This window comes from Engelhardtia mirabilis, from assembly GCF_007748095.1.
Taxonomy (GTDB): Bacteria; Planctomycetota; UBA1135; order UBA1135.
The window spans coordinates 6630044-6860729 of the sequence record NZ_CP036287.1; the positions used below are offsets into that span (position 1 = coordinate 6630044).

189 protein-coding genes and 1 pseudogene (2 of these 190 cut by a window edge) are annotated in these 230686 nt (G+C 70.5%); 98 read left to right on the forward strand and 92 right to left on the reverse strand.

Going from position 1 to position 230686, the window contains the following annotated elements:
- Nucleotides 1-963 carry the 5' portion of a DUF1800 domain-containing protein gene (locus Pla133_RS24420; protein ID WP_419191928.1) on the reverse strand. The gene continues 834 nt to the left of window position 1, outside the view, so the window shows 963 of its 1797 coding nt (coding positions 1-963); it begins with the start codon at nt 961-963; the stop codon falls past the left edge of the window.
- A gap of 204 nt (nt 964-1167) precedes the next feature.
- On the opposite strand from Pla133_RS24420, the gene Pla133_RS24425 reads away from it, so the two are divergent.
- From Pla133_RS24425 to Pla133_RS24435, 3 genes are all read left to right on the forward strand, one after another.
- Entirely contained in the window at nt 1168-2973 is a 1806-nt protein-coding gene (locus Pla133_RS24425) for a UbiD family decarboxylase (protein WP_145070257.1), read from the forward strand.
- Nucleotides 2974-3036: 63 nt separating this feature from the next.
- Nucleotides 3037-3978 carry a DUF547 domain-containing protein gene (locus Pla133_RS24430; RefSeq protein ID WP_145070259.1) on the forward strand — a complete coding sequence of 314 codons (942 nt, stop codon included), beginning with the start codon at nt 3037-3039 and terminating at the stop codon, nt 3976-3978.
- A 286-nt stretch (nt 3979-4264) separates the two neighbouring features.
- Nucleotides 4265-6787: a sigma-70 family RNA polymerase sigma factor gene (locus Pla133_RS24435; protein ID WP_145070262.1), complete on the forward strand. Its 2523-nt coding sequence runs from the start codon at nt 4265-4267 to the stop codon at nt 6785-6787.
- Nucleotides 6788-6969: 182 nt separating this feature from the next.
- On the opposite strand, the gene phoU is transcribed toward Pla133_RS24435, so the two are convergent.
- The 6 genes from phoU to Pla133_RS24465 all read right to left on the reverse strand — a co-directional run bounded on the left by phoU (nt 6970) and on the right by Pla133_RS24465 (nt 15419).
- A complete protein-coding gene (gene phoU, locus Pla133_RS24440) occupies nt 6970-7638 on the reverse strand; it encodes a phosphate signaling complex protein PhoU (RefSeq protein ID WP_145070263.1) in 669 nt (222 codons plus the stop codon).
- Between the two features lie 99 nt (nt 7639-7737).
- Complete coding sequence (locus tag Pla133_RS24445) at nt 7738-8442, reverse strand: hypothetical protein (RefSeq protein ID WP_145070265.1); 705 nt, start codon at nt 8440-8442, stop codon at nt 7738-7740.
- A gap of 166 nt (nt 8443-8608) precedes the next feature.
- Nucleotides 8609-9514, reverse strand: a complete 906-nt coding sequence (pstB, locus tag Pla133_RS24450) for a phosphate ABC transporter ATP-binding protein PstB (protein ID WP_419191929.1) — start codon at nt 9512-9514, stop codon at nt 8609-8611.
- Between the two features lie 18 nt (nt 9515-9532).
- Nucleotides 9533-11356, reverse strand: a complete 1824-nt coding sequence (gene pstA / locus Pla133_RS24455; RefSeq protein ID WP_419191930.1) for a phosphate ABC transporter permease PstA — start codon at nt 11354-11356, stop codon at nt 9533-9535.
- Nucleotides 11353-14262 carry an ABC transporter permease subunit gene (locus Pla133_RS26765; RefSeq protein WP_419191931.1) on the reverse strand — a complete coding sequence of 970 codons (2910 nt, stop codon included), beginning with the start codon at nt 14260-14262 and terminating at the stop codon, nt 11353-11355. Before Pla133_RS26765 ends, pstA begins: the two co-directional genes overlap by 4 nt.
- A gap of 149 nt (nt 14263-14411) precedes the next feature.
- Nucleotides 14412-15419 (reverse strand): PstS family phosphate ABC transporter substrate-binding protein, encoded by a 1008-nt coding sequence (locus Pla133_RS24465; RefSeq protein ID WP_145070267.1) that lies wholly within the window; start codon nt 15417-15419, stop codon nt 14412-14414.
- Between the two features lie 585 nt (nt 15420-16004).
- Here Pla133_RS24465 and Pla133_RS24470 point away from each other — a divergent pair.
- Nucleotides 16005-17285: an OprO/OprP family phosphate-selective porin gene (locus Pla133_RS24470; protein ID WP_145070269.1), complete on the forward strand. Its 1281-nt coding sequence runs from the start codon at nt 16005-16007 to the stop codon at nt 17283-17285.
- Between the two features lie 190 nt (nt 17286-17475).
- Here Pla133_RS24470 and Pla133_RS24475 read toward each other — a convergent pair whose 3' ends face one another.
- Together Pla133_RS24475 and Pla133_RS24480 are read right to left on the reverse strand one after the other, a co-directional pair.
- Nucleotides 17476-18195, reverse strand: a complete 720-nt coding sequence (locus tag Pla133_RS24475; protein ID WP_419191932.1) for a response regulator — start codon at nt 18193-18195, stop codon at nt 17476-17478.
- A 106-nt stretch (nt 18196-18301) separates the two neighbouring features.
- Complete coding sequence (locus Pla133_RS24480; protein ID WP_145070272.1) at nt 18302-19453, reverse strand: tryptophan 2,3-dioxygenase family protein; 1152 nt, start codon at nt 19451-19453, stop codon at nt 18302-18304.
- Nucleotides 19454-19587: 134 nt separating this feature from the next.
- Between Pla133_RS24480 and bioB the strand changes: the two genes are divergently transcribed.
- The 4 genes and pseudogenes from bioB to bioA all read left to right on the forward strand — a co-directional run bounded on the left by bioB (nt 19588) and on the right by bioA (nt 24088).
- Nucleotides 19588-20631, forward strand: coding sequence for a biotin synthase BioB (gene bioB / locus Pla133_RS24485; protein ID WP_145070274.1), 1044 nt, complete (start codon nt 19588-19590; stop codon nt 20629-20631).
- A gap of 21 nt (nt 20632-20652) precedes the next feature.
- A pseudogene (locus Pla133_RS24490) lies at nt 20653-21768 on the forward strand (aminotransferase class I/II-fold pyridoxal phosphate-dependent enzyme); the annotation flags it as partial.
- Nucleotides 21769-22073: 305 nt separating this feature from the next.
- A complete protein-coding gene (bioD, locus tag Pla133_RS24495; protein WP_419195413.1) occupies nt 22074-22811 on the forward strand; it encodes a dethiobiotin synthase in 738 nt (245 codons plus the stop codon).
- A complete protein-coding gene (gene bioA / locus Pla133_RS24500; protein ID WP_145070278.1) occupies nt 22808-24088 on the forward strand; it encodes an adenosylmethionine--8-amino-7-oxononanoate transaminase in 1281 nt (426 codons plus the stop codon). The genes bioD and bioA overlap by 4 nt, the downstream gene beginning before the upstream one ends.
- Here the strand turns inward: bioA and Pla133_RS24505 are convergent.
- Together Pla133_RS24505 and Pla133_RS24510 are read right to left on the reverse strand one after the other, a co-directional pair.
- Nucleotides 24067-24657: a protein-tyrosine phosphatase family protein gene (locus Pla133_RS24505; RefSeq protein ID WP_145070280.1), complete on the reverse strand. Its 591-nt coding sequence runs from the start codon at nt 24655-24657 to the stop codon at nt 24067-24069. The two genes, bioA and Pla133_RS24505, sit on opposite strands and share 22 nt — an antisense overlap.
- Nucleotides 24654-25046, reverse strand: a complete 393-nt coding sequence (locus tag Pla133_RS24510) for a DUF423 domain-containing protein (RefSeq protein WP_145070282.1) — start codon at nt 25044-25046, stop codon at nt 24654-24656. Before Pla133_RS24510 ends, Pla133_RS24505 begins: the two co-directional genes overlap by 4 nt.
- Nucleotides 25047-25155: 109 nt before the next feature.
- On the opposite strand from Pla133_RS24510, the gene Pla133_RS24515 reads away from it, so the two are divergent.
- Complete coding sequence (locus Pla133_RS24515) at nt 25156-27006, forward strand: feruloyl-CoA synthase (RefSeq protein WP_145070284.1); 1851 nt, start codon at nt 25156-25158, stop codon at nt 27004-27006.
- Between the two features lie 145 nt (nt 27007-27151).
- Here the strand turns inward: Pla133_RS24515 and Pla133_RS24520 are convergent, their stop codons facing one another.
- Nucleotides 27152-30754, reverse strand: coding sequence for a YfbK domain-containing protein (locus Pla133_RS24520; RefSeq protein WP_145070287.1), 3603 nt, complete (start codon nt 30752-30754; stop codon nt 27152-27154).
- Between the two features lie 83 nt (nt 30755-30837).
- Nucleotides 30838-31437: an RNA polymerase sigma factor gene (locus Pla133_RS24525; RefSeq protein WP_145070289.1), complete on the reverse strand. Its 600-nt coding sequence runs from the start codon at nt 31435-31437 to the stop codon at nt 30838-30840.
- 195 nt (nt 31438-31632) lie between these two features.
- On the opposite strand from Pla133_RS24525, the gene Pla133_RS24530 reads away from it, so the two are divergent.
- Nucleotides 31633-32685 (forward strand): agmatinase family protein, encoded by a 1053-nt coding sequence (locus Pla133_RS24530; protein WP_419191933.1) that lies wholly within the window; start codon nt 31633-31635, stop codon nt 32683-32685.
- A 111-nt stretch (nt 32686-32796) separates the two neighbouring features.
- On the forward strand, nt 32797-35922 hold the full coding sequence (locus Pla133_RS24535) for a bifunctional serine/threonine-protein kinase/formylglycine-generating enzyme family protein (protein ID WP_145070293.1): 3126 nt from the start codon (nt 32797-32799) through the stop codon (nt 35920-35922).
- 96 nt (nt 35923-36018) lie between these two features.
- Here the strand turns inward: Pla133_RS24535 and Pla133_RS24540 are convergent, their stop codons facing one another.
- Entirely contained in the window at nt 36019-36381 is a 363-nt protein-coding gene (locus Pla133_RS24540) for a hypothetical protein (RefSeq protein WP_145070295.1), read from the reverse strand.
- 234 nt (nt 36382-36615) lie between these two features.
- Between Pla133_RS24540 and Pla133_RS24545 the strand changes: the two genes are divergently transcribed.
- A complete protein-coding gene (locus Pla133_RS24545; RefSeq protein WP_419191934.1) occupies nt 36616-37089 on the forward strand; it encodes a DUF4870 domain-containing protein in 474 nt (157 codons plus the stop codon).
- 66 nt (nt 37090-37155) lie between these two features.
- Here Pla133_RS24545 and Pla133_RS24550 read toward each other — a convergent pair whose 3' ends face one another.
- Together Pla133_RS24550 and Pla133_RS24555 are read right to left on the reverse strand one after the other, a co-directional pair.
- Nucleotides 37156-38148, reverse strand: coding sequence for a calcium/sodium antiporter (locus Pla133_RS24550; RefSeq protein WP_145070298.1), 993 nt, complete (start codon nt 38146-38148; stop codon nt 37156-37158).
- Nucleotides 38149-38168: 20 nt separating this feature from the next.
- Nucleotides 38169-39584, reverse strand: coding sequence for a sulfatase family protein (locus tag Pla133_RS24555; protein ID WP_145070300.1), 1416 nt, complete (start codon nt 39582-39584; stop codon nt 38169-38171).
- Between the two features lie 102 nt (nt 39585-39686).
- On the opposite strand from Pla133_RS24555, the gene Pla133_RS24560 reads away from it, so the two are divergent.
- The 5 genes from Pla133_RS24560 to Pla133_RS24575 all read left to right on the forward strand — a co-directional run bounded on the left by Pla133_RS24560 (nt 39687) and on the right by Pla133_RS24575 (nt 47637).
- Nucleotides 39687-40502 (forward strand): gamma-glutamyl-gamma-aminobutyrate hydrolase family protein, encoded by an 816-nt coding sequence (locus Pla133_RS24560; protein ID WP_419191935.1) that lies wholly within the window; start codon nt 39687-39689, stop codon nt 40500-40502.
- A 45-nt stretch (nt 40503-40547) separates the two neighbouring features.
- Entirely contained in the window at nt 40548-41888 is a 1341-nt protein-coding gene (locus Pla133_RS26770) for a hypothetical protein (RefSeq protein WP_419191936.1), read from the forward strand.
- Nucleotides 41885-42991, forward strand: coding sequence for a 3-dehydroquinate synthase (locus Pla133_RS24565; RefSeq protein WP_419191937.1), 1107 nt, complete (start codon nt 41885-41887; stop codon nt 42989-42991). Before Pla133_RS26770 ends, Pla133_RS24565 begins: the two co-directional genes overlap by 4 nt.
- Nucleotides 42992-43197: 206 nt before the next feature.
- Entirely contained in the window at nt 43198-46443 is a 3246-nt protein-coding gene (gene carB, locus Pla133_RS24570) for a carbamoyl-phosphate synthase large subunit (RefSeq protein ID WP_145070306.1), read from the forward strand.
- A 159-nt stretch (nt 46444-46602) separates the two neighbouring features.
- The gene (locus Pla133_RS24575; protein ID WP_145070308.1) at nt 46603-47637 is read left to right on the forward strand and encodes an NAD-dependent epimerase/dehydratase family protein; all 1035 of its coding nucleotides are present in this window, start codon (nt 46603-46605) and stop codon (nt 47635-47637) included.
- A gap of 7 nt (nt 47638-47644) precedes the next feature.
- Here Pla133_RS24575 and Pla133_RS24580 read toward each other — a convergent pair whose 3' ends face one another.
- The 7 genes from Pla133_RS24580 to Pla133_RS24610 form a co-directional block, all read right to left on the reverse strand.
- Nucleotides 47645-48904: a DCC1-like thiol-disulfide oxidoreductase family protein gene (locus tag Pla133_RS24580; protein WP_145070310.1), complete on the reverse strand. Its 1260-nt coding sequence runs from the start codon at nt 48902-48904 to the stop codon at nt 47645-47647.
- Nucleotides 48901-49413, reverse strand: coding sequence for a hypothetical protein (locus Pla133_RS24585; protein WP_145070313.1), 513 nt, complete (start codon nt 49411-49413; stop codon nt 48901-48903). Before Pla133_RS24585 ends, Pla133_RS24580 begins: the two co-directional genes overlap by 4 nt.
- A gap of 271 nt (nt 49414-49684) precedes the next feature.
- Complete coding sequence (locus Pla133_RS24590) at nt 49685-50233, reverse strand: hypothetical protein (protein WP_145070315.1); 549 nt, start codon at nt 50231-50233, stop codon at nt 49685-49687.
- A 3-nt stretch (nt 50234-50236) separates the two neighbouring features.
- Nucleotides 50237-51985: a type II secretion system protein GspL gene (locus Pla133_RS24595; RefSeq protein ID WP_145070317.1), complete on the reverse strand. Its 1749-nt coding sequence runs from the start codon at nt 51983-51985 to the stop codon at nt 50237-50239.
- 38 nt (nt 51986-52023) lie between these two features.
- Nucleotides 52024-52389 carry a hypothetical protein gene (locus Pla133_RS24600; protein WP_145070319.1) on the reverse strand — a complete coding sequence of 122 codons (366 nt, stop codon included), beginning with the start codon at nt 52387-52389 and terminating at the stop codon, nt 52024-52026.
- A complete protein-coding gene (locus Pla133_RS24605; RefSeq protein WP_145070321.1) occupies nt 52389-52973 on the reverse strand; it encodes a zf-HC2 domain-containing protein in 585 nt (194 codons plus the stop codon). The genes Pla133_RS24600 and Pla133_RS24605 overlap by 1 nt, the downstream gene beginning before the upstream one ends.
- Nucleotides 52970-53569 carry a sigma-70 family RNA polymerase sigma factor gene (locus tag Pla133_RS24610; RefSeq protein WP_145070323.1) on the reverse strand — a complete coding sequence of 200 codons (600 nt, stop codon included), beginning with the start codon at nt 53567-53569 and terminating at the stop codon, nt 52970-52972. The genes Pla133_RS24605 and Pla133_RS24610 overlap by 4 nt, the downstream gene beginning before the upstream one ends.
- Nucleotides 53570-53914: 345 nt before the next feature.
- On the opposite strand from Pla133_RS24610, the gene Pla133_RS24615 reads away from it, so the two are divergent.
- The 7 genes from Pla133_RS24615 (at nt 53915) to Pla133_RS24645 (ending at nt 64855) form a co-directional block, all read left to right on the forward strand.
- Nucleotides 53915-54805 (forward strand): ParB/RepB/Spo0J family partition protein, encoded by an 891-nt coding sequence (locus Pla133_RS24615; protein ID WP_145070325.1) that lies wholly within the window; start codon nt 53915-53917, stop codon nt 54803-54805.
- A gap of 750 nt (nt 54806-55555) precedes the next feature.
- Nucleotides 55556-56338 (forward strand): formylglycine-generating enzyme family protein, encoded by a 783-nt coding sequence (locus Pla133_RS24620; RefSeq protein WP_419191938.1) that lies wholly within the window; start codon nt 55556-55558, stop codon nt 56336-56338.
- Nucleotides 56339-56617: 279 nt separating this feature from the next.
- Complete coding sequence (locus tag Pla133_RS24625) at nt 56618-57193, forward strand: hypothetical protein (RefSeq protein WP_145070329.1); 576 nt, start codon at nt 56618-56620, stop codon at nt 57191-57193.
- Nucleotides 57194-57331: 138 nt separating this feature from the next.
- Complete coding sequence (locus tag Pla133_RS24630) at nt 57332-58621, forward strand: hypothetical protein (protein WP_145070331.1); 1290 nt, start codon at nt 57332-57334, stop codon at nt 58619-58621.
- A 392-nt stretch (nt 58622-59013) separates the two neighbouring features.
- Nucleotides 59014-60438: a hypothetical protein gene (locus Pla133_RS24635; protein WP_145070333.1), complete on the forward strand. Its 1425-nt coding sequence runs from the start codon at nt 59014-59016 to the stop codon at nt 60436-60438.
- A gap of 719 nt (nt 60439-61157) precedes the next feature.
- Nucleotides 61158-63116 carry a VCBS repeat-containing protein gene (locus Pla133_RS24640; protein WP_145070335.1) on the forward strand — a complete coding sequence of 653 codons (1959 nt, stop codon included), beginning with the start codon at nt 61158-61160 and terminating at the stop codon, nt 63114-63116.
- A gap of 32 nt (nt 63117-63148) precedes the next feature.
- Complete coding sequence (locus Pla133_RS24645; protein ID WP_145070337.1) at nt 63149-64855, forward strand: hypothetical protein; 1707 nt, start codon at nt 63149-63151, stop codon at nt 64853-64855.
- Here the strand turns inward: Pla133_RS24645 and Pla133_RS24650 are convergent.
- Together Pla133_RS24650 and Pla133_RS24655 are read right to left on the reverse strand one after the other, a co-directional pair.
- Nucleotides 64836-66131 (reverse strand): NAD(P)/FAD-dependent oxidoreductase, encoded by a 1296-nt coding sequence (locus tag Pla133_RS24650; protein ID WP_145070339.1) that lies wholly within the window; start codon nt 66129-66131, stop codon nt 64836-64838. The two genes, Pla133_RS24645 and Pla133_RS24650, sit on opposite strands and share 20 nt — an antisense overlap.
- A 42-nt stretch (nt 66132-66173) precedes the next feature.
- Nucleotides 66174-67424: a bifunctional 3,4-dihydroxy-2-butanone-4-phosphate synthase/GTP cyclohydrolase II gene (locus Pla133_RS24655; RefSeq protein WP_145070341.1), complete on the reverse strand. Its 1251-nt coding sequence runs from the start codon at nt 67422-67424 to the stop codon at nt 66174-66176.
- Nucleotides 67425-67587: 163 nt separating this feature from the next.
- Here Pla133_RS24655 and Pla133_RS24660 point away from each other — a divergent pair, with 163 nt between their 5' ends.
- The gene (locus tag Pla133_RS24660) at nt 67588-69726 is read left to right on the forward strand and encodes a HEAT repeat domain-containing protein (RefSeq protein WP_145070343.1); all 2139 of its coding nucleotides are present in this window, start codon (nt 67588-67590) and stop codon (nt 69724-69726) included.
- A gap of 278 nt (nt 69727-70004) precedes the next feature.
- Nucleotides 70005-71309: a S1 family peptidase gene (locus Pla133_RS24665; RefSeq protein ID WP_145070345.1), complete on the forward strand. Its 1305-nt coding sequence runs from the start codon at nt 70005-70007 to the stop codon at nt 71307-71309.
- Nucleotides 71310-71327: 18 nt separating this feature from the next.
- Here Pla133_RS24665 and Pla133_RS24670 read toward each other — a convergent pair whose 3' ends face one another.
- A complete protein-coding gene (locus Pla133_RS24670) occupies nt 71328-72494 on the reverse strand; it encodes an aminotransferase class V-fold PLP-dependent enzyme (protein ID WP_419191939.1) in 1167 nt (388 codons plus the stop codon).
- Between the two features lie 84 nt (nt 72495-72578).
- Here Pla133_RS24670 and Pla133_RS24675 point away from each other — a divergent pair, with 84 nt between their 5' ends.
- On the forward strand, nt 72579-73439 hold the full coding sequence (locus Pla133_RS24675; protein ID WP_145070349.1) for a class I SAM-dependent methyltransferase: 861 nt from the start codon (nt 72579-72581) through the stop codon (nt 73437-73439).
- A complete protein-coding gene (locus Pla133_RS24680; protein ID WP_145070352.1) occupies nt 73436-74731 on the forward strand; it encodes a glycosyltransferase 87 family protein in 1296 nt (431 codons plus the stop codon). Before Pla133_RS24675 ends, Pla133_RS24680 begins: the two co-directional genes overlap by 4 nt.
- Here the strand turns inward: Pla133_RS24680 and Pla133_RS24685 are convergent.
- On the reverse strand, nt 74694-75224 hold the full coding sequence (locus Pla133_RS24685; RefSeq protein WP_145070354.1) for an HPP family protein: 531 nt from the start codon (nt 75222-75224) through the stop codon (nt 74694-74696). The two genes, Pla133_RS24680 and Pla133_RS24685, sit on opposite strands and share 38 nt — an antisense overlap.
- 114 nt (nt 75225-75338) lie before the next feature.
- Here Pla133_RS24685 and Pla133_RS24690 point away from each other — a divergent pair, with 114 nt between their 5' ends.
- The 4 genes from Pla133_RS24690 (at nt 75339) to Pla133_RS24705 (ending at nt 78364) form a co-directional block, all read left to right on the forward strand.
- Nucleotides 75339-75701, forward strand: coding sequence for a group I truncated hemoglobin (locus Pla133_RS24690; protein WP_145070356.1), 363 nt, complete (start codon nt 75339-75341; stop codon nt 75699-75701).
- Entirely contained in the window at nt 75698-76669 is a 972-nt protein-coding gene (locus Pla133_RS24695) for an FAD-binding oxidoreductase (RefSeq protein ID WP_145070358.1), read from the forward strand. Before Pla133_RS24690 ends, Pla133_RS24695 begins: the two co-directional genes overlap by 4 nt.
- 70 nt (nt 76670-76739) lie before the next feature.
- A complete protein-coding gene (locus tag Pla133_RS26775; RefSeq protein ID WP_419191940.1) occupies nt 76740-77177 on the forward strand; it encodes an RrF2 family transcriptional regulator in 438 nt (145 codons plus the stop codon).
- A 44-nt stretch (nt 77178-77221) separates the two neighbouring features.
- Nucleotides 77222-78364, forward strand: a complete 1143-nt coding sequence (locus Pla133_RS24705; protein WP_145070362.1) for a glycosyltransferase family 2 protein — start codon at nt 77222-77224, stop codon at nt 78362-78364.
- Between the two features lie 15 nt (nt 78365-78379).
- Here the strand turns inward: Pla133_RS24705 and Pla133_RS24710 are convergent, their stop codons facing one another.
- Nucleotides 78380-79300: a phytanoyl-CoA dioxygenase family protein gene (locus Pla133_RS24710; RefSeq protein WP_145070364.1), complete on the reverse strand. Its 921-nt coding sequence runs from the start codon at nt 79298-79300 to the stop codon at nt 78380-78382.
- Between the two features lie 276 nt (nt 79301-79576).
- On the opposite strand from Pla133_RS24710, the gene Pla133_RS24715 reads away from it, so the two are divergent.
- Nucleotides 79577-81628: a hypothetical protein gene (locus tag Pla133_RS24715; protein ID WP_145070367.1), complete on the forward strand. Its 2052-nt coding sequence runs from the start codon at nt 79577-79579 to the stop codon at nt 81626-81628.
- 109 nt (nt 81629-81737) lie between these two features.
- Here Pla133_RS24715 and Pla133_RS24720 read toward each other — a convergent pair whose 3' ends face one another.
- The 4 genes from Pla133_RS24720 to Pla133_RS24735 form a co-directional block, all read right to left on the reverse strand.
- Nucleotides 81738-82316: an RNA polymerase sigma factor gene (locus Pla133_RS24720; protein WP_145070369.1), complete on the reverse strand. Its 579-nt coding sequence runs from the start codon at nt 82314-82316 to the stop codon at nt 81738-81740.
- Nucleotides 82313-85003 carry a bifunctional serine/threonine-protein kinase/formylglycine-generating enzyme family protein gene (locus Pla133_RS24725; RefSeq protein ID WP_145070371.1) on the reverse strand — a complete coding sequence of 897 codons (2691 nt, stop codon included), beginning with the start codon at nt 85001-85003 and terminating at the stop codon, nt 82313-82315. Before Pla133_RS24725 ends, Pla133_RS24720 begins: the two co-directional genes overlap by 4 nt.
- A 114-nt stretch (nt 85004-85117) precedes the next feature.
- A complete protein-coding gene (gene purH / locus Pla133_RS24730; protein ID WP_145070373.1) occupies nt 85118-86707 on the reverse strand; it encodes a bifunctional phosphoribosylaminoimidazolecarboxamide formyltransferase/IMP cyclohydrolase in 1590 nt (529 codons plus the stop codon).
- Between the two features lie 126 nt (nt 86708-86833).
- Nucleotides 86834-87673, reverse strand: a complete 840-nt coding sequence (locus Pla133_RS24735) for a hypothetical protein (RefSeq protein ID WP_145070375.1) — start codon at nt 87671-87673, stop codon at nt 86834-86836.
- 178 nt (nt 87674-87851) lie between these two features.
- Here Pla133_RS24735 and Pla133_RS24740 point away from each other — a divergent pair, with 178 nt between their 5' ends.
- Together Pla133_RS24740 and Pla133_RS24745 are read left to right on the forward strand one after the other, a co-directional pair.
- Nucleotides 87852-90143 carry an Ig-like domain-containing protein gene (locus tag Pla133_RS24740; RefSeq protein ID WP_145070377.1) on the forward strand — a complete coding sequence of 764 codons (2292 nt, stop codon included), beginning with the start codon at nt 87852-87854 and terminating at the stop codon, nt 90141-90143.
- A gap of 229 nt (nt 90144-90372) precedes the next feature.
- Nucleotides 90373-92574 carry a hypothetical protein gene (locus tag Pla133_RS24745; protein WP_145070379.1) on the forward strand — a complete coding sequence of 734 codons (2202 nt, stop codon included), beginning with the start codon at nt 90373-90375 and terminating at the stop codon, nt 92572-92574.
- Nucleotides 92575-92657: 83 nt separating this feature from the next.
- Here Pla133_RS24745 and Pla133_RS24750 read toward each other — a convergent pair whose 3' ends face one another.
- From Pla133_RS24750 to prfB, 3 genes are all read right to left on the reverse strand, one after another.
- Nucleotides 92658-93050 carry a VOC family protein gene (locus Pla133_RS24750; protein ID WP_145070381.1) on the reverse strand — a complete coding sequence of 131 codons (393 nt, stop codon included), beginning with the start codon at nt 93048-93050 and terminating at the stop codon, nt 92658-92660.
- A gap of 191 nt (nt 93051-93241) precedes the next feature.
- On the reverse strand, nt 93242-93841 hold the full coding sequence (locus Pla133_RS24755) for a GIY-YIG nuclease family protein (RefSeq protein WP_419192461.1): 600 nt from the start codon (nt 93839-93841) through the stop codon (nt 93242-93244).
- A gap of 222 nt (nt 93842-94063) precedes the next feature.
- Nucleotides 94064-95168 (reverse strand): peptide chain release factor 2 gene (prfB, locus tag Pla133_RS24760; RefSeq protein WP_419191941.1). Its coding sequence is split into 2 segments (ribosomal slippage): nt 94064-95092 and nt 95094-95168, totalling 1104 coding nucleotides; the frame shifts between segments, so codons are not numbered across the junction.
- 201 nt (nt 95169-95369) lie between these two features.
- Here prfB and Pla133_RS24765 point away from each other — a divergent pair.
- The 4 genes from Pla133_RS24765 (at nt 95370) to Pla133_RS24780 (ending at nt 101360) form a co-directional block, all read left to right on the forward strand.
- Nucleotides 95370-95954, forward strand: coding sequence for a hypothetical protein (locus Pla133_RS24765; RefSeq protein ID WP_145070388.1), 585 nt, complete (start codon nt 95370-95372; stop codon nt 95952-95954).
- Nucleotides 95951-98155, forward strand: coding sequence for a hypothetical protein (locus Pla133_RS24770; protein WP_145070390.1), 2205 nt, complete (start codon nt 95951-95953; stop codon nt 98153-98155). The genes Pla133_RS24765 and Pla133_RS24770 overlap by 4 nt, the downstream gene beginning before the upstream one ends.
- A 374-nt stretch (nt 98156-98529) precedes the next feature.
- Entirely contained in the window at nt 98530-99135 is a 606-nt protein-coding gene (locus Pla133_RS24775) for a hypothetical protein (protein ID WP_145070392.1), read from the forward strand.
- Between the two features lie 8 nt (nt 99136-99143).
- Entirely contained in the window at nt 99144-101360 is a 2217-nt protein-coding gene (locus tag Pla133_RS24780; RefSeq protein ID WP_145070395.1) for a hypothetical protein, read from the forward strand.
- 36 nt (nt 101361-101396) lie between these two features.
- Here the strand turns inward: Pla133_RS24780 and Pla133_RS24785 are convergent, their stop codons facing one another.
- Nucleotides 101397-102791: a M24 family metallopeptidase gene (locus Pla133_RS24785; protein WP_419191942.1), complete on the reverse strand. Its 1395-nt coding sequence runs from the start codon at nt 102789-102791 to the stop codon at nt 101397-101399.
- A gap of 61 nt (nt 102792-102852) precedes the next feature.
- On the opposite strand from Pla133_RS24785, the gene sfsA reads away from it, so the two are divergent.
- The 7 genes from sfsA (at nt 102853) to Pla133_RS24820 (ending at nt 108957) form a co-directional block, all read left to right on the forward strand.
- Entirely contained in the window at nt 102853-103554 is a 702-nt protein-coding gene (gene sfsA / locus Pla133_RS24790; protein WP_145070398.1) for a DNA/RNA nuclease SfsA, read from the forward strand.
- A gap of 11 nt (nt 103555-103565) precedes the next feature.
- Complete coding sequence (locus Pla133_RS24795; RefSeq protein ID WP_419191943.1) at nt 103566-104228, forward strand: HAD family hydrolase; 663 nt, start codon at nt 103566-103568, stop codon at nt 104226-104228.
- Nucleotides 104229-104374: 146 nt separating this feature from the next.
- The gene (locus tag Pla133_RS24800) at nt 104375-105403 is read left to right on the forward strand and encodes a TIGR00341 family protein (RefSeq protein WP_145070401.1); all 1029 of its coding nucleotides are present in this window, start codon (nt 104375-104377) and stop codon (nt 105401-105403) included.
- A gap of 131 nt (nt 105404-105534) precedes the next feature.
- Nucleotides 105535-105963, forward strand: coding sequence for a type IV pilus modification PilV family protein (locus Pla133_RS24805; RefSeq protein ID WP_145070403.1), 429 nt, complete (start codon nt 105535-105537; stop codon nt 105961-105963).
- A complete protein-coding gene (locus Pla133_RS24810; RefSeq protein WP_145070405.1) occupies nt 105960-106625 on the forward strand; it encodes a PulJ/GspJ family protein in 666 nt (221 codons plus the stop codon). Before Pla133_RS24805 ends, Pla133_RS24810 begins: the two co-directional genes overlap by 4 nt.
- Complete coding sequence (locus tag Pla133_RS24815) at nt 106622-108460, forward strand: hypothetical protein (protein ID WP_145070407.1); 1839 nt, start codon at nt 106622-106624, stop codon at nt 108458-108460. The genes Pla133_RS24810 and Pla133_RS24815 overlap by 4 nt, the downstream gene beginning before the upstream one ends.
- A gap of 17 nt (nt 108461-108477) precedes the next feature.
- Nucleotides 108478-108957, forward strand: a complete 480-nt coding sequence (locus Pla133_RS24820; protein ID WP_145070409.1) for a hypothetical protein — start codon at nt 108478-108480, stop codon at nt 108955-108957.
- Between the two features lie 48 nt (nt 108958-109005).
- Here Pla133_RS24820 and Pla133_RS24825 read toward each other — a convergent pair whose 3' ends face one another.
- Entirely contained in the window at nt 109006-110043 is a 1038-nt protein-coding gene (locus Pla133_RS24825) for a hypothetical protein (protein WP_145070411.1), read from the reverse strand.
- Nucleotides 110044-110045: 2 nt separating this feature from the next.
- Nucleotides 110046-112865: a M1 family metallopeptidase gene (locus tag Pla133_RS24830; RefSeq protein WP_145070413.1), complete on the reverse strand. Its 2820-nt coding sequence runs from the start codon at nt 112863-112865 to the stop codon at nt 110046-110048.
- Nucleotides 112866-113017: 152 nt separating this feature from the next.
- Here Pla133_RS24830 and Pla133_RS24835 point away from each other — a divergent pair, with 152 nt between their 5' ends.
- Together Pla133_RS24835 and Pla133_RS26780 are read left to right on the forward strand one after the other, a co-directional pair.
- Nucleotides 113018-113605: a hypothetical protein gene (locus Pla133_RS24835; RefSeq protein ID WP_145070415.1), complete on the forward strand. Its 588-nt coding sequence runs from the start codon at nt 113018-113020 to the stop codon at nt 113603-113605.
- A gap of 476 nt (nt 113606-114081) precedes the next feature.
- Nucleotides 114082-114294 carry a hypothetical protein gene (locus Pla133_RS26780; RefSeq protein WP_419195414.1) on the forward strand — a complete coding sequence of 71 codons (213 nt, stop codon included), beginning with the start codon at nt 114082-114084 and terminating at the stop codon, nt 114292-114294.
- Nucleotides 114295-114579: 285 nt separating this feature from the next.
- On the opposite strand, the gene Pla133_RS24840 is transcribed toward Pla133_RS26780, so the two are convergent.
- The 19 genes from Pla133_RS24840 to Pla133_RS24925 form a co-directional block, all read right to left on the reverse strand.
- Nucleotides 114580-115212 (reverse strand): hypothetical protein, encoded by a 633-nt coding sequence (locus Pla133_RS24840; RefSeq protein WP_145070417.1) that lies wholly within the window; start codon nt 115210-115212, stop codon nt 114580-114582.
- Nucleotides 115209-115988, reverse strand: coding sequence for a hypothetical protein (locus Pla133_RS24845; protein WP_145070420.1), 780 nt, complete (start codon nt 115986-115988; stop codon nt 115209-115211). The genes Pla133_RS24840 and Pla133_RS24845 overlap by 4 nt, the downstream gene beginning before the upstream one ends.
- A 5-nt stretch (nt 115989-115993) precedes the next feature.
- Nucleotides 115994-116206 (reverse strand): hypothetical protein, encoded by a 213-nt coding sequence (locus Pla133_RS24850; protein WP_145070422.1) that lies wholly within the window; start codon nt 116204-116206, stop codon nt 115994-115996.
- Nucleotides 116207-116217: 11 nt separating this feature from the next.
- Nucleotides 116218-116946: a sigma-70 family RNA polymerase sigma factor gene (locus tag Pla133_RS24855; RefSeq protein ID WP_145070425.1), complete on the reverse strand. Its 729-nt coding sequence runs from the start codon at nt 116944-116946 to the stop codon at nt 116218-116220.
- Nucleotides 116947-116989: 43 nt separating this feature from the next.
- Complete coding sequence (locus Pla133_RS26785) at nt 116990-117253, reverse strand: hypothetical protein (RefSeq protein WP_145070428.1); 264 nt, start codon at nt 117251-117253, stop codon at nt 116990-116992.
- A gap of 9 nt (nt 117254-117262) precedes the next feature.
- A complete protein-coding gene (locus Pla133_RS24860; RefSeq protein WP_419191945.1) occupies nt 117263-118090 on the reverse strand; it encodes a nucleotide-binding protein in 828 nt (275 codons plus the stop codon).
- Nucleotides 118087-119091 (reverse strand): flagellar biosynthesis protein FlhF, encoded by a 1005-nt coding sequence (locus Pla133_RS24865; protein ID WP_145070432.1) that lies wholly within the window; start codon nt 119089-119091, stop codon nt 118087-118089. The genes Pla133_RS24860 and Pla133_RS24865 overlap by 4 nt, the downstream gene beginning before the upstream one ends.
- 15 nt (nt 119092-119106) lie before the next feature.
- Nucleotides 119107-121272, reverse strand: coding sequence for a flagellar biosynthesis protein FlhA (gene flhA / locus Pla133_RS24870; protein ID WP_145070434.1), 2166 nt, complete (start codon nt 121270-121272; stop codon nt 119107-119109).
- Complete coding sequence (locus tag Pla133_RS24875; RefSeq protein ID WP_419191946.1) at nt 121269-122381, reverse strand: EscU/YscU/HrcU family type III secretion system export apparatus switch protein; 1113 nt, start codon at nt 122379-122381, stop codon at nt 121269-121271. The genes flhA and Pla133_RS24875 overlap by 4 nt, the downstream gene beginning before the upstream one ends.
- Nucleotides 122382-122384: 3 nt before the next feature.
- Complete coding sequence (locus Pla133_RS24880) at nt 122385-123161, reverse strand: flagellar biosynthetic protein FliR (protein ID WP_145070438.1); 777 nt, start codon at nt 123159-123161, stop codon at nt 122385-122387.
- A 19-nt stretch (nt 123162-123180) separates the two neighbouring features.
- Nucleotides 123181-123456 (reverse strand): flagellar biosynthetic protein FliQ, encoded by a 276-nt coding sequence (locus Pla133_RS24885; RefSeq protein ID WP_145070440.1) that lies wholly within the window; start codon nt 123454-123456, stop codon nt 123181-123183.
- Between the two features lie 7 nt (nt 123457-123463).
- Nucleotides 123464-124297 carry a flagellar type III secretion system pore protein FliP gene (gene fliP / locus Pla133_RS24890; protein ID WP_145070442.1) on the reverse strand — a complete coding sequence of 278 codons (834 nt, stop codon included), beginning with the start codon at nt 124295-124297 and terminating at the stop codon, nt 123464-123466.
- Complete coding sequence (locus Pla133_RS24895; RefSeq protein ID WP_145070444.1) at nt 124294-124923, reverse strand: flagellar biosynthetic protein FliO; 630 nt, start codon at nt 124921-124923, stop codon at nt 124294-124296. The genes fliP and Pla133_RS24895 overlap by 4 nt, the downstream gene beginning before the upstream one ends.
- Nucleotides 124924-125100: 177 nt before the next feature.
- Complete coding sequence (locus Pla133_RS24900) at nt 125101-125463, reverse strand: hypothetical protein (protein WP_145070446.1); 363 nt, start codon at nt 125461-125463, stop codon at nt 125101-125103.
- Complete coding sequence (gene fliS / locus Pla133_RS24905) at nt 125460-125846, reverse strand: flagellar export chaperone FliS (protein ID WP_145070448.1); 387 nt, start codon at nt 125844-125846, stop codon at nt 125460-125462. The genes Pla133_RS24900 and fliS overlap by 4 nt, the downstream gene beginning before the upstream one ends.
- Before the next feature lie 6 nt (nt 125847-125852).
- Nucleotides 125853-127307, reverse strand: coding sequence for a flagellar filament capping protein FliD (fliD, locus tag Pla133_RS24910; RefSeq protein WP_145070450.1), 1455 nt, complete (start codon nt 127305-127307; stop codon nt 125853-125855).
- Nucleotides 127308-127569: 262 nt separating this feature from the next.
- The gene (locus tag Pla133_RS24915) at nt 127570-128388 is read right to left on the reverse strand and encodes a flagellin N-terminal helical domain-containing protein (protein ID WP_145070452.1); all 819 of its coding nucleotides are present in this window, start codon (nt 128386-128388) and stop codon (nt 127570-127572) included.
- 370 nt (nt 128389-128758) lie between these two features.
- Entirely contained in the window at nt 128759-129577 is an 819-nt protein-coding gene (locus Pla133_RS24920; RefSeq protein WP_145070454.1) for a flagellin N-terminal helical domain-containing protein, read from the reverse strand.
- 692 nt (nt 129578-130269) lie between these two features.
- Nucleotides 130270-131097, reverse strand: a complete 828-nt coding sequence (locus Pla133_RS24925; RefSeq protein ID WP_145070457.1) for a flagellin N-terminal helical domain-containing protein — start codon at nt 131095-131097, stop codon at nt 130270-130272.
- A 224-nt stretch (nt 131098-131321) separates the two neighbouring features.
- Between Pla133_RS24925 and Pla133_RS24930 the strand changes: the two genes are divergently transcribed.
- The 22 genes from Pla133_RS24930 to fliN all read left to right on the forward strand — a co-directional run bounded on the left by Pla133_RS24930 (nt 131322) and on the right by fliN (nt 151546).
- Nucleotides 131322-132215: a helix-turn-helix domain-containing protein gene (locus Pla133_RS24930; protein WP_419191947.1), complete on the forward strand. Its 894-nt coding sequence runs from the start codon at nt 131322-131324 to the stop codon at nt 132213-132215.
- 202 nt (nt 132216-132417) lie between these two features.
- On the forward strand, nt 132418-133437 hold the full coding sequence (locus Pla133_RS24935; protein ID WP_419191948.1) for an ATP-binding response regulator: 1020 nt from the start codon (nt 132418-132420) through the stop codon (nt 133435-133437).
- Nucleotides 133438-133440: 3 nt separating this feature from the next.
- Complete coding sequence (locus Pla133_RS24940; RefSeq protein WP_145070463.1) at nt 133441-134205, forward strand: hypothetical protein; 765 nt, start codon at nt 133441-133443, stop codon at nt 134203-134205.
- Complete coding sequence (locus Pla133_RS24945) at nt 134202-135782, forward strand: tetratricopeptide repeat protein (protein ID WP_145070465.1); 1581 nt, start codon at nt 134202-134204, stop codon at nt 135780-135782. The genes Pla133_RS24940 and Pla133_RS24945 overlap by 4 nt, the downstream gene beginning before the upstream one ends.
- Complete coding sequence (locus Pla133_RS24950) at nt 135782-137017, forward strand: tetratricopeptide repeat protein (protein ID WP_145070467.1); 1236 nt, start codon at nt 135782-135784, stop codon at nt 137015-137017. The genes Pla133_RS24945 and Pla133_RS24950 overlap by 1 nt, the downstream gene beginning before the upstream one ends.
- Entirely contained in the window at nt 137014-138183 is a 1170-nt protein-coding gene (locus tag Pla133_RS24955) for a sensor histidine kinase (RefSeq protein ID WP_145070469.1), read from the forward strand. The genes Pla133_RS24950 and Pla133_RS24955 overlap by 4 nt, the downstream gene beginning before the upstream one ends.
- Nucleotides 138180-139574, forward strand: a complete 1395-nt coding sequence (locus Pla133_RS24960; protein WP_145070471.1) for a sigma-54-dependent transcriptional regulator — start codon at nt 138180-138182, stop codon at nt 139572-139574. Before Pla133_RS24955 ends, Pla133_RS24960 begins: the two co-directional genes overlap by 4 nt.
- A gap of 15 nt (nt 139575-139589) precedes the next feature.
- On the forward strand, nt 139590-139949 hold the full coding sequence (locus tag Pla133_RS24965; protein ID WP_145070473.1) for a flagellar basal body rod protein FlgB: 360 nt from the start codon (nt 139590-139592) through the stop codon (nt 139947-139949).
- Nucleotides 139950-139968: 19 nt separating this feature from the next.
- Nucleotides 139969-140400: a flagellar basal body rod protein FlgC gene (gene flgC, locus Pla133_RS24970; RefSeq protein ID WP_419191949.1), complete on the forward strand. Its 432-nt coding sequence runs from the start codon at nt 139969-139971 to the stop codon at nt 140398-140400.
- Nucleotides 140401-140455: 55 nt separating this feature from the next.
- Nucleotides 140456-140902, forward strand: a complete 447-nt coding sequence (gene fliE / locus Pla133_RS24975; RefSeq protein WP_145070475.1) for a flagellar hook-basal body complex protein FliE — start codon at nt 140456-140458, stop codon at nt 140900-140902.
- Between the two features lie 12 nt (nt 140903-140914).
- On the forward strand, nt 140915-142726 hold the full coding sequence (locus Pla133_RS24980) for a flagellar M-ring protein FliF C-terminal domain-containing protein (protein ID WP_145070477.1): 1812 nt from the start codon (nt 140915-140917) through the stop codon (nt 142724-142726).
- The gene (locus Pla133_RS24985) at nt 142723-143769 is read left to right on the forward strand and encodes a flagellar motor switch protein FliG (protein ID WP_145070478.1); all 1047 of its coding nucleotides are present in this window, start codon (nt 142723-142725) and stop codon (nt 143767-143769) included. Before Pla133_RS24980 ends, Pla133_RS24985 begins: the two co-directional genes overlap by 4 nt.
- Nucleotides 143753-144325: a FliH/SctL family protein gene (locus Pla133_RS24990; protein WP_145070480.1), complete on the forward strand. Its 573-nt coding sequence runs from the start codon at nt 143753-143755 to the stop codon at nt 144323-144325. The genes Pla133_RS24985 and Pla133_RS24990 overlap by 17 nt, the downstream gene beginning before the upstream one ends.
- Before the next feature lie 23 nt (nt 144326-144348).
- The gene (locus Pla133_RS24995) at nt 144349-145650 is read left to right on the forward strand and encodes a FliI/YscN family ATPase (protein WP_419191950.1); all 1302 of its coding nucleotides are present in this window, start codon (nt 144349-144351) and stop codon (nt 145648-145650) included.
- Nucleotides 145647-146117, forward strand: a complete 471-nt coding sequence (locus tag Pla133_RS25000; protein WP_145070484.1) for a hypothetical protein — start codon at nt 145647-145649, stop codon at nt 146115-146117. The genes Pla133_RS24995 and Pla133_RS25000 overlap by 4 nt, the downstream gene beginning before the upstream one ends.
- Nucleotides 146118-146235: 118 nt before the next feature.
- Complete coding sequence (locus Pla133_RS25005) at nt 146236-146985, forward strand: IFT57 family protein (protein WP_145070486.1); 750 nt, start codon at nt 146236-146238, stop codon at nt 146983-146985.
- A gap of 131 nt (nt 146986-147116) precedes the next feature.
- Nucleotides 147117-147881, forward strand: coding sequence for a motility protein A (locus Pla133_RS25010; protein ID WP_145070488.1), 765 nt, complete (start codon nt 147117-147119; stop codon nt 147879-147881).
- Nucleotides 147878-148723, forward strand: a complete 846-nt coding sequence (locus tag Pla133_RS25015) for an OmpA/MotB family protein (protein WP_145070490.1) — start codon at nt 147878-147880, stop codon at nt 148721-148723. The genes Pla133_RS25010 and Pla133_RS25015 overlap by 4 nt, the downstream gene beginning before the upstream one ends.
- Complete coding sequence (locus tag Pla133_RS26790) at nt 148724-149413, forward strand: flagellar motor protein MotB (RefSeq protein ID WP_419191951.1); 690 nt, start codon at nt 148724-148726, stop codon at nt 149411-149413.
- 18 nt (nt 149414-149431) lie between these two features.
- Nucleotides 149432-150214, forward strand: coding sequence for a flagellar basal body-associated FliL family protein (locus tag Pla133_RS25025; protein WP_145070492.1), 783 nt, complete (start codon nt 149432-149434; stop codon nt 150212-150214).
- Between the two features lie 16 nt (nt 150215-150230).
- Nucleotides 150231-151190, forward strand: a complete 960-nt coding sequence (locus Pla133_RS25030) for a flagellar motor switch protein FliM (RefSeq protein ID WP_145070494.1) — start codon at nt 150231-150233, stop codon at nt 151188-151190.
- Nucleotides 151187-151546 (forward strand): flagellar motor switch protein FliN, encoded by a 360-nt coding sequence (gene fliN / locus Pla133_RS25035; RefSeq protein WP_145070496.1) that lies wholly within the window; start codon nt 151187-151189, stop codon nt 151544-151546. Before Pla133_RS25030 ends, fliN begins: the two co-directional genes overlap by 4 nt.
- A 155-nt stretch (nt 151547-151701) precedes the next feature.
- Here fliN and Pla133_RS25040 read toward each other — a convergent pair whose 3' ends face one another.
- On the reverse strand, nt 151702-152997 hold the full coding sequence (locus Pla133_RS25040) for an NAD(P)/FAD-dependent oxidoreductase (protein WP_145070498.1): 1296 nt from the start codon (nt 152995-152997) through the stop codon (nt 151702-151704).
- 571 nt (nt 152998-153568) lie between these two features.
- Between Pla133_RS25040 and ispG the strand changes: the two genes are divergently transcribed.
- Nucleotides 153569-154714, forward strand: coding sequence for a (E)-4-hydroxy-3-methylbut-2-enyl-diphosphate synthase (ispG, locus tag Pla133_RS25045; protein WP_145070500.1), 1146 nt, complete (start codon nt 153569-153571; stop codon nt 154712-154714).
- A gap of 8 nt (nt 154715-154722) precedes the next feature.
- Here the strand turns inward: ispG and Pla133_RS25050 are convergent, their stop codons facing one another.
- Entirely contained in the window at nt 154723-155496 is a 774-nt protein-coding gene (locus tag Pla133_RS25050; RefSeq protein WP_145070502.1) for a glucosamine-6-phosphate deaminase, read from the reverse strand.
- A gap of 71 nt (nt 155497-155567) precedes the next feature.
- On the opposite strand from Pla133_RS25050, the gene Pla133_RS25055 reads away from it, so the two are divergent.
- Together Pla133_RS25055 and hemE are read left to right on the forward strand one after the other, a co-directional pair.
- Nucleotides 155568-157211 carry a CPBP family intramembrane glutamic endopeptidase gene (locus tag Pla133_RS25055; RefSeq protein WP_145070504.1) on the forward strand — a complete coding sequence of 548 codons (1644 nt, stop codon included), beginning with the start codon at nt 155568-155570 and terminating at the stop codon, nt 157209-157211.
- Between the two features lie 26 nt (nt 157212-157237).
- Nucleotides 157238-158266, forward strand: coding sequence for a uroporphyrinogen decarboxylase (gene hemE / locus Pla133_RS25060; protein ID WP_145070506.1), 1029 nt, complete (start codon nt 157238-157240; stop codon nt 158264-158266).
- A 6-nt stretch (nt 158267-158272) separates the two neighbouring features.
- Here hemE and Pla133_RS25065 read toward each other — a convergent pair whose 3' ends face one another.
- From Pla133_RS25065 to Pla133_RS25075, 3 genes are all read right to left on the reverse strand, one after another.
- A complete protein-coding gene (locus tag Pla133_RS25065) occupies nt 158273-158740 on the reverse strand; it encodes a hypothetical protein (protein ID WP_145070508.1) in 468 nt (155 codons plus the stop codon).
- 74 nt (nt 158741-158814) lie between these two features.
- On the reverse strand, nt 158815-161682 hold the full coding sequence (locus Pla133_RS25070) for a serine/threonine-protein kinase (protein ID WP_145070510.1): 2868 nt from the start codon (nt 161680-161682) through the stop codon (nt 158815-158817).
- Complete coding sequence (locus Pla133_RS25075) at nt 161666-162229, reverse strand: sigma-70 family RNA polymerase sigma factor (RefSeq protein ID WP_145070513.1); 564 nt, start codon at nt 162227-162229, stop codon at nt 161666-161668. The genes Pla133_RS25070 and Pla133_RS25075 overlap by 17 nt, the downstream gene beginning before the upstream one ends.
- A gap of 271 nt (nt 162230-162500) precedes the next feature.
- Here Pla133_RS25075 and Pla133_RS25080 point away from each other — a divergent pair, with 271 nt between their 5' ends.
- Both Pla133_RS25080 and Pla133_RS25085 read left to right on the forward strand, forming a co-directional pair.
- On the forward strand, nt 162501-169790 hold the full coding sequence (locus Pla133_RS25080; RefSeq protein ID WP_145070515.1) for a CARDB domain-containing protein: 7290 nt from the start codon (nt 162501-162503) through the stop codon (nt 169788-169790).
- Nucleotide 169791: 1 nt separating this feature from the next.
- Nucleotides 169792-171720: a COG1361 family protein gene (locus tag Pla133_RS25085; RefSeq protein WP_145070517.1), complete on the forward strand. Its 1929-nt coding sequence runs from the start codon at nt 169792-169794 to the stop codon at nt 171718-171720.
- Between the two features lie 61 nt (nt 171721-171781).
- Here Pla133_RS25085 and Pla133_RS25090 read toward each other — a convergent pair whose 3' ends face one another.
- Entirely contained in the window at nt 171782-172216 is a 435-nt protein-coding gene (locus Pla133_RS25090; RefSeq protein ID WP_145070519.1) for a hypothetical protein, read from the reverse strand.
- 161 nt (nt 172217-172377) lie between these two features.
- Here Pla133_RS25090 and hemG point away from each other — a divergent pair, with 161 nt between their 5' ends.
- From hemG to hemC, 4 genes are read left to right on the forward strand one after another with little or no spacing between them, the layout of a single operon-like run.
- Nucleotides 172378-173775, forward strand: coding sequence for a protoporphyrinogen oxidase (gene hemG / locus Pla133_RS25095; RefSeq protein WP_145070521.1), 1398 nt, complete (start codon nt 172378-172380; stop codon nt 173773-173775).
- Nucleotides 173772-174593: a cytochrome c biogenesis protein CcsA gene (gene ccsA / locus Pla133_RS25100; protein WP_145070523.1), complete on the forward strand. Its 822-nt coding sequence runs from the start codon at nt 173772-173774 to the stop codon at nt 174591-174593. Before hemG ends, ccsA begins: the two co-directional genes overlap by 4 nt.
- Nucleotides 174590-175837, forward strand: a complete 1248-nt coding sequence (gene hemA / locus Pla133_RS25105) for a glutamyl-tRNA reductase (protein WP_419191952.1) — start codon at nt 174590-174592, stop codon at nt 175835-175837. Before ccsA ends, hemA begins: the two co-directional genes overlap by 4 nt.
- 25 nt (nt 175838-175862) lie before the next feature.
- Entirely contained in the window at nt 175863-176792 is a 930-nt protein-coding gene (gene hemC / locus Pla133_RS25110) for a hydroxymethylbilane synthase (RefSeq protein ID WP_419191953.1), read from the forward strand.
- A gap of 3 nt (nt 176793-176795) precedes the next feature.
- Here hemC and Pla133_RS25115 read toward each other — a convergent pair whose 3' ends face one another.
- A complete protein-coding gene (locus Pla133_RS25115) occupies nt 176796-178184 on the reverse strand; it encodes a sigma-54 interaction domain-containing protein (RefSeq protein WP_145070530.1) in 1389 nt (462 codons plus the stop codon).
- A 200-nt stretch (nt 178185-178384) separates the two neighbouring features.
- Here Pla133_RS25115 and Pla133_RS25120 point away from each other — a divergent pair, with 200 nt between their 5' ends.
- The 5 genes from Pla133_RS25120 (at nt 178385) to Pla133_RS26795 (ending at nt 182293) form a co-directional block, all read left to right on the forward strand.
- Entirely contained in the window at nt 178385-178684 is a 300-nt protein-coding gene (locus Pla133_RS25120; RefSeq protein ID WP_145070532.1) for a hypothetical protein, read from the forward strand.
- Nucleotides 178681-179016, forward strand: coding sequence for a hypothetical protein (locus Pla133_RS25125; protein ID WP_145070534.1), 336 nt, complete (start codon nt 178681-178683; stop codon nt 179014-179016). The genes Pla133_RS25120 and Pla133_RS25125 overlap by 4 nt, the downstream gene beginning before the upstream one ends.
- 49 nt (nt 179017-179065) lie before the next feature.
- Entirely contained in the window at nt 179066-179986 is a 921-nt protein-coding gene (locus Pla133_RS25130) for a PP2C family serine/threonine-protein phosphatase (protein WP_145070536.1), read from the forward strand.
- Between the two features lie 230 nt (nt 179987-180216).
- Nucleotides 180217-180798: a Dps family protein gene (locus Pla133_RS25135; protein WP_145070538.1), complete on the forward strand. Its 582-nt coding sequence runs from the start codon at nt 180217-180219 to the stop codon at nt 180796-180798.
- Between the two features lie 778 nt (nt 180799-181576).
- The gene (locus Pla133_RS26795; RefSeq protein ID WP_419191954.1) at nt 181577-182293 is read left to right on the forward strand and encodes a uroporphyrinogen-III synthase; all 717 of its coding nucleotides are present in this window, start codon (nt 181577-181579) and stop codon (nt 182291-182293) included.
- Nucleotides 182294-182312: 19 nt separating this feature from the next.
- Here Pla133_RS26795 and Pla133_RS25145 read toward each other — a convergent pair whose 3' ends face one another.
- Nucleotides 182313-183566: a hypothetical protein gene (locus Pla133_RS25145; RefSeq protein WP_145070542.1), complete on the reverse strand. Its 1254-nt coding sequence runs from the start codon at nt 183564-183566 to the stop codon at nt 182313-182315.
- A 198-nt stretch (nt 183567-183764) separates the two neighbouring features.
- Between Pla133_RS25145 and Pla133_RS25150 the strand changes: the two genes are divergently transcribed.
- Both Pla133_RS25150 and hemL read left to right on the forward strand, forming a co-directional pair.
- Nucleotides 183765-185207, forward strand: a complete 1443-nt coding sequence (locus Pla133_RS25150; protein WP_145070544.1) for a hypothetical protein — start codon at nt 183765-183767, stop codon at nt 185205-185207.
- A gap of 440 nt (nt 185208-185647) precedes the next feature.
- The gene (hemL, locus tag Pla133_RS25155) at nt 185648-186940 is read left to right on the forward strand and encodes a glutamate-1-semialdehyde 2,1-aminomutase (protein WP_145070546.1); all 1293 of its coding nucleotides are present in this window, start codon (nt 185648-185650) and stop codon (nt 186938-186940) included.
- 156 nt (nt 186941-187096) lie between these two features.
- On the opposite strand, the gene Pla133_RS25160 is transcribed toward hemL, so the two are convergent.
- The 3 genes from Pla133_RS25160 to Pla133_RS25170 form a co-directional block, all read right to left on the reverse strand.
- Nucleotides 187097-187957 carry a PRC-barrel domain-containing protein gene (locus Pla133_RS25160; protein ID WP_145070548.1) on the reverse strand — a complete coding sequence of 287 codons (861 nt, stop codon included), beginning with the start codon at nt 187955-187957 and terminating at the stop codon, nt 187097-187099.
- A 74-nt stretch (nt 187958-188031) separates the two neighbouring features.
- The gene (locus Pla133_RS25165; RefSeq protein ID WP_145070550.1) at nt 188032-188205 is read right to left on the reverse strand and encodes a DUF1328 domain-containing protein; all 174 of its coding nucleotides are present in this window, start codon (nt 188203-188205) and stop codon (nt 188032-188034) included.
- Nucleotides 188206-188444: 239 nt separating this feature from the next.
- On the reverse strand, nt 188445-189326 hold the full coding sequence (locus tag Pla133_RS25170) for an Fpg/Nei family DNA glycosylase (RefSeq protein WP_145070552.1): 882 nt from the start codon (nt 189324-189326) through the stop codon (nt 188445-188447).
- 111 nt (nt 189327-189437) lie between these two features.
- Here Pla133_RS25170 and Pla133_RS25175 point away from each other — a divergent pair, with 111 nt between their 5' ends.
- A complete protein-coding gene (locus Pla133_RS25175) occupies nt 189438-190697 on the forward strand; it encodes a hypothetical protein (protein WP_145070554.1) in 1260 nt (419 codons plus the stop codon).
- A gap of 45 nt (nt 190698-190742) precedes the next feature.
- Here Pla133_RS25175 and Pla133_RS25180 read toward each other — a convergent pair whose 3' ends face one another.
- Complete coding sequence (locus Pla133_RS25180; RefSeq protein ID WP_145070556.1) at nt 190743-191198, reverse strand: hypothetical protein; 456 nt, start codon at nt 191196-191198, stop codon at nt 190743-190745.
- A gap of 177 nt (nt 191199-191375) precedes the next feature.
- Here Pla133_RS25180 and Pla133_RS25185 point away from each other — a divergent pair, with 177 nt between their 5' ends.
- Nucleotides 191376-191975, forward strand: a complete 600-nt coding sequence (locus tag Pla133_RS25185; RefSeq protein ID WP_145070558.1) for a D-sedoheptulose-7-phosphate isomerase — start codon at nt 191376-191378, stop codon at nt 191973-191975.
- Between the two features lie 28 nt (nt 191976-192003).
- On the opposite strand, the gene Pla133_RS25190 is transcribed toward Pla133_RS25185, so the two are convergent.
- A complete protein-coding gene (locus tag Pla133_RS25190) occupies nt 192004-193455 on the reverse strand; it encodes a sigma-54 interaction domain-containing protein (protein WP_145070560.1) in 1452 nt (483 codons plus the stop codon).
- Nucleotides 193456-193702: 247 nt separating this feature from the next.
- Here Pla133_RS25190 and Pla133_RS25195 point away from each other — a divergent pair, with 247 nt between their 5' ends.
- From Pla133_RS25195 to Pla133_RS25205, 3 genes are all read left to right on the forward strand, one after another.
- On the forward strand, nt 193703-193906 hold the full coding sequence (locus tag Pla133_RS25195; protein ID WP_145070562.1) for a CsbD family protein: 204 nt from the start codon (nt 193703-193705) through the stop codon (nt 193904-193906).
- Nucleotides 193907-194227: 321 nt separating this feature from the next.
- The gene (locus Pla133_RS25200; RefSeq protein WP_145070564.1) at nt 194228-194464 is read left to right on the forward strand and encodes a hypothetical protein; all 237 of its coding nucleotides are present in this window, start codon (nt 194228-194230) and stop codon (nt 194462-194464) included.
- A gap of 49 nt (nt 194465-194513) precedes the next feature.
- On the forward strand, nt 194514-194828 hold the full coding sequence (locus Pla133_RS25205) for a hypothetical protein (RefSeq protein ID WP_145070566.1): 315 nt from the start codon (nt 194514-194516) through the stop codon (nt 194826-194828).
- 251 nt (nt 194829-195079) lie between these two features.
- On the opposite strand, the gene Pla133_RS25210 is transcribed toward Pla133_RS25205, so the two are convergent.
- The 15 genes from Pla133_RS25210 to Pla133_RS25280 all read right to left on the reverse strand — a co-directional run bounded on the left by Pla133_RS25210 (nt 195080) and on the right by Pla133_RS25280 (nt 211142).
- Nucleotides 195080-197134 (reverse strand): sensor domain-containing diguanylate cyclase, encoded by a 2055-nt coding sequence (locus Pla133_RS25210; RefSeq protein WP_145070568.1) that lies wholly within the window; start codon nt 197132-197134, stop codon nt 195080-195082.
- Between the two features lie 110 nt (nt 197135-197244).
- The gene (locus Pla133_RS25215) at nt 197245-198237 is read right to left on the reverse strand and encodes a GNAT family N-acetyltransferase (protein ID WP_145070570.1); all 993 of its coding nucleotides are present in this window, start codon (nt 198235-198237) and stop codon (nt 197245-197247) included.
- On the reverse strand, nt 198234-198545 hold the full coding sequence (locus Pla133_RS25220; protein ID WP_145070572.1) for a hypothetical protein: 312 nt from the start codon (nt 198543-198545) through the stop codon (nt 198234-198236). Before Pla133_RS25220 ends, Pla133_RS25215 begins: the two co-directional genes overlap by 4 nt.
- Before the next feature lie 21 nt (nt 198546-198566).
- A complete protein-coding gene (gene flgL, locus Pla133_RS25225) occupies nt 198567-199997 on the reverse strand; it encodes a flagellar hook-associated protein FlgL (RefSeq protein ID WP_145070574.1) in 1431 nt (476 codons plus the stop codon).
- Nucleotides 199998-200009: 12 nt separating this feature from the next.
- Nucleotides 200010-202367, reverse strand: a complete 2358-nt coding sequence (flgK, locus tag Pla133_RS25230) for a flagellar hook-associated protein FlgK (protein WP_145070576.1) — start codon at nt 202365-202367, stop codon at nt 200010-200012.
- Between the two features lie 3 nt (nt 202368-202370).
- Nucleotides 202371-202844 carry a hypothetical protein gene (locus tag Pla133_RS25235; protein ID WP_145070578.1) on the reverse strand — a complete coding sequence of 158 codons (474 nt, stop codon included), beginning with the start codon at nt 202842-202844 and terminating at the stop codon, nt 202371-202373.
- The gene (locus Pla133_RS25240; protein WP_145070580.1) at nt 202841-203266 is read right to left on the reverse strand and encodes a rod-binding protein; all 426 of its coding nucleotides are present in this window, start codon (nt 203264-203266) and stop codon (nt 202841-202843) included. The genes Pla133_RS25235 and Pla133_RS25240 overlap by 4 nt, the downstream gene beginning before the upstream one ends.
- A 13-nt stretch (nt 203267-203279) precedes the next feature.
- Nucleotides 203280-204551 (reverse strand): flagellar basal body P-ring protein FlgI, encoded by a 1272-nt coding sequence (gene flgI, locus Pla133_RS25245; protein WP_145070582.1) that lies wholly within the window; start codon nt 204549-204551, stop codon nt 203280-203282.
- A gap of 61 nt (nt 204552-204612) precedes the next feature.
- A complete protein-coding gene (locus tag Pla133_RS25250; RefSeq protein ID WP_145070584.1) occupies nt 204613-205242 on the reverse strand; it encodes a flagellar basal body L-ring protein FlgH in 630 nt (209 codons plus the stop codon).
- A gap of 41 nt (nt 205243-205283) precedes the next feature.
- Nucleotides 205284-206222, reverse strand: coding sequence for a flagellar basal body P-ring formation chaperone FlgA (flgA, locus tag Pla133_RS25255; protein ID WP_145070586.1), 939 nt, complete (start codon nt 206220-206222; stop codon nt 205284-205286).
- Between the two features lie 15 nt (nt 206223-206237).
- The gene (flgG, locus tag Pla133_RS25260) at nt 206238-207020 is read right to left on the reverse strand and encodes a flagellar basal-body rod protein FlgG (RefSeq protein WP_145070588.1); all 783 of its coding nucleotides are present in this window, start codon (nt 207018-207020) and stop codon (nt 206238-206240) included.
- Between the two features lie 28 nt (nt 207021-207048).
- Nucleotides 207049-207753, reverse strand: a complete 705-nt coding sequence (locus tag Pla133_RS26800) for a flagellar hook-basal body protein (protein ID WP_419191956.1) — start codon at nt 207751-207753, stop codon at nt 207049-207051.
- Nucleotides 207754-208189: 436 nt separating this feature from the next.
- The gene (locus Pla133_RS25270) at nt 208190-210115 is read right to left on the reverse strand and encodes a flagellar hook-basal body complex protein (protein ID WP_145070592.1); all 1926 of its coding nucleotides are present in this window, start codon (nt 210113-210115) and stop codon (nt 208190-208192) included.
- Between the two features lie 14 nt (nt 210116-210129).
- Nucleotides 210130-210639 carry a flagellar hook capping FlgD N-terminal domain-containing protein gene (locus tag Pla133_RS25275; protein ID WP_145070595.1) on the reverse strand — a complete coding sequence of 170 codons (510 nt, stop codon included), beginning with the start codon at nt 210637-210639 and terminating at the stop codon, nt 210130-210132.
- A gap of 47 nt (nt 210640-210686) precedes the next feature.
- Nucleotides 210687-211142, reverse strand: a complete 456-nt coding sequence (locus Pla133_RS25280; RefSeq protein WP_419191957.1) for a flagellar hook-length control protein FliK — start codon at nt 211140-211142, stop codon at nt 210687-210689.
- Between the two features lie 1077 nt (nt 211143-212219).
- On the opposite strand from Pla133_RS25280, the gene Pla133_RS25290 reads away from it, so the two are divergent.
- Nucleotides 212220-215120 (forward strand): YncE family protein, encoded by a 2901-nt coding sequence (locus Pla133_RS25290; protein ID WP_145070602.1) that lies wholly within the window; start codon nt 212220-212222, stop codon nt 215118-215120.
- A 121-nt stretch (nt 215121-215241) separates the two neighbouring features.
- On the opposite strand, the gene rpiA is transcribed toward Pla133_RS25290, so the two are convergent.
- A complete protein-coding gene (gene rpiA / locus Pla133_RS25295; RefSeq protein WP_145070604.1) occupies nt 215242-215928 on the reverse strand; it encodes a ribose-5-phosphate isomerase RpiA in 687 nt (228 codons plus the stop codon).
- Nucleotides 215929-216210: 282 nt separating this feature from the next.
- Here rpiA and Pla133_RS26805 point away from each other — a divergent pair, with 282 nt between their 5' ends.
- The gene (locus Pla133_RS26805) at nt 216211-216444 is read left to right on the forward strand and encodes a FeoA family protein (protein WP_419191958.1); all 234 of its coding nucleotides are present in this window, start codon (nt 216211-216213) and stop codon (nt 216442-216444) included.
- 13 nt (nt 216445-216457) lie between these two features.
- Nucleotides 216458-218689, forward strand: coding sequence for a ferrous iron transport protein B (gene feoB / locus Pla133_RS25305; RefSeq protein WP_145070608.1), 2232 nt, complete (start codon nt 216458-216460; stop codon nt 218687-218689).
- A 105-nt stretch (nt 218690-218794) separates the two neighbouring features.
- Here the strand turns inward: feoB and Pla133_RS25310 are convergent, their stop codons facing one another.
- Together Pla133_RS25310 and Pla133_RS25315 are read right to left on the reverse strand one after the other, a co-directional pair.
- Complete coding sequence (locus Pla133_RS25310) at nt 218795-219058, reverse strand: hypothetical protein (protein ID WP_145168543.1); 264 nt, start codon at nt 219056-219058, stop codon at nt 218795-218797.
- Nucleotides 219059-221305, reverse strand: a complete 2247-nt coding sequence (locus tag Pla133_RS25315) for a protein-disulfide reductase DsbD family protein (protein WP_145070612.1) — start codon at nt 221303-221305, stop codon at nt 219059-219061.
- Nucleotides 221306-221507: 202 nt separating this feature from the next.
- Here Pla133_RS25315 and Pla133_RS25320 point away from each other — a divergent pair, with 202 nt between their 5' ends.
- Nucleotides 221508-222128 (forward strand): hypothetical protein, encoded by a 621-nt coding sequence (locus tag Pla133_RS25320; RefSeq protein ID WP_145070614.1) that lies wholly within the window; start codon nt 221508-221510, stop codon nt 222126-222128.
- A gap of 7 nt (nt 222129-222135) precedes the next feature.
- Here Pla133_RS25320 and murJ read toward each other — a convergent pair whose 3' ends face one another.
- The 3 genes from murJ to gyrA form a co-directional block, all read right to left on the reverse strand.
- Entirely contained in the window at nt 222136-223797 is a 1662-nt protein-coding gene (murJ, locus tag Pla133_RS25325) for a murein biosynthesis integral membrane protein MurJ (RefSeq protein ID WP_419191959.1), read from the reverse strand.
- Between the two features lie 117 nt (nt 223798-223914).
- Nucleotides 223915-224358 carry a GatB/YqeY domain-containing protein gene (locus Pla133_RS25330; protein WP_145070618.1) on the reverse strand — a complete coding sequence of 148 codons (444 nt, stop codon included), beginning with the start codon at nt 224356-224358 and terminating at the stop codon, nt 223915-223917.
- Nucleotides 224355-226997: a DNA gyrase subunit A gene (gene gyrA / locus Pla133_RS25335; protein WP_145070620.1), complete on the reverse strand. Its 2643-nt coding sequence runs from the start codon at nt 226995-226997 to the stop codon at nt 224355-224357. The genes Pla133_RS25330 and gyrA overlap by 4 nt, the downstream gene beginning before the upstream one ends.
- A gap of 255 nt (nt 226998-227252) precedes the next feature.
- On the opposite strand from gyrA, the gene Pla133_RS25340 reads away from it, so the two are divergent.
- From Pla133_RS25340 to Pla133_RS25350, 3 genes are all read left to right on the forward strand, one after another.
- The gene (locus tag Pla133_RS25340; RefSeq protein ID WP_145070622.1) at nt 227253-228740 is read left to right on the forward strand and encodes a hypothetical protein; all 1488 of its coding nucleotides are present in this window, start codon (nt 227253-227255) and stop codon (nt 228738-228740) included.
- Between the two features lie 189 nt (nt 228741-228929).
- Complete coding sequence (locus tag Pla133_RS25345) at nt 228930-229961, forward strand: hypothetical protein (RefSeq protein WP_145070624.1); 1032 nt, start codon at nt 228930-228932, stop codon at nt 229959-229961.
- A gap of 38 nt (nt 229962-229999) precedes the next feature.
- A complete protein-coding gene (locus Pla133_RS25350) occupies nt 230000-230485 on the forward strand; it encodes a flavin reductase family protein (RefSeq protein WP_145070626.1) in 486 nt (161 codons plus the stop codon).
- A 95-nt stretch (nt 230486-230580) separates the two neighbouring features.
- On the opposite strand, the gene Pla133_RS25355 is transcribed toward Pla133_RS25350, so the two are convergent.
- On the reverse strand, nt 230581-230686 hold the final stretch of the coding sequence (locus tag Pla133_RS25355) for a DUF1570 domain-containing protein (protein ID WP_145070628.1). 2459 nt of this gene lie beyond the right edge of the window; the window shows 106 of its 2565 coding nt (coding positions 2460-2565); its start codon lies off the right edge, out of view; it ends in the stop codon at nt 230581-230583.

The window sequence follows — 230686 nt, forward strand, 5'->3', positions numbered from 1 at the left end:
CAGGAACTCGATCAGCCGCTCGCACACGTAGCTCGCCGTGCGTGGCTCCTCGTGCAGAATCTCGAGGATGTCGTCCCCGTCGAATTTGCCCTCGCGCCCGAGGAAGCGCTTCTTGCCGCGATCGTGGCGACTGTTGCGAAAACGGAACTCGCCGCGGCGGTCGGTCCAGCCGGTGAAGGCGCGCGCGGCGTCGATCACGTCGGCCTCGGTGTAGTGCCCCTCGCCGAGGGTGAACAGCTCGAGCAGCTCGCGGGCGAAGTTCTCGTTGGGGCTCTCGGCCTTGTTGTCGTCGTTGTCGAGGTACTCGAGCATCGCCGGATCGCGCGCGATGCCGCGCAGCAGCTCGCCGAAGGAGCCCAGGGCCTGCCCGCGCAGCAGGCGGTGCTGCAGGATCATCTCGTGGGAGTCCTTCACGTCCTCCTGTGAGCTGGTGAAGTAGCCCATCCAGAACAGGGTCAGGCGATCGCGCAGGGGGTCCTCGCCGCGCAACAGCCCGTCGAGCCACCACTCGGTGTAGGCGATCAACTGCGCCTGGTCCGTGCGGATGGCCTTGCGGCGCCACTCGCGGGCGACGTCGTCGCGCTCCTCGTCGGTCAGCTCGTCCAGATCGCGGCCGGCCAGGGCCTCGAGCTCGGCGCGGCGACGGACCGGGTCGACGTTGCGGTAGGAGACGCGCTCGGCGAAGAAGGGGTCCCGCGGCCGATCGGGACCGGCCAGGAGCAGGTCCACCGTGGCCACGAGGCCGCGCTCCACGGCCGCGTCGACCTCCTCGGAGCTGGCTCCGAAGCCGGCGCGGTTCAGGAGGTGCTCGGCCGCCCGCGCGTCGAAGACCAGCTCCGGCAGGATGTCCTGGGTCGCGGCCATCCCGGCCAGGCCCGTGCCGGGCAGCAGGATCGCCGCCGCGGCGGTCAGACATGCAGCTCGGCGGGCGAGGCGACGGCGGGCACGGGGGCGATCGAGCATGGCTGTCGTGTTCGAGGGCGATCTGGGGTCGGACTCCGAACTGAACCGATCGGGACGGCGTCGGTTCTGTGGCGATTCGCCGGCCGCGAGTGCTTGTGGCCGGCGGTCCTCGGCACCATCTTCGCCTCCGCGGTCATCGCCGCCACCCTCGCCCGCCGCTCCGGCCGCGGGCCCGCCTCGAACGCCGCCCACCGCCATCGCCCCGTGACAGCTGCTCCCCAAGACCTGCGCGCCTTCCTCGACACGCTCCGGGAGAATGGGGAGCTGGTCGAGATCCAGGCGCCCGTGAGCAGCGACCTGGAGGCGGCGGAGATCCACCGGCGCGTGATCGCGGCCGGGGGCCCCGCGCTCCTCTTTCGCTGCGTGGAGGGCAAGCCCTTCCCCCTGGTCACGAACCTGTTCGGTACCGCGGCGCGGGTCGAGCGCGCCTTTGGCCGGCGGCCCCAGGAGCTGATCGCGCGCCTGGCCAAGCTGCCCGAGGAGCTGATGCCGCCCACGCCCGCCCGGCTGTGGGCCCAGCGCGGTCTGGCCCTCGACCTGGCCAAGGTCGGGCTCTCGCGCCGGCGGCGCGGGCCGGTGACAGAGGTCGTCGAGTCTTCGCCTCAGCTCGAGCGACTGCCGGCCCTGCGGACCTGGGCCCGGGACGGCGGTCCCTTCGTGACCCTGCCCCTCGTCGCGACCCAGCACCCCGAGACCGGCGGCCCGAACCTCGGCATGTACCGGGTGCAGATCTTCGGCCCCGACACCACGGGCCTGCACATGCAGATCGGCAAGGGCGGCGGCTTCCACCTGGCCGAGGCCGAGCGACTGGGTCGCCCGCTGCCGGTGGTGATCAACGTCGGTGGGCCGCCGGCCGCGATCCTGGCGGCGATCGCGCCCCTGCCCGAGAACGTGCCCGAGCTGCTGCTCGGCAGCCTCGTGCTCGGCAGGCGGCTGAAGCTGGCGCGCAACCCCGTGGCCGACGTGCCGCTCTTGGCCGACGCCGAGTTCGCGATCCTGGGCGAGGTGCGACCGGGCGAGCGCCATCCGGAGGGTCCCTTCGGCGACCACTACGGCTACTACTCCGAGGTGCACGACTATCCCCTGGTGCGGGTCAAGGCCCTGGCGCGCCGGCGCGATCCGATCTGGCCCGCGACGGTGGTCGGCAAGCCGCGCCAGGAGGACTTCTACATCGGCGACTTCCTGCAGGAGCTGCTCTCGCCCCTGTTCCCTGTGGTCATGCCGGCGGTGCGCGACCTGTGGTCCTACGGCGAGACCGGCTACCACTCCCTGTCGGCGGCGGTGGTCGAGGAGCGCTATCGGCGCGAGTCCATGGCCAGCGCCTTCCGCATCCTCGGCGAGGGACAACTCTCGCTGACCAAGTTCCTGCTGGTCACCGATCGCCCGGTGGACCTGCGCGACTTCCGCGCGACCTTGACCTGCATCCTCGAGCGGGCCGACTTCCGCACCGACCTGTTCCTGTTCGCGAACCTGTCGATGGACTCGCTGGACTACGCGGGGCCACGGGTCAACGAGGGCGGCAAGGGCGTGCTCTTGGGGACCGGCGAGAAGATCCGCGACCTGCGGTCGGAGTTCACGGGAGCGCCCGCCCAGCCCGTGCGGCGGGTGGAGGTCTTCTGCCCGGGCGCCCTGTGCGTCGAGGTGCCGCCACACGTTGAGGCGCCCGAGATCTCCGAGCGCATCGCGCGCGATCCGGCGTTCGCCGATTGGCCGCTGTTGGTCCTGACCGACGACGCGCGCCGCGCGGCGCGCTCGGCGGTGAACTTCCTGTGGACCACCTTCACACGCTTCAACCCGAGTGCCGACATTCGCGCGGCCGGGGTCGAGTTGGTTCACAACCACCCGGCGATGACGCCGCCGATCGTGATCGACGCGCGCATGAAGGCCTGGTACCCCGAAGAGCTGTTCTGCGACCCGGACACGGCGGCCCTGGTCGACCGGCGCTGGAGCGAGTATTTCCCCGCGGGCGGGGTCGAGATGGGCGATTCGGACCGCGGGCACTTGGACTGAAGCAATCGTCACGGGAGAGGCTTCGCGGCCGTACGCACGTGGGCAACCGCAAAGACATCGACCATGACCACACTCGCCCGACGTCCCCTTCGCGGTGCCCTGAGCGCCGCCCTCGCCGCCACGGCCTTCGCAAGTGCTGTTCTCTCGAGCTCCGGCCTCGCAAGTGCGGGCTCCGATCGAGCCGAACTCGCTAGCGTCACCTGGGCGCTATCCGGCTCCGTTGCGACCGCGGCGGCGCGGCAGCAGGAGACGGGGACCCAAGAGCCCCAAGCGCAGAGCTTCGACCTGACCCACCGGGCCTGGACGGAGATCCTCGCCGAGCATCTGCGCGGGGACCGCTTCGACTACCGCGCCGTGACGAAGGACCCGAGCGCCTTGAACGCCTACCTGGCGAGCCTGGCTGCGGTGACGCCGAAGGAGCTGGCCCAGTGGAAGGAGTCCGACCGCTTCGCCTTCTTCATCAACGCCTACAACGCCTACACCGTCTCGTTGGTCGCGAGCAACCTGCCCCTCGAGAGCATCGAAGACCTCTCGACCGAAGAGCTGCCGGTCTGGAAGCGCGCCTTCATTCCCCTCGGGCGACACCTGGAGGGCGCCGGTGAGCTGCTCTCCCTCGACCAACTGGAACACCAGATCCTGCGCCCGCGCTTCGAGGACGCGCGGGTACACGTGGCCGTCAACTGCGCCTCGGTGAGCTGCCCGCCCCTGCGCGCGGAGGCCTTCCGCGGCAGCGAGCTGGACGAGCAGCTCGACGACCAGATGGCCAGGTTCCTCGCCGACGAGAGTCGCAATCGCTTCGACGCGATCACGCACACCGCGCGCCTGTCGAAGATCTTCGAGTGGTTCGCGGCGGACTTCGAACGCGAGGCCGGCTCGGTCAACGCCTGGCTGGCGCTGCACGGACCGCCCCAGCACCGCGCCTGGGTGGCGGCCGCCACGATCGTGTACCTGGACTACGACTGGTCGTTGAACGCAGTGCCGCGCGAGGACGGGACCCAGCGCTGACTCGGTAGAGGAACGCTGGCGGGACGTGCGGTGGCGCGGGGCGTACGGTGGCGGGATCATTGGGCGTACGGTGGCGGGATCATTTGTCCCACGGGCGGGGGGCCATCGCCGGCAAAGCCGGCGATGGCCCCCCCCCGTGGGACAAATGATCCCGCCACCGTACGCCCAATGATCCCGCCACCGGACGTCCCGCCGCCCTACGCCCATGCCACCCCGTAGCTCCAGATTCCCGCGAGAATCCTGAGTCGCTCTCGAGCTCCCCGGAGAGGTCCATTCGAGAGCAGCCATGGATACCACCGCACGCACGATCGACCCGTCCGAACTCCTGGAGCACGCAGACTGGATGCGAGCCCTGGCCAAGCGCCTGGTGCTCGACTCCGACTTCGCCGATGACGTGGTTCAGGAGGCCTGGGCTGCGGCCCTTGCGCGGCCGCCGCGCCAGGGGGTCCCGTTGGGAGCCTGGCTGGCGACGGTCGTGCGCAACAAGGCGTTGGTCGGACGGCGCACCGCTGGGCGCAGGTCCGCGCGCGAGCGCGACGCTGCGCGGGGCGAGGCGATCCCCTCGACCGCGGAGTTGAGCGAGCGCGCGGAGCTGCAGGGCTTGCTCGCGGAGCGCATCGGGCGACTGCCCGAGCCCTACCGCGAGGTCGTGCTGCTGCGCTACTTCGAGGACCTGAAGCCGGCCGCCATCGCGGAGCACCTGGGGGTGCCCGTGAACACCGTGAACACCCGCCACGCGCGGGCCATGGATCGGATGCGCCGCGACCTGGACGCGCTGCACGGGGGCGACCGTCGACGTTGGTGCCTGGGACTGATCCCGCTCGCCGCGATGGATCGCGGCGGGGCGACGCTGCTCTCGAGCTTGAAGACCACCGTCATGGGAGCCTTGATCGTGTCGCATCCGCTGAAAGCCGCCGTCGCCTCCGCCCTCCTCGTCGTCGTCGCTGGAGGCGGGTTGTACGCCTGGAATCCGACACCACCGGTCGAAGTCCCCGGCGCAGGCGAGGAGCTGGGTCCGGTGACATTGTCGACATCGTCGGGCGTCGCTCCGTCGGCGGCGGTGGCGGTCGCGAGCTCTGCGCCCACCGCTCGCGAAGAGGTCGCTGCACTCGATCGCGTCGTTCGCGGCCGGGTGACGGACCTGGACGGCGCCACGGTCGCCGGGGTCGCGATCCGCTCGTTCCACGAGGTCCAGGGCGGCACGGTCTCCGAGCTCTCGGCCACGAGCGGTGCGGACGGGACGTTCGAATGGCCCCTGGCAGCCGACGACGACTGGCCGACGCTGCGCGCCCAGGCCGACGGCTACATCGGGTTGCGGATGCGCGCGCCCACCGGGCCGGACGAACCGACGCAGCTGCGGGTGACGCCCCTGCACCGGGCGCCGATCGAGATCAGGGTGACGAACCTGTCCAGTGGCGAGACGGTGCCGCGCTTCACGCTGCGCTGCTCGACCAACTTCGGGGCCCTGCCGGACGCGGACCAGTACCTGGAGGGGTTACGAATGGAGACCCTCGACGGCCTCGCGGCCGGTGAGGTGGAGTTCGCCGCGGGTCTGCCGATGGTCGTGCGGGTGGAGCTGCTCGCCGGCGCCGTGCGAACCGTCGAGCTCGAGCAGGTTGTCACGCCGATGCAGGGGCAGCCGATCCAACTACAGTTCGAGGTCGACCTCGACGGCCCAGAACGCGCGCCGGGCGCGGTGCTGGCCACGGGCCGGGTGATCGACGCGCAGACTCTGCAGCCGGTGGCCGGGGCGCGAATCGAGCTGCTCGGCCTTGTCGACGAGTCCGAAGCGATCCAGACCGAGCGCCAGGTCCAGTCGATGCTCGACGGGCACTTTCGCATCGCCTTCGACGAGGGAGGCCCGCGCGGCGTGGTGATCGCGAACCACCCCCATTACGAGCCCGCGAGCCTGTCCTTCGATGGATCGGGACCGATCGAGGTGCCGATGGTCCGCCGCGCTTCCCTCCGCGTAAGACTGGTCGATGGCGCGGGCAACAACGTGGCGGGCGGGCACTTGCTGCTGCGCTCGAGTTCGAACGCCTACGTGGACTACGACGGTCCCTTGGACGAACGCGCGACGACAGGCCCCGACGGCGTCGCGGTGTTCGAGCATCTCCGCCCTGGCGGCTACATGATCCACGCTTTGAGAGACCGCAACGACGCCGACGAGAACGCCGTCGTCCGCCGCTCGTTGGAGATCGAGGCCGGGGTCCCGCTGGAGCTCGAGCTCGCCCTGGGGAACTCGGACCAAGTGACGGTCACCGGCACCGTCACAGGCGTGGTCGACCCGCCCGGGGCCGTGGTGCCCTACTTCCTCTCCCACGGAGCCGACGGTACTTGGGTGCGTGGGGCTCCGGAGGGGCTGCAGTACCGCGCCACCGACCTGCGGGCAGGCAGGTACGTGGTGCTGCTCGGGCCGGCCATCGACGACCACATGGACGAGGTACTGATGGCGATCCTGCCCGCCGTCGAGCTGAGCGGGGAGGCGTCCCAAGCGATGGACTTGCGCTACCCCGCCCTGCGCTTCTCGGGGAGGTTGAGCGGTGTCGACGATCCGCGCAGCTTGACCGTCATCGCGATGCCGGTGCTGCCCCCGGGGCTGGCCGCTGACCTGCTCGGCAGCGACGGCCGACGGATGCTCGAGGCCGCCGTGGACGACGCGGGGGCCTTCACCCTGCCGCCCCTCGGTGCGGGAGAGTTCGAGCTGCGCGTGGAGCGGCCTTGGGGCGAGCGGCTCGCTGCGCGGCCGCTGACGGTCTCCGCCGCGACGCCCGTCGAGCTGCCCGCCTGGGACTTGGGTGCTCGGTAGTCCCGCCGGTGAATGCCGTTCGAACCGGCATCACCGGGGCGTACGGTGGCGGGATCATTTGTCCCACGGGAGGGGGGCCATCGCCGGCAAAGCCGGCGATGGCCCCTCCCGTGGGACAAATGATCCCGCCACCGTACGCCCAATGATCCCGCCACCGTACGCCCCGCGCCAGCGTGCGTCCCTCAGACCGGATCGACGCCCAGACCGTGTCGGATGATCGCGCCGTCGACCATGTAGACCACGTCCTCGGCGATGTTGGTGGCGTGGTCGGCGATGCGCTCGAGGGCCTTGGAGACCGAGAAGAGCTGCATCCCGGGCTCGACCGACTCGGAGTTGCTCTCCATGGCGGCGATGACCTCGCGACCGATCTCCTTGTGGAGCTTGTCGATGGCGTCGTCGGCCTCGAGCACTTCCTGGGCCTTGACCACGTCGCCGCCCACGAAGGCGTCGAGGGACTTGCGCAGCATGTCCACCGCCTGCTCCATCATGGCCTTCATCTGGTGCGGCACCGGGAAGGGCGGTGCGGTGGTCAGGAAGGCGGCGCGCTTGGCGATCGAGACGGCCAGGTCGCCGATGCGCTCCAGGTCGTTGTCGATCTTGAGCACCGCCGCGATGAAGCGCAGGTCCGTGGCCACCGGCTGGTGCAGGGCCAGGAGCTTGAGGCAGTCCTCCTCCAGCTCGACCTCGCGCTCGTCGATCTCGCGGTCACCCGCCACCACGTCCAGGGCCAGGTCCTGCTTGCGCTCGAGCAGGGCCGTGATCGCCTTGCGGACGGAATCCTCGACCTGGGCCGCGAGGTAGAGCAGCCGCTTCTCGAGCTTCTCGAGGTCGGCGTGGAGGTGGTTGGACATGGTGGTTGTACGCCGCGGGAGGCCTTATCGGGGGCGACTATAGCCCATACCGGCCGGCGACCCGAGGGGCGACCGGATCAGGCCGGGCCGGCGTCCCGATCAGTTGCGGGCCGCCTGGTAGGCGCGCAGGTCGTCCAGCTCCGCCGAACGGTAGCCCTTCCCGTTGATGAAGAGCGTGGAGTTCTCGGCGGGTACATCACCTCCGTCAAAGGCCGCCAACTCCGGCGAACCCGCCCGGAAGACCCAGGTGAAGCCGTCCTCGCCCTCGCGCACGACGAAGCCCGTGGCCGTCTGCTCGTAGGCCCGCAGGGTCTCCAGGTGGGTGGAGCGGAAGGGTTTGCCGCCCAGGTACATGGTCGCCTGCTCGTTCGGCTCGCCGTCGCGGTCGAAGGCCGCCAGGTCCGCCGAGCCGGCGGGGAAGATCCAAGTGAAGTCGCCGGCGATGCGGGCGACGTAGCCCTCGCGGGTGGCGGCGTAGGCCCGGATCGTCGACTTCTCGGTCGAGCGCACGCCCACTCCGCCCACGAACACGGTCACGTTCTCGCCAGGCTCGTCGCCCGCGTCGAAGGCATGCAGCTCGTCGCTGCCCGCGAAGAAGACCCAGGGGAAGCCGCTCTCTCCCTCGCGGATGGCGAAGCCCGGCTTGATCGGGATGCCGGCGACGACCTCGGCCGCCGGAGCCGAGGAGCCGTGCTCGCTGTGAGCGGTGTGAGCGCCGTCGGCCGGAGTCGAGGAGCAGGCCGCCGCGCCGGCCAGGACCAGGGCGGCGAGCGAGAGACGAAGGGCTGCGGAGTTGTTCTGCACGGGATTCTGGGTGCTGAGAATTCGCGATGTAAGGCTTGCCCGACCGAGCCGGTCGGGATGGTTCAGGTCTGCCGGCGAGATGGTCGGTTCTACGTTTGCTGAAGCGGGCGCTGTCAGGCCCGATCCCAAGTCCGTCGAAGCGGCCGGTGACGCGCTCGATTCGGCGTCAGCCGAAGCGGCCAGTAACATAGTCCTCGGTCTCCTTCAGCCGCGGCTGCAAGAAGATCTGTTCGGTGGGGCCGTACTCGACCAGTCGGCCGAGGTACATGAATGCGGTGAAGTCGCTGGTGCGCGACGCCTGCTGCATGTTGTGAGTCACGATCAGGATCGAGTAGGAGCCCTTGAGCTCGTCGATCAGCTCTTCGATGCGCCCGGTGGCGATCGGGTCGAGGGCGGAGCAGGGCTCGTCGAGCAACAGCACTTCCGGCTCGGCCGCGATGGCCCGCGCGATGCATAGGCGCTGTTGCTGACCGCCGGACATGGCCAGGGCGCTCTGGTCCAGCCGATCCTTGGCCTCTTCCCACAGCCCGGCGCCGCGCAGGGAGCGCTCGCACACCTCTTCTAGCACTCCGCGATTGCGTTCGCCGTCGATCCGCAGGGGGTAGACGACGTTCTCGAAAATGCTCATCGGGAAGGGGTTGGGCTTCTGGAAGACCATCCCGATGCGCTTGCGGAGCTCGATCACGTCGACCTCGGCGCCGTAGATCGGATCACCGTTGAGGGTCATCTCGCCGTCGACCCGAACCGAGTCGATCAGGTCGTTCATGCGGTTGACGCAACGCAGGAGCGTCGACTTGCCGCAGCCCGAGGGACCGATCAGCGAAGTCACCTTGCCGCGCGGGATCTTCATCGACACGTCCCACAGGGCCTGGGCGGTCCCGTACCACAACTTGAACTTGTCGATGCCGAGGACGATCTCCTCGCGCTGGATCGCCGGGTGCGTCTCGGTTGCGAAGGCGTCCCCGCGCTTGATCGCCTCGAAGACACCCTCTCGCTGAACTCTCGAAGACATGACTCCGGCTCCACCCGCGGTGTACGCGGAGTGTTTGACGTCGGTTCGGATCTGACTCATGGACGCGGCCCTTCCCTATCAGATGTGGCCGGAAACGAACTTGCGGCGCAGGTGGGACCGAATCCAGATCGCCACGACATTGAGCATGACGACGATGCCGATCAGCAGCAGGGTAGTCGTGAAGACCATCGGCTTGGCCGCCTCGCTGTTCTGGCTCTGGAAGCCCAGATCGAAGATGTGGAACCCCAGGTGCATGAAACTGCGCTCGGGGTGGACGTAGGGGAAGACGCCGTCGAGGGGCAGCTCGGGGGCCAACTTGACCGCCCCGACCAGCATCAGGGGCGCGACCTCACCGGCGCCGCGGGCGATGGCCAGGATCATGCCGGTCATGATGCCCGGCAGGGCCCGCGGCAGGACGATGCGAGAGATGGTCTGCCACTTGGTGGCACCACAGGCGTAGGAGCCCTCGCGCATGGAGCCCGGGACCGCCGCGACCGCTTCCTCGGTGGCGACGATCACCACCGGCAGGGTCAACAGAGCCAGGGTCAGCGAGGCCCACAGGATGCCGCCGGTGCCGTAGGTCGGGTTGGGCAGGCGCTCGGCGAAGAAGAGCTGGTCGATCGAGGCGCCGAAGATGTAGCAGAAGAAGCCCAGGCCGAAGACTCCGAAGACGATGCTGGGCACACCGGCCAGGTTGTTGACGGCGATACGGACGGTGCTGACCAGGGGACCGGGCTTGGCGTATTCGCGCAGGTACAGGGCGGCGAGCACGCCGAAGGGCACCACGGCGATGGACATGATCAGGGTCATGATCACCGTGCCGAAGATCGCCGGGAACACGCCGCCCTCGCTGTTGGCCTCGCGCGGGTCACCGCGCAGGAACTCGTTCCAGCGCGAGAGGTAGATGCCGAGCTTGTCCGCGAAGCCGATGCGGTTGGCAGGAAAGGCCCGCACGATGTCCCACAGCACCAGGGTGCGCGGGGTTCCGTAGGCGGTGTCGAAGCGGACCTGGTAGCGGGTGCCGAGGTCCTCGATTCGCTGGCGCTCCTCGGTCAGCTCGGCGATCTCGCCTTCCATGACCAGCAGCTCGGACTCGTAGCGCTGCCAAGCGGCGGCGGTCTCGGGCGACTCGACACCGCGTTCGAGCTCCACGGACTTGGCCTCGAGGCGCGCGCGTTCGATGCGGCGGTTGACGGCGCCGATGCCCTCCTTCTCGACCTCGCGCTTCTCGGCGAAGAGGTCGCGCACCTCGTCGTGGTGCTGCTCGAAGAGCCCCCAGATCTCGGCCGGGTCGGTGGCCAGGACCTGGTCGCCCTCGAGGAAAGCCGCCGGAATGCCGTAGAAGCGCCCCTTCTCGATGCGCTCGACGACGACGGCCCACTCCGGGAACGTGACCGCGCTCTCGAAGTCGGCCAGGGCCGTGCGCTCGTCGCTCTCGGCGCCGGCGGGGAGGATCGAGAGCTGACTGATCCAGTCGAAGTGGGTGTCGGTGTCCTCGTAGTTGCCGGTGCGCAGTTGCCAGCGTGAGACCTCGCCACCCCGCGTGTTGGCCTCGGCGTGGGCCACATCCGCGAGCGCCCCGGGCAGATTCGCGAACTCGTACTCCTGGGGCTCGTAGAGGTCGAATTCGGCGACCTGGCCCATGAACGTCTCGCCGCGGGCGGTGGTCAGCTCCACCACCGACCTGGGCCAGAAGGTGCTCAGCCCCTGGAACAGCACCAGCCCCAGGAGGCCGATGATCATGATCAGGCCGATGGCCAGGGCGCCGCCGCTGAGCCAGATCATCGGCTGGCCGTCGGCCACGACCGAGTGGGCGCGGCCACGCCGAGCGCCGGGGGCTTTGGAGCCGCGCTTGGCGGCGCCCGAGGACAGGCCAGGATCGACCGGGGTTCCGACGCTCACAGTTCGAAGGCCCTCTTGCGGTAACGGAGGCGCACGACCTCGGCGAAGGTGTTCAGCACGAAGGTCATCACGAAGAGCGTGAAGGCCGCCAGGAACAGCACCCGGTAGTGGGTCGTGTCACGGGCGGCTTCGGGCAGCTCGACGGCGATGTTGGCGGAGAGCGTCCGGAAGCCGTTGAAGATGTTCCAGTCCATGACCGCCGTGTTGCCCGCGGCCATGAGCACGATCATGGTCTCGCCCACCGCGCGTCCCAGACCGATCATGACCGCCGAGAAGAGGCCCGACATGGCCGTGGGGACGATCACGCGCACGGCAGTCTGCCACTGGGTCGCTCCCGCGCCCAGGGAGGCCAGGCGCAGGTGCGAGGGCACGCTCGAGAGGGCGTCCTCCGCCAGGGTGTAGATGATCGGGATGACCGCGAAGCCCATCACGAAGCCAACCACCAGGGCGTTGCGCTGGACATAGGTGTCCACGTAACCGCCGCGGGGGTCGAAACCGGCCCCACTCACCGCGAAGGACAGGCCGAAGGTCAGAAGCAGCGTCACCACCGCCGCGGCGAGGAACTTGCCCAGCTCCGCACGGGTGACGGCGCCGTGACCCCAGTCCCGACTGCGACCGCGCAACCAGGGGTTGACCCAGCGGCCCATGGAGAAGGCCACGATCAGAGCCGAGACGGGCAGGAACAGCAGCAGCCAGCCACCCATGCCGCTCTCGCCGACCTGGCCGTCGAGCCACAGCTGCATGTCGCCTGCGAAGAAGATCCCCTCGAGCGCCGGACCGATCACGCCGGCGGCCCACACGGCCACGGGGATCGCGACGAAGATGGCCGTGAAGCGCTGCCAACCGCTCCACAGGATCGCGCGGCGACGGGGCAGGAGCTGCCAGATGTTCGCGCCCAGAACGAGCGCGAAGGGTAGGGCGAAGAAGAAGCCCAGCACGCCGGGCAGCACCTCTTGCACGTAGGGCGCGATCACCAGAGCGGCCAGGAAGCCGAGCACGACGCTGGGCAGGCTGGCCATCAGCTCGATGATCGACTTGAGCGTGGCGCGCAGGCGCGGCTTGAGGAACTCGCTCGAATAGAGGGCGGCGAGCAGCGCCAGGGGCGCGCCGAAGATCATCGAGTAGATCGTCGCCTTGATCGTGCCGAAGATCAGCGGCATCAGGCCCAGCTTGGGCTCGAAGGCGTCGGTGCCACCGGTGGACTGCCAGGTGTGCTCGGGACCCGGGGCGCTTTCGTACCAGATCGGGGCGAAGAGCGTGGCCAGGCTGACTGCGGGGTGGCCGGGGTCGATGTCGACCCGGAAGGTCCGCGAGTCGGCGACGCCGAACAGCACGCTCTCCTTGGGGCTGATCGTGAGCACCGTGACGGGCCCGTTGGAGACCTTGACCGACCCGAGCAGGCGACCGCTTGTGACCTGGATCAGGCCCACCTGTCCGGTCTGGGTCCCCACAGCAGTCAGGCGCGACTTGGGTGAAGAGACGATCACGCTGGGCGCCGCGCCGCCCGGGCTGTCGAGCAGGTGGCCGCGCACGAAGGCCTGGCGGTCAGCGGCCATCAGGGCCTGGCGCGCGGCGCCGATGGGCGGGCTCAGCTCGCGCAGCAGGGCGAGCTCGTCCTCGGCCCAAGCCAACTCGTCCGCGTCCAGGTGCGCGCGGATCTCGGGCGGCAGCTCCTCCTCCTCGACGCCGCCGAAGGGCAGCTCGTGGGGCGGCACGCCGGCCCGCTCCAGGCGGTCGCGCAGCTCGTAGATCGCCGTTTGGTAGGCGCGCTGGGCCGCGGCCAGGTCACGCTTCTGGGCCTTGGCGTCGCCCCGCGCGGCGAACCAGGCGCCGACGCGGCCCAGGCTGTCGCCGACCATGAGCGTGTTCTTGCCGATCAGCGGTGCGCTGGCCGTGACCGTCGCGCCGGGCTTCTCCACCAGGTCCAGGCGCTCCTCGAGGGCCAGGCTGCCGTCGCGGTCCAGATAGTGCAGCGCCGTGCCGTCGGCCCACACCACGAGGACGTGGTCGCCGAGGTCGGTCAGGAACAGGTCGACCGCGCGACCCTGGCCCTCGGGGACGATGCCCGGCGCGGTGCGTGCAGCGGTGACGATGGAGGTCTCGCCGGTGAGGAAGCTGGTCTTCTCCTCGAGCCCGCCGACGATCAGGTCGCCCGCGGCGGTGAGCGCGGCGAACTTGAACTCGAGCCGCCACTGGCCATCGTCGTAGGCGAGGTGACCGGAGGCGTCGATCTGGACGATCGGCGAGCCGCCGCTGACCTCCACCGGCGGGTCGAGCACGCGGACGTCGAGGACCTGGTAGCGGATCTTGACCGGGTCGAGTCGGTTCGCGACGCCGTCGCGGTAGGCGCGCAGCGAGCCCACGGGAAGGTCGCGCAGGTCGTCGGGCATGGGCTCGACGCCCTCACCCAGCTCGTCGGCGTCGATGTCCTCGCGATCCGTCTCAGTGAAGATCGTGGTGCGGAAGCCGATCAGGGCGAAGCGCGCGCGTCCGTCCGGGTAACCGAGGGCGACCATCTCCGAGCCCGGAACGACCGCCACCGCCGTCGGCGCGGCCCCGTCCAACAAGAGCACATCGGCGGTGGCCAGCAGGCTCCCGTCGTCGGCGCGCTCGGAACGCAACTGTCCGTTCTCGCCCAGGCTCCAGCGGATCGCCTGGCTCTCGTCCAGGCCCATGGCGAGGGGGGCCTCGAAGGCCGCCGGGGCCGTCTCGCTCGCCGCCTCGATCTCGGCCGGCATCCACAGCGGGAAGACGACCCAGAGCAGGAAGAAGAAGATCAGCGAAACCGCCAGGATCGTTCCGATCCCCCCGATCGAGATCAGGAGCCGCGCGATGCGCTCGGCGACGATCACGCCACGGCGGGTCTGTCGGCGGGGGCCGCGACCGGTGAACGAGTCGGACGACATGGTCTGGGGGGTGACCTCGGTGGATGGCAGAGGGGGGAGTCTGCGGTCGGCCGCTGGAACGCCTCAGGCGCCGACGTCCAGGGAACGTCGGCGCCCGAAGAATAACCGCGCGAGCCAGTCCGGGTGGCTCGCCCTGCGCGGCAGTGCCGTCAGCGAGGCGCGCTGGCCTCGGTTACTGCGGGCAGCTCCACGTTGACCTTGGCCAGCTCGCGGCGGGCGATCGGCGCGGGGACCGGCAGGTAGCCGTCCTTGAGCACGATTTCCTGGCCCTGGCGGCTGAAGATGAACTTGGCGAACTCGCGCCGCAGGGGGTCGAGCTGCGTGCCGGGCTCGTAGTTGATGTAGGTGTAGAGGAAGCGGGCCAGGGGGTAGCTGTCCGTGTTCTCCGGCGTGGCCGCGACGAAGGACGAGGCGGCGTCCTTGGCCAGGGGCACGGTGCGCACGTCGGCGGTCTTGTAGCCGATGCCGCTGTAACCGATCGCGTAGGGGTCGCCGGCTACGGCCGAGACCACCGACGAGCTGCCCGGCTGCTCCTTGACGCTGTCCTTGAAGTCACCCTTGAAGAGGGCGTGCTGCTTGAAGTAGCCGTAGGTACCCGAGGCGGAGTTACGGCCGTAGAGCTCGATGCGCTTGTTGGACCACTCGCCGGTCAGGCCGAGCTGACCCCAAGTGGTGATGTCCTCGGCGTAGCCGCCGGTGCGGCGCTTGGAGAAGATCGCGTCGACCTGGGCCAGGGTCAGACCGCGGATCGGGTTGTCCTTGTGGACGTACACGGCGAGCATGTCGATCGAGGTCGCCAGCGCCGTGGCCTTGTACCCGAACTTCTTCTCGAACTCGTCCATCTCCGCATCCTTCATGGTGCGGCTCATGGGACCGAAGTTGGAGGTGCCCTCGGTCAGGGCCGGCGGGGCCGTGCCCGAGCCCTTGCCCTCGATCTCGACCTGGACGCTGGGGTAGTGGGCCAGGAAGCCCCCGGCCCAGAGCGCCATCAGGTTGTTCATGGTGTCCGAGCCGACGCTCTTGATCGCTCCGGAGACGCCCTCGACCGGACGGTAGTTCGGGAGGTTCTGGTCGACGCGCTGCTGGGCGTTCACGGTCGGCGCGGCGAGGGCGCCCGCGAGGAGCGCGAGGCCGAGGCTCTTGGTGAAAGTGCTCATCACTGGGGCTTTCCTTCCAGGGGTGGGTCCGGGCGGTTCGGCAGGGACCTCCTGCCTCGTGGCGAGGCCGGATCAGACTCGGGTGGGGTGAACTCGATATCAGCGCCACGCGAACGATTCGTTAAGAACCGTTTGGGCTTCAGCAGCGCCCACGGGAGGACGACGTCGCGCCCTCGGCCGCCCAATCGCCCCGAATTCGGTTCGAATCTCGACCTGCCCTGACGGGGGCCTGTCCCAGGGCTGGTGACGGCTCCGCCCGCCGCCGGATGCAGCCCATAAGGAGCGCCGATACAGCCCCTTTGATTCACCTTTAGAGCCTTCTTGGAGGTCACCAGAAACTTCCGGCTGTCGGGGCGCAAGGCCTCTGCCACGGCCGCAAGGCACCGCGACCGCAAAGGTTACGGGCAAGGACCCCCCCTACCCCGCCGAAGTAACCAGCGGGGGACCCGCCGTGCGGGGAGGACCGGGGTCTGTCCCGGCACGTCGCCACTCGACTCTCGGGTGGCGGCAACCGCGCACGACGCAGGGCGGCATCGGCCGCTCGTGGTCTCTCATCTCACTGCATCTCAGGAGGGCAGAAACCCCATGAACCGCTACACAGCTCTGGCCGGCCTCGGAATCGTGGCCGCCGCGAGCGCGGCCCACGCCGACCCCACTGGTGGGGCCGACGACACCGCACTCGCTGCGACCTCGGCCCAGCCCGCCATCACCATCCCTGTCGTCGCCGACGGCGACCGGGTCTTCTGGAAGAACGATCTGCGCTTCACCTCGGGTGACGGGCAGACCACCTACCGCATCGGCGGCCGTATTCACTACGACGGCAGCTGGATCGGCCAAGACGACGCCATCCAGGCGGCCGGCTTCAACGAAGACGACTCGTGGCGCTTCCGGCGCGCGCGTCTCTACGTGAAGGGCCAGCTCTACGGCAACATCGGCTTCAACGCGCAGTACGACTTCGCAGGCACCGACGTCGCCGACTTCACGGACGTCTACATGACGATCGACAACTTCCTCGTTGGGGAGTTGCGGGTCGGTCAGATGAAGGAGCCCTTCTCGCTCGAGTGGCAGACCTCGTCGAACGACATCACGTTCCTCGAGCGTTCGCTGGCCTACAACCTGTCGCCGATGCGTAGCGTCGGCTTCATGCTGTCGGACTGGAACGAGGAGAACGCCCTGGGTTGGGCGGCCGGTATCTTCGGATCGATGCCCGACACCAGCGTGGGCGACGCCAACGTCGGCCGTGACGGCTACGCCGGCACCGGTCGCGTGACCTGGGCTCCCACCTACGACCCCGACAACGACCAGATCGTCCACGTCGGCGCTTCGGTCTCGATCCGCGGTGCGGGTCAGGTCGACTTCGGTGGCATCAGCTACGAGATCTCCGGCTTCGGCGGCGGCGCCGGCGCGGCGATCCCGCTCGAGGATTCGACCCACCTCGGCGTCGAAGCCGCGGGCGTTTTCGGTCCCTTCTCGGTCCAGGCTGAGTTCAACTCGGCCACCCAGAACGGAACGGGTTCCGTCGACCCCGACGCCACGGGCTTCTACCTGCAGGGCAGCTACTTCCTGACGGGCGAGTCCCGCCCCTACACCCACGGACACTTCGGTCGCGTGACCCCTGAGTCCAACTGGCGCGGTTTCGGCGAAGACGGAACCGGCGCTTGGGAGTTGGCGGCCCGGTACTCGATGCTCGACGTCGACAACGTCGCTGAGGCCTCCGGCCTCAGCGCGGGCGTCAACTGGTACCTGAACCCGAACGCCCGCATCATGCTCAACTACGTGATGCAGTCGATCGACGACTCGAACGGCGGCGGCGGTCTCGACGCCGATGCCGACGCCATCTCGGCACGCTTCCAGGTCACCTTCTGAGCCAGTGACCGCCGCGGGCCAGAGGGGCGCGTCCCCTCGAACCCGCGGCTCCTTCAACCGCCCCCCTCGGACGCGTTCCGGGGGGGGCGGCTGGCGTTCGGGACGCCCCATTCGCGGCGCGGCCGGAGCCGGGTCGCATTGATTCGGGCGCGCCAGGCGAAGAACACGCCGGTTCGCGGACCCCGCGGGCTCAGTCGCGGCACTTGTAGCCGACGCCGCGCACGGTCTGCACGAGGTCGCCCTGGTCGCCGAGCTTCTTGCGGATCGCGCTCACGTGCACGTCGACGTTGCGGTCGAGGATGTAGCTCTCGCCCGCGGTGATGTTGTCGACCAGCTCGTTGCGGGTGAAGACTCGACCCGGCTGGGAGACCAGCGCCCACAACAACCGGAACTCGGCGCGGGTGAAGTAGACCGGCTCGCCGTCGACCACGATCTCGTGGCGTTCGGAGTCGAGCACCACCGTGCCGACCTCCATGCGCGTGGGCTTGCCGCCTGCCTGACGGCGCTTGGCACGCCGTAGGACTGCCCGGACGCGGGCCACCAGCTCCTTGGGGCTGAAGGGCTTGGTGACGTAGTCGTCGGCGCCCAGCTCCAGGCCCAGGACCACGTCGCTCTCTTCGCCCTTGGCCGTGAGCATGATGACGGAGGTCTGCTGGGTCTCCGCCTGGCTCTTGAGCAGTCGGCAGACCTCGAGCCCGTCGATCCCGGGGAGCATCAGATCGAGCAGCACCACCGCCGGCTTGCGCAGGGTGGCCTCGCGCAGGCCCACCTCGCCGTCGCCGGCGGCGTGGACCCGATAGCCTTCGCGTTCGAGGCTGCGCTTGAGGAGCTCCCGAATGTCGGGCTCGTCCTCGATGATCAGGATGGTGTCCTTCGTCGCGACCCGCTCCATTTGCACGGCGGCCTGCATGTCTTTACGTCGTCGAATCCCGGGCGCGGTTGCGGAATGCCTGCCGCGTGAGTCGGGGCCGGGACGGTAGGGGCGACCGACGAAGATTCGGTCAACGCACTGCGAATCAGCCGTTCAGGGTCGCAGAAGGGGACTGACCGCTGTCGGCGCGGAAGCCGTAGAAGGCGGCCCGTTCGAGACTTGGGGCCGCCTCGGGTCGGATCTGGTAGGTGCGCACGGCCCACAGGTCCTTGAAGATGCGGTAGCGCAGGGCAGTCTGATCCAGGTAGTCGACGCCGCTCGACCCACCGGTGCCGGTGCGCCGACCGATCACGCGCTCGACCATGCGGGCGTGGCGCTGGCGGAAGATCAACAGGGCCTGCTCCATCTCGATCACGGCCTCGACCAGAGCGCCGGGCCAGGAGAGCAGGGGCAGGTCCTGGTAAGTGAGGATGAAGAGCGTCGCCGCGCGGCGACGGCGGGTGGCGGGGCCGTCCTCGCCCTGGGGGCTCAGGAAGTCGCGCAGGGCCCGCTTCTCGGCCGAATAGCGCTCGTCGAGGGTCGCGCGGTCGATTGCGCCCATGGTGCGCTCGAGGGCGCTGGCGTGGGACCGGTCGATCTCACGGCCATGGGCGGCGCTGTAGGCCTCCACGAAGCAGTCGAGGACCTCGACGTCACCCTCGTCACCCAGGGCGACCCCGTCGATCGGGGTGCGCTCGAGCCAGGCGTGGAAGACCTCGAGGAAGGAGGGCCGGTCGGCGAGCTGGGCCTGCACCCGCTCGAATGCGGTGGAGTTGCCGCCGGCGTGGTCCTTCAGGGCGGCCAGGTAGTCGCCCTCGGCCCCGAGCGGAATGCGGTCGGTCGCCTCGAGGCCCAACAGGATCTCGATCTGGCGGAGTTGAGCGCTCTGGAAGCCGCTGGCGGGCATCAGCTTGTCCCGGAAGCTGAGGTAGCCGGCGGTGGGCAGGGTCTCGATCACCTCGAAGTGATCGACGCAGCGGCGCAGGATGGTCGTGATCCGCTGGCAGCCGTGGACCGCGCCGGCCAGGGCGGTCTCGGCCACGTGATCGGCCCGGAAGAGGTCGCGAACGACACCGAGCTCGCGCAGGACGAGCTTGAACCACAGCTCGTAAACCTGGTGCACGGAAATGAACAGGACCTCGTCGTTGGAGAGGCCGGTCTCGTCGGAGGCCAGGCCGCCCTGGAGGGCGAGGAGCTCTTCGACGCGGATGTAGTCCCAGTAGTTCGGGCGCCGGACGGGGGTGGCCGAGGGGGTCATAGGCAGGGGGGGGGCGCGCGGGGTGGGAAGGTTCCGAGAGCCGATCGGGGTTCGGTCCGGGCTCGACGGCGGGGGCGGGGTTCCTCCGGTCGTCGGCGCCGATAGCATAGGGGGCTCGCCGGAAGAGCCCCAAGATGTCCCAGACCCTCAAGCCCACCGCCCTCGCCCCCTCCCTGGCCGAGGTCGAGGAACTCCTCGCGCGGCCCCTCCTGGACCTGGTCTTCGCCGCAGCGGGGGTCCATCGGGAGCACCACGACCCGCGCGCGATCCAGTGCTCGCAGCTCTTGAGCATCAAGACCGGCGGCTGCCCGGAGGACTGCGGCTACTGCTCCCAGAGCGCCCACTACGAGACGCCGGTCGAGCGCAGCCCCCTGGCCCAGGTGGACGAGGTGGTCAGCGCGGCCGAGCGGGCCCGCGAGGGCGGGGCCGACCGGTTCTGCATGGGCGCGGCCTGGCGATCGGTTCGTGACGGCGCCGAGTTCGACGCGGTGATCGAGATGGTGCGGCGGGTCAAGGGCCTCGGCCTGGAGACCTGCGTGACCCTCGGCATGCTCGACGCGGCCCAGGCCGGGCGACTCGCGGAGGCCGGTCTGGACTACTACAACCACAACCTCGACACCGGGCGGAGCCACTACGACTCGGTCGTGAGCACCCGCACCTACGACGATCGGCTCGAGACCCTGGAGCGGGTGCGAGCGGCGGGGATCCACGTGTGCTCGGGCGGCATCCTCGGTCTGGGCGAGTCGACGGTCGCGCGCGCGGAGCTTCTGTGCGAGCTCGCCGGGCTCGATCCCCAGCCGGAGAGCGTCCCCATCAACCAGCTCGTCCAGGTCGAGGGCACTCCCCTGGGTGAGGGTCAAGTGGTTGATTGGACCGATGTGGTGCGCGTGGTCGCGGCGGCGCGGGTGCTGATGCCCAAGACGGTGATCCGGCTCTCCGCGGGTCGCACTGAGATGGACGAGGCGACCCAGGCCATGTGCTTCCTGGCGGGCGCGAACTCGATCTTTGTGGGCGACGAGCTGCTCACGACCCCCAACCCCGGCGAGGCGAGCGACGCGCGCTTGTTCGACAAGCTGGGGCTCGCGCCCCTGCGCCGGGCGGGCGGGAGCTGCGGCACGCGGCCGAGTGCGGATCATTCGTCGAGCGCCGGCGCGAACGAAGGCGGCGGCTGCCGCTGATTCGCGGCGAGTCGGTCCGACATGACGGCACCGCGCGACGATCGAGGCCGGTCACAAGGGCCGCTCGAGGGGGAGCTGCGCGCGGAGCTCGAACGGCTCGAGCAACGGGGATTGCGGCGCAGCACGGAACGGGTGTCGGTGGGGATCGACTTCACCTCGAACGACTACCTCGGCCTGGCCCGCGATCCGGTGGTGATCGCCGCGGCGCGTGCGGCGCTGGAGAACGAGGGGGCGGGTTCCCGCGCGGCTCGCCTGCTGTCGGAACGCTTGCCGTCCCACGAGTTGGCCGAGCGCAGAGTGGCCGAATGGGTCGGATCCGAGGCGGGGCTGCTGTTTCCGACCGGCTACCAGGCGAACCTCGGCGTGGTCGGCGCCCTGGCCGGCGCGGGGGACCTGATCGTGTCCGACGCCTTGAACCACGCCTCGCTGATCGACGCGGCGCGACTGTCGAGGGCCACCACCAAGGTGCATCGCCACCTGGACCTCGAGCACGTCGAGCAGCTCTTGGTCGCGGGTCGCGGCGCGCGCCGGCGGCTGGTGTTGACCGAGGGCGTCTTCAGCATGGATGGGGACCTCGCGCCACTGGCTGAGCTGCACGAGCTGTGCGAGCGCCACAACGCGTACCTGGTCGTCGACGAAGCCCACTCCGCAGGCTTGCTGGGCCCGCGGGGAGCCGGCGCCTTCGCCGAGGCCATGGAGCGAGGCTGTGGATCGGAGCGGGTGGCGGCGCGCATCGTCACGGGTGGCAAGGCCCTGGGCTCGGCGGCAGCGGTGGTCGCCTGCGGATCGGCCCTGCGCGAGGTCCTGGTCCAGCGGGCGCGGACGTTCGTCTTCACCACGGCCTCACCGCCAGCGGTCGCCGCGGCCTTCGCCGCTGCCGTCGAGCGCGCGGCGGCGGCGGAGGACTTGCGCGAGCGGTGCTTGGCGATGGCCCGGGACCTGGCGCACCGGCTCGGCTTGCGCGTTCCAGCGGCGGCGATCGTGCCGCTGGTGGTTGGGCACGAGGGGTCGGCGTTGGCCTTGGCGGAGGTCGCTGAGCGAGGAGGGTTCGCCGTGCGGGCGGTGCGGCCGCCGACGGTGCCGGATGGAACGTCGCGGTTGAGGTTGGTGGCCCACGCCCACAACAGCGTGGACGAGACTCGGGAGTTGTCAGAGCTCTTGGCCCGAGGCTGGAAGGACCTGGCTGGGGTGCAGAGCTCCCCCGGGCCCCCCCCCCCCCCCCCGCCCCCACCCCCCCTCCTCTCGTCGACATCGACGTTGCAGGCACCGCCATCACCGGCGGGACCCTCTCGGGCCAGTTCGACAACTCGATCCCACTCAACCTCTCGATCGCGACCAAGGCCTCGGCCGAGACCACAGAGCCCAGCCCGGCCCGACCGTCCGCACCCTGCTTCGTCATCGCCGGAACCGACACCGACGTCGGCAAGACAGTGGTCAGTGCCATGGCACTTCACGCCGCCGCCGGGACGGGGCCGGCCGGCTATTGGAAACCGGTGCAGACCGGCGTCGATCCGACGAGCGCCGAAGCGCACGCCGGATCGAGCCGAAGACAGAGCGCGACGGACGCGGACGACACCTTCGAGGTGATGCGGTTGGCGGGCGCGCCGGGCTCGGTGTTCGAGAATCCCCTGCGTCGGTACCCGCTGCCCGCATCGCCCCATGAGGCGGCGACCCACGCCGGCGACGTGCTGCCGGTGGAAGAACTCGCACCCAAGCTGGCCGAGATCCGCTCACGCTCCGCGGAGCGCCTGTGGATCGTCGAACTGGCAGGGGGCTTGCTCGTTCCCTACCGGATGGACTGGCTCCAGATCGATTGGTTACAGCAAATCCGGGTTCCTTTGGTGCTGGTGGCTCGCAGTGGGCTGGGGACCCTGAACCACACCCTGCTCTCGGTCGAGGCGGCCCGCGCCCGTGGGCTCGAGCTCGCCGCCCTGTTTCTGGTCGGTGAGCGCCATCCCTCCAACGAGCGGACATTGATCGAGACCACCGGCATCCCGCACGTCTTCGTCCTCGAACCTCTCGCCCCGCTCGACCAGGCATCGGTTGCAAAGTGGGTCGCAGTTGCTCGCAGCCATCGCGGCGCTAGCCTGGGCCAGGTACTCGTCAGACCGCCCCGTCCCCATCCTCCGTCCGCCGCGCGCCAAGATTCGAACCCGTCGGCGGCGACCCCGGTGCGATGAGCGATCCCTCCGAGTCGTTCCTCGCCCGCGATCGGCGGACCCAGTGGCACCCCTACACCCAACACGCGGTCGATCGTGAGCGCCTGGCCGTCGTGGGCGCCCGCGGTGCGCTCTTGGATTTGGCCGACGGGCGGCAACTGATCGACGCCATCTCGTCCTGGTGGGTCTGCCTGCACGGGCACGGCGAGCCGCAGCTGATCGAGGCCATGCGTGCCCAGGCTTTGCGGCTCGACCACGTGCTGTTCGCCGGCACCACCCACGCTCCAGCTCTGGACCTGGCCGACGCGTTGCTGCCCCTGGCGCCCCGGGGGCTGACGCGCCTGTTCTTCTCCGACAACGGCAGCAGTGCGGTCGAGGTGGCCTTGAAGATGGCCTACCAGCGCCATGCCCTGGGCGGCGAGCCCCAGCGCAGCGTGTTCGTGGCGCTCGAGGGCTCGTACCACGGGGACACCTTCGGCGCCATGTCCGTCGGCGACCCCGACCCCTTCTTCCACACCTTCGCCTCGATGTTGTTCGAGGTGCGCCGCGTTCGTCCCGAGCTGGGCGCCTTCGCGGCGGCCCTCGACGAACTGGGCGAGCGCGCCGCGGGCGTCATCGTCGAGCCCCTGGTCCAGGGGGCCGGCGGCATGCGGATGCACGGCCACGACGTCCTGCGCGACGCGCGGGCGGCCACGGCGGCGCGCGGCCTGCCGCTGATCGCCGACGAGGTCATGACCGGATTCGGGCGCACCGGCAGCCTCTTCGCCTGCGGTCAGGCCGGCGTGGAGCCGGACCTCATGTGCCTGGCCAAGGGCCTGACCGGGGGCTTCATGCCGATGGCCGCGACCCTCGCGCGCGAGGAGTACTTCGAGGCCTTTCTCTCCGAGGATCGCACGCGCACCTTCTTCCACGGCCACTCCTTCACCGCCCACCCGATCGGCTGCGCCGTGGCGCTCGCGTCCCTCGCACTGGTTCAGGAGCGCGACACGCCCGGCCTGCTGGACGCCGCCGGGGCGCGCATCGAAGCGCGGCTGCGCGAGCGCCTCGGCGACGACCCGCGCGCGCGCGATCTACGCCGAACCGGCGGAATCGTCGCGGTTGACGTGGTGCCGGCCGACGGCGCGCCGGAGGGCTACCTGGCCAGTCTCGGCCCGCGGCTGCGCGCGGCGGCGATCGAGCGTGGGGTTCTGCTGCGCCCCCTGGGCGACGTGCTGTACGCCATGCCGCCCGCCTGCATCGACGCGGCCCAAGCCGACCAGATCGCCGAGACGATGGCTCAGTTGGTCGAGCTGGCCTGAGCGCCGACTCCGCCCAGACGCTCGACCTGGTCGCGCACCAGCTTCTCGGGCGCGCCGGGCTTCATCCCCGCCGAGCGGGCTTGTTCGAGCGCGATCTCGACCGGCACAGCATCGACGACGCTGCGATAGATCGCGAAGAAGATCGCACTGCGGCTCCCGGTCTGACAGGTGAGCAACAACAGGCCGTCGCGCTCGAGGGCGATCTCCGCCAGGACCCTGTCGACCTGCGCGTCGGTCGGCAGCTCCTGGTCGACCGGCAGGGAGACGGGACGCAAGCCGAGCTGCAGGGCTCGGATCAGCAGGGGCTCGATCACGTCGGCCGGGCGCAGGTCGATCAGCGTCACCACGCCCCGGCGCTCGAGCACGTCGAGGTTGTCGGGCGTGAGGTTCGCGGCGAGGTACAGGTCGCCACACAGGAAGCAGCGCACGTCCCCTGGCAGCGGCTCGGCGGTCACCGCGTCGTAGAGCTCGGGTTGCGGCTCGTCCGAGCGCCCGAAGCCGAACAGGCCACAGCCCCCGAGGGCCAGGCACAAGAGCGGCAGTAGGTACCGTCGCGCGTGCAGCTTCATGGGCGAGGGGTCGGATCGGTCGAGCGCAGCGCAGAGCTCCCCAGGAGCGCCCAGCCGACGATCATCAACAGGCCGCCCATGGGGGTGATCGGGCCAAGGATCGCGCCCGGGCCGCCAAGGGCCAGGCCGTAGATCGATCCCGAGAAGAGCAGGGCCCCGACTCCGAAGCAGATTCCGACCGCTCGACCCAGGGGCAGCCGCGGCACGAGTGCGCCGCACAGGATCAGGGCCAGCCCGTGCCAAACCTGGTAGCGCACGGCGGTGTGCCAGTTCTCGAGCTGACCCGCGCCATCGAGGCTGTCCTTCAGGGCGTGGGCGCCGAAGGCTCCGAGGATCACGGCCACCCCACAGAGGGTCGCGCCCAGGGCTACGAAGGTCTGAGATCGCATGGAGGGAGGGTCGCCGCCAGGCGGGGTCGCGAGCGAGCGAACCGCGGGGCCCGCTAAGGTAGGCGGCACCCGCCCGCGCGGCCACGCCCGAACTCGACAGGAAGCCACGATGACCCCCCCCAACGAGACGCCGACCCTCGCGCCGGCCGCCGTCGACGTCGAGCGACGCTCCGACGGCAGCCTGGTCCTGCGCTCGCCCCAGGAGCTCGGCCCCTACGCCGCCCAGCTCGGGATCCACCTACGCGCCTGGGCCGACCGCGCCGGCTCGCGGACCTTCCTGGCCGAGCGCGCCGCCGGCGCCCGCGGCTGGCGCGAGGTGACCTACGCCAGCGCCCGACGCGGCGTCGACGCCCTCTCGGCCCGGCTGCTCGAGCTCGGCCTGGGCCCCGCGCGCCCCCTGGCGATCCTCTCGGACAACTCGGTGGACCACGGCCTCTTGGCCCTGGCCGCCATGCAGGTGGGCGTGCCCGTGGCGCCCATCTCGCCGGCCTACTCCCTGCTCACTGCCGACCGCACCAGGCTGCGCGGGATGCTCGAGCTGCTGGAGCCCGGCGCGGTCTTCGCGGAGAACGGTGAGCTCTTCGCGACCGCTATCGCCGACGCCGCCCCGGCCGACGCCGCGCGGCTCTGGTCGACCTCGCCCCTGCCTTCGTCCGGTGCCGCGCCCTCGTTCTGCGTGCGGGAGCTGCTGGAGAGCGAGTCGGGCCCCGCGGTCGAGACCGCCTTCGCCGCGGTCGGTCCGGACAGCGTGGCCAAGATCCTGTTCACCAGCGGCTCCACCGGCCTGCCCAAGGGCGTGATCAACACCCAGGCGATGCTGTGCTCCAGCGTCCAGGCCCAAGCCCAGGTCTGGCCCTTTCTGGCCGAGCGCCCGCCCGTGATCGTCGACTGGCTGCCCTGGAGCCACACCTTCGGCGGCAACCACAACTTCGACATGGTCCTTCGAAACGGCGGCAGCCTCTACGTCGACGCAGGCAAGCCCGCCCCCGGCCGACTGCAGCCGACCCTCGACAACTTGGCTGACGTCGCGCCGACCCACTACTTCAACGTGCCGCGCGGCTACGCGATGCTGATCGGCGAGTTCGAGCGCGACGAGGCCCTGGCGGCGAACTTCTTCTCGCGCCTCGAGATGGTCTTCTACGCCGCCGCCGCCCTGCCCCAGGACCTGTGGGAGCGCATGGAGGCCCTGGCCCTGAAGCACGCCGGACACCGCGTCTTCATGGCCTCGGCCTGGGGCTCCACCGAGACGTCGCCCCTCGCGACAGCCGTGCACTTTCCCATCCCGCGCGCCGGCGTGATCGGCCTGCCGGTGCCGGGCACCGAGATCGCCATGGTGCCCAGCGGCTCGAAGCTCGAGCTGCGCGTCAAGGGGCCGAACGTCACTCCGGGCTATTGGAAGCGCCCGGACCTCACGCGCGAGGCGTTCGACGAGGATGGCTTCTACCGCATCGGCGACGCGGGCGTCCTCGCGGATCCGGAGCGTCCGGAGCTGGGCATCGTCTTCGACGGCCGCGTGGTCGAGGACTTCAAGCTCTCGTCGGGGACCTGGGTCAACGTGGGGATCCTGCGGCCGACGTTCCTCGCGAGTTGCGAGGGTCTGGTCAGCGACGCGGTGCTGTGCGGGCACGACACCGATGGAATCGGCGCGCTGGTCTGGCCGGATCCCGGGGTTGTGGAGCGCTTGACGGCGGACCTGCCGGCGGGGACCGGGCTCGCCGAGCGTTGCGCGGATCCGCGCGTGCGCGGGGCCCTGGGGCAAGCGCTGGCGCGGCACAACGAGGCCCATTGCGGCAATGCGCTGCGGATCGAGGCGGCCCTGTTCCTGGAGGCGCCGCCGAGCATCGACGCTGGCGAGATCACCGACAAGGGGTATGTGAACCAACGCGCGGTGCTCGAGGGGCGCGCGGAGAAGGTAGCGCAGCTGCTCGCGCGGGGTGACGGAGTGGTGATGGCGGAGTGAGGATGTCGGTAGGCGTTCGTACGGTGCCAGGCACAAAACCGCCGCCTACGCGGACCGGCCCTCTGCCGCCGTTGGCGGCAGAGGGCCGGTCCGCGTAGGCGGCGGTTTTGTGCCTGGCACCGTACGAACGCCTACCGCCAGTGCCTCAGCGCTCCTCGGCGAGTGACACGCCGAGGTACGCCGCGCGCAGCTCCTCCTCGAGCTCGGCGATCTGCCCTTCGAGGCTGGCCACCACATTCGCGTCCGCCGAGCCGCTCGCCTCGCGCTCCCGCTCCAGCTCGTAGCGCAGGTACTTCAGTCGATCGACGGTCGCCTGAGGTCCCTCGGCCGGGGGCAGGTTCGCTTCGATCGCGGCGCGGTTCGCGGCGACGATCGCCGCGAGCTCGCGGAAGGACTCGTCCGAGCCCCGATCCGCCACCTCGAGGCAGCGTTCCGACAGCTCCTCCACCGAGTCGCCCCGGGCGTAACCCGAGCGGCGCAGGACCTCGGCCACCTGGGCGGCGCAGATCGCCCGTTGGAAGCCCACCGGGCTGGCCTCGAAGGCCCAGGTCGCCGCGCTCCCGCTCACCTGCGCCTCGATCTCCCGGGCGACGTCGTCGGCCGGGGGCTCGTAGGCGTCGGCGGTGCGGTCCACCCCTGACTCGAAGGGCGGCTTGAAGCGCACCCGCACCGTGGCCAGGGCCCCGCCGTCGTCCGACAGCCGCACCCCGTCCAGCTCGTACAGCGCGACCACCACGTGCCCCGCACCCACCTCGCCGGCGTCCACGTCGTCCTGGCGGAACTCGCGGTTCGCCAGGGCGCGGTTCTCGTAGCCGAGCAAGCGATAGCTCGCCACTCGCGTCGGGTCGAACTCGACCTGGATCTTCACGTCCCGGGCGATGGTCTCGAAGGCGCCGGTGAAGTTCTCCACCAGGGCCTTGCGGGCCTCGAGCGGCGTGTCGACGTAGTTGCAGATGCCGTCGCCGCGGTCGGCGAGTTGCTCCAGGAACACGTCGTTGTGGTTGCCCATGCCGACGCCGATGGTGTTGAGGTACACGCCGGTCGCGCGCGCCCCGGCCACCTGCTCCAGCAGGGCGTTCTGGTCGGTCTCGCCGATGTTGCCGACGCCGTCGGAGAGCAGCACGACGCGGTGGTTCGTCTGCGAACCGGCGCCAGCCGCTGCCACGCCTTCCGCCGCCAGGCGATAGCCGTCCAAGAGTCCCGCCTGCACGTTGGTGCCGCCGTCGGCCGCCATCGAGAGGATCGCCGCCTCGATCACGCCGCGGTTGGCCGCAGAAGTCCGCGGCAGGATCACCCGCGACACGTTGGCGAAGCCCACGATCGTGACCGCGTCGCGCGAGTCGAGCTTGGTCAGAAGCTGCCGCAGGGTGTCCTTGACCAGGCCGAGCCGGTCCTCGCGCTTCATCGAGCCCGAGGTGTCGATCACGAAGGTCAGGTTCAGCGGCTTGCGCTCGCTGTCGGCCACCTCGCGCCCAGCCACGGCCACGCGCAGCATCCACTTGCCGCCGTCGCCACTATCCAGAGCCGAGCCGCCGAAGATCGAGGGCCCCAGGTCCGTGTGGATCGCGAAGACGTCCTCGGTCGGCGCCGGCACGTCCGCGTCGAAGTAGTTGACGAACTCCTCGGTGCGCACCTGCGCGCGGGTCGGCAGGGTGCCGTTCATCAGCATCTTGCGCGCCAGGGCGTAGCTGGCCGTGTCCACGTCGACGCTGAAGGTCGACAGGGGGTCGGCAGAGGTCTCCATGAAGGGCCGCTCGCCCCAGTGGCGGAAGTACATCAGATCCAGGGACTCGCCCATCCGCCGACGGCAGTCGAGGAGCAGCCTCTCGAGCTGCGCCTCGGCCTCGGCACGCAGGATCTCCGCGCGCTTGGTCTCGACGAAGCGCTCCACGGCCGCGCGGCCGACGTCGTCCGCCAGGTCACCCGAGTAGCCCGAGTTCAGGTAGCCCAGGGCCTCGAGCACGTCGGGCAGGGCCGAGCGCTCGATGCCGAGCTGGCCCAGGATCTGATCGACGAAGTCCCTGCCGAGGCCTCGCGTCAGCGTGACCCCGAAGGCCGCCTCGCCGTCGTCCTCGGCGTAGCCCAGGAAACCGAGTTCCCGGCGTCTGGCGCGTTCCTCGACGGGAGCGCTCTCGCCAGTGCCGAGAAAGAAATCACCCGAGCCCGTCGTCGTCGCGGGGGCGAAGCTGCCGCCCGTCGTGCCGGTAGGCCCCGGCGACGTCGGCCCCGCAGGACCGCCGCTGGCCGGACCCTTGGGCGCCGGAGTCGTCGACGGCGCGCGCGTGTCGCTGGCTCCGCGGTAGGCGCCCGTGGCCGACCGCTCGAGTTCGAGCGAATCGCGACCCGGCGCGGCGATTTCGGCGGGCGCCGCACCGCCTGCACCGCCGCCCACGCCGATCACATCGTTGAAGGAGCCGGAATCGAATGGGCTCCTCGCATCGCCCTGGGCCGACTCGCGGTCGCTCCCGGTGACGATGTAGCCAGACTTCGCCGCGGGGGTGCGACCCGCCTTCGGGGACTCGTCCAGATAGCCGAGGCTCCTGAGCTGCTCCGCGGCTTGCGGCGTGACCTCGAAGGAGGCCTCCGGCTCGGCCGACACGGACCCGACGAAGGCCCCTCCCGCTCCGCCGCCGTTCTCCACGTAGAGGCGCGCAACGTCCTCGATCGTCAACGACTCCGACGAAGAGACGCTCCAGAGGATCGTTCCCTGTGCCCCCTCCGTTCCCAGGAAGCTCTCGCCGCCCTTGATCTGCTGCGCGTCGAGCGCCCCTTCGGACTGGCGGGGCTCAGCGGGCGCCATGCCAGCACCCTGCTCCGCATAGCCCAGCGCTTCGGTCAACTGCTCGACCAGCTTCAACGCCGCTTCGGCCTGGGCCTGATCCTCGACCAGGACTCCGCCGATGGCGCGGAACGCCGCCTCGGACTCCTCGGGGGACAGGGCCTGCCCCCTGCCGTAGCCGAGCCCCGGCAACTGCCCCGCCCTGTGCACCGAGTCGCGCGAGCCGATCGGAGCTCCGTCCTCGACGACTCGGCGGAGGTCCTCCATCGAGTCCAAGACCACCGCGCCATCGGCCCGCAACTCCGCCAGCCGCGCATCGATCAGCGCTTCGCGATCGGCGGCGCTCGGGTCGACCCCGGCCGCGACCTGCTCGCGGAAGGCCAGGCGCGCGCCGCCCTCGGAGGCCTCGGATCGAACCGGTGGCCGCGCCGTCGAGGCCGGGGCCATGTCGGCGCTGGCCAGGCGGTCCGAGAGGTTCGCGATCATCGGCCGCGTGGCGAAGCCGACCCAGGTGGCGCCGCCCAGGAACAGCAGCGCGGCTGCGGCCGAGAGCCAAGGTTGGCGGGCCACGAAGGAGCCGCTTCCGGGCGAACTCCCACCGCCGCTGCCACGGTTGCTACCGCCGCCGCGCGCCGCGTCGAGTGAGTGGACGGTCGCTCCACTCTCCAGTCCGCCGCTCGCTGCGCCCGGTTCCGCGGAGGCCGCGGCCACCGCCGTCGCGGCCACCTCGGCCGCGGTTCGCGTCGCCGCGCCCGTGGCGCTCGCTCCACCGAGCGGCAGGTGCTCGCGCAACAGGCCCAGGGTCGCCGCCAGGCGATCGCGCTCGGCGCGCAGGGCCTCGTCGCCCTCGAGCTCGCGCTCGAGGGCCGCCTTGTCGGCGCCCTCCAACTCGCCGAGCAGGAGCGCGCACAGGCGCTCGTGCTGCTCGTCGTGCTCGGTCGGCTCGTTCACTTCGTCGAATCGTTCCATCGCGTCTCCGGCACCTTCGCGGTGCAGTTGTTCGTTCCCGCCGTTTCGCGGCTCGTCCCGCGGCTCGTCCCGTCGCTTCCCGCTCACAGCGCACCCCCTTCGCCGCCGGCCGTGGCCGGGCAGAGGTGCGCGAGCTCGTTCGACAGGGCCTTCAACCCCTCCGAAATCAGCCAGCCGACCGTGCCCGTCTTGCGGCCGGTGATCTCGGCGATCTCGCGGTAGCTGCGCTCGCCGACGAGCCGCAGCACCAGCACCTCGCGCTGGGCCGGCGGCAGGCGGTCGAGGCCGCGCTCCACGGCCTCGCGGGTGTCTTCGGCCTCGACGCCGTCGAGCCCCCCGCCGGTGGCCTCCTCGGGCGCCACCTCGCTCTCGCGGCGTGTCCGCCGCGCGTCGCTTCGCATCATGTCCATGGCTGCATTCCTCGTGACCGTGTGGAGCCAGCCGCGCAGCTGCGCGGTCTCGCGTTCCCCATCGCCCACCGAGTCCGCCGCGAGGGCCGGAGGTCGCCGCGCCAGGCGCACGAAGGCCTCCTGGACCACGTCCTCGGCGGCGCCGCCAGGACCCAACAGGGCCCGCGCGTGCCGCAGGAGCACCGTCTGATGTCGCTCGACCAGGGTCGTGAAGGCTCCTTGGTCGCCCTTGACCCAAGCGGTCAGGAGTTCGCCGTCGGTTCGCTCGTCCATGCGGTTCTCGGACTCAGCCCGCGGCGCCCGAACAGGGGCTCGGCGGGGCAATCGGTGTGGCAGAGCGCGCGGGAGGCTTCCCGCCCGGGCTCCGACCTGGGAACGGCGCCATGGCTCGAACTCTTGGGTTCGAGGTCAGATCCGCCACAATCAGCGTGCCAGAGCGGCCTTGCGGGCCCCAGGATGCACCTGCCCATGAGAACCGAGAGCTTCGACCCCAACGCCGCCGCCGATCCCGATGCGGGTCTCTTCGGCCTCGGCAGCGACCCCGAGCAGGCCGCGGTCCACGTCATCCCGGTGGGCTTCGACGCCACGACCTCCTTCCGCCCGGGGGCCGCCGCCGGCCCCGAGGCGGTCGCGACCGCCAGCCTGCAGGTCGACCTCTTCGACCGCCTGTTCGGCGCTCCCTGGCGCTCCGGGATCGTGATGCGCGAGGCCGACCCGCGGGTCGCGGCCCTGCAGGCGGCGGCCTTCGAGCCCGCCCGGCGGGTGATCGCTGCGGGCGGCGTGGTCGAGGGCAACGCGGCCCTCGAGGCGGACCTGGCCGGGGTCAACGAGGCCGGGGCGGAGCTCAACCGCGTGGTCCACGCCCACACCGCGGCGCTCCTGGCCGAGGGCCGGCTGCCCGTGATCCTCGGCGGCGACCACGCCGTGCCCTTCGGTGCCATCGGCGCCGCCGCCCGCGCCCACCCGGGGCTCGGGATCCTGCACTTCGACGCCCACGCGGACCTGCGCCTGGCCTACGAGGGCTTCGAGTGGAGCCACGCCTCGATCCTCCGCAACGTGGTCGAGCACCTGGACGGGATCGGCCACGTGGTCCAGGTCGGCGTCCGCGACCTGTGCGACGAGGAGGCCGAGTGGATCGGCGCCCACCCCGAGCGCATCACGACCCTGTTCGACGACCGCTGGGCGGCCACCCGCATGTCCGGCGCGGACCTGCGGCCGGTGGTCGACGAGCACCTGGCGCGCCTGCCCGAGCACGTCTGGATCACCTTCGACGTGGACGGCTTGGACCCCTCCCTGTGCCCCCAGACGGGCACCCCGGTCCCCGGCGGCCTGTCCTGGAACGAGACCATGCTGTGGCTGGTGCGCCTGGCGGCCGCCGGCAAGAAGGTCGTGGGCTGCGACCTGGTGGAGGTGGCCGAGCACCCCGAGGTCACCGGCGAGGCGCCGGGTGCCAGTTGGGACGCCAACGTGGGCGCCCGGCTGCTCTACCGCCTGATCGGCTGCGCCCTGAGCACGCGCTGACGGTCGGTACCGCGGCCTCGGCAGCCACGCCGTTCGAGATTCGCGCGCCGATTGGATCGATCGGGGCCGCGATTCCGTTTCCCTAGGGGGGAGTCCCGCCCGGAGAGATCGATGGCCAGCGAGCAGAACGAACCCCGAGACCCCTCCCGCGAGGATTCAGTCCGCGAGGACTCGGTCCGCGATCAGGCCTTCGAGCGCTGGTTCGAGGAGCTGATGCACCTCGACACCGAGGAACGCTCGGCGCGCCTGGAGAGCGAGACCGTCCTGTCGGACCGCGACCTCGACGACTTCCTGGACGCCCTCGAGGAGGGCGACCAGGGGCGGGCGCGCCAGCACCTCTCGGCCCTGTTGCGCTTCGCCCTGGACGAGGAGATCCAGGCCAGCAACGAGCTGCGCGCACGGATCGAGGAGCTGCGCCGGCTGGGACCGAACTCCGACCGCTTCCACCGCGGCCGCAAGATCGGCCAGGGCGGCATGGGCGTGATCCACCGGGTCACCGACCGCTCCCTGCGGCGCGAGCTGGCGCTCAAGAGCCTGCGCCCGGACCGCATGCGCGGCGGGCGGCCGGACCCCTCGCTGGTGCGGCGCTTCATCGACGAGGCCCAGGTCACGGCCCAGCTCGAGCACCCGGGCGTGGTGCCGGTCTACGACGTGGGCGTGGAGCCGGACGGGCGCCCCTTCTTCGCCATGCAGCTCGTGCACGGCGTGTGCTTCGGCGACGCGATCCGCGCCCTGCACGCCAGCGGCGACAACCCCGCGGCCAAGGTCGCCGGCGGCATCACCTGGAACCGCGAACGCGCCATCGAGACGTTGGTGCGCGCCTCCGAGTCGGTGGCCTACGCCCACAGCCGCGGCGTGGTGCACCGCGACCTGAAGCCCGACAACATCATGGTCGGGGCGTTCGGCGCCGTGTACGTGATGGACTGGGGCCTGGCGCGGCTGGTCGGCGAGGAGGAGGAGGTCGTCGCGGAGGTCGACGCCTACGCGAGCCCGACCGTCGAGCCGGCGTCCGTCGTGACCGACGGTCGCGACCGCTCGCAATCGGACCACGCCGACCCGACCACCACCCGCGAGGGCACGGTCCTTGGAACCCTGGCGTACATGTCGCCGGAGCAGGCCCAGGGTCGCCACGGTGACGTGGGTCCGGCGTCGGACGAATACGCCCTGGGCGCGATCCTCTACCACGTGCTGGCCGGGCACGCTCCCTACGGCGAGCTCGGGCGAGCGGCGGACGACTTCGACACCCTCTACGACCGGGTGCGCCAGACGCGCCCCCTGTCCATCGACGAGGCCGCGCCCCAAGCGCCGGCCGAGCTGCGCGCCATCTGCCGGCGAGCCATGGCGGCCGAGCCCGCGGACCGCTACCCCGACGTCGGCGACTTCGTCGACGACCTGCGCGCCTACCTCGAGCGGCGCGTGGTGCGCGCCCACCGCACCGGCGTGCTCGTCTCCGCGGCCAAGTGGATCGAACGCAACCGAGCCCTGTCCGGCGCGGTTGCGGCCGGGCTGCTCCTGGCCTGCCTGTCGGGCGCCGGATGGCTCGCCAGCGAGGCGCGGGCCGCCGAGAAGGCGCTCGAGGCCCAGAGCCTGGAGAGCGCACGGGACAACTACGCGTCGATCGCGCGGCTGGACGAGCTGGAGCGCTCGGCGTCCGAGCTGCAGTCGATCGATCCATCGCTGATCGAGGCCTACGAAGCCTGGATCGCCGAGGCCGACGCGGTGCTCGAGTTGGCGCGCACCGAGTTCGGCGCCGGCACCATCGGTGCTTGGTACGACAGCCGCGTGGTCAAGTCCTCCGCCGCCCTGCCGCGCCGGGGACCCGAGAGCCAACAGCGCGCGCAGGCCCTGGACGAGGCCCGCCGCATCGAGCGCACAGCCGCCGTGTTGGAGCGCAGCGGCTTCCCGCAAGAGATCGTGATCGACCTGCGCGCCATGGCGGGCGAGGCCGCGGCCGCCGCGGACAGCCTGCGTTCGGGGAGCGTTTCCGCCGCGGATGCTCTGGGCTTGGGCGGCGTGCCCTTTGCCGCCGCCCTGGCCTCTGCGGGCAGTCCCGAGCGCGACTCGATCGAGCGCCGCCTGGACGCCCTGGCGGGCCTGGTGCCCGGGCCGCGGCGCGGAACGACCCCGGAATTCGGCCTGGGCGTCGAGGACCGGCTCGAGTCAGCGCGGGCGATGGTCGCCTGGCAGGCGGGTGACGAGGCCCGCGCCGCCTGGCGCGACGCCGCCGCGGTGGCCGCTGACCCCGCGGGCCCCTACGGCGGCATCGCCCTGGTCCCCGACCGGCGCCTCGCGCCCTTGGGTGTCGATCCACTCTCTGGGCTGCTCGAGTTCGCTCACCTGGCCACCGGCGCAGCACCACGGCGCGGCGCGGACGGACGGTTGGAGCTGGGCGCCGGGTCCGCCGTAGTGCTGGTGTTGGTGCCCGGCGGCGACGACCTGCTCGGGAACGGCGCCGAGCCGGGCGACGAGCTCTACGACCCCCTGGCCCGGGACGACGAACGGCGACTGCACACCGTCTACCTCGATCCGTGGCTGATGGCCAAGCACGAGCTGACCCAGGCGCAGTGGGAGCGCCTGGCCGGTGCCAACCCCAGCGCCTACCGCTACGAGGACTCGGGCGACGACTCGATCACGATCACGCCGCTGAACCCCGTCGAGAACGTGCGCTGGTCGGAGGCCGTGGCGGTGCTCGCCACGGTCGGGCTGGAGCTGCCCACCGAGGCCCAGTTCGAGGTCGCGGCCTCGGCTCGCAGCGACGATCGTTGGCCCACCGGCGACGACCCCGCGTCCCTGCGCGACGCCGCCAACCTGGTCGACGGCGTCGCCGCGGCGATCCCCGGCGCGCCCTCGCAGTGGGCGATCTACCTGGCCAAGAACCCCGAGCACACCGACCCCTTCGTGGTGCACGGTCCCGTGGGCAGCTTCCCCGCGAACGCCTACGGCCTTCACGACGTGGCGGGCAACGTCTACGAGTGGTGCGCCGACGCCTTCGGGCCCTACCCGGCGGAGGACGACCCCGGGGCCCCACCCCTGTGGTTCGGGCGCGGGGAACGCGTCGCGCCCGGCGAACCGGCGCTCGACCCGGACGCGGACCACGTGGCCCGCGGCGGAGCCTTCACCAGCTCGCACCAGGAGGCGCGGGTGACCTTCCGCGAACGCCACGCCGCGCGCAGCAGCTTCTCCAATCTCGGCCTGCGCGCCGCCATGCGCGCTCCACTGGGATCCGAAGGGGAGTAGTCAGCCCGGATCGACTCGGATCCCAGTGCGGCCGCGCGCTGCGCTGCGCGAGTCAGGCCGCCGCCGGCGATCGCCGGCGGAAGGGATCGATCCGGGCTAGCAGCCGGGGCTCTCGCCCACGGCCACGAAGGAGAAACCGTGGTGGCCGCCGGCGGGCTTGCCGTGTGGAGGCCGGGTGTACCCGGAGACGACGACGAAGCTCTTCTTCGGCGGGTCGATCTTCTCGATCGTCGGCCGCGCCTTGAACTCCAGGCCGGCCGCGGGATCGCCCGCGTCCGTGGCACGTTTGGACGTCGACTTGACGCTCTCCACCGAGGCGAGCAGCTCGATCGACTCGATCTTGACGCGGAAGCGCTTCCAGCCACTCGCGTGGCGGCCGAGTTCCACGACCTTGAAGCCCTCACCGGCCGCGACCTGGCCGTTGGGGGACACGGTGCCCTTGATCTTCACTTCAACCATGGTCGATTGCCGGGGCCGATGGGGCCTGCTCCGCGCAGACCCCGCACGGGAGCCCACCAGGATCCACGAACGGGGACTGGACGCCCAGGGGAACCTCGGGAGCGGCGAAATTCCTCGGTCCAGGTCCGTGCCTCCCAATGGGCGGTGGTGGAAGGGCCTGGCGGCAGATCCCAACAAGGACTGTCCCGGCGCCCTGGAGCCCCGCGGGGCACCCCGGCCACCCGCCAGCCGCCCATGGAACGACCCCAAGAACCCCTCCGCGCCCGGCGTCCCTCCACCCCGGTGGACGCGGCCGAAGCCGTGACGCCCGGCCCGACGACCTGGCGCGTGCTCTCCCACCTGGGCGCCTACGGTTTCTACGTCCTGCCGATCTTGGGGGACCTGATTCCGATCTTCGTGATCTGGATCACCAAGGGCCGCGAGGACCCGGAGGTCGAGCGCCACGCCCGGGCGAGCCTCAACTTCCAGCTCTCGATCTGGATCATGAAGCTGGTCACGATCCCGCTCTGCCTGATCCTGATCGGCTTCCCGGCCCTGGCGGTGCTGATCCTGATCGACCTCGCCCTGCCCCTGGTCGCGGCGATCCGCGCCGGCAACGGCAAGTTCTTCGAGTACCCCTTGGCCTTCGAGTTGATCGGGCCGCCGGTCCAAGACGGTCGCGAGGCCGGGGCGGACGAGGGCGACGCCCGCCCGGCCATGGGCGCTTGAGCGCCGGGTCGCGACGAGCAGCGAAGCGTCCATCCGGTGCTCGGCGGTCGGTCGGCTGGTCGCCCCTCAGCCCTGGAACAGCGTCCAGGTGTAGATCGAGTAGGCCCCGAGCAACGCCGCGCCCTTCACGCGCCCCAGGCGCGCGCCGCCGATGGCGGGAAGGACGATCGCGGCCACGCTGAAGGCCAGCACGATCCACAGGTCGGTGGAGAGGGCGCCCTCGAAGGCCGCCGCGAGCTCGGCACGGCTGGCGTCGTCGCCCATCGCCTCCGCCGTCAGGGGCCGCACGACGCCGACGATGCCGAGTACGGCGAGCAGGTTGAACACGTTGCTGCCGACCACGTTGCCGATGCTGATCTCGGCCTCGCCCTTGAAGGCGCTTCCGAGGCCCGCGGCCAGCTCGGGCAGCGACGTGCCGACCGCGACCACCGTCAGGCCCACGATGCGCTCGTCCACCTCGAGCTTCACGGCGCCGGCCTTGGCGCCCTCGACCATGGCCCAGGCGCCGACCGCGACACCGACCATGCCCGAGACCGTCAGCAGGATCGAATTGCGGTTCGCGGTTCCCTCGACCTCGCCCTCGCCGCCCCGCTCCCGCGCGGTGATCCACAACACGCCGTTGTAGATCGCGAACAGCACCAAGAGCGCGATGGCGTCCAGGCGCGTCAACGCTCCGTCGGCACAGACCAGCCACAGGCCGGCCAGGGAACCGAACAGCCAGACCGTGTCGCGGCGACCCAGGCGATGCTCCAGGACCCGCGGCATGACCATCGCGCAGGCGCCGAGCACCAGGCCGATGTTGGCGATGTTGCTGCCCAGGACGTTACCCAGGCTGATCGCGCTGGCGCCCTGCAGCGCGGCCATGGAGGAGACCACCACCTCCGGTGCCGAGGTGCCCCAGGCCACCACCGTCAGGCCGATCGCGAGGCTGCTGACGCCGATGCGGCGCGCGAGGGCGCTGGAACCCGTCACGAGCCAATCCGCGCCCTTGGCCAGGAGCATGAAGCCCGCGACGAGGAGCAGACTGACGGTCAACCAGGTGGGATCTTCGAAGGGCACGGGCGGGATGATAGCCGCCCTCAGCGGCCGACCACCCACGGCCACGGATCCAGACCCAAGCTGCCCGCGGGATCGCGCGGCGCCAGACCCGCGAACCACTCGAGGGCCGCGGCGCGCAGGGCTTCGAGCCGCTCGGCCTCGGCCTCCGCCAGGTTGCGCAGCTCGACCGGATCGCGGACCAGGTTGAAGAGCTCGGTGCGACCGCCGTCGGGCTCGAGCAGCAGCATCCACTCGCCGTCGCGCAGACCCAGGGAGGGGCTGCGATCGATGTAGCGACCCTGCTGGACCACGCGCGACTCGTAGAACAGCGGCGTGCCGCGCGGCCGCGAGGCGCCGAAGAACACGTCGCTGACATCCTCGCCGTCGAGCTCCGTCTCCGGCGTCAGCTCCGCGCGCCCCATCCGGGCCAGGGTCGGCAGGAAGTCGACCCCCGAGACCACGGCCTCGCGCTCGATCCGCCCGGCCGGCACGCGACCGGGCCAGCGCACGATCAAGGGCACCCGCAGGCCGCCCTCGTACAGGCTGCGCTTGGTGCCGCGGAAGGGCCCGGAGCTGCCGGCCGCGGAGTAGCTCGCGTTGCGGATGTCCTGCACCTCGGGCCCGTTGTCGGAGGCGAAGATCACGATCGTGTTGCGGTTCAGTCGACGCTTGGAGAGGGCGTTCATCAACCGCCCGAGCTGCACGTCGAGCTCGCCCACGTGGGCCGCGTAGAGGGCCTTGGCCCCGGGCGGATTGCCGGAGGGCGGCCCGAAGACGGCGTAGTTCTCGAGCCGCGGGATCTCGGTCGAGAGGGGTGCGTGGGGGTCGAGCAGCCAGAGCTGGGCGTAGAAGGGCCGCTCGTCCTCGGCGTCGATGAAGTCCAGGGCCTCGTCGACGATCTGACGCGAGGAGCCCGCGCGGTCGGTGCGCCACAGGCTGCGCTCGCCGTCCCAGCGCTTGGCGATCCGGGCCCGGTCGAAGCCGTATTCCTCGAGGGTCGGCGCGCCCTCGGCCGGCGCGCCCAGGTGCCACTTGCCGAAGTGCGCCGTGCGGTAGCCGGCGCTGGCCAGGACGTTCGCCACGTTGGGCAGCCGCGCGTCGAGCCACTCGACCCCGTCGTCCTCCTGGTCCACGTGCAGGGGCCCGTGGATCGCGAGTTCGGCCGGGAAGCGCCCGGACATGAAGGCGGCGCGGCTGGGGCTGCACGTCGGCGCGGCCGCGTAGAAGTTCGTGAACAGGCTGCCCTGGGCGGCGAGCTGATCGATGTTGGGGGTGTCGTAGTCCGGGTTCCCGTAGCAGGAGGGATCGCCCCAACCCAGGTCGTCGGCCAGCACGAAGAGGATGTTCGGGGCCGGGCGCGCGGCGCGCTCGCCGTCCTGGGACGGTTCGGCCGCGGGGAGAGCGACGCCGGTCGGCGCGGCCAGGATCACGGTCAGGAGGGCGGAAGTTCGCAGCATGGCGATCGCGGCGCGCGGGGTCCCGGGTACCGGAGTGGACCCGATGGAGAGCGCGCCCACCGAGGGTACGGCGCCCTTCGCGGCGGGCGTAAGATCACGGCCGTGCAACCCACGATCGGACTCATCGGGGGGCTGGAGGAGCGGCGCGTCTGGCGCGTCGACCTGCCCCTGCGCTACGGCGAGGCGGTGCGGCGCGCGGGCGCCGTGCCCGTGGGCCTCTACCCCACCACCGACGCGGGGGAGCTCGCCGCCCAACTCGAGGCCCTCGACGGCCTGGTCCTGACCGGGGGCGACGACTTCGACACCGAGCGGCTCGGTCTGGGGCCCACCCACCCGTCCGCCACGCCGGTGCCAACCCTGAAGCAGGACGCCGATCTGGAGCTGGTCCGGGCCGCCCTCGAGCTGGGGCTGCCGCTGCTCGGGATCTGCTACGGCATGCAGCTGATGGCCCTGGCGGGCGGGGGCGAGCTCTTCCAACACCTGCCGGAGGACCGTCCGGGCTGCGCCCAACACTCCGGGGACACGGTCCACGGGATCGTCGCCCGAGGCGGAACGAAACTGGCTCGGATCGTGGGCGTAGAGCCCCTGGCAGTCGTTTCTCGGCACCACCAGGCCATCTCGGGTCTGGGCGGGGCCTGGCGCGTGGCCGCCACCGACGACGAGGGTCTGATCGAGGCCGTCGAGCTGGACGGCGATCGATTCGTCCTCGGCACCCAGTGGCACCCCGAGCTTTCGACGACTACAGGAGCCTTGGTCGAACCCCACGATCGGAACGCACGGCTGTTCGAAGCCCTGGTGAGCGCGGCGCGCGATTGGCGCGCCCAGCGCTCGGCTCGAGTGCGCGCGAGTGCTGCTCCGCCGACCTGCGTTGCGAGCGCAGCGTCCGCCCTGCCCGGGGCGGGTCCGACCGCGCGCTGAACGCGCGCGTCCTCCAGATCACCCCAGCGACGGAAGCCGAAGACCATGCGAAAGTACAAGGGAGCCGAGATACCGGCGGCAGCGGCCGGCGGCAACGGCGAGAAGATCAAGCTGATCGCGATGTCCGTCGCGCTCCTGTTGGTGATCGGGGCCTACGCCTTCAACCAACTGCGCCGCGACGGCCTCGACGAGGCTGCCGAAGCGGACCTGCCGGTCGTCGGAGAGGCCACGATCGAGGTCCCCGCGCCCCCGCCGGGCCTCTTCGAGGGCGTGAGCGACGCGACGGATGAAGAGCGCGTGCTGATCGAGCACGACGAGCTCGAGGTCCTGCTGGCCCACGTCCGCAGCCTCACGCCGACCCACTACGAGACGGCCGACACCCAGCGCATGGACGCCGCGGCCGTGGCCGCGATCCGCGCCGACCCGGCGGCGCACCGGGGGGACTTCTACTCCGTGCGCGGCGAAGTGCTCGACCTCCGCGAGCGGGTCGCTCCCTCCGGAACGAAGCACTGGGCCGCGCTGCTGCGCACCTCCGAGGGCGACGTCGTCCACGTGCGCTCGCCGCGCCTGGTCGATCGCGACCTGGCCGCCGGACAGTGGGCACGCCTGGACGGGCTGTTCTTCAAGTTGCTCTCCGACCAGGACAAGGACGGTGCCTGGGTCACCGGCCCGATGGTGGTCGGCAGCAGGATCGTGCGCTCCTACGAGGACTTCGGGCAGGTGGCGCAGATCGAGCGCGAGCTGCTGCTGGGCATCGCCGACGACGGACTCGACGCCCCCGGCTCCTTTCCGGACCTCGTGCGTTGGCGCGTCCTGGCCTGGATGCGCGACATGCCCGCCGACGCGATCGACTGGGAACAGGCGCCGGAGCTGAACGGCGAGTTGATGGACCGCATCGTCGAGAACGGTGACGAGTACCGCGGTCAAGCCTTCGTGCTGCCGGCCAGTCGCGTGCAGTCGATGAGCCGCAAGGCCGCCGGCGAGAACCCGGCGCGCCTGGACTACGTCTACGAGTCCTGGATCGGCAACTCCACCTGGACGCGGCACTCGCCGATGCTGTTCACGATCTCGTCGGCCGGTACCGACGAGCTGGCCATGAAGGACCTGGTCGAGGGGCAGCTCGTGTTCATCAAGAACATGGCCTACGACACGGTCGACAACGTGCGGCGGCTGGTGCCGGTCTTCGCCGCCCGCGAGCTGCGCACCTTCAACCCGGGCAACGACATCACGCTGAGGGTCTTCGGCGCCGCGTTCCTCGGTTTCTTGGTGTTGATGACCCTGACCATCGCGATCCTGTGGCAGCGCAGCCAGGCGCGTTCGAAGGCGCTACAACTCAAGCTCATCGAGCGGCGGCGCGCCCGGCGGGCGGCGACGGTCGAGGCGTGAGCGCGGCCGACCCCGGGCCGGGTGCAGGTGAGCTGATCGACATTCGCCTCGACCTGCCCGGGGGCCGACGGACGACGATCACCGTCGGGCCAGGGGCCCTGGCCCTCGCGGACGGCGAACCCGTCGCGGCCCTGGTGGCCGACGCCCGCGCCCTGGCCTTGCACGGCCAGCGGCTGCCGACCGCTTGGCGCGAGCGGACCCTCGAGCTGCCCCCCGGCGAAGAGGCCAAGACGTGGGCCGGTCTGGGCGAGCTGCTCGAGTCCCTGGCGGAGGCGGGGCTCGAGCGCGGCTGTCGCCTGGGCCTGTTCGGCGGCGGGGCGACCGGCGACGTGGGCGGCCTGGCGGCGGCCCTGTACCTGCGCGGCGTGCCCTTCGTGAGCTGCCCCACCACCCTCCTGGCCCAGGTCGACGCCTCCGTGGGCGGCAAGACGGCGGTCAACCTGCCGCGGGCCAAGAACCTGGTCGGTGCCTTCCACCAGCCGCAGCGCGTCCTGGCCGACACCCTGGTCCTGGCCACCCTGCCCAGGGACGAGCTGGCCTCGGGCCTGGGCGAGGTGGTCAAGACGGCCCTGATCGCCGGCCCGCAGCTCCTGGCCCGGGTCGAGGCCCTGGCGCCGGCCCTGCTCGAGGGCGACCCCGACGCGTTGGCCCTGGTTGTCGCAGACTGCGTGCGTACCAAGGCGCGGGTGGTAGCCGAGGACGAGCGCGAGGCCGGGCGCCGGGCGGTACTCAACCTGGGCCACACCTTCGGCCACGCGATCGAGGCGGTCGCCGGCTACGGCATCGTCCCCCACGGGGTCTGCGTCGCCGTCGGGCTGGGCTGCGCCACGGACCTGGCCGCGCGCTGCGGGACGCTCGAGGACCTCGCCCTGCCAGAACGCCTCGCGCGGCTGTTGCGCTCCCTGGGCCTGCCCGCGGGCCTGGCCCAACTGCGCTCGGCGCGCGACCTGACCCTTCACCCGGCGGAACTGCGTCGGGCCATGGATGGCGACAAGAAGCGCTCGGGCGGACGGCTGCGCTTCGTCCTGCCGCGCGCCGCGGGAGCGATCGACCACGGCGTCGCGGTCGACGAGGCGGACCTGTCGGTGGTGCTGGCCGACTAGCCCGCCGCCGAGGCCGGCCCGCCGCCCTCGGCGGGCTATACTGCGGCGCTAGCCAGGCTCCGCCGATCGCTCCGCGGACGGTCCCAGGCCGGCCCCATCACCGTCCCCCTCGCCGCCGACGCGCCCCGCACCCCGGGGGTTCGCGGTGGACCCGAGGACCCCGCCATCCGCGCCTCCCCCCACCGCGTTCCGACGCAAGACCGTCCATGCCCAAGCGCCAGGACCTGGACTCGATCCTGATCATCGGCAGCGGCCCGATCGTCATCGGTCAGGCTTGTGAATTCGACTACTCGGGTACCCAGGCCTGCAAGGCCCTCCGCGAGGAGGGCTACAGGGTGATCCTGGTCAACTCGAACCCGGCCACGATCATGACGGACCCGGAGACCGCCGATGCGGTCTACGTGGAGCCGATCACGCCGGACACCGTGGCCAAGATCCTGCGGCGAGAGCGGCCGGACGCGATCCTGCCGACCCTCGGCGGGCAGACCGGACTCAACACTGCCCTGGCCCTGTACGACTCCGGCGTGCTCGACGAGCTCGGCATCGAGATGCTCGGCGCCAACGCCGCGGTGATCCGCAAGGCCGAAGACCGCGACCTGTTCCGCACCGCGATGATGCGCTGCGGCCTGGAGAGCGCGCGCTCGGGCATCGCCCACAACATGGACGACGCCCGCGCGGCCCTGGCCGAGCTGGGCCTGCCGTGCGTGATTCGCCCGGCCTTCACCCTGGGTGGCGCCGGCGGCGGTATCGCCTACAACGTCGACGAGTTCGAGTCGATCGTGCGCCGGGGACTGGAGCTCTCGATCGCCTCCGAGGTACTCGTGGAGGAGTTCCTGGGCGGTTGGAAGGAGTTCGAGATGGAGGTCATGCGCGACTCCGCCGACAACTGCGTGATCATCTGCGCGATCGAGAACGTCGATCCGATGGGTGTCCACACCGGTGACTCGATCACCGTCGCGCCGGCGCAGACCCTGACCGACCGCGAGTACCAGCGCATGCGGAACGCCTCCCTGGCGATCATGCGCGAGATCGGCGTGGAGTGCGGCGGGTCCAACGTGCAGTTCGCGATCGAGCCGCACACCGGCCGCATGATCGTGATCGAGATGAACCCGCGCGTGTCGCGCTCGTCGGCCCTGGCTTCGAAGGCCACCGGGTTCCCGATCGCCAAGTTCGCCGCCAAGTTGGCCGTGGGCTACACGCTCGACGAGATCAGCAACGACATCACGAAGCAGACGCCGGCCTGCTTCGAGCCGACGATCGACTACGTCGTCACCAAGATCCCGCGCTTCGCCTTCGAGAAGTTCCCCGGCGCCGACACGACCCTGACCACGCAGATGAAGAGCGTGGGCGAGGTGATGAGCATCGGCCGGACCTTCAAGGAGTCGCTGCAGAAGGCCCTGCGCGGGCTCGAAGTCGGCCTCTCGGGCCTGGGCTTCGAGCGCCCCGACCAGATGCAGGCGGTGGCTCCGGATCACGATGCCCTGGCCCAACTGCTGCGTCGGCCCAACCCCGACCGCCTGGTGGCCGTGGGCCGCGCCCTGCGCGCGGGGTGGGACGTGGAGGCCGTGCACGAGGCCACCAAGATCGACCGCTGGTTCCTCGAGAACATGCGCGAGCTGGTGGACTTCGAGAGCGAGCTGCGCGGCGCCAAGCTCGACTACGAGCTGCTGCGCGAGGCCAAGCGCATGGGCTACTCCGATCGCCAGATCGGCCACGCCACCGGGCAGACCGCCGACGACATCCGCGCCCTGCGCAAGCAGCTCGACCTCAAGCCGGTCTACAAGCTGGTCGACACCTGCGCGGCCGAGTTCGCGGCGGCCACACCGTACTACTACTCGACCTGGGAAGACCACGAGTCCGAGGAGCGCGCCGGCGACGTGGATCGGATCATGATCCTTGGCGGTGGACCCAACCGCATCGGGCAGGGCATCGAGTTCGACTACTGCTGCGTGCACGCGGCCTTCGCGGCGCGCGAGATCGGCATGGAGTCGATCATGGTCAACTCGAACCCGGAGACGGTCTCGACCGACTACGACACCTCCGACCACCTCTTCTTCGAGCCCCTGACCGAAGAGGACGTGCTGCATATCGTCGACGCGGCCAAGCCCAAGGGCATCATCGTGCAGTTCGGCGGGCAGACACCCCTGAACCTGGCCGCTGGCCTGGCGCGCAACGGCGCGCCGCTGATCGGCACCTCGGTCGAGTCCATCGACCGCGCCGAGGACCGCAAGCAGTTCACCGCCTTCCTGCAGAAGCTAGGCCTGCGCCAGCCGGAGAACGGGCTGGCCACCACCGCCGGCGAGGCCTTCGAGATCGCGCGCCGCATCGGCTACCCGGTGATCGTGCGGCCCTCCTACGTGCTCGGCGGGCGCGCCATGGAGATCGTCCACGACGACGAGGCGCTCGACCACTTCATGACCCACGCGGTCGAGGCCTCGCCCGACCGACCGGTGCTGGTCGACAAGTTCCTGGCCGACGCGATCGAGGTCGACGTGGACGCGATCAGCGACGGCCAGCGCGTCGTCGTCGGCGGCGTGATGGAGCACATCGAGCAGGCCGGGGTGCACTCGGGCGACTCGACCTGCGTGCTGCCGCCGCACACCCTCGATGCGAGCACGATCGAGGAGATCATCGCGGCGACCAAGGCCATGGCGACCGAACTCGAGGTCATCGGCCTGATGAACGTGCAGTTCGCGGTGAAGGACGACCAGGTCTACATCCTGGAGGTCAACCCGCGCGCCTCGCGCACCGTGCCCTTCGTGTCCAAGGCGATCGGGGTGCCCCTGGCCAAGCTCGCGGCCAAGGTCATGTGCGGCAAGACGCTCGAGGAGCTCGGCTTCACGACCGAGATCGTGCCGCCCTACTTCTCGGTCAAGGCGCCGGTCTTCCCCCACAACCGCTTCCCCAACACCGACTTCCGCCTGAGCCCCGAGATGCGCTCGACGGGCGAGGTGATGGGAATCTCGACCGACCTGGGCTTCGCCTTCCTCAAGGCCTTCATGGCCGCCGGGATGAAGTTGCCCAAGCGCGGGCGGGTGCTGGTCACGGTCAAGGCCTCCGACAAGCGCGCGGTGGTGCCCGAGGCGCGCCAGCTGGAGCAGCTCGGCTACGAGCTGATCGCGACCGAGGGCACCTTCCGCACCCTGACCAGCAACGGCATCGCCGTGACGCGCGTCAACAAGGTCCACGAGGGTCGGCCGCACATCGCCGACATGATCGTGAACCGGGAGATCGATCTGGTGCTCAACACACCCGCCGGACGCCAGCAACGCATGGACGACTCCACCATCCGCGCCGCCGCGGTGGCCGGAGGGATCCCCGTTGTGACGACGATGGCCGGCATCAGCGCGCTGGTTGCGGCCCTGTCCGCCTTGCACCGGGGTGACTTCGAGGTCTGCTCGCTGTCCGAGCACCACGCGACGATCATCAGCCCCGAAGCAGCGCGAGTCTGAGTCGGCCGCGGCCGGCTCGATGGTGCGACCTCGTACACGCCTCGGCGCGTTGCGGGGAAGGACGTCGCTTCTGTAGGGAAGCCCAGGGTTGGGCCTGGACGCAGATAACGCCCAGAGGGTCGGTTGGCGGATCCTCGCCTTCGTGATAACGAAGGGAGGATGAAGATCTTGATTCTCGGCGGGACGCGCTTCGTCGGACGCCACTTGGCGACCGAAGCGCTGTTGCGCGGGCACGAGCTGACGCTCTTCAACCGCGGCCGATCCGGGCCGGGTCTCTTCCCCAACGCCGAGCACCGACGCGGCGATCGCGACGGTGGCTTGGACGCGCTCGCCGAGGGCGAGTGGGACGCCTGCTTCGACACCTCCGGTCAGACCCCGCGTCAGGTCGAGGCGAGCACGGACCTGCTGGCCGAGCGCGTCGGCCACTACGGCTTCATCTCGAGCGCGAGCGCCTACGCCGATCGCGACCGTGCGCCGCTGAGCGAGGACGCGCCCCTGGCTAGCGCGGACTCGCCGGACGACCTGGACCGCCGCGTCGCGACGACCTACGGCGCGCGCAAGGCCGCCTGCGAAGAGGTTGTCCGCAAGCGCTTCGGAGCGCGCGCTAGCATCCTGCGACCGAGCCTCGTGGCCGGCCCCTACGACGACAGCGGGCGCTTCGACTACTGGCTGCGGCGCGCCCTCTCGGGCGGCGAGCTGTTGGCCCCCGGGCCCGCCCACGACCCGGTGCAACTGCTCGACGCCCGCGACCTGGCGACCTTCGCCCTCGACCTGGCCGAGCGCGAGATCGGCGGCACCTACAACGTCGCCGGGCCCGCCGACGACGTGACCTTCATGGGCCTCGTGCGCGGCGCCGTGAACGCCGCGGGAAGCGCGGCGCGGGTGACCTGGGTCGACCCCGGCTTCCTGCTCGAGCGCGGCGCAGAACCCTGGACCGAGATCCCCCTGTGGATCCCCGAGGACGGCCCCCGCGGCCTGCACGGTCTGGACGTGAGCGCGGCCCGCGCCCGGGGCTTTGCCCCGCGTCAGGTCGGCGAGACCCTGCGCGACACGCTGGTCTGGATCGAGAATTCCGCGACCGAGCCCGTCGCGGGCATCGGACTCGACCCCCAGCGCGAGCGCGAGCTCCTGCGGGAGTGGCACCGCAGCCAGGCGATGTCGCGCACGCTGCTGGCCGCCGGCCACGAGATCTGAGTTCAGCTCAGGGATCGAAGCGCTCGCGCAGCTCCGCGGTGAGCACGGGACAGGCTTCGTCGGGCGTGGCGAACAGGCGGTGGCGTTGGGCGGCGATGAAGTCGTAGATCGAATCGCGCAGGGCCAGGGGCACGGCTTCGCCCGCGAGGGCCAGGGCTCTCCACAGACCGCCTGCGCGACGCGCCAGCCGCAGCACGGCGCGACTGCGATCGAGCAGCTCGCCGTCGGGCGTCAGCACCAGCACCGAATCGGGCAGTCCGAGCCGCAGGCCGGCGGGGACCGACGCGGCGAAGGCCTCCCCGTCAATGGGAGCGAAGCGCAGGCTGGATCCGCGGGGGTCCTCGGCGATCGCGGCGCGCACGACGCGGTGGCACAGGCCACAGGAGCCGTCGTAGAAGACGCGATCGATCGTCCCCGGACCCTGGCGTGGAATCCAACGCGGATCGAAGCACAGGCCGAGCAACGCCAGCCGCCCCAGGCTCGCGTCGGGCGAGTCGAAGGCCAGGGCGACGACCAGGGTGGCGGCGAACATCGCGGACCAGATCCAGACCCGCGCGGGACGCCACAGGGCCAGGGGTACGAAGGCGAGTTGCAGGGCGAGGACGCCGAAGGTGCCGGCGGCCAGGACCCACGGCGGCAGGCCCAGGAAGGCGTCCCGTAGGAGGCCGTCGTGGGACAGGGGCCCGGCGAACAGTCCTCCCACCGCTTCGCCGGAGCGCCAGGCGGACGAGGCCAACTTGGAAGCGCCGCTGTAGGCGGTCGTCAGGGCGAGCATGGTCCAGGCGGCGATCCGCAGGGCTCGCGGATAGCTCCACAGGCCACGCGGATCCAGGCGGCCCCGGGCGTCGATCGATCCGAAGGGCGCCTGGGGCAGGGCCGCGTGGAACAGCAGCACCCAGCCGACGAAGGGTGCCCCCGAATCGGCCACCAGCGGGTTGCGGCCGTGGGTCAGGCTCCAGACCACGAACAGACCCAGGGCGGCCCAGCGCGTACGCAGTCCGGCGGCGAACAGCAGGGCCAGGACCACGCCGACGCCCACCACCGCCTGGGCCGAACCCGGGTCGTAGAAGCTCTGCAGCCCATCGCGCCCGTAGCTGCCGCCGATCACGCCGCGGTAGGTGAACAGCTCCTCCGCCCAGGGCAGGAGGCGAACGAGGTACAGGGCCAGGGCGAGCCCCAGCGAGAAGCGCAGCAGGCTGTACTGGCCGCCGGTCCAACCGCCGCTTTGCGCGAAGGCTTCGTCCGAGCCGTTGACGTCGGACCTCATGGACAGGGCGCCTCGATCACGATCGGTCCCCCGTCGTCCTCGCGCTCGACCACCCGCTGGTACTGCAGGCTGACCTCGCCCGCGACCGACGCGGGATCGATGCCGAGCTCGGCCAAGAGCGGCCGCTCGCCGCACAGGGCGTACTCGAGCAGCGCGCGAAACTCGTCGCGGCGGCTGGGATCGGAGACGAGCTCAGGTCCCCGGGCCAGGGCCAGTCGGTAGAGGGCGCGCCGCGGCGCCGGCCCGCGCAGGCGCGCGAGGCGCTCGGCGTCGAGTTCGACCGCCTCGTACTCCCCGTCCTGGCCGCGCCACTGCAGGAAGATCTGACTGACGGTGATCGGAATGCGCTGGTCCCCGAGCCCTGGCGACCAGCCCGGCGCCGGCGAGGCCCACAGCATGCGGGACCCGTCACCGAACGGCCGCGAGCCGACGAGACTCGCCGCCATCTGCACCACGCCCAGCAGGACGAGCAGGACGGCGATGGCGGCGGGTTCGATGGGGCGCTTCACAGCTCGGATCCCTCGATGGGAGGGGCGACCGCGAGGCTACCCGATGGCGGCCGGGCCCAGCGGACGGACAGCGAAAGGGAACCCGACGACGGTCCACGTCTCTTGCTTGGCGGGCGTTGGCCCTGCCAGGCCGTTGAGCTGGAGTTCGGCCGCGTCCATCGAGCCCAGGACGAGCTGCGCTTCGCGGCGGCGCAGGCGTACCCGAACGGCAGCGGCCCGGCCGCGATCGCTCGTGGCCGGGCCGCTGCCCCGCGGGCCGCGCTCGCGAGGCTCAGGCCCCTTCGCGCTCGCGGGTCGTGATCTGCAGCTCGAAGGTCCAGGCGTCCGGCAGCACCTCGTGGGGCTTCAGACGGCGGGTCGACTCGGGCTTGATGTCGACGTTGGTGACGCGAACCCGGCGGCTGCTCGACTCGAGCAGGTACATGAAGTTCGCGATCTGATCGAGGCTGTAGCTCTTGTTGGCGGCCCGCGCCGGCTCGATCTTGTAGCGCTTGTCGACGATGCCCTTGGCCGGCTCGAAGTTGGAGAGGGGGTCGATGTCGACCTGGCCCACCCGCACGTTGCTGTTGCCGGCGGCACCGCGGATGTATTCCTCCGGGTCCGATTGCCCACCGAGGCCATCACTGGCCACCTGGCGTTCGAGCTCCTTGAGCTGCAGGGCCTTCTCCTGCAGACCGAGGACCGACTTGGGCGTGATCCGAAGCACCTCCTGCACCTCGGACAAGCGACCTTGCTGCTCGTAGACGAGGTAGCCGAGCACGGCGCTGCCCACGAAGCTGAGCAGGATCACGATGCGCGAAAAATTCAGTTGGGCGAACATGGCTCAGTTCTCCAGTGCGGCCTTGGTGGTGTCGACGAAAATGGTCAGGCCGTTGGCGAAGATGCCGTTGCCCGTGTCGAGCACCGTCGTGGAAGGCCGCTCCAGCTCTTCCTGCAGCCAGACGGAGTTCTCGAGCTCACGCACGAGGGCCGAGTAGCTGGAGTTGCCGGTCGTGGCCCCGTCGTCGAAGAAGGTCATGTCGAGCACGACCTTGACCCGGTCATCGCGTCCGCCGCGTCCGGCCAGGTACTCGGACGACGCGCCGCGGATCGAGAAGCGGCCCAGGGTGCCGTCCGCCTCCAGGGCGGAGATCACGTCCAGCACCATGTTGAGGCCACTCATGGCGCTCATCGGCTGGGTGATGTCGCGCGACGAGCCGAGCTCTTCCTGCAGGTCCGCCATCTGCTTGTCGAGCAGGCTGCCCAGGCGCAGCAGTTGGCTGCGATAGTCCCGCCCCTCGAGGTCGCCGGTCTCGGCGAGCTCCTGGACGTACTGGTAAAGCTTGACGTCCTTGAGTTCCTGCTCGCTCGGGCGCAGGTGCCCCACGTACTCGGTGCCTGGCACGCCGATCATGTAGTTGCGGTTGGCGACCAGCCACAGCTTCACGTCGGCCTCGCGCTTGTCGAGCACGCGGCCGTTGGTGATGTAGAGCGAGGCCAGGAGCGTCAGGATCAAGAGGCCGAGCACGCCCAGGGGCAGCTCCAGACGCTCGAACTTGCTGGCGTAGGCCAGCTCCTCGCGCCGCAGGTGCGGCCGGATGTCGCCAGCGCCCAGGCGCCCCAGGGCCGCGCCGTAGGCGATCACCAGCCGCGAGCGGTCGGCGGCCGGCAGGTCGACCTGGCCTTCGAGCGGATCGAGCCGGGTCACGGCCACGCCAGCCACGTCGCTGCCGACCAGGCCCGGTACTTCGATGCCGCAGACCAACACCGCGGAGACGTCGCGGTCGCCCTTCAGCGACGTCATCGTGCGACCGAGTTCCCGGCGCACGCGCTGCAGGATGGCGTCGGCGCGGGCCGCCGGATCCCCCGGCAGCGCGGCCTCGACGGCGGCGGTCGCATCGCCGCTCGAAGCCGACTCGTCATCCGCGTCACTGACGACGGCGATCGCGGCGGTGGATTGATCGAACTCGCGCAGGTCGAGGGTCAGGGCCCGCGCGCCCGCCATGCGACCGCCGTCGGCGGTGACCAGGGTCGTGGTACGCGGCCCGAAGTGCACCAGCAGTTGTGCGCCCTCGGCGTCCAGGACCTCGGCCTGCTCGGCGGCGCGGAACAGGGCGGTGCAGTCGAGCTCCACGTCGAGGGGCTCGAGGCCTGCGCGGGTGGCCAACTCCAGGCGCGCGGAGATCTCGTCCTTGGGCACCGCGGTGACCAACAGGTGCGACTCGACCGGCGTCGCGTCGAGCACGATGAAGTCGCACACGACCTCGTCGATGTCCCACTGCGGAAGCTGATTCTCGACCTCGAACTTCAGGACCTCCTCGATCTTGTCCTTGTCCGCGAAGGGCAGGGAAAGGAAGCGATAGGTCGCCAGGGACGAGTCCAGGGACAGTCCGACCTCGTCGATCGAGAGCTGCTTGCGGTGGGCCTTGGCCGCGCCTCGCAGGGCGTCACCGACGGCCTCGAGCGAGTCCTCGGCGTCGGACGGCGCCATGCCGGACAGGCACAGGCGCACCTTGGGCTTCTTGGCGTTGCCGTCGAGCGCGACGAGCTCGAAGCGCCGCTCGGTGAGGTGGATTCCGCAGGTCTTGGCCATCGGGAGACGGGTCGGTGTATTGAGTTCGGCCGGCCCTCTTAGAGAGCGGCGAAGGGACCCACGAGGGCGTCGAAGCGCTCGCGGTCGGAGTCTTGGGGCAAGAGGCCGTTGCGGATGCGGTCGTGGCACAGGCGCCCGAGGCGCACGATCTCGTCCTCGAAGGCCCCCAACTGGCGGGAGCGGACCTCGTCGAGGGAGCGCTCGTAGTCGATCAGCACGGCGCGCAGGACCAGCACCTGCTCGGCCGAGAGGTCGAACTCACGCTCGAGCCGCACAGCGTAATCGGAGAAGGGCCCTTCCGGCGCGGCCGGGGGCCGCAGTCCATCGGCGACCAGCACCCCGGCGGGAACGCCGGCCAGGAAGGACACGCCCATGGCGAGCAGGATCCACAGCCGCAGGGCCATCAGCGACCGCGCTCCGGCCCTTCGATCGGGCTCGCCGCGCCCCCGATCGGAGACGTGCCGTCAGTGGTCGCAGCCGCCGGCGCGACGTTCGAGTCGAGCATCTTGAGCAGCTCGGGAATCTCGGTCGCCGAGAGGGTCTCGCCGCTCGGCCGGTCACGCAGTCCGATGGCCACCGAGAGGGCGAAGAGGGCCACGGCGGCCGCCGCGGTCACCAGCAGCAGGAAGTCGCGCAGGCCGAGACCGACCTCTAGCGGGGCCGCATCCTGATCGGGCACGGCCCGCAGTCGGTGGTCCCAGGCGCCGCCGGCAGGCTCTGGCTCACGCTGGGGCTCACGCTGGGCCTGGGCTCCCTCGAAGGCCATCGCAGCCACCCGCTCGGCGAAGCCGGGCGGAACCGCAACGGGCGCGACCGCCTCGAACCAGCGGCCCAGGCCCCGCTGACGCGACGCCACCGCCCGGCAGGCCGGGCAGTCCAAGAGGTGCTGGCGCAGGGGCGCCGCCTGTCCCTCGGTCAGCTCGCCGTCCGCATAACGCGGCAGGAGCTCGAGGGCCCTCTCGCAGTGCAGGTCCATTCGTTCGTTCAACTGACGTTCTCCTCGGGCGCCTCGCCGTACTCGGGGTACAGGCGCAGCAGGGCGTCCTTGAAGCGCGCCCTGGCCCGGAACAGACGTGATTCGACGGTGCCGATGGAGATATCGAGCACCTCGGCGATCTCCAGGTAGCTCTGCTCCTCGAACTCGCGCAGGACCAGGACCGTGCGGAAGATCTCGGGCAGCTCCTCCAGCACCCGGTGGGTCACCTGGGCGATCTCCTCGCGCGCCATGGCCGCGTCCGGGGCCGGAAGGTTGCCGCCGCCGGCGGGCGCGGCCAGCTCGGGGTCCTCGACCGCCGTGACCGGGCTGCGACCGCGGCGCTTGAGCATGTCGAGCGCCGTGTTGACAGCGATGCGGTGGATCCAGGTCGAGAAGGACGACTGGAGCTGGAAGGTCTCCAGCTTGGAGAAGGCCTTCAGGAAGGTCTCCTGGACCACGTCCTCGATCTCCGCGGCGCTCTTGGTGTAGTGCCGCACGAGCGAGAAGAGCCGCTCGGAATGGCGCTGCACCAGCTCCTGGAAGGCGAGCTGGTCGCCGTCCAGGGTCCGGGTCACGAGGTGGGCGTCGTCGTTCTGCGGCCGGTGCATGGCTCCGTGGGACCCGTCCGGCCCCCCGGTGAGGGGCGGATACGGTCCCGCAGGGGCGGGTACGAGTCGAAGGGCTGCATTCACGGCCCACCTCGGACGCCCGGGGCCCGAGCCTATTCCCGATCGGTCCCCGGTTCGATGGCGGGGGGAGTGGGGAGCCCTTCGGCGGGAAGGCGTGCGGGGCAGGTGGGGGGCCTAAGGGACTGCGGAGTCATTGCTTAGAGCTCAGGCGTCGAGGCGTCCCTGGTAGGCGTTCGTACGGTGCCAGGCTCGGGTTGGATTCCCGCCCCTGGCCGACACAATGCGGGGCTCCCCATCGCCCACTCGAACCCGGATCACCCCCCCGTGCACGTCACCACCGCCAAGCTCGCCGAGATCAAGCTCACCAGCCAGTACCTGCGCCTCGACACGGACGTCAGCGCGCTCAAGAAGAGCGTCGAGAGCGTGGGCCTGATCCACCCGGTGACGGTCAACCAGGACCGCGAGCTGCTGGCCGGGGCGCGCCGCTTCCAGGCCGTCCGCGAGCTGGGCTGGGAGGAGCTCCCGGTCCAGGTGGTCGACCGGGACTCCTTGGCCCAGGAGCTGATCTCGATCGACGAGAACCTGGTCCGCTCGCCCCTGGGCCCGATCGAGCTGGAGCGCTACCTCAACCGCGGCCGCGAGATCTACGAGGCCCTGCACCCGGACGCGAACAAGGTCGACCTGTCCGCCGACGAGCCCACGGCCGAGCAGAAGCTCGAGCGCAGGGAGCAGGAGGCCCAGGACGAGGACTCCTTCGCCGCCGTCACCGCCCAGAAGACCGGCCTCTCCAAGGCGGTCATCCAGGGCGCGATCAAGCGCGACGCCCTGGCCTCCGACGAGGTCAAGCGCGCGCGCAGCGAGGGCGAGCTGAACGCCACCGCGACCAACGAGGTGATCAAGCTCGACCGCGAAACCCAGGCCAAGGTCCTGCCCCTGATCGCCGGCAAGACCGCCGCCGAGACGCGCCGCATCGTCGCCGCCGCGCGGGCGGGCGGCCTCGACGCCGCCGTCGAGGAGAGCGAGCAGGTCGTGCCCTTGCCGCGCGAGTACCGCGAGATGCTCGCGCCCGTGAAGCGCGTCAACAAATCGATCAGCCGCATCCTGATCGAAGAGCTGCGCTACGAGGGCCCGCAGCAGCGCAAGATCAACAACGAGTTGATGACCTTGAAGAACAATCTCGTGCAATACTTTCGGATGGTCGGGATCGAGAAGTGAGCATCCCAATCGATGCGGCTGGGCGTGCTCGAGAGCCAGAAGCATCCACTTCATCGAATCGGCGGCGAGGCGACGGCAGTGGCCGGCGCCGCCCTCCTGGATTGCGTCCTCACGGACCAGAATGGCGGCACCGTTTGCGTTACCACGACCCAAGGGGTGGGTAACGCGTTCGTTCAGGTTGGACCCTGCGGAGGCAACTCGACGGCAACGATCGTGCCCAGTGGGAGCACGCGGCGAGCCGCAAGCGATTGCCTCGACAACCAGTATTGGCTCGTGAAGCCAGTGAATGGGAAGACATGGGGCGATGCAGGCTGCTCCGACCTGGAGGCCTCCGTCTTCGACTGTTAGCACCGACACGCAAGCCAGATCGCTGCCTGCTGGAACCCGCGCCGAACGGCTGGATCGGCCCAGCCGTTCGGCTTCTGCGGCGCACCAACTCGGGCCGTATCGATCCTCCGAGTCTGCGAGCACTCGATACGGTGGCCGTCAACCGGACCCCGCGCGGTCTCCAAGACCGCTCTGCCTTCATCCCTGCCAATCCGTGACAGCTCGATGAACTCTTCCAAGCGCCGGCTTGCCACCAGTCTCCTCGCCGTCTCGGCCCCCTGGTCGGCGCTTTGCATCGCAGCCGGTGAGACCTTGCCGACTTCGCCGACGTGGAGGGCGCCCTACTCCACGGCACAGTCCGCCAACGAACCAGCAGCTTCCGAGCGCGGCGAGCCGCGACTTCCATGGGCCGAAGTCCTCAGGGTGGATCCCGACCCGGAGGTCGTGACGGACGAAGGCGCACGCGCGCGGATGGTGGCGACCGGTTGGCCTTGGAGGGTGCGCCACCGTGAGAGCGGGGCCGAGCTCTTGCTGGTGCCGCCGGGCGAGTTCATGCGCGGGTCGCTCGAGGAGAGCGACGAGTACATGCCGGACGAGTACCCGCCGCAGCACATGATCGTCGATCGGCCCTACTACCTCGCAAGGACGGAGCTGACCCGGGCCCAATGGCTCGCGGTGATGGAGCCCGGCCCGGAGAGTTGGGGTGAGAACGACGGCGACAAGCCAGCCACCGACGTGACGTTCGACCAGATCCAGGAGTTCCTCGGCCAGAGCGGGCTAGGACTGCCCAGGAACTCGGAGTGGGAGTACGCCTGCCGCGCAGGGACGACCGGGCAGCGCTATGGCCCGATCGACGAGATCGCTTGGTACAGCGACAACTCGACGGAGCCCATGCCAGTAGGCCTCCTGAAGCCCAACGCTTGGGGCTTCTACGACACCATCGGAAATGTCTGGGAGTTCACCAGCACCTTCCAACAAGACCTACGCCGCTATTGGACGAAAGAGCCGCAGACGGTCATCGCTGAAGACGAGATTCAGAGCCTGAAGCGCAGCATTCGGGGCGGGGGGGGAGGCTTGCAGCCGATCGACATGCGGGCGCCCTACTGTCTGGGACAGTTCCCCGACCGGGCGAGGAACTCCGTCGGACTTCGTGCAGCCTTCCACCTTCCGAATGCGACCGTTACAGGCGGCGAGTCGGACGGTTGAGGCTCGCCTCCGTGGGCGCCTCACCCTGAGAACTGGCGGCTGCTCGGAAGACGAAGCATGCCCTTGCTCTTGGCTCGTCGGCAAACCGCGACGCGCGCGGACTGGCTCGGGTTGGCCGCTACTCGGCTCGAGCACCATGTTTCCCCACCCGCGGCTGTCGCGTGCCAACGATCAGGTCACGTGCCAACCATCCGAAGGTGAAGGCCTTGCCTCCCGTGTTCGTGCTGCGCGTCTGGATGGCCGCACTCGTAGATGATCTCGAACAGACCTCGTCCCACCGTGTTGCTGGCTCTGATCACCCTGTGCGCCGTCGCGGTGATCTGGGCTCTGCGCTCGCAGTTCGCCGAGTCCCCTGCGGCTTTTCGGACCGCTGATCCGGGCCACGCGGAATTGGCGGACGAGTTGGCTCGCGGGGCTCCGCTACCGGATCCGATCGACGGGGTGGATCGCCGCGAGGCCCGCCAGGCGCCGGCCAAGGCGGAGGCCACGGGTTTGATGGCCGCAGAGGTGCAGCTCCGCTCCTCCCACGACCTCCCCATCGACTTGGCGATGTGGTGGCCGGGAACGACCGACGATCGCGAAGCCGGGCGGTGGATCGCCGGGCCCGGGATCCGCCGGGCGGCGGGCCCGCCGAGCGCGGGCTCGCGGTTCGTCGTCAGCGAGCGCCCCTCCTGCCAGGAGGCTGTGGGTCACTTGCCGGTTCAGGTCGGCGTCGGCGACCGCGACCTCGAGGCCACGGTGGACCAACTCCTCGAGTGCATCTCGGCCGGTGCGCGCTACCGCGTGGTCGGATGCCACCACAACCTCCCGGCGCCCCTTCGAGAGGTGGTCGAGCGCGAGCTCTGCTCGGCCTAGGTCGGCGATCGGCTGCGAATCGCCATCGGCGCCACGGCCCTGACCGCACTCGGTTTCCGGGAGCTGACGCTGGCGCTCGAGAGCCCGGCGGGGCCACCGGTTTCCGTCGCGCTGACCCTGGAGCCCGGCGCTCGGGACGTGCTCGACCTCGGCGCAGGTACCCAGCCCCTCGCCGAGCTCGCGCCGATCGAGGTTCAAGTGCTGGCGCCAGCCTGCGGCGGCCCCTCCGGCGCGGCCACGGACATGGCCCGCGTCGCGAACACCCGCGCCGAGTCGATCGAGGCCGCCGGTGGGAGGGCTGGTGCCCTGGTGGGTTTCGATCAGGTCATGGCCCTGGGCCCGGACGGGGACGGACGCCTGGTCGGGCCGAGCGCGCCGATCGGTTCCGAACTCGTGGTGCGGGTCACCCTCGAAGGGAGCCGCGATGCAGCCGCCTTGCGTGTCCATCACACCGGAGATCCGATCCCGATCCGACCCGCCGGCGGCATCGAGGTCCGTGGAAGCACCCTCTCCCCCTCCCAGTCAGCCCCCCCGGCCCTGTCCGTGCGCTGGCTGCTGTCGCGGGTCGAGGGCGACGTGCCGATCCCTTTGGGTTTCGGCTCGACCGCCGCGCTCGTCGACGACGAGGGAGCCTTCCGATTCGCGGTGGGTCCCACCTGGGCCTCCTTGCAACCGGGCGTCGAGACGACCGGACCTCGTCGATTGATGCTCACGATCTCGACCCCCGGAGCGGCGCCGCAGGTGGTCTCGGTCGATGTCGCTCCTGACGCGTGCCAGGCGTGGCTCGGCGCGGTCGACCTGGGGACTCCGAAGTCGTTCGAGGTTCGCTTGACCACACCCGTGCCCGAGCTGCTGGCCGGTGAGCTCGACACGAGCCAACCCGTTCGTGTCATCGTCAACGGCGGCGAGCCCCTGGTCCTCGATCTGTTCCACGCCCGCGCCATCGCACGGGACGAGGCCCTACTGGTGCTGACGCCATCGGCCGCAGACGGCTCGCCGGTGGTCGACGAATCGGGCTGGTCGCGCACCGTCGACCTGCTGACGGCCCCCGGCCCGGCGCTCCTGGTGGCGGCGTGCCAACCAACGGTGGGCAGCGCACGGGCGAACCTCCTGGTCGCCGACCGTGGCGAGAACGGCCGCTGGACACCGCGCGCCCTGGTCGCGCACGTCGCGGAGTTGAAGGGGCTACCCGGCCAGCCGGAGGCCTACGCCCTCGCCTGGCGCAGCGGCGGCGCCCTGGTTCCGGTGGCTCACGGCTTCATCCTGCCCGAGGCACCGAACCCGACGTCGATCCCCTTCTTCGCTCCAGCGCAGATCGACGGGCTGACCCTCGACTTCCCCTCTCGCACTGCGCTCGGCACCTTCGAATACCCACCTGGCGCGGGGCGGCGCCACGCGCTCGAGCTCCCAGCAGCCCTCGGTCCCTGACCCACCGCAGCCCGGTTGCGCTGGCACGGCGTCGTGCGCCGGCGCCCGAGTCCGTCGATCGGCTCTCCCTGCGGGTGCCCCCCGCGTTCTCCGGCGACGGCGCGCTCGAGATTGGCGTCGAGAAGGGCGACGGACACGGCGGCGACCAAGAGTCGAGACAGAACCAGCTCCTCCACTGGTGCATCCGCGCCCCCGACTGCAGCCTGCGAAATCGATCCACCCTGACTCGACGGCTCTATAGCCGAGCACATGGAGGGGGCAGTAACCTCTCCCCCAAGATCGAACGATGTCTGCCCCTCGCTGGCGTTCTTCCTGGCCTAACGGGTCCGTCGCGTTGAGCCTTCGCGATCTCTCGTCTTTCGAGACCATCTACGATCCCGATGGGTCACCCGATGTATTTGAAGCCCGTCTTCTTGTTCGCAATCGTCACCCCAACCCTCGCCAGCGCCCAGGTGGACAGCCCCGTGCCCTGCCCGAATCAAGGGGAGACAGAAAAGGCCGCTGCGGGGCGCCATCACGACACGATTACATGTGGAAGCCAGGTCGAGTGGAAGTTCTGGGGCAAGGTTGATGCAAGCGGGACCATCATCGCGGTCGAGGCTGGGACCGAGGGCGCTTTCGAAATCAAGGCGACGAGCCCGGCCGATTGCCCCTACCAGGGGTCGTTCTTCAGCGACACTCTATCGAAGTGTGAAGGCAACCCGGTCAATGGCGATTGGTGCAAATCGGACGCCTACACGGTCACAGAACGGCGATTTGAAACCCCAGATTTCAATCCGTGCCCAGCGGTGACGGTGGATCAAGCAGTCGCATTCTTTCTTGACAACCAGGCTTGGCCCACGTGCGCGGATCTCGTCGAAGTAGAGCCCATCACCCACAAGTCGGCCCAACAACACGCCTGCGCCTTCGTCGACCCAGACCAACCCGGCGGTGGCGGGGGCCTATTGCTGGTCGAGGGCGACCCTCGCTCCCACCTCGATTTCCCCCTCGACGTTGAACCAGACCATCCGCTTCGCGTCGCTCTCGCAACCGACGACCCCGACGCTCACCCTGCCGAGCTCTTCGAGATTCGTAGTGGGTTTGCGCCGATCGAAGGGGAGATCGACTTTTCACTTCGAAGCCAAACCAAGACCTTCGACCCTGTCAGTGGAGCTGAGCTGCGCTCTGCCGACCGCATCCTGACCGGGACGATCCGCTCTGGAGAGGAATACCGCTTCCTGTGCTCTGAGGCGGGTCGGGATGCCGATTCGGGAGAGCCGACATCGATCTTGGAAGAGTGGGTTCGAGATCAAGTGGGCCTCTACCAGCGAACCCATGGCGGTTGGCGTGGCCTCGCGACCTCGACCGCCGGCGGCCTCGCCAACAGTGCGGAGCGCCTGCAGTTCCCGGAGATCAAGACCCTGTCAACGTGGATGGAACGCCCATTCAACGTGAGTCTCTCGCGGAGCATGGCGTATGAGATGGTCGAAGAGGTCGGGGCGACGGTCTATCGAGGTGCCATGAAGGCTAGTTGGCCTTTGAATCAGCTCGTTTCGACCATCTCACTCTCCCCCACGACCGGCCGACCAGTGGGCATCGAGTACAGCTTCGGAGATTCGCACCCCCAGGTTCGTCTCGCATTCTCGGCCTATCGCGAGTTGGCACCTGGCATCTGGCGGCCCCTCTCGATCACCGAGGAGCAACTCGACAGCACCAGCGGCCTGGTCGTTGTCACTCGAAGGTCAACGATTACCGTCCACGCCTATCGGGAAGATCACGGCCTTGCCTTCAGCCTGCCGACGCCGAGCAGCAACGAATGGTTCGTCGAGAAGCCCTAGTGTCCTAGATCGGGAACTCGGCGTCACTTCCCGGGCTCCGACCGCCGCTGGCGTCGCCAGCGCCTCCTCCGAGTATCGCAGCAGATACTCGTCGTCGGCGCGCCTTGCCAGCATCGATCGGACCTCCGGGAAGTGACGCCGAGTCCACCGGTGCTCCGATGCAGATCGGCGCAGGTGAGGGTCGAAGGCGTCCGACGCCGAAGTCCGACAGGCCGTTGCCGGCGACCGAGCCGGCAGCTGCGACGGTGGCATGACGAAAAGATGAGCGAGATCGCGTGGCCGAACGGTCCTGGCGGAGCACCACCGGGAGCGGCTTGGGGAGCAGGCGGAGAGCGAGCTGAGCAGGACCGAGTTCGACGAGGAGGTCGGCGTCTCGGCCACGACGCTCGACGGGTGGCGTAGGCGATCGGCGGACTCGGCCGAGGGGCGCGAGGCCGGCGAGTTCGTGGAGGTGCAGATGGCCGACGACGGGGTCGGGACGAGGCAGCGGACTCCAATCGTGCTGACGATCGACGATTCCCGCGATCCCGAACGAGCGCCCCGGGCACGATCCACGAACCTCTCTTGCCGGCCACGCGGAGATCGAGCCCCCTGAGCCGACGTCCGACGTGGGCTCGCGCGGCGATTGCCCCCATCGCGTCTTCCTCCGAGGTTCTGCTGCTAGGGTCGACCCTCGCGGTCCTCGTTCCTTTCACGACGCCACCGAACCGGAGTGCCCCTTGCCTTCCACTCTCGCCCTGCCCGTCGTCCGTCACGCCGCCGCCTGTACCCTCGCGGCGTCGCTGCTCACCTGCCCCACCTTCGCCCAGGTCAACGACTTCGCCGACCTCGACTGGACCTTCTCGGGGCCGAACTCGGCCTCCGGTTCGATCGACGACGAAGTGATGGTGATCGTCGGGCCCGACCACACCTGTGACGGCGAGCTCGTGGCCTGGTACACCTGCGTCGCGCCGGTCAGCGGGACCGTCCGCGCGACGCTCTACTGGACCAACTTCGACAGCTGGGCGCTCAGTGCCCATCCGATCTTCGACTGGCCGCTCTACCAAGTCGACGGGGTCGCCGAGAAGCTCGGCACCACCGGTACGTTCACCGAGTACTGGTTCACCGGCGTGTACGACGTGAACTTCGACGTTCAGCGGGGACAAGTCTTCGGCTTCGGCGTCGAGACCAAGGACTGCGCGGAGGGGCCCGGCTCCGCCACGTTCTTCGACATCGAACTGCAACCCGCGGCGTGGATCGACCTGGGCCAGGGTCTCGATCCGAGCGTGGACCTGGTCGTTCCCGCGCCGGCCAGCCCGACCCAGTTCGAGGCAGGGCTCGTCGCCCTCGGTGACGTGAACGGGGACGGCATCGGCGACTTCGCGACCGCGGCGCCGATCGCCGTCCTGTCGGGAGCCGACGGCGCCTTCCTCTGGTCCGAGAGCACCGCCGGCCCCGACCTGCCCCTGCTTCGCAACGCAGGCGACGTGGATGGCGATGGCGTTGCGGACCTGGCCATGGGCCAGTTCGCCGCACCGATGGTGCGCCTGCTCTCGGGAGCGAGCGGCTCGTCCTTGTGGTCGTGGACCGCGCCGGCCGGCGAGCCCTACGGGGTGTCCCTCGCCTGCTTCGGCGACCTGGACGGCGACGGCGTCCTCGACGTCGCGGTCGGTGCGGACGAGTACACCAGTCTCGCCGTCCAAGTGCTCTCGGGGGCGACCGGGACGGTGCTCGCGCCGATCCTGCCGCCGACCGGCGCGAAGTTCTTCGGCGCCGTGCTGGGAAACGTCGGTGACCTCGACCAGGACGGTCTCAGCGACCTGGGCGTCGTCGCGAGCCCCTTGCCCCTGCAGATCCACTCGGGAGCCACCGGCCAGCTGGACCGTCAGCTGGGGCCCTACTGGAACGACCGGCCCACCAACCTGCAGTCCGCCGGCGACTGGAACGGCGACGGTCAGCCCGACGTCGCACTCGGCTTGGTCCCTATCAGCGAGGCCTTCGAACTGCTGCCCGGGAGGGTCGAGGTCTGGTCGGGCTCGGACGGCGCGGTACTGCTCGAGCGGGAGGGGGACTTTCCCCACTCGCGCTTCGGCAGCGTCCTGACCGGGGACTTCGACCTAGACGGCGACGGTAGCCCGGAGCTGGTGGTGGCCGCCGGCGGGCAGACTGCCCAGTCGCAGGTCGTGCCGGGCCACGTCGTCGTCCTGCGCGCGCCGCAGGGCGACGTGCTTTGCGAGTTCATGGGCGAGGAAGCGCTCGAAGTGCGCGGTATCGCGTGGGACCCCACGCCGGGGCAGGCGCGCCTGGCCGTGGCGGTCGACTCCGTGCTCGCCGGGCGAGAGCTGCGGCTGTTCTCCGACTTCGCGCAGGAGGGCACGCCGCACCTCGAGCTGGCCGGCCCGCCGAGCCCCGGCGGCCCGCTGACCATCTCGATCGAGGCCGGCAACCCGGGCCGTCCGGCCCTGGTGTTCGTCGGACTCTCTTCCATCGACTTGCCCCTGGCCGGCGGCGTCCTGGTGCCCAGCCCGGACTTGATCCAGACCCTGCAGCTCGACGGCGACGGGCGTGCGGACCTGATCACCACCTGGCCCGACGCCGTGCCGGCCGGGACGAAGCTCTGGGCCCAGGCCTGGATCCCCGACGTCGACGGTCCCTTCGGGCAGACGGCGACCAACGCGGTCGTGACGCCGCTGCCCTGAAGGCGGCGCACGCGACAGCATCCAGGCCCTGGATGAACCGCAAGATCGACGACCCCTCGTCGCGCGCGGCGCACTTGTGGGCCTGGATGGGCGGCGCGGTGATCGTCGTGCTGCTCACGGTGCGGGTCTTGGCCGTCGGCGGCGACGGCAGCGCGCTGCCGGCCGACGAGCCGGTCGTCGCGGTGACCGAGGCGGAGCTTGCGCCGATCGCGGCGCCGGTCGTCCGGCCTGCGGACACCGCGACGCCGAGGAGCGTCGTTCTGCCGCGCGGGCTGGTCATCACCGTCGAGGCCGAGGGGCCCTGTGTAGAGCAGTCCTTCGAGGTCTTGGCGCGTGCCGACGGCGCACGCTGGATCCGGGTCGGGACCTGCGGCGCCGGCGGTACGGTCGCGTGGGCGGAGCCGCGCTTCCCCTGCGAACTGGTCGCCCAGTCCGCGTCGTGCTGGGGGAGGACTTGCCTCGCCCAGGCTTCCGCGGTCGGGCTCGCGGCCGAGCCGGTGGTGATCTCGGCCAGCGGAGGTGCCGCCGTCGTCGGCCGGCTCGTCGCACTTGACAGAGCGAGCGACGACTGCCACACCGCTCGCATCTTCTACGTCGCCAGCGTGCTGGACGACCTGCCGGAGTCGAGCGCCGCGCTGGTGTCGATGCCGCGTTCGATGGCGGGCGCGGTCGAGGCGAATGACTCCGGCGAGTTCAGGATTGACGGGCTGGTGCCGACAACGGAGTACCGACTCTGGGGTGTGTCCGAGGCGGGCGTCAGCCTCGGCCAGGGGGTTGATGCCGTAGCCGGCGGGCCACCGGTCACGGTCGAGCTGTACCGCTTGGTCGGCGCGCGCGTCGTGCCCCGCGTGGCCGATCCGTCGCTGCTCGGGCCTTGCTTCCACCCCGGCCGCTGGAGCTACGGCCTGGGCACGAGCGACGGCGGCGGGACCGTGTCCTGGCGACACCCGCCCCTGCGCTGGATCGGCCAGGGCTTCGACTTCGAGGGGGCGGCGAGCCGCTTCGAGCTGCCGATCCTCGTCATGACGACTGCTGACAGTGCAGCGGTGACGACGATCCCCCTCACCGGGGGACCGCCCGGATTCGAGCCGGTCTCCGTCGACGTCGAGCTCACCGACGTGAGGCCGGGGGCGCCGCCTCCCCTGCGCTACGTCGACTTCGATCCCCTCCGGGACGGCGTCGGAACCCTGTCGGTGTCGATCCCCGTCCCGGGGGAGCTGCTCAACGGATCCCAGGACTCGAGCCTGGGGCGCTTGCATCTGATGCCGCTCGACTCGCGGATCCAGGGGTCGATCGTCGAACTGACCGTGGCCGATCTACCCCGCCTCGAGCTTGGCTGCGTTCCGGTGGGGACCTATCGAGTCCTGTTCCAAGCTGCCGGAAGCCGCCTGTCCAGTCGCGGGCGCGAGCTTCCGATCGCCGTCGTCGAACGCGGTCAGCTCGGCGAGGTGCGGATCGACCTCGAGCCCTGGGGCTCCCTCGAGCTGGTCCGCACCGACGCAGCGGGGATCTCGCACACGGGCCAATCGAAGCTGGTGCTCGAACGCTCGCTCGCACTCGATGACGCCGGCGCCGCCGAACGCATCAGGGCCATCTGCGACGGACCGCCGCACGTCTTCCATCTGATCCCCTGTGGCACTTGGCACGTGCTGAGCGCCGATCGACGGGGAAACATCGTCGAGCAGCTCGGCGAGGTCACGATCGTCGAAGGCCAGACGGTCACCCTGCGCGTTCCGTAGCGCGCCGCGATCGCGAGTCGCCCTCGGCCGAGATCACGATCCGCGCGCTGCGTCGGTAGGTGAAGTAAGCGCGAATCCAGTCGATCAGCACGACGACCCGGTTGCGGAAGCTGACCAGGGTCATGAGGTGCACGGTCATCCACAGGAACCAGGCGGGGAAGCCGGTGAACTGGCGGCCGAAGACCGTGCCCACGGCCGCGGAGCGACCGATCGTGGCCAGGGATCCGCGGTCCACGTACTCGAAGGGCGCGCGCGGCTGGCCGGCCAGGTCCCGGGCGATGTTGCGGGCCGCGGTGCGCCCGGCCTGGATCGCGGCGGGGGCGACGCCGGGCACGGGGCCGCCCAGGCCGACGATCGAGGCGGCGTCGCCGCAGACGAAGACCTCGGGGTGGGCGGCCACGGACAGGTCCGGTTGAACCGCCGCGCGCCCCTGGCGGTCGACGGGCGCGCCGAGGGAGGCGACCACCGGGGATGCCGCGACCCCTGCGGCCCACACGACGGTGCGCGCCGGGATGCGCTCGCCGGCAATGTCGACGCCCTCGGCGTCCACGTCGCGCAGGGGACTGGACAGGCGCACCTCGACGCCCAGGCGCTCCAGTTGGCGCTGGCCCGCCGCGGCCAGCTCAGGCGGCAGGGCCAGGAGGATGCGGTCCGCGGCCTCGACCAGCAGGATGCGCGAGTCGTCGGGGCCGAAGTTGCGGAAGTCCTCGGCGACGGTGACGCGCGTCAGCTCGGCCAGTGCTCCGGCCAACTCGACGCCGGTGGGCCCGGCCCCGACCACGACGAAGGTCAGCCAGGCGCGTCGGCGTTCGGGGTTCGGCTCGCGTTCGGCGGCCTCGTGGGCCATCAGCACCCGCCGGCGGATCTCGAGCGCGTCGCGCAGGGTCTTGAGTCCCGGCGCGCGCTCGGCCCACTGGTCGTGTCCGAAGTAGCTGTGGGTGGCGCCGAGGGCGACGATCAGGAAGTCGTAGGCGAGCTCGCCGTCGGCCAGGATCACCGTGCGCCGCTCGGGCTCGACCCGCACCACTTCTGCCATCGACACCCGCGCATTGCGCTGGCGATGCAGCAGCCGGCGGATCGGCGCCGCGATGTCCGGCGCGCTCAAGCCCGCCGTCGCCACCTGGTACAGCAGCGGCTGGAACAGGTGGTGGTTCTGGCGATCGACCAACACCACGTCGACCGCCTCACCGGCGAGCCGCCGCGCCGCCTCGAGCCCCGCGAACCCGCCGCCGAGGATCACTACCACGGGCCGCGCACCGCCGCTCGAAGTCTGCATGGGGGTATCGGGTTCAGAGCGCCGGGCGGCGCCCGGCCGCGCTCACCCCAAGGTCTCTTTGATCTCGCCCAGCAGGTGCCCGAGCTTGTCGCGCTTGGTCTGCAGGTAGCGAGTGTTGAAGGAGTTCGGCTCGGTCTTGAGCGGCACCTGGTCCTCGACCGACAGCCCGTAGCCCTCGAGGCCGGCGATCTTCTTGGGGTTGTTGGTCAGAAGGCGCATGCGGCGCACGCCGAGGTAGGTGAGCATCTGCGCGCCGAGGCCGTACTCGCGCAGGTCGGCGGCGTAGCCCAGGGCCTGGTTGGCCTCGACGGTGTCCATGCCCTCGTCCTGCAGGCGGTAGGCCTTGAGCTTGGCGGCCAGGCCGATGCCGCGGCCTTCCTGGCGCATGTAGACGAGCACACCGTACTTCTGCGCGGCCAGGGTCTGCAGGGCCTGGTCGAGCTGGGTGCCGCAGTCGCAGCGCAGGGAGTGGAACACGTCGCCGGTCAGGCACTCCGAGTGCACGCGCACGGTGACGACCTCGTCCACCGCCTCGCGCGGACCGTCGAGACCGGGACCGGGCATGGCCTCCGTCGTCAGCGCCACGTGCTCGCGGCCGTCGAGCTTGGAGCGGAACAGGTGCGCGCGGAAGTTGCCGAAGCGCGTTGGCAGGGGCGTGTCCATCTCGACCGCCTCGATCAGGCGCTCGGTCTGGCGGCGGTAGGCGATCAGATCCGCGATGGTCACGATCCGCAGGTCGTGCTGCTTGGCGAAGACCTCCAGGTCGGGCATGCGGGCCATGGTCCCGTCGTCCTTCATCACCTCGCAGATCACGCCCGCGGGCCGTCCGCCCGCCAGGCGCGCCAGGTCGACGATGCCCTCGGTCTGACCGCCGCGCACCAGCACCCCGCCGTCCTTGGCCCGCAGGGGGAAGATGTGACCCGGGCGAGCCAGGTCGGTGGCGCTGGCGCCCTCGGCGGCGGCGACCTTGATCGTGTGCGCGCGGTCGGCGGCGCTGATGCCCGTCGTCACGCCCTCGCGCGCCTCGATCGAGACCGTGAAGGCCGTGCCCATGCGGCTTTGGTTCTCATGGGCCTGGGGCGGAAGATCGAGCTGATCGCAGAGCGCCTCGCCCATCGGCATGCAGATCAGCCCGCGCGCCTCCTTGGCCATGAAGTTGATGGCTTCAGGCGTCACGTGCTCGGCGAGCATCGCGACGTCGCCCTCGTTCTCGCGACCCGGGTCGTCGACGAGGATGATCATCTTCCCGGCGCGCAGGTCTTCGAGGGCGGCGGGGATCGTGCTGAGCGGCATGGTGGGTGCCCTTCGGAGCGGATGGGACGTCCTGGCCGGGGCCGGGACGGAATCGGTCGGACCCTCTCGCGCGGTCCTTTGAGCGCGCTGGTCGACCTGACATCTTAGTCCACTCGGCCGACCCTTCCCGGCCCCGACTCCACGACTGACGCCCAGGCCCGCCATGACCCACGCAGCCCACCGCCCCGATCGGGCCCCTCGCAGCCCCTGGTTCGCCGTCGCCCTGGGAGTCCTGGCATCCTGCGCGAGCCCGTCCTCGGTCTCCGATCGCAGAGAGCCCGTCGACACCGGCGGCGCGCGTCTGGTCGGAGCGGAGATCGACCTGCCCACGCGGCCGGACCTGTTGGACGTGGCGCGACTCGAGGCCGGCCGCACTACCGGCGGCGGGCGCCTGCTGCTGCTGCTGCGAAACGGCGACATCGCCGTGCGCGAGCGCGCGGCCACCGCACTGGGACGCCTGCCCTTCCCGCGCTACGGCTCGGAAGTGACCGACGCCCTGTGCACGGCCCTGGCCGACAACGCGCCGGAAGTCCGAACGGCGAGCGCCTTCGCCCTGGGGATCCGCGGGGATGCGTCGGCCATGGGCGTCCTGGCCGCCCACGCCACCGACTCCGAGGCCAACGTGCGCGCCGCCGTGGTCGAGGCCGCCTCGCGCCTGGGGGGCCCCACCGCCGTGGACATCTGCATTCGAGCCATGGCCGACCCCAGCCCCGGCGTGCGCCAGGAGGCCATCGTCGGCACCGGGCGCTGGCCGCGGGAGGACCCGCGCGGCCCCGAGGTGGACCGGCGGCTGATCGACCTGCTTTCGCCGATGCGGACGGAGGCGGCCGGGGCCCCGGCGCCCTCGGAGACCTGGCTGGTGCTCTACGCCCTGCAGCGGCGGCGCTCGCCCCTGGGCGCGGGGGCCTTCCTCGATCACCTCTCGGCGGGCAACTCCGCGGATGCGCGCATCTTCGCGGCGCGCGGCCTGGCGCGCATCGACCCGTCGGGCGCGAACCTCGGTGGTGACCCGCGGCCCGAGCTGACCCGCGCCCTGGAGCGCGCCCTCGACGATCCCGATTGGCGCGTGGTCGTGGAGGCCGTGCAGGGCCTGGGCAGCCACGGCGACCCGGCTTCGATCGGACCGCTGATCACGGCCCTGAGCCACTCGTCGGCACACGTGCGCCGCGGCGCGATTCGGGCCCTGGGCTCGGTCTCCGCGGGGCAAGGCCCGATCACGTCGGCCCTGTCCCGAGCCCAGAGCGACATCTCCCCCAACGTGCGCGCGGAGGCGCTCGAGACCCTGGCGAAGGTGGCGCCGCCGTCGGTGGCCTTCGAGACCCTGCAGGACCTGCGCGCGGACTCCGAGCCGATCATCCGCCGGGGGGTGGCGAGGGCCGCGGCGCAGCTCGCCCCCGAGTTCGCCTTCCGGTTGCTCGAGCCCCTGGCGGCGGACCCGCTGACCTTCGTGTCCGTCGACGCCCTGACCAGCTTGGGCGTCGTCGGCGACGAGCGCAGCCTGCGCCTGTTGCGCGCGACGATCACGCGCGACCCCGACCTGGTGCTGGTGCAGATCGCGGCCGCGGCCATCGGCGACAAGGCCACCGCCGAGGACGTCGCCCTCATGGCCTCGCGCCTCTCGCGGGCCAGCGGTGACGGCGTCGACGAGCTGTGGAACACCGCTTTGGCCATGGCCCAACAGGTGGGTGGCGAGGGCGCGGTGGAGCTCGCGGGCCAGGCCCTGACCCTGGCCAACCCCTACCTGCGGCATGTCGCCTCGGGGGTGCTCGAGGTCCTCGCGGTCGACGTGCGCACGCCCACGGTGCCGGTTGAGGGCCCTCCCATGGACGTGCCCGTGGCCGGGCGCGACTTCCCCCTGTGGCGCACGAACCCCCTGGTCGAGATCCTGACCACGCGCGGCTCGTTGATCTTCGAGCTGTATCCGGAGGAGGCCCCGCTGCACGTCCACAACTTCCTGCGCCTGGCAGAGTCCGGCTTCTACGAGGGGACGACCTTCCACCGCGTGGAGCTCGACTTCGTGATTCAGGGCGGCGACGCGCGGGGCGACGGGTCGGGCGGCGCGAGCTGGCGCGGGGGGCCGCTCCCCCACGAGTTCACCCGTCGCAAGTACCTGCGCGGCTCGCTGGGGATGCCGCGCTGGGACGACCCAGACAGCGGCGGATCCCAGATCTTCGTGACCCACCGGCCGACGCCCCATCTGGACGGCCGCTACACCCTCTTCGGGCAGCTCCGCCAGGGCTGGGAGACCCTCGACCGGATCGAGGTCGGCGACCGTATCCGCAGTGTTCGAGTTCTTCCTTGAACGGGGCCTGGAGAGCCTGTGGAGAACCCGTCTAGAAGCCGCCGAGGAGTCGCGCAGAGCTCGCGGGCACTCGGCCGCAAGCTAAGCCCATGAAAGGGCTTATAGCTCTCCACAAGAGCTGGCGAGGGCGCGCGGGGCGAATCGGCTGGTCGTGGAGCGAGGGTCGTCTCCAGTCCGCCTTCGGCCCCGTCCGATGGACGGAAGATGCCGGGCGCCCCCTGCCCCGCTGACCCCTGGCGATCCCGTCGGGGGCGGCCCATCGCCCGGCTCGGAGCCCCATGCGCGCACTCGAGCTCTCCCTCCTCCTCACCACCCTCACCGCCGGCGGCATCGTCGGCGGCTCGGCCCTCGAGGATCTCCGCCACAAGGTCCAGGAATCCGAGCAGGAGTCCCTCGAACTGCGCGCCGCGAACACCGAGCTAGCCCGGCGCCTGGGTCGCCTGGAGCCCCTCGGCCAGTTGGACGGCCGGGTCGCCGAGGTCGAAGCGCTGCTGGCCGAACGGGACCCCCAGGTCGACGGGCGAATCCGTCTGACCGAAGCCAGCGTGGCCGAGCTGCGCGACGAGTTGGAGGCCCGCGAGGTGCAGCTCGAGGAGGTCGTCCAGCAGCAGCACGCCGCCATGGACGCGATGGTCTCGACCCGCGTCGACGCCGTCGACCGGGTCTTGGCCGAGCGCCTGTCCGCCGAGCTCGCCCTGCTCGAACGCAGCCTCGAGTCGCGCCTCGACGACATGAGCGGTCAGGTGTCCGACGCCCTCGGTGTGGCCGAGCAGGGACTGAGCGCGATCGGCGAGCTGCGCGACGCGCTGCCGGGCGAGCAGGACCTCGGGCGGCTGTGGCGCGAGTTGGTGGCGCCGGTGGTCCAGATCCACGGCCCCTACAGCGTCGGCAGCGGCGTGCTGCTCGAGTCCCGGGAGACCGAGGACGGGGCGGTGACGCACCTCTTGACCGCCTGGCACGTGGTGCGCGACGTGCAGGACGACCCCGCCGATCCGATCACGCCGGTCCCGGTCCGCATCTACCTCGAGGGCGACGCCCTGCGCGAGGAGACCGCCACCGTCCTGGCCCACGACGCGGTGCGCGACATCTGCCTGCTGCGCCTCGACTCGAATCGCGCCGTGCCCTACGGCGCGCGACTGGCCTCGCTCCAGAGCGCGAAGGACATCGCGACCTTCGAGCCCGTCTACGCGGTCGGCTGCCCCCTGGGCACCGAGCCCCTGCCCACCGCGGGCGAGGTGGCCACGCCGACCCACGTGGTCGACGGTGTGCGCTACATGATGATCAACGCGCCGACCTACATCGGCAACTCGGGCGGCGGCATCTTCGACGGCAACAGCCACGAGCTCGTGGGCGTGTTCGCGAAGATCTACAACCACGGCACCCTGCGCCCGACGATCGTGCCGCACATGGGGCTGGTCGTGCCGCTGGAGGAGATCTACACCTGGCTCGACGACGAGGGCTACGACTTGATCGAGGAGTCGGGGTCCCGGCACCTGGTGCGCGTCGACCCGCCCCTGTGGCCGCGCACGACCAGCGACGACGTCGGCTCGGGCCTGTTCACCGCCGCGACCGTGCGCGACTGAACGCGGGGCGCGGCGCTGTCAGATGCGATCGAGGGCGGCGGTGAGGAGCTCGAGCTCGGCGCTCGCGTTGGGCCAGTGGGGCGCGATCCGCAGCAAGCCGTCCGGCCCGGTCACCGCTACGCCGGCCTCGCCCAGGGACTCGACCACGTGTTGGGTGTCGACGCCGGCGGGGGGCGCGAAGGAGGCGATGGTCGAGCGGCCGGCGGGCTCCGCGTGGCGCAGAGAGCGCCAGCCGCGGGCGACCAGCTCGGGCTCGACCCGATCCAAGTAGGCCTGGACGTGGTTCCAGATGGCCTCTGCGCCCAGGCCCTCGAGCAGTTCGATCGACGCGGCCAGGCCGCACAGGCCGAGGAAGTTGTGCACGCCCTGCTCGAAGACCCGTGCGTCCGACGACAGGGGGCGGTCGTAGCGCAGCTCTCCGGGACCGAACAGGAAGGCGTCGAAGTCCACGTGGCTGACCCAGCCGACGCTGAGCGGCTCGAGCTCGGCGCGGGCCGCCTGGGCCACGAACAGGAACCCGGCCCCCATCGGGCCCATCAGCCACTTGTGCGAGGCGCAGGCCAGGAAGTCGATCCCGGTGGCGACCACGTCGAGGGGCGTCGCCCCCACCGCCTGGATCCCGTCGACGAAGACCCGCGCGCCGACGGCGTGGGCGCGCTCGGCGATCTCGGCCAGGGGCATGGCGAGTCCGGTCTGGAACTGGACCGCGCTGACGGCGACCAGGGCGCAGCCGCGGGCAAGCTCCGCGTCCAGGGCGGCCAGACCCTCCTTGAGCGAGCGCTGGAAGGGCGCCAGGGGCACGAACACCACCTGCGCGCCGCGCGCGCGAGCCGCCGCCTGCCAGGGGGTCACGTTGGTCGGGAATTCGCCTTCGAACAACACCACGCGGTCACCCGAACGCAGGGCCAGGGCCGAGGCGATGGCGGAGACTCCGGCGCTCGTGCTGGAGACGCGCGCGACCTCGCCAGGCCGGGCGCCGATCAGGCGCGCGAAGCCGTCGCGGGCGGCGTCGGCGCGCTCGATCAGGTGCGGGAAGGCCGCCAGGCCGCCGGTCTCGCCCAGGGCCACCCCCGCGCGCAGGGATTCGGCCACTGGGAGCGACAGGGGTGAGATCGCCGCGTGGGCCAGGTAGGCGCCGGCCCGCAGGTCAGGGAACAGGGAGCGGTCACCGAGCTGGGCGTGCATGGCGACCATGCTGCCGGGACGACTACTGACTCGGTACCTGCGCGCCGACATTTGCGGCCGAGCCCGCGCTTAGAATCTGCGCCGATGGATGAGGTCCAAGCAGACGCCCAGCGCCACTGGGCGCCGCCGGGGAGCGCCTACTCGCCGCTGGTCGATCCCCGCGAGGGCGTGCGGCGAAGTGCCCAGGCCAACGCGCGCCTGGATCGCTCGATCGCGGGTGTCGACATGCGGACCGAGGACCAGGTCGCGCTGATCGAGGACCTCTTGCGCCTGCACCGTCCGGAATCGGTCGGGGTGGAGCCCGCCGGCGCGGCGCGCTGGACCCGGGGCAACAGCTTCTATCCCCTGGGCGACGCCTACGTGTTGCAGGCGGTGGTCCGGCGCCAGAGGCCGAGGCGCGTGATCGAGGTGGGCGGCGGCTACTCGACAGCGGCGCTCCTGGACGCCATCGACATGGACGGGCGCGCAGACGAGGTGCAGATCACCGTGGTCGAGCCCGACCCCGACCGCCTGGCGTCGCTCCTGCGCGAGGGCGACACCGCGCGGCTCGAGGTCATGGTGGGCGAGATCCAGGACCTGGAGCTCGAGCGCTACGACGAGCTCGGCGCGGGCGACCTGCTCCTGATCGACTCGAGCCACGTGCTCAAGACCGGCAGCGACGTACAGCTGCTCCTGTTCGAAGCCCTGCCGCGCCTGGCCCCCGGCGCGTTGGTCCACTTCCACGACGTGCCCTGGCCCTTCGAGTATCCGCCCGAGTGGATCGCCGAGGGGCGCAGTTGGAACGAGGCCTACGCGGTGCGAGCCTTCCTGCAGTTCAACTCGGCCTTCGGCGTGGCCCTGCACCTGTCGCACCTGGCCGCCCTCGATCGCCAGCGCCTGGCCCGCTCTTCTCCCGAACTGGCCGCGGAGGCCGGCAGCTCCCTCTGGATCGAGCGGCTGCGGTGAACGCGCGCGCCCGCCGCGCGCGCCTGGCGCTGATCGTCGTCGCCTGCGCGATCGGGATCGTGGCGCTGTTCGGGGTGGCGGACCGCGCGGCCGAGGGTCGCCAGGCGATCCTGCGCTGGCAGCCGGCCTTCGAGGCGCTCGAGTCGGGCGCGAACATCTACGCGCGCCCGGAGGGTGTAGTGGATCCCCACGCCACCAACGAGGGCTATCCGACCCTGCCCCTGTCGGCCCTGTTCATGGGCGCGGTGTTGAAGGCGGGCCCCGTGGTCGGTTGCCTGGTGTTCGCCGCGGTCAAGCTGGCCTGCGCGGCGCTCCTGTTGATCGGCGGCGTGCGCCTGGCTCGGACGGCGGGTCTCGAGTTGCCGCTGGCGGCGCAGTGGTTGCTGCTGCTGTTGACCCTGCGCGTGATGCTGTCCGACGTCAGCCACGGCAACACCAACCTGCTGGTCGGCGCGACGGTGGTGGCGACGGCCCTGTGGTGGTCGACGCGCCGTGACGGCCTGGCCGGAGGTGCGATCGCCCTGGGCGCGACGCTGAAGGTCACGCCGCTGCTGCTCCTGGCCCTGCCCCTCGCCCGCCGCAGCCCGCTCGGATTGCTCGGCTTCGCGATCGGACTGTTGCTGTTCGTCGTCGTGCTGCCCGGTGCACTGCTCGGCTTCGACTTCAACCTCGAGCTGATCGGCGCCTGGTACGACCAGATGCTGGCGCCCTACCTCTCGAGCGCGGATCCGGGTCCGATGCAGACCCAGCAGATCAACCAATCCCTGCTGGGCGCCATGTCGAGGCTCACGACCGATTCGCTGGCGATCGAGGCGCGCGGCGACACCTGGCCAGCGGACGTGAGCGTGGCGCTGGTCCACCTGGACCCGGCGAGTTTCCGCTGCCTGCATCGGGCGGCTTGCGCCGCGGTCGTCGGGGTGTTCGCGGCGGCCCTCGTGCGTCGACCGGTCAGGCACCTGGCCCTGGCCCACGTGTCCCTCGGTGCCCTGGCCATGCTGCTGGTCTCCGAGCGTTCGTGGAAGCACCACCACGTGACCCTGGCCCTACCCATCGCTTGGTGCTGTGGCGTGGCCTTCAGCGCCGCGCCCGTCCGTGAACGCGCGGTCGCGACGGCCGCGCTCGTGGCCTCCCTCGCCGGCCACGCTCTGTCTGGCAGCGGCGTGCTCGGAGACCGCGGCAGCGACCTGGCGGAGGCGTTCGGCGCCTTCACCTTCGCGGACCTGGCCCTGTTCGGGGCGGTGGCCTGGACCCTGTTCAAGCTCGAGCTGCCACCCCGCCGCTCCGGCGCCTGAGGACCGCGAGCGAACCGGCCACGACCCCGGCGCCGACCATCAGAGCCAGGCCGTCGGCGGGGGTGCGCAGCAGGCCCAGCGCGAAGATCAGGGTCGTCGCCAGGGCCGGGGGGTGCGGCGTGCGCGCGAGGCCCGTGGCCGCCGCGGTGAGGGTCACCGCCAGGGTCGCCGATAGGACGTGGCGCAGCTCGAAGGCCTGGGGCAAGGCGGGGACCATCCGTGCGGCGCCGCTGACCCACAGGGCCGCCATGCCGAGGGCGACACCCAGGCCGTGGCCCAGGATCACGTTGCGCGGCCGGTTGCTCTCGGCGCCGGGGGCGGCGAGCCCCGCGAAGGCGGTGACCCCCAGGGGCGGCGCCAGCACGGCCGCGTCCGCGGCCGCCGCCAAGAGGCCGATCGGGACCATCAGCGCCCCGCTGGCCAGGGCCAAGCGCAGGGTCGAGAGGGCCGGCAGCGGCGCCACTTCCGTCCGTTGTGGAGTTTCGAGAACCATTTCAGATGACGAGTCGATCGGACCGATGGCATAGTGGCGAACGAAACGCCACTTTAGGCGGGCCCGGCGGAGGTCGGACCGCTCCACCCCTCCCGAATCCGATTCCTACGATCCATGAGCCTCTACGAACGCCTCGGCGGTGAGCCCGCCTTCCAATCCGCCGTCGACGAGTTCTACCGCCGCATGCTGACCGACGAGCGGGTCTCGCGCTTCTTCGACGACGTCGACATGGAGGGCCAGATCGCCAAGCAGAAGGCCTTCCTGACCTACGTGACCGGCGGGCCGGCCGAGTACACCGGCAAGGACATGCGCGCGGCCCACGCCGAGCTGAACGAGCGCGGCCTCAGCGACGAGCACGTCGACGTCGTGATCGAGCACCTGGGCGCGGTCCTGCTGTCGATGGGTGCGGCGCCCGACGACGTGGGCGAGGTCGCGGCCCTGGCCGAGAGCGTGCGCGCGGACGTCCTGGGCCGATGAGCCCCGGCCAGATCGAGGTCGAGGGCCAGCGCATCGAGCTGGAGCAGGGCGAGACCGTCCTCCAGGGGCTCGAGCGCGCCGGCCTCGACGTGGCCAGCGGCTGCCGCGCCGGGACCTGCACCAAGTGCCTGCTCCAGGCGCAGGACGCTCCGCCCCCGGCCAGTCAGCGGGGCCTGCGCCCCACGCTCACGGCCCAGAACTTCTTCCTCGCCTGCCAGGCACGCCCGACCGGGCTCCTGCGCCTGCGTGGGAGCCGGGGTCCCGAACCGGTGCGGGCCCGCGTGGCCTCGATCGACCACCTGACCGAGGACGTGGCGCGACTGCGCCTGACCCCCGACGAGCGCTTCGACTACCGCCCGGGGCAGTACCTCGACGTGCTGCACCCCGGCGGCGAGTCGCGCAGCTACTCGATCGCGAGCCTGCCGAGTGACGGTTGGCTGGAGCTGCACGTGCGCCGGATTCCGGGCGGGCAGGTCAGCGGATGGCTCCACGAGCTGGCCGTCGACGCCGAACTCGCGGTGCGCGGTCCATTCGGCCAGTGCTTCCACGTGGCGGACGACGACCAGCGCAAGCTGCTCCTGGTGGGCGCCGGCACCGGGCTCGCACCCCTGGTGGGCATCGCACGGGACGCGCTCGAGCAGGGTCACCGCGGGCCGATCGACCTGGTCCACGGCGGACTCGAACCGAATCGGCTCTACCTGCGCGACGACCTCGACCGGCTGGCCCGGGAGTCCCCGCAACTGCGCGTGCACCACTGCGTCCTGCGGGGCGCCACCGCGCGCGAGCACGAGGGGCCGTTGGATCAGGTCGCGATCCGCCTGGCCGGAGCCCTGGCCGGCGCCCGCGCCTTCCTCTGCGGGGACGGCGAGATCGTGCACCTGCTGCGCCGCAGCCTGTTCCTGGCGGGCCTGCCTTCCGGCGAGATCCTGGCCGATCCCTTCCTGCCGTCGAAGCCCGCCCTGGCTTGAGCTGCTGGCGCTGGTCATCGCGGGCCGTGTCCTGCACCATCGAGCGCGCGCTGCTCTCGCGCCGACGCCCTTGCGAATCACCAAGCACACCGACTTCGCCCTGCGGGTCCTGATCTTCCTGGCCTCGCGCCCGGGCGAACGCGTCTCGACCGAACGCATCGCCCAGGCCCACGGCATCTCCCTGGCCCACCTGCAGAAGGTCGTGCGTCGCCTGGGCGAGCTCGGCTTCCTGCGCCTGGTGCGCGGCAGCGGCGGCGGCGTCGAGTTGGCCCGCGACCCCGAGGACGTCTCGATCGGCGCCGTGGTCCGCGCCCTCGACGACGCCACCAGCCTGGTCGAGTGCTTCGAACCCGCCACCGACACCTGCGTGATCTCGTCGGCCTGCCGCCTCAAGGGCTCCCTGCGCGTGGCCCAGGAGGCCTTCTACGCCGCCCTCGACGACACGAACCTGCAGGAGATCGTCGCCGGCAAGGTCGGCGCCCGCCTGCGGGAACTCACCGGCGGCTGAGCGGGCGACGCCGCCCGCCGGACACCGACGCCGGGTCTTCGCCGATGCTCTCGGTCCTGTTCGTCAACTACAACTCCTGGGCCGAGCTCGAGGGCGCCCTGACCTCCCTCGCGCAGCAGTGGCCGCTGGACGGCGGGCAGCGCGAGCTGGAAGTGGTCGTCGTCGACAACGCCTCGCCCCACCGCGACGCCTCGATCGAGGCCCGCGTCGAAGCTTCGCTGGCGCGTTGGGGAGGGCGGCTGGTCCGCCACGCTCGCAACGACGGCTACGGCGGCGGCATGAACCTGGCCCTTGAGCACGCCAGCGGTGAGCTGATCCTGGTCTGCAACCCGGACCTCTTGTTCCTGCCCGGCTGCATCGAGCGCATGGCGCGGCACCTGGACGAGCATCCGAGGGTCGGCGTGGTGAGCCCCGAGACGTTCGCCACCGCCGACCGCTCGCTGCGCTTGCCGACGGGAGTCGTGCCGACCCTGGCCGATTTCGTCGGCGACACCCTGGCCGCCCTCAGCCCGCGCTTCGCCCATCGCAACTCGATGCGTCGGACGCGGCAGTTCCTGCCGGTCTGGAGCGCCGGCCCTGACCTGGAAGTCGAGATGGTCGCGGGTTGCTGCTTCATGCTGCGACGCGCGGTGATCGAAGAGGTCGGATTCTTCGACGAGCGCTACACCCTCTACTACGAGGACACCGACCTGTCCCTGCGCGTGCGCCGAGCCGGTTGGACCATCGAGCAGGTGGACGGGGCCGGCATCGTGCACCTCTACGACCGCTCGGCCGCGACCGACCGCCATGCCGCCCACGCGCGGATGCTGCACAGCCGGCGGGCGTACTTCCGCCGCTGGTACGGACCGCTCGGCGCTTGGGCCCACGACGCTTGCCTCGCGCTTCTGCGTACTGGCTGGGCCGAACGTCGCCGTTCAAAGGCCCAGGACAGCGCCGTGCCGCTGGGCGTCGCGGCCGGCGAGTTGAGCCTCGAGATCCCCGGGCCCAGCCGTCGCTGGCTGGTCGAGATCGCCTACGACCCAGACTTCCTCTACGCCGCCGGTCAGATCGGCTCGGGCCCGTGCTGGACCCCCTGCGAGCAGGTCTTGGCCGAGCTACGGCAGCCCGCCTGGCTGCGGATCATCGACCTCGACGGGGCGCGGCCGCGGGAGCTCGTCCGCTACCGCTGGGGCGTCTCGCCCGGCTGAGCTCGCCCGCGTGCGTCAGCGGCCGCCACGAAAGCGCGCCGGGTCGCGCTCCGAGTTGGGCACGAATGGGAAGGCGGCGCTGGGCTCCACCCCCACGTCCGGCCCGCCCTGGTAGAGGTTGCCGACGAACGGCCCGCCGAGCAGGCGGCGCTGCACGGTGCTCGCCCGTTCGAACACCTCGCGTGACGTGCGCAAGCCGTGGAAGTTCGGGAACCAATAAGGCCCGTAGGTGAAGTACAGGGTGCGGCGCGTGCGGCCGGAGTGCAGGGCCTTGGCGCCATGCCACAGGTCCTGGGTCAACACGACCACGTCGCCGGCCTCCACCAGCACCTCGGTGTAGCCGGGCAGGTCCTCCCAGCGCACCTGCGGCCGACCCTCGTTCTGGGCGCGGAAGGCGGCGCTTACCTCGCGATCGAACTGCGGCTCCGGCCAGTCTGGGTGCAGGCGACCGTAGGGGAAGTCCTCCGCCCGCCGATGGCTGCCCGCCAGGGCGACGAAGGGGCCGTCGTCGGTGCCCACGTCGCTGAGGCAGACCGTCAGGGTCAACAGGCGCGTACGCGGTCCGGTGGGCGTCTCCTCGAAGCCCGACAGGGCCAGGGCGTGCAGGGGCAACCCGACGCCGCGCCGCCGGGTGAGGGCGAAGCTCTCGGTCAGGCGGATGTCGCCCGGCATCAAGGCCGCGCACCAGTCCAGGAACAACGGCTCGTCGACGAGGTCCAGGAACCGCTGGCCGCACTCGGTGACGTTCATCAACCGGTACTCGTCGACCACCGGCGTGAAGCTCGCCAAGGATTCGGCGGGCAGGTCGGGGGTCTGCAGGCCCTCGAAGGCTCGCAGGTCGTCGGACAGCGCCGACACGCGCTCGGGGTCGAAGGCACCGCGCACGACGTGGAAGCCGTTGGCGGCGAAGCTCTGTAGTTCTCTCGAGGTCGGCATGGTCGCCCGCGGCCCCCGGCCTTGCGGACCGGTCCACGCTAAGTCGGCACGACCACCGGTACCAGGGGTCAGGACGTCATACCCGCCGGGCGGCGTCTCAACCGAGTCCAGCTGGCCGGGGCCCCGTCCGTCAGCGGAGCCTTTCTAGAGATCCGGCGAAACTACCGCAGGACCGGCAACGCTCCCGGGCTCCACGGCGGGCAGGCCCCAGCTCCTGCCGATTCTGCCGATTCTGCCCCTGCAAACCGTCCTCCAAGGACCGAGCCTGATCTCCCAATGCTCAGACACTCCACAGCACTAGTCATTGCCGCCTTCGTCGCCGCGCCGACCGCGTCGGCTCAGATCGTCGAACCCCTCGTCAACGCGACGCTGCTCCACAACGACGCCGACTTCCACGACCTCGCCGTCACGCCCGATGGGCGCTGGGGAGTCGCGCGCTCGTCCAGCTCGGTCGCGTTGATCGAGATGAAGACCGGCACGGTGAGCAGCTCGATCACCTACTTCCCGACCGAGTCGACGTTCATCCCCAACCCAACGTCGACTCCGCCCCTACGCGCGATGAACCGGTCGATCCAGGCGACCAACACCCGCGTCCTGACGGCGAGCGTCAACGGCAAGGTCCGCATCTACGGGATCAACGAGTCAACGACCCCGGCCTCCCTCGACCTGCTCGCGCCGGCTTCGACCGGCACGGGCAACGCCTTCGACTGCATCCTCACCCCCGACGGCTCGAAGGGTCTGGTCGTCCACGACGCAGGCCCGACCGAGGTCTTCGACATGTCGACTGGGGCGCTCCTCGGGACCTTGACGGGTTCAGGCAAGTACTTCGGCCCGAGCTCCGTCCTCAACCCCCTCGACGTCATCGACGTCACCGATGACTACGCCGTGACGATCGCCCCGGCCTCGACCGGCGGCACCGCAGGCGCCGGCAGCATCCTCGTGCACGACCTGAACACCCTCTCGACGGTGACCCTGTCGCCCGCGCCGCCCACAGGCGCCTACCACGACCTCGACATCTCGCCCAACGGACTGGAGGTGCTCGTCGCTGCGAACAGCGGCCCGATGCAGCACTTGCGCCTGACCTCGGGCGCACCGGTGTACCTGGGCTCACCGGGTTCGTCGGGTAGTGCCTTCAACTTAGCCCAGAGCATCTGGGTCCAAGAGATGGTTCAGGCGACCGACAGCGTCGGGATGGTCATCGACGCCAGATTCGGCTTCTCTGGGCCCAACGTCCAGTTCGTCCAGTTGAACGGTGGGACCGTCTCGGCTGCGCAGAGCCACCACGTCGCGAGCGCTGAGATGCACGACTGCGCCTTCAACACTGACGGCACTCGCGCGATCGTGCACGGCTCCTCCCTCACTCCCTCGGGTTACGGACCGGCGGTTCAGATCTTCGACACGTCTGCTCCCGCCGCCGTCCTTGCATTGGGGTCCCCCCTGGCAAGCCCTGGACATGGCTACATGGCCACGTTCGACACTTCCAGTCCGATCTTGATGCCCAACTCCCTTGAGGCAACGTTCGATCGAGCGATCGCCGCAGGCAACACCGACCCCAGCCCCAACGGCTCGGGTCGGGTCATCGTGTATGACCTCGGCATCGCCTCAGGAACGCCTGGCATCCTGAATGCGTTCATCGACTCGACCAACTTCCTCAGGTACTACGAAGTCGCAGTGACGCCGGGTGGCAACATGGGCGTCGCAAGAATCGCCATGGGAGCCACCCCCTCCAAGTCACCTCACTTCGACATGGTCAGCGGTTCGTTCGTCGGCGCCGCAGAGAGTTCCGCCCCGGGAAGCAGCTTCGAGTCCCGGAACACCGTTGCGCTCACGGACGCACGCGCGCTCTTCGGTGGCGGCGACGACCTGCCCGCCGCGCCCTTCACCCAGTACGCCGTGAACAAGGTCTTCGAGCTGCCCTACTCCTTCGGGACGGCGAACGCCAACTCGTCCGGACTGCCGGCGACCCTGAGCTACACGGGGACTCCCGACATCTCCACGAACAACTTCGACTTCGTGATCTCGGACCTGCCGCCGATCCCCTTCGGCGGTTCGGTCCCGGTGACTCTGTTCTACTCGCTGAACCGATTCGAGACTCCCTACCTGGTTGCCGACGGCAACATGTACTTGGCGCCCACCGTGGTCCGTCTCGCCACTGTGAACGCGACCTCGGACCCGTTCACGATCAGCTTCGACCTCAGCGCGCCCTTGCAGCAGGCGAACATCGCGGCCGACGACGTGGTGCACTTCCAGGTCTTCTATCGCGACAACCCGGTGACCACCGGCGGTACCAACATCACCCAGGGGATCACGGCGCACTTCCACCAGTGACCCCCCCAGCGGACTCGGAATCGCCCTCGCGCGAAGTCGAAGTCCGCGACTGGCCGCCAACGGACCCGAAGCGAAGGCCGGTGGACGCGCGCGAGCGCTCCGCCGGCCTTCACCCCTCCCCCAACACCTCCGCCAGCCTGGCCATGGCGCGGGAGAGGATCGTGCGCACGTTGACCTCGGTCTTGCCCAGCTCGGCGGCGATGTCGGCGTAATCCAGGCCGGCGATGCGGCGCAGGACGAGGACTTCGCGGTAGTGGTCGGGGAGCTGGTCGAAGGCGGCCTCGATGCGGGCCACTTCCTCGCGGGCCACGGCGGCGCGGCTGGGGGTGCAGACCGAGGCGTAGGCGCCGAGCAGGGCCTTGTCGTCCGGGTCGGGCAGGTCGCGGGCGGCGTCGCGTTTTGCGGCGCGCCAGTGCTCGGCGCGGTGGCCGATCTTGCGTAGCGCCGTGGCGTAGAGCCAGCGCTTGAAGCCGTTCTCGGTGGGGTGCTCGAAGCGCTCGCGGTGGACCAGGATCTCGCGGCAGACCGACTGCACCAGATCGATGGTCTCCTCGCGCGAGCGGACCTGGCGTCCGGCGCGCAGGCGCACGAAGCCGTGCAGGGCCGGCATGTGCTGGATCAGGAGCGCCTCCAGGGCCTGGTCGTCCCCATCGGCCAGGCGACGCAGCAGCTCGGGGTCGTCGTTCAACGGTCCGCCTCCGAGCTTCGATCCAGGGCGCGCGAGACGCGGAAGCCTGCGTCGTCGGCGATGGTGTCGACATCGGCGAGGCCGCGGTAGCTGACCCGCGCGCTGAAACCCAGGGTGTAGTAGCTACCACCGCGGTGGTGGGCGGTCGAACGCCCCGCGGTCGAGCGCCGGAAGCCGTCGCCGGGGGCCGCCGGGTACTTGTCGTAGCGCGCCGGGGAGTCGCGCACCCACTCCCAGACGTTGCCGTGCATGTCGAAGAGCCCGAAGCCGTTGGGCGACTGCTCGCCCACCGGACCGGTGAGTGCTCGGCCGTCGGAGAAGTCCTCGATGTAGTCGAAGGTAACGCTCCAAAGGGGTGCGGAGCCTTCGTCCGCGAGGTTCGCGTGGCCCTCGAGCGACAGCTCGTCCTCGCCGGTGGCGAAGCGCGTGGTCGCGCCCCCGCCACAGGCGTACTCCCACTGGGCCTCGGTCGGCAGGAGCAGGCCGCAGCAGCGCACGAACCGCGCGCTGTCGTTCCAGCTCACCGTCTCGACCGGGTGCCGCAGGGTGAATGGTCCGGAGACGCTGGGCTCCCCGGCGGCGTAACCGCTCGGGTTCTCGCCGAACAGGCTGATCCACTGGCCTTGGGTGGTTTCGAACTTCGACATGAGGAACGGCTCGAGGGTCACCTCGTGCGGGGGCCCCTCGTTGGGAACGGCTTGCGGGTCGAAACCGGGCGCGCTCGGGTCTTCGGATTGGGCGCCCATCAGGAAGGTCCCGCCGGGCAGCAGCACCAACACGATCCCCATCTCGTCCGCGGGCACGATCTGCCCCGCGGCGTCGCGCCCGGGCTCGGCGCCGCTCATCGGGTGCCAGAACTCGAGCAGGCCCGAGTCGGGGTCGGCGCCGATCGGCAGCAGGCCGAGCTGCGGCTCGAGCTGCAGGCCGTCGTAGCGCTCGAATGCCATCGTCGCGGCCTCGGCCCAGCGCTGCCGGGCCTCGGGTCCCTTGAGCGTCAGGGTCTCCAGTCCCTCGGCGAAGTCCAGGCGCTTGGGGATGCTCCAGCCCTCGTCGTCGATCCCGTCGTCGCTCGCGAGGCCCTGACTCAGCCGCTCGAGTTCGTCGATGAGCCGCACGAGCTGTTCGTCCCACCAGGCCGTGCGCCCGGCCTCGGGTCCATAGACCGGCGCATGCGCGTCGGCCCCTGCTGCGGCGCGCAGGCCGGCCAGGTCGTCGCGATAGGCGGGAGTCTCGGCCACCAGGGCTCGGGCGCGCTCGACCCAGTCTGCGAAGCGCTCCGCGAGCTGGGGCCCGGGAGGCCAAAGCTCGCGGGCCTCGGCGTGTAAGCGCTCGACGTCGCGCAGGGCCGAGAGGCGCAGGACGTCGTGGCTGCGGGTGGCGGCCAGGAGCGAAAGCCACAGGCTCACCGCCAAACCCGCGACCACCGCGACGACCGCGACCCCGGCGGCCGCGGCAAGGGCGCGGTTGCGGCGCACCCACTTGCCCAGCTCCGCGACTGGCCCCGTGCGGTAGGCGCGCACCACCCGGCCCTCCAGGTAGGCGCGCAGGTCCTCGGACAGCTCGATCACGCTCGCGTAGCGCTGGGACGGCTCGCGCCGCATGGCGTGCTCGCAGATGGCCACCAGCTCCGGATCGACGTCGCGCGACGCCTCGACCAGGGGTCGAGGCGCGGCTTCCACCACCTGGCCGACGATCTCCTCCGGAGTGCTGCCCGGATGCCCGAATGGGGCGCGGCCGCTGAGCAACTCGTACAGCATCCCGCCGATGGCGTAGACGTCCGCCGGCGGCCCGATCGCGTCGATCTCGCCGCGGGCCTGCTCGGGGGCCATGTAGGCGGGGGTCCCGACCAGATCGCCCGCACCGGTCATCAACGGCGAGTCGTGCTCGTGGTTGCGGCGCGTGGATTGCACCGGCGCGTGGCCTTCGGACCGGCGCCCGAGCTGGGCCAGGCCCCAGTCGATCACGTAGGTCTCACCGAACTGCCCGACCATCACGTTGGACGGCTTCAGGTCGCGGTGGACGACGCCGCGCGAATGGGCGTAGGCCACCGCTTCGCAGACGCGCAGCAGCACGTTCAGGGCACGCGCGCGGGGCCACTCGCCCGCGTGCACGCGCTCGACCACGCGCGCGAAGCTGTCGCCGCGGATCAAGGGCATCGTGAAGAAGACGCGGCCCCGGGCGTCGATGCCGAGCTCGTGCACCGGAACGATGCCGGGGTGCTCGAGCTGGCCGGTGACCTGGGCCTCCTCCAGGAAGCGCGCCAGGGTGCGGGGGTCCTTCGCCGCAAGCTCATCGACGTCGATCGAGTCGATCAGGACCTTCATGGCCAGCTCGCGGCGCAGGTCCCGATCCCACACGCCGAGGATGCGCCCGCGCCCGCCGTGGGCGAGCTCGCTGCGCACGGTCAGGCGTCCCGAGTCAGGGGGCTCGCGCCGCAGCCCCCTCACGTCCGCGCGCGCCTGGTCGCTGGCGGCCTCGCGCTGGCGGCCCTGCTCGAGCTCCGAGTCGAAGGCGTCCGAGAGCAGTTGCCAACTGGCGTACATGGCGCGCAGCTTCGGCGCGAGTTCCGCGTGGGACCCGCACAGTGCGTCGAAGTCGGGCTGCTCTCCGGCCTCGCGGCGCTCGATGTATTGCGCGAAGAGCTCCGCTGCCGGGGAGAGCTGAACGGGATCTCCCTGGGTGGACATGGGCGGCTTCAGCTTAGCTCGCCCACGGGAGCTGACCTGGGAGTTCGCAAAAAGGCCCCGGAGCGCCCCCGACGCGCGAGGCGGAGGGACGCGGGCACTGGCGGCCGATGGCTGTCAGTGCCGGAAGTGCCGCGCGCCCGTGAAGACCATCGGGACGCCGCGCTCGTCGCAGGCGTCGATCACGGCCTTGTCCTTGACCGAGCCACCCGGTTGCAGGATTGCGGTGATGCCCGCGTCCATGGCCGTCTCGGGGCCATCCGGGAAGGGGAAGAAGGCGTCGGAGGCGAGCACGGCGCCCTGCACCTGGTCGCCGGCCTTGGCGATCGCCAGCTGCACCGAGTCGATGCGGCTCATCTGGCCCGCGCCCACGCCGAGCACGCGCGTGCCCTTCGCGATCACGATCGCGTTGGACTTCACGTGCTTGGCCACGAGGTTCGCGAAGACCAGGCCGTCGAGTTGTTCGGAGGTCGGCTCCGCGCGGGTGACAACCTCGCACTGCTCACGCTGCTCACGGCTCTGATCGGCATCCTGCACCAGGAAGCCGCCGGAGATCGGCTTGAGCTCGCCCGCCAAGTAGGCGCCACTCTTCGGGCCCACTTCACCGACGGTCAACAGGCGCACGTTCTTGCCCCACTTGGGCACGGTGGTCAGGTGCTCGAAGGCGTCCTCGTCGAAGCCGGGGGCGACGATCGCCTCGACGAAGCGCCGATCCGCGGTCAAGAACTTCGCCGTCGGCAGATCCACCGATCGGTTGAAGGCAAGGACCGAGCCGAAGGCGCTGACCGGGTCGCCGGCCCAGGCCTGGGCGATGGCCTCGCCGAGGGTCGCGGCGCTGGCGGCACCGCAGGGGTTGTTGTGCTTGACGACGCAGGCGAAGGGCGCCTCGAAGTCGCTCGCCAGGCGCAGGGCCGCGTCCAGGTCGACGTAGTTGTTGTAGGAGAGGGCCTTGCCGTTCAGCACCTGGGCGCTGGTCAGCGAGTGCGCGCCGGGGGTGGCGAAACGGTAGAGCGCCGCCTCCTGGTGCGGGTTCTCTCCATAGCGCAGGGTTTGCGCCCGGGTGCCGGCCAGGGTGAAGCCGCGCGGGAAGCGCTCCTGCGTGGCGCCGTCGGCCAACTCCTGGGCGAAGAGCCACTCGGCGATGGCGGCGTCGTAGCGCGCGGTGCGTTGGAAGGCAGCCACGGCCAACTCGCGCAGCAGCGAGGGCGGCAACTCGCGGTCCTGCTCACGCAGGGCGGCGAGCACACGCGGGTAGTCCTCCGGCGCCGTGACCACCCCCACCGAACGGTGGTTCTTCGCCGCCGAGCGCAGCATGGCCGGCCCGCCGATGTCGATCTGCTCCACGGCCTCCGCGCGGCTCACTCCCGGGCGCGCAACGGTCTTCTCGAACGGGTAGAGGTTGACCACCAACAGGTCGATGTTCTCGATCCCGTGCTGCTCCATGGCGGCGCGGTGCTCGGGATCGTCGCGCAGACCGAGGAGCCCCCCGTGCACCTTCGGGTGCAGGGTCTTGACGCGACCGGAGAGCATCTCCGGGAAGCCGGTGTAGCTCGAGATCTCGGTCACCGGGACGCCGGCCTCGTTGATCGTCCGACAGGTGCCGCCGGTGGAGAGGACCTCCACGCCCAGGGCCACGAGGTCACGGGCGAAGTCGACGATGCCTGTCTTGTCGGAGACGCTGATCAGCGCTCGCTTGACGCGGACCATGGGATGGGATCGATGTGGGTCGGGGGGAGTGGGAATGGGGACGGGCGCCGCGGGGCGCCCGTCATCGTCTCGGTGACCTGCCAGCGTGCGAACCCTGGTCGATTGCAGGCGCGGTTGGCGTGCTTGCTAGAGAAAGTAAGTCAGCCCCAGGAAGAAGATCACGCCCTCGGGAGTGACCTTGCCCGAGACCGTGTTGGCGTCGGTGCCGCCGCCGCCCTGGGGGATGTTGAGCACCAGGTCGTCGTCGGTCGAATCGAGGGCCACTTCCCAGAAGGCACCGAGCTCGAGGCTCAAACTGTCCGCCAACCAGAAGCTCGCGCCGCCGACGAAGCCGAGCGTCCAGTACTCGTCGCCCTCGAGGGTCACGCGCTCTTGGAAGCTGGGGCTGTACTGCACCGTCGCATCGAGGGAGATGCCGTCGATGTAGCCCAGGTCGATGCCACCGAAGAGCTTCATGCGCGGGTTCGCCTGGAGCGGATCGGTGTAGTAACGCGTCGAGAACAGGTAGTGGATCGACGTGTACTCGTCCGGCGAGATCTTGCTCGCCAGGGGCTCCACCGGGTCCGCCTTGAAGGAGCGGAACTCGACGATGCCGCCCAGAGCGAAGTTGTCGGTGAGGAAGTAGTTGTACTTCGCGGCACCGCCGCCGATCGGCTGCAGCTTGGTGTAGTCCGTGCCCGAGCCGAGCTCCGGCGAACCGCTCTTGTCCTCGAGCGCGACCTTGGCGTTGAAGATGCCCCAACCCGAGGAGACCCCCAGGGTGTGCGAGCCCTCACCCATTCCTTCCCAGAACCGCGACTGGTCCGTGGCGACCGCTTCTTGGGTAAGGCCAGCGCATGAGCTGAGTGCGCCCATTGCGAGCACGCCAGCGGCCAAGAACAACGTGGACGACGGACGGGGCGCACGGCGTGCGGATGCGGTTCGCACGGTCGCAGCGACCTGGACCCAGGCGTGACGGATCGTCATCGGGACTCTCGGAGGGCCTCGTGAACTGCTCCCAGGCGACGGACGCCGGGGGACGCGAAGCCGAATCCTAATCGGAGGCACCGGGCGGTGTTGACCCCATTTTCATTTGCGGCGCGGCGGCCTCGGGGGCCGTGGATAAGATGCCCCTTCTTCCGAGTCCCGAGACTCCAGCCCACCGATGAAACGCACTGCGGCCCTCTCATTGGCAATCGTCGGCGCCTTCCTCAGCGCTTGCGACAAGTCGTCCAACGTCGTCACGACGCCGATCGGCTCCGTGGCCATCTTCTCGCCCTCGACCGGCGCCATCCCGCTGCCCAACGACCTGCTCCTCTCGGGGTCGACGGACGGCACGTTGAATGCGCCGATTCCGAGCAACCCTGCCCAGCAGGGTCTGTTCGCGGCGATCAACGCGCTCGACGGCTGGTCGCCGACGGCGCCAATCTCGGTCGCCTTCTCGGAGCCGATCGACCCGGCCACGGTGCTGCCCGGTGCAGTGCGCATGTTCGCGGTCACGACCGCCGGCCTGTCGAGTGGTAACGCCGTCACGGGCATCGACTCGGAGTTGACCTTCGGCGTCGACTTCGTGGCGACCGCGACACCGGACTTCCGTGCGATCGCGCTGTTGCCCCTGCGCGCGCTCGAGCCGTCGTCCAACTACATGGTGATCGTCACCGATGCGGTCAAGGACGCGGACGGTGCCGCCACGCAACGCAGCATCGTTTACGACCTGGCGTCGGACACCGCGCCCCTGGCTGCTGACAACCCGCTCAAGCCGCTGCAGGGCCTGATCGGTGCGATGCAGACGGCGGCGGTGGGCGAAGGCATCGCGAAATCGAGCATCGTCGTCAGCTTCACCTTCCAGACCCAGGCCATCGGCACCGTCCTCGGCACCGTGGCGACGCTGGTCCAGGGCGGCGAGTCGGCGGTGATCGCCGGCCTGTGCGGCGCGGCCCCGGTGGACTGCACCGACATGAGCGCGGACCCCAACCTGGTCGCCAGCATCGGAGGGTTCGTCGAACTGCCTTCGATCACCACCAACGTGGACCTGGTGCGGGTATTCCAGGGCGAGCTGACGGTGCCGTACTTCCTGACCGCGGCCGCTGCCGGCGGCACGGGCGTCGACGACCTGACCCAGGACCCGGCTCCGCTCTTGACCTGGTGGAACTCGCGCTTCGACTGGCTCGCCCCGGGGACCGACGACCCGAACCACGTCACCTCGCTGAACCCCCTACCGGCCACCACCGGCCAGGTCACGATCCCGGTCTTGGTCACGGTTCCGAAGGGCGCGGCGCCGCCCGTGGGCGGTTGGCCCGTGGCCATCTTCCAGCACGGCATCACCCGCAACCGCAGCGACCTGATCGGCAACGCCGGCACGGTCGAGGTGTCCACCGGCGTGTTCCAGGAGGTGCTAGCCTCGAACTCCGTGGCGGACGCCTTCGCCCTGGCGAACTACGCCTGCGTCGCGATCGACCTGCCCCTGCACGGGCTCGATCCCTCGAGCCAGTTCGGTGACCCCTTCCCGGCCGAGCTCTTCGCCGGCTACGAGACGGCAGTCGACGACCTGCGCGAGCGGACCTTCGGTCTGGACCTCTTGGACAACTTCATCGGCACGCCCAACCCGTCCGGGGACGGCTTCGCCGATCCCAGCGGCGCGCACTTCATCAACCTGGGCAGCCTGCGGACCACGCGGGACAACCTGCGCCAGGCGGTCTCGGACCAGCTCTACCTGCTATCCCTGATCGACCAGATCGACGTGACCGACGGCGTCGGCGGCCCGGCGGACGGCACGCCGGACCTGAGCGGCTCGGACGTGCACTTCGTGGGGCACTCCCTGGGTGCGATCACCGGTGGCATCTTCCTGGCCTACGCCAACCAGGTCCGCACCGTGAGCTCGGCGACCCTCGGCATGCCCGGCGGTCAGCTCGCCTACCTGCTGCAGAACTCGCCCAACTTCTCGGGGCAGATCAACGGCGGGCTCGCTGCGGCGGGGATCCTCCCCGGCACGGCCGAGTACAACCTGTTCTTCGTCGCGGCCCAGACGGTGGCCGCCGATGCCGATCCGCTGAACTACGCCCGGCTGATCAGCCCCCAGGCCCCGCCGCCCGGCGGACCCACGCCGACTCCGATCCACGCCCTCGAGGTGGTTGGCGAAGCGCCGACCTTCCTGCCGGACCAGACGATCCCCAACAGCGCGGCGACCGCGCCGCTGGCGGGCACCGAGCCCTACTTCGCGGCGCTGGGCCTGGACGACATCGAGGCCGACGTGCCCTCCGGCGCTCCGATCTTCGGCGCCGTGCGTTTCATCCGCGGCGCGCACCAGTCCCTGCCCTTCCCGTCCCTGACCACTGTGCCGGTGGCGACGCTCGACGACACCAACACGGAGATGCTGGCGCAGACGGTCGAGTTCGCCGTGTCGAACGGCACGATGCTGACGCTGGTCGACGAGACGGTGATTGATACGGGGCCGTGATCGGTACGGGGCCGTGACAGACGCAGAGCGAGCGGGCCGGGAGGTGACTCCCGGCCCGCTCGCGTTCGGGACGGCCGCGCGACGTTCACTCGAGGTCGATCCAGCTTCTGCGACAGCGCCGGCTCGACCGACGGCCGACCGGTCCTCGGCATCGGTTGGTTCACGAGGGTGCGAGCGCGCTGACCACCGGGAGCTATGCTCGCAGCTCCGACCCTCCTGAGGAGCCCCCATGTCGAACCTCGAGTGCCCGCGCGATCATGCCGCGCCCCGGTCTCCGCGCAGTGACGTCGCTCTGGCCCTTTGCGCGTGCGCCTCTCTGCTGACTGGTTGCGACCATTCCTCGGGCGAGGTCTCGACGATCCTGCAGCCCACGGCGATCTACTCGCCGACCACGGGCCAGTTGCCCCTGCCCAACGACCTCTTGTTCGAGGGCACGATCGACGGGACCCTCTCGCCGCCGGACGCCGACGACCCGAGCAGCCAAGGCCTCGTCGGCGCCCTCTCGGCCATCGACGGTTGGTCGATCGCGACCCCGGTGCGATTCCGCTTCAGCGAAGCCCTCGATCCGACGTCGGTGGTGTTCGGCTCCAGCGTGCGCCTGTTCGAGGTGCAGTTGGACACTGCCTTGGCCCTGGCCGGCGCACCGGTCGCGGCAATCGTGCGCGAGGTTCGCCCGCAGGAGGTCGAGCTCGAGCTGGAATCGAGCGGGGTCGAGATCCGCCTCTGGCCCGCGCGGCCCCTGACCCCGTCCACGAGCTACCTGGCATTCGCCACGAACGCCCTGCGCGCGGCCGATGGCGAGCCCATCGCCCCCAGCATCGTCTACGACCTGGCGGCGGCGCCCGAGCTCGTGCCGCCCTCCAATCCCCTGGCGCCCTTGCAGCAACGACTCCTGGCGGAGCGCTCGGCGCTAGCGGCCTTCGGCGTGCAGACCGACGACATCGTGGTGTCGACGAGCTTCACGACCCAGTCCCTGGGAGCGGTACACGAAGCCCTGCGCGCCATCGCCCTGGGCGAGGAGGCGCTGTTCGCCGCGGACCTGTGTTCCCTGGAGCCGAACCTGGTTTGTAGCGACGATCCGAGCGGTCCTGCGCCGACCGCCGAGCTCGCGGTCATGGGGCCGGTGGAGATCCCGCTCCCCGACGGTGTGCCCTTCTTCCTGGGCCAGTTCTTCGAGGGCGCGCTGACCGTCCCGAGCTTCTCGGCCCAAGCCATCGGCACGAGCGACCCATTGCAGCTCAACGGCGACGAGACACCCCTGACCCAGCACTGGCGCGCGCGCTTCCCCTTCGGCCCGGACGACGACGAGCGGCCGTTGACCGGTCGCAACCCACTGCCCGCCGCGCAGGGCACGGCCACGGTGCCGGTCTTGATGGTGCGACCGATCACGCCCAAGCCCGAGGGCGGTTGGCCCGTGGTCGTCTTCCAACACGGCATCACCGGCAACCGCACCAACGCCCTGGCCCTGGTCAACGCCTTCGGCCTGGCGGGCTTCGCGATCGTGGCCATCGACCTGCCCCTGCACGGGATCCGCGACGAGGAGGACCCGCTCTTCGCCGGCTACGCGGACGTCCCCGGCCAGCCGCGCGAGCGCACCTTCGGTCTGGACCTGCTGACCGAGGTCGACGACGACGAGTTCCCCGGCGCGGACGGCGTCGCGGACTCCTCCGGCGCCCACTTCATCCAGCTCGAGAGCCTGCTCTCGACCCGCGACAACCTGCGTCAGGCGGCCTCCGACCTGCTGAACCTGATCGAGCTGGTCGACACCATCGACTTCGACGGCGACGGCAGACCGGACCTCGACGGCGAGCGAATCCACTACGTGGGCCACTCCCTGGGAGCGATCGTCGGCGGCCAGATGCTGCCCCACACCGACCGCATCGTCTCGGCCACCCTGGCCATGCCCGGCGGCGGCCTCGCGCGACTCCTCGAGGGGTCGGCCACCTTCGGCCCGCAGATCACCGAGGGTCTGGCCGCCAAGGGCATCGAGCCCGGAACCCCCGACTTCGAGTCCTTCCTCGACGTGGCCCAGATCGTCACCGAGGACGGCGACCCCCTGGCCCACGCGACGCTGCTGAAGCGCCAGAACAAGCCCCTGCACCTGATCGAGGTGGTCGGCGAAGAGGGCCTCTCCGAGCCCGACCAGGTCGTGCCCAACTCCGTCGCGGGCGGGCCCCTGTCGGGTACCGAGCCCTACGCCTGCGCCCTCGGCCTGGCCCCCATCACCGGCAGCACCTTCGATCCGGGCGGCGTGCGCGGCGTCGCCCGCTTCCTGCGCGGCGACCACATCACGATCCTGATCCCCAGCAACTTCGACGACTTCGAGCTCGTCGCCGCCTGGGAGGAGATGCAGCGCGAGACGGTTGACTTCGCCTACAACGACGGGCTGTTGATCACCGTGCTCGACCCGACGCTCTTGAAGCAGGACTGAGGTCGGGCGGATTCACCGCTACCCACCGTCGATGACGCCTTGCGCCGAACGGCAGCCCGCTTGCTCGACCTCTTGGCCACGGCTCAGTCCTCGAACGGCGCCACGACCTCGACCTTGATGCGGTCCGGATCCTCGCAGTAGAGCGCGTAGTAGTCCGGCCCCGTGGCGTGGGGGTACTCCGACTCGTACAGCACCGTGTACCCCTCGGCCTTGACCCAGGCCGCGATCTCGTCAACGTGCGCCCGCGACTCGCCAGTGAAGGCCAGGTGGTTCAGCCCGACCCGCTTGCGGTGGTAGCCGGCCCTCAAGTGCTCCTTCGGCGCCGGCAGGAAGCACAGGTACGCCAACCCGTCCTTCACGTAATTCATGCCCCCCGACCAACGGTCCGGCGCATAGCCGAGCTTGGCCATGAACGGCGTCCAGAAGGCGATCGAGCGCTCGAGGTCGCTCACGTAGATCTCGATGTGGTGGAGCATCAACTTATCCCGGCTACTTGATTGGGGCCGAGTCGAGTCCCCGGCTCCGCACACATGGCTGCGGGCGGGAGGCGATCGAGGTGAGACTACGGCCCCGTCGATCGATTGCGAGCCCCGTCAGGGTCGCTCAATCTTGAACTCGGCCCAGGCCTTGCCAGACCTCCTCGAGCTCGAACACGACTTTCGCGAACCTAGAGGTCGACGTAGGTCTTGTTGTAGATGTCCTTCATCGCTTCGCCCTCGAAGGTCCAATAGGGGCCTGGCGCCAAGGGGTAGTCCACCCCCATCATGGTTTGCGTAGCGGCAGACAGCGACATCTCCTCACCGTTGAACATGACCTTCTTCGGGCCGACGACTTTGACCACATCGCTCGATCGATTGGAATGGAGGAACGCACCCATCGGGATCCCCATTTCCTCGAAGTTGAGGTTCGGTCGACGGGACTTCAACTTCTCTGCCGCCGCTGATTCCTGAGGTTCGATCCCTTCGAGGTCTCCAGCCAAGTCGGTGGTCACGTCTTCCGCCGTATCAAAGAGCTTCAGAATCGCGATCGCCTGCTCCGGATCGATCTGAAAGAACTCTCGCTTCGGGTTCACTCGGTGGGGCCCAAATGCCACGTGAAGGGCCTTCTCGACCTCACTCGGGTTCAGAACGCGGCATGCAAACTCGACGGTGAACGGCACGGGTACACCAGTGGTGTAGAGCTGTGCCACTCGAGTATTGGGCTCACTCTGGTTCGTCATTCCAATCTTCACGAGCCCCGGCATGGCCGGGTTCGTCAGGACGTACACGACGCTCAATTGAGTCTCAGTCATAAAACGGCTTTTCACTCGGATTCGACCCAGGATGCCAGCCAGGGGGACCTATTCGCGCCACATGCTCCTATCGCAGGTCATGATGGGGCAGCTGATGCCCGAGTCGCGCGAGAGGCCCACTATGAAGCCGAGACGGGCTGGTCCCTCGGGGCCGGCCTCGATCGGCGCCTTGGGCGCACGTCGGCCAAGCGGCCCGGATCAGTCGTGCTTCTGCCGCAGGTACGCCGTCATGAAGGCGTCGAGGTCGCCGTCCAGCACCGATTGGATGTTGCCGACCTCCTCGCCCGTGCGGTGGTCCTTGACCATCTGGTACGGGTGCATGACGTAGGAGCGGATCTGGCTGCCCCAGGCGATCTCGCCCTTCTCGCCGTAGAGCTTGGCCATCTCCTTGTCGCGCTCGGCTTCGCGCAGGGCGATCAGCTTGGCCTTGAGCAGCTTGAGGGCGGTGGCGCGGTTCTTGTGCTGGCTGCGCTCGTTCTGGCAACGCACGACGACGCCGGTGGGCAGGTGCGTCATGCGCACGGCGGACTCGGTCTTGTTGACGTGCTGGCCGCCGGCCCCGCCGGCGCGCATGGTGTCGATGCGCAGGTCCGACTCGGCGATCTCGATGTCGACGTCGTCGTCGACCTCGGGCGTGATGTCGATGCTGGCGAAGGAGGTCTGGCGGCGGGCCTGGGCGTCGAAGGGGCTGATGCGGACCAGGCGGTGCACGCCGGCCTCGGACTTGAGGTAGCCGAATGCGTAGGGGCCGCGCACGAAGAGCTGGGCGGAGCGGATGCCGCCCTCGGTCTCCTCGGAGCGCTCGAGCAGCTCCACGTCGAAGTCCTGGCGCTCGGCCCAGCGCGTGTACATCCGCAGCAGGATCTCGGCCCAGTCGCAGGCGTCGACGCCGCCGGCCCCGGCGCTGATCGCGATGTACGCGTTGGAGCTGTCGTGGTCGCCCCCGAGCATGACCTTGAACTCGAGCGCGTCGGTCTGCTCGGCGACCTTCGTGGCCAGGGCTGCCAGGTCGTCCATGACCTCGGCCTCGCCCTCCTCGGCGCCCATCTCCAGCAGGAGATCGGCCTCTTCCAGGCTGGTCTCGAGCTGGGCGAGCGGATCCATCACCGTTCGCAGGGTCTTGAGTTCACCGACGAGCTTCTGGGCCTTGTCGGAGTCGTTCCAGAAGTCCGCGGACTCCTGGAGCTTGTTCAGCTCGGCCAGACGCGCAGCGCGGGAAGGGTAGTCAAAGACCCTCCTTTAGCTGGTTCAGCCGGCTGCGAGAGGCCGCGAAGGCCTCCTTGTGATCGCTGAGGGATGCCATGGGGGCGGAGAGTTTACGCAGGGGCGCCGGCCATGCCTAGGGAGGCGATTTCCGCGTCGCGGGTCGCGCCACTCCGTCCGGCGCGGGCGAAGTCGGGATCCGCTCGCCGTGACTCGCCGCCGCCGCTGCCCTAGTCGCGCTGTCGTCACCCCCACTGGCGCCCCCCGGCGCCGCCGCCGCGAACCCACCGAAGCGATCTCGATGCGACCCACGATTCCGGTCCTGTTGGCCCTCTGCTGTGTAGGGGCACTCGCGGCAATCGTCCCGCCGTCGCCGGAGCCCCAGGAGCCGCCCGCGGCCTCCTTGCCCCTGCGCTCGGGCTCGGGCAGCTGCAAGCCGATGGCGCCGCTGCGCCTCACTCTCTCCCCGCCCGACGACGGCGCCGGCTCGTTCGAGCTGGCCTACTCGGTCACCCCGCTGGTCGACGTGCTCGACCTCGAGGTCGAGCTGCGCCTGCCCCGCGGCGGTGCGGTGGCCAGCCACGCTGCCGTGCGCGCGGGAAGCACCGAGGCCGGGCAGGAGCACAGCGGTTCGGCCCGGATCGCCGCGCCGGCCGGACCGGGATTCGTCGTGGAGGTCGTCGCGAAGGCCCGGGTCGCCGACCCGGTGATCACTGGCGGCATCGCGACCCTGTGCGTGACCGAGCTGCTGGAGTTCGGCGAGGTCGCTCGCGACACGCCCGGGCGCTTGCTGCTCACGTCGAGCCCCGTCGGTGACGAGGCCTTCGTCAGCCGCGACTTCGCGGCCGTCCACCGCCCGGTCGACAGCGCGGGGGCAGGCCGATGAGTCGCTCGTTGCTCACGTTCCTGTTGGCCCTTTGCTGCGCCACCCAGCTCGATCAGGCGGCCGCCCAGGGCATTGCCTCGGGTCAGCTCCTCTACGTCGACCGCGAGCTCACGTTCGAGGACGGCTTCACCGGCGTGGAGACCGAGCGTCCGGTGCCGAACGCGGTCGTGCGGGTGTTCGACGCCACCGACGGCGCCATCCTGGGCGCCGGCCTGACCGACTTCGACGGCAACTTCAGCCTGGCCGTCGCGGGCAGCGGCCCCCGGGACGTGATCGTGCGCGGGTTCTGCGTGTCGGGCACCTACGGGGCCAATCGCGTGCTGGTCGAGACCGTCGACGGCGTCGTCTATTCCACCTCCAGCCCGACGCTCTCGATCCCGGACCTCGCGACGACCTTCGACGTCGGGCAGCTCATCGCTCCGAAGGTGACCGCCTCCGGATTCGTAGGCAGTCCCTTCAACCTGCTCGACCAGGGCGTGCGAGCCATGGAGTACGTCACCGACCAGGGCGCCGGCGGGCTGCCGGAGACGATTCGGATCCAATGGCCCGAGCTGTTCTCGTTCGCCATCTACAACGTGGCGCACCTGTCCGGCGACGACGGCTTCGACGACATCGTCGCGTTGCACGAGATCGGGCACGTGATCCACAAGCTCTACTCCGACTCGGACAGCGCGGGCGGGGGCCACACCCTGGGTCAGAGCAATCAGGATCCTTCCATCTCCCTGGGCGAGGGCTGGGCCTCGTTCTTCGCCGGCGCGGTGCGCCAGCACCAGGGCCTGTCGAACCCGGGCTTCTACCTGGACTGCGACGGCGACGGCAGCACAGGGCCAGCCGGGATCCAGATCCACATGCGCTTCGAGGACGGAGCGCCCTTCGCCCAACTGACCGGCGGGGAGGCCGACGAGGGCGCGGTCTTCTGTGCCCTGTGGGACCTGATCGACCGCCACGACACCGACGACGGCTTCCCCGGCGACGACGACCTGCTCGACGGCACCATCGACCTCGCCCCCGGGCTCGACGGGGACCAGGCCCAGTGGCAGGCCTTCACTGGCCCCGTCGTGGTCAGCTCGCCCTACCTGCACGTGATCGAGCTGTGGAACGGGCTGTTCCTGGACGCCGGGGCCGACCGCTACGCGGAGCTGAGCGCCGCCTTCGCCGCCTGGAAGATCCGCGTCGAGGAGGACCTGTTCGAGCCCAACGACACCACGGCGCAGGCTACGCCGCTGGTCCCTGGCAAGGCCTGGAGTCCCACCCTGACCCTGTACGCCTCCGACCTCGATCCGCCAGTCCCGGGGGGCGGCGATGTGGACGTGTTCCGGGTGGACCTCTTCGCGGGCCAGGTGATCGAGATCGAAACCCGCTATCCAAGCGGCGCCGCGGACCACGAGACCTATTGCGATACGCGCCTGGCACTCTTCGCCCCGGACGGCTCGCTCGTCGCGAGCAGCCTCGACGGTGGCGCGGGCGACAACGCCAAGCTCGCTGGCCTCGTCATCGAGCAGAGCGGGCCCCACGCCATCCACGTGGCCGCCGAGTCGAGCCTGAAGGCGACCGGCTCCTACGAGATTCGCGCCGTGGTCCTGAGTCCGCCGGCGATCACTGGCCTCTCGCCGACCTCGGTGCAGACGCTGCTCGTCGGGGCCTCACCGACGATCGTGGTCGACGGTGTGGACATCGGGAACGCGACGTCGGTCACGATCGGAGGGGCGCAGGTCGAAAGCTTCGTTGCGGTCGGGCTCGACCGGCTCGAGATCCACGGCGCGAACTACGTGCAGCTCGGCCTGCAGGACTTGGTCGTGACGACACCCTTGGGGAGTGCCTCGACGCCGATCAGCGTGACGACGCCGGCGGCGCCGTTGCTCAACGTGGCCGACGGGGCGCCCTTCTGGAACTCGATCACGCCGATCGCGGCCCGCGTCGCCGCCGAACCCGGTGACCTGGCCTTTCTATTCGTGTCCCTCTCGGACCAGCCCACGGCCGTCCCGGGAGTGCTCGATCTGGACATCGGTGGAGGGCTCTCGGGCCTGTTCCAGGTGGCGCTGCTGGTGGGCAACGGTGCGGGCCTGGCGAGCTACCCGATCCCGGTCGCCTCCCTGCCCGCGCAGGTGCCATTCCACCTGCAGGCGGGAGTGCTGCCGAGCGCGACCCTGGCCCTGCCGTTGCTGGCGTCGAATGCGGTCCAGGGCGCGAAGTCCTTCTGACGTCAGCCGTGGAGCACGAGGGTGGCGCGAACTCGGTCGTCGGCGTCGAAGGTGAGCTCGGTGACGACACTCGCCCCATGTCAGTGGTCCCTTGCGTCGATTGGCTGAACTGGATCGCGACGTGCAGATCGGGTCCGTAGCCGCATTCGATCGGCCCGTCGGGGTCCGGAAGGCGACCTGCGCGGGTGAGCCCCCCGACGCTCGCGGTGACGCCGATCCGCCGACCGACTGCTGAGCCTCGTCGACGACGGACCGGGCGTCGGCGAACTCGTGGTCCTCGGCGTGACCTGCCGGCGCCGGGTCCCTAGCTCGCCCGGCGTTCCCCACGGCGCCCTACCCCGGCGTCGCCGCCACGTTCTCTCCAGATCGTTCCGATGCGACCCTCGTCCTCGCGACTGCTCGTGCTGTGCTGCGCGTCGTTCCTGACCGCGCTCTCGCCCAATCCCGCCCCGCTGGAGGCCGCTGCGCCCCAGGGCGGTGCCTCACCCGCCACGATCCTCCCGCTGCGTGCGCGGCCCACCGCCTGCAAGCCGTTGGCGCCCCTGCGCCTGACCCTGACTGCGCCGGAGCACGCCTCCGGAGCGCTTCGATTCGGCTATTCGGTCAATCCGCTGATCGACGTGTTGGACCTCGCGGTCGAGCTGCGGCTGCCGGACGGCGGTGCCGTGGTCAGCCACGACGCCGTGCTCCGCGGCCTGACTCTGGCCGGTGACTCGCAGCGCGGCGGCGCCGTCGTGGCCCCGCCGACCGGCCCGGGCTTCGCCCTGGAAGTCGTCGCCGTGGCGCACGTCGTGGACCCAGTGATCGAGGGCGGCATCGCCACGCTGCGCGTCACCGAGCGCCTCGAGTTCGGTGAGCTCGAGCCCGACCTGCTCGGCAGCCTTCGGACCACGGCGAGCGCTGATGGCAGCGCGCCCCTGGTCAGCCGCGACTTCGCGGCCCTGCACCGCGCATCCGCTGGCACGGGGGAAGCCCGATGAGCCGCTCGATGCTCTCCGTCCTCGTCGCCGTGGCCTGCGCCGCTGCGTCGAACCTCGCTGCGTCGAACCACGCTGCGGCCCAGGGCAGCGCCTCCGGGCAACTGCTCTACGTCGACCGCGAGTTCACGTTCTCGGGCGGGTTCACAGGCGTCGACGTCGAACGCCCGGTCCCCAAGGCGATCGTTCGCATCCTCGACGCGGGCAGCGGAGCCGTGCTGGGCTCGGGCTCCACCGATCTCAGCGGTAACTTCACCATCGCGGTGGCCGGCAGTGGACCACGCGACGTGATCGTGCGGGCGTTCAGTCTCTCGACCAACTACGGCGTGGGCCGGGTGCAGGTCGAGGACTTGTCCGGCGCCGTCTACTCCACCTCGAGCCCGATCCTCTCGATCCCCGACCTGGCCGCGCCCTTCGATGCGGGCCAGCTCGTGGCGCCCAAGGTCATCGGGCCCGGCTACGTGGGCGGGCCCTTCAACCTGCTCGATCAAGGGGTGCGCGCCATGGAGTACGTCACCTCCCTCGGCGCCGGCGGACTGCCCCTGAACCTGCTCGTGCAGTGGCCCGACAGCGGCTCCTTCGCCACCTTCAACAACGCCCACATCTCCGACGACGACGGCTTCGACGATCTCGTCGTGCTGCACGAGATCGGGCACGTGATCCACAACCTGTACTCGAGCTCCGACAACCCCGGGGGATCCCACGGATTCACCCAGAGCGACCAGGACCCGGCCCTGTCCCTGGGCGAGGGATGGGCCTCCTTCTTCGCGGGGGCAGTGCGCCAGCACCAGGGGCTCGCCAACCCGGGCTTCTACCTGGACTGCGACGGGGACGGCAGCAGCGGCCCGGGCACCGTCCAGCTCCACATGCGCTTCGAGGACGGCGCGCCCTACGCCGCCTTCACCGGCGGCGAAGCCGACGAGGGCGCGGTCTTCTGCGCCCTGTGGGACCTGGTCGACCGCGCCGACACGGACGACGGCATCCCGGGCGACGACGACCTGCTCGACGGCAGCATCGACCTCGCGCCCGGACTCGACGGCGACCAGGCCCAGTGGGCGGCTTTCACCGGCCCCGAGGTGGTGGACTCGCCCTACCTGCACGTCATCGAGTTGTGGGACGGGCTGTTCCTGGATGCGGGCGCCGACCGCTATCCGGAGCTGAGCGCGGCTTTCGCGGCCTGGAAGATCCGCGTGGAGGAGGACCTCTTCGAACCCGATGGCAGCACTGCCCAAGGCACGCCCCTGGTCCTGGGCGATGCCTGGAGTCCGACCCTGACCCTCTACGCCTCCCCATTCGACCCGCCGGTTCCAGGTGGCGGCGACGTGGACGTGTTCCTGGTGGACCTGACGGCGGGACAGGTGGTCGAAGTCGAGACCCGCTACCCCGGCGGAGCCCCGGACCACGAAACCTACTGCGATACGCGCCTGTCCCTCTTCGCGCCGAATGGCTCGATCGTGACGACAGCCTTCACCGGCGGCGCCGGCGCCAATGCCAAGTTGTCCGACGCGGTGATCGACCAGACTGGGACCTACTCGATCCAAGTCGCCGCCCAGTCGAGCTTCCGACCCACCGGCTCCTACGAGATCCGCGCGCGCGTGAACGGCTCCGTCGGTCCGCCGACGATCAGTGGCCTGTCATTGTCGACGGTGCAGACTCTCTACAGCACCGCGGCGCCGCAGGTCATCGTCAGCGGCACCAACATCGGCAGCGCGACGTCGGTCACGATCGGCGGCGCGAGCGTGGCGAGCTTCTCCGCCATCGGGCTCAGTGGCCTGTCGATCACCTTGCCGCAGTTCGCCCAACTCGGGCCCCAGGACCTGGTGGTGACCACGCCGCTGGGCGCGGCCTCGACGACGATCAACGTCGTCGCACCCGCGATCCCCGTTCTGAACATCGCCGACGGGCTCCAGTTCTGGACCTCCACCAGCCCGATCGCCGCGCGGGTCGCCGCGGCCCCGGGCGACCTGGCGTTCCTGTTCGTGTCCCTGTCGAGCCTGCCCACGTCGGTCCCGGGCGTGCTCGACCTGGACATCGGCGGCGGGATCGCGGGCCTGTTCCAGGTGGCGGTGCTGACCGGCGACTCGATCGGGCTGGCGAGCTACCAGATCCCGATCGTGCTCCTGCCCACGCAGGTGACCTTCCACCTGCAGGCGGGCGTGCTGCGGATCGACACCCTGGCCCTGCCCCTGGAGGCCTCCAACACGGCCAAAGGCAAGAAGCTCTTCTGACCGGGCGGGGCGGGGGGGAGCCCGGCTCCCCCCCGCTCACTCGCCGGCTTGCATGCGATCCAAGAGACCTTCCTGTGCCCGCAGGGCCTCGATCTCGGCGCGCGCCCGCGGCGCGCCGGCGGTCAGGTTCACCGGTCCCTCGTCCGTGACCAGAATCACGTCCTCGATGCGGATGCCGATGCCGGCGGCCGTGTCGTACAGGCCGGGCTCGACGGTGATCGCCACGCCGGGCTCCAGGCGCTTGGCGTAACTGCCGGGGTCATGGACCTCCATGCCGATGTAGTGGCTGGGACCGTGCAAGCGCAGGTCGAGCACGCCGTGGCGCTCGAAGACCGCGTTGCAGGCAGCGTCCACGTCGCCGAAGGAAGCGCCCGGCACCGAGGCCGCGATGCCGGCGACCTGGGCCTCGGCCACGATGTCGTAAAGCTCAGCGGCGCGCGGGCTGAAGCTCGCGTCCACCGGCCAGGTGCGGGTGATGTCGCAGGTCTGGTGGTCCAGCTCGCAGGCGTAGTCGACCAGCAGCACCTCGCCCGGCTCGAGGCGCTTCGACACCTCGCTGTAGTGCAGCACGCAGGAGTTCGCCCCGGCACCGACGATGGCGTAGTAGGCCGGCCCGGTGCCGCCCTGGAGCCGGTGCACGAAGGTCATCAGCGCGTCGATCTCCCACTCGTAGAGGCCCGCGCGGGTGGAGCGCACGGCCTCGAGGATGGCGGCCACGCTGGCGTCCGCGGCGCGCCGCAGGGCGGCGACCTCTTCGGGCGTCTTGATCCGGCGCAGCTCGGCGATCTGCGCCGAGCAGTTCTCGACCTTGGCGCCGAAGCGCTCCTCCAGGGCCTGGGCCAGGGCGCGCTCGCGACTGGGGCGCCCGTCCAGGGGATCGCGCTCGATCTCGCGGTTGTAGGGCCAGGCGCGATCGGTGGCCCCGGCCAGGGTCACCCAGGGGTCGCGAGGCACGTGGAGCGTGAGCTCGCCCTCGGCCGCCAGCTGCTCGAGGTCCTTCAGCAGCGCACGCTCGGGCCGCACGTCGGTCACCCCCGCCGCGGCCCGGGCCCATTCGTCGCCGGTGTCCCAGCGCGGCCCCTCCCACTGCTCGACCTGGGGCCGGGCGTCGGGCAGGTAGAGGATCTCCGTCTCGCCGGCCGCGTCCATCAGCAGCGACGCGCCCGGGCTCTCGATGCCGGTGAAGTACCAGAACACCTTGTCCTGGCGGAAGGCCACGTAGTCGCGCGTGGCCGGCAGGCCGCGCAGCAGGATCCAACCGCCGTCGACGACCTCGCGCAGGGCGGCGCGGCGACCGGCGTGGAAGTCCCGGCCGAGGCCGACCTCCGGCACCTGGGCCGCGGGGACCGCGTCGTCGTCGACGATCGGCGCGGCCAGGGATGTGGACGAGAGCGCGAGGAGTGCGACGGCCAGGCGGATCGTGGGCTGCATGGTCGGCCGAGGATAGCGATGCACCCTCGACCTCGGGCGGGACGCCGTCACAATGCCCGCCATGCGTATCGACGCCCCGCTGCTCGAAGGCCGCTTCCAGCGCCGCTACAAGCGCTTCTTCGTCGACGTCGAGCTCGACGACGGCTCGGTGGTCACGGCCCACTGCCCCAACACCGGCAGCCTCAAGGGTTGTCTGGTCGAGGGCGCCCAGGCCTGGTTGCGCGACAGCCAGTCGGAGACTCGCAAGCTGCGCCACACCTTCCAGGCGATCAAGATCGGGCGCTCGTGGGTCAACGTCGACACGGGCCTGCCGAACAAGGTCGTGCGCGCCGCCGTCGAGGCGGGGCAGATCCCCGAGCTGACCGGCTACGCCTCGGTACGGCCGGAGGTCAAGTACGGCACGGGCAGCCGCATCGACCTCTTGCTGGAGGACGACGATCGCCCGCCCTGCTACGTGGAGATCAAGAACACGACCCTGGCCGAGGGCCGCACGGCGCGCTTCCCCGACGCCGTCACCTCGCGCGGGCTCAAGCATCTCGGCGAGTTGACCGAGGTCGTGCGCCAGGGCATGCGCGCGGTGCAGTTCTTCTTCATCAGTCGGGCCGACGTGGATTGCTTCCGCCCCGCGGACGACATCGACCCGGCCTACTGCGCGGGCCTGCGCGCGGCGGCGGCGGCGGGGGTCGAGGTGCTGGCCTACTCGTCGCAGGTGCGCCGCGATCGATTGGCCGTGGCCGAGCCGCTCGAAGTCCTGCTCGACTGACGGACCGACCCTTGCGACTGACCCTGTTCGACCTCGACGGCACGCTGACGCCGCGCGACACGGAAGTGGAGTGGGCGACGCTCCTGGGCGAGCGGGGCCTGATCGACCCCACGCCCCACGTCAAGTTCTGCGCGGACTACCACCGCGGCGAACTGGACCTGGACGCCTACTTCGCCTGGTACACGGCCATTCTGCGCTCCCACGAGTTGGAGCTCTTGACCGAGCTGCGCGACGAGTTGGTCGCTGAGCGCATGCTGCCCAGCGTGCCGGCGGTGGCGCGGGGCTGGCTCGCGCGGGCGCGGGCGGAGAGCGACGCGGTGCTGCTGGTGACCGCCAGCAACCACTTCCTGACCTGGCCGATCGGTGCGGCGCTGGGCGTCGACGCGACCCTCGGCACGCGCTACGAGGAACGCGATGGCGCGTTCACCGGGCGCCAGGTGGGGCCGGCCTGCCTGCGCGAGGGCAAACGGCTGCACGTGTCCGAGTGGCTCGCGAACGGCGGGCTCACCTGGGACGACCTGACCCACAGCCGCTTCTACAGCGACTCGCACAACGACCTGCCCCTGCTCGAGGCCGTGGCCGAGCCGATCGCGGTCGACCCCGATCCGATCCTCGCGCGGGTCGCGGCCGAGCGGGGCTGGCAGGTCCTGAGCCTGGGGCCGGAGTCCGCTTGAGACCGGCAGCCCGGCCCAGGATCACGAGCGGACGTGTTCGCCCGCGTGAGCCGGAGCGCCGATATCGACTGCTCCGGCGCGGTGCACGGGTCCGCGCAGGATGCCGCCCTTCGCTGATCGGGCTATCCCGGGGCTAGACTGCCCCCATGCCCCTGCGATTGGTCGCGATCCGCGTTCCCCTGGCCCGAGCCGGGCTGGTGCGGAGCGTCGTCGAAGCCGCGGGCTACGACGCCCTGTGGTTGGACGAGAACGAGTCGCGCGCCTACTGCCAGGTGGTGGTCGACCGCCAGGACGTGGCGCCCCTCTTGGACGAGTTGAGCAATCACTTCCCGGGCGAGTCGGACCTGCACGCGGCCGTGCTCGAAGTCTCGGCGGTGCTGCCCGAGCGCGCGCGCGAGGACCCCGAGCCCGAGCCCAACCAAGCCCCGCCGAGTCGCTGGCCCTGGCGTTCCACCCGCTCCGTCAGCCGTGAGGAGCTCAAGACCCAGTTGGCCCAGGGCGCGGAGGTCGACGACGTCTTCCTGATCACGGTGCTGCTGTCGGCCCTGGTGGCGGCCGTGGGGCTGGTGCAGGGCAACGTCGCGGTGGTGGTGGGCGCAATGGTGATCGCACCCCTCCTGGGCCCGAACATGTCCCTGGCCCTGGCCACGACCCTGGGCGACGGCGAGCTGTTCAGCCGCTCGATCCGCTGCAACGCCGTGGGGGCCGGCGCGGGGCTGGGGCTGGCGATCCTGATCGGCGCGCTCTTCCCCCTGACCGAGCCCTTCGGAGTCGAGGTCGCCTCCCGCACCCACCTGGGCTTCGCCGACCTGGCCCTGGCCCTGGCGTCGGGGGCCGCCGGCGCCCTCGCGCTGACGGCCGGCGCCAAGAGCTCTCTAGTGGGCGTGATGGTGGCCGTGGCCCTGATGCCGCCCCTGGTGGTGACGGGCATGCTGCTGGCCAGCGGCCACCCGGGCGCGGCCGGGTCCGCCGCCATGGTCGTCGCCGCCAACGTGATCTGCGTCATCCTGGCTGCGGTGGCCACCTTCCTGGGCCGGGGCATCCGGCCACGGGCTTGGTGGGAGGCCGAGGCGTCGGCGCGGCGCTCCAGGCACGCGCTGACGGTCTGGATCGCCCTGCTCGCCGTGGCCGCGGTCTTCATCGCCGCCACCGAGTTGGGCTGGCTGGAGACCTGACTCGGGGTCCGGCGCCCCTGAGGCGCGGCGCAGCTCCAGGAGCCCATTCGAGGGGTCCGGTCCAGATTCGGCCGATGGTCTCAAGCGGGGCCGGTGGTCCTCCGATCCCTCAGGGTCTGGAAGAGGTACCCATGCGAGTCCCCACTCTGCCCCACCGCATGTCTGGCCGCAGCGGCATGTCCATGCTCGAGCTCGTCGTCTGCTCGACGATCCTGCTCGTCAGTGTCATGGCGGCGGCTCACGCCCAGTTGGATGCGAACCGGCTCATGACCGAAGCCCAGCAGACCAACGTGGCCGTTGGCGTCGTCCATGCGGCCCTGGAGTCGGTGCTCGAGGTCGACCTGGAACAACTGGTAGCCGGCGAGGCGGCGGTGCAGATCGGCGGCGAGGTTCCCGTGGCCCAGGATCTGCTCGCGGGACAATCCGTCGTGCTCGACACCCCCGGGTTCGACCCCGCCGCCGACGACATGCCCGATTCCCTCGAAGTCCGCACCACCTTGACCTGGACCTCGCTGACCGGCCACCAGCGGCAGATGACCATGGCGGGGGTGCTGCGTTGAGGCCTGCGGGTGCGCGGTCGCGACGGGGCTTCACGCTGATCGAGATCTCGATCACCTTGACCCTGTTCGGTTCGATCGTGGGCGCTTTCCTGTTGGCGACGACGCGCAGTCGCTCGTTGACCGACACCCAGTCGATCCGGCTCGATCTCGAAGCCGAAGTCCTCGACGTGGTCCGCAACCTGCGGCGGGAGCTGGGGCGCTCGGGCTACGCGACGGTCGACGGCCAGGACTTCCCGCTGATCTTCGACCCGGGCCAGAGCGTCCTGGTCGACTTCCAGCACGACGACCCCCAGGCGCTCAGCGAGGTCGATCCGACCGAGCTCGCCTACCTGGTGGCCAGCGACGCCGACGGCGACGATTGGCCCGACCTCGACGCTGACAACGCGGTCCAATGGTCCGACGAGCGCCGCGCCCTCTTGCTGGTGCCCAACGCGCAGGGATTCAACGATCTCGTGCTGCGCTCGACCGAAGCGGCTGATCGCATTCTCTCCCGCCGCGCCCTGTATCTGCGCTGCGAGACGACCTCGGACACCGGCTTCGAGATCCCCTTGCGTGGGGTGCGAGTGCAATTCGTCCTGGGTCGCCAGGAACCCAATGGGCGCGAGTTGACGCGCACCTCGACGGAAGTCTTCGTACTTGCCAACGGAGGACTCGGAGTTTGAAGCTACGCACCTCGCAACACCTCCACGGAGCGCGCCGACGGCGGGGCTCCCTGCTGGTTTGGACCGCCTTCATCGCCATGGCGGTCTTGGCCACGACCATGGTCTCCGTCTCGGTCTCGGGCTCCGCCAGCCGACTGGCCCAGGGCAACGCGCGGCGAGTTGCCGCCGAAGAGGTCGCTGCGGCCGCCGCCGAGGAGGCCGCAGCGCGGATCAAGACTTCCCTGATGGTCGGTGAAGAGGTGCCGGCCGACGGCAGGCTCGTGATGACTACCGGCAGCGGGAGCTACACGATCGAGACCGTGGGCGCGATGACCACGACGAAAGACGATTCCGGCCTGACCGGCAACGATCAGCTCTATCGCATCGAGGCCTTCGGCGAACACGAGGGCACGCGCAGCCGCGTCCGCCGACTGGTCGTGGCGCGCTCCGTGCCGATGTTCCAGTACGCCCTGATGCACGAGAACGATCTGATCTTCTGGAACCCGGCACCCCTGGAGATCAACGGTCCAGTCCACACCAACGGCGATCTGCACATCCTTTCGCGCCGCGATCTGGTCTTCAACACCAACGTGATCCGCGTCGCGGGCGAGGTGCACCTCGGTGCGCCCTGGGACGAGTGGTACGAGGGTTGGGAGGATTGGTGGGAAGGCCAGGCCGTGGATCCGCAGATTCGGCGCTGGGTCGAGGACCCCTTCCACCCCGGCGAGCCCGAGGAGTACGAGACCCTGCCGACCCGCGACAGCCTGCGCGACATGGGTATCGACGCCGACAACGGCCTCGACTCGAGCTTCACCGAAGGCTACGACGCGAACGACGACGACGACTTCGACGACTGGCAAGACATCGCGCCCTACATGGCCGAGGTCCTGGAGCGCTTCTCGCCGCCGGATGGGTACAAGGGCGACGGCACCGGCAACACGCTGCAGAGCGTCGAGCACGGCGACCACCAGGTGGAGATGCCGCCGCTGGAGTCGTTCGAGATGTACGTGGAGGGCGATGACCTGATGTGGGACGACCTGACTGGCACCTACATCGAGGCCACGCCAGGGAACGGCACCCACTCCAAGGGCACCTGGTACGCCAACGCCGACCTCTCGATCATCAGCCACGAGGACGGTAGCTGGAACGCCTACGACAAGGAGGGCAACGACCTCACCGCCGAGATCTCCGACGCCATCGAGGCCTCCGAGCTGTACGACGCCCGCCAGGCGGACGGCAGCGACGAGTACATCCAGAACACGATCATCGACCTCAAGCGTCTGGGCCAACTGGGCTACTTCCCGGCCAACGGCCTGCTGTACCTGGCGGGCGAAGGCGCCGGTGAGGGTACGGACGTGAAGGGCTTCCAGCTCACCGAGGGCAAGCACCTCAAGGGTGACCTGACGGTCGTCTCGCCCAACTCGATCTACATCCACGGCGACTACAACTTCGCCAGTGAGAACCCGGCCGCGGTGATGGCGGACTCGATCAATCTGCTGTCGAACGATTGGGACGGGACGAAGGAGCCCGGCGAGCTGCCGAAGGCCAGCGACACCATCTACAACTGCGCGATGGTGATGGGAGACTCGCGCCCCGAGGCCGGCTACCAGAACGGCGGCGCGGTCAACCTCGCTCGCTACCACGAGGACTGGTCGGGTGGGGTCGAGGCCGCGATCCACGGCTCGATCGTCTGCACCGGCTACAGCCGCTACGCGACCGGCAAGTTCGTGCTCGGTGACGACTACTACCTCGCCCCCAGCCGGGTCTGGACCTTCAACGAGGACTTCACGGACCCGGAAGAGCTGCCCCCCTTCACACCTTCCTTCGTCAACGTCTACGACGCTGCGATCTGGTGATCAACGCCCCCGTCGCCATGAAACCCAATCGACGTACCCGCATCCTGGTCGACCGGGACCTGCAACTGCGCTTCGCGCTGATCGTGCTGCTGGCTTCGACCAGCGCCGTCTTCATCCAGACGGCCCTGACCAGCTTCATGATCGGCCGCCTGGCCGAGCAATTGCCCAATGACGGTCGGGCCCTGATGACCGACGTGCCCGGAGCCCTGGCGCTCAACGCAGGCATCACCCTGGCAGTCACGGTCCCGTGGCTGGTGTTCCTCTCGCTCCTGGGCACCTTCCGCGTCTTCGGCCCGATGGTCGGCTTCCGCAACTTCATGCGCGACGTGGCCGCGGGGCGTCGGAGTTCCGCACTCACGATCCGCAAGGGCGACCACCTGCAGGACGTGTGTGACCTGCTCAACGAAGTGACGGAGCCTCTGCGGGCGGACATCGCCGAGCGCCAGGGCAAGGGCGACGACGAGTCGAGTTCCGGAGCGATCGACCGAGCGGCGTAGGCGGACGTCAGGTGCCAGGCACAAAACCGCGGCCTACGCCGCGGGCGGCTACATGGAAATCTGGAACTCGTCCTCGTCGGAGATCGGGTACTGGGGCCCGCCGGGCCCGCCGATGCGCTCCTTCCAGGGGTCGGCGCGCTTGGGCCGCACGACCCGCGAGCTGACCGCCAGGGCCGCCGCGTAGCGCGCTCCGTCGAAGATCTGGCGCACCACGACCGTGGTCACGGTCAGCCCCAAGAGGGCGAGCACCCGCCACAGGCTGGCCGACTCGCGCAGGCCCTCTTGCAGTAGCGGCCCGGCGATCGCCCCGCAGCCCAACAGGAACGCGAAGTCGACCACGAACAGGAGCGCCATCGGACGCAGGGTCTGGATCGGGTGGCGCAGGATGGTCCCGAGCGCGCGCAGGGAGCCGAAGACGACCGAACTCTGGCTCTGCAACGCGATCCGCACGCGGGTGTAGGTCGCCCAGGTCCACAGGCCGGACAAGGTCAGGGCGTAGAGGCCGTCCTGGAGCCAGACCAGGCGACGCACGGTCAGCTCACTGGTGGCGAACTCGCTGTCGCCGCCGGGCCAGCCCATCCAGCCCTCGAGCACGACCTGGCGCCAGGTATCGCCAAGGAACAGACGCCCTGCGATGTCGGTCAGCACCAGGAACAGCAGCGACAGGCGCACGAAACGCCAGAAGTAGCGCACGCCCCCGTGGAAGTAGCGCCGCGTGACACTGGTGCGCGAGGGGTCGAGCAGGGTGCCGAGCCAACCGCCGGCGGTGAACACGCCGAAGAAGACTGCCACCAATGCCAGCCAACCGGCCGTGGTCGCGAGGGAGTCGTAGAGCTGCGACAGTCCCTGTGCCTGGTCGGTGCGGAAGGTCGCGTCCATGTTGAACGCCTGACTGCCGGGGGCATAGCGCGTGGCCACCGTGTCGGCGACCCAGGCGTGGGTCGGCAGGGTCACCACCAAGGCCAGGGCGCACACGCCGATGGAGCTGAAGACCCAGGCCATCGGTCGCACGAAGGCACGCCGCAGGGCGACGAGAAAGACGGGCGTGTCGAGGCGGGCGCGCCCGCGTTCGGAGGACAGTTCCATGGTCAGCCCCCGAAACCCTTGTACCAGTGCATCGCGTGGGCCGCTTGGCCGAACACGCGCTCGGCCCAACGCAGGGCGGTGACCGACTCGGAGTCCGCATACCACTCGTTGTTCGAGCGGTCGGTATCGATGAAGTAGCCGCGGTCGGGGTCGACGGCGGCGCTCTTCAACTTCGAGGCGCTGGCGTAGGTGAGCTTGATCCAGCGCCGCCCGAGCTGTTCTTCGCGGGTCCAGGTGTACTCCTCGATGGCCCCGTCCTCGAACTCGAGGCGCACGAGCACCGGTAGGGAGAGGGAGCCGCTGCGCTCGACGGTCACTTCAACGGTCCACGGGCGGTCCGGGCCGTCCGTGTCGGAGCTCGCGGCGCTCTCGGTGGAAGAGTCGTCGGAGTCGGAACCAGCGGGACCATCCAAGGTCGTCGGTCCACCGGTCGCGGCTGGGCTCGCATCCTCTGCGCCCCCGGCAGCCGCTGCCCTTCCGCCGCCGATGTCGCCTCCGTCCCCGGCCCCTCCGTCCCCGGCCCCTCCGACGCCCGGCTGCTCCGCCGGCTCCAGGCCCAGCTCACCATCACCCGCCTGCGCCTCATCGGCGCTCGGGTCGGAGCCCGCTTCCTCGATGACGAAGCGCCCGTCCTCGTCCATGAAGGCGCCCAGCTCCGCGCCCTCGCGACGCTGGGACACCCCGATCGACCAGTCGACCGTGCCCGTCCCGCGGAACATCTCGTCGAAGTACCAGCCGAGCTCGAGGTCGAGCCCGGTGCCCTGCTCGAACGAGTTGAAGAAGTCGTCGGGGTAGGGATGGCCGAAGCGCCAATCCCGGGCGAAGGCCCGCATACCGCGCAAGAATGCCGAGTCGCCGTCCTGACCCGAGGCCGCGCTCAGGAAGGCCGGCGTCGAGCGCAGGACCGTCGCCGTGCGCGCATAGGTGTTGGTGTAGTGGCTGCCGCGATCGACCGAGTTCCAGGCCCAGTTGTCGATCGGGTCGCGGTCGGCGTTCGAGAGGTAGCCGCTGCGGTCACTCCAACGGGGGTCGCTCTCGCGCGGCGCCGCGGTCAGCAGCGGTTGGTCGCGCCACCAGTCGACGAAGCCGCTGGAGCGCACCGGTCGAACCTGGGCGAAGTCGTCCAACCCGAGCCACTCGAGGGGCGGAACGGGCACTCGCCGCAGGGCCATGGCGCTGCCCGCCGAGCCGGTGCCGACGCGCAGGAGCCGCACGCCGCGCAGGGGCACCCCGCCGTAGCTGGTGGTGTCTTGGCTGTCGCCCCAGACCCGAGCGATCACCTCGGAGTCGGCGTAGGAGTTGAGGCCCTCGTCCAGCCAGGCGGCCTCGAACTCGTTGTTGCCCGAGAGCATGTAGAACCACTGGTGCCCAGCCTCGTGCACGGTGACGCCCTCGGGCGAGTGCATCCAGGGATGGCTGAACAGGCGCGTGCCCGCGGTGAAGATCGTCGGGTACTCCATGCCGCCCGCGGCCGAGGCGCCCCACGCGGGGTCGACCACGGTGATGCGCTCGAAGGGGTACTCGCCGAACCACAGGCCGTAGAAGAACAGCGCGGCACAGGTGGCGTGGATGTGGCGATCGGCTTGGACCTCGCGCTCGGGCTGGATCAGCGCCTCGACGGTCACCTCGCGCAGGCCGGGAACGAAGTCCTCGCCGAAGGCCCGGCGCGCCCGCTCGACCTCTTCGGGGTAGCGGTCGGCCCACTCCTGGAAGCGGAAGGTCTTGGACTTGGTGTAGAAGTCGGGATCGGCCGTCCACATGAAGTCGTGGACCAGGAGCTCGCGGCCCGACTCCGGATCGGGGCGCTCGCGGTCGTCCATCGACGGCGCCGCAAAGCTGACCTCGACCCGATCCCCGCGCGCGAGCTCGCGCGTCTCCACGCCGCTGGCATAGACCCGATCGGCGAACTCGGCCGGCAGGTCGAGCACCACGTCGTAGGTGCCGTAGTCCGCGTACCACTCACTGAAGGCGTGGAACTGGTGGCAGTTCCATCCGCGCCCCTCTTCGTAGACGCCGAGCTTCGGGAACCACTGGGCGACCAGCAGGAAGTCGTCCTTGGTTCCGGTGCGGCGGCGCACCCGCGGCAGGCGCGACGACCAATCGACCAGGACCTCGGCGGTCTCCCCGGGCTCCACGGCCTCGGGCAGCTCGACCCGGAACACGGTCCGGTCGGCAGTGTTTCCGTCGGTGGGCTGCTCCCAGGTCAGGCTCGGCGCGAGGTCCAGCTCGCTGCCGTCTGCCCGCCGCAGCCGGATCGACTCGATCTCGCTCCAACCCCAGCCGTCGGTCATCAGGTGACCGCGCAGGCGCCCGCCCGCCGCGGTCAGGTGGGTGGTGCGGTTGTTCGCGAAGGCGTTGAGGTAGAGGTGGAACCACAGCTCCTCGACCGAGTCCGAGGTGTTGTTGGTCCAACGCAGGGTCTCGCGGCCGGACAGGTCGAAGCGCGGCTGGCCGTCGACGACGATCGGCTCGACCCGCGCCCGGATGGTGTAGTCCGTGCGGCAGCGGCCGCCCGCGCCCAGGGTCTCGAGGACCGGCCCCTGGACGAAACTGTCGCGCCGGGGCCCGCCGCCGCTCTCGACCCGCCTGGGCTGCGGGGGTCCTTCGGGCTCTTGGAGGCCCGCGCCCTGGGACTGTGGGCTCCCCTGGACTGGGGCGACGAACTCCACGGACCCGGAACTATCTTCCCCCTCCTGGCACGCCGCTGCGGCCGGAGCCAACAGCAGGCAGGCCAGGCCGGCCGATGAGAGTAGCTCGATCAGCCCCGTGAAGGGCGGCTGCCCGGCGCCGGTGCCCGTGGCTCGATGGCTTCCTAAATCCATGCAGGATAGAGACTTGAGCCGCAGGGACGAGGGAGGCGAGAGGCCCCACGGGCACGCCCAGGATTCTAGGCGAATCCGCTCATGCCCGCACGGAGGGCTCCGATAAAGAGGCTGGCCTCAGGACTTCCCAGAAGGGCCAGAAGGAATCCGACATGGACATCCGCAGCAACGACCCCAATTTCCGCCGCAGCCAGGCCGCCGACCACAAGACGGCCCGCATCCAAGCCCACCGCCTCAAGCAACAGGGCCTCGAGCAGGGCGGCGAGACCGACAACCGCCACGAGGGCGGCAGCCGCCGAATCCAAGCTCACCGTCACAAGATGCAGGAGGCCGAGGCCAAGCCGGTGCCCCTGCCCACGACGGACGACCACCAGACCGCCCGCATCCAGGCCCACCGCCTCAAGATGCAGGAAGCCGAAGGCACCCCGGTGCCCCTGCCGACGACGGGCGACCACCAGACCGCCCGGATCCAGGCCCACCGGCTGAAGAACCAGGCCCTCGAGGAAGCCGGCCAGGCGCGCACCGATGCCCCTGCCGCCCGCCAGGTCACCGGTCTCGACCGCATCGACCTCTCCGAGAGCGCCCGCGCCGCCGCCCGCGTGGTGGACAACGCCGCCACGCCCCCGGACCGCCTGGCCGCCCTGCGCGAGCTCTACCAGAGCGGCCGCCTCAACTCGCCCGAGCGCCTCGAACGAGCCGCCGCCGCGATCCTCGGCAAGTCCGTGGACCAGCTCGGCTGATCAGAGGGGTCGACCCCCTCGACCTCGCTGCTGCCCCATCCTGTCTCGTGCGGGCCTCGGCCCGACCACTGAACCCCGTCGCGCTCCGCTAGTGTCCTGGATCAGAAATTCGGCGTCACTGCCCGGAGGTCCGATCGATGCTGGCTAGGCGCGCCGACGACGCGTATCCGCTGCGATACTCGGAGGAGGCGCAACGACGCCAGCGGCGATCGGAGCCCGGGAAGTGACGCCGAATTTCTGATCCAGGACACTAGGTGCGACGGGGTTCTTGGTTGGAGGGCAGTCGACTGGGCAAGGCCGCCGTGGCCGCGAGCCGAAGCCGCCCTCTCGCGAGCTCGCCCATCGGTCGCCAGGACCAACCGCGACATGGGCCTCGACCAGGCGATGGATGCGCTCCAGGGGCCGGAGATGATCGCCGACGAGCCGGTGCCGAGCTGGAAGTCGCCGGCCACGGCAGTCGGGAATGGATCTGGCCCTTGGCTTCAAGCTCGCAGCCGGAGAGCTTCGTCTTGCAGTCGATGAACCACGCACCTTGGCTCGCCGTCATGTTCGCCTGGATCAGCTGTGCCGCAGCCGCGGCGCGAATCGCACGACTACTGAAGTCGTTCGCGCAGTCCTGCGCCGGCGCGCGGTCATCGATCCAGGCCGTGCCGGTGTTGCCCGTGCGCTCCAGCACGTCGTGGCCCTGATGAAGGCCGAGGCCGCGCACGAGGCAGGTCTGGGCGAATGCGGGGCACAGCACCGAGGACGCTGACAGGTCGACCAGTGTCCTGGTTCAGGAATTCGGCGTCACGGCCCGGAAGTCCGATCGATGCTGGCTAGGCGAGCCGACGACGCGTATCCGCTGCGATACTCGGAGGAGGCGCTGGCGACGCCAGCGGCGATCGGAGCCCGGGAAGTGACGCCGAATTCCTGAACCAGGACACTAGTCCGACTCTAGCCCGCGCGCCGACCTCGATGGGCAGGCGCCCCGCTCAGAGCTGCTGCGCGAGCTGCCAGGCGGCGAAGCGCACGAAGCGTTGGGGCGAGCTGAGCGCCACTTCCCAGCGGGAGCCGCCGTCGCGGGCGCCGTCTTCGCGGCCGTAGTAGGCGACCAGGGCCTTGCGGACGGGCTCGTCGGTGGCGTCGAGTTCGACGCTGGCGTTCCAGATCACTTGTCCCGTGTCGACGGAGACCAGCTCGGCGTAGAGGCCCACGGCCAGGGGCGCGTAGACGCGCTCGCGGGTGATCTCGAGGTGCAGCACGGCGTCGACGCGGTAGCGCTCGGCGACGCCCAGGAGCCCGTCGATCGACCAGTGGCCGTCGAGGCGCGGCGAGTGCAGCGGCAGCTCGTCGAGGTCGAAGGCGCGCAGGGCGATGACCTCGTAGGGCGTGCCGGAGGCGACGAAGGAGGTGAAGTCCTCCTGGAGGGCGCGCAGCTCCGGGCCTTGCGGGCCGTCCGCGTCGGGCGGACCGTCGACGGGCAGCACGGCTACCCGCGCGATGGCGTAGGTGTCGAAGTCGGGCGCGACCCGCGCGTGCGAGAGCAGCGGGACGGTGGGCGCCATGCAGCCCGCGAGGAGCGACCCTGCGGCCAGGACCGCGGCCGTGGCGACGCGCGCGATCACGGCTGCTTCGCGCCGGCCGCGGGGGCCGGGACCGCGCGCTGCTTGTCGATCAGGATCTGGATCAGGTCCTTCTCCGACTCCAGACGTCGGATCTGGGCCGTGACCAGGCGCGCCGACAGGTCGGCGTTCTGGGCCTCGAGGTCGGCGATGCGCTTGTCCTTGGTGTTCTGCACCTGCTCGAGCTCGGCGCGGCCGAAGTCGCCGGCCTGGAGGTCGTGCTGCAACTCGACGATGCGCTCTTGCATCAACTCGAGTTGGCCCGTGAGGGCTTCCACCTCGATCCGCAGCGAGTCGCGCTCCTCGAGCACCGCTTGGTACTGCTGCAGCATCAGCGGACGACCGGTGCCGCCGGGCTCCAGGTCGCGGGCGGGCGCGTCCAGGGCCATGCGGCTGCCCGCCGGCTCGGCGTAGACCACCCCGCCGTCGCCGTAGAGCGGCGTGGTCGGGCCGGGCTTCTGGGTGAAGGGGGCGGTGATGCCGGTCGAACCCGGACCGACCACGCGCGCCGCGTCGGCGGCCGCCGTTTGCCCCGGGGGCGTGGCCGAGTAGGCGCCGCCGCCCTGGCCCAGCTCCGAGCCGCCGCGAACCTGCGGTGCCCAGCCCGACATGCCCGCGGACTGCGCGGGCGAGTAGGCCTGCTGCAGTTGGCCGGAGCCGGCTGCTTGGCTCCCGGGCGTCGCGCCCGGTCGTGCGTAGTAGAGGGGCCCGGCGCAGGACGCCATGCCGAGGGTGCAGAGCAACCCGAGCTGGGCCGTGGCGAATCGTTGGTGCTTCATGCCTGTCACTCCTCCGTGACGTCTCCCGCGGGATCGTCGCTCTCGACTTCGATGAGCGATCGCTCCCCACAGGAACAGGTGAATTCGATGCCGACCACGCGCCCTTCCAGGCGCACCAGTCGTGCTGCTTTCTCGTGTTTCGACGAACCGGGCAGCGCCGCCGGCGGGTCGGCTCGGCGTGCGTCCAGTTGAACGCGATCGCGCTTGATGATCGTCATGGCGCGGCGGCTCAGCCCTCTCCCAGGTCGGTCCGCAGGGACACGTTGAGGCGGTAGACGGCGCGGCTGTGGAGCTGGCTGACGCGCGACTCGGTCACGCCGAGCACCTCGCCGATCTCCTTCAGCAGGAGGCCCTCCGCGTAGTACAGGGAGATCACGGTCTGCTCGTTGTCCGGCAGCTCGCCGATCGCCCGGGCCAGGACGCGCTTCATCTCGACCCACTCGGCGCTGTCGACCGGATCCTCCGAACGCGGATCGGCCAAGAGCGCGCCGAAGTCCTCCGTCGGGCCGTCGTCGAGTGAGACGACCATGCTGGTGCGCGCGGAGGACAGGATCTGGTCGACCTCCTCCTCGGAGATCTCCAGGGCCCCGGCGAGTTCCTCGGGACTGGGCGGACGGCCCAGGGACTGCTCCAGCCCGCGGCGGGCGGTGTCCAGGTCGCGCACCCGCTCGCGGCGACCGCGGGGCAGGAAGTCGGCCTTGCGCAGCTCGTCGATGATCGCGCCGCGGATGCGCGGGAAGGCGTAGGTCGAGAACTGCAACCCGCGCCCCGGGTCGAACCCGTCGGCGGCGGCGATCAGGCCCAGCATCCCGTACCCCAGGAGGTCGTCGCGGTCGATCCGCGCCGGCAGCTCCACCGCGAGCCGCCCCACGATGTGGTGCAGAAGCGGCAGGTGCTCGAGGATCAACGCCTCGCGAGCGCCGGGGTCGAGCTGGCTGGCTTGTTGATAGGGGGTCACGGCTGGGGCGTGGTGGGTTCAAGGGCCAGGGCGAGACGGGGGGTCAATTGCCCTCCGCCGCCGCAGCCTCGTTGGCTGCCCTTTCTTCGGCAGCCTCCTGCCGGAGCCTCCATCCCAGTGCCTTCGCCGAGAGGCGAAAGTGTGCCAGGACTGCAACCCAGGCCAGGACGCCGCGCAGGGCGGCTGTCTCCGCCGGCGCGTCCCACAGCAGTGAGAGCAACCCACAGGCGGCGCCGGCGGCCACCGCCAAGCGGTGTCCCAGGGCCATCCACGCCGGGGGGCAGGCAGTTCTTGCTCGTTTGGCCATCGGACTGCGTCAGGGGCGGACGACGGCTCGGGCCAGGCGTTCGTAGCGCAGGGTGATCGTCTCCAAGGCGCGGGCCACCGCCGAGCTCGGCGCCGAGCGCACGAAGGGTTCCTGGCGCGCGGACCCGGCCACGACCTCGCGGCCGCGGGGCAGATGCCCGAGGACGCGCGGCCGACGCGCCAGGAAGCGTTGGCAGACCGCGGTGAGCCGGTCGCTGACGCGCTGGGCCTCCTGGGGATCCCCGGCCATGTTCACCAGCACCTCCGGCGTCGGCAGCTCGAGGCGGGCCTCGCGCGCCGCGGCGTCGAAGGCCTTGATCAGCCCGTAGGCGTCGGTCAGGGCGGCGGGATCGGGAGTGGTCACGACCAGCACGTGGTCGGCCTCGATCGCGAAGCCCAGGACGTCGGGACCGATGCCCGCCGCGCTGTCGGCCAGGATCAGGTCGTAGTCGACGGACAGCTCCGCCAGCCCCTCGAGCAGGCGCCGGCGACGGCTGCTGTCCGGTCGCGCCATCTCCAGCTCGCCCGAGCTCGCCGGCAGGAGGTCGAGGCCCGGCTCGACCGTGCACAGGCACTCGCGCAGCTGGGCTCGGCCGCAGAACCAGTCCTCCTGGTTGCGAGCCGGGTCCCGGCGCAGCAGCACTTGCAGGTTGGCCAGGCCGAAGTCCAGGTCGACCGCCAACACGCGCAGCCCGCGCCCCGCCAGGGCCAGACCGACGTTGGCGACGAGGGTGCTCTTGCCCACGCCGCCCTTGCCGCCGGTGACCAGGGCCAGGGGCGCTTGGCGCCGGGGCCCGCGCAGGGTCGCGGTGGCGAGGTTCGCGGCCTGCTGATTCACGCGAGCCTCCCGCGCAGGACCAGGTCGGCCAGGCGATCGCGGGAAGGACGGTGCAGGTGGCCGCGGATCTCCTGGCCGTCGCACAGGAAGGCCACGCCCAGGCGCGCCCGCACGGCCAGCTCGACCGCCGGCGCGGGCTCGTCGGTCTCGTCGAGCTTGGTGATCACCAGGCCCTCCGGGTTCAGGCGCGCGAAGGCCCGGTGAGCGCGCTCGAGGCTGCGCATGCCGGTGGTCGCGGACAGCACCAGGTAGGCGGCGGTGGGACCGAAGTCTGCCAGCTCGGCCAGGCTGGTCTGGATCCGGCCCAGCTCGCGGGCATCGTTGGGGCTGCGGCCGGTGGTGTCGACCAGGATCGCGTCGAGGGGGCCGCTGGCCTCTACGCGAGCGCTCAACTCGGCGCTGCTGCGCGGCGCCCACAGGGGCACTTCCATGCGATCGGCGAAGGCGCGCAGCTGGTCCACGGCACCGGCGCGGTAGGCGTCCAGGGCGCAGATGGCGATGCGGCGACCGGCGCGCGAGAGGCTGTCCGCGAGCTTGGCCACGGTGGTGGTCTTGCCGACCCCGGTCGGACCGACCATCGCGATCAAGCGCGGTTGGCCGGTGGCCTTGGGTGCGGGCGCGATCGAGAGCTGGCGCGAGAGGGCGGCCGCGGCGGCGTCGATGGCGTGGGTCCCGCGCTGTCCGGTGGCGGTCACCGCGGCGCAGATCTGCTCGGTCCACTCGCCGCTGCAACCGCTGGCGCGCAGGCGCCGGCGCAGGTCGCGCAGTCCCGGGTCCAGGGAGGGCAGCACGTCGGTCAAGCCGTGGCTCTTGGGCGGCTCGTCGCCGAAGCCCACCGCTGCCAGGCGCTCTCGCGCGCTGCTTTCGATGCCGACGGCAATGGTCACGTCCCCCAGGGGGCCCTTCTCCTGTGAAAGGAAGGCGGCCTTCTCCCCGTAGATCTGCGCCGCGCGCGTCAGCGCGTCGCGAAGGTCCTTGCCCCTGACTCGGTGGATCTGCATGTCACTCGCCTCGGATCAACTGGGGTCGTCGTCCATGCGGACGATCTTCTGGGTCTCGATGCTGCCCGCCGCGGTGACCTCGCCGTAGCTGAGGACCGCGACCTTGGGCAGGGACGCGCGCACCAACTCGGACACGAAGCGCCGGACGTTGGAACGCACCAGCAGCACCACCTCGCGCCCGCCGCGCGAGGCCTCCGACATGGAGCCCTCGACGCGCTCGACCAGCTCGCGCAGCCAGGCCGGGCCGATCGGCGCCGACTGGGCCTCGTTCTCCGCGGGACCGCCGCTGCCCACGGCGTGGGCGATGCGGGCCTCCACGTCGGGGTCGAGGGTCACCGCGTGCAGGATCCCGTCGGCGTCCGCATGCTGCTCGCACAGGGAGCGGCCCAGGCGCTGGCGCACGCCCTCGGTCAGGGCGTCCACGTCCTTGGTGCGCTCGGACTGGTCGGCCAGGGCCTCGAGAATCGCGGGCATGTTGCGAATCGGAGCACCCTCGCGCAGCAGGTTGCGTAGCACCTGTTGCAGCAGCCCGTAGCCCACGCGATCGGGGACGACCTCCTCGACCACCGCCGGTGCGACGCGCTTGACGTTCTCGACCAGGTCCTTCACGTCGTCGCGACTCAGGATGTCGCCCAAGTGCGCACGCAGGACCTCGCTGAGGTGCGTGACGAGCACGCTGGTGGAGTCGATCACGGTGTAGCCGAGGATCTCGGCCTCGTCGCGATCCGACGCACTCACCCACCAGGCCGGCAAGCCGAAGGCGGGGTCGATGGTCTCCTTGCCCTTGACCTTGCCGGTGGTCTGCCCGCCGTCCATGGCCAGGTAGCTGCCGGCCTCGATCACGCCGCGCGCGACCTCGTCGCCGCCGATCACGATGCGGTAGGCGCCGGGCTCGAGCCGCACGTTGTCCTTGACCCGCACCGGCGGCAGGACGAGGCCCTGGGTGCCCGCGATGCGTTTGCGCAGGTTGGCGACGTGGTCGAGGATGCCGGTGCCCTGCTTGTCCTGGACCAGCGGGATCAGGCGATAGCCGATCTCGAGGCTGATGCGGTCCACCGACAGCAGCTCGAGGATCTCCTGCTCCTCGGCCTGCTTGGCCGCGTCGTCCGGATCGACCTCGTCGGCGGGCTTGGACGCGGGCCCGTCGTCCTCGAGGACGCCGGCGCGCTCGAGCAGGGCCCGCGGACCGTCGGCCCCGCGGGTGAACTGCCAGCCGATCAGCATCAAGCTGGCCAGCAGCATGAACGGCAGGCGCGGCATCCCCGGCACCCAGGCCAGGGCGAAGATCATCACCGCCACCGTGGCCGTGGCGCGCGGGCGCCCGCCGATCTGGGCGATCAGGTTCTGGCTCAGGCTCTGGCGGCCGGAGGCGCGGGTCGAGAGCACCGCCGCGGCGGTCGAGACGAACAGCGCGGGGATCTGGCTCACCAGGCCATCGCCGATCGTCAGGCGGCTGTAGCGCTCGGCGGCCTCGCCGAAGTCGAGCCCGCCGGCCGCGCCCACGGCGATGCCGACCACCAGGTTGAGCGAGGTGATGATCAAGCCCGCCACGGCGTCGCCGCGCACGAACTTGGAGGCGCCGTCCATGGCCCCGTAGAACTCGGCCTCGCCAGCGATCGCCTGGCGCCTGGCGCGGGCCTCGTCGGCGCCGATCAGGCCGGCGTTGAGGTCGGCGTCGATCGCCATCTGCTTGCCGGGCATGGCGTCCAACACGAAGCGTGCAGACACTTCGCTGATCCGGCCCGCACCCTTGGTGATCACCACGAACTGAATGATGACCAGAATCAGGAACACGATCAGGCCCACGACGATGTTGTCGCGCACCACGTAGGCGCCGAAGGCGCTGATCACCGAGCCGGCGTCGCCGCCGGAGAGGATCAGGCGCGTGCTCGCCACGTTCAGCCCCAGCCGCATCAACGTCCCGAACAGCAAGATGGTCGGGAATGCCGACAGCTCCGCCGCATCGCGCACGTTGATGGTGACCAGCAGCATCAACAGGGAGAAGGCGATGTTGAAAGTCAGCAGCGAGTCCAGCACCCAGGGCGGGAGCGGCATCACCAGCGTCATCATCAACGCCAGCACGCCGCCGCCGACCAGCAGGTCCGCGCGCTTCAGGATCCCGGCACCGAAGCTGGTCGGCGCTTCGCCACTGGCGGCGGCGTTCTCGGCAAGCTCGCTCATGCGCCCTGGGCCTCAGCCTTCGGACCGCGCCCCTCGAGACGCCAGACGTACTGGATCACGGTGGCCACGGCCTGGAACAGGTCGGCCGGCACCATGTCGCCGACCTCGGCCTTGGCGTAGAGCGCGCGCGCCAGGGGCACGTCCTCGTAGAGCGGGACGTCAGCCTGGGTCGCGATCGCCTTGATGTGCTGGGCCAGGTCGTCGACGCCCTTGGCCACCACCCGCGGCGCGGCCGGCAGGTTGCCCTCGGCGTCGGGCTCGTAGGACAGGGCCACGGCGTAGTGCGTCGGGTTGGTGACCACGACGGTCGCTTCGGGCACCTCTTGCATCATCCGCCCGGTGGCCATCTCGCGCTGGATCTGGCGCACGCGCGCCTTGACGTGGGGATCGCCCTCGTCCTGCTTGTGCTCGCGCTTGACCTCCGACTTGCTCATGCGGTTGTCCTTGGCGAACTGGCGGCGCTGGTAGATCAGATCGAGGACCGAGATCAGCAGGATCACGATCAGGGCCGCGGCCGCCGCGACCAGGATGATCGACATGCCTCCGCGCAGGGACGGGCCCAACTCGTTGCCGGCGATGTCGAAGACCCGCGGCAACTGCAGGTAGACCGCCGTGACCAGGGCGGCGGTGATCGCCACGAGCTTGAGCATGGCCAGGCCCAGTCGCATCGCCCCGCGTGCCCCGAGCAGGCGCTTGCTGCCCTTGATCGGGTCGAGCTTCGTGAGGTCGAACTCGAGCGCCTTGCCGGCGATCCGGAAGCCGATCTGCCCGTAGCCGGCGACCAGGCCGACGGCCAGCATCGGCGCCAGGGTCAAGAGCAGCGGCGCGGTGATGCCCATCACCTGGGCCTTCATGATGATCGCGGCGTCGGGCACCGTGATCTCCCCGCGCGACAGCTCGCCGAGCTGCTCCACCGTGCGCGCGGTCAGCCCGCCGATGGACTCCAGCAACTGGGGCCCGCCCATGGACATGGAGACGCCGGCGCCGACCAGCATCATGGCCGCGATGAACTCCTGACTGATCGCCACGCTGCCCTTCTCGCGCGCCTCCTCGAGCTTCTTCGGGGTTGCGTCTTCGGTTTTCTCTTCCTTGGGGGTTTCGTCGGACACGATTCAACCTCCCAGGGCGTCGAGCCCGCTCGCGGTCCAGTAGCGCACGTCCTCGAAGATGCCGCCGAACAGGGGCGCCATCACCGGACTCAGGATCAGCATCACGATCAGGGCCACGCCCACGCGCAGGGTGAAGCCGAGCTCCAGCACGTTGATCTGCGGCACCGTGCGAGCGAGCAGGCCGACCATCACCGAGACCATCGCCATCAGGACCATGAAGGGCGCGCCGAAGGCGACCCCGGCGCTGATCGCCTCGCCGAACAGACCCACCACGAAGTCGGTCACGCCGAGCTGGGCGCTCATGCTCCCCACCGGCGCGCGTTCGAAGGAATCGACCAGGCTCTGCACGACCCAGTGGTGCGCGTTGACCGCCAAGAGCCCCAGGATCGCGAAGCCCTCGTAGATGAGCGTCACGATCGAGGAAGACACGCCGGTGCCGGGGTCGACCTGGTTCGCCATCTGCAGCCCCATGTCCAGGCTCAAGAGCTCGCCCATGACCCGCACCACCATCACGCCGAGCTGCATGATGAGGGCCAGGAAGAAGCCGATCAGGGCTTCGCGCAGGGCCATCACCGCGAAGATCGGTGCCGCGTACACCTCGGGCAGTGGCTCGCCGCTGGCCGAGAAGGAGACCGCCGACAGGGCGATGATCAGCGCGATCTTGGTGCCCGACGACGAGAGCGTCTGACCCAACAGAGGCGCGGCCAGTACCATCGTGCTGGTACGCACGAGGTACAGGCCGAAGGCCTCGATGTTGGCGGGATCCAGGAGCGGGTTCACGTTGTTCCGTCGGCGCCGTTCAGGACAGGCCGAAGACCTTGATCTGTCCGAAGATCTCGCTCGCGTAGTCGCGCAAGAGCGAGAGCGCCGGCGCCAGGAGCACGAGCGTGACCAGGATCACGGCGAGCATCTTCGGCACCAGGCTGAGGGTCTGCTCTTGGATCGACGTCAGGGCCTGGAACAGACTCACCAAGAGGCCGACGGCCATGCCGCACAAGAGCACCGGCGCCGACAGCATGATCGTGACGATCATCATGTCCCGCGCCAGATCGACGACTTTGAGGTCGAGTTCCATGGCTGCTTCAGGCCGCGGTTGCGAAGGAAGTCACGAGCGAGTGACAGATCAGGTGCCAACCGTCGACGAGCACGAACAAGAGGATCTTGAACGGGGTCGAGATCATCACCGGCGGCAGCATGAACATGCCCATCGAGAGCAGCACGCTGGCGATCACCAGGTCGATCACGAGGAAGGGCAGGAACAAGAGGAAGCCCATCTGGAAGGCGGTCTTGAGCTCCGAGAGCACGAAGGCCGGCACGACCACGTTGAAGGGCAGCCCGGCGGACTGGATCTCCGCCTCGTCGAGGCCGGCGATCTCGGTGAACAGCGCGAGCTCGCCGGGGCGCGTGTTGGCCAGCAGGAACCCCGAGAGCTCGCCCCAAGCCAAATCCAGGGCCTCGCCAGAGTCCATCTCGCCCTGCGAGTAGGGCACGTAGGCCTCCTGGTGGACGCGGGTGATCACCGGCCCCATCACGAAGCTCGTCAGGAACAGCGCCAGGCCGATGATGATCGGTGTCGGCGGCAGCTCGTTGGTCGACAGGGAGCGACGCACGAAGGACAGCACGATCACGATGCGCGTGAACGAGGTGACGGAGATCAGCGCCGCGGGCAGCAGCGAGAGCGCCGTCAGGACCAGGACGATCTCGATCGCCGAGCTCAGGCGCTGGTCCTCGGGCAACTCGGTTTGATCCGCGCCCGAGTAGCCGTCCTCGCCGTCGAGGCCGTCGACCAGGGTCGAGGTGCCGGCCTCGGCGATGTACTTGTCCTCGGCGATCTGGGCCGAGACCGTGGGGCTGGCGAACAGCAACACGATCAGCGCCACCAGGGCGCGCAGGCAGTTGCGGTGGGTGCGGCTCATCCGAGCAACCCTCCGTCGCGCAGGGCGTCGGCCACGGTGGCGGTCTGGCGCCTCTGGGGTAGGGCCGCGGCGGGTTGCGGGGCGGCCTGGCGGCGGCGGCCCGCGCCCTTGGCGGCGGCCACGCGGCGCACCAACTCGCGCTGGGCGTCCACGTCGCCGGCGCCCGCGCCCGCGCGGGCGCGCACCCGGTCGGCGGCTGCAGAGGTGGCCTCGGGCCCGAGCTCCGCGCCGATGCGCGCGAGCAGCTCGGAGAAGCGACCGGCCGGCGCCGCCTGGCGCGCGGGTGCGGGAACCGGCGGGACCGCGTCCGGCTCCCCGTCGACCTCGGCCACCAGCGAGACCTCCTTCTCGCCCACGCCCAACACCAGGGTGCGGTCGTAGCAGGAGACCACGACCAGGCGCTGCTTGCGCCCGATCGTCAGCACGTCGATGACCTTCAGGGAGCGGCGCATGGCGCGGCCCTGGGCGGTGCCCTGGACCAACTTGCGCAGGCCGATCGCACCCAGGCCCAACAGGCTCAGGATCCCGATGCAGGCCATCAGGTAGCGGGTCCACTCGATCCCCACGCCTCCCGCCGTGTCGATTTTCGCGACACTGGCGACGGCCAGTCCGAAGGCGTCCAACATGCCCACACCTTTCGGAGGGCGGGGCCCCGGGGCCCCAGGGGCGAATCGCGACAGTCCCAGCCTTGGACCCGAAGCCGGGATCCGGCGGCGCTGCCCCGAACGCGACCGGACCGCAGGCGCCGGTCGGGAAGAGGGCTTCCCGGCCGACGCCTGCGGTCCGAATGGTGGGAGCTCGGCTCAGCCGGCCATGTCGCAACTGCGGCCGAGCGGGCTGTCGCCGGAGCCCGTCGACTCGAGCACCCGGCGCGCCGCGCGGGTGCGGGCGATGTCGCCGGCCACGGCGCCCGAGCGCAACTGCGCCCGGGTGCTGAGCAGCACCGACAGGCGGCGAGCGCGGGCGACGGTGTCCACCGGCAGGGCAGCGCCCGCCTCGTAGAGCTCGCGGAAGGCCTCGAACGCCTGGGCGCAACGGGCGGCAGCCCGCTCCACTGCTCCGGCTCCACGGGACGAACCCACGCCGCGCTCGATCTCGGTCAAGAGCGCTTCTTGGGCCGCCACGAAGGCGGCGGCCACGTGGGCCGGATCGGCGGCGCTGCTCACGCGGCCTGCCCGACCTGCAACTCGACCTGTTCCCAGGCGTCGAGCAGGGTCCGCATGACTGTCAGCGCCGGCAGGAGGTGCTCGCCGTTGCGCTCGCCCATGGCCAGGCCCAGGCGCTCTTCGACGAAGAGGTACAGGCCCTCGAGGCGCTGGCACAGGTCCGGCGAGTGGCTGTGGTCCAGGCTGAAGCGCAGTTCGGTCACGATCGCGTCGGACTTGGCGATGGCCTCGTTGAAGGCGGCGACCTGGGCCGGGAGCTCCAGCCTGCGAGCCTGCTCCATGCGGCGGATGGCCGACTGGTACAGGAGCCGGACGATCTTGATCGGCGGCGCGCTCTCGAGGCTGGTCTCTTGGTAAGCGGCGACGGGGTTCTTGGAGCTCATGGCGGATCAGTTGTCGGTCTGGATGCCGAAGCTGACGTTGTTGAGGAACTGTTGCTGCGCCTGGAGACCGGCGAGAGTCTCCTCGAGCGCCGTGAACTGGGCGACCAACGCGGACTCGAAACCCTCGAGCCGATACTCGAGCTCGCCGATGCGCTTGTCGATGAACGTGTTCTGGTCTTCGAGCGTCTTCTTGCGCGAGCCGAGCAGACCGTCGAGCTTGCTCCCACCGGTGCTGACCTGGTCGTCGAGCAGCGAGTCGAGCTTCTGCGAGATCAGCGAGAAGAGGCCCTTGTCGGCGGAAGTGTCGACGTAGAACTCACCCGTTCCAGTGGCCGCTCCGCCATTGTCGAAGCCGTCGTTGTCGACGAAGAAGTCGGCGAAGGCGTCGGGGTCCTCGGCCAAGAGGCTCTTGGCCTTGGCGCTGTCGAGGGTCATCTTGCCGTTGATGTCCAGGGAGATCCCCAGCAGGCCGATCGAGCCGTAGGCGCTGGTCGAGTCGACCAGATCCGACGAGTAGATCGTGTTCGAGAGGGCCGAGCGGATCGTCCGCAGCGAGGACTCGCCGAACAGGGAGCCGCCGGCGCCCTTGTCCTCGTCGTAGGTTGACTGGGTGGCGATGAAGTCCATCACCGCGTTGTAGGAGTTCACGAACTCCTGCAGCGAGCCCACGATGGCCTCGTCGTCGATGCCCACGTTGAACGTGATCGGCGCGCCGACCGGAGTCTCCGCCTCGACCGAGAAGGTCAGTCCGGTGACCACGTCCGAGAACTCGTTGCTGGAGCGCTCGATGGCCAGCCCGTTGAGCACGATCTCGGCGTTCTGGGCCACGGTCAGGTTGGCGTCCACGTCCAGGGCGCCGTTGCCACTCACGATGTCGAGGTTCTGAATCGTGTAGTCCGCGCCGGTGTCCTTGCCCTCGAGTACGAGCACGTAGTTCGGCGCGTTGTCGTCACCGGTGTTGATCACCGTGGCCTGGACCACGTCGCCATGCTCCTCGTTGAGCTGGGCCGCGACCTCCTCCAAGCTGGAAGTGCCCGAGAAGGCCTCGAACTCGATCGCCTGCCCGTTGTAGTCGAACGAGATGTTGACCCCGCCCAGATCGGTCGTCTTGTCGACCACGCCCTCGGCCGACCAGCGGTCCGCCTGGGCCAGTTGGTTGATCTCCAGCGTGTAGGCGCCGTCGGCCGCGCCGCCCAGGGCCTCGAAGGAGGCGAAGCCCTCCGCGCTGGGCGTGACCGAGTTGGCCAGGAAGCCCGAGTTGGAGGCCAGCTCCTCGGCCTTCTTCTTGAGGCTCTCGACCAGCCCGCTGAAGGTGTTGAGGCCGTTGATCTTGGCCTGGTTGCCGGTCTTCTGCTGCTGGAGCAGGTTGATCGGGATGCTCTCCGCCTGAACCAGTGCGGAGATGATGGCCTGGGTGTCCAGACCGCTGGCGATCCCGGAAAATGCGATGTTGCCCGTCATATGGTGTCCCTTCCCGACGTGGCCCGAGGGGCCGGACGTCGGTGCCGTTATCGGTCGACTCCGCACGGCGCGTGAGCGCTTTGCGTCGCGGGATTGGGGCCCAGTCACAGGTTGTGGAACGGTGCCCCGAACGAGCCCCGGCGCGACACCGCGTGTGCGGCGCCGCGCCAGGGCGCGTTGGAAAGAGCTTCCGAGCGGGAAGTTCTTTCCGCGATCGAACCCCACGCGCGCGACCCTGTTGGCCGCGCGCGCGGGGAGCGGATCAACCGATCAGGCTCAGGGCGAGCTGCGGCTGCTGGTTGGCCTGGGCCAGGACCGAGACCGAAGCCTGCTGGAGGATCGAGTTGCGGGTCAGGTCGGCCGTCTCCATGGCCACGTCCACGTCGCGGATGCGGCTCTCGGCGGCCGAGAGGCTCTCGCGGCTGGTCTGGATCGAGCGGTAGCTCGAGGACAGCCGGTTCTGGACCGCACCCAGGGCACCCCGTGAGGTGTTGACCGAGTTGATCGCGGTGTCGAGGGCGGCCAGGGCGGTGCTGGCGTTGGCGGCGGAGTCCACGTCGAGCGAGTCGATCCCGAGGGTCGCCGAGCGCGCGTCCTGGTTGTCGACGTCGATCGTGTCGCCCGAATCGAGGCCGACCTGGATCGAGGTCGTCGCCGTCGAGCCGTCCAGCAGCGCGATGCCGTTGAACTCGGTCTCAGTGGCGATCCGGTCGATCTCGTCGTCCAGCGCCTGGAACTCGACATCGAGGATGTCGCGGTCTTCGGCGGTGAGCGTACCGTTGGCCGCCTGAACGGCCAGCTCGCGCATCCGGATCAGGTTGGCGCTGACTTCGTTGAGCGAACCCTCGGCGGTCTGGGTCAGGCTGATGCCGTCCTGGGCGTTGCGCCCGTTCTGGCCCAGGGAGCGGATCTGCGAGCGCATGCGCTCGGAGATACCGAGGCCGGCCGCGTCATCGGAGGCCGACGCAATGCGCAGACCCGACGACAGTCGGCTGAAGTTGCCACCCAACGCGTCACTGGCATTACCCAGGTTGCGCTGCGCGGTCATCGAGAAGATGTTGGTGTTGACGCGAAGTCCCATAGCTCAGTTCCGAATTGGATTGGTTGCCGCGGGGGAGCGGCGGTGCGAGACGGAGAGGGCCGGATCGAACCGGCGAGTGGGGAAGCCGGCGCCTCGGGGGACAAGGCGCTGGGCAATGGGCCCCTTCGGGGGAGAAGGGGCCCTCCCGCGCAGCGCAGAGCGCCGCGCGGGAGGTGGCCGACACAGGGGTCGGGGAGCGTTGGGATTCGGCTCGCAGATGCCCGGGGAAGGGCAAGTTCGGACGTTGTCAGGGTTCGCGTACACGGACACCACCGAGCGACCGGCGCCTTTGCGCCGGCCGCTGGTGGACCTCTTTACGACGACGGATCCACCGCGTGCGATGCTCGCCGAGTCGAGACGGGGTCGAGGATCAGCCGATCAGGCTCAGAGCGAGCTGGGGCTGAACGTTCGCCTGGGACAGAACCGACACGGCCGCCTGTTGGAGGATCGTGTTACGGGTCAGGTCCGAGGTTTCCGTCGCGACATCGACGTCGCGGATGCGGCTCTCCGCGGCAGACAGGTTCTCGCGAGAGGTCTGAATGCTGCGGAAGGACGAGCTCAGTCGGTTCGAGGACGCGCCGAGGTTGCCTCGGGCGGTACTGACCGACTGGATCGCGGTGTCGATCGCGGCCAGCGCGGTGCTCGCGTTGGCGGCCGAGTCGACGTCGAGCGAAGCGATCCCGAGGGTCGCAGACCGAGCATCCTGGTTGGTGATGTCGATCGTATCGCCCGAGTCGAGTCCGACTTGGATCGAAGTGGTGGCGGAGGAACCGTCCAACAGGTTGATCCCGTTGAACTCCGTCTCGGTGGCGACGCGGTTGATCTCGTTGTCCAAGGCCTGGAACTCCACGTCGAGGACATCACGGTCCTCGGCGCTGAGAGTGCCGTTGGCGGCCTGAACGGCGAGTTCGCGCATGCGCACCAGGTTGCCACTGACCTCGTTCAGAGCGCCTTCGGCGGTCTGGGAGAGGCTGATGCCGTCCTGGGCGTTGCGGCCCGCTTGGCCGAGCCCCCGAATCTGCGAGCGCATGCGCTCGGAGACACCGAGGCCAGCCGCGTCGTCCGACGCACTGGCGATCCGCAGACCGGACGAAAGGCGGGAGAAGTTCCCACCGAGTCGTTCGGACGTCGCGGACAGGTTCCTCTGCGCGGTCATCGCGAAGAGGTTCGTGTTGACACGAAGACCCATCGAAAATCCTCTGGATTGGAGTCGAATCGAAGGCGGTCCACCGCAGTGGTGTTCCGCCACGAAGCGTTTCGATTCGGACGTCCTCCACCCCCGGCGCGGAATGGCACGACCACGCCGGTGGGCTCGCTTGCGCGAGGAGAACGACTTCCTCGTCTCGCCTCGTTCCGGCGCGTCGCCGACCCGTAGGTCGATGTCGCACCGGGCTGCTCGCCGCTAGCCACGCGCGAGCGCGGCCGGCAACGAGTTGCTCAGAGGGGGATGAGTCACGCGGGGCCGTGGGGCCACGCGCGCGTGTCTCAAATCAGATCGGTTCTAGGAAAGAGCGTGGTCTCGCGAGCGTCCGGTCCGCCTCTCGCGCCTAGGGGCGCGGGGCCGCGAACTGGTCTTGACCTTCGGACGCCAGCGCCTGAAGGATCGGCTCGGGAGTGCACCGCTTGAGCGACAGGGTCCGGAAACCCGTCAAGTTGCCAGAGGGAACGGGGAGGCCACCGACGAGGCGGCCCCCCCCCTCAGCGATTCGGCCGACAAGGCCGTTTCTCTCGGTTGCGTGGCGAGCCCCGCGTGCGCCTTCGAAAGCCCCGCCGCGGCGTGCCACGGAGATCCCGTGGGCACGGCTTCCAGCGAGCTCCCTGACGCTGGTGACGGCGTCGCGTCGGACTTGGAGGGTCACGGTGTGGCTCGTCACGCTCGGATCAACCCTGGAGCAGGGAGAGGGCGATCTGCGGCTGCTGGTTGGCCTGCGAGAGGACCGACACCGAAGCCTGCTGCATGATCGTGTTGCGCGTGAGGTCGGCGGTTTCGGCGGCGACGTCCACATCGCGGATGCGACTCTCGGCCGAGGCCAAGCTCTCGCGGGTGTTGAGGATCGAGCGAATCGAGCTCTCGAGACGGTTCTGGGTCACACCCAGGCTGCCTCGGACCTGGTTCACCGATGCGGTGGCCACGTCGATCACCGCCAGGGCGGCGCTGGCATTGGATTGGGTGTCCACGTCGAAGCCGACGGCCTCGAGCCCGAGGGCGGAGGAGGAGACATCGCTCAAGGCGAGGGTGATGACCTCACCGGAGTCGATGCCGACCTGGAGGTTGAGCGAGGCCTGGGTCCCGTCGAGCAACTGGAGCTTGTTGAACTCCGTGGTGTTGGCGATCCGATCGATCTCCTCGATCAGGGCGCCGAACTCGTTGTCGATGACGTCGCGGTCCTCGTCCGTCATCGTGCCGTTGGCCGCCTGGATGGCGAGTTCGCGCATCCGGGAGAGGTTCGAGTTGACCTCGTTGAGGGCGCCCTCGGCGGTCTGCACGAGGCTGGCCCCGTCCTGGGCGTTGCGGGCGGCTTGGGAGAGGGAACGGACCTGCGAGCGCATGCGCTCGGAAATGCCGAAGCCGGCCGGGTCATCGCCTGCGGAGGCGATCCGGAGACCGGATGACAGGCGCCGGAAGTTGCCTTCCAGGCGCGAGCTGACGACCGACAGGTTGCGCTGCGCGGTCATCGAGATGAGGTTGGTATTGACTCGAAGGCCCATTGGGAGGCTCCTTGGAGGAAACGGGGGTCGGGGTTGCTAGCGGAATCGCTTGAGGTGGTGAGTCGGGCGCCTGGTCGTTGGGAGCGGGCCTGACGAGCGGCTCGGGGTCGTTCTCGGAGCGCCCCGCCGCCACATGAGTCGAGATGGGAATTTTTCCCAAGCGCAATACAGCTGGCGACGTGGGGCTGGACAGGACCGACACCGATCGCGGATCACGGGGCGCGATGAAGACCCTTCCCTCCTATCCGCTCCCGGTGCGCGGGACCGGATCGGGCGCCGAGGGCGCTCACTCCCCCGCCGCGCCGATCGATCTGGGTCCCTCGCGGGCCGCGGCAGCCCTGCGCGAACAGCTCGATCGAGCCGCGCCCTCGAGCCGGGTGTTGGTCGTGGGCCCGGCGGGCAGCGGTCACCGTGCGGCGGCGTTCGCCCTGCACCGCCGCAGTGCGCGGGCGGGTGGACTGTTAATTCATGTGCCGCCGACGGCCGAGGCGCTGGAGGCCCGCTCGGACGTCGAGCCCGGCAGCCTGCACCTGGAACGGGTGGAGCTGCTCGACGCCCAGGGCCAGGACTGCCTGGCGGGCCTCTTGACGGACGGACTGGGCGCGCAGGGCCTGATCGCCACCAGCGAGGTCGACCTCCTGGGTCCCCAGCGCCCCGAGGCCTTCGACGAGGAGCTGGCCTACGCCCTGAACATCGCCATGGTCAGCCTGCCGCCCCTCTCGAGTCGCACCGAGGACCTGCCCGAGCTGGCCCGGGCGGCAACGGCCGAGTTCGCCCGCCGGCGCGGCCGAGCCCTCGAGCTGGCGCCGGACGCGATCGGTGCCCTCTGCGCGAGCCCCTGGCCCGGGGAACTGGAAGAACTCGAGCTGGTCCTGGCCAGGGCGGTGCTGGTGGCGCGCGGAGGGCGGATCGAGGCGGCCGACCTGGCCTGCGGGCCCGGCGGCGGCGCGTCCCCCGACAGCCTGCCCCTGACCGATCGTCGCCTGGCGACGGTCGAGCGGGCCCTGGTCGTACGTGTGTTGGAGGAGACCGAGGGCAACCGCTCCCTGGCGGCGCGCCAACTCGGCGTGAACCGCTCGACCCTCTACAACAAGTTGCGGGCCTGGGGCCTGCACTGACCGAAGCTGTCGCGAATCCCGACGCAGGGGGAACGACGTTCCCAATCCGCGTACCGAGATCCTGAAAGCGTTTCCCGGGTGCGGGCTCGCCCATCAAGGGATCCGCCCGATCTGTCCGAAGACTCGCCTCGGCGCGAGGTGCCACGACTCCCCACCGGGAAGCGATGGCAGCCGGCGCCGCAGAACCATGCGGAACTTCGGAATGGAAAGCTCAGGGGCCGAGCCCCCGCGCGGGCGCCATGTGCTGCTCGTCGACGGGGATCGTGCGCGCGCCGAGCAAACACACGCGGCGCTCGAGCACCTGGGTCACCGGGTCTCGATCGCGAGCGGCGTTCGCGAGGCGCTGCGCCATCCCCTGCCCCAGGTGGCAGTGGTGGCTCTGGGCCTGCCCGACGGTGACGGACTCGAACTCTTGAGCGAGCTGCGTCGCCGCGGTGGGGAGTTGGCCGCGGTGCTCTACGCCGACCGACCGACCTTCGACCAGTGCCGTCGCGCTTGGCACCTGGGCGCGTGTGATCTGCTGACCACCCCGGTCGCCACGGAGGATCTGGGCGCGGCCCTGGGTCGTATCGAGGCCGGGGTCGGTGGGCGTCAGGCCGCGCGCGCCGCGACCGGCGACCGCTGGACCAGCCCCGACGAAGAACACGACGGCGCCCTGCTGCGCGAGATCCTCGCGCTGGGTGTGTGCGCGGGCCTGGGCCCCGCGGCCCGCGCCCGACTGGCCGGCGCCGCCAGCGAAGCCCTCGACAACGCCCGTCGCCACGCCTTCGCGGGCGGCCCCGGCCAGGTCAGCGTCGAGCCCCGCGTCGCAAGCGGCCGCGTGCACCTGACCATCACCGACGGCGGCGCGGGCTTCGACCCCCTGCGCGGCGAGTTGGACGCGATCGCCCCCGCCATGCCCGGAGGCAGCGCCCGGCCCGGCGGGCTAGCGCGCCTGCGCGCCCTGGCCGACGACCTGCGGATCGAGAGCGCGCCCGGCCAGGGCACCCGCATCGAGCTGCGCGTCGACCCCCACCCCGCTGCCCTCGACGGCGGCGCGGGCACCGATCTGTCCGATCGCGACTACCTCGACCCCGACCTCGCCCGTCGCCTGCTGCACGAGCTCTGCGAGCCGGACGGTGGCACGGCCTTCGACCTTCCCCCGGCGCTCGCTGTCGCGCTCGGCCGCCTCGCGGCCGCGACCGATCCGAGCCGACTGGCGCAACGCGCCCTCTGGAGCTGAGTCTTGGTCCCCCCTGCAGACTTCGACGAGGACGAGGACCTCTTCAACTTCGACGAGCTCTACGACGAGCCCGCCGTGGCGACGTCCCAAGAGATCGACGTCGACGAGTTCCTCGCCGCCGTCGACCACGGCGCCACCCCGGACGACCTCGGTGGATACGACGACGAGGGTCCGAGCGCCATGGACAGCGTGCTCGACCTGCCGGAGCTCGACCCCACTGGCGATCTGTTGAACACCGGTGCGGCCCTGCCCGGCGGCTCCGGCTACACCGCGCAACGGGATCCGGCCCTGCCGCTGCCCGGCCGCTCGGGTGGCCCGCGCCAGGTCGAGACGGTGGCGGTCTCGACCTCCATCCCGAAGATCGTCTGGGTCGGCGCGGGCTTCCTGGCCCTGCTCAACCTGATGGCCGTGTTCGTGGTCTGGAGCAGCCAGAAGCAGAGCACCGATCAACTCGACCGTGTGCGCGACGAGCTGAGTGAGGTCGCACGCGACGTGCGCGACGACGTCCAGCGCCAGGTCGAGACGATCCAGCGCACCACGGCGCCGTTGGTGGTCCCCGCGGGGCTGCCCGCCGGCTCCTTCGACCGCATCGATGACGCTCTCGCCCGGCACGACTTCGCCTCCGCCCGGCGCCAGCTCTTCGCCGCCCTGTCGGTGGCCGACGCGCTCGACGATGCGGCCAAGCAGGACTTCCAGGCCCAGGCCGAGTTCCTCTTGGCCGACACCTATCGACTCGAGGCCCTGTCCCGCGAGGACGGCATCCAATGAAGCTCGCCCTCGCTGCCCTGGCCCTGGCAGGTCTGACCCTGCCGGCGGCCTTCCATGGACTGAGCCTGGCCGCCCCGGCCGTGGTCCGCGCCGATGCCGAGGCCGAAGCCGAGGACGAGGCGGAGTCCGCACCGGACGAAGCCCCCCTGGAGCACGCCGGGTCCGACGGCGAGCCGCTGTACGTCTGGCTCGAGCAAGTCGGGGCCGAGACCCAGGTCACCGTGCGCGGACGCAACGTCTCGCTGGAGACCGTGCTCAAGGAGATCGCCCGGCGCGACCAGCGCATCGTCGAGGGCCTCTCGGCCACGCGGCGCGGCGTGCTGGTCAGCATCGAGCTGGAGGAGCGCCCGATCGAAGAGGTGCTCGAGTACGTCCTCGGCGGCGCGGGCCTGGTGGCCGAGCTGTCGCCGGGCCTGTTGATCGTGCGCGAGGACGACAGCAGCCAACTCACCGTCGAGCGCCTGCGCGAGCGTGCCATGGCCCTCTACCTGCGCGCCACGACGCGCTACCCGGGGCACGCCTCGACCGAGCGCGGGCGCCTCAGCCAGGGCGAGATCGAAGAGGACCGGGGCAACCCGACCGCCGCCCTGGAGCAGTACCAGACCCTGCTCGAGACCTTCTCGGGTTCGCCCTACCGGCCCGAGGCCTACCTGCGCTCGGGGCTCGTGCTCGAGGAGCTCGAGCGCTGGGCCGAGGCCGCGCAGCAGTTCCGCCAGGCGTCGGGCGACACCGAGTTCACGCCCGAGTACATCCCCGCGCGTATCGGCCTGGCCCGCTGCCAGATGGAGATGGGCAACCCGGACATGGCGCTCTTGATGATCGAGTCCCTCGACGACGCCGTGCCGCCCCGTTCGCGCCAGGACCAGGCCGAGCGCGGCCTGGTGCGGGCGCGCTGCCAACTGCAGCGCGAGATGTTCGTCGAGTGCCTCGGGATCGTCGACCAACTGGAGCGCGCCGGCCTGTCCGACGCCGACTCGGCCGAGGCCATGCGCCTGCGGGCCCAGGCCTTCGAGGGCCTGCACTACTACCCCGAGGCCGGCCGCGCCTGGCTGGTGCACGCACGCATGACCGACGGTGCGATCCGCGACGTGTCCTTCGAGCGCGCCGCCGCGATCGCCATGGACGACGGCGACCACATCGGCGTGCTGTTCGTGGCCGCCGAGTGCGAGAAGGCCGGCAGCGGTGCGCTGCTCGGGCCCATGGCCCGCTCGGCGCGTCGTGCCCTGGGTCTGCCGATCGACCTCGGCGTGGACGACGCCACCGACTCCGAGCGGATCAAGATCTGCGAGGAGTGGTTGGAGGAGGGCGAGCTGACCTTCGCCAAGCCTGTGCTGGCCGACCTGCACGCCCGCCGCGCGACCGTACACCCCAGCCTGCGCCAGCGGGCCGCACTGGCCTGGGGACGCTGTCTGTACCTCGAAGCCGGAGTGGAGGCCGCGCTCTCGGTCCTGCGCGACGCGCGCCCGAACATCGAGGAACCCGCTGAACGCCTGGCCCTGGACCTGATGGCGGCCGAGATGCTCGAAGCCGAGCGTCAGTTCGCCCGGGCCGTTGAAGCCTACGAAGGACGCTACTGATGCTGCGCCACACCGGACTCGTGACCACCGCCCTGGGGCTGGTGATCTTCGGCCCCAACGCCGCCAGCGAGCTGCTCGGGCAGGATGCCCAGCCACGCGACCCGCTGACCCAGGCTTGGTTCGACACCGTGCAATCGATCGGGACCCTCGAGGGCCTCTCGAACCAACTCGACCGCAAGCAGAGCGGCGCGATCGCCAACCTGCTGCGCAACACCGAGGAGCCCCTGGGCGATGCGGCGGAGCGGCAGACGCGGATCGACGAGCTGCAACGCGAGATCGATCGCATGCGTTCGGAGCTCGAGGTGATGCGTACGCGGATCCTCGCGCCCAAGCCGGTCGAACAGGCGGAGCAGCCCGGACAAGGCGCGAACAAGGGCACTCGCATCAGCGCAGCGACCGTGGGCATGACCGCGGCCGAGCGCCGCGCCCTGATCACCGGCGACGCCCCCGAGCCCGCCACGGACGTCGAGTCGATCCTGGCCGCGGCGCGCGCACGGGTCTTGGCCGAAGCCGCCCAGGCGGGTGTTTCCACCGGCAACACGCCGCTGATCAGCCCCCCGTCCAGCGTCCCGGCCAACGCCACAGGCAGCCTCGCGGGCAATCCCGCCGGGGGCACCCAGAACGCGAACACACCGCTGTTCGCGCCGCCGACTCAACCCGTGCCGGGTCTGCCGCCCAGCCGGGAGACGATCGACTCGATGGAGACGACCCTGGTCCTGGCGCCGGGCGGCGCGGGCACGCGGGCCCTGAACCTCGGCATCGGCGCTCCGCCGACATCCGAATCGTCCGCGGCGGTCGACCCGAGCGCCGCCCAGGACGCCGTCGCCGCCGGCACCGCGCCGATCACCGAACGCATCGCCGCCGCCAACAGCGAGTACAACGCGGCTGCCGAGGCCGAGCTGCGCGCGCGTATCGCGGGGGCCTACTCCGCCGACACCGTGCTGCAGGGCCGCGCGGCCTACTTCGCGGAGGACTACGAGCGTGCCCTGGCGATCCTCGCGCCGATCATCGACGACCCGCGGGCCGTCTACTGGACCGGGCGCACCTACGAGAAGCTCGGCCGCTCCAAGGACGCCATGCGCGCCTACGAGTCGGTGCTGGCCCTGCCCGACGCTGGCGACCTGGCGGTCAAGGCCAAGACCGACCTCGACTTCCTGCGTTGGAAGTGGGAGCACATGCAGGAGTTCGGCATCGCCGAGCAGAGCGGCGCCAGGACGGGGACCGCGAACCGGTGACCAAGCCCGCCCCCAGCGCACCCGCGGAGCGGGAACTGGACGTCGCGATGGAGCGCTTCGCCACCATCTCGCACGGCCTGCTCGAGAGCTACGACCGTCTGTCGGAGCGCGCCGAGCGGGTCGAGGGCGAGTTGGCCGTGGCCAACGCCGAGCTCGCGCGCCGTGTGGCGGAGCTCGACGCGATCCTCGAGGCCCTGCCCACCGGCGTCGTCGTGCGCGACTGCCTGGGTGCGGTCACGCGCGTCAACGCGGCGGCGCTCGAGATCGCCGGCACCCCCGCTGGCGGCGACACCGCGCAGCTCACGCGACTCTTCGCCGGCCTGCCCCAGGATGCGGCCGAACCCGTGCGGGTGGAGCTCGAGCGTCCCGACGGGGCTGTGCGCGCCCTGCGTACCCGCACCGCCGCGATCCAAGTCCGCCAGGGCGACGGCGCCGGGTCGGTGCAGATCCTCGACGACCAGACCGAGCTGGAGCAGCTCGGGCGGCGCGCGGCGACTTCCGAGAAGATGGCCGCGGTGGGCACCCTGGCGGCGGGGATCGCCCACGAGATCCGCAACCCGCTGAACGCGATCAAGGGCTTCGCCGCGCTCCTAGGGCGCGGCGTGGCCGACAACGAGAAGCACGCCCGCTGGGCCGAGTTGGCGGTGTCGGGTTGCGAGGAGGCCGAGGCCATCGTGGCCGGGCTGCTCTCCTACGCCGAGCCGAGCCAACTGGAGCTCGAGACCGTCGACGCGAGCGAACTGGTGGCCGACGCCCTGGCGCGCTGCACGGTGCCCGCCGACGCGAGCGTCGAGACCTTCGTCGATGCCCCGCCCTTCGCCGGTGATCGGATCAAGCTGCGCCAGGCCCTGCGGAACCTGATCGACAACGCCCTCAGCGTGCAAACCACAAGCGCCCGCGTGCGTGTCACGGCGCGCGTCGAGGCGGGCGAGCTGGCCCTGCGCGTGGCCGATGCGGGCGCGGGCGTCGAGCCGAGCCTGCGCGACCGCGTGCTCGAGCCCTTCTACACCACCCGCGCCGAGGGCACCGGCCTCGGCCTGGCACTGACCCACACCGTCGCCCAGCTCCACGGCGGCCGCCTCGAGATCGAGGACGCCTGCGCGGAGTACGGCGGTGCCGAATTCGTCCTGCGCTTCCCCCTGCGCGTCTCCCACGAAACTCGATGAAGCTCGAGCACGTCCTGGTCGTCGACGACGACCCCCTCTCCCGCGAGTTCCTCGCCGAAGCCGTGCGCGAGCTCGGTCACTCCGTCGAGGCCTTCGGCGAGCCCCGAGCGGCTCTCGAGCGACTGCGCCAGCGGCCCTTCGACCTCTTGATCACCGATCTCCGCATGCCGGACATGGATGGTCTCGAGCTCTTGCGCGCCGCGGCCGAGGTCGCGCCGGGCATGCCCGGGGTGCTGGTCACCGCCCACGGCACGATCCGCTCGGCGGTCGAGGCCATGCAGCTCGGCGCGGTCGACTTCCTGATGAAGCCGGTGGCGCCCGAGGCGCTCGAGCTGGTGCTCGGCCGCATCGCGCGCACGGCCCGTCTGGAGGCCGAGAACGCGTACCTCCGGGCCGAACGTACCGGCGACGCGCCGCAACTGGTGGCGCGCAGCCGCGCGATGCTCGAGACGCTCGAGGCCGCCGGTCGCGTGGCCGCTTCCAAGGGCACGGTGTTGATCACCGGCGAGAGCGGCACGGGCAAGGAGCGCGTGGCCCAGTTCATCCACGACTCGAGCCCGCGGCGCGAACAGGCCTTCATCCGGGTCAACTGCGCCGCCCTGTCGGAGCAACTGCTCGAGTCGGAGCTGTTCGGCCACGAGCGCGGCGCCTTCACCGGCGCCCACCGCCGACGCGAGGGTCGCTTCGAGCTGGCCGACGGGGGCACGCTGCTGCTCGACGAGATCGGCGAGATCTCGCCGGCCTTGCAGGTCAAGTTGCTGCGCGTGCTCGAGGAGGAGGAGTTCGAGCGCGTCGGAGGCAGCCAGACACTGCAGGTCGACGTGCGGATCATCGCGGCCACCAACCGCGACCTGCCCACCGAGGTGGCCGCCGGCCGCTTCCGCGAGGACCTCTACTACAGGCTGCACGTGCTGCCGGTCCACATCGCGCCCCTGCGCGGTCGCACGGACGACATCGCGCCCCTTGCCGAGCACTTCGCGCGGCACTACGCCCGCCTGAACGGTGCGCGGCCGGTGTCCTTCTCGCCCGACGCCCTCGCGCGCCTCGCGAGCTGGTCCTGGCCCGGCAACGTGCGCGAGCTCGAGAACGTCGTGCAACGCGCGGTGGTACTGACCGGCGGCGGCACGCTGCAACCCGCGGACCTGTCCTTCGGCAGCTCGCCGGGTACCGACGACATGGCCGCGACCGAGGACGCCCTCGACCGCGCCGTCGCGAAGCTCGGCGACCTGCTCGCCAACCGCAAGCTGGCCGACATCGAGCGCGAGGCGATCCTCGCCACGCTCGAGGAGACCGGCGGCAACAAGACCGAAGCGGCTCGCCGCCTGGGCGTCACCGCGCGCACCCTCTCCAACAAGTTCCGCCAGTGGCGTGCCGCTGGGCTGCTCGACTGAGGCGTGAGGCCGACCATGCGAATCGGAACCGAACAGAACGGGATGCTGATGCGGCTGCTCGACGCCTCTGTCGAGCGCGACCGCGTGATCACCTCCAACATCGCGAACATCAACACGCCCGGCTACAAGCGCCGACAGTTCAAGTTCGAGGAGCTGGTGCAGCGGGCCATGGCCAGCGGCGAGGACCCGAAGCAGGTCGAACCCGAGATCACCGTGGACTTGCAATCGGAGGCGCGCATCGACGGCAACAACGTCGTGCTCGAGGAAGAGGTCAGCATGCAACGCGAGAACCGGCTGCTGTATGAGACCTACGTGACCATGCTCCAAGGCCAGCTCAACCTGGTCGACTCGGCCATTCGCGGCACCGGCAACTAACCCCTGACGCCCCCCCACCATGAGCAGCATCGACACCCTATTCCGCGGCATGCGCTCCGCGACCAGCGGCCTGCGCGCCGAACGCGCACGCATGGACGTGATCGCCGAGAACCTCGCCAACTCGCAAGTCACCTCGACCCCCGAGGGCGGACCCTACAGGCGCAAGGTGGTGAGCTTCGAGGCGCTCGTCTCCGACGGACCCGACGGCAACCCCACCGTCAGCGGCGTCGCGTCGGCGCGTGTCACCCGCGACATGACCACCGATTTCGAGACCGTGAACATCCCCGGTCACCCGGACGCGGACGCCTCGGGCATGGTCCGCATGCCCAACGTCAACGCGGTCAGTGAGCTGGCCGACATGATCACCGCCATGCGCGCCTACGAGGCCAACCTGACCTCGGCCGAGGGCTACGTGCGCATGGCGCAGCGGGCCCTCGAGCTCGCGCGCTGATCGAACGTCGCCCGCCCCCTGACTCCGAACCACCCGTCCCCGCCCGCCTCCCCCCATGGCCGACACCTCCAGCATCCGCGGCTCGTCCAGCCTGCTCCAAGAAGCCCTCGCGGCCGGGCGCAAGCGCATGGCCGATCAGGGGCTGGCGACGCCGGACATGTCCGAGACCTTCGAGCGCATGGCGCGCGAGATGCTCGGCGGCAGCTCCTCCGGTCTGGGCGCGGCCCTGACCGGCGGCCTGACCGATCCGGCCCAGGGGGGCGCTACCCAAGTGCGCTCCGCGCCCCAGGGCGTCGCCAGCCTGCGCGAGGGTCTCACCGCCATCGACGCCGAGGTGCGCGCGGTCAACAACATGGAGGAGTCGGTGCTCGCGGGCAAGGTGCAGGACTTCCACGAGGTCGCGGCGCAGATCAAACGCGCCGACCTCGCCCTCAGTTACGCGATGGAGATCAGGAACCGACTGATCGACGCCTACCGCGAGACCATGCGGATGAGCGTCTGATTCGAGAGCGCGATGAACGACCTCCTCAAGCAACTCCTCGACGGCTTCCAGGCCGCCTCCCTGGCGACCAAGGCCACTTTCGCCTCGCTGCTGCTCGGTGCAGCCGCGATCGTGACCGGCGCCGTCATCCTGTCCAACCGTCCGCACTACGAGCGCTTGATCACGGACCTCTCGGACAGCCAACTGTCGGCCGTGGGCTCCGCCCTGGCCGAAGCCGGCGTGCTCTGGCAACAGAGCCAGCCGCCCGGTCCGTACACGGTCTACGTGGACGAGAAGGACCTGGGCGCCGCGCGCAACGCGATGTTCCTGTCCGGCGCCCTGACGGCCGTCGACGGCGGCATCCTGACCAAGGGTGCGGGCATCGGCAGCGTGTTCATGTCCTCCGGCGAGCGCGAGCAGCTCAAGCGCAAGCGCGAGTGGGAGGAGATGGAGAACATGCTCCTGTCGCTCAACTTCGTACAGGGCGCCAACGTGCGCACGAACGTGCCCACGGGCCTGGCCTTCGGGTTGTCCCCGCCGATCACCGGCTCGGTGGTCCTGAGCCTGCGCTCGGGCACCGAGTTGACTCGCGAGCAGGCCCGCACCGTCGCGCGCCTGGTGCGCTTCGGCCTGGGCATCGAGGAGGAGAATTTGGTCGTCGCGGACCAGGGCAGCCAGACCGTGTTCGACGGCGGCGACCTGGGTGGACCCGGCGGGCCCGAGGGCTCGGAGTGGTTCCAACTGGCCGACACCTACGAGGAGAGCCGCGAACGCCGGGCCAACCTGCTCTTGGACGAGCTCTACGGCGAGGGCCTGGCGCGGGTCACCCTGGCGACCGAATGGGACTACGACTCGTCGACGGTCCTGATGGACGCGACGGATCCCAAGGCCAAGGCCACGGTCTTCGAGGAGACCAGCCAGTCCGAGACGCCGAAGTTTCCGCCGAGCAGCTCGGGCGGCGGCGGCAACGGTGCGGGCGCGGGCAGCAACGTGGTCGATCCGGCCAACGCGACCCTCAACCCCGACGGCTCACTGAACTCCTCGACGGGACTGTCGAGCGGCAAGCAAGTGCCGGCGGAGGTGGCGACGAGCAAGGACTCGCGCACCCAGTACCAACCCAGCCGCACGATCTCCCAGACCAAGCGGCGGGTGCCCGAGTTGCAGCGCATGAGCGTGGCCCTGTGGCTCGACAAGTCCCTCCTGGACCACGCTGAGGAGATCGCCGACGCGGTCCAGGCCACGGTCGGATTCGACAAGGCGCGCGGCGACAGCTTCAAGCAATCGACCTTCAGCTCGCCCCGCTCCGTGGTCGTCGAGGGCCCCGATGGCGAGCTCGTCGACGGCGAGGGTCAGCCCGTCGTGATCGAGGAAGAAGAGCCGGCCCTCAGCCCCCTGGTCGAGCTGCTCTTCAGCCGCGGCGTCGAGATCGTCTCGTCGCTGGCCTTCGTGTTGTTGCTGTTCATCTCCCTGCGCGGTGGCAGGGTCAAGGTCACTGACGACGACGATGAGGATTCCCTAGCGGGGTCCCACGGCGCCAACGCGGGCGCGGTTCGCGGCGTCGGCATGATGGTGGCGCAACCCGGCTCGCCCGCCGCGGCCGCTGCTGCGGCGGCGGCCGCGGCCGCGGGTCACTCCGGCGTCGAAGGTGGCTCGGCACCGTCGGGCGCGGCCCCCGCCCGCGGAGGCCGAGGTCAGCGCGTGCCGATCGAGCCGATCAATCCGGTCGAGATCGACCCCGAACTCCTGGCCATTCGCCAGGTCGAGGAGCTGCTCGCCACCGACCCGGAGCGGGTCGGCAAGATCCTCTCGTCCTGGGCCCGTGAGAAAGGCATGGCCCGGCTGTGAGCGAGAAGGACAAGGACCAGCCGCTCGACCCGGCGTCGCTCGACGGCCCCCAGCGGGTCGCAGCGTTCCTGCTCTCGTTGGATCGCGACAAGGCCGCCCAGATGCTCCAGCACCTGAGCGACGACGTGGTCACCGAGGTCGTGGAGGCCATGAGTCGCGTCGACTCCAGCTTCGCCGGCGACGAGCTGATGAAGCATTTGCACGGGCAGGTCGCCCTGCGCTTCTACAAGGCGCCGGGGGTGCAACCGAGCACGCCCGACGAGCTGGAGGACCTGCTCGTGCGCGGCTTGGGCGAAGAGCGCGCCGAGCTGGTGCTGCAACAGATCCAACGCCGCCGCCTCGAGGAGCGCCCCTTCGCGCAGATCGAGAGCGAGCCGCCGTCCAAGATCGCGCGCGTGCTCGAGACCGAGTCCCCTGCCTCCACGGCCCTGGTCCTGGCGCACCTGGACCCCGCCCTCTCGGCGGTGGTGCTGGGCGGCATGGACGTGGACCTGGCCCTCGACGTGGTGCGGCGCATGGCTGTCCTGACGCCGCCGTCCTTCGACGTTCTCAACCTGATCGCCCAGGATCTCAAGATCCGCCTCGACAACCTGGGCGCGGCGCCGATCGAGATGACGCGCGCCCAGCGCTACCAGACCATCGCCGACATGCTCAACCACGCCGGTCCCGAGACCGAAGGCGGCGTGCTCGAGAAGATCGAGGAGGACAACGCCCAGATGGCGACGGAGATCCGCGACTACATGTTCACGTGGTCGGACATCGGCACCATCGACCGCCGCGCGATGCAGAAGATCCTCGGCTCGGTCGATACGCGAACCCTGTCGGTGGCGCTCAAGGCCTCCGGCCCGGAAGTGGAGGAGAACATCATGGGCAACCTGTCCACGCGGGTGCGGGAGATGGTGCGGGAGGAGCGCGAGCTCGCCGGCAACATGCCCATGTCGGAGGTCATGTCCGCACGGGAAGACATCATGAAGGCCGTCCGGGCAATGATCGACGCGGGCGAGTTCTCGCCGGCCAAGGGTGGTGATGAGCTCGTCGCTTGAGCGTCTGCCCCTGGGCCTGGCGCCCAGCGGGGTGCGGGTGCGCCAGATCTCCTACGAGCGGGCCCTCGAGGCCCTCACGGAGGAGCGCGCCCAGGCCCGCGCCGACGCGGCTGCGTCCGAGGCGCGCTCGCGCACCGATGCCGAGGTGCGCGCCGAGCTGACCGCCAGCGTCGACGCCGTGATCGAGGCCACCCTGGCCGAGCGCGAGCAGGTCGAGAACGCGATCACGGAGTCGGCGGTCGCGATCGCCCTGGAGATCGCGCGGCAGGTGCTGCGCACGGAGCTCGAAGCGGGCCGCTACGAGCTCGAGGGCGTGGTGCGCGAGTGCCTCGCGCGGGGCACCCAGGGTCGCGGCGCCTGCCAGGTCTACGTCTGCCCGTCGGACCATGAACGCCTGAAGGACATGCGCCTGCGCGCCGCCACCGAGTTGTTGGTCGACCCCGGCCTGGCCGCGGGCGAGGTGCGGGTCGAGAGCCCCCAGGGCCTGGTCGTGCGCGACCCCCTGTCGGTCCTGGAACGCATCACGGAAGCCTTGGGAGAGGCCCTGCGCTCATGAGTCTGGCACCGGATCTCGGGCGGATGACCGCCGCCATCGCCCGCGCCGCCGTGCCGGAGTTCCGCGGCGAGGTGCAGCGGGTCTCGGGCGGCCTGATCGAGGCCAGCAGCCTGCAGGCCGCCGTGGGCGAGATGGTCCGCATCCAGGGCAAGGTCGGCGATCCGATCGAAGCCGAGGTGGTGGGCTTTCGCGACGCGGTGACCCTGCTCATGCCCCACGGCGAGACCAGCGGCATCGCACCGCGCCACAAGGTGCGCGCCCTCGGCCGCAGCTTCGAAGTCGGCGTCGGCAACGAGCTGCTCGGCCGCACCCTGGACGGCTTTGGCCGCCCGATCGACGGGCTGCCTAGCCCGCGCGTGGTTGCCCGCCGCTCGGTGCGCTCTGCGCCGCCGACGCCCCTCTCGCGCCCCCACGTGAATCAACCCCTGCGCACGGGCGTGCGCGCCATCGACGGCCTCGCGACCCTCGGCCGCGGCCAGCGCCTGGGCATCTTCGCCGGATCCGGCGTGGGCAAGTCGTCGCTCATGGGCCAGATCCTGTGCGGCACCGACGCCGACGTGACGGTCATGTGCCTGGTGGGTGAGCGCGGGCGCGAGGTGCGCGGCTTCATCGACAACGTGCTCGGTGTCGAGGGTCAGAAGCGCGCGGTGACCGTCGCCGCGACCTCCGACCGCTCGCCGATCGAGCGCTACCTGGCGCCCTTCGTGGCGGTCACCGTGGCCGAGCACTTCCGCGACCAGGGCCTGGACGTGCTCTTGGTGATGGACTCGGTCACGCGCTTCGCCCAGTCCTGCCGCGAGATCGGCCTGGCCGCCGGCGAGCCCGCCGCCCTGCGCGGCTACCCGCCCAGCTTCTTCGGCACCGTGCCCAAGCTCGTCGAACGCATGGGTCGCGCCGAGGTCGGCAGCATCACGGGCCTGTTGACGATCCTGGTCGACGGCGACGACCCCAACGAGCCGGTGTCCGACACCCTGCGCGGCCTGCTCGACGGGCACGTGCACCTGGACCGTGAGCTGGCCAACGCGGGCCACTTTCCGGCCATCGACGTCCTCTCGAGCCTTTCGCGACTGATGACCGAGCTGGCCTCACCGCGTCACCAGGCCCTGGCCCACGTGCTGCGCCGGGACCTGGCCGTCTACAAGGAGAGCCGCGACCTGATCGAGGTCGGGGCCTACCGCTCGGGCACCAACCCCGGGCTGGACGCGGCGCTGCGGCGGCGTCCCTTGGTCGAGGCCTTCCTGCGCCAGGGCCGCGACGAGCTGCAGGACTTGAGCGAGACGATCATGCTGCTCGAGGGCATCTTCGGCGCCGAGGTGCCCCAGTGAAGCGCCGCTTCCAGTTCCGCCTCGAGCGCCTGGCCCAAGTGCGCGAGCTCGAGGAGCGCATCGCACGCGCCAAGTGGGGCGAGGCCGAGGCCATCGCCGCCCAGGCCGCGGCGCACGTGGTCACCCTGGAGACGACCCTGCAACGGGCCCGCGAGGAGCTCCGCAACCTGCAGTCCCTGGGCGAGCTCGACGCGGCCGCGGCCCTGTCCTGCGAGCGTCCGATCGAGACCCTCAAGGCCCACCTCGCGGCCGCGCGGGCTCTGCACGCCGAACAGCGCGCCGCCGCCGAACGCGAGCGCGGCGCCTGGGCCGAGCGCGAACGCGCCCGTCGGGCCCTGGAGCGCCTCGAGGACAAGGCCAAGGCGATCCACACCAAGGCCATCGCCGCCGCCGACCAGGCCGAGGCCGACGACGCCAACGCGGCGCGGGCGACGCGGCGCGCTGCGACGCCGGAGGGCCTGCGCTGAGGTCCGGGCTCGGCGTGGGCGCGAGAAGCGCCCAATCGCCTCAAGACCGGCTCGCGGCCCGGCCGAACCCCCCTGCGGTACCCACCCGCCCAACGCCCGATTCCCTGAGCCCTCCCCAATGAACAAGAAGGTCGAAATCGCCACGCTCGCGGCCGGCGGCCTCGGGTTGTTCAGCATGTGCTTCCTGGGCTTCGCCCTGGTGAGCGACGTGCCGCTCGAGGAGATGGCCGTGATCGGGCCGCTGTTCAGGAACGGCGACGAGCAGGCCGAGGAGGGCGCCGACGGCACCCTGGCCGAGGCCGACGGCGGCGCGCCGGGGCAGAACGGCGGCAAGGCCCTGGCCCTGCCGGAGCGTCGCGGCACCGCCCAGGAGATCGTGACCGCGAACCTGGGCGTACTGGGGGCCTTCGCCCTGCCGGCGCCCTTCGCCCGCGCGGAACTCGAGACCCTGGTCGACGAGCTGCGCGACCAACGCGACCTGCTCAAGGAGCGCAGCGACGCCCTCGACGAGCGCGAGCGGCAAGTGGCCGACCAGATCGCTGCCCTCGACATGCGCTCGGCGGAGCTGGAGCGCATCAAGGGCGAGATCGAAACCCAGACGGCAGCCATCGAGCTGCGCTCGCTCGAGCTGAAGCGCGACGAGGACGTGGAGACCGCGGGTGAGTCCCTGGTCTACGAGAACTTGGCGACCCTCTACGCCGAAGGCGACACGGAGCAGATCACCGCCGACCTGGTGGGCATGGGTCCCGACGAAGCGGCCAAGGTGCTGCGGATCCTCGACGAGGACCGCGCCATGGACCTGTTGCGCGCCATCACCGGCGACGAGCGCGGCAAGTTCATCGACGCCTGGGCCCGCGCCCAGCCCTGAGCTCGACGCCGCTCCCGAGCGCGAGCGGATTTGCTCCCTCGGGTTCAGTCGCGCCCTGGGCCTGGCCGAATGCTCTCCAGGGCCTCCCTGATCGGTTCTTCCCCGGATCCGTCGCGCCCTGACTCGTCCCCATGGACTTCCTCACGATCATCGGCATTGTGATGGGCTTCGGCCTGTTGGGCGCCTCCATCGCCGGTGGCGGTGGCTTCGGTCTGTTCATCGACGTCCCCTCGATGATGATCGTGGGCGGGGGCACCATCGCGGTGTTCCTGATGAACTTCACGATCCCCGACTTGAAGGCGCTGATGCCCGTCTTCTTGCGGACGTTCATGTTCAAGCTGGCGACGCCGGCCGAAGAGATCACGCGCGTGGTGGAGTACGCCACCCTCGCGCGCAAGGAAGGCCTGTTGGCCCTCGAGAGTCGCCTCAAGGAGGTCGACGACGTCTTCATGGCCAAGGGCATCCAGCTCGTCATCGACGGCTTCCCGTCGGAAGTCGTGCGCGACATCATGGAGCTCGAGGCCGAGTGGCAGGGCCAACGCCACGCCATCGGCAAGAAGATGATGGACCAGCTCGGCGGCTACGCGCCGGCCTTCGGGATGATCGGGACGCTGGTCGGTCTGATCCAGATGCTTGCGGCGCTCGACGATCCGGCCTCGATCGGTGGCGGTATGGCGGTTGCGCTCTTGACCACGCTTTACGGCGCCATGGCGGCGAACATGATGTTCCTGCCCCTGTCGGGCAAGCTCGAGATCCGCGCCAAGGAAGAGGCGCTGCTGCGCGCTCTGATGATCGAAGGCATCGTCGCCATCCAATCCGGCGACGGACCGCAGTTGATCAAGGAGAAGCTCAAGACCTTCCTCGCGCCCAGTGCGCGCCAGTCGATCGCGGCATGAGCGGCGGCGCAGAAGGCGGCGAAGGCACTCCGATCGACGAGCTCCCGCCCCTGCCGCGGGTCAAGGAGCCCAGGGAGGAGGAGGAGCCGCCCGGTGCCCCCGAGTGGGTCGTCACGTTCACGGACATGATCTCGCTGCTGGTGACGTTCTTCGTGCTCTTGATGACCTTCTCCTCGATGGAGGAGTACGAGCTGCTCGACGTGCGCGGCTTGCTGCCCGGCAACACCGGCATGATCGAGCACATGAACGGGCCGACCGACGTCAAGCCGCCCGAGAACGATCTGTTGGCCAACACCGATCCCCTGAACGGGGGCGAGCGCGCCCACGAGCGGCCCGAGGATCAACTCGACAAGCACACCGACGGCGGAACCGCCCAGGCCGACGACCAGACGCCGATCGACCTGAACAAGATCGGCGACGGCCTGATGGTGACCTGGGACGCGAACTACTCGTTCGGGCCCGGCTCGGTGGAGATCAACCCCAAGCTCGAGCAGGCCCTGATCGAGCTGTCCGAGGTGCTGCGCTTCTATCCGCACCAGATCGTGCTCGAGGGCCATGCCGCCAAGGACCACCGCCCCACGCGCGAGTACCCGGATGCGGAGACGATCTCCCTGGCGCGCGCGATGAGCGCGGCGCAGGTCTTGATCGACCACGGCGTCGAAGAGGAGCGCATCCAGGTCACCGGCCACGGCGCCGAGCGGCCGCGCTCGGTGGCCAACACCGCGGAGTCGCGCCAGGCCAATCGGCGCGTGGAGCTGCGTGTCTTGACTCTCGGCCACGCGCGGTCGGAACAGCTCAAGCACGAGTGGCGCGAGCGTCGCAACCGCGAGGGGGGGCTCTAGGTGGGCAAGCGCAGGGGCCCCAAGGACGAGAAGGCCAAGGTCCCCGGGTGGATGGTGTCGTTCGGGGACATGATGACCCTGATCCTGACCTTCTTCATCCTGCTCGTGTCCATGTCGCGCGAGCAGACCTTCGGCATGGTCGCGCGCGGCATCGGCTCGTTCATGGTCTCGGCCGAGTCCTACGGCCTCGATGGGCTGCTCGACGGCTCGGAGAAGAACGAGATCTTCAACGAGGTGCGGGTGCGCTTCAACTTGCCGCCGGTCGAGAACCCGATGGAGCCCGACGACGAGCACCCGATGGCCACCAGCGAGCTGGTGCGCGCGGACGACATCGACAAACTCCCGCCGCGCAACGAGATCTTCCAGCCGTCGGTGGCGATCTTCGCCGTCGGCTCCAGTGAACTGAGCTCGGAGGCAGCACAGTACCTGGACCTCCTCGCGCCCAGCCTGCGGCCACGGGGGACCCAGGTCCTGGTCCTGGAGGCCCAGGCCGGCGCCGGCGAGGCCTCCGGCGACTTGGCCCGCAACGCCCTCGCCTTGGCCCGCGCCCGCGCCGTGCGCAAGCACCTGGAGGAGCACCACGGCTACCAACGGGCTCGCTTGGAAGTCCGGGCCTGGATCTCGGGTCTCGATCCTGGGTCGAATGGCGGAGCCGCCGTCGACGCCCGCTTGATCCTCGAGCCGGACTGAGCCGATTCAGCCCCTGGAATGGCAGACGAAGCCGACAAGAACGCCGACGAACCGGCCTCCGAAGAGGAGCTGGCCGCCAAGGCGCAGAAGAAGAAGCTGATCAAGATCGCCGGCGGTGCCGTCGGCCTGGTCTTGATGGCCTGGGTGGCCTCCGTGGTCGCCAAGCCCGCGCCCGAGGAATACAAGGAGTTCCTGGGCCCGTGGGTGGCGCCGGTGACGCCGTCCAAGATCCAGACCAACCTGCGCGGGGACGGCTCGAAGCGGTTCCTGATCATGCAGGCCAACGCGATGTTCGAGGCCTACGACGAGGTCTACGCCACGACGCGCACCGCCGACCCGATCTACATGGCCCTGATCAAGGACGCCATGCTCGAGATCTCGTCCAAGCGCACCGTCGACGACGTGATGGGCGGCGCCATGCGCGACGTCTTCAAGCGCGAGCTGCGCGACGCGATCGACAAGCTGATGTTCCCCGTCCACATCGGGGACGCGGTCAACCCCGCCGATCCGGACAGCCAGACGGGCATCAAGCCGGGCTTCTCGATCTACGAGAGCACCCTGCGCACGCCCCTCTACGACCTGAAGCTGTTCGTCGACGCGCCGGTCGGAACCCTGCGCCTGGGCGACGGGCCCGAGGTGCGCTTCACCGGCGAGGAGCGCGACCTGCGCGTCGAGGACGGCTCCGGCTACACGGTCTACCTCGACCTGACCGAGCTCGACCCCACCTTCCACGGGCAGATCCGCGTCGGCACCCACGGGCGCATCCGCGAGCTCCTGTTCGAAGACTACGCGGTTCAATAGAGCGGGAACGACGGCCTTGAGCACCAACGTCGATCCCGAGGAGGCGGCCGCCCTGATGGACGCTTTCGACACCTCCCGAGGACAAACGGTCCGCGAGGTGGAGCAGCGCGACTTCCGCGTGCCCCTGCGGCTGCGCGGTTCGTCGATCGCCGAGCTCCAGCGCGTGATCGAGACGACCCTGCCCCAGAGCGAGATCGAACTCTCCAAGCTGCTGCGCGGCCGGCTGCGGCTCGACCTGGTCTCCGCCGGCGAGTTCAACGCCGAGCAGTTGCAGGACGGCCTCGACGAGCCCCTGGCCCTGGTTCGCTTCAGCGCTGGCGGCCACCCGGCCTGGGCCCAGTGGGAGATCGAGTCCGCGGTCGAGGCCGTGGAGCAGATCCTGGGCGCCTCCGAGCCGACCCCCGCCACGCGCGACCTCTCGCCCCTCGAGCGCACGGTGATGCGCACGATCATCGAGGGCGTCTGCACGCCCCTGTGCCGCCGCATGGGCCTGCCGGTCGAGGGCTTCAAGGCCATCGGCCAACTCAAAGAGGCCGGCGACTGGCGCGAGGCCGACCACTTCGCCGACCCCCACCGCCTGGGCCTCGAGCTGCGCCTGACGACCCCCGGCGGCGCCTCGAACCTGCGGCTCTACCTGCCGATCTTCGACGCCCAGCTCACCTTCGCGGCGCGCATCGCCGGCCAGAAGCTGCCGCCCAAGCTGCCCCCCCACCTCAGCGCCGTGGAGCTGCCCGTCTGCGCCCAACTGGGCACGATCGAGCTGCCCCTCTCCGAACTGCTCGCCCTCGAGGTCGGCGACGTGCTGCCCCTCGACGCCCACCGCGGCGAGCGCATCAAGGTCCACGCCGACGGTCGCGACTTCGGCCGCGCGATCCTCGGCAGCCGCCGCGGTCGCCTGGCCCTGCAGTTGACCTCCCTGACCAGCGAGCCCACCGAACCCGAGCCCCCCGCGGCCACGATCGAGGAACAAGCATGAGCGACGAGACCACCGAAGAGACCACCGACGTCGAGCAGGCCATCGACGCCGCCACCGACGCCGTGCGCGTCCAGGCCGAGGGTCTGCCGGAGCTCGAGGACAGCCACACCGAGAGCGCCGGCATGGGCCTGCCCCACCTTCTGAACGTCCCGGTCCAAGTGACCGTGGAGGTCGGCCGGACGCGCCTGTCCCTGGCCGAGCTCGTCAAGCTCGGACCCGGCTCGCTGATCGAGCTCGACCGCGAGGCCCACGAGCCGGCGGACATCCTGGTCAACGGCAAGGTCGTCGCCCGGGGCGAGGTCGTGACGATCGACAAGACCTACGGGGTGCGGATCACGAGCGTGTACCAGAACTGAGGGCAGCCCCCGCTCTCTTCGGCGCGCGCGAGCCCGGCAGACAGACAACGACCCCGATGCCGCGTCGCGGGATCGGGGTCGTTGTCGGTCGGTCGGGCTCGGACTCGTTCCGCCGGCCTTGGCCCTGAGGTTCGGCGTGCCAGGGGCCGGGCGGATCAGAGATACAGCCGACCGGACCAGTCCTCGGTCTGGTCGAAGTCCAGGAAGCGCGCCGGGTCGAAGTACTCCAGGTCGAAGGCACTGACCGGCTCACCGGCGATCATCTGCGCCATCCCGTCACCCACCGAGGGCGCCAGCTTGAAGCCGTGATCGGCGAAGCCGGCGGCGACGAAGGCTCCCTCGACGCCGGGGACGGGGCCGATCATGGCGCGCCCGTCCGGGGTCAGTGGGAACCAGGAGACCTGCTCCCCGACCATCGGTTCGTCCGCGTAGTAGGGCAGCCGCTTGACCAAGAGCTCCCGCGCGCGCTCCGCCAACTCGGGCCGCGGCGCGCTCTTCGCCTGGGGTTCGTCGAAGATCTCCTGGGGGTCGTAGTTGATCGGGCACACGCGCGTGCGGCCGTGGTTGGCCTCGCAGCGGGTGTAGAAGCCGTACTCGAGGTCGAGGATGACCGGGTGCGGTAGGCCCTTGATGGCCTCGTCCGGATCGGCCTCGCCTTCACTGACCAGCGGGTCGTCCAGGTCCACCAGGGCCCAACTGCTCGTCTCGCCCAGGGCTCCGCTATCGTCTTCGAGGTCGTCGGACGGCATGCGGAAGAAGTGCTGCTCGACCCGCGCCACCCGCAGGGGCATCTCCACGCCGAGCTTCTGCAAGAGGTGCCGGCAGTGGGCGCCGGCCACGATCACGATGGTGTCCACGTCGTAGTGACCCTCGGTGGTCTCGGCGCCGACCACCCGGCCCTCGCGCACGTCGATCGAGAGGATCTCCACGCCCGTGCGGGTCGACGCCCCGTAGGTCCGGGCCAGGGCCGCGAACTGCTCGACGGTCGTGGTCGGATCGACGTAGCCGCCCTGGGGCTCCCAGGCGGCGATCACCCCGTCGTCGACCTCGATGTTCGGCACCAGGGCGCGCACGCCCTCGGCGTCGAGCAGCTGGGTGCGGATGCCGAGCTCGGTCTGCTGATCCACGTTGCGCGTCAGGCGCTCGATGGTCTCCGGCCGCGAGGGCCCGGCCAGGGTCAGCACGCCCGCGCGCTGGAAGCCGAGGGTCCGACCCGTGCGGCTCTCGAACGACGAGTAGGCCCGCATGCTATCCCGGGCCATGGCGCCGATCATGCGGTCGGCGTAGTGCTGGCGCAGGATCGCGCCGGACGCGCCGGAGCTGCCCGAGGCCAGGGCCGAGCGCTCGAGCAGCACCACGGGCTGACGCAGGGGGTCGAAGAAGCGGGCGGCCGAGAGGGCGATGGCGTTGCCCATCACGCCACCGCCGACGATGAGGACCTTGGCTTTCAAGCGGGGACCTGGACGGTTCGAGGGAGTCCGCGGGAGACGCGGAGCAGGAGCGGCGCGGCATATCAGCAAGGCCAGCCCTGGGAGGGAAGGGCCGGCGGGCCGACGATCGTCGGGAATCGCCGCCCTCAGGGCATTCGCCCGCTACGACCACCGGCGCGGGCCGTGGAGCGGGAAGCGGGAAGCGGGAAGCGGGAAGCGGGAAGCGGGGGCCGGGGGCCGGGGGCCGGGGAGCGGGGAGCGGGGAGCGGGGAGCGGGGCGACGGGCGGCTGCGGCGCGGGCGGCGGTTGGGCGGCGGTTGGGCGGCGTGCCGATGGAGGGCGTGCGATGAGCGGGCGACGGGCTGCTGACGAGCAGTCGACGGTTGGCCGACAAGCCGCCGACAGTCCGGCGAGGCCGCAAGGCCGGCTCGCGACCGGGGCTGAGGCTGGGTCCGCCCGACCGCACCTCGCCCTGGCCCACCAGCCCCCGCCCAGCCACCCCCTGGACCGGCCCGACCGACGAGAGGTTGCACCCCAACCGCGGAATCGTCGCCCCCGGCTCCGGTTACCCTGCGCGGCCAGAGCGCATCCGATGATCCCCGATCGCAAGACCCGCACCATCCACGTCCGCGACCTGCCCATCGGCGGGTCCGCTCCGATCGCCGTGCAGAGCATGGCGGCCACCCGCACCCAGGACATTCCGGCGACCCTGCGCCAGGTGCACCTGCTCGAGGAGGCGGGGGCCGACCTGGTGCGGATCGCGATCGACTCCAAGGCCGACGTGGAGGCCCTGGCGACGATTCGGGCGCAGACGAAGGCGCGGCTGTCGGTGGACCTCCAGGAGAACTACCGCCTGGCGGCGCTGGTGGCGCCCTTCGTCGACAAGCTGCGCTACAACCCCGGGCACCTGCACCACCACGAGAAGGACAAGCCGGTGGCCGAGAAGGTCGGCTTCCTGGTGGGCGTGGCCAAGGAGCACGGGCTGGCCCTGCGGATCGGGGTCAACGCGGGCTCGATCGCGCCGGAGTACCGGCTGCGCTACCCGGACGACCAGCTCGAGGCCCTGGTGCGCTCCGCCGCCGACCATTGCGCCCTGGTCGACGCCCACGGCTTCAGCGAGTACGTGGTCTCGATCAAGGACTCGGACCCACGCACGGTGATCGACGCCAACCTGCGCTTCGCCGAGCTGCGGCCGGACGTGCCCCTGCACCTGGGCGTGACCGAGGCCGGGATGCCGCCCGACGGGGTGATCAAGACGCGCATCGCCTTCGAACAACTGCTCAGCCGCGGCATCGGCGACACCCTGCGCGTGTCCCTGACGGTGCCCTTCGACGACAAGGGGATGGAGATCGCCGTCGGGCGCGAGCTGATCGACGACATCTCGAACGGCCGCTTCCGCTCGGTGCCGCCCAACTTCTTCGATGGGCTCAACATCGTCGCCTGCCCCTCCTGCAGCCGCGTCGAGAACAACCGCTTCGTGGACCTGGCCCAGGACGTCAAGGAGATGACGGCCTTCGCGACGGACCACGACCTGACCATCGCGGTCATGGGCTGCCGGGTGAACGGGCCGGGCGAGACCGACGACGCGGACCTGGGCCTGTGGTGCGGGCCGACGACGGTCAACCTGAAGCGCGGTGAAGAAGAGCTCGGCGCCTTCTCGTACGACGAGATCCTCGGCGAGCTACGCACGGCCCTCGAGCGGCTGATCGCGGAGCGCGAGACGGCCCAGGGGAGCTGAGGCGCCGTTCAGCGCCCCAGCGCGGCGTCGTCGGCCCACAGGCGCAGGTCGCCGTGGCCGCGCAGCAGGCTGACCGGACAGTCGTCCCCCGCCGGACCTGCGACCAGGCGCGCGACGGCCGCAGCCTTGGCGGCGCCGAAGGCCAGCACGCGCAGGGCCCGCGCCTCCTTCACGGTCGCGATGCCGACGGTCAGGGCGGCGGAGGGCACCGCCTCGAGGCCGCCGAAGGTGGCGGCGGCGTCCGCGCGGGTGGCCGGCGCCAGGTGCACGCGTCGCGTGCGCGAGTCCGCGCTCGAGCCAGGCTCGTTGAAGGCCACGTGCCCGTTGCGGCCGACGCCGAGCAGCTGCAGGTCCAGGCCCCCGGCGGCGCGGATGGCGCGCTCGTAGGCGTCGCAGCGCCGCTCGAGGTCGCCCTCGCCGACGTCGGGGAAGTGGCGCTGCTCGGGCGGCTGGTCCAGGTGGTCGAACAGCTCGCGATCCATGGCCGCGGCCATGCGCTCGGGGTGGTCGGGCGCGAGGCCGCAGTACTCGTCCAGGTTGAAGGTCACCACGCGCCCGAAGCTCAGGCCCTCCTCGCGGTGCAGCCGCGCCAGCTCGCGGTAGAGGCCGACCATGGTGCGGCCCGTGGCCAGGCCCAGCACCGCGCGCCCGCCCGAACGCGTGCGGTCGTCGACCAGGTCGGCGATCTCGCGGGCCAGATCGCGGAAGGCGTCCTCTGGCCGTGCCACTGGCCGCAGATCGGGCTCGTTGCCCGGGGCGTCGCTCGCGCTGGGGGGGGCCATGGACGCATGATCTTGTCCCGGGCTGAGCGGCGACCCAAGTGGAGAGGCGCGCGAAGTCCCCCCGAGATCCGGTGAGCGAACCCGACCAAACCCCCGAAACCGCTCCCGGCGGCCGCGGCTTCGCGCCGGCGGCGACGGGCATCTGCCTGACGATCTGGCTGGCGACGGTGCTGCTGGGCTCGCTCAGCTCGATCACCCGCGACGATCCCATCGAGAGCTTCAACCACCCCGACAGGGTCCTGGTCCACAGCGTCGAGCGGCCCCAGGTGTGGGCCGAGGGGCTCGCGGACAAGGTCGGGAGCAGGCTGCCCGGCCTGGCCTCCGAGCTCGATGACGGCGCCATGATGGCCGCGGGGGCCGAGCTCTACGCGGACGTGGCGGAGCGGCTCGAGGCCCTCGCCTCGCGGATCGAAGACACCGACTCCAGTGACGGGCCGAGCGCCGCAGCGGCCGAGCGACGCCGCCAGGCCTGCCTGCTGCTCGTGCGCGGGGCGGCCCTGGCGGCTGAGTCGGGGGATGCGGACTGGCCCGACTGGCTCGACCTCGCGCGGGCGACCGGGGCCGGGAATTCGCAGCAGCTCGACGGGATCGAAGCGGACCTGCGCGCGGCGACGGGGATGCACGCCACGGAGGCGGATGCCGCTGGTCCCGAGGCCGATGCCGCATCCGGACCCACCACCGCCGATTCGGACCCGGTCGACGCCGGGGTGGAGCGGGGCGACGAGTCCGACGACGGGGTCGCCGACGCCGAGCCCCCCGTCGAGCCCGAGCCCCTCGAGTTCGACCCGAGCCTCTCCACCGCGATCATCGAGCTGGCCCACGCGACCCGCGTGGGCGACGAGAGCCTGCGCGAGCTGTGGCAAGGCTGGCGCAAGGACACCGGCGCCGACGCCGCCGCGCGGCTGGTGCGCTTGGCGCTGGTGGCGGCGGGTCTCGCGCTGCTCGGCCTCGTGGCCCTGCTGTTGGTCTCGGTGCTCCCGGCCGCCTTCGTGCGGCTCGACTCGCCCGCCGACCCGAACCACTGGCCCGCCACGGCCGACGGCCTGGGCCTGTTCGCGCGCTACGCGGTGGCGTTCGTGTTGGTCTCGTCGCTGCTCGCGATCGCGGGCGGCGGTCTGGGTGGCCACGACGGCATTCCGCTGACCCTGGGCATCTCCGCCCTGGTCTCGAGCCTGCCGATCCTGCTCTTCGCGCGTCTGCGCTGGTTCGGCGAGCCCCCCGGGAGCCTGCGCCGTGCCCTCGGACTCGGCCTCGATCGCGGCCGTTCCTGGCGCCTCGTCCCTGTCGTCGCGGCTGGCTGGGTGCTGGCCCTCGGCGGTCTCTACACGGTCACCACCCTCGCCACCGGTTTGGGCGCCGGCTCCGACCCCTTCTCCAATCCGTTCCTCGAGCTGATCGTCGGCTCCAGCGCCATCGACCGCGCACGGCTGCTGCTGGAAGCCTGCGTCTGGGCGCCCCTGTTCGAGGAGCTGGCCTTCCGCGCGGCCCTCTTCGGCGGCCTGCGCCGGCGCTTGCCCTTCCTGCCCGCGGCCCTGATCTCCGGCGGGCTGTTCGGCATGGCCCACGTCTACGAGCCGGCCGGGATGCTGGGCATCGCCTGGGTCGGCGTGGCCCTGGCCTGGATCTACGAGCGCACGCGGTCGATCTGGGCTCCGATCCTGGTCCACGCCCTGTTCAACTTCGGCCAGCTCCAGCTCGCCTTCCTCCTGGCCTGAAGCCACCCGGCTAAGCTCCCCGTCCGATGAATCCGAAAGAGCGCTTCCTCGCCGCCCTGCGCGGCGAACCCCTGGCCGCCGCCCCCGGATGGATGATGCGCCAGGCCGGGCGCTACCTGCCCGAGTACCAGGAGCTGCGCACCGGTCGCACCTTCATGGAGCGCGTGCGCGATCCGCACCTGGCCGCCGAGATCACCCTGCAGCCCGTGCGCCGCTTCGGCATGGACGCCGCCGTGATCTTCTGCGACATCCTCGTGCCGCCCGACGCCATGGGCGTGAAGGTCGAGTTCATCGACGGCAAGGGCCCGGTCATGGCCGAACCCCTGCGCAGCGCCGCCGACATCGAGCGCCTCGTCGACTTCGACCCGCGCCAGGCGACCGGCTACCTGGCCGAGGCGATCGGCCTGGTGCGCACCGAGCTCGGCGACAGCCGCGCCATCGTCGGCTTCTGCGGCGCGCCCTTCACCACCGCCAGCTACATGATCGAAGGCGGCTCGAGCCGCAACTTCGAGCGCACCAAGGCGCTCTTGTACGACGAGCCCGAGACCTTCGCGCGCCTGCTCGACCGCGTGGTCGACAACCTGATCCCCTACCTCGCGATGCAGGTCGAGGCCGGCGCCGACGCCCTGCAGATCTTCGACTCCTGGGGCGGCGCCCTGGACGCCCACACCTACCGCGAGGTCCTGAGCCCGTCCCTGCACCGCCTGGTCGAGGGCGCCCGCGCCACCGGCGTGCCCGTGATCGTCTACGCCAACGGCGCCAGCCACCTGCTCGAGGTCCTGGCCGACACCGGCTGCGATTGCCTCTCGATCGACTGGCGCACCGACCCCGCCGAGGCCCGCGCCCGCGTCGGCGGGCGCGTGTCGCTGCAGGGCAACCTCGACCCCTGCGTGCTGTTCAGCTCGCCCGACGTCGTGCGCCGCGAGACGAACCGCGTGCTCGACGCCTTCGCCGGCCACGCCGGCCACGTCTTCAACGTCGGCAGCGGCATCCTGCCCAAGACCCCCGTGGAGTGCGTGGGCGCGGCGTTCGAGACCTTGTTCGAGCGGCGCTAGTCGTCGTCACTCGTCGCCGCGCTCCGGTTCGACCAGGGGCTCGATGAAGACCGCGGCTTGGTCGGAGAGGACGGCGATGCTGCCGTCGGCGTCGACGGCGAAGTGCCAACCAGCGATGGTCTCACCGTCGAAGGCCAGCGCGCCGTTGCCGCAGTTGCGGTCCGTGATCCGCAGGGTCCGATCGGGGTAGCGGACGGTGACGACGGTGAAGGGCAGGTCCATCCAGCCCTCGACGAACAGCTCGTACTCGATCTGCGCCTCGGCCTGGGAGCGAATCGTGAGTCGCGCGAAATTGGTGAAGCTGCAGACGCGCGCGGTCCCGTCCTCGGTGGTGCGCGGCAGTGACGGCAGGCCGGGCAGGATCGGCACCGCCCGGGGCGGGCGGTGCTCGATCCAGGCAAACCAGCCGAGGGCGATCACGACCGGCACTGCCGCCGCGACGAGGCAGGACTGAAGCGGGTGTCGGGGGCTCATGGTGTGGGGCGGGTGGGCGTGCCCGGCGAAGGCCGAGCGAGCAGAGGATCGGAGGGGGCGGAAGCAGGTCCGCCTCACTCGCCCGCGGCGAGGGCCCCGACGCGGGCTCGCAGGGCCTGGGACGGTCCCTCGATACCCAGCGCCGCGGCGTCGGCCAGGGCGCGCTCCAGTTCGGCGCGGGCTTCGACGCCGCGCTCCGCGCCGGCCAGGGCCTGGGTCAGGTTGCTGCGGGCCTGGACCAGACGGGGTCGCAGCTCGCCCAGGCTCGCGAGCAGCTCGACGGCACGGCGACCCGCGTCGACGGCCTGCGCGTACTCGCCCGTGCCGTTGAGCAGGGCGCAGAGCACGTCCAGGTGTTGGCCCAGCTCGAATGCCGAGGCGGTCCCCTGCTGCTCCAGCTCCGCGAGGAGCGACCTCTGGGTTTCGATCGCCTCGGGGACGGCACCGGACATGGCCAGGCCGTAGACGTGGTCCGAGCGCGCGAGGAGGGTCTCGTGATGCAGCGGTCCCAGGGTCTCGCTCATCCCCTGGACGGCCTGCTCCAGGAGTTCGAGGCCCCGCGCCACCTCGCCGAGGTCCAGGTGCACCAGCCCCATGTGCTCCAGCACCCGCAGGCTCTTCATGTGGAGCGGTCCCTGCTCCTCGCAGCGCAGTTGGTAGGAGAGCCGGTCGAGCTCCAGGGCCTCGTCGAAGCGGCCGAGCTGGCGGTAGGTGTTGGCCAGGCCGTACATGGCGTCGAGCACGTCGCTGTCGCGATCGCCGGACAGCTCCCGCCTGCGCGCCAGGCAGCGCTCGAAGATCGCGGCCGCCTCCTCCACCCGTCCCAGGCCCTGCAGTCCCTTGGCGCGGGTCTCGGACAGGGTGACCAGGTCGAGGTCGCCCGGGGCGAAACCGTTGGCGGCGGCCAGGGCGAGGGCCTCGTCGATCCACCCGAGACCCTCGGTCACCCGACCGGAGGTGACCAGGATCTCGGCCGCGCCGTTGACGCTGCGGTAGGTGCGGGTGAACTGGGGCTCGTGGGCCGAACGCCAGGCCCAGACCTCCAGGTACAGGGACAGGGCGCGCTCGGGGTCGTCGAAGGTGATCGCGGCTGCGAGGTTGTGGGTGGCCGACAGGGCCAGGGAGAGCTGGGCCGGGTCGTCGCGGTCGGCGCGGGCCAGGATCGTCTCCAGGTAGCGCGGACCATCCTCGTCACGGCCGATTCGCCAGCTCTGGAGGAACAGGTCGGTCAGCGCGCGCAGCCAGGCCTCGTCGCCGACGGCCGCGCCCGCGGGCAGGTTCAGCAGGCGATCGTCCAGGGCGGCGAGCTCGTCCGACCGGCCGAGCTGGACCAGGGTCAGGTGCCGATCGACCTGGCATCGCAGCCAGTTGTCGGTCCACTCGGCGCCGGCGCCCTCGAACTCGGCGGTGGCTTCGGAGAGCAGGTCATGGGCCCGCTCCCACTGGGCCCGGCGCGCGAAGATCGCGCCGACCAGGGCTTGGACGCGGCCGCGCAGGAGCGGGTCCGTCTGCTGCGCGTGGACCACGCGCGACTGGTCCCAGGCGTCGTCGAGGGCTTGGTCGAGGGTGTACGGCGGCTCGCCGTCGGCGCGGGCGGGGGTTCGCTCGAAGACGCCGCGGAAGAACCGCACCAGGTCGCCGTTGGCCTGGGCCTCGCGGCGCTGTTCCGCCTCGGCCGCCTGGGCCTCGGCCAGGGCGGCGCGCTCCCCGTCGAGCGCCGTCTGGACCTGCTTCACCGCCGCCTGCTCGCGGATCAGTGCGTCGGACTCGCGCACCAACGCCGTCGTGGAGACCACCAGACCTAGGCTGAGGGTGAACAACACCAACGACGCCGCGACCACCAGCCCGCGGTTGCGGCGCGCGAACAGACGGGCGCGGTAGACGCGGCCCGCGGGCACGGCCACCAGCGGCTCGTGGCGTTGCAGGCGGCGCAGGTCCGCGGCCATGGCAGCGGCGTCCGCGTAGCGCCGGGCGGGGTCGGGGTCGGTGGCCGCGGCCACGATCCAGCCCAGCTCGGGGGGCACGGCGGCCAGGGACTCGAGGGCCGGCGCCGGCCGCCCCTGGGCCTCGCGCAGGGCGGCGAGCCCCGAGCCGGTGGAGGGGTGGTCGAAGCGCGGCGCGCCGGTGACGGCCTCCTCGAAGACCAGCCCGAGGGCGTAGACGTCGCTGCGGGCGTCGGCGCGCTCGCCGTCGAGGCGCTCGGGCGCCAGGTAGTTCAGTGTGCCGATCAGGGAGCCGGCGCGGGTCAGCCCGGCCGCACCGGCCTCGGCCTCCTCGCCGATGCCGAAGTCGATCACCCGCGCGTGGCCACAGCCGTCCACCAGCAGGTTGCTGGGCTTGAGGTCGCGGTGCAGCACGCCGCTCGCGTGGGCGTGGGCCACGGCGTCGCCGACCTCGAGGAAGATCCGCAGCAGCTCGGCGGCGTCCGGGCGCTCGTCGCGCACGTAGTCGGTCAGGGTCCGCGGCGACTCGACCAGCTCCATGGCGAACCACGCCAGGGGCCGCCCGCCCACGTCCTCGCCGGTGCCGGCCTCGAACACGCGCACGATGCCCGGGTGGTCGAGCCGCGCGAGCAGGCGCGCCTCGCGGCGGAAGCGCTCGCCGGCCCGCCCCACCCCGGCGACGTCCGCGGGCAGCAGCTTGACGGCGGCGACGCGATCCAGTTCCAGGTGGCGCGCGCGGAAGACCTGGCCCATGCCGCCGCTGCCGATCGGTTCCTCCAGTCGGTAGGGGCCCATCGTGTCGGGCGCTGCAACGACACGCGGCCCATCGTCGGGCTCGTCACCTGACCCGAGCAACTGCCGCACGGCCAGCTCGAGCTGGACGTCGCCGCCGCAGCGCTCGGCGAGCCAAGCGTCGAGCGCCGCCGGAGATGTGCCCTCGGCCTCGTCGCATAGGGCCCAGGCCCGGCGCCACAGCTCTGCGTCAGTCCCGTTCGTCATCGAGCAGCATTCGCAAGCGGCGTCGGGCGCGGTCCCATAGGCGCCGCGCCTGGATCTCGGGCACGCCGAGGTCGGCGGCGATCTCGGCGTGGGTGGCCTGGGCGAAGAAGCGCAGGCGCACGACCTCGGCGGCCAGGGGGTGCTCGCCCTCGAGGGTCGCCAGGGCCTCCTCGAGCGCCAGCACGTCGACGTCGACCCCGTCCTCGGCGCTGACGCGGTCGGCGCCCAGCTCGACCAGGGTCGAGAGGGCGTCCTGCGCGCTGCGCGCGCGGCGGTAGGCGTCCACGCGCACCGATTGGATCGCGCGGGCGAAGGTGGCCAGGAAGTGCTGGCGGTCGTTCCAGGAGCGCTCCAGCGAGCCGACCTTGACGATGCCCTGGTGCACCAGCTCGATGGTCTGGGTCTGGCCGCGGCGGCCGCCCGACCAGGCCACGCGGTGGGCCAGCTCGAGCATCGACTCGTAGAGCTCGTCGATCACCTCGCGCCGGGCCTCGGCGTGGCCGGCGCCCATGAGGTTGATCAGGTTGGTGAGCTCGAGGCGGGTCATGGAGGTGGGCGGTCGTTCGGGCGCGGCTCGCCCACCAGCGAAGTCGCAAATCTGCGGGGGTCGCCGCCCCGCAAGGGGCGATTGCCGCCTAGCTTGGGGCTCCCCCGGAAACACGCGGGAATCCCGAGCAGCCAGCTCGGCCCCGCGCGTGCAAGTCCGCGGTCCCCCAGTATCGCGCCACCTCCCGAGAGGGCCAGCCCCCAGCGCCGTGCGCCCCGGGTCTGCCCGCTCACGCCCCTGGGCGGCGCGCGCGCCCTGCCCCCTAGCCGTGATGCACCGCACCAAGCTGCCCCTGCTGCTCGTTTCGATCGCCCTGTTCCTCGCCGCACCCGCGGGCGCCCAGCACGTCTGGACCGGGACGGGGGGCACCAGCTGGGCCACGGCCTCGAGCTGGAGCCCGGCCACGGTGCCGACCCTGGCCGATGCGGTCACGGTGGGCCCGGCGGCGAACCAGCCGACGGTGACCAGCGCGGCGTTCTGCGCCTCCTTGACCGTGCTCGAGGGCGCGACGGTGACCGTCACCTCCGGCGCCGACCTGGACGTCGGCTCGGTCTCCGCGCCCGGCAGCCTCGACCTGCAGTGGAGCGGCGACGCGCAGCAGACCACGGGCAGGGTCGTGATCGCTCACTCGTCCAGCGACCTGCGCGTGGCCGGCACCTGGAGCCAGGACCACCCGGCCGCGCTCGAGGCGACCACGGGTTGGGTCGAGCTGTTCGGTGTGACGCTCGTAGGCCCGGCCTCGCCGACCGCAGCGCAGGTGCGATTGGTGAGCGGCGACTCGTCGCTCGGCGTCGACCTGAACGTCACGACGGAGCTCGAGTCGATCGGCGGCACGACCAACGGCGCCGGACGCGTGCGCTTCACGGGGACGGGAAGCAAGACCCTCGACACGCGCGGGAACGCGGTCCACGCAGTCACCATCGCGGAGGGACGGACCTTCGTCTACCCCTTCAACAACGCTGGCGCGAACCTGCCGAGCACGGTCGAGAACCTCTCCATCGACGGCGGCGAGTTGATCGTCACGGGCCCGGTCGTGGGCGGCGAGCCCACCATCGTCGTCACGACTCAGCTGGAGCTGAAGGCGGGGTCCTTCGGCGCGCAGGGCGGGAGCTTCCTCCTGGCCCAGGGCGACGTCGATTGCACGGGTCCTATGGCCGACCCCTACACCAGCAGCTACTACACCGGCTCGCTCCGCTTCGCCGGAACCTGGAACGGATCGGTTCCGTTCGAGCCCGGCACCATCTGGGCCGAGCCGCTCGGAGGCGCGCAGATCACCGGTTCCGCCCCGGGATTTGGGTTCCTGCGCCTGATGGCCGGGACCGTGCTCGTGTCCAGCGGCACCACCGTCGCCGAGGAGATCGAGTCCATCGGCGGCTCGACGACGGGGCCGGGCGACTTCCGCTTCACCGGTCCGAGCACGAGCAAGGCCCTCGACACGCGGGGCAACCTGGTTCACGCGGTGACCGTCGCGGAGGGGCGCGTATTCGCCTATCCCTTCAGCAGCGGTGGCGCGAGTCTCCCGAGCACGGTCGGCACGCTCGGCATCGACGGCGGCGAGCTGATCGTCACCGGACCGACCGTGACCGGCGAGCCCACCGTCGTCGTGACGACCCTGCTGCAACTCGAGGGGGGGTCTTTCGGCGCCCAGACCGGCAGCCTCCTGCTGGTCCAGGGTGACGTCGACTGCACGGGCACCATGGCCGACCCCTACACGAGCAGCTACTTCACCGGCTCCCTGCGCTTTGCCGGGACCTGGACCGGGTCCGTCCCCTTCGAGCCCGGCATCATCTGGGCCGAGGCCCTCGGCGGCACCCAGATCGCCGGTGCAGCTCCGGGCTTCGAGTTGCTGCGACTGCTCGACGGGTCCGTCTCGGTGGCGAGCGACACCGCGATCACCGGGGAGCTCGAGTCCGTCGGTGGCTCGACGACCGGCCCGGGCGAGTTCCGCTTCACCGGAGCCGGGACCAAGGCCCTCGACACGCGCGGGAACACGGTTCACGCCGCCACCGTCGCCGAGGGCCGGTTGCTCTCCTACCCCTTCAACGACGGTGGGGTGAACCTGCCCAGCAAGGTCGGGTCCCTCGGCGTCGACGGCGGCGAGCTGATCGTCACTGGGTCGGCGGTTGCGGGCGAGCCGAGTCTCCTCGTCACCACCCTGCTCGACCTGCGGTTGGGCGCCTTCGGGATCCAGAACACGACCTTCCTCCTGGCCCAGGGCGACGTGCACACGAGCGGGCCCTTGGCCGACCCGTATTCCGGCAGCTACACCGCCGGCACCCTGCGCTTCGCCGGCGCCTGGACCGGCTCCGTGCTGTTCGATACGGCAACCCTGTGGGTCGAGGCCGCCGACGGCGCTCAGATCGCAGGCCCCGGCGCGGGCTTCGCGCGGCTCAGGCTGACCGACGGCTCGGTGGCCGTGGTCGACGACGTGCGGGTCACCGAGCGCCTGGAGTCCATCGGGGGCGAGACCACCGGCGCGGGGGCGTTCGTCATCGACGGTCCGGGGACGGTCCAGCTCCAGACCCAGGGGCACGTGCTCGAGCGGGTGCGCGTCTCGGGAGGCGAGTGCCGCGTCCTGGTGTTCGCCCAGGGGCAACCCTCGCGGGTGCGGCACCTGGAACTCGAGGGCGGTTCGCTCGGGATCAACAACTCCTACACCGACCTCGAGGTGCTCGAGGAGGTCCGGGTGACCGGCTCGGTCGCGGGCTCGACGAGTGGCTCCTACACCGCGGGCACCCTGCGCGTGCTGGGCGACTGGGTCGGGTCGACGGCCTTCGATGCGGCCGTGTTGTGGGTCGAGCTCGCTGGCGGCGCGAGCGTCGGTGGCTCCGCGCCGGGCTTCGGGCGGCTGCGGCTGACCGACGGCTCGGTGACGGTCGCGAGCGACACGGTGATCCTCGATCGCCTCGAGTCGACCGGCGGCGAGTCCAGCGGCAACGCAGCCTTCGTCTTCGTCGGCCCGGGGACTGCCCAGCTCCAGACCCGCGGCAACCTGGTGCATCGGGTGCGACTGGAGGACGGCGAGCTGCGGACGATCGTCTTCGCCCAGGGTCAGCCATCACGGATCGGCCGTCTGGAGCTGGTCGGGGGCCGGCTCGGGATCAACAACAGCTACACGGACCTCGAGGTGCTGGATCGCGTGGAGCTGACCGGCCCGATCGCGGGCTCGCTGAGCGGCTCCTACACCGCCGGGACCATGCGGGTGCTGGGCGACTGGACCGGCTCCGCGACCTTCGATCCGGCCGGCCTGTGGGTCGAGCTCGGAGACGGCGGGGTGGTCGACGGCACGGCCCCCGGATTCGGGCGGCTGCGCCTGATCGGCGGCACCGTCGAGCTCGCCAGCGACACGCGCATCTCCGACCGCCTGGAGTCCACCGCGGGCGCGTCGACCGGCGTGGGCGCGTTCGTGAGCGCGGACTCGGACGTCACGCAACTGCAGACCCAGGGGCACTTGATCCACCGCATCCGGGTCGAGGGCGGAGAGCTGCGCGCCGTGCCCATCGCCGTCGAGCAGCCGTCGCGGATCGCGCGCCTCGAGCTGGTGTCGGGGCGGATCGGCATCAACAACTCCTACACCGACATCGAGGTGCTCGACGACGTCGTTGTGAGCGGGCCGATCGGCGGCTCGCTGAGCGGCTCCTACACCGGCGGGACCCTGCGCCTCTTGGGCACGTGGACCGGCTCGGAGAGCTTCGACCCCGCCAGCCTGTGGGTCGAGCTCGCAGACGGCGCGACGGTGCAGGGCACGGCGCCGGGCTTCGGACGCCTGCGGGCGATGGGCCTGGGCAACGAGATCGTCGCCTCGACAACGGTCACGGCGTCGCTCGACCTGGGCGCGGACTCGGAGCTGCGCGTCCTGGGCGCGAACCTCGACGTCCTGCAGACGAACTGGTTCGAGAGCGAGGGCAGGCTGCGGCTGGGTCCCGGCGCGAGCTTGCGGCGACCCTCGACCAGCAACACGGACTTCAACGCGGGCTCGACCCTCGAGCTGGCCGGTACGCCCACGGCACCAGCGCGCATCGCGGCGCTGGGCGCGCCCGGCGCGGACTTCGAGGTGCGCGGTGAGTTCAGTGCGGTGAACTTCGAGGTCTCCGGCCTCTCGAGCGCCGGGCTGGAGCTCGATACGACGGCGACCATCGGCGCGGCGGGCTTCCGCGACGGCGCATTCGACTCCGGGGTCGGCGGCACCGGCTCGCGGCTTCTGACAGCCAACCCCACGGCGGCCTTCGTCGCCAGCAACGTGGCCTTCGAGAACTCGAGCGGCTTGACCGACAAGAACGTCTACCGCAACTCGGCGGCGGAGATCACCTTCCTCAACTGGGCCGGCGCCCTGGGCGGGCCGGACCACGAGGACGACCTGGGCACGAACCCGCCTGGCGATCCCGACGGCTACATCCTCTGGATCGACTCCAGCGCGCCGGACCTGCGGCCCCTGGCGATCAATGGGCCGGACAAGGCAGTCGGGGACGACGTGGTGCCGGTGGACTGGACCGTGCTCAACCAGGGTGGCGGCGACGCACTGGCGCCCTGGAGTGAACGGTTGGTGCTGTCGACCGACACACTGATCGACGCGAGCGACATCGAGCTGGCGACGGTGGCCGCGCCCGGGGACCTCTTGGAGGGTGCCGAGAGTGCGCGCTCCGAGAACGTCACGATCCCCGCGGGTCTGGACGGTGACTACTACCTGGGTGTGATCGTCGACCTCGCCGACGACATCGCGGAGATCGGCTCCGAGCAGAACAACACGGGCTACATGCTCGAGGCGATGACGATCACGCCGGTGCCACGACCCGACGTGGTCGCCGGGGCGATCGTCGTCCCGCTCAGCTCCGAGGAGGGCGAGGCCATGTCGGTGACCTGGACCGTGCTCAACGACGGCACGGGGCTGGCGGAGCCCGAGGCCGGCGGGGGCGGGGTCACGCCGCCCTGGAAGGACTCGCTCTACCTGTCGACCGATCCCTACTTCTCGGGCGGCGACACCTTCCTGGGCAGCTTCGACGCGCCCGTCGCGAGCCTCGCGGTGGACGCGAGCTACCAGAACACGCAGGTGGTGACCCTGCCCGACGGCATCTCGGGACAGCGCTACCTGATCGTGCGGGTCGACGCCCAGAACGGGATCCCGGAGGGCTTGCAGGAGGCGAACAACGTCGGCGTCAGCGCGGGCCTCGCGGTGGAGCAGTTCGACCTGCCCGACCTCGTGCCGACCGGCATCGCCCTGTCGGCCCAGTTCGGAACCTACTTCGCAGGCACCCAGGCGACCGCGGTCGTGAGCGTGGCCAACCAGGACCCGGATCTCTCGGGCAAGGGCACGGCCAACGGGCTGTGGTACGACCGCCTGTGGTTGTCGTCGGATGCGGTGTTGGGTGGCGACACGCTGCTGGCGAACCAGAGCTTCAGCGGCGTCCTGTCGCCCGACGGCAGCTACAGCTTCGAGCGCTCCTTCAACCTGCCGGCGGTCGAGCAGACCTGGTACCTGATCTGCGAGCTCGACCGCACGGGCGCCCTGGCCGAGACGGACGACGCCAACAACCTGTTGGTGCAGTCCTTCGAAGTGGTCGACGCGACCTACTCGGCCACCGTCGCGACGGTGTTCGAGGAGGGCCTGTCGGCCAAGGCCGCGGGGCAGGTGCTGGTGACCCTCACCGGCCAGGCCATCGACGCCGTCAGCGGCGCGCCCCTGGCCGACGCCGAGGTCACGATCCGCGTGCGCCACAAGGGCTCGCGGCGGGTGTACCCGGTGCTGACCGACGCGAGCGGCGACTACAGCTTCGTGTTCGAGCCGCTGATCGGTGAGGCGGGGCTGTTCCAGCTCTACGCGGACCATCCGGCGGTGGTCGAGGATCCGGTGGAGGACCTGCAGGACAGCTTCGAGCTGTTCAACCTCACCGTGAGCCCGTCGACCGTGGTCTCACAGCTCGACGTGGGCGAGTCGAAGAGCGGCCAGGTCACCGTCCGCAACCCGGGGGACACCCAGGTGGACGGGATCTCGGTCGCGACCACCGGCCTGCCGTCGCACCTGACCCTGACCAACGGCGGCCTGCCGACGAGCCTGGCGCCCTACGCCCAGGTCGCGTTGACCTACGACCTGACGGCGGTGGGCGAGGCGCCGGTGCCGACGACTGCGGCGAACGTGGCGCTCGAGCTGTCGCTCGACGTGAACGGCGCGCCGGCGGTGGCCGGCCAGCTGGCCCTGACGACCTTCGTCAGCCCGCTCGAGGTGGACCTGGTGGCGAGCCTGAACGAGCTCGACGGGACCTTCCCGGTCAAGGTGCCCGAGGGCAAGTACTCGACCTACCAGCTCGCGGTCACCAACCAGGGCGGGGCCACGGCCACGAACCTGAGCTACCAGGTGCCCTGCGCCGCCGTGCCCGGCTACCTCGATCCCGCCAGCTCCGGCTGCGGCTTCGTGTTCGTGCCGGTCACGCCGATCGCCCTGGGCGACCTGGGCCCCGGTGACACGGTGATCGTCGAGGTCGGCTTCGTGCCGGCGTCGAGCCTGACCGTCGGGACCCAGATCCAGTCCACGCCGGGCTCGCAGATCGTCGTAAGCTCCGACCAGGGCGACGTCGTCTTCGACTACGACCTTGTGATCGACTCGTCGGAGACGGGGGACGTGGTCCTGACCGTCGTCGACGAGCTGAGCTACTGGGACCTCGCCGGAAACCTCCTGTCGCCCCCGGTGCCCGGCCTGGCCGGCGCCATGGTGCACCTGCAGCGCTTCGCCGACCCCAACACCTTCTACACCGGCGTCAGCGACGCCGCGGGCCAGGTGGACCTGGTCGACGCCTTCGGCACGCCGGTGGGCAGCGAGGTCCTGGTCGGCACCTACACCCTCGACATCACCGAGCCGGACCACAGCTCCTACCACGCGGTGATCGGTGTGGGCGCCGGCCAGAGCGTCGAGGTCCTGGCCTTCCTCGCCTTCCAAGCGGTGACCTACTCCTTCGACGTGGTCCCCACCGAGTACGAGGACATCTACGACATCACGCTCACGGCCGACTTCAACGTGGTCGTGCCGGTGCCGAAGATGATCGTCGAGCCGCAGCTCTTCACCCTGGACCTCGCGCCGGGCGAGACGCGGCAGATCGACCTGTCGATCACCAACGACGGCTTGATCACCGCCTTCGGGTTGGAGCTGTTCATGGACGACCTGCTGCCCGGCTTCACGGTCGACCCCTTGATCAACGAGCTCGGGGACCTGACCGGCGGCGCGAGCATCGTCGTGCCGGTGACGATCACCCGCTCGAGCTCGGCGGGCGAGCTGGCCTGCTCCTACGGGCAGGGTTGGGGCCTGCGGCACTACCTGCAGGGGCCCGACTTCCTGAACTGGTACTGGACGCCGATCTGGTACACGGCGCCGGTGGGCGTGTGCCCGCCGGGGATCTCGCCCACCCAGCCGCCGCCGGACCTGCCGCCCCCGGGCAACCCGCCCCAAGGTGGGGGTGGTGGCGGCGGCGGCGGCGGTGGTGGCGGCGGCGGTGGTGGCGGCGGCAGCTCCGGCTCGCCGTCGGTGACGCCCCCGCCCCCGATCAACATCCCCAGCGGCTGTGAGGACGCCTGAGATGAAGAACTCCATTCAAGGACGTCATCTGCGCTCTTCATTCCCCTCGCCCTCGATCGCCATGCGCCGCCTGATCCTCGCCTCCGTCGCCGCCCTGACTCTGTCCCCCGCCGCCCTCGCGGAGGAGGTCTGCACCAAGGTCACGATCCAGATCAACCAACAGCTGGTCCTGACCAAGCAGATCTTCGAGGCCACCCTCGGCATGACCAACGACACCGCGTCGCTGGTCGAGGACGTGGAGCTCGAGTTCGACTTCCGCCGCGTGGTCGACGGGTCCGACGCGGACCCCGACTTCTCGGTCGGCGTGCCGACGCTCGAGGCGGGCTTCACCGGCCTGGGCCTGCCGAGCTTCGAGAACCCCCTGGCCTGGGACCTGGGCAACCTGCTGCCCGGCACCTCCGGCACCTCCAAGTGGAAGATCGACCCGCTCGAGAGCGCCACGCCCCTGGGTGAGAACGAGACCTTCACCGTGGGCGGCCTGCTGCGCTACGTGAAGAACGGCACGCCCGTGGCCGTGCCCCTGTTCCCGGTGGAGATCGAGGTCGCGCCCGACGCCAAGCTGGTCTTGACCTACTACCTGCAGGACACGGTCTACTCCGACGATCCGTTGACGCCCGAGATCATCGAGCCTTCGGAGCCCTTCATCCTGGGTCTGCGGATCCAGAACACCGGCCAGGGCACCGCGGAGAACGTCAAGATCTCCACCGGCCAGCCGGAGATCGTGGAGAACATCTCGGGGCTGATCATCGCCTTCAAGCTGTTCGCCGCGCAGATCGGCTGCGACCCGGCGGTGCCGCTGTTCGAGCTGGAGCTCGGTGACATCGAGCCCGGCGCGAACCAGGTGGTGCGTTGGGTACTCAGCTCGTCGCTGAAGGGCGAGTTCGACAACTTCAACGCCGACTTCACCTACGTGAACCCGATCGGCGACCAGGCTGGCGACGGCGTGATCGACACCCAGGCCAGCGGCACGGCCCTGGCGATCCACTCGGTCAAGTTGGGCGCCAATCCCGGCGAGACGGTGGTGGACGACACCAACCCCGACTTCCTGGTGGACGAGCAGGCGGGCGACCTGCTCGTGGACCCCTTCACCCAGAAGGCCGTCGAGGACCTGCCGACCCGCGTGGACTCCAGCGACGGCGTTTCCTACCCGGTCCACTACCTGCTCGACGTGCCCATGGACGCCGCGCCGACGACCCTGGACCTGGTCGCCACCGTCGACGTCACCATCGCCCAGACTGGCTACGTCTACCTGCGGATCCCCGACCTCGGCCAGGGCGCCTTCGACCTGAGCCAGGTCGCGCGCACCGGCCCCGACAACCAGCGCGTGTCGTTCAGCGTCGGCAGCACCGCGTCGATCGCGAACGTGTGGACGACGGCGCGCAACGTGGACTTCGCGAACGCCATCGATCCGGACGGCCCCGGCAACCTGGTCCCCGACGCCGTGCAGCACCTGATCCACGTGTTCCAGGAGATCACCGTCCCCGGCGACTACCGCTACGACCTGGTCTTCCAGCCGGCGCCGGACGCCGCCCTGTCCGGCGACATCGACCTGGTCTCCGTGGCCACCGGCGGCACCCAAGTGCTGAGCCTGAACCCCGGCGTCGAGTACGGCTTCCGCTTCTACTTCATGCTGGGCTCGATCACGCCCCAGGCCCTGGGCCTGCCGATCGTGGTCAACGGCATCGAAGTGCCGCTCGTGTTCGACGCCTACACCCTGCTGCTGTTGACCGACCCGGCCTTCCAAGCCTCGCTCAACTTCATCGGCAGCCTCTCGGGCAGCGGCCAGGCCCAGGCCGTGGTCGCGGTCCCGCCCGGTCTGTCGCCGACCCTCGCCGGCATCACCTTCCGCCACGCCTACGTGCTCTTGGACCCGGTGGCACAGATCGTCGACTTCGCCAGCAACGACGAGTCGTTGACGTTGGTTCCCTGAGCCGCGGACCCCGGGGGTCGCCGCGATGGCGCGCGGCGGCTCCGGCGGTACGGACCCGTGTCTACACATCGCCGACCGGCAGGACCTGGGTCAGTTGCGACCCGTTCTCGCCGGTGGCAGTCGTCGACAAGCACGGGGTGCCGTCGGTGAGGTCGGCCAGGAGCGGGCCCAGGTGCCAGATCACGTCGGTGGCGCCATCGGCGCTGAAGACGACGAGGGAGCGGTCCGAGTCGTCGAAGCGCAGGTTGCCGTCGAGGTCTTCGAAGAGTCGGCACTCGACGTCGGTGATCCCCGGCTGGGCGGCTCCCTCGGCCTGCTCGACCACGACGGCGTAGAGCTCGATGCGGTTGTCCCAGGCCAGGCCCTCGACTTGGACCTTCAGGCCGCCGTCGACGTTGGTCTCGAGCACGTGGCGACCGCCCGAGGCACAGGAACCGACGAGGGCGGTCAGGGCGGCGGTGATCAGGATCGACGGCGAGGGCAGGCGTGTGTTCATGGGGCTGGCTCCGGTCGCCAAGTGGCTGGTTGTTGGGAAAGCCTAGCGGAGGGTTCCGCGCCCCCGCGGACGGCAGCGCGCCGGGCCCGTGCGGGGGTCGATTGGCAGGCCGGGGCCGGAACCCGGCGGCCGCGGCGGCGCCCGGGGCTATCCTCCGCCCCATGCGCGACGTGGTGGTCGTCGGGGGCGGACTGACCGGCCTGGCCTGTGGTCACGCCCTGCGGCGCGGGGGCGCGGACGTGGTCGTGCTGGAGGCGAGCACGCGGCCGGGGGGCGTGGTCGGAACCCTCGAGGTCGACGGCTTCCGCTTCGAGACGGGGCCGAACACGGTCCAGGCGGGGTCGGCGGAGTTCCGCCACCTGTGCGACGAGCTGGGCCTGGCCGAGCGGCTGACGGTGTCGAAGGACGACGCGCGTACCCGCTGGCTGTACTTCCGCGGGCGCCTGCGGGCCATGCCGGATGGACCGCGCTCGCTCTTGACCACCGACCTGCTCAGCCTCGGCGCCAAGCTGCGCCTTTGCACCGAGCCCCTGCGGCGCTTCCGGCCGCCGGCCGCCGGTGCGCCCGAGCCGACCTTCGCCCAGGTGCTCGACGAGCGACTGGGGCCGGAACCCACCGCCCTCTTCGCCGGGGCCTTCGTGCGCGGCATCTACGCCGGCGACCACCGACGACTGGGGGCGCGCAGCGCCTTCCCGCGCCTGTGGCGGATGCTCGTCGAGCACGGCGGGATCGTGCGCGGTCTGCGCGCATCGCGGCGCCGGGCGCCCGCGCCCCTGCCCGGGCCCCAGGTCTCGGCCATGCGGCTTCTGTCCCTGCCCGGCGGGCTGGGCGAGTTGATCGACGCCGCCGCGGCCGACCTCGGCGGGGCGCTGCAGCTGGGCTTCGCGGCCGCGTCGGTCGAACGCGACGCCGAGGGCTGGCGTGTCCAGGCGGCCGACGGGCGCAGCGAGTCCGCGCGCCAGATCGTCCTGGCCCTGCCCGCGGACTGCACCGCGACCCTCCTGGCGCCCCACCTGGCCGCCGCCGACCTGGCCTTCCTCGAGCAGCTCCCCCACTCGAGTGTGCGCCTGGCCCACCTGGGCTTCGCCCCCGGCGCGCTCGACCTGCCGAGGGGCTTCGGCTACCTGGTGCCGCCCTCGGAAGACGGCCCCGACGCCCCGCGCACCCTGGGCACGATCTTCGTCTCGAACCTGTTCGCGGACCGGGCCCCGGCCGGCGGCGCCGCGATCTCCAGCTTCTACGCCCTGGATCAGACCCGCGACCTGTCCGACGAGGAGCTGTCGGATCTGGCCCGCGCCGACCTCGCCCGCGCCCTGGGGCTGGCCGTGGCCCCCCGGCCGGCGGTGGCCCGCTCGGTGACCTGGCCCCACGCGATCCCCCAGTACGAGCCCGAGCACGACCGCCGGGTTCGGGACCTGGAGGAGCGCGTCGGGGTCGCCGCCCCGGGACTGCACCTGGCCGGGAGCTACACTCGCGGCGTTTCCGTGGAGCAGGTGGTGGCCCGGGGTCGAGGAATCGCCAGGGCCCTGCTCGCCGCGGATGGCCGCACCAACCCGTGATCCAAGCCCTCTCGACCCTGCTGCCGGTCGCCTACCTGACGGCGACCTTCCTGTACCTGCTCGACTTCCTGGTCGAGCGGCAGGCGGTGCTGTGGCGCGTGCGGTTGGTGGCGCTGGTGGGCGTGCTCGGCCTGCACGTGGGCCTGATCGCGGCCCGCGCCGTGGCCGCCGGCGGCTTCCCGCACCTGGGGGGTTGGAGCGCCCTGTCGGCCCTGGCCCTGTGCCTGGTGACCCTGCACCTGTGGACCACCGCGCGGGCGGTGCACCCGGGCACCAGCCTGATCGTGTTCGGCGTGGCCACGCTGCTGCAGTTGGTCTCGTCGGCCCTGTCCCCGGTCGTGACGGCCCTGGCCGACGACCGGCCCCTGCCCTTCTACCTGTTCCACGTCGGGTCGATCCTGGTGGCCAGCGCCGCGCTGGTCCTGTCGGGCCTCTACGGCCTGCTCTACCTCGCCCTGTTCCGCCAGATGCGTCGCCGTCGCTTCGGCCCGCTGTTCAGCGGCCTGCCGAGCCTGGACCAGATCATCCACGTCACCCGGCGCGCGGCCCTGGCGGCCTTCGTGCTGCTGGCGATCGGCGTCAATGCCGGCATCTGGTGGGCCCACCGGGCCCAGGTCGAGGGCTTCAGCTACGCCGATCCGCTGGTGCTCGCGCTCTTGGTCCTGACCCTGCACTTCGGCCTGGTGGCCTTCTCCGGTCGCATCCCCGGGCTGACGGCCCGGCGCGCGTCGGTGGCGGCGGCGGCCGGGTTCATGCTGCTGCTGATCTCCCTGGTCGCGGTGCAACTCTCGCGAGCGAGCTTCCATTGGACCAGTTGAGCCGCCCCCTCGACCGCCAGCTCTTGCTGGTCGGACTGTCCCATCGCAGCGCGCCGCTGGAGCTGCGCGAGCGCTGCGCGGTGGCGGGCGAGGCCCTGGGCCAACGACTCACCTCGCTGCTGGCCCTCGAGGGCGTGGCGGAGGCGGTGATCGTCTCGACCTGCAACCGCACGGAGCTGCTGCTGTTCGGCAAGCTCGACGAGCGCACCCTGACCGCGGTCCAGGACCTCTTCTTCCACGGCGCCACGGGCGACCAGGTCTATTCGTTCAGCGGCGTGCAGGCCGTGATCCACCTGTTCCGCGTGGCCTCCGGCCTCGACAGCCTGGTGCTGGGTGAGAGCCAGATCCTGGCCCAACTCAAGGCGGCCTCCGCCGCCGCGCGCGAGGCGGGCACCCTGGGCTCGCAGATCGACGTGCTCCTGCGCGCGGCCCTCTCGGTCGGCAAGCGCGTGCGCAACGAGACCGACCTGGGCTCTGGCACCCTCTCGGTGGCGCGCGTCGGGGTCGACATCGCGGCGCACATCTGCGGCGACTTCCGTCGCGAACGCGCGCTGATCGTCGGCGCCGGGGAAACCGGCCTGTTGGTGGCCAAGCACCTGCGCGAGCGCGAGCTGGGCGACCTGGTCTTCGCCAACCGCTCCCAGGACCGGGCGCAGAACGCGGCCAAGGAGCTGGGCGGCCTGCACTGCGGCCTCGACGCCCTACCGGAACAGATCGCGCGCGCGGACCTGGTCTTCGTCTGCGTCGACGGGGGCGGGCACGTGATCACCCGCGAGATGGTCGCCGCGACCCGCCCGAAGCGCCGCGACCGGCCGCTGTTGATCGTCGACCTCTCGGTCCCGCGCGGTGTGGAGCCGAAGGTCGCCGAGCTGCGCGGCCTGCTCTACTACGACCTGGACGACCTGGCCGCGGTGGTCGAGAAGAACCGCCTCGAGCGCCAGCGGGCCAGCGACGCGACCTCCAACATCCTCGTGGCGGAGGTCCACAAGTTCCTCAGCCTGCGCAGCTACGCCGCGGCCGCCCCGGCCATCGCACAGATGCGCGAGCGCTTCGAGCTGGTGCGCGATGCGGTCATCGACGAGAGTGTCGGCGAGACGTCGACGCCCGAGCAGATGCGCCTGGCCCACGAACTCACCCGGCGCCTGCTCGACGTGGCCCTGGGCCAGGTCAAGGAGAGCATCCGCCACGTGCGTAGCGCAGAGGACCTGGAGAGCGAGTACCGTCGCTTCCTCGATCAGCTCTGACTTCGCCGCCGACCGACACCCAGCCTTGAACTTCCCCCTCGCAACCCGCGCCAGCCAACTCGCCCTGTGGCAGGCCGAGGCCACCAGCGCCGCCCTGAAGGCCGCCTGGAGCGACATCCGCCCCGAGCTGCTGCGGATCACCTCGAAGGGTGACGCCGACCAGACCAGCGACCTGGCGCGCTTCGGGCGCATCGGGATCTTCACCGTCGAAGTAGACCGCGCCCTGCTCGAGGGCCGCGCCCACGCGTCGGTGCACAGCCTCAAGGACATGACCACGACCCTGCACGAGGGCACCATGCTCTCGGGCGTGCTGGGTCGCGGGCCGGTGGAAGACGTGCTCGTGTCGCGCGGCGGCGAGCGGCTGGCCGAGCTACCCGCCGGCGCGCGGGTGGCCACCGGCAGCCTGCGCCGGGCGGCGATGGTCCGCGCCCAGCGGCCGGAGCTCGAGATCGTGCAGATCCGCGGCAATGTGGAGACGCGTCTACGCAAGCTCGCCGAGGGCGAGGCCGAGGCCCTGGTCATGGCCCGCGCAGGCCTCGAGCGCCTGGGCCTGGGTGAGCAAATCACCGAGGTGCTCGACACCCGGCGCTTCCTGCCCGCCGTGGGCCAGGGCATCGTCGGCATCGTCTGCCGCCAGGGCGATTGGACCCACCACGAGCGGGTCCAGGCCATCCGCGACCTGGAAGCCTGGGACGAGGCCCTGGCCGAGCGCGCCCTCCTGCGGACCCTGCGCGGCGGCTGCAACGTGCCGGTCGGAGCCCACGCTCGAGTCGTCGAAGGGGTCATCGCCCTCGAGGCGCGGGTGCTCTCGGTGGACGGCACCGAGGTCGTCGAGGCCAGCGCGAGCGCCCCGCGCGGCGACGCCGAAGCCCTGGGCGAACTGCTCGGGCGCCAACTGCTCGAGGCCGGCGCCGCGCGCCTGATCGACGACGCGCGGGCTTCGATCGGCGAGTAGCCGTCAGCGGTAGTCGGCCTTGTCGAGGCCGTGGCGCCGCAGCTTGTCGTAGAGGGTGCGCGGGTTGATACGCGCGCGCCGGGCGACTTCGCCGACGGTGCCGCGGGTCTCGCGCAGGTGGTGTTCGAGGTAGCGCCGTTCGAAGGCATCCACCTGGCGCCGCCGGGCCTCCGACAGGGGCAGGGCGGCGAGGCTCTCGAGCTCGGCTCCGACTCCGTCCTGCGACTCCGGGCGAGCTTGACGCCGAACGCTGTCGGGCAGGTCATCGAGGGTCAGTCGATCGCCGTCGCACAGGAGCACCGCACGCTCGACCACGTTGACCAGCTCGCGCACGTTTCCGGGCCAATCGTGGGAGAGCAGGGCCGCCATGGCCCCGCCGTCCACCGAGCCGATCGAGGCACGACCGTGCACCTCGGCGAAGTGGCGCAGGAAGCGCCCGGTCATCTGCGGGACGTCCTCCACCCGCTCGCGCAGGGGCGGGATGACCAGGGAGATGACGTTGAGCCGGAAGAGCAGATCCTGACGGAAGCGCCCCTCGCGCACGTCGACGGCCAGGTCGCGGTTGGTGGCGGCGATCACGCGCACGTCGATCGGTAGGGTCGTCGAGGCGCCGACGCGCTGGACCTCATGGCGCTGGAGCACGGTGAGCAACTTGACCTGCAGGTGCAGCGGCATCTCGCCGATCTCGTCCAGCAGGATCGTCCCGCCGCCGGCGGCTTCGAAATGACCTTGGCGTGCAGCGGAGGCTCCGGTGAAGGCGCCGCGCTCGTGTCCGAAGAGCTCGCTCTCGAGCAGGTTCTCGGACAGGGCGGCGCAGTTGACGGCGACGAAGGGCCCTGCGGCGCGACCGCTCTCGGCGTGCACCGCGCGGGCCAGGCGCTCCTTGCCGACGCCGGTCTCGCCGGTGATCAAGAGCGTGCTGTCGGTGTCCGCCACGCGCCGCACCACGTCCAGGAAGTCACGCATCAGGGAGCTGCGCGACTGGAAGTCGGCCAGTCGCGGTTCGGCGTCGAAGCCCCGGGCCTCCGGTCCGTCGACGCCACCGGAGGCCTCGGCCTCGACCAGCTCGGCGAGCTGCTCGGCCAGGTCCTCGCGGGTCGAGCCGACGTCCAGCACCCCCGAGGCGCCGGCCGCCATCAGACGCACCTGCTCGGCGGCATCGGTCTGCTCGCCGAGCACGATCACGCCCGAAAGGTCCGGCTCCGTCGGGCTTCCGGCGGCGCCGTCGCCCACCGAATCGGCGCGCACGATCACCGCATCGGCGGCGCTCGAGGCACCGGGGAGGGCGGTCGGACGGTGGACCACATCGATCTCGTGGGCCTCCAGCAGGGCTGCCAGCCTGCGGGCGAGATCCGGGTCGGGGACGGCCAGGGTCAGGCGGCGGCGGTTCACCTCGGGCGAGTCAGATCGGGGGTCGAGCACCCGAGTTCATCGGGCCGACGCACCCGAAATGCAAGGGCCGGGATGGCTGGTCGCGACGACGCGATGTCCCTAAAGCGTTTCGCTCCAACCATCTGCGCCCATGCTCGGGTCCTTGGCACGGCGCTCGCTATTGCCCCTCCATCAACGGCCGCCTCACCCCGCCATCCGACATGAAACGACAACTCAAGAACCAACCCCCGCGCCTCGAACTCTTCCGCTCGCGGATTCGCCTGCGGGCCTGGATCGATCGACTCGACCGCATGCACGCGGCCCCGCCGATCGGCAAGGACGCCGCCGACGAGAAGCGCCGCGTGGCCGAACTGGTCAAGCGCGGCCGGCGCCTCAACCAGCAGCTCGAGCTCTTGACCCTCGCCAGCGGGGAGGCGACGGAGCGTGAGGGTCCGCTGAAGGAGGAGCTGCGGGTCTTCGACCGGATGGCCAATGCCCTGCGGGCGGAGTTGGCGCGGTGAGTGCTCGAGCACAAGTCATGCGGCCCGAAGCCCGGCGCCGCGCGGTGACCGCCAGCGCACAGCGCGAGGCCCGCAGCTGGAAGGAGCAGTTCGAGAGCATCTCGGCGTCCCTGGACCCGCGGATGCGATCGGGCGTGGGCCTCGCCGCCAAGCTCGAGGAGCTGCGCCATCGCATCGAGACCCTGGCAACCAAGGCCCGGGGCCTCGCCCACCACAGCGGAGAAGGCTGGAAGCGCGCGCGGGTCGACTACCTGCGGGCGCGCAACGAGGTCAGCACCACCTGGCGCACCCTGCTCGGCCTGCTCGAGCGCGAAGCCGCGCCGGTGCGCTGAACCACGACCCTGAGCCCGGCCCGGCCCGAATCGAGAGGAGACCGAGATCATGACCCGAATCGACAACATCGACGTCCACGGCCTGTCCATCGCGGGCAGCGGCCCGGGCGGTGACAGCGACAGCTTCGCGATCGCGGACCTGGCCAAGTCGCTGCACGTCCACCAGACCAACCTCGACACCGAGGACGGCGACCGGGTGCACGGCGCCAACCAGGGTCACCTGTTCCTGATCGCCGATGGCACCGCGCAGATCCCGAGCACGTCGGGCGCCAGCGACGAGGCCGCGCGCACGATCGTCGACTACTTCCTGGGCGAGATGCCCTGGCACCACCTCGCCGGCGGACGGCCGGACGACGTCGCCACCGCCCTCGTGGATGCCGTCGAGAACGCCCGCCAGGAGGTCGCTCGATCGGCCCCTGGGGCCTCGGGTGCGCGCTGCGCGCCGACTCTCGCCTTCGTGAACTGGCCGGACCTCTACGTGGCTCACCTGGGCGGCGGGCAGTGCTACCTGCAACGGGAGGAGGAGCCACTGGCCCTGCTGCCCGAGGGCGACGAGCACGAGCGCTCCTGGGGCGACGGGTTGGGTTCGGCCCTGCACCTGGTGGACGGCTTCTGGAACGCCGTGCGAGGCAACCGCGCCGCGCGCGCCACTCGCGTGAGGCACTTCCTGCTGCGCGCCGGAGATCAACTGGTGCTGCTCTCCGACGGCGCCGCCCGCGATCGCAACGCGCCCGAAGTCGGTCGCATCCTGCGCGACGGTGGAACGGCGGAGCAGCTCTGCGGACGGCTGATCGGCGCGAGCACCGAGCTCGATCAGACGGTCATCGTCGCGCGCTTCCTGGCCGAGGCGAAGAGCGCCGACCCAGTTGTCGCCCACCCGCGCGAGTCACGCCTGTCCACCGCCGCGGCGCAGGCCCTGCGCGAGCTGACTCGCGGCGTGGCGCAGCCCAGTCCGGCCCGCACGGGCTGAACGAACGAACAGCCGCACACCCCTGCGCGGCGCTCCCCCGCAACCCTGACCCACTAGTGTCCTGGATCAGAAATTCGGCGTCACTTCCCGGGCTCCGATCGCCGCTGGCGTCGCCAGCGCCTCCTCCGAGTATCGCAGCGGATACGCGTCGTCGGCGCGCCCAGCCAGCATCGATCGGACCTCCGGGTAGTGACGCCGAATTTCTGATCCAGGACACTAGAAACCCCACCATGAGCAAACTCCTAGGCCTGACCGAAGAAGCCCGAACCACCACCAGCACGCATCTGCAGCAGTCGCTGGTGCAGATGATCGACCTGGCACTGATCTGCAAGCAGATCCACTGGAACGTCCGCGGACCGCAGTTCCGCGCGGTGCACCTGCAGCTCGACGAGATCGTGGTCGATCTGCGCGCCCACTCCGACGACCTGGCCGAGCGCATCGCCACCCTGGACGTCCCCGCCGACGGCCGCGCCAGAACGGTGGCGAGCACCAGCACCGTGCCGGCCCTCGAAGCGGGCTTCCTGCCGGCCCTCGACGCGGCGCGGGACCTGTCCGCACGCTTCGAGCACGCCGTCGAGACCCTGCGCCGGGCCCAGGCCGAGCTGGCCGACCTCGACCCGATCAGTGAGGACATGGTGATCGGCATCACCTCGAACCTGGAGCAGCACCAGTGGATGCTGCGCTCGCTGACCTCTGACGACCCGCGCGCCGCGGACAAGTCGGTCCAGCGCGTGACGGGCAAGCAGTCCGAAAGGGCCGCGGGCGCCATGTCGGGCGCCACGGCTGAACCTGCAGGTGCCACCGCCAGCTGACAGCAGCCGCGCCGGCCGACCCAGCGGAGCTCGCCTGACCCGACCTCCGCTGAGCCCGAGGCCTGCGCCGACGAGCCCCACGACTCGTCCGAAGCCGCCCGGGACGACCGTGTCCCCGGCGGCTTCTTCATTGGGCGATTGTTCGGAGCGACGACCGCGGCGCGCATTCGGTTCATCGCGCCGTCGCCGCGATCGACGGCGAGGACCCGCTTCCACTCCTGCTCGGGGTCCTCGCCCCGATTCCTGGCCGCGACCTGCATCCACGACCTTGCTGATCGCTACTAGCCTCGACGACAGAGGTTGGCCTTCGACTCGCCGTGGGATGGTCGCCCCGAGCGACTACCGAGAAGCGCCCTCGGTTCATTGCGCGTCAACGCGATGGCCGACGGCGAGGACTCGCCGGCCGTCCCTCTCAGGGACCTTGCTCCGGTCATTGGTCGCGAACGGCGGCCGCCTCTTGGCTGGTCGTCGCCGGTCTCGACGAAGCGCATCGGCCGTCGACTCGTCGTGGGATGGTTGTCCGGAGCGGCTATCGAGACGCGCTTGCGGTTCTCCGCGCGCGACCGCGGTGGCCGATGTCGAGAACCGGCTCGGGAGCCTTCGTGGAGCCGTCGCTGCGATCCATGGCGCCGACTCCCTCGGATGTGGCCGGCCGAGGGGCCGCGGGTGGCTGTCCCTGACCCCGTGGAGCTTGCGGCCGAGGTTTGTGGGCGCGCCGCGAATCGCGGTCGCCGATTGGGGCCGACCCGGCGCGGGGCGGCGGGCACAATGCGCCGCCATGGCCGCGCCCGATCCCAAACGCCTGCTGTTGACCGGTCCGGTGCACGGGCTGGCGCGCTGGCGCGGGGCCCTGGCGCGCCTGGACTGGTTGGAGGTGGTCGAGCGGGCGCTCTTGGAGGTCGTGCCGCGCACCCTGCCGGCGATCGCCCAGCGCCTCGACTGGCTGTGCGTGACGAGCGCCAACGCCTTGGAGGCCCTCGCTTCCCATCGCGACGAGTTGGCGGGAGTGCCCGCCGCCGTCGTCGGCGAGCGCAGCGCCGAGGGCTTGGCTGCCTGGGGCATCGACGTCGCCGTCGGCCCCGCCGCGAGCGCCGATGACCTGCTGCGGCTGTGGTCGGACCGCTTGGAGCCCGGCCAACGGGTGCTGTGGCCCCGCGGCTCCGTCTCCGACGAATTCGCCGGCAGCCTGCGCGGGCGCGGCCTCGAGGTCGACGACCCGATCGCCTACGAGACCCGCGAGCGCAGCGGCGACGGCGGACTGCCGAGCGCCGACTTCCTGTTCCTGGCCAGTCCGTCGGCAGTTCGCGCGGCCACGCGGCTGGATCGCGCCGGTGCGGCGCCGCTGGCGCTAGCGATCGGCGAGACGACGGCCCGCGCCCTGCGCGATTGGATGGCGCGCGAGCCCAGCGCCGTGGCGGGGATCGAGGTGCTGGCCAAGCCGGAGCCCGAGTGCCTGGTGCGCCTGCTGTGCGACCTTGCCGGGCGCGAGGCCTGAGCGCGCTTCACACCGGCGGTCAGGCCAGGGGCCGCTCGAAGGACTGGCACACCTGCCAGCCGTGCACGGGGTACTGGATGCGGGTGCGGAAGCCGCGGTAGCGCTCGGCGCTCCAGCCGAAACGATCGGCCAGGTGCTCGAGCAAGGCGCCATAGCGCGGCAGATCCGGAGAAGTGAAACGGCGCAGGTCGGTGCCCAGGAACTCGACCCGCTCCGCGAGGTCGACGCGATCGGCGTCGCGGGAGCGGTCGTTGACGTCGGCGATGCCGTCGTAGCCGGTGTCGAACAGGAACAGGCGCGGGTCGACGCCGGGGAAGACCTCGTCGTGCACGAGCACGTCGAACAGTAGTGCGGCCGAGGGTATCGCGGGCTCGACGAAGAGCGAGTTGCGGCGGCGCTCCGGGTCGGCGGCGGTGCGACTCATGGCCGCCGGGTGGTGGTCGACCACGAACATGTCCACGGCCCGCTTCGGGCCGAGCACGTCGTCGGGCAGGGTGTACTGGATCGTGTCGTCGACCCGCCGGGCTTCCAGGCGGGCGGGGGGATTCTCGCAGAAGCGGTCCAGGGGCAGCACGCCGCCGCCCGGCCACTCGCTCGCAGCCATGTCATCGCCGCCGCCGGGGACTCCGTCCCGCAGGTGGCGGTAGGCGAAGCGCACGGTGACGCCCGGGCGCATGCGCCGCATGGCCACGGCGCCGTTGAGCCAAGTCAGATCGATGCGCTGCGGATCGTCAGCGGCGGGCGAGAGCACCGCGACGCCCAGCCAGAGGTCCGCCTGCACGCCCTTGAGTTGGCTCAGTCCCTTGAACACCGCGTACTTGCTGGCGAGTTCGAAGCGCTCGCGCGCGCCCGGCAGTTCAGAGGTGATCAGGGCGTCGAGGGCGGGGCGGGTGCCGGCCTCTTCGCGAATGGCCAGATCGAAGGCGTCGGCGGCGGCGGTCAGGGCCGACGTGGCGTCGACCCCGACCCCGCGGTCGTGGGCCGAGGCGGCCAGTCTCCGCAGGGGCTCGGGTCCCGGCGACTGGTGCAGCACCTCGAGCGGGTCGCGCTTGGAAGCGGCGGTGAGCACCTTGCTGGCCGTGGCCCGGTTGACCCCTAGGGTCTGGGCCAGTCGACCTGGCCGGTGCGGGCCACCGGGCAGGCCGTCGAGCACCCCCCGCAGGGAGGAACCGAGGTCCTCGCCGATGACGCGCAGCCGCTCGACGAGGGAGCTCGAGGGTTCGTTCTCGGGGTCGGAGGCGGTCGGCGAGGCTTGGGAGCGCTTCGGAGCCATGGACGGATTAGACGCGCTGGCGGGGCCAGGGATCCCACCGTCTGCGATTTTCGTGCAATAAATTGCAACCAGGGTGGCGAGCGAACGTAGTTGTGGCAATGCCCGCGAGTCCTCCGGACCGGGGCCACCCACTCGTCCGTGGCGCCTCCGACGCCGGGCGACCTCAGACCACCTTCGAACCGACCACGCGCGCCAACCATGCAAGCCCTGACCCGACCGAGCCTGACCCTCTTCCTGACCGGACTCCTCGCCAGCCACGCCGCCGCTGGCGACCCCCAGTTCGAACTCATCGACCTGGGCACCCTGGGCGGCCTCGAATCCGCCGCCTTCGGCCTCAACGACCTGGGCCAGGTGGTGGGCTGGTCCCACGTGCCCGGCTGCATCACCAGCACCGGCCTGCCCTGCCGGCGGGGGTTCCTCTGGACCGGCGGAACCCTGGTCGACCTCGGTCTGCTCCCTGGAGACGACGGGAGCTTCGCCCGCGCGATCAACAACGCCGGGCTGATCGTCGGCACCTCCGAGTTCGGCGTGCTGTTCGGCAGTGGCACCTTCCACGGGGTGACCTGGAACGGCGCGCCGGGCCCCGTCGCCCTGCCCGACCTGGGCCAGGGCCAGAGCTTCGCCCACGACGTCAACGAGAGCGGCGTGATCGCCGGCCACACCCAGGACCCGTTCTCCACCAAGGACCGCGCAGTGACCTGGAGCGGCGGCGCGATCCAGAACCTCGGCGTCGCTGAGTCCCACTCCTCCAACCGCGCCCAGGGCATCAGCGACAACGGTCTGTTGGCCGGCTTCGCCTGGGAACTGTTCCAGCCCAACGACGCGATCGGCTTCAACACCGTGACCTGGAAGACGATCGGAGGCACCGACGGTCCCTTCCAGAACGCCGAGGCCACGGACGTCAACAGCAAGGGCCGCTACGTGGGCTTCCAGGCCTTCAACTCGGGAGCCTGGCACGCGACCATCTGGGATCCGGGTGCGGGTTCGGTGGTCGACGCCGGCACCGTCGGCGGTTTCGACTACAGCGAGCTGTTCGACATCAACGAGGCCGGCAAAGCCGTCGGCACCTCTTACCCGGGTGACCAGTCGGCGGAGAACCGCGCCATCTACTGGAACGGGTCGCAGCTCTTGGACCTGAACGACATGTTGGTGCCCGGCACCGGCGCGCACATCTTCGAGGCGCGCGAGATCAACGAGCTGGGCGAGATCGCCGGCACGGCGTTGATCGACGGCAAGTTCCGCGCGGTGCTCCTGCGCCCGGCCGTGGATCCGACCTGGACCGACCTCGGCCAGGCCATCGGCTCGCCGGCCCAGACCCCCGAGCTCGAGGGCTGCGGCACGCTCGCGGGCGGCACCAAGGTCGACCTGGAGATCCGCAAGGCCCTGCCCGGTAGCCAGGCGCTGATCGCTGTCGGCCTCAGCCAACTGAACCTCGACCTGGGCTTCGGCGTGCTGGTGCCTTCCCTGGACCTGATCCTCGGGGGCTTCCCGGTGGACGCGGAGGGCGTCGCGGGCTTTGGCCTCGACTGGCCCGCCGGCATCCCGGCCGCGACCGAACTCTACCTGCAGGCCTGGATCCCGAACCCGACCGGGCCCGCCGGGCTGACCGCCACCAACGCACTCCTGGCCACGACGCCCTGAGTTTCGACTTCGGCGGGGAGACCACCGGGGAACGCGATTCCCGCCGAACGGTCGCCGTCGCACTCCGGTGCGGCGGCGACTACCCGTTCGGGAAGGTCCTTCGCACCGCGGCTCTCGAGCGGTGAGGGCGGCTCGCTCCATCGCAGGCGGGAGCTCCATGCACGGGGCAGCGCCGGCGCACGACTTGGGCGTGCTGGGCGCGGATCCTGGTCACCGATGCGGGCTAGTGTCGTGGATCAGAAATTCGGCGTCACTTCCCGGGCTCCGATCGCCGCTGGCGTCGCCAGCGCCTCCTCCGAATATCGCAGCGGATACGCGTCGTCGGCGCGCCTAGCCAGCATCGATCGGACCTCCGGGCAGTGACGCCGAATTTCTAATCCAGGACACTAGACTCCGTGCCGACCGACGCTGGACCCAACTCCGAAACGCCAACGAGCCCCGTGAACGCCAGACCCCGACCCCAGTCCGAAGCGCTCTTCGACGCGGCCCAGGCCCTGATTCCCGGCGGGGTCAACAGCCCCGTGCGCGCTTGGAAGGCGGTGGGCGGCACGCCGGTGCACGTGGCACGCGGCTACGGCCCGCTGGTGATCGACGTGGACGGCTACGAGTACATCGACCTGGTGATGAGCTACGGGCCGCTGATGCTCGGGCACGCGCCGGCGTCGGTGACCGAGGCGATCATCGAGGCCGCGGAGCGGGGCACGACCTACGGCGCGCCCACCGGCGGCGAGGTGCAACTGGCCCGCAAGATCGTGGAACTGGTGCCCTGCGTGGAGAAGGTGCGGCTGGTCAACAGCGGCACCGAGGCGACCATGAGCGCCCTGCGCCTGGCGCGCGCCCACACCGGCCGCGACGCGCTGATCAAGTTCGACGGCAACTACCACGGCCACGGGGACTCGTTCCTGGTCAAGGCCGGGTCGGGCGCCCTGACCCTGGGCGAGCCGGACAGCCCGGGCGTGCCCAAGGCCCTGGCCGAGCTGACGCTGGTGGCCGACTACAACGACCTGGCCAGCGTCGAAGCGCTGTTCGACCAGAACCCGGACCGCATCGCGGCGGTGTTCGTGGAGCCCGTGGCCGGCAACATGGGCACGGTCCCGCCGGTCGCGGGCTTCCTCGAGGGGCTGCGCGAGCTGTGCACTCGGCACGGAGCGGTGCTGGTCTTCGACGAGGTCATGACCGGCTTCCGCGTCGCGCGCGGCGGCTACATGGAGCGCTGCGGCGTGATGCCGGACCTGGTGACCCTGGGCAAGGTCATCGGCGGGGGCCTGCCGATCGGTGCCTACGGCGGCCGCGCGGAGCTGATGAACCAGGTCGCGCCGGCCGGGAAGATGTACCAGGCCGGCACCTTGAGCGGGAACCCGCTAGCGGTGGCGGCGGGCGTCGCGATGCTCAACGAGCTGTCCGAGCCCGGAGTCTACGAGGGCCTCGAGGCCACCGGCGCGCGGCTCGAACGTGGACTCCTCGCGGCGGCGGCCAAGCACGGCGTGCCGATGGTCGTCGGCCGGGTGGGCTCGATGCTGTGCCCCTACTTGGCGGCGTCGGAGGTCACGACGTTCGGCGACGTGATGGCCTCCGACCGCGCACGGTGGGTGCCCTTCTTCCACGGCATGCTGGAGCGGGGCGTGCTGCTGCCGCCCTCGCCCTTCGAAGCCTGGTTCCTCTCGACCGCCCACGACGACGCGACCATCGATCAGGTGATCGAGGCCGCGGACGGCGCGCTGGCGGCCATCTAGTGTCCTGGATCGGAAATTCGGCGGCACTTGCAGGCCCTGGCCGCCCGCAAGCACCGCCGAGTTCACGATCCGTGACTCGAGCAGGCCCCGCGGACTCGTCGCGGTCACCGCGCACTGCGCCGACCGGTCGTAGAAGCCGTCGGGGCCCAGCCCGCGTCAGGAGCTAGCTTCGGTCGGGACGGTGCCGAAGAAGACTTCGACTTCGCGGCGGAAGGTCGGCGAGGCGAGGGTGCGCCCGTCGTCGGCGTCGATCTTCGGCGCCGCCTCGAGTTGGGCCGGGGTCATCGGGACCACGATCCGCAGGGTGCTGGCTTCGGTGTCACGGACCCACTCGATCGCGAGCGCGGCCCACGGCACCGGGTAGAGGGTCGCGCCGATGCCGACGACGCCGCCCACCTTGACCGTGGCGAAGCGCACGCGGCGGGTTTCGACGTCGACGAACAGATCGGCGACGGGGCCCCAGGCCGGACCGCGGGCACCGGCACGGACTTCATGGCCCAGGACGTCGGCAGTGGACAGCGGATCGGTCACCGCGCGCACGCCGGTCTCGGAGCTTTGCTCGGCCTGCTCCGTGGGCTCTTCGTGCTCGATGGGCTCGATCGCCTCGAACTCGTCACGCGTCATCGAGACGACCCAGTGTCGCTGCTCGGACGACCAGGTCAGCTCGGACAATGGCAGCCCACGTTCGTCCTCGTCGAGGCCGGCGATGCCGCCGCTGACCAGGATGGCGTCTTGCAAGACCCCGGACCTCGCCACGAGGGTCATGCGCTCCAGCTTGGCGAGGGGCTCGGCTCGTTCGCCGTCGCGCTCGAGTTCGATCGACGCGAAGACCTTGGCACCGAGCAGGCGTTCGAGGGGCACCAGCCGGTGGGTCGACACCTGGGCGCCGGTGACGGCTCGAGCTTCCTCCGGCTTGGTGACTTGGGTCACCGTGCTACCGGTGAGGGCGGTACTGGTCAGGGAAGTGCTGGCGAGGAGGGCGCTTGTAAGAAGCGCCGTGCGTTTGAGTTTCTGCATGGAAGTATCTGCTTGGGTGCTTGGTGTTCGGCGTTGTCGTGATGGCGTGAAGACCGCGCTGACGCGCGCCTCGCTCAACCGGCTGCGGGTCGTCGCACGGCGCCGACGACCAGCGACAGGAGCATCAGCACCAGGAACACCCAGAAGGCGAGCTGGGCCATTCCGGTCGCGGCTCCGGCGATGCCACCGAAGCCCAGGAGGGCGGCGATGAGGGCGATGACGAGCAGGCTGATGGTCAGGCGAAGCATGGGGCCTCCGGGTTGAGTGCGAGTCTTCTGCGGGACACTCTCCGCAGCGACGCAGGTGCCGTTGCAAGCGCCATGCCGGCCGCCTGATCGGGCCCTCGTACACCGCAGGCCCGTCTCACCCGTCGATCGGAGGAGGCACCACCTCCGACTTGCGGCGCCGCCGCCGACTCGGCGACGGGTGCGGAAGGGCAACGTCGGCGGCGCGCGATGGAGCCCTGTGCGCCGTCACGCCGCGGCGTTCACAGCTCGTCCAGGCTGCGCGGCCAATCGTCCTTGAGCAGACGCGAGAGCACGCGGTCGGCCAGGATGCGGCCCTCGGTCTGGCAGCCGGGGCAGTAGTTGAACTCGTTCTCCGCGTGGATCACCCGTTGCACGGGCGCGTTGCACACGGGACAAGCTTGGCCGTACTTGCCGTGCACGGCCATCTGCGGATGGAAGGCGGTGACGACGTCGGGGAAGCCGTCGCCCACGGCTGCGCGGTGGTGCTCGGTCCATTCGCGCAGCACGTCGCGTGCGGCGTCCTGGAGCCGAACGCCGCGCTCGTCGTCCAGATCGCGCGTGCGTTGGAAGGGCGACAGGCGCGCGCGGTGCAGGATCTCGTCCGAGTAGGCGTTGCCGATGCCGTCGAAGGTCGTCGGGTCGACCAGGGCCCGCTTCAGGGTGCGGTTCTCGAGGCGCAGGCGCTCCAGGAAAGTCGCTCGGTCGGCGTCGCGCAGGTCGAGCCCGCCGCGATCGTGGACGGCCAGACCCGCTTCGCCCCGCACGACGTGGATCGACGCGCGCTTGCGCTTGGAGGCCTCGGAGAAGATCAGGGTGCCCTGCTCGAAGTCGAAGGCGGCCAGGGCTCCGCGGCCCTTGATGCTCGCGCCCGCGGGCTTCCAGCGCAGGCGCCCGGCGATCATCGGATGCAAGACCAGGAACAGCTCGTCCTCGAAGACGAGCACCAGCCGCTTGCCCAGGCGCCGCACCGCCGTGACCCGCCGGCCCACCAGGGTCGCCAAGGGCGGATCGACCGAGCGCAGCACGAAGGGACTCGCCAGGCGCGGGCCGAGTAGCTTGCGGCCGACGGTGAAACGCTCCAGGGCCTCGACGTAGACGACGATATCGGGCAGTTCGGGCACGCGGCGAAGGTACCGGCCCGCGGCCATGTCGGGGCGCGATTCGGCCTCCCCGAGCGGCCCGGGGGCCGGAGCTTCGACTAACGTAGCGGTCCCCCAGCCCCCCAGAACACCGTGGACGAAGCTCAATCGAACGACCCCCTGGGCGCCAAGCCCGAAACGACGCCGGGCGCGGTACTCCAGGCGCACAGCTCCCTAGCAGCGGCACCGCAGGCCCCGCGACCCCGCCGCTGGTTGCGCCGACTCCTGGCCCTCGCGCTGGTGCCGGTGATCAGTCTCGTGACCGTGGAGCTCGGCCTGCGGTTCTTGCTGTTCAGCCACAACCCGACGATCGTCGAGCGCACCCAATGGACGCTGCGCAAGCCACAGCGCTTCGCCAATCGACTCAGCGACGACATGTTCTGGGCGCTGCTGCACCGTTGGGGCAGCGCTGCCCGTGACGAGGCGAGTGTCCCCGACCCGATCACGGGCTGGCGCGGACGCTTCAGTCGCAGCGCCAACCCCTATATCCACGCGCGAGTGGGCGATCTCGAGCACCGGCAGCCGATCCTGCTCTTCGGCGACTCCTACGCGGCGTGCACCACCTCCGCCGCCGACTGCTTCGACGGCCTCTTCCGCGACTCCGACCGGATCGACGACGCCCTGCTGCTCAACTACGGCGTGGGCGGCTTCGGCCTGGACCAGATCTACCTGACCCTGCGCGAGACCCTGAAGGCCTGGGACACGTCGGGCCTGGCGAAGCCGAAGGTGATCGTGTCCTTCTTCCTCGACAACGACCTGGACCGCTGCGACCTCTCGATTCGCGACTTCCCCAAGCCGCGCTTCACGGTCGAGGACGGCCAACTCGTCGAGCACAGCGTGGAGTCGCCCAGCGGCTCGGCCTGGTACGAGCGCAACAGCTCCGTGTTCGACCTGTGGACCTGGCGTTGGCTGGTCCACTCGTCGCACCTCTTGCCGAACAAGCTCCAGTCGCGCTTCGACGGCACCGACCGCCACCGCGAGTTCCTGCAGGAGGCCGTGCCCCTCCTGTTCGCGGCGGCGCACGAAGAGCTGGCCTCGCGCGGCATCGAGCACAGCTTCCTGATCCTCCCGGGCGAGGTCGCGCTCAAGTACCCCTACCACACCTGGCGCGAACCCCTGGTCGAGCAGTCCCTGACCGACTTGGGCGTGAACTGGGTCAACGCCCGCTGGGAGTTCGAGCAGCACGCCAAGGCCGTGGGCCTCCAGCCGAAGGACTACTTCGGCACCGAGGGTCGCGCCGCCGGCCACTACACGCCCCTGGGCAACCGGGTCGCGATGCAGGCCTTGCTGCGCGCCGTGGACGGTGACTCCGACGCCGGTCGCCGGCCCTTGGGGTACGAGCCGGCGCGCTGAGGCGACCGCGAGACTTCAGTGCCCCGGCGGCCGCCCGGCCCGGGTTCAGTCGTCGTCGTCGCGCGACTCCGCGACCGGCTCCGGCGGACGCTCGCCGGGCGCGTAGAGCGGAATCAGATGGGATTCGGGCAGCTTCCACATGGCGCCCGTCGCCGGGTCGACGATCAGCCAACCGATCAAGCCGCCGAACAGGATGTTGCCCACGTACCAGCCGTCGAGCGACGCCTTGAGGGTCGAGACCTCGGGCTCGTAACCGGGCAGGCTGGCGTTGACCGTGTAGGACTGCGACGAGAAGAAGCCGGCCTTCGCCTTGAGGGTGACAGTGGTCGGTGCGGTGCCTCGGTGTACCCGTTCACCCTTGCGATCGACGATCTCGATCGCCGCGCCGGTCGGCTCGGTATCGATTCGCACGGCATACTCGCTCTTGCTGACGATGCTGGCGCAAGAGGCCAGTGGCAGCAGCGCTGCGGCGGTCAGGAACTCGGGCTTGATTCGAATCATGGTTCTCTCCCATCGGGCCAATCTGAATTCGGAGGCACGGCGAGCGGCCCCCGCGAAGTGGGCGAGCATAGTGAGACATCGGTCCTCGAGTCCAAGTTTCGGTTCGCGGGAGAGGCCCGGCCGGGGCGCGGGGCGGGCACCGTTGCCGAGCGCCCGGACTCGGGACAGACTGTGGCGATGACCAGCGCCGACGCGATCCGAGCCTCCTTCGACGAGGCTGCCCGCACCCTGGAAGCCTTCACCCAGAGCCCCGAGGGTCTGGGCCGGGTCCCGGCGTTCGCCGAGGCGACCCTGGCCACCGTGCGCCGCAAGGGGCTCCTGATGGCCTGCGGCAACGGCGGCTCCATGTGCGACGCGATGCACTTCGCCGAGGAGTGGACCGGGCGCTTCCGCGGCAACCGGGACGCGATCGGTGCGGTGGCCTTCTCCGACCCGAGCCACCTGACCTGCATCGCCAACGACTTCGGCTACGACGAGGTCTTCGCGCGCGAGGTCGAGGCCTACGGCAAGCAGGGCGACCTCCTGGTGTGCCTGTCCACCAGCGGCAACTCCCCCAACGTGCTGCGCGCGGTCGAGGTCGCCAAGGAGCGCGGGGTGACCACGGTGGGCCTGCTCGGCAAGGGCGGCGGCAAGCTGCTCGATCAGGTCGACATCGCCGTGGTCGTGCCCGAGGCGACCACCTCGGACCGCATCCAGGAGGTCCACATCAAGGTCCTCCACATCGTGATCGAGGCGGTCGAGCGCGAGCTCTTCCCCGGCAACTACGCCGCCGGTTGACGGCCCGGGGAGCCGGCCGCCGGCGCGCTCAGCGGTAGTCTTCCTTGCGGATCCCGTGGCGCCGCAGGCGGTCGTAGAGCGAGCGCGGCGCGATCCCGCAGCGGGCGGCTGCGTCCTTCACGATGCCACCTACCTCGTCCATCACCGCGTCGAGGAAGGCCCGCTCGCAGCGGTCCGCAGCGGCCTGGCGGATCTCCTTCAAGGAGAGTTCGCGCCAATCGGCGGGTAGGTCGGCAGTTGAGCTCGCGCCCGGCGCGGTGCTGTCCCCGGCTCGCGTGTCACGACCAGGGGCCTCCAAGGGCGCCGCCGTCCCGCGCACCTCCTCGGGCAGATCCCGCAGACGAATCTCGTCGCCCTCGCACAGCAGCACGGCGCGCTCGATGGCATTCGACACCTCGCGCACGTTGCCCGGCCAGGAGTAGTCCATCAGGGCCTGCAGCGCTGCGGGCTCGATGCCCTGCACCTCGCGACGGTCGAGGTCCCGGCGGAACCAGGCGATCATCGAACCGACCAGGTCAGGGATGTCCTCGCGACGCTCCTTCAGGCTCGGAATCTCGAGCGGAATGACGTTCAGGCGGTAGTAGAGGTCCTCGCGAAAGCGCCCGGCGGCGACCTCGTCGCGCAGGTCGCGGTTGGTTGCGGCCAGCACGCGCACGTCCACCGGTCGCCCCTCGGAGGACCCCACCGGCACGACCTCCCGGCGCTCGAGCACCGTGAGCAACTTGACCTGTACGTGCTGCGGCATCTCGCCGATCTCGTCCAGGAAGAGCGTTCCGCCGTCGGCCGCCTGGAAGTGTCCCTTGCGGTCGTCGTCAGCCCCGGTGAAGGCGCCCTTGACGTGGCCGAACAGCTCGCTCTCGAGCAGCTGCTCCGGGAGGGCGCCGCAGTTGACGGCGACGAAGGGCGAATCGGGGTCGCTCCGCTCGGCGTGGATCGCCCGGGCCAGGCGTTCCTTGCCGACCCCCGTGTCGCCGGTGATCAGTAACGTCGAATCGGCGTCCGCGACGCGGCGCACCAACTCCACGAAGCGTCGCATGTAGCTGCTGTGGGAGATGAAGTCGGACAGTCGCGGCTCGTCGGACAGGCTCGCCGACTCCGCCTCGGCACGGGCCACGGCGTCGAGGGCCGTACGCAGCCACTTCGAACCGAGGCCGCCATCGACCACGTGGGTCACGCCGGCGGCCAGCAGGCTCGTGCGGTCGTGGGCGCCCACGTCGGTGCCGAGCACCACGACGGACGGTGCTCCGTCGACCTCGACGCTCGCCTCGATCGCCTCCAGGTCCTCCGGGCTGAGCGAATCGCGCCGGGCCACCAACACGTCGACGTCGCGGCTTGTCTCGAGCTGGTCGAGCAGGGGGCGCGAGTCGCGCTCGACGATCTGCAGCCCCGCCGCTCGCAGGCGACCGATCAGGTCGGTGGTGTCGCGTTCGGACTTGGCGTGGGCGCGCTGGACTTCGGTGGACACGTCTTCGGGGGGCATCTGGATCGGTGTTCTCACTCCGGAGGCCGTAGCACACAGCGATCGGAGGTTCAGCCGCAAGAACTCCGAGCAAGCCCTCGAGCGGCAGCGCAGACCGTACCTCAAATCACTGCGGGCGAGTGAGTTAGGTGTCAGGGGCGGAGCCTGGCACAGGAGTTGTAAGAGTGCCCCCCGGATCCGGGGCCGGGGCCGGGGCCGGGGCCGGGACCCGTCCCGTCACCACAACCGACAGCGAAAGGACCGCGTCATGAAGACCGACCGAATCGAAGGCAACTGGAAGCAAGCCGTGGGCGCCGTGAAGGAGCAGTGGGGCAAGCTCACCGACGACGACCTGAAGGAGGTCGAGGGCAAGCGCGACAAGCTCGTGGGCAAGATCCAGCAGCGCTACGGCGTGGCCAAGGACAAGGCCGAGCAGGAGCTCGCGCGCTTCGAGAGCGGCAACCGCTACTGATCCGGGCTCGCGTGAAGCGCTCGCAGCCCCAGCCGACGACGACCCGATCCGCCCGGCGACTGCTCGCGGCGGCGCTCGACATCAGCCGCGCGCCGGCCCGCGAACGCCCGAGCGACGACCGCCGCCTGGGCGACCTCCGCCTGGCCCTGCGCCTCGCTCGACAGCGGGCCCAGAACTTCCAGTTGCGACTCGACCGCAGCCGCGCCACGCCGATCGGCCTGCACGTCTGCGGAAGCGTCCGCGACGAGATCCGCGGGCTGGTACAGCGCATCGATCGCCTCGAGGCGACCCATCCACCCACCGACGAAATCCGAGAATCCGATGCAAGACCCCACCGACAAGACCCGCCTCCACCTCCTACGTCTCGCGGCCGGCGCCACCTTGGCCGCCCTGGCCCTGGCTACGACCGGCTGCACCGATGAGCACGCCGATGCGGCGGAGACCATCGAGGACACCGCCGAAGACGCCGCGGACGCCGTCGGCGATGCCGCGCAGAACATCCAGGACGGCGTCGAAGACGCCGCTGAGAACGTCGAGGACGCGGCCGACGGCCACTGATCGCCGATCCCGCCCACCCGCCGCCAACCAGCCGACCCGGAGAGACACCATGCAAACCGCCACTGAGACCCGTCAGAAGATCGTCACCGCCATCTCGCGGGATGTCTCGCACCTGCGCGACCGCCTGGCCCGCACCCGCGACGAGCTGCGGCTCGAGGCACACCTGGGAGCCAAGGAACTCGAGGACCGCAGGGGCGAGCTGGATCGCCAGCGCCGGGACCTGGCCGACCGCATCCGCGCCGCGCGGGGAACGGCCGCCAAGGGCGCCAGCAGGGTGGGATCCGAGCTCACGCGCGCCTGGGAGCAGACCCTCGAGGCCTGCGGTGAAGTGCAAGAGGAGCTGACGCGCCGTGGCCGGTCTTGACGCGCCCGTGAGTGCCGGCGGAGGCGACCCGACTCCGGGCGGGCCGGCCGAACCCCCCGGGTTCACGCCGCCGGTCCCCAACAGGCCCACCGCGCCCAAACCCGAGGTCCCTACGGGTCCCGGGCCGGATCGTCCGGAGGTCGCCCCCACGCCTCCGCCGCGGATCCCCGACCCGCCGCCGGCCCCGCCCCAGACTCCCGGGGCTCCAGCCACCCCGGCGGGCGGGCGCGGATCCTGGTGACCGATGCGGGCTAAGACTCGGTCCGTCCGACGGCGGCTGGGCGGATCCAGCTCCAGGGGTCCGAGCCCAGGGGCCGGGGCTCGCCTAGATGGGGGCCGCTGGCGAGGGCGCAGCCGGCGGCGATCAGCCGCTCCGCCGCACGCTCGCGATCGACTCCCGTCGCCACCAGCTCGAAGCCGTTGCGCAGGCAGTGCTGCACGATGACCTCGAGCAGGGCTTCGTCCCCGCCGGCCTCGAGCATGCGCGGCGCCAGGCGCGCGCCGTCCACCCCGCCCCGCCGCAACAGGGCCAGGGGCGCGTAGCGCTCGCCGAAGTCGTCGACGAGCACCGCGTGTCCCCGCGCTCGCAGGCGACGCACACCGGCGGCCAGCTCGTCGCCTCCGAGCACCAGCGAGTCCTCGGGCAGGGCCAGACGCACGCGATTCGACCCCACGGAGAGGGCATCCAGGACGTGCTCGAGGGTCACCGCGGTGGTGGAGGTCATCAGGCACGAGGCCGACACCCGCAGGTCGATCAGCCGCGCGCGAGCCGCTTGCGGTGCGGCCCCGCCTAGCAGCCTCAGAAGCGCCTCGACACCGATCGGGTCCAGTGGGCGCGGCGGCGAGTCGGGCCCGTAGCAGGCGCCGATCTCGGCACCGACGGTCGCGCGCGAGATCAGCTCCACCACCGGCCGCACGACCAGGCGCGGTTGGTCCGCGGGCCGTCGTTGGGGTTCGAGCTCGAACTCCCCAAGCTCCTCGTCCGACTCCAGGTCCGAGCTCCAGATCGCCAGGGCCGCTCGACCCGCGGCCTTGGCGTGGTACATGGCGCGGTCCGCGCGGCGCAGGACCTCGTCCGGATCCGGACCGTCGCCGACGACGACCACCAGCCCGATCGACGCCGCCAGGTCGAGGTTGAGGCCGTCGAGTTGGAAGGGCTTGCGGAGGCTGGCGAGGATGCGGCGCGCCACGTGCTCGGCATCGCGGGCCCCGTCCAGGTCCTCGAGCAACACCCCGAACTCGTCGCCGCCCATGCGCGCGACCGTGTCGGCCGGGCGCAGGCAGCCGCGCAGTCGCCGCACGACCTCGATCAGGGCCGCGTCCCCGGCCGCGTGGCCGTGCTCGTCGTTGAGCGGTTTGAAGCGGTCCAGGTCGATGAACATGACCGCCGTGCGCAGGCCCGGGCGCCGCCGTCCGCGCTCGACCGCCTGGCGCACGCGGTCGAGCAGCACGCCGCGGGTCACCGCGCCGGTCAGCGCGTCATGGTGGGCGTCGTGCATCAAACGCTCGACCTCGGCGCGGGCGTAGGTCACGTCGCGCAGGGATCCGACCATGCGCTCGGGGCGGCCGTGGGCGTCGATCACCGCCCGCCCCTGGAGGCGGATCATGCGGTAGCCGCGCTCGCGGTCGCGCATGCGGCACTCGATCCGGAAGCGCTCGAGCGGCTGCTCCAAGAGGCGCGCGAGGCCGTCGCGAAAGCGCGTGTGCTCGGAAGGGTGAACCAGCTCGATCCAGGAGTCGAGGCGGCCTCCGAGCTCGGTCGGATCGATGCCGAGCAGCTCCTTCAGGGCAGCCGAGCAGATGACCTCGCCGGTTCCGATGTCCCATTCCCAGATGACGTCGTGGCTAGCCTCGGTGGCCAGGACGTAGCGGCGCCGAACCAGATCCAGCTCGCGCACCAGGGAGGCGCGCATGCGCGCGCGCTCGATCGTGCGGCGCAGGGCGGGGCCGTTGAACTGGCCACGCAGGAGCAGGTCCTGGGCGCCCGAGCGCAGGGTGCGGTCGACCAGCTCGGGATGGTCCTCGCGGGCCAAGAGGACCACTGGCCAGCGCGCGCCGAACTCGGCCACCAGGGCCAGGGCGTCGACGCATCCGGCGGCACTCGCGTCGTCGGCGGCGGCGCCGAACTCGAGGTCCAAGAGGATCACCTCGCAGGGCGCGGCGTCGAGGGCCACCCGCGCCTCGCCGGCGGTCGTGGCCAGGACGAGATCCAGGGGCGGCGCGCCGGGTTGATCCAGGACGCACCGCAGCTCCTCGATGCCCCTCGGGTCGCTCTCGACGACCACTGCTCGCCAACGCTCGTTCAAGTTCGTGGACCTCGGACCCTTTCGTCCACAGTCTGCCGCGCGGCGACGCCCACCGGTCGGGGCAGATCGGGGAACGGCCCGCTCGCGAGCCCAACAGCGGGCTCGAGCGCTCAGATGGAGTCGAGGCCCCAGGCGAACAGCGCCCCGAAGGGACCGCAGCTGTCCGCGTCGGCTGGGGTCGGCAAGAGCGCCGCCAGCAGTTGATCCTGGGGCAGGTGCGCAGCGGCCGGGCCCAGCAGCGCGCGGGCTGCCTCGGGCGCCAGGAGGCGCCCCATCCCTAGCACCCCGGGCTCCGCGCGCAGGCCGAGGTCGAGCAGTCCGCGGACGGTCGGAAGGCTCGCGTGGGGTGTCAGCACGAAGGCCCGCCGGCCGGCGGCCACGTGGGGGGCGGCCAACTCGCCGATCAGCGCCAGGACAGCCAGGGTCTCTCCACCCCAGTCGTGCACGGCCCCGCGCAGATCGGGCCCCTTGCCCTCGCAGGCGTAGGCCACGACTCGATCGCCGCGGGTCGCGACCCGCGTGCGCAGGCCGGGGATGGCGAGCAGGGCGCGGGTCTCGTCCAGGCTGCGCTCGACCCGGATCGGCCGTGCGGCCATCAGGGCCTGGACGGACTCGCTGTCGCGTTCGGGGTCGTAGGCGCGGGTAGAAGCCCAGTGGGGCAGGGCCTCCAGGGCGCCCGCGTCGAGGGCGAAGTCCAGCTCGCGGCCCAGGGCGTGGTAGCCGCGGCGCTGGTAGAAGCTCGCGTCGTCGGCCCACAGCAGGCTCGCCACGCAGCCGCGGTCCGCCAGGGCGGCCTCCGCCGCGTCGAGCACGCTGGAGGCGAAGCCGCGGCCGCGGGTGTTGGTGTCGGTGGCCACGTAGCCGATCAGGCCCAGGCGCAGGCTGCCGCCGGGGACGACGAAGTCGCGGGGCAGGATCGCGCAGGCGGAGCAAACGGCGCCGTCCTCGGACAGGGCCACGACACGGCCAGGTCGCTGGGCCCCCAGGGGGCCTTCGAAGACCAGCGGACACTCGGCGGCCACGGAGCCACCGCCGCGCATGACCCGCTCGATCAGCTGACGGGCGCCGGGCAGGACCTGCTCGGCCTTCGTCGCGACGCTCACTCGCCCGTTCCCTGGGCCTCGGGCTCGCCGCGACTCAAGCTCGCGCGGTAGGCCTCCAGCAGCTGGTCCTTGAGGGTCAGGGCGTCCTCGAGCGAAGCCCGCGCGTCGCCCAGGGCCCCGGCCAGGCGACTCGCGTCGCCCACCTCGGCCTCGTGACGCCGCAACTCCTGCGCGCGCTGTTCGAGCTGTTCGAGCAGCGAGCGGAAGGCCGGCGCGTCGGGGCTGGCCGTTTCGGTGCGCTTGGCTTCACCGGGGCCGCGCAGGGCTTCGGTTCCGCCGGAGCCGGGGAGGATCGGGATCTCATTCATGGTCGGTCGTGCTCCTCTCGATCACCGCAGGAAGTCGAGCAGGGTGCGCTGGATCAGGCGCGTGCCGGTCGCCTGGGTCAGTTGCAGGGTGCTCTCGGCCTGGCGCAGGTCGAGCACGACCTCCGCGTAGTCGGCGTCCTGCACCGACGAGATCAAGCCGCTGATCTGGACCACGGCGTTGCCGAAACGACTCTCCGTGTCCTCGAGGCGCTTGGAACGGGAGCCCAGCACGCCATCGGCGACCAGCAGGTTGTCCGCGTGCCGATCGAGCTCGCCCAGGCGGATGTTGAGCCGATCGGTGATCTCCGAGCCGGTCAGGCCGGCGGAATTGCGCAGGTCCTGCGACACCCCCGCCAGGAGGTCGAAGACGTTGACGTTGCCGGAGAACTGCATCAGCTCCTCGCCCGCGCGCCGCACCTCGGACAGGTCCACGTGCAGCACCGTGCCGGTGGCGGCGTTCTGCAGGCGGAAGTCGCCGTCGGTGAAGTCGATGGCCTGAGCCGGAGTGCTGCCGAGCTGGATCGTGCCGGTGCCCGACACCGATCCGCTGTAGTCGGCGCCGGTCCATCCGCTCGCATCCACGACCAGCTGGCCGCCGTGCTCGTCGGTCAACTTGACGCTGTTGGATGAGGGCGAGCTCGACGCCGGGAGCTTCACGGCCGGGCCATTGCCCAGTCGGATCGTGCCCGAGGCGGCGTCGACCACGATGTCCTCGGTCTGCAGGAGCGTGGGCGAGCCGCTCCCCGCCGCGGTGATGCCGACCGAGGCCAGGTTGCCCAGGTCCACGCCGGTATTGCGGATCGTGATCGACTCCCAGGCCGTGCCCTCGGAGGCGGTCAGACCCTTGGCCAGTCCGGTCAGGCCGGAGAAGGTCACGCCGCCGGGCTCGACCTTCGCGAAGGCCTCGGTGCCGGGCACGTTCAGGCCGATGGTCACGCCGCCGCCCAGGCGCAGGTCCTGGGTGGCCTCGTCGCCGGCGTAGCTGACGCGCTTGTAGCCGCCGACGGACTGGTCGATCCAGGGCTCGTCACCGGTCTGCGAGCCGGCGAACAGGAAGCGGTCGGCGCTCTTGCGGTTGCCGAGCTCCAGCATCTCGAGCCGCAGGAGGTCGATCTGGTCCGCGATCGCGGTGCGCGACTTCGGGTCGACGGTGCCGTTCATGCCCTGGATCATCAGCGAGCGCGCCTCCGCCAGCAGGCCCGAGCCCTCCTGCAGGGTGCTCATGGCCGAGTCCACGAAGGTGCGGCCCAGACCGATCGACTTGCGTACTCGGCCTGCGTCCGCGAGCTCACGCTCGAGGGTCAGCACCCGCGACGTCCCGCTGGGGTCGTCCGACGGTCGCACCAGCCGGCGGCCCGAGGAGACCTGCTCCTGCGCGCGAACCATGCGTTGGGTGTTCACGTTGATGCCGGCGACGAGGCGTCGGTAGAGGGAGTTGGTACTGACTCGCATGGATCGATCGACCTAGATGATTTGGAGCAGTTCCTGCTCGAGCCGACTGACGACGTCGATGAAGCGCGCGGCGGCGTTGTAGGCCTGCTCGAAGCGCACCATGTCCACCAGCTCCTCGTCGACGTTGACGCCCGAGACGGCGGCGCGGCGACTCTCGAGGCTGTCGACCAGCACGCCGCTGGCCGAGAGGGCCGAGTCGGCGCTGGCGAGTTCGAAGCCGAAGTCTCCCACGGTGCGAGCGTAGCGCCCGCCGATCGTCTCGCCGCCGAGCCCGGAGCGGTGCTCGGACTCGAGCTGCACGATGCTCAGCAAGACGCCGTTGTCACCCTCGGCGCCGGTGGCCGAGCCGGCCAGCAGCGAGGCGTCGAACTCCAGGTCCGTGCGCACGCCGATGTCGGACGCATCGGTGCCGGTCAGGAAGGAGTTGATCCCGAAGGCCACCAGCACGTCGGACTCGTCGGAGTCGGCGACCACGTCGAAGGCCACGCGGTCGTTGTTCGAAGCCGAGAGGCTGCCGAGCCCCAGGGTCACCTCGACGCCCTCGACCACCGTCAGCTTGGTCCCGGGCTGGTAGCCCGCGCCCACCTGCAGGGAGGTCACGATCTCGCCCTCGGCGTCGAAGACGTCGACGATCAGGTCGGGCGTCGTGCCGATCACGCCATCGTTGCGCGGCACGAAGGAGAAGGTGTTGTTCTTGGAGAGCTCGTAGACGCCGCTGACGACGATGTCGACCGCGTCCGCCGAACCGGTCACCGGGATGCCGGCGTTGTCGTCCCAGCCCAGGGCGGTGATCGCCGAACCGGCTTGGACCGTGAACTGGGCGCTGGCGCCGGTGTCCTCGGTCTGCAGGAAGACGTGGCCGTCCTGCACGACCGCGCGCAGGCCCGCGGCGATCACGTCGGGGCTGGAGCTGATCGCGGCGGCGACTTCGTCGGCGGTCGCTTCGGTGATGTCGACGAAGCTGGAGAGGTCGAACTCCACCTGCACCGTGGTAGTGCCGCCGCCGCCGGCCGGGACCTCGATCTCGAGGGTGTCGCCGTCGGCCAGGTTGAAGGGGCCGGCCTCGGGCGTGCCCAGGGAGGCTCCGCCGCCGCCGAAGGTGCCGTCCGGATCCGGGTTGGGGTCCAGGCGCTTGGAGAAGTCGAAGCCGAAGCCGGCGTCGGCCACGATCTGCAGGCGACCGAAGGGGTCCAGCTCGGCGTTCAGACGCGGGACCTTGGAGAGCGCCGCCGCGAACTGGTCGACGGTGGTGCGCTCGGCATCGATCTCGATCTCGTAGCGCTCGATCGCCCCCGTGTCGCGGTTGGAGATGTTGACGACCAGGTTGCCGTCGGTCACCGCGAAGGGCAGCGAGTCGCGCAGGAGCTCGTCACCGGCCTGGCCGTCGCCGTCCACATCCTTGGCCTGGTAGCTGGAGGTGAGATTCTGGAACGAACCCGAAGCCGGCACACCGACCGAGTGCTTGGCGTTGATCGAGATGATCAGCTCGCGGGCCAGGGCGTTGAGCTCGCTCCCGAGCCCCGGAATGGTGCCCTCGCGCACGTCCACCAGCCCGCCCAGCCGGCCGCCCTCGATCGGCACGAAGCCGTTGGAGCCGGAGATCCGCAGGGCCAGCTCGTTGTTGGCATTGGTCTCGACGGTCAGCTTCTGGGCCGTGGTCCCGTTGACCAGGATGTTGCCGGCGACCTGCACCCGCACCATGCCCTGGCCGTCCTCGGTGGCCTTGACGTCCACCAGCTCGGAGAGCTCCTTGAGCGCGAGCTGGCGTGAGTCGCGCAGGTCGTTGGCCAGAACCCCGGCCGACTCCGCCTGGGCGATCTCGCCGTTGAGGCGCGCGATCTCGGTCGCCAACTGGTTCGCGTCGCCGGAGAGGACCTTGGCCTGGACGCCGATCTCGCTGCCCAGGTCCTGCAGTCCCGTGTACAGGGACTGGAAGCGCGCGCTCATCTGCACCGCGGACTGCACCACGCCGGACTGCAGGATCGGATCCTGGGGGTTGGCCGAGAGCTGCGCCGTGGAAGAGAAGAAGTCGTCCATCTGCGACCCCAGGCCGTAGCCCTCGAAGTCCGCGAACAGGGCTTCGATCTCCGAGAGGGTCGAAGTGGTCTGGTCCAGGCGACCGGTGATTGCCGTCTGGGTCAGGATGCGCCGCTCGAGCAGCTCGTCGATCTTGCGATTGACGCCCAGCACTTCGACGCCGCTACCGACGAAGAAGCGCCCCAGGTTCTGGGGTCGGCTGGCGCCGAGCTCGATGCCCTGGCGCGAATAGCCGGGCGTGTTGGCGTTGGCGATGTTCTGGCCGACCGTGTTCAGGGCGAACTGGGAGGCCAACAGGGCCCGCAGGCCGGTTCCGAGACCGATGCGACTCATGGGTCAGGCCTCCAAGTGGACGAGGGCGCCGCGCGAGTCGCCGCCGACCGTGGGGTCGACGCCGGTGAACATGGTGAGGATCTCGCCGACCACGGCGCGCTGCTGGCGCGCGATCAGGGAGACCCGCCGAGCGGTCTCGACCACCAGGCGTGTGGTGGCTTCGAGGTCGGTGCGCTGCCGCGACAGGAGGCCGCCGGCCTCGCCCGCGCGTTCGACGACGCTGCGCAGGGTCAAGGTCAGGGGCTCGACGCCCCAGGCGCTGCCGAGACCGCCGAGCCACTCGCGGCGGCGCCGTGCGCGTTGGTTCTCGCCCGAGATCGCGTCGCGGATCAGGCCCAGGGTGCGCTCGATCTCGCCCGGATCGCCGCCCGACAGGCTGGCCTCGTGCTCGCGCAGGGCCTCGAGCAGGCGCAGTTGCGCGCCCTGCTCCTCCTGCGCCCAGGACTCGGCCTTACGCAGCCAGGCTTGCCAGGTCATCGCTCGAGCGGCCTCGCATCCGCGGCAGTGTCGACCTCGTCGTCGGCGGGCGGAGCCTCGCCCTTGCGCTCGGCTTCCAGCGTCTCGGCGCTGATCACCTCGCCCTGGGGCAGACCGGCGCGCAGGATGCCCGCCATGTCCAGGGCGCCGGTGTCCGCCAGGGACGCGCCGATGTGCTCGTCGAACCAAGCGCCGTAGGTGTCGCTGCCAGCGCCCTTGCCGAACATGCCGTCCTGCAGGGTCGCGCGCATCTCCTTGACCAGCATCGACGCGAACAGGCGCTCGAACTCGCGGGCGACCTTGTCCACGCCCGCGTTCTGCATGCGCGCCTTGAGCTGGTCGGCCTTGCGCAGCCCGCCGATGCCGGCATCGATGCCGGCCTCGCGCGCTCGTGTCAGGCCATCGAAGTTGTTGTCGATCATCTGGCTACGTTCCTCACTGGATCACGAGGTCTGCGTGGAGCATCCCCGACTGCGCCATCGACTGCAGAATCTCGATCATGTCGCGCGGGCTGACGCCCAGCACGTTGAGCACTTCGACCACCTCCTGGAGCGAGGCGGCACCGTTGATGATCGAGAGGGCGCGTTGCTCCTCTTCAATCAAGAGGTTGGTGCGCGGCACGACGGTGGTCTCGCCCTCGGACAGGGGCGCCGGCTGGCTGACCTCGGGCGACTCGGCGATGGTCACCGTCAGGTTGCCCTTGGTGATCGCGCCGCGGGTCAGGCGCACCTCTTCGCCGAGCACGATCACGCCGGTGCGTTCGTTGATCACCACGCGCGAGGAAGCCTCGGGCTGCACGCCCAGCTCGAGGATCGAGCTCAGGAAGCGCACCTCTTCGGAGGGCGTGACCCAGCCGGGCACCTCCACGCGCACGCTCATGCCGTCCATCGGCACGGCGATGCCGGGGATCATCTCGTTGACGCGATCGGAGATTCGCACCGCGTTGCCAAAGCTGCCGGTCTTGGCCTTGAGGTCCAGGTACAGGTAGCCCTGGTCCATCACGAGCTTCGTCGGCACCTCGCGCTCGACCTTGACCCCGTCGGGCATGATCCCGACGGTCAGGTGGTTGCGGACCGCGGACGCGCCGTCGCCGCCGGCCGAGAAGCCGCCCACGCTGACCGGGCCGCTGGCCGTGGCGTAGACCTGCCGACCGGTGGGGTCGGTCAGCTCGCCCCAGACCAGGGTGCCACCGACCAGGCTCTCGGCGTCGTAGATCGACGAGGCGCGCCCGTCGAGCTTGGAGCCCGGCTTGACGCCGGGGGGCAGCGTCGCCTCGAGCCAGACCACGGCCACGTTGTTGGTGGCCAACTGGGAGGGCTCGATGTTGATGTTCTTGGTCTTGAGCAGGTTGGCGATGGCCTGGCGCGCCGGCAGGCCGGAATCACCCGAGGCCGCGAGGCCGGTCACGAGGCCGATGCCGTGGATGATGTTGTCTTCCTGACCGCGCACCCGCGCCAGGTCGCGCACGCGCACGGAGAGGCTGCCGTCGCTGCCGCGGGCGAGCTGCGGGTCGATGCGCGGGCGCGTGACGACGCTCGAGCTGGATTGCCCGGCGATCGGCTGCGCGGCTTCGATCCCGCCCACGTAGACCTCGCGCTGGACGCCGGCGTTGGCGACGGGCGCGGTCTGGCCCGTGGGCCAGGGGCTGCCGGTCGGCAGGGTGGCCGCCGGGACTTGCAGCAGCAGGGCGAGGAGCGTGGCAGACATGGAAGCGAGTGCGGGGGAAGGCGGCTGTTGGACGGATCACGCGGCGAAGTGGCAGCCGGAATCAGAAGGGCCAGAGCCAGTCGAGGGCGTCGAAGACCCAGGCGCCGAAGCCGTTGCGAGCGGAGGCCTTGGTCAGCGGCCCGTTGCCGGTGTAGGCGACGCGTGCGTCGGCCACGAGCTCGGAGGTGACCGTGTTGGCCGCACTCACGTCGTACTTGCGGACGACACCGGAGAACTCGATCAGCTTGACTTCCTTGTCCACGCGTACCTCGCGACGGCCGCTGATCACCAGGTTCCCGTTGGGCAGCACGTCCACGACCATGGCGGTCAGGCGGGCTTCGAAGGTGCCGCGCTTGGAGACCGTGGCCTGGCCGCCGAACTCCGAACTGGACGAAGCGTCGAGGCTGGGCAGGGTGTCGAAGGCGCCGGGCAGGACGTCGAGGTTCAGCAACTCGTAGGTCAGCGCGGTCTCCTTGGTGATGCCCGAACTCTCCTCGTTGCTGACGTCCTGGGTCTCGCTGATCAGCACGGTCACCAGGTCGCCCACGCGACGCGCCGTCTTGTTCGCGATCAGGTCGATGGGACCGTGCTCGACGTCGTAGATCGACCCGGGCCGGACCTGGGCGGCGACCTTGTCGACGGGCGTGGCCGCTGCGATGGCCAGGCAGAGCAGGAGGACTCGGGAACGCATGGGATGAGGTAGCTGGCTGAGGGGAGGGGTCGGTCGGGCGATCAGCGGTCGAGACCCAGCTCGACGCGCACGAGTTCGGAGCTCTCGACGGTTCCGAGCATCTCGCGGCCGGAGAGGTCCAAGCGCACCAGGACCTTGTCGCGCAGGGAGCCCGAGCCGATGGCGGTGCCGATCACCCGCGCGGTGACCGAGCCGCGGACGACCTCGACGAAGACGGCGTCGCCGGAGCGAATCGCGATCGGCCTGTGGACGTCGGCGGCAGTGACGACCTGGCCTTCGCGCAGGGTGCGCGCGGCGGTCGAGCCGGTGATCAAGGCCATGGGCACCGGCTGGCCCTCGTTGCGCGGATCGAGCAGCACGCGTCGGGTCTCGAACAGGCTCGCGCTCAAGGGCTCGCCGGCCACGGTGCGACGGGCGAGGACCGGCAGCTCCTGCCAGACCTTCACGTCCCAAGTGGTGTGAACCGTGCGGTAGACCTCGCCGTTCAACAGCACTTGCACCGGCACGGTCAGGCCGCCCGTCTCCAGCGTCGGCCGGTCCAGGGCTCCGCGCAGTCGGAACGCGTTCTCGAGGCCGGGGACGCGCACGTCCTGCAACTGCGAGGACAGCACGTACTCGACGTCCAATCCGATCGAGGCCGCAGACAGCTCCGCACGGGCTGCAGCCACCAGGCTGTCGGCGGAGATGGTGTGGACCACGGGCCAGATGCGCGTGGCCGGCTGGCCCTTGAAGGTCCAGGTCACGTCGGGGAAGGCCTTCTGCAGCTCGAGGCCGATCTGGTCGTTGCGCAGGAGGCGGCTGTAGCCCGGCGCCGGAGCGTAGCCGATGCGGACCTCTTCGACCGCGCGGGCGAGCTGGGCGTCGTCGGCGACGACGTCCGCGATCTCGCCCAGCACGATCTGGGTGCCGGTCACCCGTGCTTCGGCGGGAAGCACGACGGTGACGCCGGTCGACAGCAATAGGGATGCGAGGATCAACATGGTCAGGAGCTCCGCTCAGCGGATGAGTTGGCCGACCTGCTGCAGCATCTCGTCGGCCACCCGGATCGTCCGGCTGTTGACCTCGTAGTTGCGCTGGGCCTGGATCAGCTCGATCAGCTCCTCGACGATCTGCACGTTCGAGCGCTCGCGGAAGTTCTGCCGCAGGAAGCCGGCGCCGGCGTCGCCGGGCACCGTCTGCTGGGCGGGGCCGGAGCTGAGCGTCTCGGAGAAGAGGTTGGCGTCGGTGGCCTTGAGGCCGCCGACGTTGGCGAAGCGGAAGATCTGGATCGCGCCGACGTTGGTGCGACCGCCCGAGGAGGTCTCGCCGGAGACGCTGCCGTCCTGGCCCACGGCGATGCTGGTCAGACCGTCGATCTTGATCTGCGGATCGAGGCGATAGCCGTCGGCGGTGACCACCGTACCGTCGCCGTCCTGGCGGAAGGAACCGTCCCGGGTGTAGCGGAACTCGCCGTTGCCGAGCTGCACGCGGAAGTAGCCGGGGCCGTTGATGGCGATGTCGAGCGGGTTGTTGGTCAACTCGAGGTCGCCCTGCTCGTGGAGTTTGAGCGAGCTGCCGACCTCGACCCCGGAGCCGACCTGCAGGCCGGTGGGGTTGGAGAAGTTGCCCGCGGTGGCGGCGCCCGGCTCGCGATAGGTGCGGTACAGGGCGGTGCGGAACGACAGTTGGTCGCGTTTGAACGAGGTCGTGTTCACGTTCGCGATGTTGTTCGCGATCGTGTCGACGTTCATCTGCTGGGCGGTCATGCCCGAGGCGGCGGTGCGCATGGCGCGGATCATCGATCAGTCTCCGTTGGGGGGCCGTGGTTCAGGAACGACCCTGGTTGAGCCGGCGGTAGCTCTGGTCGATCTGCGTGACGGCCTTCGAGGCGATCTCGTAGGCCCGCTGGTTCTCGACGAGGTCGATCAGCTCGACCACTCCCTCCGAGTTGGAGCGCTCCAGGAAGCCCTGGCGCACTTGGGCGTCGGGCGGGACCTGCTGGGCCTTGGGCCGGGCGAGCCAGTAGCCCGCGCTGGTCTCATTCAGGTCGCGCTTGTCGGCGAAGGCCACCAACTTCAGGCGGCCGATGCTGACCAGGCCCTGGTAGACCTGGCCGTTGTCGTCGATCACCGGGGCCTCGCCGCTGGGGTTGAGAGCAACCTCCTGGTTCTCCCAGGCCATCGGGTAGCCCTCGGCCGTGGTCAGGTTCCCATCGGCGTCGAAGGACAGGCGCCCGACGCGGGTGTAGACCTCGCCCTCGGGTGACTCGGCGGCGAAGAAGCCCTCACCCATCAGGGCCAGGTGGAAGTCGTCGCCGGTCTGATCGAGGCCGCCCTGGCCGTGGTCGACCCAACCGCGGGTGCCGATGGCTCGGGTCTGGCCGAAGTCGGTGTGGGCGTCGAACAGCTTGGCGCTGGGGCTGCGGCGCTTGTAGCCGTGGGTGCCGAGGTTGGAGAGGTTGTGGGCCAGCACGTCGAGCGAGCGCAGGGAACTGCGCATCGAGCCGACGGCGGAGTAGAGACCGGAATCCATACCGGTCAGGTCGCAAGCGCGGTGCCAAGCGACCGGTGGGCCCACAGGGCCCGTAGGGGCGTCCGGGAGCCGCGAGCACGCCCGTCGCGGGAAAGTCCTTCCGCCCGGCAAGCGCCGAGGTTTCTCCCGGGGAAGGACTTTCCGGTGGCCGGGTCGCTCTCGCGCGGTCGTGGGGCGGTCGTACTGGTCGTACGGTGCCGCGACCATTTTGGTCGTACTGGTCGTACGGTGCCGCGACCATTTGGCCCATCGGCGCGCAAGCGCTCCCGATTCGCAGCGCCGCTGATCGCCGATGGGCCAAATGGTCGCGGCACCGTACGACCAAAATGGTCGCGGCACCGTACGACCAGTACGCCCGAACGAAAGCGACCCGCACCGGTCGGGGCCGGTGCGGGTCGCCAGGGACCTCAGGGGGCTAGGGCTAGCGCCCCTGGGGTCAGACCACGTTGACGACTTCCTCCAGGAGCTGGTCCTGGACCGAGATGATCCGCGCATTGGCCTGGAAGCCGCGCTGGGCCTGGATCAGGCGCACGAACTCCGCGGCCGAGTCGACGTTGGACTGCTCCAGGGCGCCGCCGATCACCTCACCTGCGCCGTTGCCGGCCCCCGCAGCCGTCAGGCGCTGGCCGCTGTTGGAGGTCTCGCCCCAGTAGCTGTTGCCGAGCTCCTCCAGGCCGCGCGGGTTGGTGAACGTCGTCACGCCGATGGCGCCCAGGTCGACGCTCTGGCCGTTGGTGTAGAAGCCCTCGATCGCACCGTCGGTGCCGACCGAGATGCTGGCCAGGGTGCCGGCGCCGTAGCCGTTCTGACCCGAGGCCACCAGGTTGGTGGCCGAGCCGAACTGCGTGATGCCGTCGAAGCTGCCCGCCTCACCGAAGGTCAGCTTGATGTTCTGACTCGAGCCACCGTTGAACTGGATCGTGATGTCGGCCGAGGGCGGTGTCTGCAGCGAACCGTTCTCGTTGAAGCGGATGTTGGAGACGGTGCCCGCGGTGACGGTTCCCGAGCTACTGGGGAGCGAGGCGGTCATGGTCCAGGAGTTGTCGTCCTGGCGCACGTAGTCGAAGGAGAGGATGTGGCTGCCGCCCGCGGGGTCGAAGACCTCCATCGAGGTGGTGACCGTGTCCGGGCCGGCACCGTTGGTGGTCACGGCGAAGGCCGCCGTGGCCCATTGGCTCTGGCCCACCTGGCCGTTGCCGTCGCTGATCACGAGGCTGAGGTCGGACTCGCCGCTCTCTTCCGCGCTGAAGACCAACTTGCCGGCGCTGGCGTCGAAGCTGGCCTCGGCGCTCGAGAACTGGGCGTTCACGAAGTCGACCAGGTCCTGCATCGTCGTGCCGTCGGTCCCGTAGACGAAGGTCGCCTGGACGATCGAGCCGTCAGCCTCGGTGCCGCTGATCTCGAGCGTGTCCCCGTTCAGGTAGTCCGCGTCGTTGAGCGTGAGCAGATTGAGGTTCGATGACAGGCCGGCCAGGGTCTCGGTGCCCGCCACCAACGTCGTCGACAGCCCCACGGCGCCCGCCAGGTCCTTGCCCGCGGCGCCCGGCGTGACCTTGATCGTCGACTTCTCCCCGGTCTTGTCGCTGACCATCGAGAGCGACTGGTCGGCGTTGACCGTGGCGGTGATGTGGTCGAGCTTGTTGACTTCGTCGGCCACGTCCTGGGCGGTGACCACACCCGAGGCGGGGACCGAGATCGAGACCAGCTGGGGTGCGCCCCCGTTGATCGCCAGCTCCATGGTGTAGGCCTCGCCCGCGGGCAGCGTGAAGGGCCCCGTCGCGCCGCCGGTGATCGAGGCCGCCGTGCCCTCGTAGATGGCCGAGGCGCTGGAGAGCGTCTCCGCCAGGGGGCCGGTGATCTCCGAGGGCAGGTTGCCCTCGAACTGCATGGCCGAGGTGGTCTTGGGCGGGACGACACCGGTGGAGTCGATCTTGATCGCCTGACCGTTGGGATTGAGCACGCGGTAGCCGGTGCGCTGGTCGACGAGGTTGTCCTTCGAGTCCAGGCTGAACGATCCGACGCGACTGAACACGTCTCGGTTGCCGTCGAAGAGGGTGAAGTAGCCCTCGCCGAGCATGGCCAGGTCGAAGGTGCGCCCGGTGATGTCGAGCGCGCCCTGGCCCAGGTCGCGGTCGACCATGGCGAGCTGTGCGCCGAGGCCGACCTGCATCGGATCCGTGCCGCCGAGGGAGTCCGTGGGCGGGCTGCCCTCACGCAGGGTGCGGCTGATCAGGGTCGAGAACACCGCGCGCGCCGTCTTGTAGGCCGGCGTGTTGGTGTTGGCGAGGTTGTTACCGATGACGTCGATCCAGCCTTGATGGGCCCGCAGACCACTGAGGGCAGAGACGAGTGCACGTGTCATGGATCAGGATCCGATCAGGCGCTGGTTTCGGTGTCGGTCTCGGAGTCCGACGCGTTGTCGACGGTCGTCCCGGCCGCGTCGGAGCCGCCGTCGGCGCCCGCTTCGTGGACCGTCTCGACCCAGAAGAGCGGCACGCTGACCGGGCCCGAGATCAGGCTGGCGATGCCGTCCTGGACCTTGACCGAGTCGACGATGCCGGTGTTGCCGGCGCCGGTGTCGGGGTCCGTCCACCCGATCTCCTTGCCGATCAGGGCACTGCCCTCGGCGAGCTGCGAGACGATCGAGTCGGCCTGACTCATGAACAAGAGGCCCTCGATGCCGGAGTTCATGGACTCGAGCTGTTCGAGGCTGGAGAAGGTCGCGAGCTGGGCCACGAAGTCCTCGTTCTTGACGGGCTCCATGGGGTCCTGGTTCTCGAGCTGACTCACCAGGAGCTTCATGAAAGCTTCCCTGTCGAGCTCCTTAGAGCCGGCGAGGCCGGAACTCGACGTGGTCGAGGTCGGCGAGGTGGCGTTGATTTCCATGGTTGAGCTGAGGGAGGGGGTCGCGGGCGCTGAGGAGGGGGGTGAGGTCAGGCGTAGGTGTCGACCTCGGACGACCCGTGCCGGATGGGGCGCGGGTCGTGGTCGTTGGTGCGCTCGCCGGCCTGTGGGCCGCGGCGCCGGTCCGCGCCCGGATCGCGGCGCTCGGGCGCTCCGCTGTCCGGTCGGCGGTCGGAGGGATCGGCCAGGGTCAGGGCGACCTCGGCGGTGTCGAAGCCGGCGTCGGCCAGGGCGGCGCGCAGCTCGGGCAGGTGGCGCTGGATCAGCTCCAGGGTCTCGGGCGACTCGGCCTCCATGCGGGCCGAGACGGTGTTGCCGTCCAAGGACAGGCGCACGGTCACCCGGCCGAGCTCGCCGGGGTCGAGCTGGACCACGGCTTCACGCAGCCCCGGGCGCAGGGCCGCCTTCAATTGCTCGAGGACCCGCGCGGCGCGCTCGATGTCCGCCGCCTGGCCGGGGCGCTCGGCGGCGGCGGTGCGGGGCACGGATCGAGACCGATCCGGGTCGACGGTGGTTTGGGCGGGGGCGTCCATGCGGGCCGCACCGGGGCGGGCAGCCTGGGCGGCGGGCAGCGCAGCGGCCGGCGGCGGGGCGGCGGCCGGGCCGGGGTGCGGGCCGCCGGGGAATCCGGGCGCGGGCACGACCTGCGGGGAAGGGTCGGGACCCGGCCCGGGGCGGGCGGCCGCGTCGCCGGGGCCGCCGGTGGGGACATCTCCTCTGGCCTCCGCGCGGCGCGCGGGGGCCTCCTGCTGGGGCCGCTGGGGCCCATCGACGGGACCCTCCACCGGGTCTCGCTCGCGGCGTCCGGAGCGTCGCGGCCGCTGCTCGGCGGCCCTCTCCTCCGGGCGTTCTGCCTTGCCTTCCTCGCGACCCAGACGGCGTTCCTCCAGGCGATCCGCCCGCTGGCGGGCCTCGGCCTGCTGTTCCGAGATGTGCTCGGACTCTCTGTTCCGTCGGAGTTCGGCGCTGAAGGCGCTGTCCCGCGATCCCCTGTCGACGCCGTGGGCGGCGTCGAGGTAGGAACGGGACGGCCGCCCCGTGCCGGGCGGCCGTCCAAGGGACTCCAATCCAGAGAGACTTTCGATGGTCTCCATGCCGAGCCTGGTCGCAAGCCGGGTGCCAACCGTCGCAGGGGCCGCCGGGCCCCCGCGGGCGGTCATGCAAAGGGCCCTGGCGGCCCCCCACGGAAAGCCCTTCCTGACGGGCCCGGAAAGTCCGGAACAATCGAGAAGACCCTTCCGCCCAATCCGCTTGGCCCCGGTCCCGGACCCGTCGAGACGCCTGGAGGGCTGGTAATCGCCGCCTCATGCGGCTTCCCGGCCCGACCCCTACAACCGAAGACCCCTGCCAGTGGCGGGTTCGCCGTCATCTGGACAGGCGAACCGACCTCGGCTGGGCGGGCCAGATATGTTTCCGGTGCAGGTCACCGGGGATCTCCCACGCCCACAGAACTCCCGCTCGCTGCCGCACAACCGTGTCGGCGGGCTGGATCGCAACCACCCGTACTCCCGTCCTAGACGAGCCTGGCCCTCGGCGACCTCGTCAGCCCACAGCAAAGACGTATGAAACACCGCACCACCGCACTTGCAGCGAGCGTGCTCGCCTTTGGAGCGACCTACGTGTCGGCCCAGACCCAGGCACACGCAGTTCTCGTCGACCCGAACAACTCGGACCTCGTCTGGACGGTCAACCACGACAACGACTCGGTCTCCCAGGTCAACGTCGCCACCGGCGCCGTGGTCGCGGAGATCGCGGTCGGGGCCCAGCCCAACCACCTGGCCTTCAACGCCGCGGGCACCAAGCTGCTGGTGGTCAACCGGCGCGGGAACGTGCCGCTCACGACCAACTTCGTGACGCCCTTCACCGGCGCCGAGATCCGCGGCAGCATCAGCGTGATCGACGTGGCCACCAAGACCGTCGAATCCTTGCTGACCGACGTGGGCACCGAGCCCTACGGCATCGCCCTGTCGCCCAACGGCAAGTTCTTCGTCGTCACCGCCTTCCGCTCCAGCGAAGTGCTGCTGCTCGACGCGACGACCTACGCCGAGCTGGCTCGCCACGAGTACGACGACGACCTCAGTCACATCGCCCCGGGCAAGACCATCGACCAGATCGACACGGACTTCGACGGGGTGCCGGACCTGGCCAACCCGCGTCTGTTCTCGGTCACCGCGGACTCGGCGAAGATCTACGTCACCCACTGGAAGTCGCCGTGGATCTCGATCCTCGACGTGACCCTCGACGGCTCGGGTGTCCCGACCGCCGTGGCCGAGGGCGGTCGCATCAACCAGGACGACTACGACCTGCACCCGATCAACAACCCGATCCCGAACCACACGGTCGCGAGTCAGGGTGACCCGACCTTCTCGGACGACATCGCGATCTCGCCCGACGGCACCCGCGCGCTCGTTCCGCAGGTCCTGCTGAACATCAACTTCGACACCACCCACGACTTCGCGGGTGCGATCGCGGGGGCCTTCGCCAACCGCGTGTACCCCTCGCTGACGATGCTCGACCTCGTCACCGGGAGCTACAACGCCCCCGGTGACGCGTCGAATCGTCTGCACCACGAGCTGACCGACACGCTGACCCCGGCCAAGTACGTGCCCTTCGGCGGCCAAGGCCGCAGCATCGGCGGGGGCATCGTGACCCTCGGCGGCTCCGGCTCGCCGGTCCTCGGCGGTTCGGCCGACTTCGTGCTCAGCGGCGTCAACGGCGCCGGCGTGCTCGGCTTCGTCTGGTACGGCATCGAGACCAACATCCCGGTGCCGCCCCTGGGCACCCTGCTGGTCGACCTGCAGGGCTCGATCGCGATGAGCGCGAGCGTCGGTGACCAGTGGGCCGGCTCGATCGCCATCCCGAACTCGCCGGTGCTCGACGGCCAGGTCGTCTCCTTCCAGGGCGCGACCTTCAACACCAACAACGGTGACATCGGCCTCTCGAACGGCGTCCGCGTGGTGCTCGGCACCACCGGCACGGGCCTGAACAAGATGGGCTACCGCGCCGGCCAGCCCTACCGCGCCGACTACAACGCGGCCGGTGACAAGGTCCTGATGCTGAACCAGGGCTCCGAGGACGTCTTCCTCTACGACGTCAACGGTTCGGACATGACCCTGCAGACGGTCTTCCCGCCCCGTCACGGCCACGTGGAGCGCACGCCGCTCGACCTGACCACCGCGATCGGCGACATGCCGATCGGCTGGACGGTCGTGCCGGACCCGGCCACCAGCAACGACGACGCGCTGATCTACATCCAGAACGAGGTCACCACCTCGCTCAGCGTGTTGCGCGTCGACTACGCCACCGGCGTGATCACCAAGGAGGCCGACCAGATCGTCACGATCACCGGCCCCGACCAGAAGACCGTCAGCGAGCGCATCGGCCAGGAGCTGTTCCACGACGCCTCCCGCGCCCAGACCACCGGCAACTTCAACAACTCCTGCTACTCCTGCCACGCTGAAGGTGGTGAGGACGGCAAGAGCTGGGACCGCCCCGCCGGCCCGCGTACGACCATGCCGGTCTACGGTGGCCCCCTGGGCTCCGGTCTGCTGCTCTGGAAGGGCGTCCGCGTCAACCTGGGCGAGACCGGCCCGATGTTCGGCGGCGAGAACGGCGGCACGGGCATCATGAGTGACGTCGAGCAGCAAGGCCTGATCGACTACCACAAGGTCATCCCGTTCCCCCTGAACCCGAACCTCGATCCGGTCACCGGCGACCTGACGTCGCTGGCGGCCTACGGTCAGGACCTGTTCTTCGGGACCAACGACACGGGCCTCAACCCGACCCAGCGCGCGGCCGGCTGTATCGCCTGTCACCCGAAGGCCGACGCCGTCAACGGCAGCACGCGCCTGTTCACCGCTGACTTCCTCGACCCGATCTACACCGACGGTCTGGAGTTCGGCTACGTCCACGACGACAACTGCCTCAACCTGCAGGAGAACATCGCGCAGCTCAACATCCGCGCGGTCAACTCCCAGGTGAACGGCGACGAGGATCTGGACGGCTTCCCCGACTTCGACCGCAACCTCGACGGTTACTCGGACATCGAGGGTTACACCCCGATCCACCCGGACTCGGACGACAACTTCGAGCGGGACGACCCGAACAGCTACCCCTGCCCCCTGGATCCGTTCTTCGACCCGCTCGGGCCGAAGAAGGTCTTCAACCGCAAGCTGAAGCTGTTCTCGATTCCGACCAAGCTCGCGGTCTTCCACACCTACCCGTACATGCACGACAACTCGCTCGTGTCGCTGCGGGCGATCGTCGACCCGGACTCGCAGATGAACGATCCGGTCTACGGCAGTGCGAACTACCCGACCACCTTCAAGTGGTTCAACGAGTTCCACGACATCCGCGGCCACGAGGACATCGTTCCCCAGGCCTCGAAGGTCCAAGTCTCCCTGGTCAGCACCGACAAGGACGCCGACATCGAGGCGATCCTGGCCTTCATCTCGAGCCTGTGATCAAGGGGGCTTGACCCCACACGACTCGGGCTTCGGCCCCCAGCGCAGCGGCCCCCGCGATCCTCACGATCGCGGGGGCCGCTGCCGTTCGGGCGGGGCCCGCATGCGAGGTCAGGGCCGCTCAGCCCTTCTCGCGCACCTCGACCGTGCCGTCGTCGTCGGCGATCACCACGGCGTCGGCCAGGCCCAGGAAGAGCCCACACTCGACAACTCCCGGGGTCGCCGCCAGGGTCAACTCGAGTGCCTCCGGGTCTTCGATGCCGCCCTCGAAGTGGACGTCGAGCACGGCGTTGCCGTTGTCGGTGCGGTACTCGCCCCCACCGGCCGCCTGCCGCTCGCGCGGCTCGCCGCCCAGCCGAGCGATCTGTCGCGCCACCACCGGCAGGGCGAAGGGCACCACCTCCACCGGCAGGTCGAAGGTCGTCCCGAGCCGCTCCACGACCTTGTCGCGGCCTACGACGATGACCTCGCGCCGACTGATCGAAGCCACGACCTTCTCGCGCAGCAGTGCACCGCCGCCGCCCTTGATCATCCGGTACTCGGCGTCGATCTCGTCGGCGCCGTCGACGGTGAAGTCGAGCAGATCCACCTCGTCGAGACCGACCAGGGGGATGCCGAGCTCGCGCGCCACGGTCTCGGTGTCGATCGAGGTCGGCACCCCGCGCACCTCGAGGCCCTCGTCGCGAATGCGCTCCGCGAGCCGCTCCAGGAAGAAGCGCACCGTGGATCCGGTCCCCAGGCCGAGGGTCGAGCGATCGGGAACGAGGTCGGCTGCACGGCGGCCGGCGGCGAGTTTGGCCTGGCTCATGGGGGCTTGTTCGGAGGGAGGCGCTCGTCGCGCCCGGACTGGGTCGGATCGATCGAGAGGGGCCGCGATTGTTTAGGGGCGTCGGAGCCCAGACAAGCGCCCTGCGCGCCGATGAAAGGGCTATACTCCCCCCTCTTTGCGACCGAATCTCATTTAGGCCGGCAGCGCGAGCGAACCTGCCCTGCGAGAACCCTCCCCGCCCGGGCCCACCAACCCCCGCCCCTCCGCCCCGTGGACCGCGCGGAACGACCACCGGTTACGCCTCCAACCCCGATTCTTCACTTGGTCACCACCACCCTCGATCAGCTTCGTCCCGGACAGGGCGGTCGCCTCGTCAGCCTCGGCGGCGAGCGGCTGTTCCGACGTCGGTTGATGGAGTTGGGCCTCTTGCCGGGCTCGCGCGTCTCGGTCGTGCGCGCGGCGCCCTTGGGTGGAGTCCTGGAGCTGGAGGTGCGCGGTTCGCTGCTCAGCGTGCGGATGTCCGATGCCGCAATCCTCTCGGTCGAGGTGAGCTGAGGCTCGTCGAGCTTTGATCCAAGCCTCTACTCCTCCGCCCCTGGTGGCCCTGGCGGGTAATCCGAATACCGGCAAGACGGCGCTGTTCAACCGCCTCACGGGCGCGCGGGCCAAGGTGGGCAACTATCCGGGCATCACCGTGGATCGCCACGAAGGGCTGGTCCGGCTCGGCAGCGAAGGCCGTGTGGCGCGGCTGCTCGACGTGCCGGGCAGCTACTCCCTGTCGGCGCGTTCGGAAGAGGAACGCATCGCCGTGCGCGCCATTGCCGGGCTCGAGGGCGAGGAGCGTCCGGGGGCCGTGGTGCTGGTGCTGGACGGCACCCAACTCGGCCGCAACCTCTACTTCGCGCTGCAGGTGATCGAACTCGACCTGCCGACAGTGGTCGCAGTCAACCTGACCGACGTGCTCGCCAAGGAAGGCCGCGTCTTCGACGTGCAGCGCCTTCGGCGCGCCCTGGGCGTGCCGGTGGTGGCCCTCTCGGCGCGCAGTGGCGAGGGTGTCGACGACCTGCGCGCGGCTCTGGCGGGGGTGCTGGACGGCGAGCCCGAGGCGCGGCCCGGTTGGCGCTGGGAGCCCGGCACCGACGCCCTGCGCCGGGACGTGGACGAAGTCCACGCGGCCCTGCCCCCCACCTGGCGCGACGGGAACCCGCGTCGCGAGCGAGCCCTGGCCGTTTGGGCCCTGCTCTCCCTCGACGAGGGGGACGAGCTGCGCGGCATCGACGGACGCCTGCGCGCCGCGGCGTCGGCCGCCCACGAGCGGGCCAGCGTCGAGGGTCGCTCGATCGACGAGGAGGTCGTCGCCGGGCGCTATGGCTGGATCGAGGAGCACACCGCTGGCGTCGTCACCGCGCGGGCATCGGCGCGTGACAGTTTCACGAGCGCGATCGACCGGGTGCTGCTCTCGCCGCTCCTGGGCTTCCCGATCTTCCTGGCCCTGATGACGATCGTCTTCCAGGCGCTCTTCGCCTGGGCCGACCCGGCCATCGGCGCGATCGAGTCGCTCTTCGCGTGGCTCGGAGGGGTGGTCGGCCCGGCCCTGCCCGAGGGCTTCCTACGCAGCTTCGTGGTCGACGGCCTGATCGCCGGCGTGGGCGGTGTGCTCGTCTTCCTGCCCCAGATTCTGCTCCTGTTCCTGTTCGTGGCGGTGATGGAGGACACGGGCTACATGGCTCGGGTGGCCTTCCTGATGGACCGCATCATGAAGGCCTGTGGCCTGCACGGGCGCGCCTTCGTGCCCATGATGAGCGGCTTCGCCTGCGCGATCCCGGCCGTGATGGCCACGCGCACCATCGAGCGCGAGCGCGACCGCCTGCTGACGATGATGGTCGTGCCGCTGATGACCTGCTCGGCGCGGCTGCCGGTCTACACCCTCTTGATCGCGGCCCTGTACCCGCCCGGCAGGGGCGATTCGTTCCAGCAGGGGCTGATCATGGCGGGCATGTACCTGTTCGCCACGGTGGTGGCCCTGATCGCGACCGCCGTGCTGAGCCGCACGGTCTTCGCGGGCGTGAACCCGCCGCTGCTGCTCGAGATGCCCGCTTACCGCATGCCCCAACTGCTCGGGGTCCTGCGCACCATGTGGGAGCGCAGCACGATCTTCGTGCGCGAGGCGGGCACGGTGATCCTGGTCGCCACGATCACCCTGTGGGCCCTGCTGAGCTTCCCGGCGGATCCCGAGCTAGGGCCCGAGCTCGCGGGACGCCTCGGCGCGGCCGAGGCGTCCGTGGACAACGCGCGGAGTGGGGCTGCACCCGATCCAGCCGCGCTCGAGTCCGCCGAACAACGCCTGGCCAAGGTCGAAGCGGAGATCTCGAGCCTGCAGCTCAACGAGAGCTACGCGGGTCGCCTGGGCCGCGGGATCGAGCCCGCGATCGCGCCCCTGGGCTTCGACTGGAAGATCGGCGTGGGCCTGATCGGCTCCTTCGCCGCGCGCGAGGTCTTCGTCAGCACCATGGCCATCGTCTACGGGCTCGAGGACGACGGCGAGGACACCGCGACTTTCCGCCAACGCCTCTCCTCCGAGAAGCGACCGGACGGCAGCAAGGTCTTCACGCCCCTGGTGTGCGTCTCGCTGATGGTCTTCTTCGCCCTGGCTGCCCAGTGCATGAGCACCATCGCGGTGGTCAAGCGCGAGACCAAGAGCTGGCGCTGGCCCCTGTTCATGCTCAGCTACATGACCGTGCTGGCCTGGGTCGGCAGCTTCACCGTCTACCAGGGCGGCAGGCTGCTGGGCTTCGAGTAGCACCGCCCGCGCGCCCCCGATCCATCTACGGACAGGAGCCGGCGCCGCTGCGCCCGCCGGCTCCCCATCGGGAGTCAGGCCACAGGATCGGGTGCCTACAGCCGCTCAGCTCCGTGCGTCTTGCAGGAACTGGGCGAATTTCTGAGCCGACATGTAGGGGCCCTCTCCCAAGCGCTCACCCGTGGCCGGGTCGACCACGACGTAGTAGGGATTGGCCACCGTGCCGGCCAGGTCTCGCTGCAGCCCCTGGATCCGGTCGATGTTGACCCGACCGTCGGTGTGCAGGCGCGCCTCGACGAAGTTGGGGACGAGTTCCGCGGCGACCGCCGCGCTGGGGAAGGTGAACTTCTCCATCTTGCGGCAGTTCACTCATGTGTGGCCGGTGAAGTTCACCAGCAGCAACTTGCCCTCCTGCCGCGCGAGGGCGAGGGCGCCGTCGTAATCGTCCTCGACGATCGTGTGGCCCTTCTGACGCGACTCTCCTGCGCCGCTCGAGGCGCCGGAGACCTCGTTGGCGATGCTGTGGCTGTAAGGCGGCACGATCGCGGTCATGATCGGATCGAGCATGCGGCCGCTCGCGCCGTAGCCCGAGTAGGTCGCGAGTAGCACGAAGCCGAGGCCCGCCAACATGCGGATCGGGCCGATCTCGCCGCTCTCGCCCTTGAGCTTGATGAAGCCCAGGACGAAGGCTCCCGCCACCGCGAAGATCGCCATCCACAGGGCCAGGAACAGCTCGCGCGAGAGCACGTTCAGACCCCAGACCAGGTCGGCGTTGGAGAAGAACTTGAACGCCGCGGCGAGCTCGACGAACCCCAGGGCGACCTTGAGCGTGCCCATCCAAGCGCCGCTCTTGGGGATCGACGCCAGGCGGCCGGGGAGCAGCGACAGGAACACGAAGGGCAGGGCGATGGTCAGCCCGAAGACCGCCATGCCGATCACCACGCGCCCCACGCCGCCCCCGCCGGTCGCGCCCACCGACAGGAGGCTGGCCACGAAGGGCGCGGTGCAGGTGAAGCTGGTGATCACCAGGGTCGCGCCCATCAGGAACACGCCGATCAGCCCGCCCTTGGTGGAGGCCTTGCCGGCGGCGTCCATCAGGAACCGCGGGGGGTTCATGTTGATCGCGCCGAACAGCACCAGGGCGAAGTAGAAGAACAGCAGGCCGATGATCGTGTTGAAGATCGGGTCCGTGGCCAGGGTGATGATCGGACCGCCGACCACCACGCCGATGAACACGAAGATGCCCACGATCCCGGCCCCGTAGGCGAGGGCCAGGGGCAGGACCTTGCCGCCCCGCGCATCAGCCTGCTTCGTGAAGAAGCTGATCGTGATCGGGATCATCGGGTAGGTGCACGGCATCAGGAGCGTGAACAGGCCCCAGAAGATCGCCAGGCCGAGGAAGGCCACGAGGCCGTCGTCGGGCGCTTGCTCGGGCGCCCCATCGGCGTCCGTGGGGCGGTCGCTCGCGGGGCTGCTCTCCGCGGCATCGCCGCTGGCGGAGCTGTCCGTGCCCGTGGGCGACTTCGCGGTCGCACGGGTCTGCAGCGCTGCGAACCCGGCGAAGAGCTCGTCCGAGCCCGCACCCGAGCCCCGGACCGTTGCCGCGAATGGCATGCAAACGCCGTCCTCCTCGCAGGTCAGGCCGTCGAGGGTGACCGTCACGTCTCCGGGCGCCGGGACGGACCTCCCCACGTCGACGTGCCCCTCGATCAGCACGACCACCTGGCCCTCGTGACCCAGGATCCAGGTGTCGCGGCCGCCGTCGCCGAGGCCGGGCTGTTCGAAGCGATGGGGCTCGGGGAAGACCGGCGCGCTCCACTCGACCCCCGGCGCCTCGATCTCGACCTTGGTCGGCTTGCCGACCGCGTCGGGCTGTCCCAGCTCGGTGTGGTAGAGGTGCCAGCCGTCCGCGATGTCGAGCACCAGCACCGCGCGCACCGAATCGTCGCCCGCGCTGCGAACGGAGAGCTGCGCCGCGACGATCTCGTCGTCGTCCGCGCCGCCGAGGCCGTCGAAGAAGCTGTCGAGGTCGAAGTCGTCCTCCTCCTCGACCTGGGCCTGGGGCGCCGCTGCGAGGAAGTCGGCGAAGTAGTTGTCAGGGCCGGCACCAGCGCCCGCGACGGTCTCGTTGTAGGGGATGCAAACCCCGTCGTCCTCGCAGGTCAGGCCCTTCAGCCGAGCGGTGACACCGGAGGGCAAGAGGCTCGCCGCGGGGTCGGCCAACACCCCGTCGACCTTCACCACCAGCTGGTCCGCGTGACCCTGGATGTAGGTGTCGCCGCCGTCCTCGCCCAGCCCGGCCTGGACGTAGCGGTGGGGCGTCGGGAACACCGGCGCGTCCCACGTGACCCCGGCGGCCTCGAGGGTCACCGTCGTCGGCATGCCGATCGCGTCCGGCGGGCCCAGGTCATCGTGGTAGAGGTGCCAGCCGGGATCGATCTCGAAGCGGACCACCGCGCGCACGCGCTCGCCCTCGCTGCGCACCCAGAGGGTCGCCTGTGCCTTCTGGTCGCCGCCCAGGCCGAATTGGGCTGCCGCTTCGGCTTCCGGAGACAGCAGAGTCAAGAGCGACAGCAGCACCAGCGGCACCGTCGCGAGGAGGCGGTTGAATGTCATCGATCGATTCGCGGGCCGGGGGGATTGGCTCGTCCGAGTACGGGCGCTGCGAGCGCCTGGGACGGCCGGCCTCGGATCGGGGATTCTACGACCCTCGCGGGGACATGACCGGCCGGAGACGGGCCCCGGACCCGCGCCGCGCGCGATGGCGTTAGGCTCCCACTCGGCCCCTGGTCCACGCTCCCGACTCCGGAGACTCCCGATGAACCGCCGATCTCAGATCCTGCTCGCCGCCGGCATCGCAGCGGCCCTCCTGCGCCCCGCGCCGACGGTCCTGGCGCCCGCGAATTTCGGCGTCGGCCTGCGGGAAGCTCAGGTGGACCAGGAGAACCCGCCCGAGGATCCCCCCGGGCTGCTCGGCGTTCGCGCGCGGCTGCGCCGCAAGCTGACCGAGGGTCTGCCGGGCAACTGGCAACTGACCCGTTTCGACCACGTGGTCAACGACCTCTCGAACGCCCCGGTCTACGGCTACATGACGATCGAGAAGGTGGGCTACCTGACGCTGATCGTCCACGCGCGCGAGCCCGAGCCGAACCTCTTCGACGGGGGCCTGCGGGTGCAGGCCGGCGTGCACCACTGGCGCCTGACCGACGACGGCGTGCTGCAGACCTCGTCGATCCTGGCCCACAGCAACTTCTCCTCCCAGCTCGAGCTCGAGGCGGTCTACACCCCGCGCGAGTACGCGGTGTCGCTCGAGGGCGACATCCTGATCCTGCGCCGTCCGGACGGGTCGGAGCTCACGTTCGAGCGCTTGCAGGCCGCCGTGTTCCCGGAGGAGGCCGCGCGCCGAATCGATCAGATCCGCGAGTTCCGCGACGGTTGAGGGGTCCTCAGCGGCGCGAGTGGAGGCGGCTCGCGATGAGGCCCCACTCGGGCAGGGCCAGGGCGCGCGCGGCGGCGGCGAAGACCAGGGCGCCGGCGGCCACGCCCAGGCCGAGGCGCAGCCAGGTCAAGGGGCCGCCGCCGTCGTTCAGGGGCGCAGTCGCGAGCGCCGCGGCCCAGGCGGCGGAGCCGGACAAGGCCGCTGCGAGCGTGATTCGCACCAGGCGTCGGGTCAGTCCGGCCTGGGCCGCCGGCAGACCCAGGCCGCGTGTCAGGCCGGGCTGAAGCGCCAAGAGGTTGCCCCAAGCCGTGATCGCCGTGGCCAAGGCCAAGCCGTCCACGTCCATCCCGGCAAAGCGCAGGAAGACGAAGTTCAGCACCGTGTTCGCGACCAGCGCTGCGATCGAGATGCGAACCGGCGTCCGCAGGTCGCCGCGGGCGTAGTAGACGCGGCTGGTCAGGCCGACCGCACCGGCGGCGGGCAGGGCCGCCGCCAGGTAGGCCAAGGCGTGGGCCACGCGGGCGGCGCCGTTCGCATCGAATTGGCCGTGCTCGAACAGGGCCGAGCTGATCGGAAGGGCCAGGGCCGCCAGGCCGGCGGCGGCGGGCAGGGCCAGGAAGGCCACCGCGAGTTGGGTGCGGTCGTGCAGGGAGCGCAGCTCGCCCAGGCGGTTCAGGTGACCGAGCGCCTTGAGCGAGGGGAAGACCGACGACGTGGCCGCGATGGCGATCAGGGCCAGGGGGAACTGCTGCACCCGGTTGGCCAGGTAGTGGGCGGTCGGTCCGCCGTCGGCCGCGATCAGGGCCTCGGCCATCAGGCCGTCGATCATCACGTTGATCTGGTAGGCGGCGGCGCCGAGGGCGAAGGGCGCGCTGGCCGAAAGGACGGCGATCCCGGCGCGGGCTGCGGCGACCGGCGGGCGCTCGCCGGGGAGGCTGCCGACCAGGCCCATGCGGCGCAGGGCCGGGAGCTGGATCGCGAGCTGGGCCAGGCCCGACAGGACGACTCCGCCGGCGAGCAGTCGCGCCTGGGTCAGGTGGTCGTCGCCGGCGTGCTGCCAGTCGATCCAGGCCAGGGTCGCGATCCAGACCACGTTCATGGCCACGGGAGCGAGGGCCGGACCGAGGAACTCGCCGCGCACCTGCAGGGCTCCGGCGCACAGGGCCGCGACGCAGACCAGCACCAGGAAGGGCAGCACGCGCACGGTCAGCTCGATCACGGCCTCGGAGCCCGGCGGCGGTCCGAAGAGGCCGGACTCAGCGAGCCCCGGCGCGAACAGGCCGATGGCCATTCCGACGGCGCACAGGCCCACCAGGATCAAGGTCGTGACCCGCAGGGTCGCGCGGAACAGGGCCCGTCCGGCCAGGTCGCCGTGCTCGGCGTCCGCCTCGGTCATCGCCGCCTGGAGCGAGGTCGACAGGGCGCCCTCGCCGAAGAAGCGGCGGAACAGGTTGGGGACCCGCCAGGCGGTCAGGAAGGCGTCGTAGATGGGCGAGGTGGCCCCGAACAGGATCGCGGACTGGACCTCGCGCACGAAGCCCAGGAGGCGACTTGCCAGGGTCAGACCGGACACCAGGAAGGTCCGACGCACGAGCCCCTTGTGGCGATCGACGACGTGGGCTGAGCCCTCCACGGGGGCGTCGTCTCGAGGGGTCTGGTTGGTGCTCACGGGTTCCGAGCGATGCGGCTCGATGCGGAGTCGCACGCTTGGTTGTCGTTCATCAACCCGCAGGAGTGCGGCACCTCCTGGTTGATGAACAACAACGAATTGTGCGACCCCGTATCGCTAGCCGATCAGTTCACTCGCAAAGCGGTTGACGAGCTTGCCGTCGACCTTGCCCTTGTGGGCGGCCATGACGGCCTTCATCAGCTTGCCGATGTCCTTCTTGTCGGCGATGCCGAGCTCGGCGATCAGGGTCCGCACGACCTCGCGGGTCTCGTCCTCGGTGAGCTGCTGGGGTAGGTAACCGGCGAGGACCTGGGCCTCGGCGCGCTCCTTCTGGGCCAGCTCCGGGCGGCCGCCCTTGTCGTACTCGAGGGCACTGTCCTCGCGCGACTTGACCGACTTGGCCAGGACCGCCACGACCTCGTCGTCGCCGAGGTCCTGGCCGAGCTCGATGCGTCGGTTCTTGAGGGCGGCGATCACCATGCGGAGGGTGTCCCGGGTCAGGACGTCCTTGGCCCGCATGGCGGTCTTCAGGTCCGCGTCGATCCGCTCCTGGAGCGTCACGAGTTGTCCTCTTCGTCGCCGGAGTCGTCGTCGGAGTCCTCACCGTCGTCCAGTTGCGCCTCGTCGTCGACATCGATCGACCCCTCGGCCACAACTTCGCCGTCACCGACCTCAGCTCCGGCCTCGCCAACCTCGTCCTCCTCGGACTGGTTGCGCGACTCGAGTTCCAGATCTTCGGCGGTGATCGTCTGCATCGCCACGACCTCGTCGCCGTCCTTGAGGCTCACCAGACGCACGCCCTGGGTGTTGCGACCCATGGAGCGCATGTCGGCCACGCGGCTGCGGACGATCATGCCGCCCGAGCTGATATACATCAGCTCGTCGCCCTCGTGGGTCAGGCTGAAACTGATCACCGGGCCGTTGCGCTCGGTGACCTTGATGTTGATCACGCCCTGGCCGCCGCGCCCCTTGATCGGGTACTCGGAGACCAGCGTGCGCTTGCCGAAGCCGTTGGTGCAGGCGGTCACCACCCCGATCGAGTCCTTGTCGACGTCGGAGGGCACCACGATCAGGCTGACCACGCGGTCGCCGGCATTCACGCGCATGCCGCGCACGCCGCGGGAGACGCGGCCCATGGGGCGCGCCGCCTGCTCGTCGAAGTGGATCGCCCGACCGCCGGCCGAGGCCAAGAGGATCGTGTCGCCGGGGCGGGCCAGGGCCGCGCCGACGACCTCGTCGCCCTCCTCGAGGGAGATGGCGCGGATGCCGGTCTTCTTCGGCCGCGAGTAGGCCTCGAGCAGGGTCTTCTTGACCGTGCCGGCCTTGGTGGCGAAGAAGACGAAGCCCTCCTCGTCGAAGTTGCGCACGCGCAGCAGCGACTGGATCTCCTCGCCCGGCGCCAGCTCGATCAGGTTCGCGATGGCGCGTCCCTTGCTGGTGCGGCCGCCCTCGGGGATCTGATAGACCTTGAGCCAGTAGACCTTGCCGTGGTTCGAGAAGAACAGCACGTAGTCGTGCGTGCCGGCCAGGAACAGGCGATTGATGGCATCGCCTTCCTTGGACTCCGAGCCCTTCACACCGCGTCCGCCGCGACCCTGGGCGCGGTAGGTGTCGAGGCCCGTGCGCTTCAGGTAGCCGCCGCGTGAGAAGGTGACCACCATCATCTCCTCGGTGATCAGCTCCTCGATGTTGAAGGAGCCGTCGACCTCGATGTCGGAGATCTCGGTACGCCGATCGTCGCCGTGGCGCGCTTCGACATCGTCCAGGTCGTCGCGGATGATCGCCACGACACGTTCGTCGCGCTGCAGGATGTCCGACAGGTCGGCGATCTCCGCCACCAGCTTCTGGAACTCGTCCTCGAGCTTCTCGCGCTCCAGGCCGGTCAGACGGCCGAGGCGCATGTCCACGATCGCCTGGGCCTGGGCCAGGCTGAGCGTGAAGGCGCTCATCAACTCGCGCTTGGCCTCGTCGGTGTCCGCGCTGGCGCGGATGATGCGGATCACCTCGTCGATGTTGTCGACGGCGATCCGCAGACCCTCGACGATGTGCTTGCGCTCCTCCGCCTTGCGCAGCAAGAACATCGTCCGACGACGGATGACGACCTTGCGGTGGCGCACGAACTCGTCGATCAGTCCGCGCAGGGTCAGCGTGCGCGGTTGGCCGTCGACCAGTGCCAGGTTGATGATCGAGCAGGTCGACTGCAGCGGCGTGAACTGGAACAGCTGCTTGAGGATCACCTCCGGATCCTCGTTCTTCTTCAGCTCGACGATCAGGCGCAGGCCGTCGCGGTCGGACTCGTCGCGCACGTCGGAGATGCCCGTGACCCGCCCGTCCTTCACGATCTCGACGATCTTCTCGATGATCGCGACCTTGCGGACCTGGTACGGGATCTCGGTGAAGACCAGTTGCTCCTTCTTGCCGCGCCCCTCCTCCACGTGGTGGCGCGCGCGCACGATCGCGCGACCGCGGCCGGTGGTGTAGGCCTGGTAGATCCCGCTGCGGCCCATGATCATGCCGCCGGTGGGGAAGTCGGGCCCGGGCACGTGCTCGATCAGGTCCCTGATCGAGATGTTCTCGTCGTCGAGCACGGCGCGAATGGCGGCGGAGACTTCGCGCAGGTTGTGGGGCGGCAGGCTCGTGGCCATGCCGACGGCGATACCGTCCGAACCGTTGCAGAGCAGGTTCGGGAAACGACCGGGGAGCACCGTGGGCTCCAGCAAGCGCTCGTCGTAGTTCGGCTGGTAGTCGACCGTCTCCTTGTCGAGATCGGTCAGCATCTCGACCGAGGGGCCGGCCATGCGCGCTTCCGTGTATCGCATGGCGGCGGGCGGGTCGCCGTCGATCGAGCCGAAGTTGCCCTGGCCGTCGATCAACGGGTAGCGCAGGGAGAACTTCTGCGCCATGCGCACGAGCGTCGGGTAGATCACCGACTCGCCGTGCGGGTGGTACTCGCCGGAGGTCGTGCCCGCGATGTTCGCGCACTTGCGGTACTTGGCGTTGGGCCGCAACCGCAGGTCGTTCATCGCGACGAGGATCCGTCGCTGGCTGGGCTTGAGGCCGTCACGCACGTCGGGCAGGGCGCGCGAGTGGATGACGCTGAGGGCGTACGTCAGGTACGACTCGCTCATCTCCAGCTCGATCAGGCGCGGCTCGATGTGGCCGCCGGAAGCGGTGCTGGGGGGGGTCTGGGTGTCGGACATCGGAGGGCGTTCGTGGGGGCGGGACGAGCCGCGTATCCTCGCCTATCGGGACTCCCAAGGCCAACACTCAGCGGGGCCGCAAATCGCTTCGGGAAAAGGAGTTGGGGCCTCGGCAAGGGTCGTGTGGGCGGCATCCCGCGAGATGCCTGAAACCACCGCGGTGGGGCGGACGCTCACGGGTCGCATAGCCCCTTCACCGGTCGCCGATCCGAAATCCGGATCGGGGCCGCGAGGGCCCCCATTGAGACCTTCGCCATGCCTCAAATCCGTCCCCGAGTTGCCTCCGTGGTGGTCGGGAGCTCCCTGCTCCTCGGACCCGCATTCCTCGGCTTCCTGGCCCTCGGCCCGGGAACTTCCGCCACGGCTGCCGGACCGCCGACGACGATTGTCGACGCCAGCCGCGAGCTGTTCATCACCGATGTACGAGTGGTCGATGCCCCCGGCCATACCGACGCCGGAGGCGACTGGCACTTCGGGACGATGATGGAGCGCCTGGCTGGAAGCGTTCCGGTCGACGAGTTCGTCACCGATTGGGTGCAGACTTGGTTCTCGCCGCAGATGGTGAACGGCTTCCCGGTCTTCACCTCGCAACACAGAGCTTCGCTGCTGACCTTCGCGTCGGCCTGGGCCGGTCTCGGACTCACACCGACGGGTCACTTGGACCCGGACGTGGCGCCCTTCCGATTGCTCGCCATCGTCAATCGGCCGGACCTCTTGAAGGTCGATGGCGGACAGGTTGAATCCGCGGGCGAGATGCGCTTCGTGTTCGGGGCCTACAATCCCGAGAACTCGGAGCAGATCCGCAACTTGACCGTGATCTTCGAGTTCAAGGTTCCGGCCGAGAGCTGCGCGGACGTGACCGCTTGGCATCAGCGCTGGCACGACCTCGCCGACCACCAGATCGGAACCGTCGACTACCTGACGGAACTGTCCCAGATGACCCGGGATGTCGTCCTGCCCGATCCGACCTCGGGCTTGCCCAATGAGAGCCACATCGGCCAGGTGCGGACGAACAACTTCATGAGCGTGACCTTCTGGGAGCTACGCGAGTTCAACATCGATCCCGTCGCGGGCTCGTCGAACCTCGGTCGCCTGATCAACGTCACGACCAAGCAGACGCCCCATTTCGAGTACTTGGACGACCCGGACCCGAGCAACCCTGCGGCGCCGTCGCGCGACGTCTTGCGCGAGTTTCTGGATACGAACGCGTCTCAGATCGACAACGGGATCCACGTCGTGCCCGACTCGTTTGCGTCGACGGTTGCGGGTCAAACCGTGAGCTTCCAGACCGGTCGCGCCGAGAATTCGGAGTTCCACCCCCTTCCGCCCGGCCTTCCGTTCTCCACGGCGCCTGGAACCAGATGGTGGACAGAGACCTACGGTGACTCCGGGACGACCGCCTCGAACTTGCAGAGACGCCACATGTTCGCCCTTCAGACCTGCGCGGGGTGCCACCGAGAGGAAACCAAGACCGGGTTTCAAATGGTCGCGCCGAGGAAGCATGGCGTGGAGTCCGTGGTGTCGACGTTCATCACCGGCGGGGGAGCCGCCTTCCCAGATGTCTTCGACCCAAACCCTTCCAATCCCACGGTCGTGCACGGTCCCTTCAACGATCTCGCGAACCGAGAGCTGCAGTTCATCCGCATCCTCGAGCTCGACTGCTCCAGCCCCGCCGAAGGCGGCCTGACGCCCGTCGGGGTGCTCGAGGACGTCGCGGCTTCGATCGGGACGCGGGTGCACTGAGCCGATCGAGGCCGCCGCTTGCGCGCAAATGCGAACAAGTGGCATCGAATCCGGCTCCGCGGGAGACCACTCGGGAGCTAGCTTGGGGGAGCGGCGCGCGCGCCGCTCCCCCGCTTCGTTTCGTCGATCCGACGTCGGGGCCGGTGCCGCGGCGGCCCGGCGCCGGCGGTGGATGCCCCCAGAGCCCCCGTGCCGAACCTGATCCGCCAGTTCCTGTCCTTCCTGCTCTACCCCATCGGCATGGCCGCCGTCGGCTTCGCGGTGGGTTGGACGGTGGGCCTCTCGAACACCCCCGTGGTGGCGGCGATGTTGCCGGTGGCCCTCGGGCTCGCGGCTGCCGGGGGTGGGCTGTGGATCGGTCGCGTGGACCTGTCGGAGCCGGTCGACCGAGGCCGATTCGCGGTGTTGGGCGCGAGCCTGCTGCTGTTCGCGGCCGCGGCCGTCCAGGGCACGCGCTCGGGAATGGCAGAACGGGCGGAGCGGGACGCACGGGTCGAGGTCGCCGTCGCGGAGCCGGCATCTACGGAACCCACGGCTTTGGCCGAGCCCGCGGTGAGCGGTCCGACCCTGGTCGAGTTCCCCCTGTCGGATGACCCCGCCCGGGCCATCGACGCCCTGGTTCTGCGGCGCCAGTTGGCTTCTATCGGCGCATCGGTCGATGAGCAGCGCCACGTGCTGATGGCCTTGGCCCTGGAGCAGCTCGAGGCCCCCACCGCGGCGCGGGCCCTCGTCGACCTGCGGGCTGAGCTCGCCATCGACCGGGCCATCGTGCGGGCGGGCTTGGACGCCTCGTCGCGTGAAGGGCCCTTGGCCGACGGGGCCGCCTGGGAGCGAGCCTCGGCGCGCCTCGAGGGGCTGACGGGAGTGGATATCGACCCCGCCCAGCTCGCGGACGAGCGGCTGGCTGTGCTGCAGGAGCTGGAGGGCAACCTCGAGGGCGACCCCATGGACGGCGGCCCGGCCCTGCGCGCGGCGCGCGGTGCCCTGGCGACCCGCTCGACCCTGGCTCGGGCCGACGCCTTGAGCCTCGGCGGCACCCCCGCGCTGGAACTGGCGAACCGTCGCGCCCGCGCGGACTTGGCCGAGCTGGTCGGCGCCCTGGCGGTCGAGGCGGAACGGGCTCCGGCGCCGGTGACGATCATCGAGCGCACGGTCCCGGCTCCCGCGGCACCAGCCGCCGAGGCCCCGACGGCCTTCGGGCGCTACCCGGCCGGCGGCTGAGCGGTTGACCCGGCGCGTCCAGGCGCGAGACTCGGCCCATGGCCAGCGCCGACATCTCGCCCCTCGCACGCGCCCTCGGAAGGATTCCGTCGGGGCTCTTCATCGTCTCGACCCTCGATGCCGACGGCCTACCGCTCGGGTTCCTGGGTTCCTTCGTTCAGCAGGTCGGCTTCGACCCGCCGACGGTGGCCGTGGCCGTGGGGGTCGATCGCGATCACCTGCAGGCCATGCGCGACTGCGGGCGCTTCGCCGTGTCGATCCTCGACCAGGACAGCAAGGGCGCCATGAAGCCCTTCTTCGGCAAGCTCGTGGAGGGCGCTACGCCGTTCGACGATCTGGCGACGTCGACCCCCGCGGGCGGTCCTCCGGTGCTCGGCGAGGCCCTCGCCTGGGTTACCTGCGAAGTGACGGGCGAGCAATTGGCGGGGGACCACGTGTTGGTCCTCGGGCGCGTGCTGGAGGGCATCCAGGTACGCGAGGGGGATCCGCTGGTGCACCTGCGGAAGAACGGCCTGTCCTACTGACGTCGTCTCGGCGCCGGTAGTCGTTCGTACGGTGCCAGGCACCGTACGAACGACTACCGGCGCCGAGTTGGTGCGCCAACGAAAAGCACCGGGGATCAGTACAGGATCCGCATCCCTGAGAACTTGGCCTTGGCGCCCTGCAGCACCAAGCCCACCTGGCCCTTCACGTCCTTGGCGTCCACGTCGAGCTTCTCGAGTTCC

Coding starts and splice junctions, on each gene's coding strand:
- Pla133_RS24430 (WP_145070259.1), top strand. CDS start 3,037: ATGACCACACTCGCCCGACGTCCCCTTCGCGGTGCCCTGAGCGCCGCC.
- Pla133_RS24435 (WP_145070262.1), top strand. CDS start 4,265: ATGGATACCACCGCACGCACGATCGACCCGTCCGAACTCCTGGAGCAC.
- phoU (WP_145070263.1), bottom strand. CDS start 7,638: ATGTCCAACCACCTCCACGCCGACCTCGAGAAGCTCGAGAAGCGGCTG.
- pstB (WP_419191929.1), bottom strand. CDS start 9,514: ATGAGTCAGATCCGAACCGACGTCAAACACTCCGCGTACACCGCGGGT.
- Pla133_RS26765 (WP_419191931.1), bottom strand. CDS start 14,262: ATGTCGTCCGACTCGTTCACCGGTCGCGGCCCCCGCCGACAGACCCGC.
- Pla133_RS24465 (WP_145070267.1), bottom strand. CDS start 15,419: ATGAGCACTTTCACCAAGAGCCTCGGCCTCGCGCTCCTCGCGGGCGCC.
- Pla133_RS24470 (WP_145070269.1), top strand. CDS start 16,005: ATGAACCGCTACACAGCTCTGGCCGGCCTCGGAATCGTGGCCGCCGCG.
- Pla133_RS24475 (WP_419191932.1), bottom strand. CDS start 18,195: ATGCAGGCCGCCGTGCAAATGGAGCGGGTCGCGACGAAGGACACCATC.
- Pla133_RS24480 (WP_145070272.1), bottom strand. CDS start 19,453: ATGACCCCCTCGGCCACCCCCGTCCGGCGCCCGAACTACTGGGACTAC.
- bioB (WP_145070274.1), top strand. CDS start 19,588: ATGTCCCAGACCCTCAAGCCCACCGCCCTCGCCCCCTCCCTGGCCGAG.
- bioD (WP_419195413.1), top strand. CDS start 22,074: ATGGCACTTCACGCCGCCGCCGGGACGGGGCCGGCCGGCTATTGGAAA.
- bioA (WP_145070278.1), top strand. CDS start 22,808: ATGAGCGATCCCTCCGAGTCGTTCCTCGCCCGCGATCGGCGGACCCAG.
- Pla133_RS24505 (WP_145070280.1), bottom strand. CDS start 24,657: ATGAAGCTGCACGCGCGACGGTACCTACTGCCGCTCTTGTGCCTGGCC.
- Pla133_RS24510 (WP_145070282.1), bottom strand. CDS start 25,046: ATGCGATCTCAGACCTTCGTAGCCCTGGGCGCGACCCTCTGTGGGGTG.
- Pla133_RS24515 (WP_145070284.1), top strand. CDS start 25,156: ATGACCCCCCCCAACGAGACGCCGACCCTCGCGCCGGCCGCCGTCGAC.
- Pla133_RS24520 (WP_145070287.1), bottom strand. CDS start 30,754: ATGGAACGATTCGACGAAGTGAACGAGCCGACCGAGCACGACGAGCAG.
- Pla133_RS24525 (WP_145070289.1), bottom strand. CDS start 31,437: ATGGACGAGCGAACCGACGGCGAACTCCTGACCGCTTGGGTCAAGGGC.
- Pla133_RS24530 (WP_419191933.1), top strand. CDS start 31,633: ATGAGAACCGAGAGCTTCGACCCCAACGCCGCCGCCGATCCCGATGCG.
- Pla133_RS24535 (WP_145070293.1), top strand. CDS start 32,797: ATGGCCAGCGAGCAGAACGAACCCCGAGACCCCTCCCGCGAGGATTCA.
- Pla133_RS24540 (WP_145070295.1), bottom strand. CDS start 36,381: ATGGTTGAAGTGAAGATCAAGGGCACCGTGTCCCCCAACGGCCAGGTC.
- Pla133_RS24545 (WP_419191934.1), top strand. CDS start 36,616: ATGGAACGACCCCAAGAACCCCTCCGCGCCCGGCGTCCCTCCACCCCG.
- Pla133_RS24555 (WP_145070300.1), bottom strand. CDS start 39,584: ATGCTGCGAACTTCCGCCCTCCTGACCGTGATCCTGGCCGCGCCGACC.
- Pla133_RS26770 (WP_419191936.1), top strand. CDS start 40,548: ATGCGAAAGTACAAGGGAGCCGAGATACCGGCGGCAGCGGCCGGCGGC.
- carB (WP_145070306.1), top strand. CDS start 43,198: ATGCCCAAGCGCCAGGACCTGGACTCGATCCTGATCATCGGCAGCGGC.
- Pla133_RS24575 (WP_145070308.1), top strand. CDS start 46,603: ATGAAGATCTTGATTCTCGGCGGGACGCGCTTCGTCGGACGCCACTTG.
- Pla133_RS24580 (WP_145070310.1), bottom strand. CDS start 48,904: ATGAGGTCCGACGTCAACGGCTCGGACGAAGCCTTCGCGCAAAGCGGC.
- Pla133_RS24590 (WP_145070315.1), bottom strand. CDS start 50,233: ATGTTCGCCCAACTGAATTTTTCGCGCATCGTGATCCTGCTCAGCTTC.
- Pla133_RS24595 (WP_145070317.1), bottom strand. CDS start 51,985: ATGGCCAAGACCTGCGGAATCCACCTCACCGAGCGGCGCTTCGAGCTC.
- Pla133_RS24600 (WP_145070319.1), bottom strand. CDS start 52,389: ATGGCCCTGCGGCTGTGGATCCTGCTCGCCATGGGCGTGTCCTTCCTG.
- Pla133_RS24610 (WP_145070323.1), bottom strand. CDS start 53,569: ATGCACCGGCCGCAGAACGACGACGCCCACCTCGTGACCCGGACCCTG.
- Pla133_RS24635 (WP_145070333.1), top strand. CDS start 59,014: ATGTATTTGAAGCCCGTCTTCTTGTTCGCAATCGTCACCCCAACCCTC.
- Pla133_RS24645 (WP_145070337.1), top strand. CDS start 63,149: ATGAACCGCAAGATCGACGACCCCTCGTCGCGCGCGGCGCACTTGTGG.
- Pla133_RS24650 (WP_145070339.1), bottom strand. CDS start 66,131: ATGCAGACTTCGAGCGGCGGTGCGCGGCCCGTGGTAGTGATCCTCGGC.
- Pla133_RS24655 (WP_145070341.1), bottom strand. CDS start 67,424: ATGCCGCTCAGCACGATCCCCGCCGCCCTCGAAGACCTGCGCGCCGGG.
- Pla133_RS24660 (WP_145070343.1), top strand. CDS start 67,588: ATGACCCACGCAGCCCACCGCCCCGATCGGGCCCCTCGCAGCCCCTGG.
- Pla133_RS24665 (WP_145070345.1), top strand. CDS start 70,005: ATGCGCGCACTCGAGCTCTCCCTCCTCCTCACCACCCTCACCGCCGGC.
- Pla133_RS24670 (WP_419191939.1), bottom strand. CDS start 72,494: ATGCACGCCCAGCTCGGTGACCGCTCCCTGTTCCCTGACCTGCGGGCC.
- Pla133_RS24675 (WP_145070349.1), top strand. CDS start 72,579: ATGGATGAGGTCCAAGCAGACGCCCAGCGCCACTGGGCGCCGCCGGGG.
- Pla133_RS24685 (WP_145070354.1), bottom strand. CDS start 75,224: ATGGTTCTCGAAACTCCACAACGGACGGAAGTGGCGCCGCTGCCGGCC.
- Pla133_RS24690 (WP_145070356.1), top strand. CDS start 75,339: ATGAGCCTCTACGAACGCCTCGGCGGTGAGCCCGCCTTCCAATCCGCC.
- Pla133_RS24695 (WP_145070358.1), top strand. CDS start 75,698: ATGAGCCCCGGCCAGATCGAGGTCGAGGGCCAGCGCATCGAGCTGGAG.
- Pla133_RS24705 (WP_145070362.1), top strand. CDS start 77,222: ATGCTCTCGGTCCTGTTCGTCAACTACAACTCCTGGGCCGAGCTCGAG.
- Pla133_RS24710 (WP_145070364.1), bottom strand. CDS start 79,300: ATGCCGACCTCGAGAGAACTACAGAGCTTCGCCGCCAACGGCTTCCAC.
- Pla133_RS24715 (WP_145070367.1), top strand. CDS start 79,577: ATGCTCAGACACTCCACAGCACTAGTCATTGCCGCCTTCGTCGCCGCG.
- Pla133_RS24725 (WP_145070371.1), bottom strand. CDS start 85,003: ATGTCCACCCAGGGAGATCCCGTTCAGCTCTCCCCGGCAGCGGAGCTC.
- purH (WP_145070373.1), bottom strand. CDS start 86,707: ATGGTCCGCGTCAAGCGAGCGCTGATCAGCGTCTCCGACAAGACAGGC.
- Pla133_RS24735 (WP_145070375.1), bottom strand. CDS start 87,673: ATGACGATCCGTCACGCCTGGGTCCAGGTCGCTGCGACCGTGCGAACC.
- Pla133_RS24740 (WP_145070377.1), top strand. CDS start 87,852: ATGAAACGCACTGCGGCCCTCTCATTGGCAATCGTCGGCGCCTTCCTC.
- Pla133_RS24745 (WP_145070379.1), top strand. CDS start 90,373: ATGTCGAACCTCGAGTGCCCGCGCGATCATGCCGCGCCCCGGTCTCCG.
- Pla133_RS24750 (WP_145070381.1), bottom strand. CDS start 93,050: ATGCTCCACCACATCGAGATCTACGTGAGCGACCTCGAGCGCTCGATC.
- Pla133_RS24765 (WP_145070388.1), top strand. CDS start 95,370: ATGCGACCCACGATTCCGGTCCTGTTGGCCCTCTGCTGTGTAGGGGCA.
- Pla133_RS24770 (WP_145070390.1), top strand. CDS start 95,951: ATGAGTCGCTCGTTGCTCACGTTCCTGTTGGCCCTTTGCTGCGCCACC.
- Pla133_RS24775 (WP_145070392.1), top strand. CDS start 98,530: ATGCGACCCTCGTCCTCGCGACTGCTCGTGCTGTGCTGCGCGTCGTTC.
- Pla133_RS24780 (WP_145070395.1), top strand. CDS start 99,144: ATGCTCTCCGTCCTCGTCGCCGTGGCCTGCGCCGCTGCGTCGAACCTC.
- Pla133_RS24785 (WP_419191942.1), bottom strand. CDS start 102,791: ATGCAGCCCACGATCCGCCTGGCCGTCGCACTCCTCGCGCTCTCGTCC.
- sfsA (WP_145070398.1), top strand. CDS start 102,853: ATGCGTATCGACGCCCCGCTGCTCGAAGGCCGCTTCCAGCGCCGCTAC.
- Pla133_RS24800 (WP_145070401.1), top strand. CDS start 104,375: ATGCCCCTGCGATTGGTCGCGATCCGCGTTCCCCTGGCCCGAGCCGGG.
- Pla133_RS24805 (WP_145070403.1), top strand. CDS start 105,535: ATGCGAGTCCCCACTCTGCCCCACCGCATGTCTGGCCGCAGCGGCATG.
- Pla133_RS24820 (WP_145070409.1), top strand. CDS start 108,478: ATGAAACCCAATCGACGTACCCGCATCCTGGTCGACCGGGACCTGCAA.
- Pla133_RS24825 (WP_145070411.1), bottom strand. CDS start 110,043: ATGGAACTGTCCTCCGAACGCGGGCGCGCCCGCCTCGACACGCCCGTC.
- Pla133_RS24830 (WP_145070413.1), bottom strand. CDS start 112,865: ATGGATTTAGGAAGCCATCGAGCCACGGGCACCGGCGCCGGGCAGCCG.
- Pla133_RS24835 (WP_145070415.1), top strand. CDS start 113,018: ATGGACATCCGCAGCAACGACCCCAATTTCCGCCGCAGCCAGGCCGCC.
- Pla133_RS24845 (WP_145070420.1), bottom strand. CDS start 115,988: ATGAAGCACCAACGATTCGCCACGGCCCAGCTCGGGTTGCTCTGCACC.
- Pla133_RS24850 (WP_145070422.1), bottom strand. CDS start 116,206: ATGACGATCATCAAGCGCGATCGCGTTCAACTGGACGCACGCCGAGCC.
- Pla133_RS26785 (WP_145070428.1), bottom strand. CDS start 117,253: ATGGCCAAACGAGCAAGAACTGCCTGCCCCCCGGCGTGGATGGCCCTG.
- Pla133_RS24865 (WP_145070432.1), bottom strand. CDS start 119,091: ATGCAGATCCACCGAGTCAGGGGCAAGGACCTTCGCGACGCGCTGACG.
- flhA (WP_145070434.1), bottom strand. CDS start 121,272: ATGAGCGAGCTTGCCGAGAACGCCGCCGCCAGTGGCGAAGCGCCGACC.
- Pla133_RS24885 (WP_145070440.1), bottom strand. CDS start 123,456: ATGGAACTCGACCTCAAAGTCGTCGATCTGGCGCGGGACATGATGATC.
- fliP (WP_145070442.1), bottom strand. CDS start 124,297: ATGAGCCGCACCCACCGCAACTGCCTGCGCGCCCTGGTGGCGCTGATC.
- Pla133_RS24895 (WP_145070444.1), bottom strand. CDS start 124,923: ATGTTGGACGCCTTCGGACTGGCCGTCGCCAGTGTCGCGAAAATCGAC.
- fliS (WP_145070448.1), bottom strand. CDS start 125,846: ATGAGCTCCAAGAACCCCGTCGCCGCTTACCAAGAGACCAGCCTCGAG.
- fliD (WP_145070450.1), bottom strand. CDS start 127,307: ATGACGGGCAACATCGCATTTTCCGGGATCGCCAGCGGTCTGGACACC.
- Pla133_RS24915 (WP_145070452.1), bottom strand. CDS start 128,388: ATGGGACTTCGCGTCAACACCAACATCTTCTCGATGACCGCGCAGCGC.
- Pla133_RS24920 (WP_145070454.1), bottom strand. CDS start 129,577: ATGGGTCTTCGTGTCAACACGAACCTCTTCGCGATGACCGCGCAGAGG.
- Pla133_RS24925 (WP_145070457.1), bottom strand. CDS start 131,097: ATGGGCCTTCGAGTCAATACCAACCTCATCTCGATGACCGCGCAGCGC.
- Pla133_RS24930 (WP_419191947.1), top strand. CDS start 131,322: ATGAAGACCCTTCCCTCCTATCCGCTCCCGGTGCGCGGGACCGGATCG.
- Pla133_RS24935 (WP_419191948.1), top strand. CDS start 132,418: ATGGAAAGCTCAGGGGCCGAGCCCCCGCGCGGGCGCCATGTGCTGCTC.
- Pla133_RS24945 (WP_145070465.1), top strand. CDS start 134,202: ATGAAGCTCGCCCTCGCTGCCCTGGCCCTGGCAGGTCTGACCCTGCCG.
- Pla133_RS24950 (WP_145070467.1), top strand. CDS start 135,782: ATGCTGCGCCACACCGGACTCGTGACCACCGCCCTGGGGCTGGTGATC.
- Pla133_RS24960 (WP_145070471.1), top strand. CDS start 138,180: ATGAAGCTCGAGCACGTCCTGGTCGTCGACGACGACCCCCTCTCCCGC.
- Pla133_RS24965 (WP_145070473.1), top strand. CDS start 139,590: ATGCGAATCGGAACCGAACAGAACGGGATGCTGATGCGGCTGCTCGAC.
- flgC (WP_419191949.1), top strand. CDS start 139,969: ATGAGCAGCATCGACACCCTATTCCGCGGCATGCGCTCCGCGACCAGC.
- fliE (WP_145070475.1), top strand. CDS start 140,456: ATGGCCGACACCTCCAGCATCCGCGGCTCGTCCAGCCTGCTCCAAGAA.
- Pla133_RS24980 (WP_145070477.1), top strand. CDS start 140,915: ATGAACGACCTCCTCAAGCAACTCCTCGACGGCTTCCAGGCCGCCTCC.
- Pla133_RS24990 (WP_145070480.1), top strand. CDS start 143,753: ATGAGCTCGTCGCTTGAGCGTCTGCCCCTGGGCCTGGCGCCCAGCGGG.
- Pla133_RS24995 (WP_419191950.1), top strand. CDS start 144,349: ATGACCGCCGCCATCGCCCGCGCCGCCGTGCCGGAGTTCCGCGGCGAG.
- Pla133_RS25005 (WP_145070486.1), top strand. CDS start 146,236: ATGAACAAGAAGGTCGAAATCGCCACGCTCGCGGCCGGCGGCCTCGGG.
- Pla133_RS25010 (WP_145070488.1), top strand. CDS start 147,117: ATGGACTTCCTCACGATCATCGGCATTGTGATGGGCTTCGGCCTGTTG.
- Pla133_RS25015 (WP_145070490.1), top strand. CDS start 147,878: ATGAGCGGCGGCGCAGAAGGCGGCGAAGGCACTCCGATCGACGAGCTC.
- Pla133_RS25025 (WP_145070492.1), top strand. CDS start 149,432: ATGGCAGACGAAGCCGACAAGAACGCCGACGAACCGGCCTCCGAAGAG.
- fliN (WP_145070496.1), top strand. CDS start 151,187: ATGAGCGACGAGACCACCGAAGAGACCACCGACGTCGAGCAGGCCATC.
- ispG (WP_145070500.1), top strand. CDS start 153,569: ATGATCCCCGATCGCAAGACCCGCACCATCCACGTCCGCGACCTGCCC.
- Pla133_RS25050 (WP_145070502.1), bottom strand. CDS start 155,496: ATGGCCCCCCCCAGCGCGAGCGACGCCCCGGGCAACGAGCCCGATCTG.
- hemE (WP_145070506.1), top strand. CDS start 157,238: ATGAATCCGAAAGAGCGCTTCCTCGCCGCCCTGCGCGGCGAACCCCTG.
- Pla133_RS25065 (WP_145070508.1), bottom strand. CDS start 158,740: ATGAGCCCCCGACACCCGCTTCAGTCCTGCCTCGTCGCGGCGGCAGTG.
- Pla133_RS25070 (WP_145070510.1), bottom strand. CDS start 161,682: ATGACGAACGGGACTGACGCAGAGCTGTGGCGCCGGGCCTGGGCCCTA.
- Pla133_RS25075 (WP_145070513.1), bottom strand. CDS start 162,229: ATGACCCGCCTCGAGCTCACCAACCTGATCAACCTCATGGGCGCCGGC.
- Pla133_RS25080 (WP_145070515.1), top strand. CDS start 162,501: ATGCACCGCACCAAGCTGCCCCTGCTGCTCGTTTCGATCGCCCTGTTC.
- Pla133_RS25085 (WP_145070517.1), top strand. CDS start 169,792: ATGAAGAACTCCATTCAAGGACGTCATCTGCGCTCTTCATTCCCCTCG.
- Pla133_RS25090 (WP_145070519.1), bottom strand. CDS start 172,216: ATGAACACACGCCTGCCCTCGCCGTCGATCCTGATCACCGCCGCCCTG.
- hemG (WP_145070521.1), top strand. CDS start 172,378: ATGCGCGACGTGGTGGTCGTCGGGGGCGGACTGACCGGCCTGGCCTGT.
- Pla133_RS25120 (WP_145070532.1), top strand. CDS start 178,385: ATGAAACGACAACTCAAGAACCAACCCCCGCGCCTCGAACTCTTCCGC.
- Pla133_RS25130 (WP_145070536.1), top strand. CDS start 179,066: ATGACCCGAATCGACAACATCGACGTCCACGGCCTGTCCATCGCGGGC.
- Pla133_RS25135 (WP_145070538.1), top strand. CDS start 180,217: ATGAGCAAACTCCTAGGCCTGACCGAAGAAGCCCGAACCACCACCAGC.
- Pla133_RS26795 (WP_419191954.1), top strand. CDS start 181,577: ATGGCCGCGCCCGATCCCAAACGCCTGCTGTTGACCGGTCCGGTGCAC.
- Pla133_RS25145 (WP_145070542.1), bottom strand. CDS start 183,566: ATGGCTCCGAAGCGCTCCCAAGCCTCGCCGACCGCCTCCGACCCCGAG.
- Pla133_RS25150 (WP_145070544.1), top strand. CDS start 183,765: ATGCAAGCCCTGACCCGACCGAGCCTGACCCTCTTCCTGACCGGACTC.
- Pla133_RS25160 (WP_145070548.1), bottom strand. CDS start 187,957: ATGCAGAAACTCAAACGCACGGCGCTTCTTACAAGCGCCCTCCTCGCC.
- Pla133_RS25165 (WP_145070550.1), bottom strand. CDS start 188,205: ATGCTTCGCCTGACCATCAGCCTGCTCGTCATCGCCCTCATCGCCGCC.
- Pla133_RS25180 (WP_145070556.1), bottom strand. CDS start 191,198: ATGATTCGAATCAAGCCCGAGTTCCTGACCGCCGCAGCGCTGCTGCCA.
- Pla133_RS25185 (WP_145070558.1), top strand. CDS start 191,376: ATGACCAGCGCCGACGCGATCCGAGCCTCCTTCGACGAGGCTGCCCGC.
- Pla133_RS25190 (WP_145070560.1), bottom strand. CDS start 193,455: ATGCCCCCCGAAGACGTGTCCACCGAAGTCCAGCGCGCCCACGCCAAG.
- Pla133_RS25195 (WP_145070562.1), top strand. CDS start 193,703: ATGAAGACCGACCGAATCGAAGGCAACTGGAAGCAAGCCGTGGGCGCC.
- Pla133_RS25200 (WP_145070564.1), top strand. CDS start 194,228: ATGCAAGACCCCACCGACAAGACCCGCCTCCACCTCCTACGTCTCGCG.
- Pla133_RS25205 (WP_145070566.1), top strand. CDS start 194,514: ATGCAAACCGCCACTGAGACCCGTCAGAAGATCGTCACCGCCATCTCG.
- Pla133_RS25220 (WP_145070572.1), bottom strand. CDS start 198,545: ATGAATGAGATCCCGATCCTCCCCGGCTCCGGCGGAACCGAAGCCCTG.
- flgL (WP_145070574.1), bottom strand. CDS start 199,997: ATGCGAGTCAGTACCAACTCCCTCTACCGACGCCTCGTCGCCGGCATC.
- flgK (WP_145070576.1), bottom strand. CDS start 202,367: ATGAGTCGCATCGGTCTCGGAACCGGCCTGCGGGCCCTGTTGGCCTCC.
- Pla133_RS25235 (WP_145070578.1), bottom strand. CDS start 202,844: ATGACCTGGCAAGCCTGGCTGCGTAAGGCCGAGTCCTGGGCGCAGGAG.
- Pla133_RS25240 (WP_145070580.1), bottom strand. CDS start 203,266: ATGATCGACAACAACTTCGATGGCCTGACACGAGCGCGCGAGGCCGGC.
- flgI (WP_145070582.1), bottom strand. CDS start 204,551: ATGTCTGCCACGCTCCTCGCCCTGCTGCTGCAAGTCCCGGCGGCCACC.
- Pla133_RS25250 (WP_145070584.1), bottom strand. CDS start 205,242: ATGCGTTCCCGAGTCCTCCTGCTCTGCCTGGCCATCGCAGCGGCCACG.
- flgA (WP_145070586.1), bottom strand. CDS start 206,222: ATGTTGATCCTCGCATCCCTATTGCTGTCGACCGGCGTCACCGTCGTG.
- flgG (WP_145070588.1), bottom strand. CDS start 207,020: ATGATCCGCGCCATGCGCACCGCCGCCTCGGGCATGACCGCCCAGCAG.
- Pla133_RS26800 (WP_419191956.1), bottom strand. CDS start 207,753: ATGGATTCCGGTCTCTACTCCGCCGTCGGCTCGATGCGCAGTTCCCTG.
- Pla133_RS25270 (WP_145070592.1), bottom strand. CDS start 210,115: ATGACACGTGCACTCGTCTCTGCCCTCAGTGGTCTGCGGGCCCATCAA.
- Pla133_RS25275 (WP_145070595.1), bottom strand. CDS start 210,639: ATGGAAATCAACGCCACCTCGCCGACCTCGACCACGTCGAGTTCCGGC.
- Pla133_RS25290 (WP_145070602.1), top strand. CDS start 212,220: ATGAAACACCGCACCACCGCACTTGCAGCGAGCGTGCTCGCCTTTGGA.
- rpiA (WP_145070604.1), bottom strand. CDS start 215,928: ATGAGCCAGGCCAAACTCGCCGCCGGCCGCCGTGCAGCCGACCTCGTT.
- Pla133_RS25315 (WP_145070612.1), bottom strand. CDS start 221,305: ATGACATTCAACCGCCTCCTCGCGACGGTGCCGCTGGTGCTGCTGTCG.
- Pla133_RS25320 (WP_145070614.1), top strand. CDS start 221,508: ATGAACCGCCGATCTCAGATCCTGCTCGCCGCCGGCATCGCAGCGGCC.
- gyrA (WP_145070620.1), bottom strand. CDS start 226,997: ATGTCCGACACCCAGACCCCCCCCAGCACCGCTTCCGGCGGCCACATC.
- Pla133_RS25340 (WP_145070622.1), top strand. CDS start 227,253: ATGCCTCAAATCCGTCCCCGAGTTGCCTCCGTGGTGGTCGGGAGCTCC.
- Pla133_RS25350 (WP_145070626.1), top strand. CDS start 230,000: ATGGCCAGCGCCGACATCTCGCCCCTCGCACGCGCCCTCGGAAGGATT.